Annotated in this window: 189 protein-coding genes, 6 tRNA genes, 2 pseudogenes and 1 other annotated feature; of the genes and pseudogenes, 136 read left to right on the forward strand and 61 right to left on the reverse strand. The window is 49.0% G+C overall.

Annotated features, from left to right (window positions below; translation table 11 throughout):
* Positions 1 to 19 precede the first annotated feature (19 nt).
* The 4 genes from R0134_RS07005 to R0134_RS07020 form a co-directional block, all read right to left on the reverse strand.
* On the reverse strand, positions 20 to 652 hold the full coding sequence (locus tag R0134_RS07005; RefSeq protein ID WP_319784085.1) for an MBL fold metallo-hydrolase: 633 nt from the start codon (positions 650 to 652) through the stop codon (positions 20 to 22).
* A 217-nt stretch (positions 653 to 869) separates the two neighbouring features.
* Positions 870 to 1958 (reverse strand): tRNA 2-selenouridine(34) synthase MnmH, encoded by a 1089-nt coding sequence (mnmH, locus tag R0134_RS07010; protein ID WP_319784320.1) that lies wholly within the window; start codon positions 1956 to 1958, stop codon positions 870 to 872.
* A gap of 13 nt (positions 1959 to 1971) precedes the next feature.
* Positions 1972 to 3009 carry a selenide, water dikinase SelD gene (gene selD / locus R0134_RS07015; protein ID WP_319784086.1) on the reverse strand — a complete coding sequence of 346 codons (1038 nt, stop codon included), beginning with the start codon at positions 3007 to 3009 and terminating at the stop codon, positions 1972 to 1974.
* A gap of 285 nt (positions 3010 to 3294) precedes the next feature.
* Complete coding sequence (locus R0134_RS07020) at positions 3295 to 4503, reverse strand: class I SAM-dependent rRNA methyltransferase (RefSeq protein ID WP_319784087.1); 1209 nt, start codon at positions 4501 to 4503, stop codon at positions 3295 to 3297.
* 202 nt (positions 4504 to 4705) lie between these two features.
* Here R0134_RS07020 and R0134_RS07025 point away from each other — a divergent pair, with 202 nt between their 5' ends.
* The 4 genes from R0134_RS07025 to arsB all read left to right on the forward strand — a co-directional run bounded on the left by R0134_RS07025 (position 4706) and on the right by arsB (position 7431).
* A complete protein-coding gene (locus R0134_RS07025; RefSeq protein ID WP_319784088.1) occupies positions 4706 to 5038 on the forward strand; it encodes a metalloregulator ArsR/SmtB family transcription factor in 333 nt (110 codons plus the stop codon).
* Positions 5039 to 5551 carry an arsenate reductase ArsC gene (locus R0134_RS07030; RefSeq protein WP_319784089.1) on the forward strand — a complete coding sequence of 171 codons (513 nt, stop codon included), beginning with the start codon at positions 5039 to 5041 and terminating at the stop codon, positions 5549 to 5551.
* The gene (gene arsH, locus R0134_RS07035) at positions 5548 to 6276 is read left to right on the forward strand and encodes an arsenical resistance protein ArsH (protein ID WP_319784090.1); all 729 of its coding nucleotides are present in this window, start codon (positions 5548 to 5550) and stop codon (positions 6274 to 6276) included. Before R0134_RS07030 ends, arsH begins: the two co-directional genes overlap by 4 nt.
* 108 nt (positions 6277 to 6384) lie before the next feature.
* A complete protein-coding gene (gene arsB, locus R0134_RS07040) occupies positions 6385 to 7431 on the forward strand; it encodes an ACR3 family arsenite efflux transporter (protein ID WP_319784091.1) in 1047 nt (348 codons plus the stop codon).
* A gap of 573 nt (positions 7432 to 8004) precedes the next feature.
* Here the strand turns inward: arsB and R0134_RS07045 are convergent.
* Complete coding sequence (locus tag R0134_RS07045) at positions 8005 to 9528, reverse strand: fumarate hydratase (protein WP_319784092.1); 1524 nt, start codon at positions 9526 to 9528, stop codon at positions 8005 to 8007.
* Between the two features lie 207 nt (positions 9529 to 9735).
* Between R0134_RS07045 and pabB the strand changes: the two genes are divergently transcribed.
* From pabB to R0134_RS07060, 3 genes and pseudogenes are all read left to right on the forward strand, one after another.
* The gene (gene pabB, locus R0134_RS07050) at positions 9736 to 11139 is read left to right on the forward strand and encodes an aminodeoxychorismate synthase component I (protein WP_319784093.1); all 1404 of its coding nucleotides are present in this window, start codon (positions 9736 to 9738) and stop codon (positions 11137 to 11139) included.
* A 258-nt stretch (positions 11140 to 11397) separates the two neighbouring features.
* A complete protein-coding gene (locus R0134_RS07055) occupies positions 11398 to 11961 on the forward strand; it encodes a CoA pyrophosphatase (protein WP_319784094.1) in 564 nt (187 codons plus the stop codon).
* 203 nt (positions 11962 to 12164) lie between these two features.
* A pseudogene (locus tag R0134_RS07060) lies at positions 12165 to 12503 on the forward strand (L-serine ammonia-lyase, iron-sulfur-dependent, subunit alpha); the annotation flags it as partial.
* 414 nt (positions 12504 to 12917) lie between these two features.
* On the opposite strand, the gene metG reads toward R0134_RS07060, so the two are convergent.
* On the reverse strand, positions 12918 to 14963 hold the full coding sequence (gene metG / locus R0134_RS07065) for a methionine--tRNA ligase (protein ID WP_319784095.1): 2046 nt from the start codon (positions 14961 to 14963) through the stop codon (positions 12918 to 12920).
* Positions 14964 to 15243: 280 nt separating this feature from the next.
* On the opposite strand from metG, the gene apbC reads away from it, so the two are divergent.
* The 4 genes from apbC (at position 15244) to R0134_RS07085 (ending at position 19632) form a co-directional block, all read left to right on the forward strand.
* A complete protein-coding gene (apbC, locus tag R0134_RS07070; RefSeq protein ID WP_319784096.1) occupies positions 15244 to 16317 on the forward strand; it encodes an iron-sulfur cluster carrier protein ApbC in 1074 nt (357 codons plus the stop codon).
* A 153-nt stretch (positions 16318 to 16470) separates the two neighbouring features.
* Entirely contained in the window at positions 16471 to 17052 is a 582-nt protein-coding gene (dcd, locus tag R0134_RS07075) for a dCTP deaminase (protein ID WP_319784097.1), read from the forward strand.
* Positions 17053 to 17076: 24 nt separating this feature from the next.
* Entirely contained in the window at positions 17077 to 19068 is a 1992-nt protein-coding gene (locus tag R0134_RS07080) for an AsmA family protein (protein ID WP_319784098.1), read from the forward strand.
* A gap of 57 nt (positions 19069 to 19125) precedes the next feature.
* Positions 19126 to 19632 carry a low molecular weight protein-tyrosine-phosphatase gene (locus R0134_RS07085; protein ID WP_319784099.1) on the forward strand — a complete coding sequence of 169 codons (507 nt, stop codon included), beginning with the start codon at positions 19126 to 19128 and terminating at the stop codon, positions 19630 to 19632.
* A gap of 618 nt (positions 19633 to 20250) precedes the next feature.
* Here R0134_RS07085 and R0134_RS07090 read toward each other — a convergent pair.
* Entirely contained in the window at positions 20251 to 21120 is an 870-nt protein-coding gene (locus R0134_RS07090) for a LysR substrate-binding domain-containing protein (RefSeq protein ID WP_319784100.1), read from the reverse strand.
* A 381-nt stretch (positions 21121 to 21501) separates the two neighbouring features.
* Between R0134_RS07090 and R0134_RS07095 the strand changes: the two genes are divergently transcribed.
* The 9 genes from R0134_RS07095 to R0134_RS07135 all read left to right on the forward strand — a co-directional run bounded on the left by R0134_RS07095 (position 21502) and on the right by R0134_RS07135 (position 29443).
* The gene (locus tag R0134_RS07095) at positions 21502 to 21750 is read left to right on the forward strand and encodes a hypothetical protein (RefSeq protein ID WP_319784101.1); all 249 of its coding nucleotides are present in this window, start codon (positions 21502 to 21504) and stop codon (positions 21748 to 21750) included.
* A gap of 224 nt (positions 21751 to 21974) precedes the next feature.
* Positions 21975 to 23102 (forward strand): S-(hydroxymethyl)glutathione dehydrogenase/class III alcohol dehydrogenase, encoded by a 1128-nt coding sequence (locus tag R0134_RS07100; protein WP_319784102.1) that lies wholly within the window; start codon positions 21975 to 21977, stop codon positions 23100 to 23102.
* Positions 23103 to 23427: 325 nt separating this feature from the next.
* Positions 23428 to 23844 (forward strand): hypothetical protein, encoded by a 417-nt coding sequence (locus tag R0134_RS07105; protein ID WP_319784103.1) that lies wholly within the window; start codon positions 23428 to 23430, stop codon positions 23842 to 23844.
* A gap of 29 nt (positions 23845 to 23873) precedes the next feature.
* Entirely contained in the window at positions 23874 to 24257 is a 384-nt protein-coding gene (locus R0134_RS07110) for a VOC family protein (protein WP_087038463.1), read from the forward strand.
* 607 nt (positions 24258 to 24864) lie between these two features.
* Positions 24865 to 25704 carry an S-formylglutathione hydrolase gene (fghA, locus tag R0134_RS07115; RefSeq protein ID WP_319784104.1) on the forward strand — a complete coding sequence of 280 codons (840 nt, stop codon included), beginning with the start codon at positions 24865 to 24867 and terminating at the stop codon, positions 25702 to 25704.
* A gap of 152 nt (positions 25705 to 25856) precedes the next feature.
* Positions 25857 to 26783, forward strand: coding sequence for a bestrophin family protein (locus R0134_RS07120; RefSeq protein WP_319784105.1), 927 nt, complete (start codon positions 25857 to 25859; stop codon positions 26781 to 26783).
* A 263-nt stretch (positions 26784 to 27046) separates the two neighbouring features.
* Positions 27047 to 28588, forward strand: a complete 1542-nt coding sequence (gene gshA, locus R0134_RS07125; protein WP_319784106.1) for a glutamate--cysteine ligase — start codon at positions 27047 to 27049, stop codon at positions 28586 to 28588.
* Positions 28589 to 28780: 192 nt separating this feature from the next.
* The gene (locus R0134_RS07130) at positions 28781 to 29023 is read left to right on the forward strand and encodes a DUF6868 family protein (RefSeq protein ID WP_319784107.1); all 243 of its coding nucleotides are present in this window, start codon (positions 28781 to 28783) and stop codon (positions 29021 to 29023) included.
* A gap of 81 nt (positions 29024 to 29104) precedes the next feature.
* Positions 29105 to 29443 carry a zinc ribbon domain-containing protein YjdM gene (locus tag R0134_RS07135; protein WP_319784108.1) on the forward strand — a complete coding sequence of 113 codons (339 nt, stop codon included), beginning with the start codon at positions 29105 to 29107 and terminating at the stop codon, positions 29441 to 29443.
* A gap of 519 nt (positions 29444 to 29962) precedes the next feature.
* On the opposite strand, the gene R0134_RS07140 is transcribed toward R0134_RS07135, so the two are convergent.
* Together R0134_RS07140 and R0134_RS07145 are read right to left on the reverse strand one after the other, a co-directional pair.
* Entirely contained in the window at positions 29963 to 30514 is a 552-nt protein-coding gene (locus tag R0134_RS07140; protein WP_319784109.1) for a DUF2231 domain-containing protein, read from the reverse strand.
* The gene (locus R0134_RS07145) at positions 30511 to 31950 is read right to left on the reverse strand and encodes an ethylbenzene dehydrogenase-related protein (RefSeq protein WP_319784110.1); all 1440 of its coding nucleotides are present in this window, start codon (positions 31948 to 31950) and stop codon (positions 30511 to 30513) included. Before R0134_RS07145 ends, R0134_RS07140 begins: the two co-directional genes overlap by 4 nt.
* Positions 31951 to 32354: 404 nt before the next feature.
* On the opposite strand from R0134_RS07145, the gene R0134_RS07150 reads away from it, so the two are divergent.
* From R0134_RS07150 to merF, 13 genes are all read left to right on the forward strand, one after another.
* The gene (locus tag R0134_RS07150; protein ID WP_319784111.1) at positions 32355 to 33431 is read left to right on the forward strand and encodes a universal stress protein; all 1077 of its coding nucleotides are present in this window, start codon (positions 32355 to 32357) and stop codon (positions 33429 to 33431) included.
* Entirely contained in the window at positions 33428 to 41953 is an 8526-nt protein-coding gene (locus R0134_RS07155) for a GH36-type glycosyl hydrolase domain-containing protein (RefSeq protein WP_319784112.1), read from the forward strand. The genes R0134_RS07150 and R0134_RS07155 overlap by 4 nt, the downstream gene beginning before the upstream one ends.
* Before the next feature lie 1039 nt (positions 41954 to 42992).
* On the forward strand, positions 42993 to 44675 hold the full coding sequence (locus R0134_RS07160) for an ATP-dependent nuclease (protein WP_319784113.1): 1683 nt from the start codon (positions 42993 to 42995) through the stop codon (positions 44673 to 44675).
* A gap of 89 nt (positions 44676 to 44764) precedes the next feature.
* Positions 44765 to 45193, forward strand: coding sequence for a hypothetical protein (locus tag R0134_RS07165; protein WP_319784114.1), 429 nt, complete (start codon positions 44765 to 44767; stop codon positions 45191 to 45193).
* Positions 45194 to 45466: 273 nt separating this feature from the next.
* Entirely contained in the window at positions 45467 to 46600 is a 1134-nt protein-coding gene (locus tag R0134_RS07170) for an ISAs1 family transposase (RefSeq protein ID WP_319781770.1), read from the forward strand.
* A gap of 189 nt (positions 46601 to 46789) precedes the next feature.
* Positions 46790 to 46921 carry a hypothetical protein gene (locus R0134_RS07175; RefSeq protein ID WP_319784115.1) on the forward strand — a complete coding sequence of 44 codons (132 nt, stop codon included), beginning with the start codon at positions 46790 to 46792 and terminating at the stop codon, positions 46919 to 46921.
* 54 nt (positions 46922 to 46975) lie between these two features.
* Positions 46976 to 47605 (forward strand): hypothetical protein, encoded by a 630-nt coding sequence (locus tag R0134_RS07180; protein ID WP_319784116.1) that lies wholly within the window; start codon positions 46976 to 46978, stop codon positions 47603 to 47605.
* A 556-nt stretch (positions 47606 to 48161) separates the two neighbouring features.
* The gene (locus R0134_RS07185) at positions 48162 to 49166 is read left to right on the forward strand and encodes a hypothetical protein (protein WP_319784117.1); all 1005 of its coding nucleotides are present in this window, start codon (positions 48162 to 48164) and stop codon (positions 49164 to 49166) included.
* An 84-nt stretch (positions 49167 to 49250) separates the two neighbouring features.
* On the forward strand, positions 49251 to 49835 hold the full coding sequence (locus R0134_RS07190; protein ID WP_319784118.1) for a hypothetical protein: 585 nt from the start codon (positions 49251 to 49253) through the stop codon (positions 49833 to 49835).
* A 74-nt stretch (positions 49836 to 49909) separates the two neighbouring features.
* Positions 49910 to 51172, forward strand: coding sequence for a hypothetical protein (locus R0134_RS07195; RefSeq protein WP_319784119.1), 1263 nt, complete (start codon positions 49910 to 49912; stop codon positions 51170 to 51172).
* A 222-nt stretch (positions 51173 to 51394) separates the two neighbouring features.
* Positions 51395 to 51748 (forward strand): DOPA 4,5-dioxygenase family protein, encoded by a 354-nt coding sequence (locus R0134_RS07200; RefSeq protein WP_319784120.1) that lies wholly within the window; start codon positions 51395 to 51397, stop codon positions 51746 to 51748.
* Between the two features lie 160 nt (positions 51749 to 51908).
* Positions 51909 to 52115 carry a GDCCVxC domain-containing (seleno)protein gene (locus R0134_RS07205; protein ID WP_319784121.1) on the forward strand — a complete coding sequence of 69 codons (207 nt, stop codon included), beginning with the start codon at positions 51909 to 51911 and terminating at the stop codon, positions 52113 to 52115.
* Between the two features lie 8 nt (positions 52116 to 52123).
* Positions 52124 to 52336 (forward strand): mercury resistance system transport protein MerF, encoded by a 213-nt coding sequence (gene merF, locus R0134_RS07210; protein ID WP_319784321.1) that lies wholly within the window; start codon positions 52124 to 52126, stop codon positions 52334 to 52336.
* 442 nt (positions 52337 to 52778) lie between these two features.
* On the opposite strand, the gene R0134_RS07215 is transcribed toward merF, so the two are convergent.
* Positions 52779 to 54068, reverse strand: coding sequence for a DUF2254 domain-containing protein (locus tag R0134_RS07215; protein ID WP_319784122.1), 1290 nt, complete (start codon positions 54066 to 54068; stop codon positions 52779 to 52781).
* Between the two features lie 195 nt (positions 54069 to 54263).
* On the opposite strand from R0134_RS07215, the gene R0134_RS07220 reads away from it, so the two are divergent.
* Both R0134_RS07220 and R0134_RS07225 read left to right on the forward strand, forming a co-directional pair.
* Positions 54264 to 55733, forward strand: a complete 1470-nt coding sequence (locus tag R0134_RS07220) for a phospholipase D-like domain-containing protein (RefSeq protein WP_319784123.1) — start codon at positions 54264 to 54266, stop codon at positions 55731 to 55733.
* Between the two features lie 1123 nt (positions 55734 to 56856).
* Entirely contained in the window at positions 56857 to 57720 is an 864-nt protein-coding gene (locus R0134_RS07225; RefSeq protein ID WP_319784124.1) for a hypothetical protein, read from the forward strand.
* Positions 57721 to 58089: 369 nt separating this feature from the next.
* Here R0134_RS07225 and R0134_RS07230 read toward each other — a convergent pair whose 3' ends face one another.
* Positions 58090 to 58917 carry a CmcJ/NvfI family oxidoreductase gene (locus tag R0134_RS07230; protein ID WP_319784125.1) on the reverse strand — a complete coding sequence of 276 codons (828 nt, stop codon included), beginning with the start codon at positions 58915 to 58917 and terminating at the stop codon, positions 58090 to 58092.
* A 272-nt stretch (positions 58918 to 59189) separates the two neighbouring features.
* The gene (locus R0134_RS07235) at positions 59190 to 60104 is read right to left on the reverse strand and encodes a LysR substrate-binding domain-containing protein (RefSeq protein ID WP_319784126.1); all 915 of its coding nucleotides are present in this window, start codon (positions 60102 to 60104) and stop codon (positions 59190 to 59192) included.
* 825 nt (positions 60105 to 60929) lie between these two features.
* On the opposite strand from R0134_RS07235, the gene R0134_RS07240 reads away from it, so the two are divergent.
* Positions 60930 to 61451, forward strand: a complete 522-nt coding sequence (locus R0134_RS07240; protein ID WP_319782624.1) for a helix-turn-helix domain-containing protein — start codon at positions 60930 to 60932, stop codon at positions 61449 to 61451.
* Positions 61412 to 61951, forward strand: coding sequence for an IS630 family transposase (locus R0134_RS07245; RefSeq protein WP_319782623.1), 540 nt, complete (start codon positions 61412 to 61414; stop codon positions 61949 to 61951). The genes R0134_RS07240 and R0134_RS07245 overlap by 40 nt, the downstream gene beginning before the upstream one ends.
* A 169-nt stretch (positions 61952 to 62120) precedes the next feature.
* Here R0134_RS07245 and rne read toward each other — a convergent pair whose 3' ends face one another.
* Positions 62121 to 65435 (reverse strand): ribonuclease E, encoded by a 3315-nt coding sequence (gene rne, locus R0134_RS07250; protein ID WP_319784127.1) that lies wholly within the window; start codon positions 65433 to 65435, stop codon positions 62121 to 62123.
* 382 nt (positions 65436 to 65817) lie between these two features.
* Between rne and rluC the strand changes: the two genes are divergently transcribed.
* Both rluC and R0134_RS07260 read left to right on the forward strand, forming a co-directional pair.
* Complete coding sequence (gene rluC, locus R0134_RS07255) at positions 65818 to 66774, forward strand: 23S rRNA pseudouridine(955/2504/2580) synthase RluC (protein WP_319784128.1); 957 nt, start codon at positions 65818 to 65820, stop codon at positions 66772 to 66774.
* 270 nt (positions 66775 to 67044) lie between these two features.
* A complete protein-coding gene (locus R0134_RS07260) occupies positions 67045 to 67686 on the forward strand; it encodes an HAD-IA family hydrolase (protein WP_319784129.1) in 642 nt (213 codons plus the stop codon).
* A gap of 213 nt (positions 67687 to 67899) precedes the next feature.
* Here R0134_RS07260 and R0134_RS07265 read toward each other — a convergent pair whose 3' ends face one another.
* The gene (locus R0134_RS07265) at positions 67900 to 68490 is read right to left on the reverse strand and encodes a nucleoside triphosphate pyrophosphatase (protein WP_319784130.1); all 591 of its coding nucleotides are present in this window, start codon (positions 68488 to 68490) and stop codon (positions 67900 to 67902) included.
* A gap of 254 nt (positions 68491 to 68744) precedes the next feature.
* Between R0134_RS07265 and yceD the strand changes: the two genes are divergently transcribed.
* The 15 genes from yceD to R0134_RS07340 all read left to right on the forward strand — a co-directional run bounded on the left by yceD (position 68745) and on the right by R0134_RS07340 (position 81534).
* Positions 68745 to 69266, forward strand: a complete 522-nt coding sequence (gene yceD / locus R0134_RS07270) for a 23S rRNA accumulation protein YceD (protein ID WP_319784131.1) — start codon at positions 68745 to 68747, stop codon at positions 69264 to 69266.
* Between the two features lie 21 nt (positions 69267 to 69287).
* Entirely contained in the window at positions 69288 to 69458 is a 171-nt protein-coding gene (rpmF, locus tag R0134_RS07275; protein ID WP_319784132.1) for a 50S ribosomal protein L32, read from the forward strand.
* Positions 69459 to 69467: 9 nt separating this feature from the next.
* Positions 69468 to 70478, forward strand: a complete 1011-nt coding sequence (plsX, locus tag R0134_RS07280; RefSeq protein WP_319784133.1) for a phosphate acyltransferase PlsX — start codon at positions 69468 to 69470, stop codon at positions 70476 to 70478.
* 5 nt (positions 70479 to 70483) lie between these two features.
* Positions 70484 to 71443, forward strand: a complete 960-nt coding sequence (locus R0134_RS07285; RefSeq protein WP_319784134.1) for a beta-ketoacyl-ACP synthase III — start codon at positions 70484 to 70486, stop codon at positions 71441 to 71443.
* A gap of 243 nt (positions 71444 to 71686) precedes the next feature.
* Positions 71687 to 72646: an ACP S-malonyltransferase gene (gene fabD / locus R0134_RS07290; RefSeq protein WP_319784135.1), complete on the forward strand. Its 960-nt coding sequence runs from the start codon at positions 71687 to 71689 to the stop codon at positions 72644 to 72646.
* A 130-nt stretch (positions 72647 to 72776) separates the two neighbouring features.
* On the forward strand, positions 72777 to 73511 hold the full coding sequence (fabG, locus tag R0134_RS07295) for a 3-oxoacyl-ACP reductase FabG (RefSeq protein ID WP_319784136.1): 735 nt from the start codon (positions 72777 to 72779) through the stop codon (positions 73509 to 73511).
* Positions 73512 to 73669: 158 nt separating this feature from the next.
* Positions 73670 to 73906, forward strand: a complete 237-nt coding sequence (gene acpP, locus R0134_RS07300; RefSeq protein ID WP_086963052.1) for an acyl carrier protein — start codon at positions 73670 to 73672, stop codon at positions 73904 to 73906.
* A gap of 74 nt (positions 73907 to 73980) precedes the next feature.
* A complete protein-coding gene (gene fabF / locus R0134_RS07305; RefSeq protein WP_319784138.1) occupies positions 73981 to 75222 on the forward strand; it encodes a beta-ketoacyl-ACP synthase II in 1242 nt (413 codons plus the stop codon).
* 304 nt (positions 75223 to 75526) lie between these two features.
* Entirely contained in the window at positions 75527 to 76378 is an 852-nt protein-coding gene (gene pabC / locus R0134_RS07310) for an aminodeoxychorismate lyase (RefSeq protein ID WP_319784139.1), read from the forward strand.
* Positions 76362 to 77369 (forward strand): endolytic transglycosylase MltG, encoded by a 1008-nt coding sequence (gene mltG / locus R0134_RS07315; RefSeq protein ID WP_319784140.1) that lies wholly within the window; start codon positions 76362 to 76364, stop codon positions 77367 to 77369. Before pabC ends, mltG begins: the two co-directional genes overlap by 17 nt.
* A 3-nt stretch (positions 77370 to 77372) precedes the next feature.
* Positions 77373 to 77999, forward strand: coding sequence for a dTMP kinase (gene tmk, locus R0134_RS07320; RefSeq protein WP_319784141.1), 627 nt, complete (start codon positions 77373 to 77375; stop codon positions 77997 to 77999).
* The gene (locus R0134_RS07325) at positions 77962 to 79059 is read left to right on the forward strand and encodes a DNA polymerase III subunit (RefSeq protein ID WP_319784142.1); all 1098 of its coding nucleotides are present in this window, start codon (positions 77962 to 77964) and stop codon (positions 79057 to 79059) included. Before tmk ends, R0134_RS07325 begins: the two co-directional genes overlap by 38 nt.
* A 95-nt stretch (positions 79060 to 79154) precedes the next feature.
* Entirely contained in the window at positions 79155 to 79946 is a 792-nt protein-coding gene (locus R0134_RS07330; protein WP_319784143.1) for a TatD family hydrolase, read from the forward strand.
* A 147-nt stretch (positions 79947 to 80093) separates the two neighbouring features.
* On the forward strand, positions 80094 to 80507 hold the full coding sequence (locus R0134_RS07335) for an NfeD family protein (protein ID WP_319784144.1): 414 nt from the start codon (positions 80094 to 80096) through the stop codon (positions 80505 to 80507).
* A 61-nt stretch (positions 80508 to 80568) separates the two neighbouring features.
* Entirely contained in the window at positions 80569 to 81534 is a 966-nt protein-coding gene (locus R0134_RS07340) for an SPFH domain-containing protein (RefSeq protein ID WP_319784145.1), read from the forward strand.
* A gap of 252 nt (positions 81535 to 81786) precedes the next feature.
* Here R0134_RS07340 and R0134_RS07345 read toward each other — a convergent pair whose 3' ends face one another.
* On the reverse strand, positions 81787 to 82980 hold the full coding sequence (locus tag R0134_RS07345; protein WP_319784146.1) for a Bcr/CflA family multidrug efflux MFS transporter: 1194 nt from the start codon (positions 82978 to 82980) through the stop codon (positions 81787 to 81789).
* A 360-nt stretch (positions 82981 to 83340) separates the two neighbouring features.
* On the opposite strand from R0134_RS07345, the gene R0134_RS07350 reads away from it, so the two are divergent.
* Complete coding sequence (locus tag R0134_RS07350; protein WP_319784147.1) at positions 83341 to 83679, forward strand: YebG family protein; 339 nt, start codon at positions 83341 to 83343, stop codon at positions 83677 to 83679.
* 169 nt (positions 83680 to 83848) lie between these two features.
* Here the strand turns inward: R0134_RS07350 and R0134_RS07355 are convergent, their stop codons facing one another.
* Positions 83849 to 85696, reverse strand: coding sequence for an ABC transporter ATP-binding protein (locus R0134_RS07355; protein WP_319784148.1), 1848 nt, complete (start codon positions 85694 to 85696; stop codon positions 83849 to 83851).
* Between the two features lie 86 nt (positions 85697 to 85782).
* Here R0134_RS07355 and R0134_RS07360 point away from each other — a divergent pair, with 86 nt between their 5' ends.
* From R0134_RS07360 to R0134_RS07395, 8 genes are all read left to right on the forward strand, one after another.
* Positions 85783 to 86241 carry a GAF domain-containing protein gene (locus R0134_RS07360; protein WP_319784149.1) on the forward strand — a complete coding sequence of 153 codons (459 nt, stop codon included), beginning with the start codon at positions 85783 to 85785 and terminating at the stop codon, positions 86239 to 86241.
* 88 nt (positions 86242 to 86329) lie between these two features.
* Complete coding sequence (gene proQ, locus R0134_RS07365; RefSeq protein ID WP_319784150.1) at positions 86330 to 86947, forward strand: RNA chaperone ProQ; 618 nt, start codon at positions 86330 to 86332, stop codon at positions 86945 to 86947.
* Positions 86948 to 86957: 10 nt separating this feature from the next.
* Positions 86958 to 88964, forward strand: coding sequence for a carboxy terminal-processing peptidase (prc, locus tag R0134_RS07370; protein WP_319784151.1), 2007 nt, complete (start codon positions 86958 to 86960; stop codon positions 88962 to 88964).
* Between the two features lie 81 nt (positions 88965 to 89045).
* On the forward strand, positions 89046 to 91652 hold the full coding sequence (gene pepN / locus R0134_RS07375) for an aminopeptidase N (protein ID WP_319784152.1): 2607 nt from the start codon (positions 89046 to 89048) through the stop codon (positions 91650 to 91652).
* Positions 91652 to 91870: a DUF2835 family protein gene (locus tag R0134_RS07380; RefSeq protein ID WP_319784153.1), complete on the forward strand. Its 219-nt coding sequence runs from the start codon at positions 91652 to 91654 to the stop codon at positions 91868 to 91870. The genes pepN and R0134_RS07380 overlap by 1 nt, the downstream gene beginning before the upstream one ends.
* A 541-nt stretch (positions 91871 to 92411) precedes the next feature.
* A complete protein-coding gene (locus tag R0134_RS07385) occupies positions 92412 to 97262 on the forward strand; it encodes an NAD-glutamate dehydrogenase (protein ID WP_319784154.1) in 4851 nt (1616 codons plus the stop codon).
* Between the two features lie 120 nt (positions 97263 to 97382).
* Positions 97383 to 98366 (forward strand): quinone-dependent dihydroorotate dehydrogenase, encoded by a 984-nt coding sequence (pyrD, locus tag R0134_RS07390; RefSeq protein ID WP_319784322.1) that lies wholly within the window; start codon positions 97383 to 97385, stop codon positions 98364 to 98366.
* Between the two features lie 148 nt (positions 98367 to 98514).
* On the forward strand, positions 98515 to 99060 hold the full coding sequence (locus tag R0134_RS07395) for a cell division protein ZapC (protein WP_319784155.1): 546 nt from the start codon (positions 98515 to 98517) through the stop codon (positions 99058 to 99060).
* 341 nt (positions 99061 to 99401) lie between these two features.
* On the opposite strand, the gene R0134_RS07400 is transcribed toward R0134_RS07395, so the two are convergent.
* From R0134_RS07400 to R0134_RS07415, 4 genes are all read right to left on the reverse strand, one after another.
* A tRNA-Met gene (locus R0134_RS07400) sits at positions 99402 to 99478 on the reverse strand.
* A gap of 78 nt (positions 99479 to 99556) precedes the next feature.
* Positions 99557 to 99633, reverse strand: a tRNA-Met gene (locus R0134_RS07405).
* A gap of 78 nt (positions 99634 to 99711) precedes the next feature.
* Positions 99712 to 99788, reverse strand: a tRNA-Met gene (locus tag R0134_RS07410).
* Between the two features lie 73 nt (positions 99789 to 99861).
* A tRNA-Met gene (locus tag R0134_RS07415) sits at positions 99862 to 99938 on the reverse strand.
* Positions 99939 to 100086: 148 nt separating this feature from the next.
* On the opposite strand from R0134_RS07415, the gene rlmKL reads away from it, so the two are divergent.
* The 3 genes from rlmKL to R0134_RS07430 are packed head-to-tail and all read left to right on the forward strand — an operon-like array spanning position 100087 to position 104452.
* Positions 100087 to 102258, forward strand: coding sequence for a bifunctional 23S rRNA (guanine(2069)-N(7))-methyltransferase RlmK/23S rRNA (guanine(2445)-N(2))-methyltransferase RlmL (gene rlmKL, locus R0134_RS07420; RefSeq protein ID WP_319784156.1), 2172 nt, complete (start codon positions 100087 to 100089; stop codon positions 102256 to 102258).
* 26 nt (positions 102259 to 102284) lie between these two features.
* A complete protein-coding gene (locus R0134_RS07425) occupies positions 102285 to 102536 on the forward strand; it encodes a glutaredoxin family protein (RefSeq protein WP_319784157.1) in 252 nt (83 codons plus the stop codon).
* On the forward strand, positions 102536 to 104452 hold the full coding sequence (locus R0134_RS07430) for an ABC transporter ATP-binding protein (protein ID WP_319784158.1): 1917 nt from the start codon (positions 102536 to 102538) through the stop codon (positions 104450 to 104452). The genes R0134_RS07425 and R0134_RS07430 overlap by 1 nt, the downstream gene beginning before the upstream one ends.
* Positions 104453 to 104856: 404 nt before the next feature.
* Here the strand turns inward: R0134_RS07430 and fabA are convergent, their stop codons facing one another.
* The 3 genes from fabA to R0134_RS07445 all read right to left on the reverse strand — a co-directional run bounded on the left by fabA (position 104857) and on the right by R0134_RS07445 (position 108693).
* A complete protein-coding gene (fabA, locus tag R0134_RS07435; RefSeq protein ID WP_319784323.1) occupies positions 104857 to 105411 on the reverse strand; it encodes a 3-hydroxyacyl-[acyl-carrier-protein] dehydratase FabA in 555 nt (184 codons plus the stop codon).
* A gap of 117 nt (positions 105412 to 105528) precedes the next feature.
* Positions 105529 to 107484 carry a Lon protease family protein gene (locus R0134_RS07440; RefSeq protein ID WP_319784159.1) on the reverse strand — a complete coding sequence of 652 codons (1956 nt, stop codon included), beginning with the start codon at positions 107482 to 107484 and terminating at the stop codon, positions 105529 to 105531.
* Between the two features lie 483 nt (positions 107485 to 107967).
* Complete coding sequence (locus tag R0134_RS07445; protein WP_319784160.1) at positions 107968 to 108693, reverse strand: hypothetical protein; 726 nt, start codon at positions 108691 to 108693, stop codon at positions 107968 to 107970.
* Positions 108694 to 109540: 847 nt separating this feature from the next.
* Here R0134_RS07445 and R0134_RS07450 point away from each other — a divergent pair.
* Complete coding sequence (locus R0134_RS07450) at positions 109541 to 111142, forward strand: PAS domain-containing methyl-accepting chemotaxis protein (RefSeq protein ID WP_319784161.1); 1602 nt, start codon at positions 109541 to 109543, stop codon at positions 111140 to 111142.
* Between the two features lie 369 nt (positions 111143 to 111511).
* Here the strand turns inward: R0134_RS07450 and R0134_RS07455 are convergent, their stop codons facing one another.
* Complete coding sequence (locus R0134_RS07455) at positions 111512 to 112462, reverse strand: class I SAM-dependent methyltransferase (protein ID WP_319784162.1); 951 nt, start codon at positions 112460 to 112462, stop codon at positions 111512 to 111514.
* Positions 112463 to 112701: 239 nt separating this feature from the next.
* Positions 112702 to 114003, reverse strand: coding sequence for a DEAD/DEAH box helicase (locus tag R0134_RS07460; RefSeq protein ID WP_413641453.1), 1302 nt, complete (start codon positions 114001 to 114003; stop codon positions 112702 to 112704).
* Between the two features lie 574 nt (positions 114004 to 114577).
* On the opposite strand from R0134_RS07460, the gene R0134_RS07465 reads away from it, so the two are divergent.
* Positions 114578 to 115474, forward strand: a complete 897-nt coding sequence (locus tag R0134_RS07465; protein WP_319784163.1) for an MYG1 family protein — start codon at positions 114578 to 114580, stop codon at positions 115472 to 115474.
* A 239-nt stretch (positions 115475 to 115713) separates the two neighbouring features.
* On the opposite strand, the gene R0134_RS07470 is transcribed toward R0134_RS07465, so the two are convergent.
* Positions 115714 to 115929: a hemolysin III family protein gene (locus R0134_RS07470; RefSeq protein WP_319784164.1), complete on the reverse strand. Its 216-nt coding sequence runs from the start codon at positions 115927 to 115929 to the stop codon at positions 115714 to 115716.
* Positions 115930 to 116058: 129 nt separating this feature from the next.
* Here R0134_RS07470 and R0134_RS07475 point away from each other — a divergent pair, with 129 nt between their 5' ends.
* The 4 genes from R0134_RS07475 to R0134_RS07490 all read left to right on the forward strand — a co-directional run bounded on the left by R0134_RS07475 (position 116059) and on the right by R0134_RS07490 (position 119056).
* Positions 116059 to 116433 (forward strand): transcriptional regulator, encoded by a 375-nt coding sequence (locus R0134_RS07475; RefSeq protein WP_319784165.1) that lies wholly within the window; start codon positions 116059 to 116061, stop codon positions 116431 to 116433.
* Positions 116434 to 116850: 417 nt separating this feature from the next.
* A complete protein-coding gene (locus tag R0134_RS07480; protein WP_319784166.1) occupies positions 116851 to 117114 on the forward strand; it encodes a hypothetical protein in 264 nt (87 codons plus the stop codon).
* 66 nt (positions 117115 to 117180) lie between these two features.
* Positions 117181 to 117363 carry a hypothetical protein gene (locus R0134_RS07485; RefSeq protein WP_319784167.1) on the forward strand — a complete coding sequence of 61 codons (183 nt, stop codon included), beginning with the start codon at positions 117181 to 117183 and terminating at the stop codon, positions 117361 to 117363.
* A gap of 250 nt (positions 117364 to 117613) precedes the next feature.
* Entirely contained in the window at positions 117614 to 119056 is a 1443-nt protein-coding gene (locus tag R0134_RS07490) for an MFS transporter (protein ID WP_319784168.1), read from the forward strand.
* A 52-nt stretch (positions 119057 to 119108) separates the two neighbouring features.
* Here the strand turns inward: R0134_RS07490 and R0134_RS07495 are convergent, their stop codons facing one another.
* From R0134_RS07495 to R0134_RS07505, 3 genes are read right to left on the reverse strand one after another with little or no spacing between them, the layout of a single operon-like run.
* Positions 119109 to 119456 (reverse strand): DUF6488 family protein, encoded by a 348-nt coding sequence (locus R0134_RS07495; protein WP_319784169.1) that lies wholly within the window; start codon positions 119454 to 119456, stop codon positions 119109 to 119111.
* A 47-nt stretch (positions 119457 to 119503) separates the two neighbouring features.
* Positions 119504 to 120100 carry a hypothetical protein gene (locus R0134_RS07500; RefSeq protein ID WP_319784170.1) on the reverse strand — a complete coding sequence of 199 codons (597 nt, stop codon included), beginning with the start codon at positions 120098 to 120100 and terminating at the stop codon, positions 119504 to 119506.
* 11 nt (positions 120101 to 120111) lie between these two features.
* Positions 120112 to 120843, reverse strand: coding sequence for a HupE/UreJ family protein (locus R0134_RS07505; RefSeq protein ID WP_319784171.1), 732 nt, complete (start codon positions 120841 to 120843; stop codon positions 120112 to 120114).
* Between the two features lie 550 nt (positions 120844 to 121393).
* Between R0134_RS07505 and R0134_RS16510 the strand changes: the two are divergent.
* Positions 121394 to 121546, forward strand: a pseudogene (locus R0134_RS16510) (hypothetical protein); the annotation flags it as partial.
* A 9-nt stretch (positions 121547 to 121555) separates the two neighbouring features.
* The gene (locus R0134_RS07510) at positions 121556 to 121924 is read left to right on the forward strand and encodes a tetratricopeptide repeat protein (RefSeq protein ID WP_413641437.1); all 369 of its coding nucleotides are present in this window, start codon (positions 121556 to 121558) and stop codon (positions 121922 to 121924) included.
* Between the two features lie 296 nt (positions 121925 to 122220).
* Here R0134_RS07510 and trhA read toward each other — a convergent pair whose 3' ends face one another.
* On the reverse strand, positions 122221 to 122874 hold the full coding sequence (trhA, locus tag R0134_RS07515) for a PAQR family membrane homeostasis protein TrhA (protein ID WP_319784172.1): 654 nt from the start codon (positions 122872 to 122874) through the stop codon (positions 122221 to 122223).
* Positions 122875 to 123442: 568 nt separating this feature from the next.
* Between trhA and R0134_RS07520 the strand changes: the two genes are divergently transcribed.
* The 5 genes from R0134_RS07520 to R0134_RS07540 all read left to right on the forward strand — a co-directional run bounded on the left by R0134_RS07520 (position 123443) and on the right by R0134_RS07540 (position 127470).
* Positions 123443 to 124237 (forward strand): N-acetylmuramoyl-L-alanine amidase, encoded by a 795-nt coding sequence (locus tag R0134_RS07520; protein ID WP_319784173.1) that lies wholly within the window; start codon positions 123443 to 123445, stop codon positions 124235 to 124237.
* Between the two features lie 63 nt (positions 124238 to 124300).
* Positions 124301 to 125527, forward strand: coding sequence for a nucleoside recognition domain-containing protein (locus tag R0134_RS07525; RefSeq protein ID WP_319784174.1), 1227 nt, complete (start codon positions 124301 to 124303; stop codon positions 125525 to 125527).
* A gap of 367 nt (positions 125528 to 125894) precedes the next feature.
* The gene (locus R0134_RS07530; RefSeq protein ID WP_319784175.1) at positions 125895 to 126176 is read left to right on the forward strand and encodes a hypothetical protein; all 282 of its coding nucleotides are present in this window, start codon (positions 125895 to 125897) and stop codon (positions 126174 to 126176) included.
* 60 nt (positions 126177 to 126236) lie between these two features.
* On the forward strand, positions 126237 to 127160 hold the full coding sequence (locus tag R0134_RS07535) for an ADP-ribosylglycohydrolase family protein (protein WP_319784176.1): 924 nt from the start codon (positions 126237 to 126239) through the stop codon (positions 127158 to 127160).
* Positions 127153 to 127470: a hypothetical protein gene (locus R0134_RS07540; RefSeq protein ID WP_319784177.1), complete on the forward strand. Its 318-nt coding sequence runs from the start codon at positions 127153 to 127155 to the stop codon at positions 127468 to 127470. The genes R0134_RS07535 and R0134_RS07540 overlap by 8 nt, the downstream gene beginning before the upstream one ends.
* A gap of 131 nt (positions 127471 to 127601) precedes the next feature.
* On the opposite strand, the gene R0134_RS07545 is transcribed toward R0134_RS07540, so the two are convergent.
* Positions 127602 to 128747, reverse strand: a complete 1146-nt coding sequence (locus R0134_RS07545; RefSeq protein WP_319784178.1) for a hypothetical protein — start codon at positions 128745 to 128747, stop codon at positions 127602 to 127604.
* Between the two features lie 53 nt (positions 128748 to 128800).
* Positions 128801 to 129187, reverse strand: a complete 387-nt coding sequence (locus R0134_RS07550) for a hypothetical protein (protein WP_319784179.1) — start codon at positions 129185 to 129187, stop codon at positions 128801 to 128803.
* A 161-nt stretch (positions 129188 to 129348) separates the two neighbouring features.
* On the opposite strand from R0134_RS07550, the gene R0134_RS07555 reads away from it, so the two are divergent.
* The 3 genes from R0134_RS07555 to R0134_RS07565 all read left to right on the forward strand — a co-directional run bounded on the left by R0134_RS07555 (position 129349) and on the right by R0134_RS07565 (position 130988).
* Positions 129349 to 129795 carry a DUF4385 domain-containing protein gene (locus R0134_RS07555; protein WP_319784180.1) on the forward strand — a complete coding sequence of 149 codons (447 nt, stop codon included), beginning with the start codon at positions 129349 to 129351 and terminating at the stop codon, positions 129793 to 129795.
* Positions 129796 to 130183: 388 nt separating this feature from the next.
* Positions 130184 to 130387 (forward strand): cold-shock protein, encoded by a 204-nt coding sequence (locus R0134_RS07560; protein WP_087034300.1) that lies wholly within the window; start codon positions 130184 to 130186, stop codon positions 130385 to 130387.
* Positions 130388 to 130769: 382 nt separating this feature from the next.
* Positions 130770 to 130988, forward strand: coding sequence for a hypothetical protein (locus tag R0134_RS07565; RefSeq protein ID WP_319784181.1), 219 nt, complete (start codon positions 130770 to 130772; stop codon positions 130986 to 130988).
* Positions 130989 to 131426: 438 nt separating this feature from the next.
* Here R0134_RS07565 and R0134_RS07570 read toward each other — a convergent pair whose 3' ends face one another.
* Entirely contained in the window at positions 131427 to 131654 is a 228-nt protein-coding gene (locus R0134_RS07570) for a hypothetical protein (RefSeq protein ID WP_319784182.1), read from the reverse strand.
* A gap of 1325 nt (positions 131655 to 132979) precedes the next feature.
* The gene (locus R0134_RS07580) at positions 132980 to 134320 is read right to left on the reverse strand and encodes a hypothetical protein (RefSeq protein ID WP_319784183.1); all 1341 of its coding nucleotides are present in this window, start codon (positions 134318 to 134320) and stop codon (positions 132980 to 132982) included.
* Positions 134321 to 134511: 191 nt separating this feature from the next.
* Between R0134_RS07580 and R0134_RS07585 the strand changes: the two genes are divergently transcribed.
* The 9 genes from R0134_RS07585 (at position 134512) to R0134_RS07625 (ending at position 151551) form a co-directional block, all read left to right on the forward strand.
* Entirely contained in the window at positions 134512 to 134736 is a 225-nt protein-coding gene (locus R0134_RS07585) for a helix-turn-helix transcriptional regulator (protein WP_319784184.1), read from the forward strand.
* A gap of 461 nt (positions 134737 to 135197) precedes the next feature.
* Positions 135198 to 137624, forward strand: a complete 2427-nt coding sequence (gene hsdR, locus R0134_RS07590; protein WP_319784185.1) for an EcoAI/FtnUII family type I restriction enzme subunit R — start codon at positions 135198 to 135200, stop codon at positions 137622 to 137624.
* A gap of 81 nt (positions 137625 to 137705) precedes the next feature.
* A complete protein-coding gene (locus R0134_RS07595) occupies positions 137706 to 139193 on the forward strand; it encodes an N-6 DNA methylase (RefSeq protein ID WP_319784186.1) in 1488 nt (495 codons plus the stop codon).
* Positions 139190 to 140896 carry a restriction endonuclease subunit S gene (locus tag R0134_RS07600; protein ID WP_319784187.1) on the forward strand — a complete coding sequence of 569 codons (1707 nt, stop codon included), beginning with the start codon at positions 139190 to 139192 and terminating at the stop codon, positions 140894 to 140896. The genes R0134_RS07595 and R0134_RS07600 overlap by 4 nt, the downstream gene beginning before the upstream one ends.
* Positions 140897 to 141445: 549 nt before the next feature.
* Positions 141446 to 143428 carry an ABC-three component system protein gene (locus R0134_RS07605; protein WP_319784188.1) on the forward strand — a complete coding sequence of 661 codons (1983 nt, stop codon included), beginning with the start codon at positions 141446 to 141448 and terminating at the stop codon, positions 143426 to 143428.
* A 2-nt stretch (positions 143429 to 143430) separates the two neighbouring features.
* A complete protein-coding gene (locus R0134_RS07610) occupies positions 143431 to 144021 on the forward strand; it encodes an ABC-three component system middle component 1 (RefSeq protein ID WP_319784189.1) in 591 nt (196 codons plus the stop codon).
* Complete coding sequence (locus tag R0134_RS07615) at positions 144021 to 147011, forward strand: AAA family ATPase (protein WP_319784190.1); 2991 nt, start codon at positions 144021 to 144023, stop codon at positions 147009 to 147011. Before R0134_RS07610 ends, R0134_RS07615 begins: the two co-directional genes overlap by 1 nt.
* A gap of 1734 nt (positions 147012 to 148745) precedes the next feature.
* Positions 148746 to 150230: a hypothetical protein gene (locus R0134_RS07620; RefSeq protein ID WP_319784191.1), complete on the forward strand. Its 1485-nt coding sequence runs from the start codon at positions 148746 to 148748 to the stop codon at positions 150228 to 150230.
* On the forward strand, positions 150217 to 151551 hold the full coding sequence (locus R0134_RS07625) for a site-specific integrase (protein ID WP_319784192.1): 1335 nt from the start codon (positions 150217 to 150219) through the stop codon (positions 151549 to 151551). The genes R0134_RS07620 and R0134_RS07625 overlap by 14 nt, the downstream gene beginning before the upstream one ends.
* An 82-nt stretch (positions 151552 to 151633) precedes the next feature.
* Here R0134_RS07625 and R0134_RS07630 read toward each other — a convergent pair whose 3' ends face one another.
* A complete protein-coding gene (locus R0134_RS07630) occupies positions 151634 to 152767 on the reverse strand; it encodes an ISAs1 family transposase (protein WP_319781770.1) in 1134 nt (377 codons plus the stop codon).
* Between the two features lie 397 nt (positions 152768 to 153164).
* Between R0134_RS07630 and R0134_RS07635 the strand changes: the two genes are divergently transcribed.
* Positions 153165 to 155672: a hypothetical protein gene (locus R0134_RS07635; RefSeq protein ID WP_319784193.1), complete on the forward strand. Its 2508-nt coding sequence runs from the start codon at positions 153165 to 153167 to the stop codon at positions 155670 to 155672.
* A gap of 61 nt (positions 155673 to 155733) precedes the next feature.
* On the forward strand, positions 155734 to 156234 hold the full coding sequence (locus tag R0134_RS07640; RefSeq protein ID WP_319784194.1) for a hypothetical protein: 501 nt from the start codon (positions 155734 to 155736) through the stop codon (positions 156232 to 156234).
* A gap of 625 nt (positions 156235 to 156859) precedes the next feature.
* Here R0134_RS07640 and R0134_RS07645 read toward each other — a convergent pair.
* Complete coding sequence (locus R0134_RS07645) at positions 156860 to 158182, reverse strand: site-specific integrase (RefSeq protein WP_319784195.1); 1323 nt, start codon at positions 158180 to 158182, stop codon at positions 156860 to 156862.
* Positions 158183 to 158468: 286 nt separating this feature from the next.
* On the reverse strand, positions 158469 to 158939 hold the full coding sequence (locus tag R0134_RS07650) for a hypothetical protein (RefSeq protein WP_319784196.1): 471 nt from the start codon (positions 158937 to 158939) through the stop codon (positions 158469 to 158471).
* Between the two features lie 324 nt (positions 158940 to 159263).
* Between R0134_RS07650 and ccoN the strand changes: the two genes are divergently transcribed.
* The 11 genes from ccoN to ttcA all read left to right on the forward strand — a co-directional run bounded on the left by ccoN (position 159264) and on the right by ttcA (position 169331).
* Positions 159264 to 160688 carry a cytochrome-c oxidase, cbb3-type subunit I gene (gene ccoN, locus R0134_RS07655; protein WP_319784197.1) on the forward strand — a complete coding sequence of 475 codons (1425 nt, stop codon included), beginning with the start codon at positions 159264 to 159266 and terminating at the stop codon, positions 160686 to 160688.
* Positions 160689 to 160700: 12 nt separating this feature from the next.
* Positions 160701 to 161318, forward strand: coding sequence for a cytochrome-c oxidase, cbb3-type subunit II (ccoO, locus tag R0134_RS07660; RefSeq protein ID WP_087034304.1), 618 nt, complete (start codon positions 160701 to 160703; stop codon positions 161316 to 161318).
* Positions 161319 to 161330: 12 nt separating this feature from the next.
* On the forward strand, positions 161331 to 161549 hold the full coding sequence (locus tag R0134_RS07665) for a cbb3-type cytochrome c oxidase subunit 3 (RefSeq protein ID WP_319784198.1): 219 nt from the start codon (positions 161331 to 161333) through the stop codon (positions 161547 to 161549).
* Positions 161546 to 162598 (forward strand): cytochrome-c oxidase, cbb3-type subunit III, encoded by a 1053-nt coding sequence (gene ccoP / locus R0134_RS07670; RefSeq protein ID WP_319784199.1) that lies wholly within the window; start codon positions 161546 to 161548, stop codon positions 162596 to 162598. Before R0134_RS07665 ends, ccoP begins: the two co-directional genes overlap by 4 nt.
* 82 nt (positions 162599 to 162680) lie before the next feature.
* Positions 162681 to 163166: a FixH family protein gene (locus R0134_RS07675; RefSeq protein WP_319784200.1), complete on the forward strand. Its 486-nt coding sequence runs from the start codon at positions 162681 to 162683 to the stop codon at positions 163164 to 163166.
* 2 nt (positions 163167 to 163168) lie between these two features.
* The gene (locus R0134_RS07680) at positions 163169 to 165541 is read left to right on the forward strand and encodes a heavy metal translocating P-type ATPase (protein ID WP_319784201.1); all 2373 of its coding nucleotides are present in this window, start codon (positions 163169 to 163171) and stop codon (positions 165539 to 165541) included.
* A complete protein-coding gene (ccoS, locus tag R0134_RS07685; protein ID WP_319784202.1) occupies positions 165538 to 165786 on the forward strand; it encodes a cbb3-type cytochrome oxidase assembly protein CcoS in 249 nt (82 codons plus the stop codon). Before R0134_RS07680 ends, ccoS begins: the two co-directional genes overlap by 4 nt.
* Positions 165770 to 166453 (forward strand): sulfite exporter TauE/SafE family protein, encoded by a 684-nt coding sequence (locus R0134_RS07690; protein ID WP_319784203.1) that lies wholly within the window; start codon positions 165770 to 165772, stop codon positions 166451 to 166453. Before ccoS ends, R0134_RS07690 begins: the two co-directional genes overlap by 17 nt.
* 61 nt (positions 166454 to 166514) lie before the next feature.
* Positions 166515 to 167270: an FNR family transcription factor gene (locus tag R0134_RS07695; protein ID WP_319784204.1), complete on the forward strand. Its 756-nt coding sequence runs from the start codon at positions 166515 to 166517 to the stop codon at positions 167268 to 167270.
* Positions 167271 to 167311: 41 nt separating this feature from the next.
* Positions 167312 to 168223 carry a universal stress protein UspE gene (gene uspE, locus R0134_RS07700; protein WP_319784205.1) on the forward strand — a complete coding sequence of 304 codons (912 nt, stop codon included), beginning with the start codon at positions 167312 to 167314 and terminating at the stop codon, positions 168221 to 168223.
* Positions 168224 to 168326: 103 nt separating this feature from the next.
* Complete coding sequence (gene ttcA / locus R0134_RS07705) at positions 168327 to 169331, forward strand: tRNA 2-thiocytidine(32) synthetase TtcA (protein WP_319784206.1); 1005 nt, start codon at positions 168327 to 168329, stop codon at positions 169329 to 169331.
* Positions 169332 to 169506: 175 nt separating this feature from the next.
* Here ttcA and R0134_RS07710 read toward each other — a convergent pair whose 3' ends face one another.
* The 3 genes from R0134_RS07710 to R0134_RS07720 form a co-directional block, all read right to left on the reverse strand.
* A complete protein-coding gene (locus tag R0134_RS07710) occupies positions 169507 to 170256 on the reverse strand; it encodes an IS5 family transposase (protein ID WP_319784207.1) in 750 nt (249 codons plus the stop codon).
* A gap of 99 nt (positions 170257 to 170355) precedes the next feature.
* The gene (locus R0134_RS07715; protein ID WP_319784208.1) at positions 170356 to 170970 is read right to left on the reverse strand and encodes a DUF2987 domain-containing protein; all 615 of its coding nucleotides are present in this window, start codon (positions 170968 to 170970) and stop codon (positions 170356 to 170358) included.
* On the reverse strand, positions 170967 to 171764 hold the full coding sequence (locus R0134_RS07720; protein ID WP_319784209.1) for a hypothetical protein: 798 nt from the start codon (positions 171762 to 171764) through the stop codon (positions 170967 to 170969). The genes R0134_RS07715 and R0134_RS07720 overlap by 4 nt, the downstream gene beginning before the upstream one ends.
* A 230-nt stretch (positions 171765 to 171994) precedes the next feature.
* Here R0134_RS07720 and potA point away from each other — a divergent pair, with 230 nt between their 5' ends.
* The 4 genes from potA to R0134_RS07740 are packed head-to-tail and all read left to right on the forward strand — an operon-like array spanning position 171995 to position 175856.
* On the forward strand, positions 171995 to 173110 hold the full coding sequence (potA, locus tag R0134_RS07725; protein WP_319784210.1) for a spermidine/putrescine ABC transporter ATP-binding protein PotA: 1116 nt from the start codon (positions 171995 to 171997) through the stop codon (positions 173108 to 173110).
* A gap of 7 nt (positions 173111 to 173117) precedes the next feature.
* Positions 173118 to 174020 carry a spermidine/putrescine ABC transporter permease PotB gene (gene potB / locus R0134_RS07730; protein WP_319784211.1) on the forward strand — a complete coding sequence of 301 codons (903 nt, stop codon included), beginning with the start codon at positions 173118 to 173120 and terminating at the stop codon, positions 174018 to 174020.
* Entirely contained in the window at positions 174013 to 174783 is a 771-nt protein-coding gene (gene potC, locus R0134_RS07735) for a spermidine/putrescine ABC transporter permease PotC (RefSeq protein ID WP_319784212.1), read from the forward strand. Before potB ends, potC begins: the two co-directional genes overlap by 8 nt.
* On the forward strand, positions 174780 to 175856 hold the full coding sequence (locus tag R0134_RS07740; protein ID WP_319784213.1) for an extracellular solute-binding protein: 1077 nt from the start codon (positions 174780 to 174782) through the stop codon (positions 175854 to 175856). Before potC ends, R0134_RS07740 begins: the two co-directional genes overlap by 4 nt.
* A 155-nt stretch (positions 175857 to 176011) precedes the next feature.
* On the opposite strand, the gene cobB is transcribed toward R0134_RS07740, so the two are convergent.
* The 9 genes from cobB to R0134_RS07785 form a co-directional block, all read right to left on the reverse strand.
* Positions 176012 to 176725 carry a Sir2 family NAD+-dependent deacetylase gene (gene cobB / locus R0134_RS07745; RefSeq protein WP_319784214.1) on the reverse strand — a complete coding sequence of 238 codons (714 nt, stop codon included), beginning with the start codon at positions 176723 to 176725 and terminating at the stop codon, positions 176012 to 176014.
* A gap of 214 nt (positions 176726 to 176939) precedes the next feature.
* A complete protein-coding gene (gene ihfA / locus R0134_RS07750) occupies positions 176940 to 177257 on the reverse strand; it encodes an integration host factor subunit alpha (protein ID WP_087034318.1) in 318 nt (105 codons plus the stop codon).
* Position 177258: 1 nt separating this feature from the next.
* Positions 177259 to 179646 carry a phenylalanine--tRNA ligase subunit beta gene (pheT, locus tag R0134_RS07755; protein ID WP_319784215.1) on the reverse strand — a complete coding sequence of 796 codons (2388 nt, stop codon included), beginning with the start codon at positions 179644 to 179646 and terminating at the stop codon, positions 177259 to 177261.
* 15 nt (positions 179647 to 179661) lie between these two features.
* Positions 179662 to 180645, reverse strand: a complete 984-nt coding sequence (pheS, locus tag R0134_RS07760; RefSeq protein WP_319784216.1) for a phenylalanine--tRNA ligase subunit alpha — start codon at positions 180643 to 180645, stop codon at positions 179662 to 179664.
* A gap of 155 nt (positions 180646 to 180800) precedes the next feature.
* Complete coding sequence (gene rplT, locus R0134_RS07765) at positions 180801 to 181160, reverse strand: 50S ribosomal protein L20 (protein ID WP_087034321.1); 360 nt, start codon at positions 181158 to 181160, stop codon at positions 180801 to 180803.
* Positions 181161 to 181174: 14 nt separating this feature from the next.
* Positions 181175 to 181369 carry a 50S ribosomal protein L35 gene (gene rpmI / locus R0134_RS07770; RefSeq protein WP_087034322.1) on the reverse strand — a complete coding sequence of 65 codons (195 nt, stop codon included), beginning with the start codon at positions 181367 to 181369 and terminating at the stop codon, positions 181175 to 181177.
* Positions 181370 to 181444: 75 nt separating this feature from the next.
* Entirely contained in the window at positions 181445 to 181978 is a 534-nt protein-coding gene (gene infC, locus R0134_RS07775) for a translation initiation factor IF-3 (RefSeq protein ID WP_319784326.1), read from the reverse strand.
* A gap of 5 nt (positions 181979 to 181983) precedes the next feature.
* Positions 181984 to 183918, reverse strand: a complete 1935-nt coding sequence (thrS, locus tag R0134_RS07780; protein WP_319784217.1) for a threonine--tRNA ligase — start codon at positions 183916 to 183918, stop codon at positions 181984 to 181986.
* Positions 183919 to 184180: 262 nt separating this feature from the next.
* Positions 184181 to 184624, reverse strand: coding sequence for a TerB family tellurite resistance protein (locus R0134_RS07785; RefSeq protein WP_319784218.1), 444 nt, complete (start codon positions 184622 to 184624; stop codon positions 184181 to 184183).
* A 102-nt stretch (positions 184625 to 184726) separates the two neighbouring features.
* On the opposite strand from R0134_RS07785, the gene R0134_RS07790 reads away from it, so the two are divergent.
* Positions 184727 to 185473 (forward strand): pteridine reductase, encoded by a 747-nt coding sequence (locus R0134_RS07790; protein ID WP_319784219.1) that lies wholly within the window; start codon positions 184727 to 184729, stop codon positions 185471 to 185473.
* Positions 185474 to 185676: 203 nt separating this feature from the next.
* Positions 185677 to 185880, forward strand: coding sequence for a CPXCG motif-containing cysteine-rich protein (locus tag R0134_RS07795; RefSeq protein ID WP_319784220.1), 204 nt, complete (start codon positions 185677 to 185679; stop codon positions 185878 to 185880).
* A gap of 147 nt (positions 185881 to 186027) precedes the next feature.
* On the opposite strand, the gene R0134_RS07800 is transcribed toward R0134_RS07795, so the two are convergent.
* The gene (locus tag R0134_RS07800; RefSeq protein WP_319784221.1) at positions 186028 to 186633 is read right to left on the reverse strand and encodes a riboflavin synthase subunit alpha; all 606 of its coding nucleotides are present in this window, start codon (positions 186631 to 186633) and stop codon (positions 186028 to 186030) included.
* Between the two features lie 170 nt (positions 186634 to 186803).
* On the opposite strand from R0134_RS07800, the gene R0134_RS07805 reads away from it, so the two are divergent.
* The 4 genes from R0134_RS07805 to R0134_RS07820 all read left to right on the forward strand — a co-directional run bounded on the left by R0134_RS07805 (position 186804) and on the right by R0134_RS07820 (position 189582).
* On the forward strand, positions 186804 to 188192 hold the full coding sequence (locus R0134_RS07805) for an MATE family efflux transporter (RefSeq protein ID WP_319784222.1): 1389 nt from the start codon (positions 186804 to 186806) through the stop codon (positions 188190 to 188192).
* Positions 188137 to 189249, forward strand: coding sequence for a DUF3080 family protein (locus tag R0134_RS07810; RefSeq protein WP_319784223.1), 1113 nt, complete (start codon positions 188137 to 188139; stop codon positions 189247 to 189249). Before R0134_RS07805 ends, R0134_RS07810 begins: the two co-directional genes overlap by 56 nt.
* A 115-nt stretch (positions 189250 to 189364) precedes the next feature.
* Positions 189365 to 189441: transfer RNA gene (locus R0134_RS07815), tRNA-Val, on the forward strand.
* Positions 189442 to 189505: 64 nt separating this feature from the next.
* A tRNA-Val gene (locus R0134_RS07820) sits at positions 189506 to 189582 on the forward strand.
* A gap of 162 nt (positions 189583 to 189744) precedes the next feature.
* Here R0134_RS07820 and R0134_RS07825 read toward each other — a convergent pair.
* Positions 189745 to 190884, reverse strand: coding sequence for a glycerate kinase (locus R0134_RS07825; protein WP_319784224.1), 1140 nt, complete (start codon positions 190882 to 190884; stop codon positions 189745 to 189747).
* Positions 190885 to 191158: 274 nt separating this feature from the next.
* Complete coding sequence (locus R0134_RS07830; protein ID WP_319784226.1) at positions 191159 to 192283, reverse strand: CdaR family transcriptional regulator; 1125 nt, start codon at positions 192281 to 192283, stop codon at positions 191159 to 191161.
* A 1074-nt stretch (positions 192284 to 193357) separates the two neighbouring features.
* Here R0134_RS07830 and R0134_RS07835 point away from each other — a divergent pair.
* From R0134_RS07835 to R0134_RS07845, 3 genes are read left to right on the forward strand one after another with little or no spacing between them, the layout of a single operon-like run.
* The gene (locus tag R0134_RS07835) at positions 193358 to 195280 is read left to right on the forward strand and encodes a PrkA family serine protein kinase (protein WP_319784227.1); all 1923 of its coding nucleotides are present in this window, start codon (positions 193358 to 193360) and stop codon (positions 195278 to 195280) included.
* A 22-nt stretch (positions 195281 to 195302) separates the two neighbouring features.
* Positions 195303 to 196586, forward strand: coding sequence for a YeaH/YhbH family protein (locus R0134_RS07840; RefSeq protein WP_319784228.1), 1284 nt, complete (start codon positions 195303 to 195305; stop codon positions 196584 to 196586).
* Positions 196579 to 198093 (forward strand): SpoVR family protein, encoded by a 1515-nt coding sequence (locus R0134_RS07845; protein WP_319784229.1) that lies wholly within the window; start codon positions 196579 to 196581, stop codon positions 198091 to 198093. The genes R0134_RS07840 and R0134_RS07845 overlap by 8 nt, the downstream gene beginning before the upstream one ends.
* Before the next feature lie 127 nt (positions 198094 to 198220).
* Here R0134_RS07845 and fadR read toward each other — a convergent pair whose 3' ends face one another.
* Positions 198221 to 199015 (reverse strand): fatty acid metabolism transcriptional regulator FadR, encoded by a 795-nt coding sequence (fadR, locus tag R0134_RS07850; RefSeq protein WP_319784230.1) that lies wholly within the window; start codon positions 199013 to 199015, stop codon positions 198221 to 198223.
* Positions 199016 to 199210: 195 nt separating this feature from the next.
* Between fadR and dsbB the strand changes: the two genes are divergently transcribed.
* Entirely contained in the window at positions 199211 to 199732 is a 522-nt protein-coding gene (dsbB, locus tag R0134_RS07855; protein WP_319784231.1) for a disulfide bond formation protein DsbB, read from the forward strand.
* Between the two features lie 390 nt (positions 199733 to 200122).
* Here dsbB and R0134_RS07860 read toward each other — a convergent pair whose 3' ends face one another.
* The 3 genes from R0134_RS07860 to R0134_RS07870 form a co-directional block, all read right to left on the reverse strand.
* Positions 200123 to 200557 carry a YcgN family cysteine cluster protein gene (locus tag R0134_RS07860; RefSeq protein ID WP_319784232.1) on the reverse strand — a complete coding sequence of 145 codons (435 nt, stop codon included), beginning with the start codon at positions 200555 to 200557 and terminating at the stop codon, positions 200123 to 200125.
* 4 nt (positions 200558 to 200561) lie between these two features.
* On the reverse strand, positions 200562 to 201224 hold the full coding sequence (locus R0134_RS07865) for a fumarylacetoacetate hydrolase family protein (protein WP_319784233.1): 663 nt from the start codon (positions 201222 to 201224) through the stop codon (positions 200562 to 200564).
* A 215-nt stretch (positions 201225 to 201439) separates the two neighbouring features.
* Complete coding sequence (locus R0134_RS07870; RefSeq protein ID WP_319784234.1) at positions 201440 to 201721, reverse strand: YcgL domain-containing protein; 282 nt, start codon at positions 201719 to 201721, stop codon at positions 201440 to 201442.
* Between the two features lie 105 nt (positions 201722 to 201826).
* Between R0134_RS07870 and minC the strand changes: the two genes are divergently transcribed.
* From minC to minE, 3 genes are read left to right on the forward strand one after another with little or no spacing between them, the layout of a single operon-like run.
* Positions 201827 to 202525 (forward strand): septum site-determining protein MinC, encoded by a 699-nt coding sequence (minC, locus tag R0134_RS07875; protein WP_319784235.1) that lies wholly within the window; start codon positions 201827 to 201829, stop codon positions 202523 to 202525.
* Positions 202526 to 202548: 23 nt separating this feature from the next.
* Entirely contained in the window at positions 202549 to 203361 is an 813-nt protein-coding gene (gene minD / locus R0134_RS07880; protein ID WP_319784236.1) for a septum site-determining protein MinD, read from the forward strand.
* A gap of 3 nt (positions 203362 to 203364) precedes the next feature.
* Positions 203365 to 203652, forward strand: coding sequence for a cell division topological specificity factor MinE (minE, locus tag R0134_RS07885; RefSeq protein ID WP_319784237.1), 288 nt, complete (start codon positions 203365 to 203367; stop codon positions 203650 to 203652).
* A gap of 207 nt (positions 203653 to 203859) precedes the next feature.
* On the opposite strand, the gene rnd is transcribed toward minE, so the two are convergent.
* The 4 genes from rnd to R0134_RS07905 form a co-directional block, all read right to left on the reverse strand.
* A complete protein-coding gene (gene rnd, locus R0134_RS07890) occupies positions 203860 to 204954 on the reverse strand; it encodes a ribonuclease D (protein WP_319784238.1) in 1095 nt (364 codons plus the stop codon).
* A gap of 122 nt (positions 204955 to 205076) precedes the next feature.
* Entirely contained in the window at positions 205077 to 206789 is a 1713-nt protein-coding gene (locus tag R0134_RS07895; protein WP_319784239.1) for an AMP-binding protein, read from the reverse strand.
* 448 nt (positions 206790 to 207237) lie between these two features.
* Positions 207238 to 207957, reverse strand: coding sequence for a tRNA (adenosine(37)-N6)-threonylcarbamoyltransferase complex dimerization subunit type 1 TsaB (gene tsaB, locus R0134_RS07900; RefSeq protein WP_319784240.1), 720 nt, complete (start codon positions 207955 to 207957; stop codon positions 207238 to 207240).
* A 1-nt stretch (position 207958) separates the two neighbouring features.
* A complete protein-coding gene (locus tag R0134_RS07905) occupies positions 207959 to 209881 on the reverse strand; it encodes an ATP-dependent DNA helicase (RefSeq protein ID WP_413641455.1) in 1923 nt (640 codons plus the stop codon).
* Positions 209882 to 210597: 716 nt separating this feature from the next.
* Between R0134_RS07905 and R0134_RS07910 the strand changes: the two genes are divergently transcribed.
* Positions 210598 to 212439, forward strand: coding sequence for a monovalent cation:proton antiporter-2 (CPA2) family protein (locus tag R0134_RS07910; protein ID WP_319784241.1), 1842 nt, complete (start codon positions 210598 to 210600; stop codon positions 212437 to 212439).
* A gap of 220 nt (positions 212440 to 212659) precedes the next feature.
* Here the strand turns inward: R0134_RS07910 and R0134_RS07915 are convergent, their stop codons facing one another.
* Positions 212660 to 213376 carry a divalent cation transporter gene (locus R0134_RS07915; RefSeq protein WP_319784242.1) on the reverse strand — a complete coding sequence of 239 codons (717 nt, stop codon included), beginning with the start codon at positions 213374 to 213376 and terminating at the stop codon, positions 212660 to 212662.
* A gap of 723 nt (positions 213377 to 214099) precedes the next feature.
* On the opposite strand from R0134_RS07915, the gene R0134_RS07920 reads away from it, so the two are divergent.
* From R0134_RS07920 to R0134_RS07985, 14 genes are all read left to right on the forward strand, one after another.
* Entirely contained in the window at positions 214100 to 215239 is a 1140-nt protein-coding gene (locus tag R0134_RS07920) for a TAXI family TRAP transporter solute-binding subunit (protein WP_319784243.1), read from the forward strand.
* 340 nt (positions 215240 to 215579) lie between these two features.
* Positions 215580 to 215697 (forward strand) — a sequence feature (His leader region).
* Between the two features lie 97 nt (positions 215698 to 215794).
* Entirely contained in the window at positions 215795 to 216697 is a 903-nt protein-coding gene (gene hisG, locus R0134_RS07925) for an ATP phosphoribosyltransferase (protein WP_319784244.1), read from the forward strand.
* Between the two features lie 2 nt (positions 216698 to 216699).
* Positions 216700 to 218007 (forward strand): histidinol dehydrogenase, encoded by a 1308-nt coding sequence (gene hisD / locus R0134_RS07930; RefSeq protein ID WP_319784245.1) that lies wholly within the window; start codon positions 216700 to 216702, stop codon positions 218005 to 218007.
* Positions 218004 to 219077: a histidinol-phosphate transaminase gene (gene hisC, locus R0134_RS07935; RefSeq protein WP_319784246.1), complete on the forward strand. Its 1074-nt coding sequence runs from the start codon at positions 218004 to 218006 to the stop codon at positions 219075 to 219077. The genes hisD and hisC overlap by 4 nt, the downstream gene beginning before the upstream one ends.
* A 42-nt stretch (positions 219078 to 219119) precedes the next feature.
* Positions 219120 to 220163, forward strand: a complete 1044-nt coding sequence (gene hisB / locus R0134_RS07940) for a bifunctional histidinol-phosphatase/imidazoleglycerol-phosphate dehydratase HisB (protein ID WP_319784329.1) — start codon at positions 219120 to 219122, stop codon at positions 220161 to 220163.
* Between the two features lie 50 nt (positions 220164 to 220213).
* On the forward strand, positions 220214 to 220804 hold the full coding sequence (gene hisH, locus R0134_RS07945) for an imidazole glycerol phosphate synthase subunit HisH (RefSeq protein WP_319784330.1): 591 nt from the start codon (positions 220214 to 220216) through the stop codon (positions 220802 to 220804).
* A 3-nt stretch (positions 220805 to 220807) separates the two neighbouring features.
* Complete coding sequence (gene hisA / locus R0134_RS07950) at positions 220808 to 221545, forward strand: 1-(5-phosphoribosyl)-5-[(5-phosphoribosylamino)methylideneamino]imidazole-4-carboxamide isomerase (RefSeq protein ID WP_319784247.1); 738 nt, start codon at positions 220808 to 220810, stop codon at positions 221543 to 221545.
* Positions 221527 to 222300: an imidazole glycerol phosphate synthase subunit HisF gene (gene hisF / locus R0134_RS07955; protein WP_319784248.1), complete on the forward strand. Its 774-nt coding sequence runs from the start codon at positions 221527 to 221529 to the stop codon at positions 222298 to 222300. The genes hisA and hisF overlap by 19 nt, the downstream gene beginning before the upstream one ends.
* On the forward strand, positions 222293 to 222940 hold the full coding sequence (hisIE, locus tag R0134_RS07960; RefSeq protein ID WP_319784249.1) for a bifunctional phosphoribosyl-AMP cyclohydrolase/phosphoribosyl-ATP diphosphatase HisIE: 648 nt from the start codon (positions 222293 to 222295) through the stop codon (positions 222938 to 222940). Before hisF ends, hisIE begins: the two co-directional genes overlap by 8 nt.
* Before the next feature lie 477 nt (positions 222941 to 223417).
* Positions 223418 to 224431, forward strand: coding sequence for an extracellular solute-binding protein (locus R0134_RS07965; protein ID WP_319784250.1), 1014 nt, complete (start codon positions 223418 to 223420; stop codon positions 224429 to 224431).
* A gap of 302 nt (positions 224432 to 224733) precedes the next feature.
* Complete coding sequence (locus R0134_RS07970; RefSeq protein WP_319784251.1) at positions 224734 to 226290, forward strand: iron ABC transporter permease; 1557 nt, start codon at positions 224734 to 224736, stop codon at positions 226288 to 226290.
* A 308-nt stretch (positions 226291 to 226598) separates the two neighbouring features.
* Positions 226599 to 227657, forward strand: coding sequence for an ABC transporter ATP-binding protein (locus R0134_RS07975; RefSeq protein ID WP_319784252.1), 1059 nt, complete (start codon positions 226599 to 226601; stop codon positions 227655 to 227657).
* 628 nt (positions 227658 to 228285) lie between these two features.
* Entirely contained in the window at positions 228286 to 229206 is a 921-nt protein-coding gene (locus R0134_RS07980) for a DNA replication terminus site-binding protein (protein WP_319784253.1), read from the forward strand.
* Positions 229207 to 229430: 224 nt separating this feature from the next.
* On the forward strand, positions 229431 to 230621 hold the full coding sequence (locus R0134_RS07985) for an amino acid aminotransferase (RefSeq protein WP_319784254.1): 1191 nt from the start codon (positions 229431 to 229433) through the stop codon (positions 230619 to 230621).
* Positions 230622 to 230686: the final 65 nt, after the last annotated feature.

Here is a 230686-nt window from a genome sequence, read left to right on the forward strand (position 1 = left end):
CGGCCTCTACCAGAGCCTGTTATCTTAAATAAGGATTATGCAGGCGCTCGTGGCCAAACGTGCTCTCGGGGCCGTGGCCGGGGACGAAAGTGATGTCATCGCCGAGCGGCAGCAGGGTTTCCTTAATGGAGTTGATTAGGCTGCTATGGCACCCCTGCGGAAAGTCACTGCGACCCACACCGCCATTAAAGATGACATCGCCCGTAAAGGCCAAACGCTGGGTCGGGTGCACAAACACAATATGCCCAGGCGTGTGGCCGGGGCAAAAAAACACGTCCATCACTTCTTCACCGACCTGCACCTTATCACCGGCTTTTAACCACAGCGTTGGGGTAAAGGCGAGAACAGGGCTTAAGCCAAACATCTGGGCTTGTTGGTCGAGCCCATTTATCCAAAACGCATCCTCGTGACTTGGCCCAATCACAGGCACTGATTTAACGGCCAGTAGCTCGCCGGTAGCGCCCACGTGATCTAAGTGACCGTGGGTCAATAAAATCGACTCCAGTGTGAGGCCGCGTTTGTCGATTTCGGCCAATAAGCGTGGTGTTTCACCGCCCGGGTCAATTAAGGCGGCTTTGTTGGTGGCGGAGCACCACACCAGACTGCAGTTTTGGGCAAAGGCCGTGACCGGCAGCGTGATGCGATTAAGCATGATGTTGTTTCCTTAAATTTTTAACCTAAAAGAGAAAGAGCATTTTTGCCACGGAATACACGGAAGAAGACAAATGTACGAAAATATAAAGTTATGAAATATAATAATTTTAATAACGATATTTTTGGCTTTTTCCGTCGGTTCCGTGTACTCCGTGGCTTGAGAGTATTTAGTCTTCACACTCTGTTTAACATAATCAGCAAGCTGGCGCAGTGGTTTAAACTTGCTGCTGCGCCAACCAGTGCGCGAGTTCTTCTTCATTGCCGCGCATGACTATGCGGTGTTCTTTACTGTCTTGATGACGCAGGTAAATAGGGTCGTAATAACGGCCTAAAAGGTCGGTTATCCACTCTTGATGACCGTCGCAACCGTGCCCTAACAATTGCTGATTAATGGCGTCGGTCATTTGTTGGGAGAGCTGTCGCCAATCACGATCCCCTAAGCGTTTGTATAAGCGCTTTAAGCTGTCTTGCAAATATTCACTTAAGCGGGAAACATCCCCGCTAAAGCGCACCAGCATGGTTTCTACATAATCCTGCTGAATTTGGCGCACTCGCTGCTCAAATGGCACTTCTAACAGTAATACGGGGACTTGCTGCATCCGCTCGTACAAACGCTTGGGCAGTGGGCAGCGGCCTATCATGGCACTTTCATCTTCCACCAACCAAGACTCAATGCCAGCACGGCGCTGTTTTAAGCGGGCAATCGCCAAGCGATTTTCAAAGTCTATGGGGGTGGGCTGTGGCTCAGCCCAGTGGCCAAAACTGGAGCCTCTGTGATGGGCATAGCCTTCCAGATCTAATGACAACGGGCTGCGCGCCAGCCAATCGGTTTTGCCGCTGCCGGTAAAGCCCGATAACACATAGCCTGGTTGCTCAAAGCCGGTTTCAATTTCTTTTAACAAGCGTTGGCGCAGTGCTTTATAGCCGCCTTCAACGCGGGTTACCGGCCGGCCAGCCTCTGCCAACCATTGTTGTACGGTTTGACTGCGCAGGCCGCCTCTGAAGCAATAAATAACGCCGTTAGGGTGCAAAGTCAGCCAGTTTAACCAAGCCTGCAAGCGTTGTTCACGCAACTCACCCTTTACTAACGAATGGCCGAGGCTAATGGCCGCTTCTTGGCCTTGCTGTTTGTAACAGGTGCCCACTTGGGCGCGCTCGTCGTCTGTCATTAAAGGCAGATTGGTGGCGAGCGGAAACGCACCTTCACTAAATTCAATGGGTGCGCGCAAGTCCAGCAACGGCACGTCGTCCACTAACAGCTGGTCGTAATCTGCCGTTAATGTAACGGTTTGGTTCAATGCCATGCTGTTTTTCAACTCACTCACCCAGCACCTCGATGCGGTGGGTGTGGGGAGCCGTCAGCTCGCCAATGGCGCTTAAGTGCAAGTCGTGTTGCTCAGCCAACTGTAAAAAGTCGTTGACCGCCGCTGGGCTTACTGCCACCAGTAAGCCGCCACTGGTTTGCGGATCACATAAAATCTGTTGCTGGCGTGGGGTTAAGGGCGCCAACTTATGGCCGTAGGCTTCAAAGTTACGCAAAGTGCCACCCGGTACGGCACCGGCGGCTAAATAATGATCCAGCTCTGGCAGCAGGGGGATCTTATCCATATGCAAAATGGCACTGACATTCGCGCCATCACACACTTCCGCCAAATGCCCCATCAAACCAAAGCCGGTCACGTCTGTCATGGCGTTCACGCCGGCTAAGCGGGCAAAATCTTGGCCGGGTTTATTTAACTGACACATGACTTCAGCAGCCAAGGTGGCGTGCTCGGGCAATAACAGGCCTTTTTTCTGAGCAGTCGATAAAATGCCAATGCCTAAGGGTTTGGTCAGAAATAACAGGTCGCCCGCGCGGGCTGTGTCGTTGCGTTTAACTTGGTCAAGCTGGATTTGACCGGTTACGGCCAAGCCAAAAATAGGCTCAGGCGCATCTATGCTGTGGCCACCGGCCAGTGAAATGCCCGCGTCCATGCAGGCCTGACGGCCGCCATCAATCACTTGTTGGGCAATTTCGGGTGCTAATACATTGACCGGCCAGCCCAAAATGGCAATGGCCACAATAGGCGTGCCGCCCATGGCATACACATCGCTAATGGCGTTGGTGGCAGCAATGCGGCCAAAGGTGAAGGGGTCATCAACAATGGGCATAAAGAAGTCGGTGGTGGAAATAATACCCATGCCATTGCCAATATCGACCACGGCCGCGTCGTCCCGGCTGTCGTTACCCACGATTAAACGAGGGTCATTAAAGCGTGGCAGTTGGCTGTGTAAAATGGTGTCGAGCACGGTGGGCGAGATTTTGCAGCCGCAGCCGGCGCCGTGGCTATATTGAGTGAGGCGTATGGGTTCCACTTGGGCTTCCTTGGGTTCACTGACAGAAAGCGGTCATACTACTCCTAACGGGCAGGGCTGTGAATAAAGAACACGGGGTTTGTGAGGGCAAGCACTGTGGCTGGGCGTAAGAGAAGAGTGGTCAGGGCTTGATTTGGGCTTAAGTTACCCATAAAAAAAGGCGCAAGATGATGACATCTCACGCCTACTTATAGCTAATCGGTTTGGGGTTATATTGTCGCTTCACGCTTCACGCTTCACGCTTCACGCTTCACGCTTCACGGCCCAAACCTCACGGCAAAGCGATTACCAAGCTTGTACCACTAGGCCTTTTAAGTAATGACCTTCTGGGTAAGCGGTGCCAATCGGGTGATCCGCTGCTTGATTTAAGCGCTCTAAAATTTGCGCATCGCGACCTGCGTCCAGTGCCGCATCGGCCACCACTTTTTGGAACAAATCTTGGCTCATCAAACCGGAGCAAGAGAAGGTCAGCAAGATGCCGCCAGCATTAAGCAGCTGAAAGGCCAGCATATTAATGTCTTTATAACCGCGACACGCACCATTGAGCTGGGCTTTGCTCTCGGCAAATTTTGGCGGATCTAGCACGATCACGTCGAAACGTTGGCCTTGTTCCCGATAAGCACGTAGCAACTTAAACACATCGGCTTGTTCAAATTTAACGCGGCTTAAGTCTAGCTTATTGAGGGTCACGTTCTGCTCGGCCAAGGCCAATGCGGACTCAGACATATCAACGTTGATAACTTCTGCAGCACCGCCTTTTAGCGCGTATACGCCAAAGGTACCTGTGTAGCTAAAGCAGTTTAATACGCGCTTATCTTTACAATAACGGGCGGCAATGCGGCGGTTATCGCGCTGATCCAGATAAAAACCGGTCTTATGACCGTTTTCAACGTCGACCAAGATTTTTACGCCTTGGTTTCCTGAAATTGCGTTTTCTTCGATAATAATCGGCTGCTCGGGCAGGGTGCCAGACAAGACGCCTTTGCGCTCGGCAAGACCTTCTTTCTTGCGCACAGCTACATCAGAGCGCTCATAAATACAGGCACCTGGGTACAAGGCATTGAGTGCGGCCACTATGGCTTTACGCCAGCGCTCGGCACCCGTGCTCAATAGCTGACACACCACCACTTGGTCATACACGTCTATGGTGACGCCGGGCAAACCGTCAGATTCAGCGGCGCATAACCGATAACCGGTTAAACCTTGCTCATCAATCAATGGCTGGCGGCTGTCTTTCGCACGCGTTAAGCGACGTAAGAAAAAGGCCTCGTCGATCACTTCGTCTTTATCAAAGCTCCACACTCGGGCGCGAATTTGCGACTGGGGCGAGTAAAAACCTCGGGCGAGCCATTCGCCTTTTTGACTAACAATATCCACCGTATCACCGGCGTTTGGTTGGCCGAGTACCTTATCTACGGCACGAGAAAATACCCAAGGGTGGCGACGTTGTAGGGACTTTTCTCGTCCGGCGATCAGAGTAACTGTGATGGTCATGGGCATGCTATGTAAAGGAAGCGGGCGGTGATTTTAAAGGGTTGCGCGGCCAAGCACAAACCAACGGCGAAAATAAATAGTGGAACGGCAGAATGTGGCTAATGGTTTGCCTCACTCCTCACTCAACTTGACATGCGAATAATCATATATATGATTATTCGCATGTTTGATTATTTGTATGTATGTGTGGGAGTAAGTGGTCATGTCGCCGTTGGTGTTTTTCAAATGCCTTGCCGAAGACACGCGCTTAAAATCTTTGTTGCTGATTTTTCAGCATCAAGAGCTGTGCGTCTGTGATCTGCAACAGGCATTGCAGCTAAGCCAGCCTAAGGTGTCTCGCCATTTGGCTGAGCTGCGAAAATGCGAGTTATTGATGGATGAGCGCCGCGGCAAATGGGTCTATTACCGTTTACACCCAGATTTGCCGAGTTGGGCCCGCCAAATATTGCAGCAAACCGCCGCCCATCATCCGGACTATTTACAACACTGCGAGCAACAACTGGCTCGTGACTCCACATCATGTGAGCGTGAATAAATGAAAATTTTATATATTTGTACCCATAATCGCTGTCGCAGCATCTTGTCTGAAGCCGTGACTCAGCATTACGGTCAAGGGTTACTGGAGGCAAGAAGCGCCGGCAGTCAGCCCGCGGGCGCCGTGCATCCATTATCTTTGGTGTATTTAGCCCAAGCGGGAATCAATACCGCTGAACTGCGCAGTCAGTCCTGGGATGAATTCGAGGATTTTGCACCGGATGTGGTGATCACAGTGTGCGACAGTGCGGCAGCAGAGAGTTGCCCAGTGTGGTTTGGTAACAGCTTAGTCTTACATTGGGGCTTGGCCGATCCGTCTAAATTAACCGGTACCGATGAAGAGCTGGCGGACGCCTTTCGCCACACCATTCGCTTAATCAATGACAGAGTTGAGGCCTTATTAACCGTGGCGCGCCAAGAGCCCTCTCAATGGCCCGCAGCCCTGTCTTTATTAGCCGCACAGCTCGCAAGTAAAGAGTCCTCAGATACACAGCCTTCAGGAATAAAACCATGAGCCTAACCGACATCAGTTTGCCGGATCTTAGTTTACCCAATATAGACGAGCAGCATTTTCAGTTACCGCATTTCTCCCACACAGAGCCCGGTGCTCACAAGCCGCGCATCTTGCTGCTTTATGGCTCTTTGCGTCCGCGCTCGTTTAGCCGCTTAGTGGTGGAAGAGTGCGCCCGTTTACTGCTGTTTATGGGAGCGGACGTGCGCATTTATGATCCCACCGGCTTGCCGTTAGCCGATGGCGATGATGTCGAGCACGCTAAAGTGCAAGAGTTGCGTGAGCTCGTGAATTGGTCTGAGGGCCAAGTGTGGTGCTCGCCGGAGCGCCATGGTGCCATGACAGGCGTGATGAAAACCCAAATTGATTGGATCCCGCTTAGTCTAGGTGCGGTACGACCCAGTCAAGGTAAAACACTGGCGGTAATGCAGGTGTGTGGCGGTTCTCAGTCATTTAATGCGGTGAATCAGCTGCGCATTTTAGGTCGTTGGATGCGCATGGTCACCATTCCCAATCAGTCTTCGGTGGCCAAGGCATTTATGGAGTTTGATGATAATAACCGCATGAAACCCTCGCCTTATTACAACCGCATCGTTGATGTGATGGAAGAATTGATGAAATTCACGCTACTCACCCGCGATAATAGCGCCTATTTAACGGATCGTTATTCAGAGCGCGTAGAAACTGGCGAACAGTTGATAAATAGAGTCAATCAAAGCGCGCTCTAGATCTCACGCGGTAGGCTGTAGGTAATACGCCGTACCTAAAAAAGACGGTCTTTGTCTGTTTCGTAGTGCGTATAGCGTAAGACGTATGGCGTTAAAAAGGAGATTAAGATGGGCATATTTGAACGTTATTTATCGGTGTGGGTGGGCTTAAGCATAGTGGCGGGCGTGCTGCTAGGCCAAGCGGTGCCCGGTGTGTTTGCTAGCTTGGCCCATTTAGAATTTGCGCACGTGAACTTAGTGGTGGCGGTACTGATTTGGGTGATGATTACGCCGATGATGATCCAAATCGACTTTGCCGCCGTGAAAGATGTCGGCAAAAAGCCTAAAGGTTTGCTATTAACGCTGGTGATTAACTGGCTGGTAAAACCTTTTACCATGGCTTTCTTGGGTTGGTTGTTTTTTCGCGTGCTGTTCGCCCCTTGGGTAGATCCGAGCACGGCGGGGGAATACATAGCCGGCATGATCTTACTGGGCGTGGCACCCTGTACGGCCATGGTGTTTGTGTGGAGCCAGCTAACGCGCGGCGACCCTAACTACACCTTGGTGCAAGTGTCGGTCAATAACCTGATCATGGTGTTTGCTTTTGCGCCTTTGGCAGCCTTGTTGCTGGGCATGAACGCCATTGCGGTACCTTGGCAGACCTTATTGTTATCGGTAGGTTTGTATGTAGTGCTGCCACTGGTCGCCGGTATTCTTATCCGTTTGTTGTGGCTTAGTGTGCAAAGTAAAAAGCCGGTACCACAACCGGTATCGGTATTAGTGGCGCGCTGTAAACCTTGGTCGATATTGGGTTTGCTGGCCACGGTAGTACTATTATTTGGCCTACAAGCGCCGACTATAGTGGCTAAGCCGTTAGTGATCGGCTTAATCGCGATTCCTTTAATGCTGCAAACCTACGGTATTTTCGCGCTGGGTTATTGGCTGGCGCTTAAACTCAAGCTCAGCCACAACATAGCCGCTCCTGCTTGTATGATTGGCACCTCTAACTTTTTTGAGTTAGCGGTCGCCGTCGCCATCGGCTTATTTGGCCTACATTCAGGCGCGGCCCTAGCCACAGTAGTGGGTGTATTAGTGGAAGTGCCGGTGATGTTGTCGCTAGTGTGGTTTGCCAACCGCACCAGACCATGGTTTGAGACGAGCGCCAGTGAAGGGTAAAGGTCGCCCGTCAAGGGTAAAAGGTAAGGGGATGAGACAACACTAAACCTATTTTTTGCCACGGAATCCACTGAATCCACGGAAAAATAGAAATCAAATCTGAAGAGATATTTATTGGTACCTGATTACTTATGAACCTCAGCCATTATGCTGCCCAGCTTCGGTTTGTTCTTTATAGCAGTCCGCAAGGCTTCAAGGCCAAATGGTCTGGCTTTGTAGCTGCCCAATTTATTCGGCAGGCCAGCTTTGCTGGCTGTTACTGAGGTTTAGATTTAAACCCAAACACCAAACCGGGCCGAATAAATTGGCCCCTACAAGGTCAAAACCCAAAACCGAGCCTCATACTCTTCGCCGAAGAGACTGGTGCCTCCACGTAATTCATTGAATTAATAGATTATTAGTTCAATGGGTTATGGCTGAACTTTGTGGGTAATCAGGTGTTGGTAAAGATTAAGAGAGCTCAGCATCGTCATTAGTTTTTTAAGTTAAGCGCAAACCAAACAAAAACACCGAGCATCTGCTCGGTGTTTTTGTATTATTACGTTTCACGTTTCACGTTTCACGTTTCACGCTTCACTGGGAACTGAGTCTGGCATCCAGCTCTTCGATTTTGGCGCGCCAAATGGCGGGGCCGGTGACGTGGGCGTTATTGCCCTCGCTATCTACCGCCACCGTCACCGGCATATCTTCCACTTCAAACTCATAGATGGCTTCCATACCTAAGTCTTCAAAGGCCACCACGCGGGCTTTCTTCACCGCCTTGGCGACCAAGTAAGCGGCACCGCCTACGGCCATTAGGTACACGGCTTTATGCTGCTTTATAGACTCAACGGTAGCGGGGCCTCGTTCTGCCTTGCCGACCATGCCGATCAAACCGGCTTGCTCTAGCATCATGTCGGTAAACTTATCCATGCGGGTCGCAGTCGTGGGGCCAGCAGGGCCTACGGCTTCGTTACCAATGGCATCTACTGGGCCGACGTAATAGATAAAGCGGTCTTTAAAATCAACCGGCAGCGTTTCGCCGTTGCTGAGCATTTCTTGAATACGTTTGTGGGCGGCGTCGCGACCGGTCAGTAACTTGCCGGACAGTAAGACAGTTTCACCCATTTTCCAGTCAGCAATATCGGCCCGCGTGACTGTATCTAAGTTTACGCGACGTGCGCTATCGCCCACCTCCCAGGTCACTTCTGGCCAGTCTTCCAGTCTTGGCGGCGTAAGTTCCGCAGGTCCTGAGCCGTTTAGCGTAAAGTGCACGTGACGAGTGGCGGCACAGTTGGGGATCATCACCACCGGCTTTGAAGCCGCGTGAGTAGGAGCTGACATAATTTTGATGTCCACGACCGTGGTGAGTCCGCCTAAGCCTTGGGCGCCGATGCCGAGCTTATTGGCTCGTTCAAAGATGTCTAAGCGCAGCTTTTCTTCGGTAGTAACAGCACCGCGCTCAATCAGCTCATGAATATCCACCGGATCCATTAATGACTCTTTGGCCAGCACTGCGGCTTTTTCGGCGGTGCCACCAATACCAATGCCCAGCATGCCAGGCGGGCACCAACCGGCGCCCATAGTGGGCAGTGTTTTTAGCACCCACTCGGCTACGTCATCGGACGGGTTAAGCATGGCCATCTTGGCTTTGTTCTCAGAGCCACCGCCTTTGGCGGCAATGGCCACTTCTACTTCCGCGCCTGGCACCATGTCGATGTGCACCACAGACGGGGTATTGTCTTTGGTATTGATACGCTTACCGGCCGGATCTGCCACTATCGAGGCACGCAGCGGATTATCGGGATTTAGGTAGGCGCGGCGTACGCCTTCATCCACCATTTCTTGTACCGTTAAATCGCTATCCCACTGCACTTGCATGCCAATTTTGACGAAGCAGGTGACAATGCCCGTGTCTTGGCAGATGGGGCGATGGCCTTCGGCGGCCATGCGCGAGTTAATTAAAATCTGCGCGATGGCGTCTTTGGCGGCGGTGCTTTGTTCTTTTAAGTAGGCTTTTTCTAGCGCTTGTACGAAGTCCAAGGGATGGTAGTAAGAAATGTATTGCAGCGCATCGGCAACTGATTCGATAAAGTCCTGCTTTTTGATAATGCTCATGGCTTCCTCTTGCGGGTCTGCGGTGGCTCAGAGCTGGGGCAATATGGTGGCGTTATATTTCGATGACTGTATTTATGACTCGAAAAATAAGGCAAGGCACCAGACTCGGCTCTGTATTGTTATATTGACGCTATGATACGCTTCACCGCCCTAAGCTGGCCAGCCTGAGTGCAGGGCAGATGTCAAAACTGTCGAGTGGATTACATAATGGGACTGCCTTTACATATTCACAGCCAAGCATTTAATGGCGCTGTGCATGATTTTTTTTCGCCAATTGCTCATCTGCCCTGGGCCATGTTGCTGGAGTCGGGCGCGCCATTAGGCACGGATAGCCGCTTTCATATTATCAGCGCCGAGCCGTTAGCGACCTTGGTCACCCAAGGTGCAGACACTGTTATTGAGCACTTTGAGCACGTTGAGCAAAACCAAAACCACAACCAGCGCTATCGCTCCACTGAGTCGCCGTTTGCTTTATTAAAGCAGTGGCAAGATAAGCTAATAGGTGAAGTAAGTTTGCCTGAATCATACCAACATCTGCCATTTTGTGGCGGGGCGCTGGGGTTGTTTAGCTATGACTTAGGCCGTCGAGTGGAGCGCATTCCCAGCCTCGCCATTAATGAACTCACCACCCCCGACATGGCAGTGGCGTTGGTGGACTGGGCTTGGGTGATTGATACCGAGCTACAGCAGGCGCACTTATTGGTGCTGGGTGATGAAGCCGCTTTAAGCGCGCGCTTGGCGTGGTGGCAGGCTCAGCAAGCGAAGACTACTGATCCGTTTAAGCTGTTAAGCGATTGGCAGGCGAGCAGGACTCAAAGTGAATATGAAACTAGCTTTAATACCGTGCAGGATTATCTGAGCGCTGGCGATTGCTATCAAATTAATCTGACGCTGCGCTTTAATGCTGGCTTTAGCGGTGACACTTGGGCTGCTTATCGCCAGTTAAGTATGCAAAATCAAGCGCCGTTTTCGGCCTTTTTACAATTACCCAGCAGTACTATTTTAAGCTTGTCGCCGGAGCGCTTTATTGCGTTAGACGGTCGGCGCGTTGAAACCAAGCCCATTAAAGGCACCCGTCCCAGAGGCATTAATGCCGCGCAAGATAAACAACTGGCCGATGAGTTGAGTGTGGCGCCTAAAGATCGCGCCGAAAATCTGATGATAGTGGACTTATTGCGCAACGATATCGGTCGTGTCTGTGTGCCGGGCTCGGTGAAGGTGCCCTCATTATTTGCCATCGAATCCTTTCCGGCGGTGCATCATTTAGTGTCGACCATTACCGGTGAGCTTAACCCCGCGCTCACCGGTGCCGATTTATTGGCAGCCACCTTTCCCGGCGGCTCCATTACCGGCGCACCTAAGGTGAGGGCCATGGAAATTATTGAAGAGCTAGAAAAATACCGCCGCCATGCTTATTGCGGCAGCATCGGTTACATCAGTGCTCACGGGCGCATGGACACCAGCATTACCATTCGCACCCTAGTAGCGGAGCTTGACCAGCTGTACTGCTGGGCTGGCGGCGGTATTGTCGCCGACTCACAAGCAGATGACGAATATCAGGAGTTATTTGATAAGCTGGGTAAAATACTGCCGGTGCTGGCGGAGTTGTAACAAAGTAGCGCCCGGCGCTTTAAGTCGATACGCACCATTTAGCTGACTCCGAATATTCACTGGATATTCGATTAATCTGAGATGGTTCGTCACGGCGAGACAGGCTCGCCCCTGCGAAGCAGGAAGGCATTAAATAATCCCGCCGAGACGGGACTGCCAGCTAAAGCGGCAGGCTACAGCAGTCATCACTCTTTGTTGTTTTCATCGCTGTACGAAGGGCCCGAATACCATAGCAAAAATAGGCTTAGGCTTTGAACCATGACGTTAGATGAACTAAAAACACGGATTAATTTACTGACGCCAGGCCTTGATCCGCATTTGCCGAGTCATGCGTTTCCTGCGGCGGTGCTGATGCCCTTGCTACAAACGGGGCAGGGCTTAGAGTTGGTATTAACCCGTCGTAGTCGACATTTGCGCCACCACCCGGGGCAGGTGAGCTTTCCCGGTGGGCGAGCGGATGCCACCGATACCAGCCTTTGGCACACGGCGCTGCGTGAAAGTTGGGAAGAAATTGGCCTCTTGCCCGAATTATGTCAGCCCTTGGCCCAGTTGCAGGCGCAATATACGATTTCGGGTTTCGCACTCACGCCTTTTATTGGCCTAATAGAAGGGAATCCGCAATTTAAGCTTAATCCGGCCGAGGTCGATGAGCTGTTTCAAGTGCCGCTCGATTATCTGCTGGATTTGCGCCATCACCATTTGTATCAGTTGCGCCGTCAAGGCCGCACGCACGAAGTGGTGTTTATTCGTTGGCAAGGATTATGGATTTGGGGCATTACCGCCACTGTTATCCATCAGTTCGCCCAGCAGATAGCTCGATAACTCGCGATCTTAATCACACAATCCGCTGCAAAACCTCACAAAGCTAAAATATCACTGGGGCTAACGTTAAAATATTCTTACAGTTATTAAAATTTAGTTGATAGTGATGGGGCAAGCCTGCCTGCGCCGCACTCTTTTATGCTGGTGTTACTGCTCATCATCAACCTACCTTCTCGATTTATCCGTGTTTTGGAGTCGTCATGATCAGCGTGGCCTGCTCCATGGCCGCAGCAGCGCTCACCGCCATCGTCGGCGGCACTGTGGATCAAGTAGAACACGCCGCCGAAATCGGCATGGAGCATAACTTAGGCTCAACCTGCGATCCGGTGGGAGGCTTGGTACAAGTGCCCTGCATTGAGCGCAACGCCATGGGCTCGGTGAAAGCCATTAATGCCAGCAGACTGGCGCTACGGGGCGACGGCGAGCATAAGGTGTCATTGGATAAGGTAATTAAAACCATGCGCGAAGCCGGCCGTGATATGAAGAGTAAATACAAAGAAACCGCCCGCGGCGGCTTGGCCGTGAATATTACGGAATGCTAGCCCTTCGGGAGCCATAAGCTGTAAGTTAAAGCCAGTACCGAACTTGTAGAGACCCCTTTAGTCGGCCGGTTTTGCGCAGCAAAACGTCATTTCCCAGCAGGGATCGGTGAGCCTTAAACTGTCAGCCGTCAGTTAAAGCCAGATTCCGTTTTAGCCGAGATACTGGTACTGAATCAAGTTCAGCATGACGTAGCCCCAGTATCTCGCACTGCGTTACTTCGGTCTTAAATCCTAAAGGCGAGATCCTGACGTGCGTCAGGATGACGGCATAGAGCCATGCTCAGCTTTCCCGTACGGCGTATAACGTAAAGCGTTTAACGTTTTCAATAGATAAAAAAACACCGAGCTTTTGGCTCGGTGTTTTTGTTTTACTGACAGCTTAAAGCTGACCGCTTCAAGCTCTGCGAAGCAGCGTTACTTAATCCGCATCCCTGGCTGGGCGCCGGCGTGGGGCTCTAAGATCCACAGGTCTTTACCACCTGGGCCGGCAGCCAATACCATGCCTTCGCTTAAGCCAAAGCTCATCTGGCGCGGGGCTAGGTTGGCCACCATCACCGTCAGCTTGCCTTCCAGATCTTCCGGTGCATACGCAGATTTAATGCCAGCAAACACTTGGCGAGTTTCGCCGCCTAAGTCCAGCTCTAAGCGCAGCAGCTTATTGGCCTTGGGTACAGACTCGGCTTTTTTGATTAAAGCTATGCGCAGGTCAATCTTAGCAAAGTCATCGAAGCTGATAGTCGGGCTAATCGGATCATCAGTCAATTGGCTGCTTTCGGCTGCAGCAGGGGCGGCTAAGGATAGCTCCACTTCTAAGTCTTCTTTAGAGTCTTCCACCATGGCGGCAATCTTGGCCGGATCCATTCGATTAAATAACGCGCTAAACGGATTGACCTGATGCGCCACTAAAGGTGAAGCCACCGCGTCCCAGCTTAAGGTGGTGTTCAAGTAAGCTTCTGCGCGCTCGGTTAACTTTGGCATTACCGGCTTTAAGTAGGTCATCAATACACGGAACAAGTTAATGCCCACCGAGCATACCTCTTGCAACTCTTGGTCTTTACCTGCTTGCTTGGCCAGCACCCAAGGTGCTTTGTCGTCCACGTAACGGTTGGCTTTATCGGCCAGCGCCATGATTTCACGAATAGCACGACCAAATTCGCGCTGCTCAAAGCTTTGACCAATACGTTCGGCGGCAGCGGCAAATTCGGCGTATAACTCAGGCTCGCTGCAAGTAGCAGACAGTTGGCCGTCAAAACGCTTGGCAATAAAGCCCGCATTGCGTGAGGCCAAGTTCACCAGTTTATTGACCACATCGCTGTTTACGCGGGCCACAAAGTCAGTCAAATTTAAGTCCAAGTCATCGATGCGGCTCGATAATTTAGCGGCGTAGTAATAACGCAGGCACTCAGGATCTAAGTGCTTAAGGTAGGTGTCGGCCTTAATAAAGGTGCCTTTAGACTTAGACATTTTCGCGCCATCTACCGTCACATAACCATGGACGAAGATATTGGTCGGCTTTCTAAAGCCACTTCCCTCAAGCATGGCAGGCCAAAACAGGCTGTGGAAATAAACAATGTCTTTACCGATAAAGTGATACAGCTCAGTGGTGCTGTCTTTCTGCCAGTATTCATCAAAGCTTAGATCGTCACGCTTGTCGCAGTAGTTCTTAAACGAGCCCATGTAGCCGATAGGCGCATCCAGCCACACGTAAAAGTATTTGCCCGGCGCATCAGGAATTTCAAAGCCAAAGTAGGGCGCATCACGGGTGATGTCCCACTGCTGTAAACCGGTTTCAAACCACTCTTCCAGCTTGTTGGCCATTTCTTCTTGCAGGGCGCCAGAGCGCGTCCAGGCTTTAAGCATGGTGCTAAACTGTGGCAGGTCGAAGAAGAAGTGCTCGCTGTCTTTCATAATGGGCGTGGCACCGGACACCGCCGAGCGCGGATTAATCAGCTCGGTGGGGCTATAGGTGGCCGAACACACATCACAGTTATCGCCGTATTGGTCTTCGGCTTTACAGCTGGGGCAGGTGCCCTTCACGAAGCGGTCTGGCAAAAACATGTTTTGCTCAGGATCATACAGCTGAGAAATAGTGCGGTTCTCAATGTAACCGTTTTCTTTTAAGCGCCCGTAAATCAGCTCGGCAAATTCACGGTTCTCAACGCTGTGAGTAGTGTGATAGTTATCAAAGCCAATATTGAAGCGCGCAAAGTCTGCTTCGTGCTCTTCCTTCACCGCGGCAATCATTGCTTCTGGCTCTATGCCTAATTGCTTGGCCTTAAGCATAATGGGCGTACCATGAGCGTCGTCAGCACAGATAAAATGAACCGTATGGCCTCGCATTCGCTGATAACGAACCCAGATATCGGCCTGAATATGCTCCAACATATGGCCAAGGTGGATAGATCCATTGGCATAGGGTAGGGCACAGGTGACAAGTATCTTACGCGGTTCGGTAGCCATATTTTCCATTCTATTAAGTCAATTCAGGTGGGTCGGTCATGTTACCCGAGTTTTTTTTGCTTATACACACTTTGGCCATTTTTTCCGGCGCAAAGCGTTAAAAGGTGCATTATCTCCGGACTCAGCCGAAGAAAAAGCCCTCTTTTGCTGGTTTGGAGCCCACTTTTGCTTTGTAACCTGTTTAGTTTGGCGTATTTAGTGGTTTGTGCGGGCGCGAGCGTTTCGCCGTTGCCGGCTTTTTGCTAGAGTGCCTAACACTATTATCAAGAGGCAAGAGTCCATGAATAATAACGATATTATGGCCTTACTGGCTAAGTTTATACCGCCACATTGGGGCAAAGACTTGGTCAGCACCGGCGCGGTACGCGATATCAGCCTGCAATCGCCGCGCTTAGTAATAAAGCTGGTGTTGCCGTTTGTAGATTATCAGCTTGAAACCGTGCTCACTCAGCTAGACGAAAATCTGTGCCGCGTAAGTGGCGCCGCACAGGTTGAGTGGCAAATAAGCGTGGATGTGGCCACCTTGGCGCGGGCCAATGACGCTCAAGGGGTGTCTGGGGTACGCAATATTATTGCCATTTCTTCCGGTAAGGGTGGCGTAGGCAAGTCCACCACCGCCGTTAACTTAAGCCTGGCGTTGCAGCGCTTAGGTGCGCGGGTCGGTATATTAGATGCAGACGTTTATGGCCCCTCTATCCCCATGATGTTGGGCGTGGCGGGTGCCAAGCCGAGCATGAGTGACGACAAAATGATGGGCCCGATACAGGCTCATGGAATAGTAGCGAACAGCATTGGCTTTTTGGTGAGCACTAAAGATGCCACAATCTGGCGCGGCCCCATGGCCAGTAAGGCGTTAACGCAAATTCTGCAAGAAACCCGTTGGGGCGAGTTAGACTACTTAATCGTCGACTTGCCGCCCGGCACCGGCGACATTCAAATTACCATGTCGCAAGGTGTGCCCACTACAGCGGCCGTGGTGGTCACCACCCCGCAAAACGTGGCGCTGGCAGATGCAGTTAAAGGCATCAGCATGTTCAACAAAGTGAATGTGCCGGTGTTGGGCGTGATTGAGAACATGAGCTATCACATCTGTGGCCAATGTGGCCATCAAGCCGAGTTATTTGGTGCCGGCGGCGGTTTGCGTGTGTCTCAACAACAGCAGGTTCCCTTATTAGGCCAGCTGCCGTTGGATGCCCGTATTGGGGTGGATATGGATAAAGGCCGGCCGACCATGATAGCTGAGCCAGACGGTGCGTTAGCGCAGGCGTATTTGACCATAGCGGCGCGTGTTGCCAGCGGCTTGTATTTTAGCGGCAAGTCAGTGCCTACCAGCCTGTACACCCGTGTTATTTAATTACATTAACGTTTAATCATTATTACCTTGCCCGCTAACGCCATACATAAAAGGTGTTAGCGGGCGGCTTGCGCCTAGCAAGTAGTCACCGCTGTGGCTGCGGCAAAGCTAGTCGCGGGCAAGGTGCTTTTTACCCTGAGTTGAGGAATTTTCATGCGTCTTTGTGATCGCGATATTAAGCGTTATTTGGCCGACGGCATTATTCACATTACTCCTGAACCGGATCCAGAGCGGATCAGTGGCGTGAGCGTAGATGTGTTGCTAGGCAATGAATTTCGGGTGTTTGAGGCTCACAGCGCGCCTTATATTGATTTAAGTGGCCCTAAAGCCGAAGTGGCCGACGCCATTGATCGGGTGATGAGTGACGAGATTTTTATTGCCGATGGCGATGCCTTCTTTCTGCATCCGGGCGAATTAGCGCTGGCGGTCACCCTTGAATCTATCACCTTGCCCGATAACATAGTGGGTTGGCTAGACGGCCGCTCATCATTAGCGCGCTTAGGGCTAATGGTGCATGCCACTGCTCATCGCATCGATCCGGGTTGGTCGGGGCGCATCGTGCTTGAGTTTTATAACGGCGGTAAACTGCCGCTCGCCTTACGCCCGCACATGGTGATTGGTGCCATTAACTTTGAAACCATGTCTGGGCCTGCAGAGCGTCCTTATATGAGTCGTGCTAGCGCTAAATATAAGGCGCAGCAAGGGGCTGATGCGAGCCGGATTAACCAAGACTAAAAACAACAACACGGGATAATACGCATGAAAAAGCTACTCTATGGACTGGGAGCCTTGCTGCTGCTGATCCTGCTAGCGGGCATTATTTTAATTCAGGTAGTGGATACCGACCGCGTTAAGCGAGTATTGATTGAGCAAACCAAAGAAAAAACCGGCCGTACCTTAGTGATTAATGGTGATTTAAGCTGGCGCTTTTTCCCCTCGATTGGCTTTACCGTGACCGACACCGCCTTATTAGATCCGCCGGGCTTTGAGGGTGGCAACACCTTATCGATTGGTGAGCTCAGCTTAGATGTGGCCTTAAAGCCGCTGTTTAATAATCGTCTCGAAGTGGGTGAAGCTGTGCTCAAGAATGCACGGCTGCATTTAATTACCCGCAAAGATGGCGTGACCAACCTAGATGACTTGCGCCAGCTCGCAGCCAACAAGGCGGCTGATGGCACTGGCACGAACAGCAAAACTGGCACTGACACTGGCAATGAAACCGACACTAGTTCTGACACTACTGCCGGAAATACAGAGAGCGAAAACAGCAAAGAACCCATGAGCTTTAGTTTGGCGGGTGTAAGCGTACAAGATGCGGAAGTGGTCATGCAAAATCAGGCTACCGATAAGTTAACGCGCCTGAGTAAGGTTAACTTTAAGCTGGATGATTTTGCACCGGATCAAACCGTTCCTTTAAGCCTTTCTGGAAATTTATTTAGCGACGATCTGCAGGGCAGCATTAAGGCGAACGGCAAATTTTGGTTAGCGCCTGAGTTTAATCGTTTTCTATTAAGCGACCTTACCCTCGATGTGGGCGCCACTGGCCGTGCTATTCCGGGTAATAAACAGCTGCAGTTACAAGGCCAGTTAGCCTATGACTTAGACCAAAAGCTGGCTGAGTTTACCGAGCTTAACTTGGAACTAGGCGAGCTCAAGGTGTCGGGTGCGTTGGCGGTACGCCACCAAAATATGCCTGAGTTGACCTTTAAGCTGCACACCGACTTGTTAAATGTGGACGCCTTGCAAGAAGAATGGCGCAGCGGTACTAAGCCCACTAAAGTCGAGAACGCAGATAAAGACACCACCAATGCACCAAGCCGTAGCGCCTCAGTGCCGGCGACCTTGTCTAAATCCACGCCTTCTAGCGAAGCCAGCAGCTCTTTCTTACAAGGCATCAATCTTAACGGCGACTTGTCGGCCGATAAGGTGCTGATGCAAGGCATAGAGCTGGAGCAGCTGGATGTTCATATTCAGTCAAAACAGGGCAAGCTTGAGCTTAATCCCATCCAAGCTCAGCTTTATGAAGGACAAATAGAAGCCGAGGCCAAGCTTGATTTTACCGAGCAGCCCACGCGCTTTAGTGTGCATCAAACCCTGACCGACGTGAACGCAGATACCTTGCTGAGCGCCGCGACCAGCATCGATTACATCGAAGGTCGTGCCGATGTAACTGTGGATGCTAAAGGCGCGGGTTTTAGTAGCGAAGAGCTCCGCAAAAATCTCACCGGCACCGCCAACATTAGCGTGGCCGACGGCGCTGTAGAGGGCGTTAATTTCGCGGCCCTTATTCGCCGTGCCCACGCCCAAATAAAAGGCTTACCGTTACCGGCGAAAGAAGACGTTGAAAAAACCGACTTTAGTGCGCTTACTGCCGACTTTGTCATTGGTAAAGGTATGGTCAGCACCGACAACCTGCACTTAGCCTCGCCCTTACTGCGTATCAACGGCGAGGGTAAAACCAACCTTGGCGACGAGTCATTGAACGTACTGTTAAATACCGCGGTCGTGGGCAGTATTAAAGGCCAAGACGGCGAAGAGTTAGATGAGCTTAAAAACATCATTCTGCCTATTCGCATTAGTGGCACCTATAAAGATCCCCAATACCGTTTAGATTTACAGCAAGTGTTTGATGTGTATTTAAGTGACAAGGCTGACAAAGAAGTTGAACGCCTTAAACGTAAACTCGACGAAAAGCTGGGCGACAAGCTCGGTGATAAGTTACCGGGATTATTGGATAAGCTGGGGCTGTGATCCGATCGCCATTAACCACGCTTTCCTCCGTTAAGCTTGATGTATAGGTTTTGCAGAATGAGTAAAGAATTGACTAATAAAGATAACCCAAGGGTGTTGGTGGTGTGTTTAGGCAATATTTGCCGCTCACCTACCGCAGAGGCGGTGTTACGCCAGCGCGCTGCCAGTGCGGGTGTGGCGATAACTGTTGATTCAGCAGGTACTTATGGTGGACATGCGGGAGCTGCACCCGATGCGCGTTCGCGGGCGGCAGGGGAGCGCCGAGGATATGACTTTAGCGGTATTCGTGCTCGCCAAGTTAAAGCCAGTGATTTCGTGGAGTTCGATACCATCTTGGCGGCGGATCGCAGTAATTTAGCGGATCTTAAAGCGCTGTGCCCCGTTGAGCATCAGCATAAAATTAAGCTGCTGCTAAGTTTTAATGGCGATGCCGAACAAGACACTAAGCAAGACGCCCAGCAAGAAGTGCCGGACCCGTATTACGGAGGTGAGCAAGGCTTTGAGCAGGTGCTGGATCTGATTGAGTCAGCCTGTGATGGCTTGTTAGCGCAATATACTAAGTGATCTTAAGGGTAAAGATTTATCTGCAACGGAACCCGCAGAATCCACGGAACAATAGAGATAAAATCTAACCTGATTACTTATGAACCTCAGCCATTATGCCCGATGTTTGGGTTTGTTTTTTCTCACTACTCGGTTGGCTCCAAGGCCAAGGGTCTAGCACTTGTAGCAGCCAATTTATTCGGCTGGCCAGCTCCGCTGGCTGTTTGTGAGGTTTAAGAATAAAACCAAAACCGTGCCGAAGTCCTCTTCGCCGAAGAGACGAGTATCTACAAGAGAGGAGACGGGCATCTCCCTGTAACTTATTGAATTCATTTATGCTGAGCTCACTGAAATATGGCTGAGCTTTGTGGGTAATCAGGAAATCTAAAAGCATTTGATTGGATAGAGCTTAATTAACGGGCTAATTCGCTCTGCACTCGCTCTTCATCCATAAGATATCTTTGCCCTTTCGATCTTATTAAGCTTAATTTTCCGTGGGTTCCGCGTTCTTCCGTTACGAAAAATATCTTAAAGCGCTTTGATATGAAAAATGCGGATGCAGGCAGCGAGAGGTATTTGGTTAACTGGGTTGAAACCGCCACTTGTTAAACCGTACTGCTTAAACAACCAGCGTGAGATTTAACTAAGAGACTCGCTTAAAAAGTCCAGTAGCATCCGCACCTTGGGCGACAGATGGCGGTTATGGGGATATAGCGCCCAAATACCGTCGTCCGGCTCTTGATATAGCTCTAATAAGGGGATTAATTGCCCCGCATCCAGCGCTGGCTGCACATAGTAATCTGGCAGTTGCACTATGCCGATGCCTTTTAGCGCTGCATCCAACAAGGCCCAGCCGCTGTCGCAGCGAATATTGCCTTTTACCCGCACATTGCGCGCCTTACCTTGTTCCTGAAAGCGCCAGTAATCCAAATTACCCTGCAAGCAATTATGTTGCTCCAGCTCCGATAACGAGTGGGGCACACCATAAGTTGACAGATAATTAGGCGAAGCACACACATACTGAGTACGTGAAGACAGCCGCTTGGCCATCATGCTGGAGTCTTCCAGCTTACCTAGGCGCACGGCCAGATCAAAGCCCTCCGCCACCAAATCCAGTTTTTGGTTGGTCAGGTTCATTTGTACTTCTAAATCGGGATAAAGCAGCACAAAATCGTTGACCAATGGCGCTATGGTTTTTTCACCGAAGGTGATGGGTGCCGTTAGCTTTAACTTGCCCTTGGGGGCCAGCTGCAAATTAGTGATAGTGCGTTCTGCTTCCTCCAGCCCGTCGAGTACTTGCCGGCAGTGCTGATAATAGATTTGCCCAGCTTCCGTCACCGACACCTTGCGGGTAGTACGGTAAAATAACTTGGTCGACAATCGGCCTTCCAGCGCGCTTACCTGACGACTCACTTGGGCGGTAGAAATTCCCAACCTTTTGGCTGCCTGAGTAAAGCTTTCTACCTCGGCCACCGCCACAAACTCGCTCACACCTTCCCATATAAACATGTCTACGTCCTTACGTTGGTGGCGAACACATCCACATAGGCACATTGTATTGTTTCTTTGGGGTAAAAGTAATTTAAAATTTAGGCCTATTATTAATTTTAACAGGGTAGTTATAATGGCAGGCTAAGATACATCCGCATGCCATTATGGTGTGATGCATTGCTATCCGACACACCACCATCAAGTGTTGAGCATTCCAGAGAGCAGAGCACGTTTGTCTTTCTGCTCGACAGGGCATCACCATGCACACCGCGCTTATAATTATTACAGCATGGTAACTATATTTTGTAAAATGGTGTAATTATCTTATTCCAGTAACTATATATAATTCACTCATCAACACGGCAGCAGTTTGCGCCGTGTCATCTTTGAGGAATTATCATGACCCACATCACTAACCCGAAACGTCTGTTTGCCACCCTGCTGGTTGCAGCCACCGTGAGCATCTCAGCCTTGCCGGCTCAAGCTCAAGCCCAAACCCAAACCCAAACCCAAACTTTAAGCCAGCAAGTGAGCTCGACTAGCTTAGTTTCTAAAGGCAATGAGGCATCTCATGGTGATGGCGTCGATCATCGTCAATGCAAACAACTGCGTCGCGCTGGTACGCCGCTGCCCGGTTACTGCTTCTAATTGGCGTTGTTTCCTAAATCAGAGCAGGGCTCGGTAGCCCAAATTTTTAACTACACTTAATTATTGTAAGTCTTGTTGGCAAACATGGTGTTGGTAACCACGATTGATAACCCTTGCTGGTCAACGCTCAGCACCTTGCAGTACTCGCAATTAATAAACATCTAGGCTCAGCAAGACTATTGAGTTTGCTGACTTGTGCCCAACCACCGTCTCTGGAGACGTTTATGACTCAGATTATCAAATCTAAAGCCGCCATCGCCTGGGGCCCAAATCAGCCATTGTCTATTGAAGAAGTGGATGTGATGCCACCTCAGGCCGGTGAAGTGCGAGTACGCATTGTCGCCAGCGGCGTGTGCCATACCGATGCTTTTACCTTGTCCGGTGACGATCCGGAAGGCATCTTCCCGGTGATCCTCGGCCACGAAGGTGGCGGCATCGTCGAATCTATCGGCGAAGGCGTAACCAGCGTGCAAGTGGGCGACCATGTGATCCCGCTCTACACCCCTGAGTGTGGCGAGTGTAAATTCTGCAAATCCGGCAAAACCAACCTGTGCCAGAAAATTCGCGAAACTCAGGGCAGGGGCCTGATGCCGGACGGCACCAGCCGCTTCTTTAAAGATGGCCAGCCCATTTTCCACTACATGGGCTGCTCGACCTTCTCCGAATACACGGTATTGCCAGAAATTTCGCTGGCCAAGGTCAATAAAGAAGCGCCACTAGAAGAAGTCTGTTTACTCGGTTGTGGCGTGACCACCGGCATGGGGGCGGTGATGAATACCGCCAAGGTAGAAGAGGGCGCCACCGTGGCCATCTTCGGCATGGGCGGCATTGGTCTGTCGGCCATTATTGGTGCCACCATGGCTAAAGCCAGCCGCATCATTGCCATTGATATCAACGAGAGCAAGTTCGAGCTAGCCCGCAAGTTAGGCGCTACCGACTGCATTAACCCGCAAGATTATGATAAACCAATTCAAGACGTGATCGTCGAGCTGACCGACGGCGGTGTGGATTACTCCTTTGAGTGTATCGGCAACGTCAATGTGATGCGCTCCGCTCTTGAATGCTGTCATAAAGGCTGGGGCGAGTCGGTAATCATCGGCGTAGCCGGTGCCGGTCAGGAAATTTCAACCCGTCCGTTCCAATTGGTCACCGGTCGAGTTTGGAAGGGGTCAGCATTTGGTGGCGTAAAAGGTCGCTCCGAGCTGCCGGGCTATGTTGACCGTTACATGAAGGGTGAGTTTAAGCTCAACCACTTTATTACTCACACCATGGGTCTGGAAAAGATTAACGAAGCCTTCGATCTCATGCATGCAGGCAAAAGTATTCGTACCGTGATCCATTTCGACAAATAACAGCAACAAAAGCGTATTTTAAAACGAGTTTAGAGGCTGTGCTAGATAAATAGTCGGTCTCTGCTCTACGAATAAAGGCAGAACATGAGGACTTTAATACTCATTGTTGCACTGACTTGTTTTCTTAAACTTCATTGTTACTAACTGACAAAAGTAATTTGATGTTTCAGCTCTTATTAATGCTGACAAATAATATAAACTGGCCTCAGTAATAAGGTGGCAATAATAACGGCTATATATAAAAAGTAATAAAAATAATTTTCTATTATTCGGTAATTTTTTAGCAGTATTAACATGTGTAATAAACCACCACAAGGTAATTAACGTGACTCAGTCAGTTAACGAAAACAACATCACCAAACTTGCTCAAAAGCCGGGTATTCAACTGTTTAAGGCTGGCACCTTCAAGCTGAATGAACTGGCCGGCTTACTTGAAGTAAATAATCTTAAAAGTCAGATGGCAGAAGTTACTGTTACTGATAATTCAGATGGCCTGACGGTGGGTTTCTTTGCCATGCAACCTGGCGTTGACTTCGAATTTGTTTATGAATTCGTAGAGTACAAGGTCATTACCAAAGGCAAAATTGTAATGCGCGACTTGCAAGGCAATAAATATGTAGCCGAAGTCGGTGACGTTGTCCTGTTCACCCCTAATGTTACCGTTATTTTTGACGGCGAAAGTGATGGTGAGGCTGTTTATACCGCACACCGCACCGCAGCAGACATGTTTGCACCTAAATAAATCATCCATACATTATAGAGAGTAATACAATGAGTATATTTACCCACGTTACCGTAGGCACCAACGATCTTAATCAGGCTCGCGCCTTCTATGACACCGTATTAGGCACTTTGGGCCTTAAGCGCATCGCCGATCTGGATGAAAACGGTTCAATCTGGGGCGTAGATGCACCTTCTTTCTTTGTGCTGAAGCCTGCCAATGGCCAGCCTGCAACTGTCGGTAACGGCGTAACGGTTAGCTTCGAAGCGCCGGACCGTGCATCAATCGACGCTTTCCATGCGGCGGCTTTAGCGGCCGGTTGCCCTGATGAAGGCGCACCAGCTACTCGCGATTGGGCACCTAATGCCTATGCTGCTTACACCCGCGATTTAGACGGTAACAAACTTGCCGTTTATTGCTTCAAGCCTGCATAACGTCCTGCTTCAAGCCTACTGCTAGGCCTTCGCCTTGCAGTATAATAAATGCGGCCAGAAAGCCTAACAGGCTTTCTGGCCGCTGCGCTATGTACCTCTCGCCGCTCTATACGTTACCTGATTACCCACAAAGCTCAGCCATGTTTCAGAGAACTCGGTACCAATGAATTCAATAGGTTACAGGGAGGTACCGTATCTTCGGCAAAGAACATGAGGCTCAGTTTGGTATTTTGACCTTGTAGGGGCCCGTCTCTTCGGCGAAGAGGACTTCGGCCCGGTTTGGTGTTTTGGTTTAAATCTAAATCTCAGTAACAGCCAGCAGAGCTGGCCTGCCGAATAAATTGGGCAGCTACAAAGAACAAACCGAAACAGGGTGCATTATGGCTGAGGTTCATACGTAATCAGGATACGTTATTACATTCTAGCCAAAGCTTTTCACTACCAGACCTCCACCAAAGCCCCTTGTGACGCTCAGTAAATAGCATCTTCCCCATTATTGTTACTCATTGGTAAAGGTTATTTAATATATCTGGTCATTATCATCAGCACGAAATCGAATATAATATCGCCATTGCCACCACGGCACCCTGTATTTTGGGAGATTCCAATGAGTATTGAAAACCTGAGTTGTAACAAGAGCTTCGATGGCTGGAACAAACAGTATAGCCATTATTCAGAAACGCTGAATTGCACCATGCGTTTTGCCATTTACCTGCCGCCACAGGTATCAATCGGTGACAAGGTGCCGGCCTTATACTGGCTGTCTGGCCTCACCTGCACCGATGAAAATTTCATGCACAAAGCCGGTGCCCAGCGCATTGCCGCCGAGCTGGGCATGGCCATTATTGCACCAGACACCAGTCCCCGCGGCGATGATGTCGCGGATGACGACGGCTACGATTTGGGCAAGGGGGCCGGTTTCTACGTTAACGCCACCGAGGCACCCTGGAACCGGCATTATCGTATGTACGATTATGTGCTGAACGAGTTGCCGTCACTTGTCGAGTCCATGTTTCCGGTCAGTGAACAACGCTCCATTTCCGGTCACTCCATGGGTGGCCACGGTGCCTTGGTATTGGCTATGCAGAACCCTGAACGTTATCGTTCGGTGTCTGCCTTCAGCCCAATCAGCAACCCAGTTAATTGCCCTTGGGGTAAGAAGGCGTTCAATGCTTACTTGGGTAAAGATACCGCAGCTTGGGCCGATTATGACGCCAGCCTGCTAATGCGCGAAGCCCGCCAGTTTGTACCAGCGCTGGTGGATCAGGGCGAGGCCGACGATTTTCTCACCGAGCAGCTCAAGCCGGAGGCACTGGAAGCCGCCGCCAGCCACAGCGGTTACCCGCTGGAGCTAAATCGTCGAGAAGGCTATGATCACAGCTATTACTTTATCGCCAGCTTTATCGAACAGCACCTGCGCTTTCATGCCGAGCACCTCACTCGCTAATGCATATCCGTTAGAGCATAAGCCCCGAAGAGCTCGTCTTCGGGGCCATTAGCCTGCCGGCCCTTGGTAGCGCCAACTACACTTGAAACACATCCTGTATTTACCACGCTAATTAACCCAACACGCACCAATTTCATCATTTGGAGGCTGACATGATCGTTCGGCAAAAACCGCATGCGCTTAAGCTGTTTTTTACCCTGCGTGGCTCTGTCATCCCGCAGATTTATCCCCAAATTTTGCTGATCACTCTACTCAGTGTCTTAATAGCCGGCATTCAGCATTGGTTTCCCGGTTTTTTCTCCTCTTACGACACGGCTCCCTTCACCTTACTGGGCGTTGCCTTGTCTCTGTTTCTCGGTTTTAGAAACAACGCCAGCTACGCACGCTGGTGGGAGGCGCGAGAACAATGGGGGCAGTTGACCATCGATGCCCGTAGTCTGGCCCGCCAAGTGATCTCTTTTATGGATGAGGAAACCGAGACCGGGCGGCACACCCAGCGGCGGATGATCCACCTGACCATCGCCTTTACCCACGCCTTGCGCCATCGGCTGCGTGACACCTCGCCTTGGCAAGACGTCGACCGTTTTGTCGAGCCAGAGCATCACGCCAGCCTGCGTCAGGCGCAAAACCTGCCCGAGTGCCTGCTGCGGCTGATGGGTAAGAAGGTTGGTTACAGTCGGCGCCAGCGATTATTATCGGAATTTTTGGTGCAGAGCATGGACGAACGGCTCACCTCTATGGCGGGAGTATTGGCCGCCTGCGAGCGCATTCAGAATACGCCGCTGCCGTTTGCCTACACGCTATTGGTGCATCGCACTACCTATCTATATTGCTTTATGCTGCCCTTTGGCTTGGTCTCATCACTGGGCTGGGCCACTCCTTTGGTCTGTGCCGTAATCGCCTATACCTTCTTCGGCCTAGATGCCCTCAGTGAAGAGCTGGAACAACCTTTTGGCCTAGCCGCCAACGATCTGCCACTGAGCGCGCTGTCGCGCACCATCGAAATCAACCTGCTGGAAGCATTAGAAGAAACCGAGCTTCCGCCCGCCATTATTCCCAAAGACGACTGTTTGTCATAGGCACACTCCCACCTAACCGCCGATCACGGCCCACATTGTTACTGACAGTCAAAAGTCATTTGCACTATGGGGTCATTATCTCTTGCCGCAGAATAAATATAATGCCGTGTCTGCTATTACTCGTGCGGCAGCACGCGCGCATGGCTGAATTAACCAGGCTGGATTAGCAACACTGGGTTAGCAACACTGGGTTTGCAACACAAGCTTGGCAAAAAAGAGTAAGGCCGATTGGCCTGATTAATTGACTTGATACAGAGGTTTTTATGACGCCATCCCTTACTCCGCGCCTGGCACAACTGGCCGATGCCGACTTGATCCGGCCGCTGGCCCATATTCGTCGCGGCATAGAAAAAGAAGCCTTGCGGGTCACGCCCAAAGGCCGGCTGTCCCAAGAGCCGCACCTGCACACACTGGGCTCGGCGCTCACGCACCCGCACATTACCACCGACTATTCAGAGTCATTGTTGGAGTTTATTACGCCGCCCAGTGAACAGATTGGCGACACCCTTGGTTTTATGGAGCAGTTGCATCGTTATGCCGTCAGCCAGCTGGGGGATGAACATTTGTGGCCCGCCAGCATGCCCTGCGCCTTGCAGGGGAATAACAGCGTGCCCATTGCCGAATACGGTAGCTCTCGTTCGGGACAAATGAAGCACACCTACCGTCGCGGCCTAGATGTACGCTATGGCCGCATCATGCAAAGCATTGCCGGCATTCATTTCAACTTCTCTTTGCCCGACAGTTTCTGGCAAGGCTACCGAGAGTTGCTCGGCAGCCAAGATTCGCTGGCTGATTTTCGCTCGGCTCAGTATTTTGCATTAATCCGCAACTTTCAACGCTACGGCTGGCTGCTGCTTTATCTGTTTGGCGCCTCGCCCGCACTCAGCCATTCTTTTATGAATGGCCGCCCGCACCAGCTGGCAAGCCTTGGCACCGACACACTCTATCTGCCCTTTGCCACCTCTTTACGCATGAGCGGGTTAGGCTACCAAAGCGATGCTCAGGCGGGCTTGAACATCAGCACCAACAGCTTGGCGGAATATGGCCGCGATCTCACTCGCGCCCTGAACACCCCCCATGCGCCCTATACCCGCCTCGGAGTCGAGGTTAACGGCGAAACCCGACAGTTAAACGACAATATTCTGCAGATAGAAAATGAGTATTACAGCGACATTCGCCCCAAGCGGGTAACCCATACCGGCGAAACGCCGCTGCAGGCCATGGCGAGTCGTGGCGTGGAATACATAGAAGTGCGCAACTTAGATATCAACCCTCTGCTGGCGCTGGGCATAGATGACACCCAAATACGTTTTCTAGATACCTTTTTACTGTTCTGCTTATTTCAAGACAGCCCGGAAATTGGCGAGCAGGAGCAACGGCGTCTGGCCCGCAACCACACCCGCGTGACCGAGCAGGGCCGTCGGCCCGATCTGCTGCTCGAAACCGCCAGCGGCGAACTTAGCCGTGCAGCTTGGGGCGAGCAACTGTTTGCCGAGCTGGACGCCATCGCCCAGCTGTTGGACAAGGCCGGTAGTGGCTATAGTGCAGCGCTGCAACACTTCAAGCCGCTGTTGCAACAGCCCGAGCTAACGCCCTCGGCCCGCATTCTGCAGCAACTGACCGCCACCGAGCAAAATTACACGGATTGGGTGCAAAACAGAGCCACCGAGCTGACGCAGCACTGGCAACAGACTCCGCTTGAGCAAGAGCAAAGCCGCTATTTCACACAACTGGCCAGTTCATCACTGGCGGCACAACACGAATTGGAAGAGCAAGAAGCAGGCAGATCGTTAATGGCGATGTGAACTTGGCAGAAGCGGATAAACACTGACGAACACCTGAGCAAAGTGCTATTTCAGAAGACGTATGGCACATCAGTCGTGTGAGTAATGGCTGCCCGACCTATGCTTTAGTCGTAGACGAACCGCCAGATATCCCATGGCGAATGCGAGCTTCATTGGGTAGCGTGTGACTAAAAAGTACAGGTGGCGATTTTGATGACGATAGAGTTATTCACGGCACTCTTGGGTTGGTCGCTGGTTATCAACATTATCGTCCTGTTGTTTTCCACCCTTATGGTAGTGCTAATGCGCGAGACTATCTCTAGCATTCATGCGCGGTTATTTTCGTTGAATACACAGGATCTTGGCCGAGCCTATTTTCAGTATCTTGCCCAATACAAGATAGCGATTCTGGTATTGAATCTTGCCCCTTATATTGCGTTGAAAATCATCACTTAATCGGCAGCACAAACAAGGTTAGCGCCTTACCCATTCACGCGTTACCATATCTGTCACACTACGATAAAGAAGAAAGCGCTTATGCCATTTCCACCCTGCCCAAAATGCCATTCTGAGTACGTTTACCAAGATCAAGACCATTTGCTTTGTCCCGAGTGTGCTCATGAATGGGATCCGTTACTCTCTGCAGCTGAAGAGGGTGCGCTCACCGCAAAAGATGCCAACGGCAGTTTGCTGGAAGAAGGTGACAAGATTACGCTGGCCAAAGATCTTAAGGTCAAAGGCAGTTCTTTGGTGCTAAAGATTGGCACCAAAGCGGTGATCAGACGCATAGTGGAAGGCAAAGATCACGAGCTAGACTGCAAGGTGGACGGCGCCGGTGAAATGATGGTGACTGCCAAATATGTGAAAAAATCTTGAGGCCTTTGCCTTGTTGAGGGAAAGAAGAATGGGGTGATGGCGTTATTTAAAAGTAATGCCAAATAAGTAATGCTGCGGAACTAACGTGGATTTTGTCGTTACAGGCTCTTAAATATTCACCTGATTACCCATAATGACCAGCCATATCTAAATAGTTATTGATGAACAAGTTCAATAACTTACGGAGTGTCTCGCGCCTATTTTCTTGTAGGAGCCCGTCTCTTCGGCGAAGAGGACTTCGCCACGGTTTTCTATGTGCCCTTAAAACATCCTGCTTCGCAGGACCGGCGAATAAATTCCCGGCTACGAAGTGCCTATCTTTTGTAGGTGCAAATTTATTCAGCACGGTTTGTATTATCCCTAAACCTTAAAAATAACCAGCTACGCTGGCCCGGCGAAGTCCTCTTTATCAAAGAGACGGCCGGCTACAAGGTCTGCCGAAACACTTCTATAAGTAATCACGTATAACTTATGTGGAAGTGTTCATCTAAATGCACCAGCAATGTTGGCGGTGTCGGATCAAAGGGCTGCGCGGCGTCTCCTTAGCCCCAGAACGGCACAGAGGATGCCGATTAGCACCATCACCGCGGTCACCCATAATGGGCTGTAGAAAGTGCTGTATACCTCCCAGCCCATCAGCCCGAGTACCTCAGAGAACAAGGTAGAGGCGCCAACTAGGTGACCGCCCAGCGTACCGGCGGCGGCGAAAAATAATCCGCCGATCAGTGCGAGCAGCACCAGTACCCATCGCCTTGCTCCGTCGAAGACCGCTTGCTTAGCACGCCAGACGAGCACAGTTAGCATGCTGTATATACCTAGCGACCAGAACGACATCAGGATGTGATTACGCGTTAGCGGGCTATGCGTGCTGGCCTCCAGTGGCCAAATCATGAAGCCAGTGACAATGGCAGCTAGCGCGGCCAGTAGGCTCAGTACCAGCAGCGGCAGTAGGGCGGCACGACTGAGTTCGGCCAGCCGCCCGGGTAGCAGAGCGCCGATCAAGATCATCAGGGTGGCAAGAGCCCAGAACCCGAGGGGGAAATGGACGAGCATGTGATGCATACCTGTCATGAGCGATCTCCTGGATAAGTCGAACGGAAGCTGGGGAGTAAGGCGAGGGTGACACCCAGCATGGCGATCAATCCCGCGACGAGAGTTATCCACCAGCGAAAGGTAATGGCGTCGTTGAATTCCATTTCTACCCCGTAGAGTGCGAGCTGCTGCTCGCTGTGACGTGCCCGCACGGGTATGCCCTTGGCGATGTCCGGTGCGCCGGCATGGGCGCGGCTGATCAATAGCGGCCAGTCCACCTGTCCGGGGTAGAACAACGTGATGTCGAACCATTCCTCATTCCAGTTTGGGGCGCTGCCGGAGAAGGCAGTAGCCTGGAGATCTGCCTGCCGTCCTAGCCCCAGTGTGTAGGGATGAGAAACATAGTGCCAGCGGCTACCGGTGGCGTTGCGATATACGGCAATGCCGATGTCGTAGACCCCTTGGTCGGCGAGAATTTTATCATCCAGCGGACTGCCCGTGTCGAGATCGCGTACTAGAGTTACATCCCAATAGCCGTTCGCCCAGCGAGCCTGGCCTTGTACGGCAATGCTGCCCCGTGACCCCGAGGGCTGGCTCAGCAGACGACGAGGAATTACGTCGCCTTCCTGCCAGTCGTAGTTAGCATCGAAATCGGTTCGGTAGCCCTCAGATAGGTAGTAGAAACCGTCAAAATCAACCTCGCCGGACACCACATCTTCCCAGTGCAGAGCTCGCTGGCCCGTTTTATCGGGGTCAAGCATCCAGCGTGGGCGGCTGTTGTCGCTATCCCAGTTGGTGATGTAGGGGCCTGAGCCTTCGTCATTATGGCGATACTCGCCGACCCACTGATCGTCTGAGACCCCAATAGGATTAGAGCGGCCCGCTCGCCAGTGCCAGAGGTCGAGAAAGTAACCGGCCTTGCGCTGGGCGGCAAGCACGTCGGCATCCTCCACGCTGCGCCAGTCACTCTGGTCGCGGCGCGTGTTCGGCAGATACTTGCGAACGTCGCTCTTGCCCATTTTCTGGCCGAGGTAGGGATGTTCGCTAACCTCTGCGGGGCTTGCGGAATCACTGAAGAAACGCATCCGATCGCCAACGGTAATGTAACCGCCATAGCGGCCGAAATCGGGTACACCGCCATCATCCACCAGCATGGCGACGCGGTCTTCGTAGGTGCCATCGGGATTGGGGCCTGGCATGGAGCTACCGTGGCGGACCCACTCGCCATTTTCATAGCGCAGCATGTCATGGTAGACATGGGCTTGTTTGGCGGGCCAGCGATAGCGAAAGAATATCTGCTGGTCGTTGTACGCGGCTTGGATCTGCAACGGCATGGTCAGCTCATCGGGAATCGAGATGTTACGTTCCAAGTCGTCCTTGATCACTCCGCTGCCTTGGGTGACCCAAGCAAGACCGAGCGCGACAGGTAGAGCGAGTACTAGCCAGAGGGAACTGCTCTTGTAGTGACGTGCCATATAAACTCCTAAGAGCAAGGTGACGTGACGGAATTTCAGTGTAGACCCAAGCCAATAGATTGACTTAGCGCGGGTTAATTAAGCCATTATCAGGCTACCCTGCTAATTGGTTTTTTTTTAACCAGTACCTACACTTAGCAAGTTTGATTTTGGCTGGATGAGAATACTCGAGTGTTTAGGCTCTGTATTACAGTCTAGGCTCTGTATTACATGGGTGGGCTTGGAATCTGCGTTCTTTTATTCATGTGTATCGCCGAGGGTAGGTCGCGCTGCGATTGTGGCGGCTAGCTCAGGTGACATGCCAATGCGTTACATCGGCTAACGTGCACCACAAAAAGGACAGCGCACTATAAGAATGCGTGCGCTATTAGGATGACAGTGTTCTACAAGGAGGTAGCAATACTATGATCGCAAATAGCATGGGCCCAAATACTCAGGCCGCAAATACCATGGCTGGATCTAAGCCGCCAAGGCCGCAAGCAACAGGGACGGTGCGGAGCCAATCCTGCGAGCGACCGACACTTCGCCATGTGCTTGCTTGTGTCAATGGCGCGCCCTTTGCCGCCGCCGTGTTGAGCCATGCGGCGGCGGTGGCCAAGGCCGTTGGGGCCCGCATGACGGTGATACACGTGATCGAGTCGGCGGCGGATCCCGCCGCTCAGGAACCCATGGATCCCGTAGAGTGGACGCTGCGCCACTATGATACGGTTGAGTATCTGGATGAGTGCATGTTGCACTGTGGCGATCTTCACACGGATGCCGTGATTGTGGCAGGGCGGCCCGCTGAGCGTATTAGCGCCTGGGCCCATGACCACGCGGCGGACCTCATTGTGCTCGGTCGCGGTGGTGCAAGAGACGCACCTTTCGTCGGGTTAGGCGATACGGCGCGCCGGGTGGCCGAGGTTGCTAATGCGTCTGTGCTGTTGGTGCCCACGCTGCAGGCCGATAATACCCAAGCTCGCTATCGCAAGGTGCTGGTGCCGCTAGATGGCTCGTCCCGATCGGAATGTGTGTTACCCCTCGGCTTGGATATTGCGGCTTCTCATGGCGGCGAAGTGGTGCTGGTTCATGTGGCGCCCAAAGTCGAGCTTATCGAGTCAAACTTGCTCAACGCCCAAGTCATCGCCTTGCGCGATCAGCTGCACCGGCATAATGAACAGGCTGCTCGGCAATACCTCGATTGGCTACGAACTCGACTACCTGCTCCGCCGACCATCGGCACCCGTTTATTGCCCAGTGGCGATGCGCGCCGGACGCTTGCCCATATGGCGAGTGAAGAGCAGGCGGATCTGGTGGTACTTTCTGCAGCAGGCAAGAGTGGCCATGCAGACATAGCCGTGGGCAGTGTTGCCGACTACTTGATCAATCGTCTGGATACTCCGGTGTTACTGATGCGACAGCGCAAGCAAAATCTGGTGAAAACCCGCAGCACATCTTGCCATGCCATGGATATGCGACTGCCGGGTCAGGGGATGGTATGACACAAGCCGCTAAACCCCAAGCTGCTAAGCAACAGTCCGCTAGACCATTGGCAGACACCACAGTACCCGCTAGCGTATATGCACGAGACGCGGCGACACTGAGGGCCGATCATGGCATCGTCGCAGGGCGGCCTGAGCCTGTCGCCGCTTGGCAAAATCTCTCTGCGCTCCTTCCTTGGTTGGACCAAGCTCATGAACATTGCATCAAGCCATCGGCCTCTTTGACCAAGGCTGCGGAGTGGATGCTGGACAACGAGTTTCAGTTGCGCCGTGCCGTGCGCCAAGTGCGTGAAGATATGCCTGCTGCGTTTTATCGACGCTTACCGCGACTCGCCGCAACGCATTACCAGGGCATGCCACGGGTGCTGGCACTGGCGCAAGGCATGCTGGATGTGGCACAAGTGCAGGTCGGCTTCGCTGGCGCGGTTGAGTTCGTCAATGCCTATCAACAAGATGATCCGTTGACGATAGCTGAGCTGTGGGCATTCCCGGCAATGCTGCGTCTGGTGTGCTTGGAAGAGATCATTCAGTCCTATTGCGAACTGTTACCCGAACTCGCCCCTCCTTTCGAACTTATGCCGCGCTCAGTACTGCATCAGGCGCTAGACCCCACCGAAAGTCTCTCCCGCGCCATCTCGGGGCTGGTGGCGATTTCAACTATCTCGTGGAAGACGTTTTTTGAGCAAGTGAGCCAAGTCGAGACCCTGTTGCAGAATGATCCAGCCGACGTTTATTCGGCCATGGATTTCGACACGCGCGACCGCTATCGCAACACTATCGAGCAAATTGCCGACCACGCAACCGCCACTGAATGGGAAGTGGCCGCGGCTGCATTGGCGCTGGCGCATGCTCATGCGGGTGCCCGTCGCGCAGGGCATGTGGGTTACTGGCTGGTCGCAGAAGGGCGGGCAGAGCTTGAGCGCAAGGTCGGCTTTCGCGCAAGCTGGCGGATAAGTTGGCGCCGGCGGATGATGGCTCACCCAGGCCGGAGTTATGCGCTCGCACTAGCAGGTTTCACCGTGGCAGCGCTGTTCTTTCCAGCCTTGCTGTTTGCACTGTTGGACGCCAGCGCGGTGGCCTGGGTGGCGGGGCTGGCGCTGTCGCTCGCACCGGCCATGATCATCGGCGTCACCTTCACCCACTGGCTCGTGAGTCGCTGCGTTTCACCGCGCGTGCTGCCAAAACTCGACGTTGAGCAGGGTCTGCAGCCCGGCTGGGAAGCGGCAGTGGTGATGCCGGTGATCTTGCGTCATTCAGCCGAGGTGGAGCCATTGATTGAACGGCTGGAAATGCACTGGTTATCGAATCCGGACCCGCAGGTGCGCATGGCGCTGCTCAGCGACCTTGCCGACGCCGAGATAGAACACCAGCCAGAAGATGCAACGATTGAAGCGGCATTGGTTGTCGGCGTACGTCGCCTCAATGCACGCTACGCCGAGCATGCCCCGTTCGTGCTGCTGCACCGTCGGCGCTGCTGGAATAAGGCCGAAGGCCGCTGGATGGGCTGGGAACGTAAGCGGGGCAAGCTCGAAGAGCTGGTCTGCTTCATGCTTGGCCATCAGCCCGCGGCTTTTGCGCTGCGTGAGGGCGATATTGATACCCTGTGCCAAGCACGCTTTGTGGTTACACTCGATGCAGACACTCGGGTACCGTCCAATAACATTAATCGATTAATCGGTACGCTGGCTCATCCACTGAACCGAGTAGAGTTTGACTCGGACACTTGCCGACCGACCTGTGGTTACACTTTTATTCAGCCCAGAGTCGAGATTTCACCCCATGCGGGTGGTCGGTCGTTGTTTACCCGTCTTTATTCCGGCGATACGGCGATCGATATCTACAGTCGTGCGGTGTCGGATGTCTATCAGGACTTGTTTGGCGAGGGGATATTCACCGGTAAGGGGGCATTTGACGTAGCAGGCTTTCACCAATGCCTTCACGGTCGCGTGCCGGAAAACGCCATCCTCAGTCACGATTTGTTTGAAGGGCTTCACGGGCGGGCTGCGCTCGCCAGCGACATTGTGTTCTACGAGGATTTTCCTACCCACTACCTTTCCTATGCGCGGCGCGCCTTGCGTTGGATCCGTGGAGACTGGCAGCTTACTCCTTGGTTATGTGGCACAGTGCCGAGCCGGGATGGCGAAGGTGTTCCCAATCGATTTTCGGCGCTCGACCGCTGGAAGGTGCTGGATAACCTGCGTCGCAGCCTTATCGCTCCCATGCTGGTGGTGCTCGCCACGGCCGGATGGCTGGTACTGCCGGGGCACGCGCTGATCTGGACGGCGCTGGCCGTAGGCGCGCCAGCGGCTTACCTATTTATCGACTTAGTTACCCGTTTGGCGCGAGTACGCAAGCCGGGCACCACGCGCAGCATATTGCATCCGCTGGCCGACCATGCGGGGCGCTGGTTACTGTCGGTTGTCTTCCTTGCCCACGAAGCGGCGATCGCGACTGAAGCGATTGCGCGCGCCTTGTGGCGCATGCATGTTTCGCACCGATACCTGCTGGAATGGACCTCTGCGGCTCATGCTGCCACAGAGGTTTCACAAACATGGCTGGGCACTTGGCGTGAAATGGCGGTTGCGCCGTTGTTGTCAGGCATTATCGCCGTCACTTTAGGCTGGCTGAACCCCACGGCCTTGGCCGGCGCCGCACCGCTGTTGTTGCTGTGGTTTATCTCTCCGCAGGTGGCATGGCTTATTAGCCGCGAGCGGCAATCGGTAGCAGAAATACTCGGCGAAGAAGACCGAGGTTATCTGCGTTTGATCGCGCGACGCACCTGGTTGTACTTTGAAACCTTTGCCGGCCCCGACGATAATTGGCTGCCCGCCGATAATTATCAGGCCGCCCCTCACGAAGAGATTGCCCACCGTTCCTCGCCGACCAACGTGGGCATGTTATTTTTGGCGTCACTGACCGCGTGGGACTTAGGCCACATTGGGCGGCGCGACTTGGCTGCGCGCGTGACGGGCGCACTGGACGCGCTCGATCGGTTGGAAAGTCATGACGGTCATACGCTCAATTGGTTCGATACGCTCACACTCGAGTCGCTGGAGCCGCGCTATATCTCGACGGTCGACAGCGGTAATTTAGCGGTCAGCTTGCTGACCTTAAGCGCCGGCTGCCGAGAAGCCGCCACCGGTCCGGTGCTGCCTGCAACGCGCTGGGACGGCCTTGAGGATGCGCTGCATCTGCTGCGTGAGGCAGTCTGTGCTTTGCCTAAAGATGAACAGGGCGCGATTTACGAACAGCTTGATGAGATCATCGATCGCCTGCCCAGCATTCGCAGTACCCCACAAGATTGGCGCGCAGCGCTGGAGCAGCTTGTCACGACTGACTGGCTGGCGCTTAAACTGCGCGTCACCCAAGTAGTGGAGGCCGGGATTGAAGCCGAGCCCCATGAAATTCATCTGTGGCTCAACCGTACCGATCACCACTTAATGACCATGCGTCGTGACCTTGATGCGCTGGCACCTTGGCACGCGCTGATCGACGATGCGCCGAGGGAGCTAGAAGGAATGCTGACCTTGCTTAATGCGCTGCCTCAAGCCGATGCTGCTCTGGCGGAGATAACCAGCAGCCTTAATCTGCCACGGGGTGTGCTTTCGCAACTGGCGCCGATTGATGAGAAGAGTCAACACTGGCTCGATGCGATGACAGCGGCGCTCGATCAGGGAGAGATCGCTTGCCGAGAGCTGCACGACAGCTTGCAGCGGTGCGCGACGCGGGCACAAACGCGGGCCTTTGGCATGAACTTTCACCCGCTCTATGACGAGGAAACCAGTACCTTCTTTATTGGCCACAATCTCGACTCCGGCCATCTCGATATACACCATTACGATCTATTGGCCAGTGAGGCACGGCTGGCCAGTTATTTTGCCATCGCTAAGCGCGACGTACCCATTAAGCACTGGTTCCATTTAGGGCGACCGATCAGCCGCACGGCGGGTTCCCTGACCATATTGTCGTGGAACGGGTCTATGTTCGAATATCTGATGCCAGCGCTGCTATTGCCGAGCGAGGCTGGCAGGCTACTTGGTCAGAGTGAGCGCGCCGCGGTTGCCGTGCAGCAGCGCTATGGCGAGAAGCTCGACTTGCCTTGGGGAGTCTCAGAATCGGGTTTTGCCGCGCGCAACGAGTCGAACCACTATCAATATCAGGCGTTTGGCGTGCCAGGGCTTGGTCTAAAGCACGGATTGGCCGAGGACTATGTGGTCGCACCCTATGCCAGTGCACTGGCGCTAGGTATAGCACCCATTGCTGCTACCTCCAATCTGCGCCGTCTGGATAAGCTCGGCTTACGGGATCGCTATGGGTTTTTTGAAGCCGCCGATTTCACGCCACAGCGCTTACCGATAGCCGGTGGCCTCTCCATAGTGCGCTCTTATATGGCCCATCACCAAGGCATGATCAGTGCCGCCATCGGCAACGCGCTACACGACAATATTTTGATCGAGCGTTTAGGACGTGAGCCGCGCATGCGCGCCACCGAGCTGTTATTACAGGAACGTGTGCCGTGGGAGTTTCCACCCGAACAGCCAACCGAGACCGATGACCTAGCCCCGGATTTTAGCCGCATTCCGACACCCGTGTTACAAAGCTGGACGGCATTGGAACAGTCCGGTCCCCAGCTGCAGGTGTTGGGCAACGGCAAGTTGGCCGCTTGGGTAACCGATGCCGGCGACAGTGCGTTGTGGTGGCGCGGTCAAGCTATTACCCGCTGGACAGGCGACCCCGTTCGCCGCGGCGGTGAGGCGCGAGTCTACATTAGCGAGCGCGAGAATGAGGTAGAGAGTGAAATCAAGAATGAGATCAAGAGCGGTGCTGTCTGGTCGCTGGGTAAACACGATGAAAACCGAACCTCAGAGACCCGTTACCACGGCCATAAGATTGAGTTTCACGAACGCCGAGGGGGACTATCGACCAACCTCGAAATCTCAATTGCGGCCAGCGATGATGTGGAATTTCGCCGCGTTACGCTCTTCAACGACAGCGACCGGCTGATGGAATTGGAGGTGACCAGCTACGCAGAGGTGGTGCTGGCACCCATGGCGGCTTATGAGCGGCACCCGGCCTTTAGTAAGCTCTTTATCCACAGTGAGCGTCTGGATGAGAAAAACGCGCTGCTCTTTGAGCGCCGATCTAGGCGGCTCGACGATCAACCGCCGGTACTGCTGCACCGTCTGCTGAGCTGTGATGCCACTGTTACCCCCAATGCTGTGGTTAGCCCCAGCGGCTTTGAGACCGACCGCCGGCGATTTCTCGGCCGCCATGGCAACGTAGCGCGGCCGCAGGGCGCGACTCAGGCCCTAAATGGGACAACGGGCTGGACGCTTGACCCCATTATGGCCTTGCGGGCACGGGTTACCTTGGCACCCGGCGCGCAGGTGCGGCTTGATTTTGTGACTGTAGTGGCCAACTCACGGGAAAAAGTGCTTAACATCGCCGAGCGTTTTGCGACTGGGCCAGCTGTAGACTGGGCCATTGAAGACGCGCGGCGCACGGCGGCACTCGAGGCACAGCGCCTCGGGTTGGATTCGCGCACTTTAGCTGAGGCGCAGGCGTTGTGCCGCTATTTGGTGTTCCCGCGATCCTTGCCGATTCTATTAGTGGCCTCGGACACGGCGCTGCCTGCCCAGCCTCATCTTTGGAGCATGGGGTTGTCTGGCGATCTGCCGATGGTGTTGGTGCGGGTTGCAGATAAGACCCATGTGCCGCTATTACCCATCATTATTCGGGCTTATCGATGGTGGCAACGGTGTGGCCTTAAGGTGGATTTGGTGTTCTTGCAAGAAGGTGCCTCGGGTTATCAGGAGCCAGTTCGCGAGTTATTATTTGCCGCACTTCGCGAAGCCAATGTGCCTGAAGGCTTAGGTGGGCAGGGCGGTGTTCATCTGTTAGCGTCTGAGCGGATGGGTGCTGTTGAACGTCGTACTCTTAAGGCCACGGCTCGGCTGTCGCTTGACGCAAGAGCGGGAACGCTGGCCACGGCGATGGCGGTGCCGTGGCAGAGGCGGGCTCCGCTACCTCGTTTTCAACCGCTTGGCGTGCGACCTCCAGCGCCGCTGCCAGCGACACCCTTGTTGCGGCCCAACGATCTCGTTTTCGACAACTCCTTAGGCGGTTTCAATCCCATAAGCGGTGACTACCTGATCCACCTTGATAGCGGACGCGTAACACCGTCGCCTTGGTGCAACGTACTGGCAAACGAGCGGTTTGGCACCTTGGTTTCGGAAGCGGGGCTGGGTTTTACGTGGGGCATTAACAGCGGTGAGCATCGTCTTACCCCTTGGTCAAACGACCCTGTGCTTGATCCGCAGACCGAGGCGCTTTATCTGCGTGACGAAGAAACGGCGGATATTTGGAGCCCCACGCCATTGCCGGCCGGTGGCGATGAGCCTTGCCAAATTCAGCACCATGCAGGCGCCACTACTTGGCTGCGCAACGGTGAGGGGCTAGAACAGCGACTGACAGTGTTTGTGCCGCCCACAGACCCAGTAAAACTGGCAATACTGACTCTGACCAATCCCGGTGATCGCGGGCGTCGGTTTACGGTTACGTATTATGCCGAATGGCTATTAGGCTCAATGGCCAGCGTGGCCGGAGCCCATTTGGTGTGTGGTTTTGATGCCCAAAGCCAAGCACTGATTGCGCGCAATGACTGGAATCCCGAATTCGCTGGGCGCACGGCGTTTCTCGCCGCCAGCCGACCACCCCATAGCTTAACTTGCGACCGCGAAGCGTTTCTTGGTCGGCACCAAAACTTGGCTCGACCGGCAGGGCTAGTAGAGTGGAGCCTTGATGGTGCGCTCGATAACGTTGCTGATGCGTGCGCTGCATTCCAAGTGCACATTGATTTGGCCGCCGGCGCTACCGAAGAAGTGGTGTTCGTGCTGGGTGAAGGCCGTGATTTGGCGGATGCAGCAGACCTGGCAACCCATTGGGCGAACCTTGAAACGGCCAAACTTGGGCTGGCCGACAACGGCGTAACTTGGCAGCAGCGACTCAATGGGGTTCAGATCAGCACGCCTGATCCGGGGTTAGATCTGATGGTTAATCGCTGGCTCACCCAGCAGAACCTTGCCTCGCGTATTCTGGCGCGGGCGGGATTTCAGCAGGCGGGCGGCGCCTTTGGTTTTCGTGACCAACTGCAAGACATGCTGGCGCTGTTATTCAGCGAACCGCAGCGGGTGCGAGCTCATATTTTAGAATGTGCCTCGCGCCAGTTTGAAGAAGGTGATGTGTTGCACTGGTGGCACCCGCCAGCTGGGCGAGGAGTAAAAACGCGCTTTTCAGATGACTTATTGTGGCTGGTTTACGCCACTGGGCGCTACGTTACCGCGACCGGTGATACATCCATTCTCGCTGAAAAAGTGCCGTTTCTGTCGGCACCACCCTTAGCAGAGGGCGAGGAAGATCGATACGCCCTGTTTGAGTCCGGTGGTGAGGCGGGCACGCTGTTTGAGCATTGCCGTCGCGCACTGAATTATGCTGTTACGTCTGGTATTCATGGGCTACCGCTGATGGGCACCGGCGACTGGAACGATGGCATGGATAGAGTGGGCAACGAGGGGCGGGGCGAAAGTGTCTGGCTGGCTTGGTTCGCTGCGGCCTGTGCCGACGCCTTTGCCGATCTCGCCAGAGAGATGGAGCGTTTTGATCTCGATACATATTGGCGTACGCGCGCCGACGAGCTGCGCCGAGCGGCGGATGCTGCAGGATGGGACGGTGAATGGTACGCCCGTGCCTTCGACGATGACGGTTTACCCTGGGGTTCGAAAGATTCCGATGAATGCCAGATTGACAGTATCTCCCAGTCTTGGGCGGTGCTGGCAGGTGGGCTTTCGCCTGAGCGCGCGACCACCGCCGTTAACTCCGCCACCGAACGCTTGGTTGACCGCGACGCACGATTGGTGCGGCTGTTAACGCCGCCCTTTGATCAAACACCGCGCGATCCTGGCTATATTCGCGCCTATCCGCCGGGTGTTCGAGAAAATGGCGGACAGTACACCCATGCGGCAGCCTGGTTAGGTTTGGCCCATGCACGACTGGGCAATGGAGACTTAGCTTACGAGATTTTTGACCTGATCAATCCCATTCGCCGCAGCGATCACCTTGACGGTGCCGAGCAGTATCGCGGTGAGCCCTATGTACTGGCTGCAGATATACGGGGTGCAGGGCCAAACACCGGGCAGGCAGGTTGGACCTGGTACACGGGCGCGGCGGGTTGGACATGGCAACTGGCCGTCGAAGGTATTCTCGGCCTCACCTTGCAGGGTGGGGCGGTTAAAATAGCACCCAGCTTGCCCACTAACTGGGGTGGCGCTACGGCGCGTATCAAAGGCTCAAATGGTGTATTAGCTATTAGCATCGAGGATCCCGAAAAACTCGGCAGCGGCCAAGTTGAACTTACCGTTGACGGCCAGCGGCTAGCAGGCAACAGCGTGGCCTTTCCCACCGATGGCACAGAGCGTCAGGTGACCGCTCGCTTGCGCAAGTTGCCGGAGGGCAGAACGGGTTAAAGCCGTGAAGGGTGAAGAGTGAAGCGGACGAGCCGAGAATAGACCTGAGCAAAAGTGACAGGCGACACAAGGCGACACAAGGCGACACAATGACTGAATATACGGGTGGGCTTAGGTGTTATCTCTTAAGCCGTCTTCCTGACGCACGTCAGGATCTCGCTTTAGGTTTGGCTCTTACTATTAATAGGCTCTGTCACTCGTCGATCTAATCTCAGCTTAATATTTTCCGCGCTCTTCCCCTGCTGATTTATATTACTCCTGTCCCGTTATGGCGATCCGCACTCTGCACGCATAGCTCCATAGACTCTTAAGTTAAATATGCTTAAATTGGCCTTTTTGTGCATAACTCAGCGGTGCATCACAAGCAATAGCCACTTCCAGGTTTCATTTTGCCACGCATCTTGCTTATAATGCGAAGCTTCAATTGAGCCAAGTACCTGTCGCTGGTGCTGTCTTATAGGAAGATGAGGCAGTAGTCGCCTGTAAGGCTCGGCGGTAGCCTGTTGCCGGCTCGCTAAAAACCATCGTCGACAGGACTTCGCACACCGAATCCTCCCTTGCGTATAAAGAAGCTATCTATTTGAGGTTGGTATAAAGAGGAAACAGAGTCACCTCCCGCGACACGCCATAAACCCATCCATGGGGGCTCGGGAAATGCCATCCCTGGCATTGTCACGGTCATGGGAGGAGACATCTGTTACCTCTCCTTAAGCACCGAGTTACCTGTTAGTTATTAGTTGATCGCTTAAAGCTGATGGCTTACAGCTCCCCGAAGGAGTTAGTATTTGTTCTATAAAGCTTACAAGTCACTGAAAAATATGGAATAGTTGATATGCTTAAAAATGAATAAGCGAACAGCCACTTTGCGTGAAAATCGACATTTGACGCTTATTTCCAAAAGTGACATTTTTGTAATACTTTAAGCTGTTGATAACTAGGGGATATTAAGTGTGATGTTTATGCTTCGTGAAATAAGAGCGTTTTGCATAGATGTCATTTATCGTTGAATTAGCTGTTATGTTTTTCAAGGAAATTTGGGATGTTCGACAGCGTTAAATTAAAATTTGGCAGTGCAGCGACTGAGGAGCTTTTAGATTTATCGGTTACTCCGATCACAGTATTTGTCGGGCCAAATAATTCGGGAAAATCGAAAATCCTCAAGGAGCTTTATCACTTTTGTCGTGAAGGGAACCTTGATTCTCGTGGGGTTATTGTCGAGGAAGCAGTACTAAAAGACATGGATGAAGGCAGGTTTTACGAGAAGCTCAGTCATTTGGAAAAAGAACCTAATGAGAATGAATCTTTGCCAGAAGGCAATATGATTGTTGGTAACTATCAAGAGCGCGTACAGATTAGAAAGGAAAATCTTACTCAAACGATGGGGAAGACGAATGAAGGGCATTTCCGTGAATGGTTTTGTCAGTGGTTTCTCAGGTTTAATACATTGCTACTTGATGGCCAGGGCAGAATGCAACTTGTTAGAGAGCAGAATGGGGGTAACTTGCAAAGTCCTCCCCAGAACAGCTTAAGCGCTTTGTTTAGGGATGATGAAAAAAGGTCTGAGGTTAGGAGAATAGTTAATGATGCTTTTGGCCTTCATTTTGTTATTGATCCAACGGATTTAGGAAAATTAAAGGTAAGATTATCTGAGGAAACTCCTGCTAACGAAATGCAGGAGAGAGGGGTTCATGCAGATGCCGTTGAATTTCATAGTAAAGCAAAAAAAATTGATGATTTAAGTGATGGAGTAAAAGCATTTACTGGTATTATTCTTGAGCTTGTAGCCGGTGATCCAATGGTGCTGATGATAGATGAGCCAGAAGCTTTTTTACATCCATCACTTTCATACAAACTTGGTAAAGAAGTATCTGTTACAGCGTCCGCTCAAAATAAAAATATATTTGTTTCAACGCATAGTTCTAACTTTATTATGGGTTGTGTTCAATCTGGCGTCCCTATAAATATTGTAAGGTTAACCTATTCACAAGGGGTGGCAACGGCGAGACTGCTGCCTGATGAAAAGCTACTACAGTTAATGCGTAATCCTTTGCTACGCTCTACTGGTGTTATAGACGGGCTATTCTATGAGGCCGTAATTGTCACAGAATCAGATGCTGACAGAGCCTTCTACCAAGAGATTAACGACCGGTTGCTAAAATACTCTCCAGAGAAAGGAATCTCTAATTGCTTATTCATTAATGCGCAGAATAAGCAAACAGTTCATCAAATAATACGGCCGCTTCGAGAACTAGGAATACCAGCTATTGCTATTGTTGATATAGATATATTGAAGGAAGGAGGTCAGGTATGGGCTAACTTCTTGGGTAGTGGTTTCGTCCCTCAAATATCTCAAACCCCGCTGGGTACTATCAGGCAGGCAATCAAACAAAAGTTTAATGATTTATCTATAGATATGAAGAAGCAGGGAGGTATATCTGCACTTCCAGACGATGAAAGAGAAGCAGCGGAGAACCTGCTTGGACAGCTCAAAGAATACGGACTCTTTGTAGTGCCCAATGGGGAGCTCGAATGTTGGCTCAAACAGTTAGGTGCGTCAGGACACGGCCCCAAATGGCTAGTCGAGGTTTTTGAAAAAATGGGTGAAAACCCAGACTCTGAGAATTATGTTAAGCCAGAAAATGGAGATGTGTGGAGCTTTATCAGCAGTATTAATGAATGGGCATCTTTGGTTAGTCGAAAAGGTATACCAGCCAAAATATAACAAACGCGTCAATTAGGACGCTCGCAAGCTTGCGCCTATTACGCGGGCGTTAGGTGCTTTTAGGCATCATCATATTTCGGAGTATAATAATGAGTGATTATCAAGACTTTTGTGAGGCGTTCGGTGGCTCTGCAAGTGATCCTGACTTTATGGATAATTGGTTGGCTGAGCATGCTGGTGATGTATCCAAAACATCTTCTGAGTTACAAGCAAAAATAAAAGCATTTGATTACGAAAGTTTACTTGTTGAATACAGACTATCCGAACCTGAAATGGTTCAAATAAAAAATTATATGGCTATTTATAGTGAGCATAATTTCAAAACTCAAAAAGCTGCAAATAATTACATCACAGAAAACAAACGTTGGGATGAGTTTCCTAATATAAGATCTTTAAATGATCACGGTTCATATACAAATATTCCGGGCATATTGCCTAAATTTTATAGAATAACCTGCGAAATATTAAAGATTACTAAAGGTAATGGTGCTCATCTTACAAAAGCTACAAAGTATTAACTCGCACCTAACAAGAACTTCAAACGGAAAAAATACAGTTGGCTGTTTTCACTCCGTTCAACATTTTAGCCAACTATATTTTTCCGCTTTAGTAGGCGTTATGAGTATCTAGTCAGCGAGTTGTGAAGTCAGTTAGCAGAGTCTTTTGCAACCGAAGTCGGGGAGTAAAAGGGTAACACCCAGGGCAAGATCTCGAACGTTTTTTAGCCAACTCAGCTATATTTGACCTGCTCGCCTCAGTGTGATCTTATACTCTCTTTTGGGAGAGCCTAGATGAACACGGATGCTTTTACACAGTATTTTGGTGAGATAGACGACCCTCGCCAACCAGCCAAAATTATCTATCCGCTATTCGATGTATTGTTCCTCACCATTTGTGCTGTCATCGCTGGTGCTGAGGGTTGGGAAGACATCGAAGACTTTGGGAGTGCTCACCTGAATTGGTTTCAAAAAAAGGGCTTATTTCCAGAGGGAGTGCCAGTTCACGATACTATCGCTAGGGTGATTTCCCGCCTCGATCCCGTTCAGTTTCAGCAATGCTTTATTCGCTGGGTTCAGTCGATAACACACCGTACTGATGGTGAGCTTATCGCCATTGATGGCAAGGTACTACGCGGCTCTTACGATAGAGAGAATAGACAATCGACCATCCATATGGTCAGCGCTTTTTCCTCCGCTAATGGCGTGGTCATGGGCCAATTAAAAACCAATGCCAAGTCGAACGAAATTACCGCTATTCCAGCGCTGCTCAAGTTGTTGGATATCAAGGGATGCTTGATTTCTATTGATGCCATGGGCTGTCAGACCAACATTGCCAAGACTATTATCAACCAAGGTGGCGACTATTTACTGGCAGTAAAAGGTAATCAAGAGTTGTTGTTTAAAGCGGTGCGAACAACCCTATCAGCGAGCATAGCTGTCTCCACAAACCCCGATAAGATCAACATTGAGCAGGGGCACGGTCGTACTGAGATCCGAGAATATCATGTATTGCCAGCAGGCGATTTAGCGCACCAGTTTCCTGACTGGAAAGGCCTAAAAACTATCGGGGTGGCTATTGGCTATCGTCGTGAAAAATCAGGTAAATCCTCGCTTGAGTATCGTTACTATATCAGCTCAGCAGAGCTCGATAGTATCCGTTTCGGCAAGGCAGTCCGTGGGCATTGGGGTATCGAAAATAGCCTGCATTGGGTGTTGGATGTGTCAATGAAAGAAGATGCCTGCCCCATTTACCGTGAGAATGGGGCTGAAGTGCTGGCGAGCATCCGTCACTTAGCACTCAACATGATACGCTCTGAGACATCAAGGAAAGCCAGTGTTCGTCGAAAGCAAAAAATGGCGAGTATGAGTTGTGCTTACTTGGATAAAATATTAGTTGCTGGATTTACTGTGTTGGGCAAAAAATAAACAAAGATGACCTCACTATACAAAATTGATTATTTTTTATACACGACTAACTTAGTATGCTAAGAACAATATGTTCACGCTCTCACCCTGGGGTAACACCGACATCGTCTGCGGGAGAGCCAGGCAAAGTACTCGGCCTTGAGTTTCAACCTTTGAAATCTCAGCTTGGCATCTCGTTGAAGATTCAGCATGCATCATTCACTATTGGCCAACGGTAAAGCGCTGCGTTTAACCACAGAGTCCAAAGTGAGTTCTTGGCTGTTACTTAAAACTCATAACAAGGCCAATCACACACGCCAGCAAGCTGGCTGGACTCGCTGACGCTCGCCTGTGTTGGCGGCGTTAGACATCAGCTATTTCTAATTTGGAGGCGTTTTGAAAAAGTCAGATCAGGTTACGCCATACTTTTTATATGATTTAGATAAAATTCGTGTCTTCATCGAGTTATCTGATCGTCACTGGAAAGAAGAGTCTATCAAATATAATGAGTCTGATTTAGAAACTGACGAAGCAACATGTTGGGATAGGTACAAATACCGTAATGATCTTAGTGCCCATTTTGATTCTATATTTCCTCAATACCAGAAACAGTCCTATTTGGTAATGTTAGTATCTCTTTTCGAAGATTATTTGAATCAGTTCTGCCATAGTTTGTACTTGGAAAAAGACCTTTGTTGTAAATTGAAAGATTACAATGGAGCAGGAATTGAACGCGCTAGAAAATATTTAACAAAAGTTGCCCTTGTAAAAGTACCTGCTGGAACGGAGTTCTGGCAACGAATCATTGAAGCTCGAGATCTGAGGAATATAGTTGCGCACAATGCTGGGCATCTAGATGAAGAACTTCACAAAAAACATTTCCAAATTATAGATAATAATGAATATTTAGAATCTGAAAAATTTGCAAGGGTTCACCTTAATATAAAACAGAGTTACTTGTTTGAAATTGTTAATGCCATGGAAAACTTTGCAAAAGAAATCAGTGTAAATTTAAAAAATGCCTAACAAAGCAAATCAATCAGACGCATAAACGGTTATCATCGTTTTTGCTAAAACAAAAAGCCAGTAAAAACAACGCCAACCTATGCGCTGTTGTTTGCGGCGTTAGAGTTCGTTTCATCAAGGAAGTCGGTTATCACTCTTAAACATGTTGCCAAGTATTCGATGGTTAGCACTTTAATTCTTGGTGCCATCTTAATTATCGCAGCTCTGATAGGCCAAGTTGAAATTATAAAGCTTACTGGTTTGCTATACCTGATATTCAGCTTAGTATTTGCCGTTTCTTTTTTTATGCTGATTTTACGGCACTATAAGATTACATCGAATAATGATATTTTAATGCGGATTATTGCTATGGTTGGGGCAGTAGTTTGTAGTGGTATTTGGATCGTCTTAATCTATCCAATTTCGTTCCTATTACCATGAACTCTAACAAGAAAATAAACAAGGACACGTAACAGTTGGCTACGTTTCGCTTCGCTGCACAATTTTAGCCAACCATTACTTAGCCTGTAATTTGGGCGTTAGATGAAAATCAAAATCGGAGAAGGATAACCAATTAATGAAGTTTGAGACGAAAGAGGCTGCAGTATTTTTTATTGATATACTTGGCATGAGTGCGCTTACTGAAGGTGAAATAAATTTAAATGGAATTGATGAAAAAATAGATACTTCTATCTATGAAGTAGAAATAAATGGAAGCAAAGGTCTTTCAAGCTCTAATCAGATTATTGCAGCATGGACTCTTAAACGATTTAGAGAGGTGCTTCGTAACGTTCATTTCAAATACGATGTAAAAATATCGCAGCTATCAGATTGTGCTTTTGTTTGGTCTGAGAGTAGCCGTGAGCTCCTATTGGCTTCGTCTGATCTGATGTGGGAATTAACTCTTTCTGGTGTGTTATGCCGGGGCGGTTTAAGTTACGGTGAGGTCATAATACCAACAAATGACAAGGAATCTTTTGGTTCATTTATTCTTGGTGATGCCGTAACTCGCGCAGCAAAGCATGAAGCTCGAGGTAAAGGATGTAGAGTGTTTAGTGATGCAGATGCTATTCATCATTTTCACAAAGATTTTCCGGGTAAAGTTGATTCTCCTGTAGTTTCAACTCGGATATACAACGATATTTTTTCACCTATAACAAACCCTCTCGATTTCAGCATAGTAGATGAATTTAAGTGGTATCTTTTCCATGACCTTAAAAGCATAACTACAGATAAAACTGAGATCGATCATAATAAGTTGGCGATGTACATGGCTGGTCTTGTTTCAACTATCAGGCACTCTCCTTATTACGCATGGAATTCATTAAATAAACATGGTCTTGTCCAGCTTGCCGGTAGCATAGAGGCAATCTCAACAAGCATTGCAATTCATACTAATCATGATGAAGCAAAACTTTCTGCAGAATATTCAATGGTTGGGCTTGAAAAGGTGAATAGAAGCCATGAAATAGTGAAAAGGCATTTCTATCAATACAATGTAAATGCCCTTACAAAAGGCACCCTTGAAACTCTCAGGGAGCGATTAGAAAGCGAAGTTGTAAAAGTGCTTGAGTTTAACTAATCATCTAACAAGGCGCTGCTACGGAAAATTTACTCGCTGGCGCTCCTAAATTTCCGCAGAGCGCGGCGTTAGGTTGGAGGAACTATGCCAGCAATACCAGAAATCGGTGAAGGGCTCATTAGAAGCCACGATCTTCTTGAAGAGCTAAATAATGATATCCTTGAGGCATATAAATCGCTTGAGAATGATCGTGTATCTCAATACTTGAGGCGTTGTCTAGTACGTTGTGTATTTGCCTATATTGAGGCAGTTATTGAAATTATTAAAGTCGAGCTAAGATCAAATCTTAGGACTGGATTTTGTACAGTAGAGCTCACAGAAAAAGAGAAGAAAGTCATTGGCTCTCTATCTATCAACAGAGAAGGTGAACCTCGTATTGGTCTTGAAGATAATCTTAAAAGAACATTTAAATTGGCGTTAAAGATTTGGAAAATAGATGATTATCGCTTGGAAACAAGCGGTGAGGATTTTCAAGATTTTCTTCGAGCAAAACATGCCAAGGATAAGCTAACACATCCAAAGACTTACTATGATATCCAAGTTACAGATCAAGACATGTCGTACCATTCAATTGCAGCGCAATGGGTACGGAATTCTTTTGAACAATTATTCAAACTCCGAGTCGAGCAATTAAGGTCGGGTATTGGTATAGAATATGACGGGATATAAAAGTAAACCTAACAAGCGCATGTTGGCGGACTGATTTTCCGCTGCGCTCCAAACTAGCCGCAAATGCGAGCGTTATGAAATTTTTAGGTAAGGTGCAATTAGTGAACTTTAATGAAAGATTAAAATGTACAACCTGTGGAGGGTTAGTTGATTGCCGTTTTGGTATGTCTAACCGAGATGTCCAGCCTTTTAGGTTTGCTTGCCCATCTTGTGGATCTGGAATTGAAGTAACTGTTGAACAGGGTAAGCAGCCCAAGATGTACGGCGCAGAAAGTCATCCATTGGATGGGCATTTCACTGGTGAAAACCCATTTATTGACTTGCATATTGATTTCCCAGTGTCGTTTGAGCCCTATGTAATGGGGCAGACTCCTTTTCTTAGGGCTATTGGTCGTATTGGACGTGAAAATTTCCAAATCCACAACTTTAGATTGGACTCATTGAACCAGCTGTACAAGAAACATGAAGTTATTGAACGTCTGGTCAACTTATACAAGAGAAAAAGAAACAAAGTGCTTTCTGATCTTGCAGAGAGAGAGTTTGCTGAACCTGCTAAATCGTTTAAAGACTGTGACACTAATATGATGATGTATTGTGTTATTGCGAAAGTTTTTTATCCGTTTTCAACTCCAACATCTAATGCTGAAGATGTCAGCCTGTACCTTACTAAGTTCAATGATATTGTCTCAAAAGACAAAAGTATCATGGACTTATTCGTTAAAGAAATAGTTGATTCTAAATTTATTTTCAATCTTCAAGAGGATTGCTTTGAGATTTATCCTAGAATATTGGAGCTAGAATTAGCCCTAAGACCAGCACTATTTTTAGACTACGACAAAGATTATGTCGATGGAAGTGAACAAGTTCCTTATCGTGTGTCTTCACGTGAATTTAAGAATTATAAAGATCTTTATAAAGACATTTCAGAGATAATATCTAGACAAGTTGTGCTCGTAGCAGGTGTTAATAATTTATTAAAACGCAGTGACCACAATAAATTCTCAGATGAGAAGATTAAAAATCTAAACGACTTTGCTAATAAGCCATTTGGTAAGAAACTAGAATACATTGATGATACTTGGCTACCTATCTCAAAGAGTGTCGCTGATAATCAGTTGAGAAATGCGGTTGCACACTATAAAGCTGAATATGACGAAGTTTTGCAAAAAGTAACGTACTTCCCTAGGCAGGAGGGGATGAAGCAAGAGAAGCCAAACGAAATTTACTTTTTAGGTTTTACACGCAAAATACTAGATTCGTATCGTTTAATGCATTCTCTAAATCAGTTAATTAAGTGCTTATTAAACTATGAGTATTTCATGAGAAATAAAAATTAATAACAAACAATTTAAGAGTGATTCCCAACGCATAGCATTTTTCATTCCATCGTTGGGCCTTGTGTTTACGGTATCAGCTAACAAGAGCTAAAAAGCTAACAGGCCATCCATGTTAGTTGTTTGCTTGAAACTCATAACAAGGCCAATCACAAACGCCAGCAAGCTGGCTGGACTCGCTGACGCTCGCCTGTGTTGGCGGTGTTATGCAATATAGGAGAGGTAATGAAAGAGATTAAACGGCCTGTTAATTCTCATGGGGCTTATCACGCCCATGTGTATTTTGAGCAAGAAACTTTGGAGTTTGCTTCAAAGTTATGTAAAGAAGCCGGTGATCGATTTAACCTTAGAGTTGGTCGTATCCATGAGGTCTTGGTAGGCCCTCATCCAAAATGGAGCTGCCAAATTACTTTTGGCGCTAAAGATTTTGATGAGTTGGTTCTTTGGCTTGAACAAAACAGAAAAGGTCTTACGGTGTTGATTCATGCTCTGTCCGGTAATGACCTAAAAGATCATACTATCTATGCTTATTGGCTAGGAGATAGCATTGAACTTGATATATCAATGTTTAGTGCCTAACAAAGCTAAGCAACATCAGTCGCTGCGTTCCTTGTACAGTCTTTTCGTCGCGCTTTTTGTGCATGGCTGTGCCATTGCTGCACAAAAATCACAACAAAAAATCTGCTGTTGTTAGCGGCGTTATGTTTTAGCGCAAAGCGGATATCGAGTATGGTGAATTATGAAAGCTAAACTCACGTCAGAGATCACCTGTCCAGATTGCGGGCACAGGGAGATGGAGACTATGCCGGAGGATTCTTGCCAGTATTTTTATGAATGTAAAAACTGCAAAGTCCTGCTTAAACCCAAGCATGGTGATTGCTGTGTATTCTGCTCCTACGGCGACACACAGTGTCCACCCATCCAACTAGATCAGTCGTGTTGTTGAAATTTATGATGAGCGGAAGCAAGTTATTAAAGATTGGTGCAGTTGGCAGCATGATTACGGCACTTTGTTGTTTCACTCCAGTTCTCGTTTGGTTGTTCGCGGTTCTTGGGTTTTCAGCGTTGGTGGGTTACCTGGATTACGTGCTTTGGCCAATGCTCGCCTTGTTTCTGGTGATATTGGTAATCGGGTTTGTTCGACGCCGGCGCGGTAAGTCAACATAACCAGTCGTTCAAGTTCGCTTCGGCCCTTAGGGCCCACGCCGGACGTGCTTACGCACGCCGCTTAACAAAACCTGTCCCCCTTGGCCGGGTTGCAATTCTTTGGCCAAGTGGACATAGACGCCGAAAGCCGAGCCATGACCGTGATCTTGAAGGATCTCAATAATGACACCCTGTTTACCAAGGTGCTGCACCCCGTCTGATCCCCCCAGCAAAAGTATCTGGCCCGCACTGCGGGCCATTTTTTGTACGATCTCATTTGAAATAATCTGCTAGTGAATGTTTTATGGGCCACCCATATCAAAATGGCTTTGAAAGCCACCCGTGGCATGAAAAATAGGCGTTGGTTGTTCTGTTTTCTAATTAAAATTTTGGACCGTGCCCATCCTCATCGTGGTCTTTTAACATGATCACTCTGATCCGCGGCTCTGGGTTTCAACTCCAGTTAGCGTGTTGTTGCTATTCGAGCGGAGCTCAGCTCTACCAGCGCCTCATGTGCATGTCTTACTCGTTCCAGATCATGCTCGAATGTTATTTCCTGTTGTGCGCGTTTGAATGAGAGGTGCGCCCACTTGCAAGCTGCGTTCCTCAGGTCTGGGTCTTCTGTTTGAACGAGCCAGCCGAGTGATTTCTGTATCCATATCCCAACTTCGGCCGAGCCCACTCCATCTCTGCAAATGGCCGCATATGCATCCTCAAGAAGATCGTACACATCGAGTGGTGTCACAAACACTCGTTCGAGTTCCGGCTCTATGCGTTCATCGTCTGGTTGCGAACTATTCCAGTCGCGAATTATTCGCGACATTCTGATGACAATATCGATGGCAGTGCCTGGATCATTGATCCCAGGTGAAAGTGCCCTTGAGCCAATCTCGGACATCGCGATCAGTCCAAAGCGCGGGTCATTGCCAAATGTGCGGCGATCGCCAAGGTCGAAAGCCCCAAGGAGGTCAGACATATCCAGCTCCGTATTGGCAGATGCGGATTGCACTGTCAGCAATTTGCGCTGCGGATGTATGAAGGCACCGGGCAAGCTTTGAAGGTAGATGAAGGCGTCGTTGTCCTTGGCCCATTGACTCAACCGACCCGTGTCAATTTGGCGAATGAAACCAAGCTGTTCCGAGAAGAGGTCTATACCGCCCTCCGGGATTTTATCCGCGGGCTGTCCTCCCAATGGAGCGCTGCGAGGCCAGAGCTGAAAAGCTTCACGCGTTGCCGCATCGACCTTTTCTATGGTGTTACCCATGCGTCCGAGACGAGCGATATTGTCGACCCAGCGAACAAACGTGACGACGACCCAAGCAAAAATAGAAATTGTAAGGAGAAAAATTACAAAGCGTCCGGCGACAGCAAAATAGCCGATCTTGATCGCGATAATCCCAACGATGCTGAAAATGAATGCCCCTATGAAGCTGGACAGGGCCGTCTGTGATAAGCCATCTGAAATAATCAAGGAAAATGCTCTCGGCGTCGCGCTACCTCCTGCTGATGCATAGGCTGATACCATTGAAGCCACCGCGAACGTAGCAACGCCTAACATGCTAGCCGAAATGACGGTCAATAATTTTTCGATGGTTTCGATGCTGATGTCGGGAACCGTGTTCTGGATCGGCAAACCATCCGCAAAATGTGACACAAATACCGCAAGCACAGCCAGGAATGCATAGCCGAGTGGCTTAATCCAAAGCTTTTCCTGCAAATTTTGAATCGTGAACTTGATTTTATTACGGATCATCTTGAGCACTCCAACTGGGCTTTGCTGTGTGGTGGGTCGCCGTCTTTATTCTAAAATTCGTAGGCGATGCCCTACTTGATTGGCTCGAGGACAACAACTCTGGCCTGGTAACTTTTTTGATTTCGCAATCAGCTTCAAATGTAGTTCTTTCGTGGACTATATTGTAGTAGCAAGTCACCAACGGAAGGTCCTTTCATGTCGTCTAACTCAATTGCCCGTCTCTCCATTTTTCAGCCAGGGGTAAACTGCGCAGCGGTAGAACTTGCAGATCATGTATCGGTTATCATAGATGGCGAGGAATATTTCGCTGACCTTCAAGAAGCGTTATTGGCTGCTAAGCACCAAGTTGTATTTATCGGTTGGGATTTCGACACTAGGGTCAGTTTACAAGGTGGAAACGGATCAGAAAGCCTCCGCGCTTTCATTGTTCGTCTGCTCAAAAGGAATAAAGCCCTACGCATTTATATTTTGAAATGGAACTTTGGCGCCTTAAAGATTCTGCTTCGCGGACGAATGATCTTCACCATAGTGCGTTGGATGTTTAGCAATCGTTTAAGAATTAAGTTTGACGGGATGCATCCAATTGGCGCGAGCCATCATCAAAAACTCGTGATAATCGATGGTGGTATGGCTTTTTGCGGAGGCATAGATGTCACCAGCGGAAGATGGGATACACGCGAACACCTGGAGAACGATCCTCGACGGGTCGCGCCGGACGGCAAACCTTCAGAACCTTGGCATGACATTTCGATGGCACTGAGCGGACCCGCCGCGAGCCGATTGCACGATCTGGCCTCAGAGCGGTGGGAGCGGGCCACCGGAAAGCCTTTACCAAAAGTCGAGAATACGCCGCATTGGCCTTTGCGAAAACCGTCCGACTTCGAGTCTGTCAAAGTCGCGATAGCGCGAACTCGCGGAGAGTTTCGTGACCTGCAATCGATTAGAGAAAATGAGGCTCTGTTTCTCGATATGATAGCGACAGCGAAAAATTTCGTTTACGTCGAAAACCAGTACTTCGCATCAAGAACTATCGCGGCCGCCATCGCTCGCCGTCTTCAGGAGGAAGACCCACCAGAGTTTGTTATTATTATGCCGCAGGCCGCGGACGGTTGGCTTGAAAAGGTTGCGATGGATACGGCGCGTAGCCAGTTGGTAGCGATGTTGGCCACGACAGATGCACACCAGCGGTTTCGTATTTATCATCCTTTTACTGAAGGCGGTACCCCTGTTTACGTGCACGCTAAACTCATGATTGTAGACGACCGAATCATTCGCGTCGGATCCTCAAATATGAACAACCGCTCGCTTGGATTTGATAGCGAGTGCGACGTAGCGATTGATGCAAGTGCCAACAGCGGCCAGAGTTTAGAGATGAAGATCAGCGAAATCCGTGCTGGTTTAATTGCCGAACATCTCAACACCCCCATCGAAGAGGTACATCGCCTCCTGCTCGGCAAAGGTAAGATGATCGCCGCTATCGAAACGTTGAGGGGAACAGGGCGTTCGCTTCGACCTTTCGAGCAGGAGGATAATGACGAATTAGCGGCATATGTGGCTTCTCAGAACTTACTTGATCCAGTAGGCGAGGATCAGCAGCAATGCGAGAGCCTTAGCGGAAGCAGACGGTTACATCGACGCATTTGGGATAAAATAAAAAATGAATGAAAGGGTTCAAAGCACTTTTAATAGCCAAAGCCCTGTCGTCCTGGTCCCAAATTAGGGAACCCTTACCCGTCCTAATTAACGAGCCACCCATGTGAATTGGTTTGATTTCCTTGAGGTATCTTAACTTGAAAGATTCGAGTTTGATGTATTGAGGAGGCTACGATGCCGATACCACGTTCAACTCAAGTAAGCTTGGAAGATACGCCTTTTTACCATTGCATCAGTCGTACGGTAAGAAGGGCATTTTTATGTGGTGCAGATCCGTACACTTTCCTCATCAATAGGGGTCAATGTTTCGAACACCGCCGTGACTGGATAGAGAAGCGCTTGCTGCTTTTGGCGTAGGTGTTTGCCATTGATATTGCAGCTTTCGCGGTAATGTCTAATCACCTTCATGTGGTATTGAAAGTAGATGCAGAAAAGGCACAGGCCTGGTCCGACATAGAGGTGGTAAAACAGTGGCACCAAGTGTTTGGCGGTACGTTACTTACTCAACGGTTTGCTAACGGCGAAGACATTGAGCACTATTTTATAGACCTATTGGATGTCACGCACTGCCTAAAGGCTTGGTGTTTGAACTGCAAGATTACCTCCGCCTCGTGGATGATACCGGTCGCATACTGCGTAATGATATGCACGGTGCAATTCAAGCCAGTAGCAGGCAGATATTGGAGCGATTAAATATCTCACAGGAAACGTGGCTCAACATCACCCAAGAGTTTATGAATATGTTTAAAGGCCCCGTTGGCTCGCTTTCTGAGCTTACGCATTACTGTGAAAATTTAGGCATGCAACGTGTTGTCCATGCCAGCAGCTGCCAACATTGGACTATCTGACCTCAAACAGGTCTTATTTTCAAGCTCTCTTTGTTACTCTCCAGCAAGAGTGAGCCAGAGCTGTCCGATGGGAGCTTATTTCTTACCTGTGGCTTTAAAATCAGTCACCGCCCCGCAGTTGTTAAGCTGTTTCCAGACTTTTTCAATACAGAAGAGAGTCACCCGCTTATATTTTTCGTTCAAAAGGTTACTATTGAGGCTCTTTTAATATGGATGTCTTGTTAGTTTTTTCTGCGACGCAAAAGAAATGAGTGATGAAATGAAATTATATATTTACAGGCGAAGTTATGAATATTATTCAAACCGATAGTGGAATGACAGATGAACAAAGATCAAAGATCATCTTTGCAGGCGACTTGATTGTTTTTCAACAACTGCCAGCAATGTTGGAATTATGCCAATACACCGATCAGCTATTATCAGAATCCTTGAGTGGCCTGTATCCAGAGCAAGCTCAGTACCATTTAAGTGAGCAGGATTATCGAAGATTTGTTGCCGATACACAGAAAAGAATTCAAGCTGACGATAAAGCTAAGGCGATATTTTTTCATGCGTTGCAGGAAGCAGGTTTAGCGCTAGATTTGACCTATTATGATTACTTTGCTATGCGAGTAGTATCGGCCGAAAAGGCCTTTACGGAGGGTCTGCGTACCGTAGTTGGGCATCATCGTGATACATGGGGAAGCAATATACAAGCGCAGACCAATTGGTGGGCACCTATTTATAAGATAGAAGATGAACGGAGTATTGCCTTTTACCCTTACCACTGGGATCATCCAACCATTAACGATACCTCGGAGTGGAGCTTTAAAGAATATCTTGCTGCGCGCCGCGAAACGCCTGAAGGTGTCGCGGTAAGCTACTCTCCTACACCTCAGTTATTGCGGCCAGTGGATGAAAGCAAGGCGGTAAAAATAGTGATAGAGCCAGGTGATATTCTATGTTTTTCCAGTGCTCATTTACATGCTAGTGTGCCCAACACGACCAAGTTAGCACGTTTTAGCGTTGAAATGCGCACCCTTAATCTAAAAGATTTGAAAGCTGGCCGTGGCGCACCAAATGTCGATAATGCTGGAGGTAAACCGCGCTACGAGTGGTATCGACACGGAGTTGATCAGTCATCATTGAGTATGGCGATGGAGAGTGTATGAGCCGTTGGCGAGTACTCCAAGAAAATCAGTAAAAATACATAACAAAAACATTAAGTCGTTCGCTGTGCTCACTGGGATTCCTCAGTGTTTAGCCGCAGGTATGAACGACTACATTACCAAACCAATTAAACCGCAAACGTTAAAAGAAAAACTTATTACTTGGTTGAGTTAACACTAAAGCTAAATAGGCGGCTTTTAACAAGCCACCTATTTTTAGCTGAAATGGCTATAATTAAGCTTTATTTCATTCTATGTTTTTACTACATAGTTATTTTAATACAAAAAACACTTATACTAAACAGCTATTAACTCCTTCACAACCTAAGTCAATAGTAATAAGTTAAGTAGGTGTTGCTACTTTTTCTTGTTTTAATAAAAAGCAAATGTACGTACTTCGATACTCGCTCTTGCGCCAACATTTGGATCTTGATCCGGGTATTCAAAAGCCGTGTGCGGTGTGAACCGAGCTACACCCTCTTTCACGGAGTCGAAGCCTTTAATAAGAACAACTTCATCGTGATTCATTTCTGAAAAATAGACCCACTTCTGCTCAGCAGCTTTACGCAATGCATATATTTCACCAACATGATCTGTATCTGGAAAGTGAATTTTGGATAGCAGTAAATCTTTTTGATTAACACTAGCTGCATTACAAAATGCTAAAGGTGAGCGCTTTACAATATCCACCAAGGGACGCCAAACATTAATCTGGATCATTCGACGACCTTTGAGTTTAGCAAACTGCTCCACTCCAATGCGCTCTTGTGCACGAGACTGAGCCGTCTGCTCAGTATAATCATTATGAACATGATGCGCTGGTTTACGGCTGCTATCTGCAGAGCCACGCCTTACAGTATGATCAAAAACAAAAACATCTTTCACACCGGTGGCTTCTTTAATAATCGCAATCACTTCGTCATAATAACTAGCTTCAATAGCTTTTTCGTCTGTAAAGTCTTTATGTTTTGTCGGGGCTGTAACTAATTGAAAGCCTTGTTTGTGAACTGAAAATACCTCTTGTGAACTACGCGCATCATCAATAGTAGCTGGCATAAAAGCATAAGCATCATTGTATTTTTGTGGTGCCGCTCCACCAGAGTAAAAAACTTCAGGAGCGAGAGTACTGTCTGGCTTAATATAATTAAGTTCAGATTCGATTTGGCCAGATGTTTTCATTGTTGAGGATGTTGTCGTCATCTTAAGAGTTGTCCTTTTATGCTGTAACTGGTTTTGTGTCACCTTAATATGTTGATCCTACCTAGTTAAATAAACTTCAGCAAAGCATGATAACTTCTGTGCAACAGAAGAAAATGTTTGTATGAAAACAAAAAACTAACCGGAATAGACTATCTTTGATGGGGCAAGTAGTAAATATACGGGTATAGCTACACGCGTTGCAGGCAGTACGATAGCAGCAATTATTTGTACAATGTAAAATAAAAAATGCTTGCGGTTAATTACACAGCCTTTTACAACAATAACTTTAATTCTTTTTCAAGCCAGTTAGAAAAAATTTGAACTTGGGTTCTAGGATTTAGCGGGGTAATAATGTAATAACCCCAATTTGTTGATAGAAGGTTATTAGGGTAAAGGTTTATTAAATTCCCTGCAGCTATTTCGCTATGCACAAGGTGCTCACGCACAAGTGCAACACCTTGACTAAGTTTTGCCATTTCTATTGCAACTAAGGATGCGTTTACCTCTAAAAAGTTAGTATTATCAAATTCGGTAACCCCCGCTTTATTTAACCATTCTCGCCAGTTAGGATAACTTGAATTTTCCATGGTTATATCGCGAATTAAAGTTTGCTTAAGTAAGCCTGAAATTTTGGCGATTTCTGGGTGTGCTTTTAATAAGCTAGGGCAACAAACAGCTAGAAGCTTTTCGTCCTCAGCTAATGAAATAACATTAAAATTTGACCAATCCTCTGCTTTTTTAGCGTATCGAATGACAATATCAAATTCACCTGTAGTTAAATCGAGCAGGCGGTTTGTTATATCTAATTTAACGTCTATATCAGACTCGTCATTCAAAAACTTAGGTAAAATAGGTACTAACCACTTAGAAGTAATAGATGGGGAAGTGCTAATAGTTAAAGCTCCCGATTTTGACAAATCTTTTAATCTATCAGTAACACTTGATAAACACCTAAATGCTTCACTCAAGCTTGGCAGTACATTGAGTGTTTCTTGGGTTGCTGTAAGCCTTTTCCCACCTTTATTACGTATGAAAAGCTGTATGCAAAAGTAAGATTCTAATGTGCGAACTAATTGCCCAATAGCTTCAGGGGTGACACCTATTTCATCAGCTGCGGCTTTAAAGCTACCTAATCGGGCTGTCGCTTCAAAGGCTCTTAGTGCATTAAGGTGCTTAGGTGTTTTCATACAAATGTTTTCTTTGCTATGGGGGTAAGTTAAGTCATTGTCATTTGCTTGTTGGTGTTTAGCAAGACGTTATTATTGCAACACTACAATTTAACTAGAGGCTTAGGTAAATATGTCAGGACAGTTGCTCAAATTGGTCTAAAACACTCAAAATCAAGGTTGGTGACAAAGTGGCGGTTCGTTGTTATCTCTACTCATTCTACGCCTTGATCAGTTATATTTTTTAATCGTTATGTGTTTGCTATTCAATCAACATATAACAAGGTAAATCAATTAGGAAAAATACAGTTTGTCTCTTTTTTTGCAAAGTAACGCAAAAAAGTAGCCAATCAATATTTTCCTATTATTTAAGCGTTAAGTAATGCTGCGGAACTAACGTGGATTTTGTCGTTACGGGCTCTTAAAGATTCAAGACTCCTTCGCTACTGTCTTAGCGCTTGGTTTTGACCTTGTAGGTGCAAATTTATTCAGCACGGTTTGGAGTTTGGCTTTAGGTTTGGCTCTAAAACTATCCAGCTACGCTGGCCCGCCTAATAAATTGGCGGCTACAGGGGCTGCCGAAATTTTCTATAGAACAAAAATGGTGTTCACAAAGTAAGGTCTTACAAATCAAGAGCCTTTGCTCTTGTCGCTCTTGAGCTAGCTCTTATCCGTACGTTCAGTGCTTCTTGTAGCAATTAATCGTGGCAAAATAGTGCTAAGGGTTAAATTATTTATCACGCCAACAGTAATATCCACCGCAGTTATGGTGAACCACATAAGTAATGCCGCGTAACTCATGTGGATCTACACTGTCATTATAGATGCCATTTTGTGGGCCCAGATATGAAGCGACACTTATTAGGACAACCACTAACAGCCGAAGAAACTATCACTCTGAAAGAGATGTCAAAACACCATCCTTTCCCAGATTTCAGACGAAGGGCTCTCGCACTGCTCGCGCTGAATGATGGCTCTACGGTTGTCCAGATTGCCCAGATGTTTCGGATAAGCGATCAACCGATCTACAACTGGACAAAAGGCTGGAGAACTACGGGATTGGTCGGCATTTTGACTGGGCATAAAGGCGGCCGACCGCCCAAGTTGACAGCTGAAATGTTGGATATGGCTGCAGATATTGCCCGCTCTGAGCCACTGACGCTGGCTAAGATAGCTGTCCGCGTTCGCGACCAATATCCTGATGCCCCTTCATTCAGTTTGGACCGCCTTTCGGTTGGACTAAGAGCCAGAAAGCTATCTTTCAAACGAACCCGGCTCAGCCTCGAAAAAAAAGAGACGAAGCAGCCTTCCAGGAAGCAAAAGGCCGCTTGGCAAGACTCCAAGGAAGGGCCAAAGCAGACAAAATAGAACTTCTTTACTGCGATGAAAGTGGCTTCTCCTGCGTACCGAATGTACAGCGGGCCTGGGCACCACTCGGTGTCACTCATCTCGCTGATGCCAGTGCAAGCCGTAAGCGTGTGAATGTGATTGGCGCACTGAACTATGCTACCGGTAAGCTGCATTTTGAACTTTTTGAACACTCAGTGAAACGGCAACACGTGGTACCCTTTTTAGATAAGTTGGCGCAATCTTCCTGCCAGGATAAATTGACGATTGTGGTCGTGGACAATGCGTCAATCCATCATTTTATCGCCCCCTCGATGCGAGATAAGTGGCTGTATGATCATCAGTTTGTACTGCTTTATCTCCCCCCATACAGCCCGGAATTGAACTTGATCGAGATATTGTGGAAGCAAGCTAAATATCACTGGCGAAGCTTTACCTCTTGGAAGAAAGACAAGTTAGTGAATGAAGTATCAACGCTATTCAAGGGAGTGGGTAATGACTTCCACATAAGTTATGCGTGATTACTTAAGTAATGGCGCATAACTTCTATGGAAGTGTTCATCCTTGTGACCCAGCAGCGTTAGCGCTGAGAATTGTGTTTCCACACCTGTTATGCGGTTTTACTTAGCTAAATCCCACCCAAATAAAAAGGCTCCCGAAGGAGCCTTTTTTAATTGCGGTCATTAATGATTAATGACTTTCTGGCTTCGCCATGGGGGCCGATGCTTTGTTCTGTGCCGCAGTGCTGCCTGCGTGACGTCCGCTAGTAGCGACGTTTTCGCGTGGCAGCTGCTGAGGGTACTCAGGCTTTACGTATGGCACTGGCGCAACCACTTCTGGCTTCACCATGGGCGCAGAGGCTTGGCGTGAGCGACGGTATAAACCGGCGGCCTTTGGCGCTGCTTTTGCTTCTGGCTGCGCAGCTACTGGTTCAGCTTTAGGCTGAGGAGCAGCTTCAGGCTTCGCCGCGGGCTGGCTAGCTACTGCCGGCTCAACTTTTGGCTGAGGAGCGGCTACTGGTTCAGCTTTATGCTGAGGAGCAACAACGGCAGGCTCGCTTGGCGTTGGTGCAACCGGCGCGGCTGCTACTGGCTCGGGCTGAATTGCTACTGGCTGTTGAGTCGGCGCTGGCTCTGCTACTGCAGGTGCTACAGGTTCAGCTTGAACTTGCTCCGCTTTAACTGGTTCAGCTTTAACTACAGGCTGCTCCTCAGCTTTCGGCTCTACAACCTTTGGCTCTGCTGCTTTTTGCTCTTCAACCTTTTGCTCTTCAACCTTTTGCTCTTCAACAGGGCGGGCGGCTGCAACTGGCTCGGCGGCTTTTGGCTCAACCTGAGTTTCCACTTTTGCAGCTACTGGCGCTGCAGCTTCAGGGGCAACTTGAGTTTCTACTTTCGCTGCTTCTGGCTTAGGAGCCTCTTGCTTAGGCGCTTCTTGCTTAGCTACCGGCTGTTCACTTACTGCTGGCGTTGGCTGAGCTTTGGCTTCTTGCGGCACAGGTTGTGCTGCGGCCAGTGCTTCTTCGGTCGCAATCCACTTGTCTTCACCTTGAGAGGCAATTAACGCGGCTATGCTGTCTTCGCGACGACGACGACGGCTGTCTTCGTTGATGCGCTTGCGCTTAGGCATGGCACTGCGTTTGTGGTGATCTTTGCTGCTGTTATCGTCTGCCTTGGCAGTCGCTTGCGGCTGGGCTTCAGTCTCAGCAGGTGTTACTGCTGCTGGCTCTTCACCACCAATACGCACTTGCTTTCTTTGCTGACGGCGCTGACGACGTTCGGCCAAGTTCTGCTCTTGAGACTCAGGAGCGGTTGCAGCGGCGGTGGTCGTTACTGCTGTTGTTGCGGCAGCAGTAGCGGCAGTTGCCGCAGTATCCACTTCATTAAGTTGAGCAGGTGCTGGTTGCTGGTCACGGCGCGGTTTTCTGCGTTCACGGCGTGGGCGATCAGTTTTATTTTCATCCTGTACGGCAACGGTTACCGGTGCTTTAGACTCAGCTTGCACGGCAGTGTTGCGTTCTTCTTCGCGTGGTTTGCGAGTGTTGCTATTACGAGTATTGCGCTGTGAGCGATCATTACGGTCGTTGCCGTTGCGATCGTTACGGTCACGGCTCGACGTGCGATTATTGTTACGGCTCTGATTGCGCTCGCCGTTGCTGTTGCTCGCACTGGTGCTGGTGTTATTACCGGCACTGCTGTTGGCATTCGTAGTGGCGGGGCGGTCAGTGACGGTTGCAGGTGTTGCTTGCGCGTCCGTGTTACCTTTAAACCAGCTGCTAACAACGCTGCAAACACGACTAATCAAGCCAGGTCCGGTTACCACTGCAGCGGCAGGCGCGGCAGTAGGTCTTGGAGCTGGGGCTGCAGCAGGTGCCGGGGCTGCGGCGCTAGGCGTCGGAGCGGGCGCTGGAGCGGGTGCGGTAAAACCTTGCAATGCAGGTTGCTCAATACGCGAGCCAGACTGACTGTCACGGGGCGTATACGTCGGCTTGGGCACATCCGTTTTTAGGTTGTAGCTGCTAACACTTTCTTCTTCGCCGCTGCGCACACGTTCCACACTAAAGTGTGGTGTTTCCAGCTGCTCGTTAGGAATAATATAAATTTCAACGCTATAACGCTGCTCTAGGCTGGCGATAGACTTGCGCTTTTCGTTCAGCAGATAAGCGGCTACGTCTACTGGCACCTGGCCGTGAATTTGACCGGTGTTGTCTTTGAGCGCTTCTTCTTCAATAAGGCGCAAAATGGCCAGCGCCAGTGACTCGGTATCACGAATGGTGCCTTGGCCTAAACAGCGAGGGCAAACATGGGTGCTGGACTCACCGAGAGAAGGGCGCAAACGCTGACGGGACATTTCCAGCAAACCAAAGCGAGAGATACGGCCTAATTGAATGCGGGCACGGTCTTGGCGTACGGCATCGCGCAGGCAGTTTTCTACTTCACGCTGATGGCGCACGGGCGTCATGTCGATAAAGTCGATTACCACTAAGCCACCTAAGTCACGCAGGCGTAACTGGCGGGCAATTTCTTCGGCCGCTTCTAGGTTGGTTTTCAGTGCTGTCTCTTCTATGTCGCTGCCTTTGGTGGCGCGAGAAGAGTTAATATCGATACTGGTTAAGGCTTCGGTAGGGTCAATAACGATGCTGCCGCCTGAGGGCAGGCGCACTTCGCGCTGAAAGGCCGACTCAATTTGGCTTTCAATCTGGTAGTGGCTAAACATCGGCACGTCGCCGTCGTACAGCTTCACGATTTTCAAGGAGTCTGGGCGTACTAGCTCAATGTGCTTTTTAGCGCGCTCGTAGACAACGGGATTGTCGATCACAATCTCGCCAATATCACGGCGTAGGTAGTCGCGAATGGCCCGCACAATCACGTTACTTTCTTGGTGAATTAAGAAAGGAGCGGGGCCGCCTTCAGAGGCTTCTTGAATCGCTTTCCAGTGACCTTGTAGTACGCGCAAGTCCCACTCTAGCTCTTCTGCTGATTTGCCCACACCGGCGGTGCGCACAATCAGGCCCATGCCATCGGGCAGGGCAAGCTGAGACAAGGCTTCTTTAAGCTCGGTGCGCTCATCGCCTTCGATACGACGAGAAATACCGCCGGCACGTGGGTTGTTAGGCATCAATACCAAGTAAGAGCCGGCCAAGCTGATAAAAGTCGTGAGTGCCGCGCCTTTATTGCCGCGCTCTTCTTTATCAATTTGTACGATGACTTCTTGGCCTTCTTTGACCACTTCTTTGATGTTGGGTCGGCCTTGGTAGCTGTATCCGGCAGGGAAATAGTTACGCGCAATTTCTTTTAAGGGTAAAAAACCATGACGCTCAGCACCGTAATCGACAAACGCCGCTTCTAGGCTGGGCTCTACGCGGGTAATTTTACCTTTATAGATGTTGGCTTTTTTTTGTTCATGGCCTGGACTTTCAATATCCAGGTCGTACAGTTTTTGCCCATCTACTAGGGCGACGCGCAACTCTTCTTCTTGGGTTGCGTTGATTAGCATTCTTTTCATTAATGACTCTTTTATAAAGTTTTTACTGTTTATACAGTGTTGGTGTTTTCCCTAGTCTAACCGTGTTATTCCGACGAACACCGGCCTCGAGTCTGTTAGCGCAATAGATACAGCCTCCCGGCTGGGTACGCTTGAGGCGCTTTTTCAGGTGTTTTTCACGGGTAAGGGAGAGCCCAAAGGTCGCGAATAAAACGGAGTGCTAGAGGTATACAGGTTGTGTTACCCACTGTTTGCTAGATAACTCTTCTTAATAGCATTGCTATCGAGCGTTATGGAACAAATGGCTAACACGAAATTCTGAGCCATTATCACACTTTAACTGTAATCTTAGCAAGACGCCTTTTCTGCATCCAATCACACTTCCTAATGATAGAATATTGCCATGAAACCAGAACTACAACACAGCGTGCGACTACTCACTATAGATGCTGAGTACGAAGGGCAACGCATAGACAACTTTTTACGAACCGAGCTTAAGGGTGTACCCAAAAGCATGATTTATCGCATTGTGCGCAAAGGTGAGGTCAGAGTTAATAAAAAGCGCATTAAACCCGAATACAAACTGCTGGCCGGTGACATAGTGCGCATCCCGCCAGTACGGGTTGCGGAGCGTGAAGATCCGGTGCCAAGCAACAAGCTCAGCGAAGTACAGCCCTTAGAAGCGGCCATCGTCTATGAAGATGATGCACTAATAGTTATCAATAAACCTTCTGGTCTTGCTGTGCATGGCGGCAGTGGCCTGAGCTATGGCCTGATTGAAGGCCTGCGCGCGCTGCGCCCTCAAGCGCGGTTTTTAGAGTTGGTGCATCGTTTGGATCGCGATACCTCTGGCTTATTGCTAGTGGCCAAAAAACGCAGCATGTTGCGCAATCTCCATGAGCAGCTGCGTGAAAAAACCGTGGATAAACATTATTTAGCCTTGGTGGGTGGTGAATGGCCTGCGAAGCAAAGATCCGTGAAGGCACCGCTGCGAAAGTTTGAAATGCCCACGGGTGATCGGGTAGTGAAAGTAGATACCAAAGAAGGTAAACCGTCTGAAACGCGCTTTAAGATCCTGCAGCAGTTTACCCAAGCGACCTTGGTAGAATGTAGCCCCATTACTGGGCGCACCCATCAAATTCGCGTGCACACCTTGCATGCGGGGCATCCGATTGCCGGTGATACCAAATACGGTGATCCTGATTTTGATGAGCAAATGCGCCAGTTAGGCTTAAAGCGCTTGTTTTTGCATGCGTGTCGGTTGCGCTTTTTCCATCCGGTATTGGAAGAGCAGATGACCCTAGAAGCACCATTAGAGCCTAGCTTGGAGCGCTTATTAACGCGCCTGACTAAGCGTTAAGTTATAAGCAATCAATTACACAGAACCGGCGAAACGTTTGGTTTTAGTAGAAGCCGCTTTAGCCGGCTGGTGGCGCACCGCGGCACTGGTGCTGTTGATTTGCAGTTTATTCAGTAACGTTTTGCTATGCAAAACCGGCCAGCTAAAGACGGCCTCTACAAAGGGCATGTCTTTTGTAGGTGCCCGTCTCTTCAGCGAAGAGGACTTCGGCTCGGTTTGAATTTTGTTGGTTTAGTGCTCGACGCTGTTAACACTTGAGGTTTGTTAAGTATGAAGTTTCGATTAGTGATTTTTGATTGGGATGGCACGCTCATGGACTCGGTGTCGCGCATTGTGTCTAGCATGCAGGCTGCGGCGCTGGATTGCCTGTTACCGGTGCCCAGTAGCGAAGCGGTGCGCGATATTATCGGCCTAAGCTTATATAAGGCGTTTCCGATTTTGTTTGGCGCCATCAGTGAAGAGCAGTCGGCCCAACTGCTGATCGTCTATCGCCGTCATTATTTGGAGCTGGATCAAACGCCATCGCCCTTGTTTGCTGGGGCGTCGGATACCATCAAAGGCTTGCACGCGAGTGGCTATCAATTAGCGGTGGCTACGGGTAAGCAACGCGTGGGTTTGGACTGCGTATTGGCGGACACCCAGCTGGGCAGTTATTTTCACGCCTTGCGCGGGGCCGATCAGGCGGTGTCTAAGCCGCACCCGTTAATGTTGGAGCAGATTTTAGCTGAGCTTAAAGTCAGCCCCACGGATGCGGTGATGGTGGGGGATTCAAGCTACGACCTAGAAATGGCCCAAGCCATCGGCATGCCGCGTATCGGTGTGACCTACGGCGTGCACGACTCCATTAAATTAAGCGTGCATCAGCCACTGGCCTTAATTGACGATATTCGTCAATTGCGAGATTGGGTTTAAGGGACGTTGTACGTTTCGCGCCGTACGCTGTAAGTAAAGAGCGGTGTTTGTCTTTAGGCCGTCTTCCTGACGAAAGTCAGGATCTCGCTCTAAGTCGTTCTCCTGAACTGGATTCAGGATCTCGCTTTTAGATTTGTCGTTTTGCTGCGTAAAACCGACCTACTACTATTTACCTAAAGTAAGGGCCTCTACAGCGTACAGCTGCCCGCAGGGCTAAGGCACTTGCACCCCACACTCAGCCAATAGATCGACCAGTGCGATTAAGGGCAGGCCGACGAGGGCGTTGGGGTCTCGGCCTTCCATGCGCTCAAATAAGCTGATGCCTAAGCCTTCGCATTTAAAGGCGCCGGCGCAGTCCAATGCGGGCTCTCGCTCCAGGTAGCGATCCACTTGTGCCTCATTCAAGGTACGAAACACCACAGAAAACGGCTCCACCATGGAGCGCATTTGCAGCTTTGCGGCATCATAAACGGCGAGCCCTGTATAAAAGGTAATGCGCTGGCCACTGGCGGCCAATAATTGTGCGCGGGCGTTGGCCAAGGTATGTGGCTTGCCCAAGATTTGGCCTTGGCTCACACACACCTGATCGGATCCAATAATCAGGCTGCGCGGATAAAGATGGCTAAAGGCGCGGGCTTTTTGCTCGGCTAAGCGCAGTACTAACGCCTCGGCACGCTCATCGGGCAGGGCGGTCTCGTCAATGTCGGGGCTGTGGCAGCTAAAAGGCAGTTGTAGCTTAGCTAATAGCTGCTGGCGATAGACGGATGACGAAGCAAGAATAAGTGACGGCAGGGCAAAAGGCATAAGTAGCGGACCAATAGTGGATTAAGGTAAGGCAGTTTAGCATTTTGTGAACCGGGCTAAGGTGTTACGGCCTAAGTTAAAGGCGAACACGGCTTTTTCTCGCGCTGAGTATGGCGCATAATGTGCATCTTTAATTGACTCTCACGGCTGGAAAGTACGGCTGAAAGCTCACCGCTACTTCCTAGCTATTATTTAACCGTTGAAGGGAATTTCTCTTTGACTCCCATGATGAGTATCTATAACATGCGCGCCTTATGGAAAAGGTAAAGTTGCCCAATAAGGTTGATCCCGCTCGCTGCGCGCTTAATCGTCTTCAATATGAAGGTGAGTATGCTGCGTCGCTAATGCCCAGACTGGCGGAGTCAACCCAAGGTATCCATGGTGATATCAACGTATCTCTAAACTTTGGCACCGACGCCCAAGGGCTACGCATTATGCAAGGTAAAACTCGCATGACTGTGTCGCTCCAGTGCCAAAGATGTAATGAGCCGTTTGATACTACTATAGAATCCGAATTTACATACACGCCGCTGCGTGCGAACGCAGATGCGCCAGATGTGCCGGAAGAGTACGAAACGGTCGAAGTGGATGAAGCTGGTGAAATAGACTTGGTTGAATTGGTTGAGGATGAACTTATTCTCAGCTTGCCCCAGATTCCGGTTCATGAAAGTGAGCACTGTTCTGAAGGTCAATTCGATCAAAGCTTTGGTACCATTCCAACTGCTGAAGAACGTCCGAACCCTTTCGCCATTCTGGAAGGCTTAAAACGTAAGTAACTGATTTAGGAGTGAGGTCAAATGGCCGTACAAAAGAATAAAGTATCTCGCGCTGTGCGCGGAAGCCGTCGTTCACACGACTCGTTGACTGCTGCTGCACTGACTGTAGATAAAACTACAGGCGAATTGCATCGTCGTCATCACATCACTGCGGATGGTTTTTACCGCGGTGTAAAGGTTATTAATAAGTAATAATAACCTTTGTCGCAGCTTACCGTTGCGTTAGATATGATGGGGGGAGATTTTGGCCCCTCAATAACAGTGCCTGCCGCCGCGCAGGCACTGTCGCTTCTACCTGATCTGAATCTGTTGATGTTTGGCTTGGAAGCGGAGCTTTCTCCTTGGCTAACACGCCTGCAATTAGACCAACATCCCAGAGTACAGACGTACTTTTGTACGCAACAGGTGGGCAATGACCATAAAGCCGCTTATGCCCTGCGTCATCTAACCGACTCTTCTATGCGCAACGCGCTTGATGCTCTAGCATCAGGGCGCGCTTCTGCTTGCGTGAGTGCCGGTAATACTGGAGCGTTAATGGCCATGGCCATGAAAGTGCTCAATACCGTGCCTGGCGTAGACAGACCGGCGCTGATCACGCGCCTCCCACAGGGTGGTGGCGGCTATGCCTTACTGCTGGATGTGGGGGCGAATATTAGTTGCAGCGCCGAACAATTGGTGCAGTTTGCATTAATGGGAGAGCAGGCCGCCCAGCACATATTAGGCATAGCGTCACCGCGTATTGCCCTACTGAATGTGGGCGCAGAAGCCAACAAAGGTAATGAGGCGGTACGGGTGGCCGGTAGCCGCTTGAGCCAAACCGCAGATCTGAATTACAGCGGTTATATCGAAGGCAATGAGTTGTTTATCGGCCGAGCGGACGTCATAGTGTGTGACGGATTTGTCGGCAATGTGGCTCTTAAAACCAGCGAAGGCGTGGCCCGATTACTATTAGGCCAAAAACTTAAACGCGGTTTCTTAAGCAAAATGCTGACCTTTTGGTTAAAAAAACGACTCTCCCATCTGAACCCCGACCAGTATAATGGTGCAAGTCTGATAGGATTACGCGCCAGTGTGGTGAAAAGCCATGGCAGTGCGGGGTCACCTGCCTTCTTCAATGCGATCTTACAGGCCATATCTGAAATAGAGCATGACCTGCCTGCGAGCATCGCGCATCGTTTCGATACTGCCCCACAGGACAGTCACGCAAGATAAAGCCTATGAACAGTAAAATATTGGGAACCGGCAGCTACCTGCCTGAAGCGGTACGTACTAATACCGACTTAGAGAAAATGGTAGACACCAGCGACACCTGGATAGTGGAGCGAACCGGTATTCGCGAACGCCGCATTGCCGGCATGGACGAAACCATCGCAACTATGTCTCATCAAGCGGCATTGCGCGCCATTGAGGCTGCAGGTATTTCCGCCCTTGATCTCGACATGATCATTCTTGCTACCACCAGTGGCGAAAACGCTTTTCCGGCCGCCGCTTGTGAAGTACAAGCGTTACTGGAAGTGCCGGGTATTCCCGCTTTTGACTTATCTGCGGCCTGTGCAGGTTTTAGCTACGCCTTGAGCGTGGCGGATCAATTTATTAAAAGCGGTGCCGCCCGCCACATCTTAGTGATAGGTGCGGATGCGCTGTCACGGATGTGTGACCCAGTAGACCGCGGTACCGTGATCCTGTTTGGTGATGGTGCCGGCGCGGTAATCATTGGCGCAAGCGAAGAGCCCGGCATCCTGTCGACGCATTTGCACGCCGATGGCCGTTACGCCGAGATGCTGAAATTACCGCATCGTGCTCGTGGTATCAGTGGCGACGAAATGGGCGCCTATATGACCATGAAAGGCAATGACGTATTTAAGGTGGCGGTATCACGATTGAGCGAAATTGTGACCCAGACCTTAGAAGCCAACAATATTGATAAGTCTGAGCTGGACTGGTTGGTGCCGCATCAGGCAAATTACCGTATTATTAACGCCACCGCGCGCAAGTTAGGCATGTCGTTAGACAATGTTATTTTAACGCTCGATCGCCACGGTAATACCTCGGCGGCCAGTGTGCCCATCGCCTTCGATGAAGGGGTGCGTGATGGTCGTATTCAGAGGGGCCATTTGGTGCTGCTGGAAGCCTTTGGCGGTGGTTTTGCTTGGGGCTCTGCCTTGATCAGGTTTTAAGCTGCCCTGATTCAAGTTTTAGCTACACTGGCTTTAAGCTACACAAGTTTTAAGTTAGAACGAGATCTTAATCCCAGCGCTTAAGCGCTGGGACATGCATCATGCCGACTACTTTACATTCTTGAGCGGCGGCATGCTTTGCTCAACCAGTATGTTTTGAACAATGTGTTTTTAATAACGTGTTTAAATAATATACGTTAAAAAATATGTGTTAAACATATGTGCTAAACCAAAGGACAGACAATGACTTTTGCCATTACCTTTCCCGGTCAGGGCTCGCAAACGGTCGGCATGTTAGCCGGCGTCTTGGCCGAACATGACTGCGTTAAACAGACTTTTGCCGAGGCGTCCGACGCCTTAGGCTATGATGTGGCCGAATTAGTGTTAAACGGCCCAGCAGAAGAGCTCAATAAAACGTGGCGCACTCAGCCAGCCTTGTTGACTGCTTCTGTTGCTTTATGGCGCTTATGGCGTGAGCAGGGCGGTGCCATGCCTGATGTCATGGCTGGCCACAGCTTGGGTGAATACTCGGCCTTAGTCTGCGCCGAAGTATTAAGCCTGACAGACGCGGTTAAGCTTGTAGAGCTACGCGGTCAACTGATGCAAGAAGCTGTGCCAGAGGGCACAGGTGCTATGTCTGCGATTATCGGTTTAGATAACGACACTATTATTGCCAACTGTGCCCTTGCCGAACAAGGTGAGGTGGTGTCTGCGGTGAACTTTAATTCACCGGGGCAAGTGGTAATCGCCGGCAATAAAGCCGCCGTGGAGCGCGCCAATATCTTAATGAAAGAAAGCGGTGCTAAGCGTGCCTTGCCATTACCGGTAAGTGTGCCTTCTCATTGTGCACTGATGCGCTCGGCTGCAGAAAATCTTGAGCAAACCTTGGCCGACATGACCTTTAATGAGCCAGTAGTGCCGGTGATTAATAACGTGGATGTGAGCCAAGAAAGCAATGCCGCCGCCATTAAAGATGCCTTGGTACGCCAGCTCTATAGCCCAGTACGCTGGACCGAAACCGTGGAAGTCATGGTGGTGCTGGGTGTGACCTTGGCACTGGAAATGGGCCCGGGCAAGGTATTGTCTGGTCTTACTAAGCGTATTGATAAGCGCGTAGAAGGACTGGCGGTGAACGACCAAGCCGGCCTTGAGCAAGCATTGGCTGCAGTGGCTGCGCAATCAGCAGCGGCTTTCGTCGTTTAAAAAATACAGAAAGGCCGGTGTGGTGTTGAGGTCAAGGAGAAAGCCAAGGACGGTTTTCTACGCGGTTAAGGACAGCTAAGCTGCTTGAGCCTATGTCACATCGGCCTTAGTAATAACTGAAGGAGTCATTATGAGTTTTTCCGGTAAAGTAGTGCTGATCACGGGCGCGAGTCGCGGTATTGGCCGCGCAACGGCTGAGCTGTTTGTTGCCCGCGGTGCCACCGTGATTGGTACTGCCACCAGTGAAAAAGGCGCCGAGGCCATTAGCGCCTATTTGGGCGAGCAGGGCGCGGGTTTAGTATTGAACGTGACCGACTCGGCCTCTTTGGAGCAGTTTTTAGCCACCGTGAAAGAACGTTTCGGCGATATTGACGTATTAGTGAATAATGCTGGCATCACGCGCGATAATTTATTAATGCGCATGAAAGACGACGAGTGGCAGGATATAATAGATACGAACCTGACTTCCGTGTTCCGTCTGTCTAAGGCTGTGTTGCGCGGCATGATGAAAAAGCGCCATGGTCGCATCATCTCCATTGGCTCGGTAGTGGGTACAATGGGCAATGCGGGTCAGGCAAACTACGCGGCGGCCAAAGCCGGCTTAATTGGCTTTAGTAAGTCATTGGGTCGTGAAGTGGCCTCGCGCGGTGTAACCGTGAACGTGGTGTCACCGGGCTTTATTGAAACCGACATGACTCAGGCATTAAACGACGAACAAAAAGCTGGGATCTTGTCACAAGTGCCGGCACAACGTTTGGGTAACCCCAAAGAAATTGCTTCTGCTGTGGCTTTTTTAGCTTCAGAAGACGCTGCTTATATTACGGGTGAAACGCTGCACGTAAATGGCGGCATGTACATGGTGTGATGAAAATGTCCGCAGTTGGCGGCTGTTTGGTGGATAATGCAGCATTTTAGGCATGAATTCTGGTTAGACCAGCCCTAAATAGTCTTGCAAACGACGGCTAATTTAATACACTACCGCAACGACACGCACTTGCGTATTTCTAAAGGATAATACTGGTTATGAGCAACATCGAAGAACGCGTAAAAAAAATCATCATCGAGCAACTGGGCGTTAAAGAAGAAGAAGTTAAATCTGAAGCTTCTTTCGTTGATGACTTGGGTGCCGATTCTCTGGACACCGTTGAGTTAGTAATGGCGTTGGAAGAAGAATTCGATACTGAAATTCCTGATGAAGAAGCTGAGAAAATCACCACCGTTAAAGCGGCTGTTGATTACATCAACGCGAATCAAGAGTAATATCTCTGCGCCGAAGTGGCAGTTTGCCACTTCGGCTCTTTCCCCGTTTTAACCCCCCATTCGGAGACGCTCCTGTGTCCAAACGCAGAGTCGTGGTGACTGGCCTCGGTATGCTATCTCCTGTCGGTAACACGGTTGATGCCAGCTGGCAGGCCTTGTTGGCAGGTCAAAGTGGCATCAGCAATATCGAACACTTTGATACTACCGATTACAGCACCAAATTTGCAGGCCTGGTCAAGGACTTCGATCCCGAAGATCATGGTATCGCGAAGAAAGAAGCCCGCAAGATGGACTTGTTCATCCAATATGGCGTGGCAGCCGGTTTACAGGCAATGGCCGACTCCGGACTCGACATTACAGACGCCAATGCAGATCGCGTTGGTGTATCCGTTGGTTCAGGTATTGGTGGTCTTGGCTTAATAGAGTCTAACCACACCAATTTACTGGCCAGTGGTCCGCGTAAATTAAGCCCGTTTTTTGTGCCTTCCACCATCATCAACATGGTGTCTGGCCACTTATCGATCATGAATGGCTTACGCGGCCCAAATATCGCAGTCACTACCGCCTGTACCACAGGCACGCACAGCATAGGGCTGGCGGCGCGTATGATTGCTTACGGTGACGCCGATGCCATGTTGGCTGGCGGCACCGAAAAAGCCTCTACCACTCTAGGTATGGGCGGCTTTGCGGCGGCGCGTGCGCTTTCTACGCGTAACGACGAGCCACAAAAAGCCAGTCGTCCTTGGGACAAAAACCGTGATGGTTTTGTGCTGGGTGACGGCGCCGGTGTGATGATGCTGGAAGAGTACGAGCACGCGAAAGCGCGCGGTGCCAAAATTTATGCCGAATTAGTCGGTTTTGGTATGAGCGGCGATGCCCATCATATGACGGCTCCTCCTGCTGCTGGTTGCGGCGGAGCGAAAGCCATGGCCAATGCCATTAAAGATGCAGGCATAGCGCCGAGTGCTATCGGTTACGTGAATGCGCACGGTACCTCAACGCCATTAGGCGATGTGGCCGAGTTGCGTGGCATGAAACAGGTGTTTGGTGATCATGCTAATAAATTAATGATCAGCTCCACCAAATCGATGACCGGTCACCTATTAGGTGCCGCCGGTGCCATTGAAGCCATCTTTAGTGTGCTGGCGTTGCGCGACCAAATTGCACCCCCCACCATCAACTTGGATAATCCAGATGATGAGTGCGATTTGGACTTGGTTGCGCACACCGCGAAACAAGGTCAATTTGACTATGCCTTATCCAACTCCTTCGGGTTTGGTGGCACGAATGGCTCATTGATTTTTAAACGCATATAATGGCTCCTTGGCCATCTTTAAGCCCGGCCCAGCGCCGGGCTTTTTTATAGGCGTTAAGTAGAGTGGCATAACGGATAAAGATCTTCTTTGCCACGCTTCCTTGTTGCGAGAGTCACAGAAAAATAGGGTCCTTTGGGCGCAGTAAGCTTGAAGCTTGAAGCTGTAAGCTGTCAGATAAACACCAAACTCGTAGAGGCCGCTTCAGCTGGCCGGTTTTGCACAGCAAAACTTGTCGCCTGTGAACTCTTCCGTGAGTTCCGTGCTTCTCGTAATAAAGAGTCGTGGCAAAGAGGTCTTGTAGTATATGAAAAAATTAGAGGGCGGCATGGATTCCATTATCACAGACACCACTCTCTTTTCGGCAGTGAGCCGCGGTTGGCAATTGGGTGATGGGCATTTTACCACTGTGTATGCTAAGCACGGGCAGTTGCACCATTGGGCATATCATGAAGCCCGACTAACAGCAGCTTGTGCTCGATTACAGATGCCTGTGCCGAATTGGGCGGACGTAAAAGCGCGCGCGCAGGCTTGCCTAGACGAGCATAGCGACCAAGTATTGCGCATTACCTTAGTGCGCGGCGCGGGCGGGCGTGGTTATAGCATGCAAGGCTGCACAGACACTCAAGTGTTGCTCAACACCGCACCTTTTCCGGCTCAATATTATCAATGGCGTGAACAGGGTATCACTATAGGTGTCTGCCAAGGTCGCTTGGGTAATAGTCCGTTACTGGCGGGCTTAAAAACCGTTAACCGCTTAGAGCAGGTACTGTTGAAAGCGGAATTAGACGCCCAACACTGGCCCGAGGCCTTGGTGTTGAACAGCCAACACCAAGTGGTAGAAGCGGTCACGGCCAATGTGTTTTGGCGTGAAGGCGAGGTTATCTATACGCCAGACTTAACCGAGCTTGGGGTGTGGGGCATAATGCGCGCTTGGTGTGCGGATTATTTGGGCGCACGCCTAATGCACACTCAAGCCTTATTACCGCGCTTATTGGCCGCAGATGAAGTGTGGCTGACCAATGCGCTAATGGGAATAGTGCCGGTGACGGGTATCATTGAGCCCCATGGGGCCACGAAATTTAAGACCACGCATTTAAACGTCGCTGAGTTAAAAATAACTAGGGAATTACAACAAGCTTATGAAAAAATTAATTAAGTGGCTGGGACGCATCTTTTTATTAGCGGTGCTGGTGATCGGCGGTGTATCCATTTATGGCTATCAGCAATGGCAGCAGTTAGAAAAAGCGCCGATTGCGACTACAGAATCACCCTTGTTTGTGGTGGCGCGCGGTGAAACCAGTGGTAGTTTGATCACTCGGTTAAGTCAGCATGAAGTACCGTCTTATGTTAGAAAGCTGTGGCTGCGTTTTCATCCAGAATTAGCCGCGGTGCGCCAGGGTACTTATAAGTTTGCCCCCGACGCCTCGGTGCGCGAAGCGCTGCAAGCCATCGTTGACGGCGATACTTATCGTTTGCAAGTGACCTTGGTAGAAGGGCTGCGCTTAAGCGATTGGTTGCAACGCTTGGCCAATGCGGAATATTTAGACGTCACCTTGGAAGGCCAAAGTGAAGCTGAGATTGCTAAGCAGTTAGGCTTGGATAATAAAAAGCTCGAAGGTTGGTTGCTGCCAGAAACCTACAGCTACACCCCAGGTGATACGGATCTCTCCATTTTGCAGCGCGCCTATGATGAAATGGGGGAGTTTATTGATAAAGTCTGGCCTGAGCGTCAGTCAGACTTACCCATTACCACGCCCTATGAAGCCTTGATTTTAGCGTCCATCATCGAAAAAGAAACCGGCATTGCCGAAGAGCGCCCACTTATCGCCTCGGTATTTGTAAACCGGATGCGGGTCGGCATGCGCCTACAAACTGATCCCACGGTGATTTATGGCATGGGTGAAGACTATGATGGCAATATTCGCAAGAAAGATCTGCAAACTCATACTCCTTATAATACTTATATGATTGATGGCTTACCGCCAAGCCCCATCGCCATGGCCAGTAAAGAAGCCATTATGGCCACCTTGCATCCACTGGACAGTTCTTATTATTATTTTGTGGCCATGGGTGAAGGGCGGCACTATTTTTCTAAATCTTTGCGCGAGCATAATAACGCCGTGCGTCGCTACATTTTAAAAAGGTAAGTTATGAGCCAGTTTATTGTGATTGAAGGGCTCGAAGGAGCCGGCAAAAGCACGGTGCACGCGCATGTAGTGGCATGGTTACAAGCGCGTGGCCTCAGTGTGGTGAATACCCGAGAGCCCGGTGGTACGCCCTTGGCCGAAAGAATGCGCGACTTAGTAAAAGAAGTGCATGACGAGCCCATGACCATGGAAGCCGAGCTGCTATTAATGTACGCGGCGCGCGTACAATTAGTGATAAACCGCATTCAACCTGCCTTGGCTGCCGATTGCTGGGTAGTAGGGGATCGCCACGATTGGTCATCACTGGCTTATCAAGGCGGCGGGCGCGGCATAGATCTGCAGCTTATTCGCCAAATTAAGCAGGCGGTATTGGGTGATTTTGGGCCCGACTTTATCTTGTATCTGGATATAGACCCCGCCATTGGTTTAGCGCGCGCCCAAGAGCGTGGCAAGTTAGACCGTATCGAACAAGAGCAGTTAAGCTTTTTTCAACGCACTCGTGCCACTTACTTGGCGTTGGCCGCCGCTGAGCCTAATTGCCGATTAATTGATGCCAGCCTTGATGAAGATGGCGTGAAAGAAGCCGTATTGAATGCTTTGGAGCAATGGTTTGTATCCTTGGCTAAGTGATACTCAGCAGCAATTGTTGCTGTTGATTGCGCGGCAACAATTGGGCCATGCGCTGTTAATAAAAGGCACGGTGGGTTTGGGCAAACTGAGCCTAGCGCAACATTTGGCGCAAGCACTGCTCTGCCAACGAGAGCCTGTTGAACGAAAGCTATCGCAAACAGATTCTTCTCAACTGGATTATTCTCAACAACAGCTATGCCAACATACAAGTGTTGAGCTTAGATCAAATGTTCAGCCAGATGTCAGCACCGAGCTGCCCTGTGGGCAGTGTCATGCTTGTCGGCTAGTGCAGGTCGGCACCCACAGCGATTTACATGTGATTAATAGTGACACCCGCAGCATAGGGGTCGACAGTATTCGCCAGCTTTCTCAGGTGTTGAGTGAAAGCCCGCGCTTGGGGCGCGCGAAAGTCGCCATTATTAATGACGCAGAAAAAATGACCGAAGCGGCGGCCAATGCGCTGCTAAAAACGCTAGAAGAACCCGCCGGCCAAGCGACGCTAATGCTGGTGAGTGCGTATCCGGAGCGCTTACTGCCGACCATTCGCAGCCGCTGCCAGCAGTGGCTAGTGCCATTGCCTAAACCGGAGTTGGTGTTAGCGTGGCTGGCAGAGCAAGGGCTGGCCGCCAATAGCCAGCAAAGCTGGTTGGGTGCCTTAAACGTCAATCAAGGCTCGCCGCTGGCCACCTTAGCTTATTTGCAGGCGGGACTGGATCAAGGTCGGCATACCTTACTAAGTCAATTTAGTCAGCTAGCTGAGCAACCCCAAACCTTAACTGCGGTGCACAGCGCCTTGCTAGCCGAAAAGGTGCATGTGATTTGGCTGCAATTATTATTACAAGATGCCTTGCAGCTGGCATTAGGCTTAACGCCGGCGGCCCTGCGCTTAGTTGATAATCTGGATCTATCATGCCGCGTTAGCCAAGTGGGTGCCGTGCGCTTAGAGCGCGCCTTAACCAGCTTGCTACAGCTGCAACAAGGTGGGCAGTCCAGTTTAGGGCGACCGGTCAATGCCGGCTTGCAATTAAGCCTATGGCTGAATGATTGGCTGGCTGCTTAGAACGTGAGGATGAGGCCAATTCTTCTGCGCTTTCGTTTACGCCTCACACCTCACACCTCACGATTCACTCTTCACAAAAAACAAAGGAGACGGTTTTGCTGGTTGACTCACATTGCCACTTAGACAGACTCGAGTACGGAAAAAAACATGCAGATATGGCCGAGGTGATTGCCAAGGCCGCACGGCGCGGCGTGGATCATATGTTGTGTATCGGGGTAAGCTTGAGCAGCTTTCCCGATATGCTCGCGGCCATTAAACCCTTCCCCCAGGTGTTTGCTTCCTGCGGCGTGCACCCGCTGCATCAAGACGACGAAGCCAACGATCCTGAATTACTGCTGAAGCTGGCTTCTGATCCGGCGGTAGTGGCGATAGGCGAAACGGGCTTAGATTATTTTTATGCGCCTGAATCCGCCGAGCTGCAGCGCCGTTCCTTTGAACAGCACGTGGCCGTGGCGGTGGCGGTTAATAAGCCCTTGATCATTCATACGCGTAGCGCACAAGAAGACACGCTGCAAATATTACGTGATGGCGGCGCCGAAAAAGTAGGTGGCGTGCTGCATTGCTTTACCGAATCACTGGAGATGGCAGAAGCGGCCATTGAGCTGGGCTTTTATATCTCAATATCCGGCATCGTCACTTTTAACAGTGCCGCTGCTTTGCGCGAGGTGGTGAAAGCCTTGCCATTAAATCGACTGTTAGTTGAAACTGACTCACCTTGGCTGGCACCGGTACCATTTCGCGGCGAAGAAAATGAGCCAGCTTACACCCGCACCGTAGCGGAATTTATTGCCAAGCTTAAAAATATTTCACCGGAAGAAGTGGCGGCACAAACCACGGCTAACTTTTTTGAACTCTTTAAATTAGCGAAACCTATGAATGTAAAGTGAGGCGTAAATCGTGAGGGGTGAGGTGTTAAACACAAGAGTTAAACACAGGCGCTGAACAAGAATACTTATCCCCATTTACCGCGCCTTTGTTGTAAGTAGGCTTTATAAATAAGCTGTTTCATTTGTGTCTTTATCAGGAGGTGCGCCTTGCTTGCATGGCATGCGTGGCTAATTGCCGCCTTATTACTGTTATTATTGGAATTGCTGAGCTTAGGCTTCTTTGCATTGGCGCTGGGGTTAGCGGCATTGGTGGCCATGAGTGCCGCGCTGTTAGGGCAGGGAGTCACAGTGCAATTGTTTGTGTTTGCCTTAGCAGCGGGCCTGTTGGCACCGGGCTTAAAGTGGCTGTTTCGCCGGTATGCGCCTTCACGGCGTACCAGCTTCTTAGCAGGCGAAGGTCAACGGCAAGAAGGTGAGATTACCCAGCTTGAGACGGGAGAGTATCGGCTGCGGTTTGAAGGTGACTTATTTATGGTACGCAGTGCCTCAAACGCACCGTTAATAGTGGGTGCACGAGTAAAAATTTGTCGCTTTGATGGCATTACTGCCATTATCGATTAGTAAAAAGCTGATTAACAAAAAGCCGATTAATAAAAAGTTGATTAAAAAATAAGGGAATAGCATGGGGTTTGAACCAACATTTATCGTGGCACTGGTGTTTGCGGTGCTTATTTTAGTATTTGTGATCAAGGGATTGATGATAATACAGCAGTCAGAAGCGGTGGTGATTGAACGCTTAGGCAGTTACAACAAAACCTTAGGCCCAGGTGTGAACTGGGTGATCCCCTTTATTGACCAACCGCGCTCCATAAAAGTGCGCCGTTATCGTGCGATTGGCGGCGAAAATGTAGCCATGGTGACCGAAGAAGTCCGTATCGATCGCCGCGAAACTGTGCTCGATTTTCCCGGGCAGTCGGTGGTGACCGCAGATAACGTTAGTGTGAACGTCAATGGAGCCTTATATTTTCAGGTGATTGACCCGGAGCGCGCCGTTTATCAAACCGAGAACTTGATCCAAGCCATCGAGATTTTAGCAAAAACATCCTTGCGTTCAGAAATGGGCAAGATGGAGCTGGATAAATTATTTGAATCCCGCCAAGAAATTAACGACAAACTGCAATTAGTCATGGACGAAGCGGGCAACAAGTGGGGCGTTAAAGTCACCCGTGTTGAAATTCAAGATATCATCATCCCCGCAGAAGTCGAAGATGCCATGCGTAAACAAATGGCGGCCGAACGTGAGCGTCGTGCGCTGGTATTGCGCGCCAGTGGCGAGCGCGAAGCCGCCATTGCGAAAGCGGAAGGCGAAAAACGCTCCAGTATCTTGGTCGCAGAAGGCAGTAAAGAAGCGGCCATTCTAATGGCAGAAGGTCAGCGTAAGGCCATCGATGAAGTATTGTCAGCCGGCGATTCAAGGCTAGATCCGCAACTGATGGTTGGTTATTTACTCGGCCTTGAGTATTTGAAAACCTTGCCGGAAATTGGCAAGAAAGGCGATCGCATCTTCTTACCATTTGAAGCCAGCAGTGTACTGGGCGCGGTAGGCAGCATAGAAGCGCTGCTTAATCCCCGTAAAGTAAACGGCTAACGTGTAGCGCAAACAGCGATCATTCGCTTATATAAAAGCCCAGTGCTGCTGACAGCACTGGGCTTTTTGCGTTGGAGGAGACAGTCTCTCACTCTTAGCTTTCATACCTTAACCAAGATCCTGATGTTCATCAGGAAGACGGCCAAACCATAAACCACACACTGTCATACCGGGCTTGCCCCGGTATCTTGCCCTTAGGTTATAAAGTCACAACCGAGATCCTGATGTTCATCAGGATGACAGCGCTAAGAATCACGCCTCAGCCTGCGCCCTGCGCTCACACAAGACGAAATACGCGAGGGCGGCCAATAAGGTGCAGACACTCATGGTGATTAACATATATAAAGGCGAGGTGTCGGGCAGTAGCGCCACAAAACCGGCCACCAAGGCCGCTGAGCCAAAGCGTAAGGTGCCGGCCATGGACGAGGCGGTGCCTGCCAAGTTGGGTAAGCTGCTGAGCAAGCTGGCCATGCTGTTACTGCCGATGGTAGAGATCACTCCCACGTACAACATAATGGGTGCCACTACCGACCATAAGCCCCAGCCCATTAACGGGCCTATGGGCAAGAGTAGGCCCGCCAATAACTGTAAGCCTAAGGCCAAGCGCAACATATTGCGTGAGCCTAAGCGGTGCACCCAACGGCCGTTAAAAATGGTAAACAGCATTAGGCTAATGACGTTTAAGCCAAATAAGTAGCCCACATGCTGCGGGGGTATGCCATAAATCTCGATATAAATAAACGAAGCACCGGTTAAGAAGGCAAACATACCGGCAAAGGAAAAGGCGCCGCACAACATAAAGCCTAACGCCACTGGGGTAGTGAGCAGGCGCAGATAACTGCGTAATATCGAGCCTAAATGCAGCGGTTGGCGTCGTGCTTGGGGCAAGGTTTCGGGTAGGCGAAAACTGCACAATAGGGCAATAATGGCGGTAAAGCCCGCTAACACCCAAAAAATAGAGCGCCAACCAAACCAGTGGGCCAAATGTCCACCCAGCATGGGGGCGATTAAAGGGGCGAGCGTCATCACTAGCGTGATATAGGACATGGTGCGGGCAAAGTCTTCACGATTAAATAAGTCGCGCACTAAGGCTTGCACTACCACTGCTGAAGCCGCGCCGGCAAAGCCTTGAGCGGCGCGCAGCCAAGTCAGGCTTTCTACGCTGGTGGCCATGGCACAGAGCATGGCGGCGATGGCGAACACGACCATGCCACCTAATAGCACGGGGCGGCGGCCTTTGGCATCGGACCAGGGGCCAAACAACAATTGACCCAAGGCAAAGCCACCGGTGTAGGCGGCGAGGGTGGCTTGCACGCGATGGGAGTTAGTGCCCAACGTTTCTGCGATAGCCGGCATGGCCGGCAGATACATGTCGATGGCGAGCGGGGTAAGGGCGGAAACGGCGCCGAGCAAGATAATTAACGGTAACGATGCATTAGCAGACATACGTCGCGCAGTCCTCCAAGCAAACAAGCGCTCCCTGCGGTTGTCGACAAAAATAAAGCAAAAAAAGCCAGGTACGAAATCCATGTACCTGGCCTAGGGGAATGGCTCATCTATTGAGCCGTGCGCTAGTGCGACGCCACAATTGCGGCGTCACCCTTCAAACTATCGACCACAATAGCGAAGCTTGCCAGTCCCGAATGTAAAAACAGCCCAGTATAAGCTTAAGCGGGCCGCAAAGTCATAACCCGGTGCCAATATAAACATAAAAATGGACTCAATCATTTACCTTGGTTAATACGCGAGGCTTGCAACTGAGAGTACATAATATTACTGTATGCCCATACAGATAAGGAGTCAGTTATGGCAGTGACAATACAGTATCTCGTGGTTAGAAACGGAATCGAAAAAATGACGTTTACCAATAAAAAAGAAGCCGATGCCTACGATCGTCTACTCGACTTGGCAGAACACTTAGATGAAGTGCTTGAGCGCGCACCGATCTCATTAAATGAAACCGATCGCGAAGCCCTGGCGTTATTCTTGGCCGAAAACCAAGACCTGCTCAGTGGCCCGAAAAAGCAGCCCGCCAAAAAGGGCGCTAAGCCCGTCAGTAAAACCGCAGACGATACAGATCTTAACATTGACGACGAACAGGACGTTAACGCTAGCTCAGACGACCAAATTCACGCAGTAGCGTAGCAACAGCGCCTTACGCTGTACGCCGTCCGTTAAAAACAGACCGCCGGACAATGTGAGTAGGAATGAGGGGGGTGAGTAAAGCTAAGCTCCCTTTCTCCTTCCCACCTCTCATTCTTAAATGTCTTTGGCGGATAGCGTAAAGCGGTCGACGTAAAGCGCTATCCTCGAATCAATTATACAAAGTCCGATACAAGCCTTCTTGCGCCAGTAATTCATGGTGGGTGCCAGACTGGCTGATTTTCCCGTCTTCAAATACTAATACTCGATCCGCTTGGCGTACCGAGCTTAAACGGTGGGCGACAATCAAGGTAGTGCGTCCGCGCAAGAAGTCTTCCAGTGCCGCATGCAGCTTGTTTTCGGTGTCCGTATCCAGTGCTGAAGTGGCTTCATCTAAGATAACGATGGCAGGATTTTTCAACACCATGCGTGCTATGGCTAAGCGCTGCTGCTGACCACCAGAGAGTTTCATACCGCGCCGGCCCACTTGGGTGTCGAGCCCCTCGGTCATCTCGGACACCACCTCAAATAATTGCGCCACTTTTAGTGCCTGCCACAAGGCCGCATCCTTATGTTCATCGCCTAAGCACAAGTTGGCGCGTACAGTATCGTTAAACAGCACCGGTTGTTGTAGCACGGTGGCAATGTGCTCGCGAATAGTGGGAAAGCCAATTTGCTGGCTGCTTACGCCACCAAAGCGGATCTCTCCCGTATCTGCCGGATACAAGCCTAATAACAATTGAATAAAAGTCGACTTACCGCCGCCACTGGCCCCCACTAATGCCACTTTTTCGCCGGCGTTAATGTGCAGATTCACTTCATCCAGTACCTTACGCTCACCGTTATAAGAAAAGCTTAAGTCCTGCACGCTAATGGGCAGGGTAGTGACGCCCAGAAATGGATTCGCAGGTGATTGCCCCTGTTCTGATGCATTGGGTTGTGCACAAGCTGCAGCAAGGGGGGCCAGTTCGCTGTCAGTGTCGGTATCTGTGCCTAAGGCCAGCATATTATTGATGCGCTTGAGGGCGGCACTGGCGGCATAAAACGAATACTGCATATTCAGTAAGTCTTGTACTGGGCCCATCATAAACCACAGGTAACTGAACACGGCAAAAATCTGGCCCACGGTAAGGTCGGTATATAACACCATGATCATACCCGCGGCGCGAAACAGCTCTACCCCAGATAAAAATAACAAAAAGCTGGCGCGACTGGCGGCTTCGCTTTTCCAAGCGTAATCGATGGCGGTATCGCGCACGCCGCGGGCGCGGTCAATCACCCGTAATAAGTAATGACGCTCACGGTTGGCGGCACGAATTTCATGAATGCCGTCTAGGGTTTCGACCAAGGCTTGCTGAAACAGCTCGAAAGCGGTGTTTTCATTACGCTTTAAATGTTTAACCTTGGCGCCAAGGCGGCTAGAAAAATACACCACTATGGGGTTAAGCAATAAAATAAATATCGCCAACTGCCAGCTCAGTAACAGCAATACCACGGCAGTACCAATCACGCTGAGCAAGCTGATCAGCAAACGACTTAAGGTTTCACCTAAGAATTTATCGAGGGTTTCTACGTCCGTCACAAAGTGAGAGCTAATACTGCCAGCACCTACCGACTCAAACGCGCGCAAGGGTGTGCGCATTAACTGCTTGGCTAATAGAGAACGAATTTGAAAGGTGAGGTGCTTGGCAACCCGCGCAAATTGCCGACCCTGAATAATATTAAACACCAAAGAAAAACTACGCAGCAATAAGGTGATGACTAAGATGGCTAAAATAAAGCCCACCCCGGTTTGCCAATCGCTGGGGAGTATAAAGCTTAAGCCTTCGAGTAAACGACCGGGTTGGTCGAGCAAGACTTCATCAACCAATAACGGCATTAGCAACGGCACGGGCACGGCTAATAGGGTGCCGCATAAGGCAAAAATATGCGCATAAACCAGCGCAGACTTGCGTTTTCGCATCATGTTGACAATATCTGACCACTGTAAAAACGGCGTCAGGAATTTTTTTTTATCCATCAATCACCATCACTGGGTTTTCATTTGGAGAAAGGGCAGGTAAGTTAAGCAAAATTTAACGGCTTTCACGTATACAAAACATGGCTATGTCTACAAAATCTGATTTTTATAAAAGTCTGACCGCGCAAGCCGTCGCCTTGTGCGAGGGCGAACCCAATCGACTGGCGAAACTTGCCAACTTATCTGCCTTGCTGAATTTAGCACTCGATGACATTAATTGGGTGGGCTTTTATCTACGTGAGCAAGACAGCCTAGTACTTGGGCCGTTTCAAGGCAAGCCAGCCTGCATGCGTCTGCCCTTGGGCAAAGGCGTGTGCTCGGCGGCGGTGACCACAGGTGACATTCAGCGCGTGGCTAATGTACATGAATTTTCTGGTCATATCGCCTGCGACGGGGCCAGCAATTCGGAAATTGTGCTGCCATTAAGTGACGGCGAGCAAATTTGGGGGGTATTGGACATTGACAGCCCCTCGTTTGATCGCTTTGATGAGCAAGATGAGGCCGGATTACGGCTTTGGCTAGCGGCAGTGATTCCCTTACTGTAACGTCGGGGTCGCTTTTGTCTGCGCGCTCTTTATAATATGCACAGTTTCAGTGGGCGGTGCGCCCTTAGGTCTTAAACCAAGGTATTTCATGGAAAACTCGGAAAAATTGAAAAACAGTAAAGAAGTCATTGCTTACTTAGCAGAACGCTTCCCTCAGTGCTTTATCGCCGACGGCGAAGCCAAGCCTTTAAAAATAGGTATCTTTCAGGATTTAGCCGCTCAGTTAGGCGAAGATCCTAAGGTGTCCAAGACGTTATTGCGTACGGCGTTACGCCAGTACACGTCTAGCTGGCGCTATCTGCATGGCTTAAAAGCGGGTCAAACCCGTGTTGGTTTAGATGGCGAGGCGTGCGGTGAGTTGACCGAAGAGCACGTTGAGCATGCCAAAGGCGCACTCAAAGAGAGCAAAGAAAAAGTTTTTGGTGCTCGTAAAGACAAGCCTGCCGCTAAAAAAGCCAAGCCAAAGGCCAAAGCGCAACCTAAGTCAGAATCTAAGGCTAAGCTTGAGTCTCAGCCTGCCGCACAGCCTCAGGCTAAGCAGCAGCCGGTTGATCCTGCGACCTTAAAAGTCGCACAAGATGTCAGAGTCTTACTGGGCTCGTCGCCAGTGGCCGCTACCGTTAAAGAGATTACGCGCGATGACGTGCAGGTTGAATTGAAAACTGGCTTGTCGTTACGCGTTAAATTTGAGCATCTTATTCTTTAAGGAGTAGGGTTTGATCAGTCACGGAATTCGTTTGTCCTTGGTAGCCGCCGGCATCATGGCGGCGAGTATTGCTTGGGCGGTACCGCCGACCACGGATGCTTCCGCCATTCCTGTATTGGCGCCAGAAAGTCAGCATGCGGCTGCCAGCAAGCGGGTTGCCGCGCTGTTCACCCGTTCTCATTATCGCCAGTTTCAGCTCGATAACGCTTTTTCTGAGCTGATATTTGAGCGTTATGTTGAGAGTCTTGATTTCAGCAAGAATATTTTTACTCAAGCTGATATTAAGCGCTTTGCGCGTTATCAAGATGGCTTTGATGACGCCCTCAGAACGGGGCAGTTAGATGTGGCCTATCAGATGTATAACGAAAGCTTGAAAAAGCGTTATGAGCGGTTTGTGTACGCTCTGTCGTTACTTGATACGCCCATCACCTTTGATAACGATGATCAATATCAGTTTGACCGGCGTGAGGCCGACTGGCCGACCAGCCAGGCAGAGCTCGATACCCTTTGGCAACAAAGAGTAAAATACGATGCACTCAGCTTGGCCTTGACGGATAAAGACTGGGAAGAAATCAAAGAAACGCTCGCCAAGCGCTATAACAATGCCATTAAGCGGTTAGCGCAAAGTGAAAGCGAAGATGCCTTTCAAAGCTTTACCAACGCCTTTGCTCGCGTCATTGAACCCCACACCAGTTATTTAAGCCCGCGTAACGCTGAGCGTTTTGAGACTGAAATGAACCTTTCGCTCGAAGGCATAGGTGCCGTGTTACAGGGTGAAGATGACTATACGGTGATCCGCTCACTGGTACCGGGCGGGCCTGCGGCTAAGTCCGGTGAGTTACAGCCAGACGACCGTATTATTGGCGTGGGCCAAACGGCCAATAAAATCACCGATGTGATTGGCTGGCGCCTAGATGAAGTCGTGGACTTAATCAAAGGCAAAAAAGGCACGCAAGTGTGGCTGCAAATTCAGCGTGGCAAAGCGGTAAGCGGCACGCCAAAGTTAGTGGAGATCACCCGTGATACGGTGCGCCTTGAAGACAGAGCCGCCAGCGGCAAAGTTATCGAGGTAAACGGTGAAAACATCGGTGTGATTGAAATACCGAGTTTTTACGTCAACTTAAGCGAAGATGTTGCCAAAGAAATTACTAAGCTGAAAAAAGAGCAGATTAAAGGCTTGGTGATTGACTTGCGCGGTAACGGCGGCGGTGCGTTAACCGAAGCTTCTACCTTAACTGGGCTGTTTATTAAGAGTGGCCCTGTCGTGCAAATTCGTGATGGCTTGGGCCGAATCTCGGTGAATGGCGATGACGATGATTTGTTGGCCTACGCAGGTCCGATGACGGTGCTGGTTGACCGTTATTCTGCCTCTGCCTCCGAGATTTTTGCAGCGGCTCTAAAAGACTACGGTCGTGCAGTCATCTTGGGCGAAAATACCTTTGGTAAAGGCACGGTACAGCAGCATCGCAGCTTGTCGCGCATGTATGACTTGTATGAACACCCCATGGGTTTTGTGCAGTTCACCATTGCTAAGTTTTATCGCATTAACGGCGGCAGTACCCAAAATAAAGGCGTGAAGCCAGATATTCCTTTCCCAACGCCGATTGTGGCCGAAGAAACTGGGGAAAGTCTGGAGAAAAACGCCTTGCCGTGGGATCAAGTGGACAGCTTAGATTATGAGCAAGTACAAGATCTTACGCCGCTGTTTGGCCCCTTGCGCCAGCGCCATCAGGCCCGTATTGAGCAAGACCCTGAATTTGTGTATGTGTTTGAAGATATTAAAGAATACAAAAAATTCAAAGACAAACACTCAATGTCACTCAATCTTGCCGAGCGCAAGGCCGAGATGGAAGAGCAAGATGCCAAAGCCTTGGCACGCTTAAACGACCGCTTAAAGCGGGCGGGTTTAGACACCGTCTCTGACTTAGATGACACGCCCACCGACTTTGAGCCGCAAGACAGCTATTTGGAAGAAGCGGCACGCATTACCGCCGATCTGGTCCGCGCTCAGGGCTAAACCTCACAAAGCCCGGCCTGTATTCACAGTGCCGGGCTTTTTTTATTCTGCTTTTTTCCCCTAATTAACGAGGCCTTCGCTATGACCCAAATAAATCCTAAAGTGCAATATCGTGACGATTATCAAGCACCTCATTACTGGATTGATACTCTAGACCTAGACATTCAGCTGCACGACAGCGCCACCCAAGTGGTGGCCATCAGTCGTGTGCGCCGCAATGGAGAGCACGATGAGCCTTTGGTGCTGGATGGTGAGCAGTTAACCTTGTTACAAGTGGCGGTAAATGGCATCGACATTAGCCAGTATCAGCAAACGGACAGCAGCTTAATTTTGTCGCAATTGCCGCAAGAATTTGTGCTGACCATTAAAACTGAGCTGGATCCGGCGGCCAATACGGCGCTAGAAGGACTTTATAAATCCGGCTCCGCCTTTTGCACTCAGTGTGAAGCACAAGGCTTTCGTCGTATTACCTATTATTTGGATCGCCCAGATGTATTAGCGCGTTTCAGCACCCGTATTACCGCCGACCTCGCCACTTGCCCTTACTTATTATCGAACGGCAATAAGGTAGATGAAGGCACACTTGATGACGGTCGTCATTGGGTACAATGGCAAGACCCGTTTCCTAAGCCCGCTTACCTGTTTGCGGTGGTGGCCGGTGATTTTGATGTACTGCGCGACAGTTTTACCACTCTCAGTGGTCGCGAGGTCGCGCTGGAAATCTTCGTCGATAAGGGCAACTTGCACAGAGCTGATCATGCCATGGACAGCCTAAAAGCGTCCATGACCTGGGATGAGCAGCGCTGTCATTTGGAGTACGACCTCGATATCTACATGATAGTGGCGGTGGACTTCTTCAATATGGGCGCCATGGAGAACAAAGGCTTAAACGTCTTTAACTCCAAGTTCGTATTGGCCGATGCCAATACCGCCACCGATGCGGATTATCTGGATATAGAACGGGTGATTGGCCATGAATACTTTCATAACTGGACCGGTAATCGCGTGACCTGTCGTGACTGGTTTCAGTTGTCGTTAAAAGAAGGCTTAACGGTATTTCGTGACCAAGAGTTCTCTTCGGATTTAGGCTCGCGTACCGTTAATCGCATCCAAAATGTACGTACCTTACGTGGCCCACAATTTGCCGAAGACGCCGGCCCCATGGCGCATCCCATTCGCCCCGATGCGGTGATTGAGATGAACAACTTCTACACCCTTACCGTGTATGAGAAGGGCGCAGAAGTGATCCGCATGTTGCACACCTTAGTGGGTGAAGTGGCGTTTCAACGTGGCATGGCGCTGTATTTGCAACGCTTTGATGGTCAAGCGGCCACCTGTGAAGACTTTCTTAGCACCATGAGTGAGGCCAGCGGGCGCGATTTAACGCGTTTTGCCCGCTGGTACAGCCAGTCGGGGACGCCTGTGTTACAGGTGAGCGATAATTATGATGTCAGCATCCAGCGCTATACCTTAACCGTGCGCCAACATACGCCGCCCACCTTGGATCAACCGCAAAAGCTGCCGTTGCATATTCCATTAAGCGTGGCCTTGTATACAGAGCAGGGCGAGCCATTAATGCTTACCTTGCACGGTGAGAGTGTCAGCCCGGTATTGGATGTAATGGAGGCCGAGCACGAGTTTGTGTTTGAAAATATCCCCTCGCGCCCAGTGCCGGCCTTGCTGCAGTCGTTTTCAGCACCGGTAAAACTCGAATATGACTATACCGATGCCCAGCTTACTTTATTGGCCAAGCACAGCATCGATGAGTTTGTGCGTTGGGACGCAGTACAAATGCTGATTAACAATGCGGTGCGTGACAATGTGTCAAGATTGCAGCATCAAGAGGCGGTACAGCTACCTCAAGCCTTGTTAGAGGTATTTAGCGCCACGCTCGACGATCAAAGCTTGGATGCCGCCTTGCAAGCCGAGATGCTGGCCTTGCCAGATATCGGCAGCTTGCTGGAGTTATTTGAGCAAGTCGATATCAGTGTCTTAGGCCAAGTACACGCCGAGCTGCAGTTAGCCTTAGCGCAAGCACTGACTCCCTTGTGGCGCCGCGCCTACCAACAACATGTGACGCCACAATATCGCATTGATCATCAAGATATCGGCAAACGTGCGCTGAAGAATGTGGCGCTCAGTTATTTGGCGTTAGCCGGCGATAGTGGCTTGGCACAAACGCAATATCAGCAAGCCGATAATATGACAGATACGCTGGGTGCCATGAAGGCGGCGGTGCGAGCGGAGTTGGGTGAAGCGAGCGCTATGCTGGCGGACTTTGAGCAAAAATGGCAGCACGATGGCTTAGTGCTCGATAATTGGTTTCGCTTGCAAGCCACGGCACCGGGGGATGACGTATTAGCGCGCATTGCGCAATTAATGGCACACCCCACCTTTAGTTTGAATAACCCTAATCGGGTACGCGCTGTGATTGGGGCCTTTATTAACGGTAATCCGCTGGCCTTTCATCGCTTAGATGGCGGCGGTTATGACGTATTAGTGTCGGTGCTGATTGCGCTTAATAAGAGTAACCCACAAATAGCGTCACGCTTAATTACGCCTCTGATCCAGTTTGCGCGTTTGGATGATGCCCGCCAGGGATTAATTAAGGCTCGGTTAAATCAACTGATGGCATTGCCTGAGTTGTCCGGTGATTTGTACGAGAAAATCGCCAAGGCGCTGGCCTAATGCGTCGGCTGCGGTTTCGCTTGGCTATTTCGCGGCCGCAGCTATTACAATATTATCAAGGCCGCACCGCGGCCTTGTCGGTACAAACCGAACAAGGGCTGCGGCTGCAAATTGCGCTACACCACTTTCGTAGCTTCGTCAGTCATGATGGCCTACAGGGTTATTTTGAAATCATCATCAACAGCGACAATCAATTCCAACAGCTAATGCGCTTGTAGCTCCGTTGGCTAGCTTTACACCTTGTGACCAAAATAAACACTTCATACGAGCTTGTCTCGGTATTTTTTTGTTCTTAAACCCTACCAGTTACGCTGAATAATTTTAGCTCAAAAGCTAAGCCAAAATTCTGTGCTTTTTGTAGCTGCCAATTTATTCGGCAGGCCAGCGTAGCTGGATAGTTTTAGAGGTTTGGGATAAAACAAACCATAACTCATGCTATTTACCGAAAACAAAGCCACCGACAAGGTCAAAACCAACCGCAAAGGTGTTTATAGCGTATAGCATTCAACGCAGCGCTTTCTTTTTCTCCTTAATAACTATTCAATATTTTTACTAACTTATTCATTAACTTGCAAACTCGTATCGGGTTTGAGAGAGTATCAAACTGCACAGTATTCTATGAAGCAGTGATCGAGTCGATGCTTTAGCGTCTTTTCCCCGCGTGCTACTCGCATTCAATATAAGGCGGGCATACACTGTTTTATTACCTGAGGGCGTTATGCTCTTTTGGCTCTTGCTTGTATTCGAGGAAGATAAAATATGGCATTTAAATCCGCAGCAAGATCCGTTTTGCTCGACAATGTAGCCCAACACATCACCGATAAATTCCCAGAACAGCTCGCTCCCTTAGTAAACAATTTCGTCACTCAGTTATACAGCGGTATTACTGATTATGACTTGTATCATCGTAACGCCAGCGATGTGTATGGCGCGGCCATTAACCTGTGGCAAGCCTTTGCTACGCGCCCAGACGCTGCCTTATATGTGCGTGTTTATAACCCAGAGCTCGGCCGTCACGGCTGGCAGTCACCGCATACATTGGTAGAAGTGATCTGCACAGATGCGCCATTTTTAGTGGACTCCATTCGCATGGTGCTCACCCGCATGGGCATCACCTCGCATCTTATGCTGCATCAACCCATGCAAGTGGTACGCGATGCTGATGGCGAGCTCACCGACATCAGAGAACGAGAGCAGGTACAAAGTCAAGAGCAAGCCAGCGCCAGTCAAGCACTTGAAACCGCTTTTTTAATTGAAATAGACCGCTTAGCCGCCCCAGAAACCCGCGACGCCTTAACCGCTGAATTAGTGTCTGTGGTAACAGAAGTGCTGCAAGTGGTGTCTGACTGGCAGCCCCTGGTGCAACGCTTGGAGCAAGTGATAACTGAGCTGCCTACAGCCTGTGGCGCGCATCCGGATGAAATGGCGGAGACGTTAGCGTTTTTAAACTGGGTGGTGGATCATAAATTCACCCTTATGGGCTATCGTCGCTATCAATTAACCGGTGAAGGCGATTCCCAAGTGCTATTGCCTGAGCTAGACAGCAGCTTAGGCTTATTACGTAACATCAGCCACGCCCAGCCGTTAGCGCTCAGTGATTTGAGCCCAGCTGCGCGGGAGGCGGCGCTAAATAACAACATTTTAATTCTTACCAAAACCAATCACCAATCTCGGGTCCACAGACCCTCTTATATTGATTACATTGGCATTAAACGCTTCGATGCTCAGGGTAAGGTGATAGGTGAAGATCGTTTTATCGGTCTTTATGCCTCAAATGTATATAACTTAAGTGCCCTCGATATCCCGCTGATTGGCGCTAAGTTACGCCGTATTCTGGCTCATTCTGGTTTAGTGGCGGGCAGCCACGCCTATAAATCTTTAGTTAATATTCTAGAAAGCTACCCGCGCGATGAGCTTATTCAAGCCACCGAACAAGAGCTAACTACCATCGGCATGGGTGTGTTGGGCATGCAAGAGCGGGACATGACGCGGCTGTTTGTGCGCCGTGACTTATTTGAACGCTTTTTCTCTTGCATGGTGTATGTCAGCAAAGAGCGGTTTAACACTACGTTGCGCCAAAAAACCCAAGCAATTTTACAAGATTACTTTGGTTCAGAAGAGGAAGTGGAATTTAGCACTTATTTTTCTGAGGGCGTATTTGCACGCACCCATTATTTAATTCGGGTGCAAGATAACGCAATGGACATTGATGTGAATAAAATTGAAGCAAACTTAATCGAAGCCGCCCGCAGTTGGGAAGATCAATTGAGCCAAGCGTTATCCGTAAGCTTGGGCGAAGCCGAAGGTAAGCGCCTGTTCGATAAATACGGTGCCGCTTTTGGTCATTCATACACCGAAAGAGTGATGCCCGGCTCTGCCGTGGCCGATATTGAAAAACTGGAGGCGCTCAGTGATGAGCAGCCACTGGGCATGTTGTTTTATCGCGCCCAAGAAGAAAAACCCGACTCTAACCGGGTGCGCCTTAAGCTCTATCACCGCAATGAGCCCATCCATTTATCTGATGTGATGCCAATGCTGGAAAACTTAGGCCTGCGCATCATAGGTGAAACGCCGCATCAGGTAAGCTGTGGCGACGACACTTACTGGGTCTTGGACTTTTCCATGTCCTACATAGGCGCGCCGCTCGATCTTGACCATTGCCAAGCCCGTTTTCAGCAGGCATTTGCCCAAGTGTGGAATAAAGAGCTGGAAAACGACGGCTTTAACCGCTTGTTGCTGGCCAGTGAACTTACCGGTCGCGATATCAGCGTGTTACGCGGGTATGCTAAATATATGCGCCAAACTGGCGTTAGCTTTAGCCAGCAATACATTGAAGAAACCTTGGCCCGTTATCCGCAATTAGCTCAGCTGTTGTTCACGCTGTTTGAACAGCGCTTTTCTTTGGTACAAACCCAAGACGCCACGCAAGAAGCTGAGTTGCATCAGCAATTAGTGGCAGAGCTCGATAACGTCGCCAACCTCGATGACGATCGCATTATTCGCCGCTTTATGGAAATGATTGAAGCCACGGTACGTACCAACTTCTATCAGCCTGCGGCCAATGGTGAGCCCAAGCCTTATATCTCCTTTAAGCTGGCGCCCGCCACTATTAGCGACATGCCGCAACCGCTGCCGATGTTTGAAATATTTGTCTACTCGCCGCGGGTTGAAGGCGTGCATCTGCGCTGGGGTAAAGTGGCGCGCGGTGGTTTGCGTTGGTCGGATCGTCGTGAAGACTTCCGTACCGAAGTATTAGGTCTGGTAAAAGCACAGCAAGTGAAGAATACCGTGATTGTGCCCGTGGGTGCCAAGGGCGGTTTCGTGTGTAAGCAACTGCCAGAGGGCGATCGCGCTGCTTTCTTAGCCGAAGGTAAGGCGTGTTACCGCCTCTTTATTCGCGCGTTGTTAGACGTGACCGACAACATTATCGAAGGCGTGGTTATACCGGCTAAAGACGTGGTTCGCCACGACGAAGATGACTACTACTTGGTGGTGGCCGCCGATAAAGGTACTGCCTCTTTCTCTGATATTGCCAATGAAATCAGTGCTGAATACAAACATTGGTTAGGCGATGCCTTTGCCTCTGGCGGCTCTGTAGGCTACGACCATAAGAAGATGGCCATTACCGCTCGCGGTGGTTGGGAGTCGGTGAAGCGCCACTTCCGAGAGCTGAATATTGACTGCCAAACCACAGACTTTACCGTGGTCGGCATTGGCGATATGGCCGGCGACGTGTTTGGTAATGGCATGTTGCGCTCAGAACACACCTGCCTGGTGGGTGCCTTTAACCACTTACACATCTTTATTGACCCCACCCCCAATGCGGCGGCCACCTATGTGGAGCGAGAGCGATTATTTAACACTCCGGGTTCAAGCTGGAGCGATTTTGATGCAAGTTTGATTTCAAAAGGCGGCGGTGTGTTTGAGCGCTCGGCTAAGTCCATTAGCTTAAGCCCTGAAATGCAGCAGCTGCTGGATACGGATAAGACGAGCTTGGCACCGACGGAAGTCATTCATCATTTGTTGATGGCCAAAGTGGATTTGATTTGGAATGGCGGCATTGGCACCTATGTGAAATCTGCACGGGAAAGTCATTTTGATGTGGGTGACCGTGCCAACGATGCAGTACGTGTTAATGGCGCACAGCTTCGTACTCGCATCGTCGGCGAGGGCGGTAACTTAGGTTGTACTCAGCTAGGGCGCATTGAATACGCAAGCCAAGGCGGGCGCATTAATGCCGACTTTATCGATAACGTAGGCGGTGTGGATTGCTCCGATAACGAAGTAAACATTAAGATTTTATTGACCACTTTGGTCGATAAAGGCGAGCTGAGCATGGAGCACCGCAACCAGTTATTGTTCGACATGACGGAAGATGTGGCCAACAAAGTGCTGACCAACGCCTATCGCCAGTCGCAAACAATTTCGATTACCGAGCACAGTGGGGCGGCGGCAATCAAAGAGCAGCAGCACTTTATTCATTGGCTAGAGCGTAAAGGCAAGTTGGATCGTCAATTAGAGTATTTACCGAGCGACGATGAGCTGACCGAGCGCATGGCGGTAGGCAGCGGTTTAACTCGCCCTGAGTTGGCGATTTTAGTGGCTTACGCCAAGATGACCTTGAAAGAGACGCTCAATATTAGCGAGATCACCGACAATGACTTTATCGCCCAGTTATTGCCGCTGAGCATGCCTCAACCGTTAGTGGCGCAGTTTGGTGAAGCGCTGATGGCTCACCCGTTACGGGGTGAGATCATTGCGACCCGTTTGGCCAACATCATGGTTAACGACATGGGCTTTAACTTTGCCATGCGTTTGCAAGACGAAACCGGCGCCAGCATCTGCGATATTGCGCACAGCTTTATGATAGCGCGCGAGGTGTTTGGCATGGACGCTCTGCTGCGTGATATTGAGGCGTTGGATAATCAAGCGCCGGCAGCCGTGCAGTTAGCACTCTTTACACAAGTGAGACGTACGGTTCGTCGTGCGACTCGCTGGTTGTTGCGCAATCGGGATCGTAAGTTGTCTATCGAGCGGGCCATCATCCTCTTTAAACCGGCTTATGCCAGCTTGGCAGAAGACTTGTACTCGGTGATGGTTGAGTCAGAAGTGGCAGAGATTAAACAGGAAGTGAGCGAGCTCACGGCCCAAGGCGTGTCGCAATCTGTCGCCGAGCGAGTGGCGCAGTTAAGCAGCGCGTTTTCAAGCCTAGACTTAGCACAAGTGGCCAAAGAAAAAGGCAAAGACATAAAAGTGGTGGCTAAGCTGTACTTCCACTTGGGCGTGGAGCTTGAGCTGCATTGGTTCTTAGACCAAATAAACGAACAAGAAGTCAGTAACCACTGGCAAGCACAGGCACGTTCTGCATTTAGAGAAGACTTGGATTATCAGCAGCGTAGCCTCACGGCTGTGGTATTGAAACACTGTAATGCGAGCGATGAATGCGCTAATATGCTGGCCCAATGGCTTGATGAGCACGAGCAAGCATTGAACCGCTGGCGCCATTTATTAGCTGACTTTAAGGCCTCTTCTAGCCATGAGTTTGCTCAGTTTTCAGTGGCCTTGCGCGAGCTGAATTTGCTGCATCTGCATTGTGTGAACGCCGTTTAATGGCGGGCTTAGTTTAAACGCCGTTTCATAAATAGCATTGCATAATCATACTCAAGCCCTGGTCAATACCGGGGCTTTTTTACAAGGATAAGAACTGTGTATTCACTGGCTAAACCCCTAATGTTTCAATGTGACCCAGAGCATGTGCACGAGCTCACCATCAAGGGATTGGCAAAAACGCAACATAACGCCTTGGCGGCTTTATATCGTCGGCCGCAAATTATTAATCCCGTAGAGGTAATGGGCTTAACCTTCGACAACCCGGTGGGATTGGCGGCAGGTTTAGATAAAAACGGTGATTGCATCGATGCCTTTGCTGCCATGGGTTTTGGCTTTATTGAAATTGGTACCGTGACGCCCAAGGCACAAGAGGGCAATGAGAAGCCGCGCCTGTTTCGTATTAAACAAGCAGATGCCATCATCAACCGCATGGGTTTTAATAACCACGGCATCGATTACTTAATTGAAAACGTTAAACGCGCCCGCTATAGCGGCGTGCTCGGCATCAATATCGGTAAAAATAAAGATACCCCGATTGAGCATGGCAAAGACGATTATATTATTTGCATGGAAAAAGCCTACGCTCACGCAGGCTACATTACGGTGAATATTTCCTCGCCCAATACACCAGGCCTCCGTAGCTTACAATACGGTGAAGCGCTAGATGATTTATTAGGGTCACTCAAAGAAAAGCAGGCCGAATTGGCGCTGATTCATAATAAGCAGGTGCCCTTACTGGTGAAGATTGCCCCAGATTTGTCGATGGCTGAAATTGAGCAAGTGGCAGACAGCTTAGTGCGCTTTAATATTGACGGCGTGATCGCCACCAATACCACGCTGGATCGCGAGTTAGTGTTTGATTTGCCCCATGCCCATGAAGCGGGTGGCTTAAGCGGCCGACCGGTGCAAAGCAAAAGTACTTGGGTTATCCAAGAGCTGTCGCGTCGCTTAAATGGTCACTTACCTATTATTGGTGTGGGCGGGATTGACTCACTGACCGCAGGTCGTGAGAAGATGGCTGCCGGCGCCAGCTTAGTGCAGATTTATTCTGGATTTATTTATCAAGGTCCTAAGCTTATTCAGCAATTGGCACGCCATTTATAAAGGCGGCATGGCGCACAATAATTTACCTTTAGCTCCAAATGGGTTATAAATTAGCGTATTAATGAATAATTAAACATTTGGTTTGATAAATGACGTCTATTATCAAGTATCAAACCATAATGTTGTATAACTAAAAGGTGTGACTTGGATGTTACTTCAACCAAATGATCAGTGGCGCTGGTTTATGGGCGAAGACAAACACCTAATGCTGGATCTGGGGGCGGAGATGCTATTTAGCAGCCCCTATCTGGAGAAGCATTTAGTGTATTCGGCCTCATTAGAACAGTGCTTTTCGGTCGAGGATACCGGCCTATATTATCGATTTATCGATCAGCTCAACACTATGGGTTCATCGGCACAACGGGTGCAAGCGGCGTTAAATGGTGTGGCCGTGGCTCGATTTTATAAACCCTTGATGCCCCAGAGTTGGTTTTTTGAACCGCAAGCAGATTATCATCAACCTGAGCTTGGTGAGCTAATTGGTTTAGACGTAGAAAATGAACAGCTCACCATGATGGTGGTGGATACCTCACCGTCTGCGTCTGTGTGTATTTCATTGTCGGCACCTCGCTTATTGTCGGACAGCAAGCAACTCAACACCTTTAGTGCCATCAAGGTGATGAATGATCGACTGGTCAGTTTAGATACCATCAGCAATATCAACGATATCAACGATATCAGACAAGTAGGTTAACGGACTGCAGCCCGCGTTTTGCTGTTTGGGCTTGAAAGAGTCTGTGAAAGAGTCTGTGATCACAAGAAATTGAAAGCATCAGAAAAATTAAAGCACAAAGCCAACAGTAGCATTTCTATTGTTGGCTTTGTGCTGCTTGTTTTACAGCGATATGACAACAGATAGCAATCTGCTGGGGTATGTTGTGTGTACGCATGATGAAAATCAGGATCGAAAAAATCGAACATAGGTTCGCATGGGTATATTTAATGAAGTTTAGAGTGTAATAACAGGGTAGGGGAGTACTGAGGTAACTTTAGGAGGATTGCTATTTGCCTGAACAGGCTAATTGTAAACTTAAGTGGTTGCGGGAGCTGGATTCGAACCAACGACCTTCGGGTTATGAGCCCGACGAGCTACCAAACTGCTCCATCCCGCGTCCGATACTTAAACGCTAACTCTTTATTCATACTAACTGTACATTTTCTATTTCTTTACGTATTACTTCACACTTAAGTGGTTGCGGGAGCTGGATTCGAACCAACGACCTTCGGGTTATGAGCCCGACGAGCTACCAAACTGCTCCATCCCGCGTCCGATACTTAAACGCTTACTCTTTATTCATACTAACTTTATATTTTCTATTTCTTTACGTATTGCTTCACACTTAAGTGGTTGCGGGAGCTGGATTCGAACCAACGACCTTCGGGTTATGAGCCCGACGAGCTACCAAACTGCTCCATCCCGCGTCCGATTACTTAAACGCTAATGCCGTACTACTTTACTACATAATGCTTACTTAAGATATTGCTATCACTGAGTTGGTTGCGGGAGCTGGATTCGAACCAACGACCTTCGGGTTATGAGCCCGACGAGCTACCAAACTGCTCCATCCCGCGTCCTCAGGTTGTGCATATTAGTGATCTGTCTCACTGAATGCAAGCGTGGATGCAGAACTTTATTCTAGTTGCCTAATATAACGCCAAGCCGCTTCAAATACGTACAATACGCGGCAAATTCTACAGAATCTCCCAGCTTTGAGGTATAATGCGCGCCTCTTTTGTTTGGATAAGCCTGACTATGCTACTGCCGTTTTTTGCTACCTGCCCTAAAGGCTTGGAATCTTTGCTCCTTGATGAACTTACTCAGTTAGGCGCCACTCATCTACAGGAAACTGTGGCCGGTATCGGCTTTCAGGGTGATTTGGCCACCGCGTACCGCGCCTGTATGTGGTCGCGTTTAGCGTCGCGCATTATGTTGCAGCTGACCGAGTTTACCATGCGCACCGATATGGACTTATATCTGGGTGCGGCAAATGTGGCGTGGGAGGATCATATTCAACCAGGGCAGACCTTTGCGGTAGACTTTTCGGGCACCAACGAAGCCATCACCAATACCCAATATGGTGGCCTAAAAATTAAAGACGCCATCGTGGATCGTTTAACTAAGCGCCACGGTGAGCGGCCCAACGTTGATAAGCGCACGCCTGACATTCGGATCTTGGCGCATTTGAAGCGTAATAATGAGCTGAGCATTACCCTCGACTTGTCTGGTCCGGCACTGCATCAGCGCGGTTATCGCCAGCAGGCGGGCGATGCACCGCTTAAAGAAAACTTAGCGGTGGCGATTTTATTGCGCAGCGGTTGGGATAAGACCTCACCGTTAGTCGACCCTATGTGTGGCTCTGGCACCTTACTAATAGAAGCGGCATTGATGGCCGCCGATCATGCGCCGGGTTTATTGCGGGTACGCTTTGGCTTTATGGCCTGGAGCGGTCACGACAGAAATGCCTGGCAAGAGATCAGCGCCGAGGCCACGGTGCGTGCGACTCGCGGTTTAAAGCAAACTCAAGTACAGCTCATTGGTTTTGACCAAGACAAGCGCGTACTGGGCTTTGCCCAAGACAACGCTATGGCGGCGGGAGTGGGCAACCTTATCGATTTACGCCAAGGCACGGTCGAGAATTTAGTCAATCCCTTAGCCGATCCGCAAAACCCTGATGAACAAACTGGCTGGGTTATTTCTAACCCGCCGTACGGCGAGCGCTTAAGCGAATTTCCGTCCTTATTAGGCTTGCATCAGTTACTGGGTGATAGATTGCGTGAGCAATTTAAAGGCTGGAATGTCAGCTTGATCTCCAGCTCACCGGAGTTACTGAGCTGCTTGCGCCTGCGTCATGATAAAATTTATAAGCTCTTTAACGGCGCGCTTGCCTGTGAGCTGCGTAATTATCAGATTGCTGCAGACGCTAAAACCGCGCGACCTTTAGCCGTCGACTTTGCAAATCGTTTGACCAAAAACATCAAGCAACTCGAAAAGTGGGCCAAGACCGAAAACATCGATTGCTACCGTCTTTATGATGCAGATTTACCTGAATACAATGCCGCCATCGACCGTTATCAAGATTACATTGTTATTCAAGAATACGCCGCCCCTAAGACCATTCCTGAATACAAGGCGCGCGGTCGTTTCTACGATTTAGTACAAGCTACCATGGCGGTCACTGGCGTGACGGCTAATAAGTTGATCATGAAGGTACGCGCCCGCCAAGTCGGCCGTGAGCAATATGAAAAACTGGATCGCCGCGATCAGTGGTTGGAAGTACAAGAGCATAACGCCAGCTTACTGGTGAACTTATACGATTATCTGGATACGGGCTTGTTCTTGGATCACAGACCGACCCGCAAGCGCATCGGTGAGTTGGCCAAGGGCAAAGATTTCTTAAATCTGTTTGCTTATACGGGCAGCGCTACGGTACATGCCGGTTTGGGGGGCGCTAAGTCCACCACCACGGTGGATATGTCTAACACCTATCTAGGTTGGGCCGAGCGCAATATGGCGCTGAATGGCTTAAATGGTCGTGAGCATCAGTTTATTCAGGCTGATTGTTTAAGCTGGTTACGCGAGCCAGGTGAGAGCTACGACTTGATCTTCGTCGATCCGCCGACATTTTCTAACTCCAAGCGCATGGAAGATAACTTCGATATTCAGCGCGATCATCTGGAGTTGTTGGGCTTGTTGAGTAAGCATTTACGCCCGAATGGCTTGGTGATTTTCTCCAACAATAAGCGCCAATTTAAAATGGATTTAGAAGGCTTAGCCCAGTTAGGCTTGAAAGCCAAAGACGTAAGCAAAAACAGCTTACCCAAAGACTTCGCCCGTAACCCACATATTCATAATTGTTGGGAAATCACCTGGGCCGAAACGCCACAGTCGTGAAGAATTAGGGTAGTGAAGAATTAGCTATGAGTAGCGAGGAATTAACCATGCGCTTAACGCTATTTTCAACGGATGGTTGCCATCTGTGTGAACAAGCCTGGACGTTACTTGAACAAACTGAGTTAAGTAACGCCACTGTGCTGGAAGATATTATCAACGACGAACGGTGGCTAGCAGCCTATGCTGTGCGCATTCCGGTGTTGCGCCATATGGATGGCCGCGAGCTGGATTGGCCTTTTACGGCCGCCGACATTATTGCCTTTAATCGAGAGATTTAATGAGTTTATTGACCCTACAAAACGCGCAATTAGCGTTTGGTGATGCGCCGTTATTAGACGGAATAGAATTTAATATTTTAGCCGGCGAGCGCGTGTGTATCGTTGGCCGTAACGGTGCCGGTAAGTCGACGCTGATGAAAGTGATCGCCGGTGAGCTGCAGTTAGATGATGGCCGCCGTCAGTTATTGCAAGGCATTAACATTGCCCGCCTTGAGCAAGATCCTCCGCAAGTGGATGACGATCAAACTGTATTTGACTATGTGGCCGGCGGTTTGGCTGAAATGGGCACTTTGCTGAAAAAGTACCATCACCAGTTAGAAGTAGTGGGCCACGACTTTTCAGATAAAGCCATGAATGATCTGATGCGTCTGCAAGAGCAAATTGATGCCTCTGACGGCTGGGGATTTGAGACTAAAATTAATCAAAGCCTGACGTTATTAGAGCTCAATGGTGATACCCGTTTAAACGATTTATCCGGTGGTTGGTTACGTAAAGTAGCACTGGCACGCGCCTTGACGAACGATCCAGAAATTTTATTGCTCGATGAGCCGACCAACCACTTAGATATCGAGGCCATTGCTTGGCTCGAAACCTTCTTGCTGGACTTTAAAGGCGCCATCGTGTTCGTCAGTCACGACCGTGCCTTTATCCGTAAGATGGCCACGCGCATCGTGGACTTGGATCGCGGCAAGCTGTCTAGCTGGCCGGGCAATTACGACGACTACTTAGTCAGTAAAGAAGAAGCGCTGCGCGTAGAAGCAGATCAAAATGCCTTGTTCGATAAGCGCTTAGCCCAAGAAGAAGCCTGGATCCGCCAAGGTGTAAAAGCCCGTCGTACCCGTAACGAAGGCCGAGTGCGCGCCTTAAAAGAGCTTCGCGTTGAGCGCGGCGAACGTCGTGAAAGTATTGGTAAGGTCAGCGTCACGCTGGATGATGTACGTCGCTCAGGCAAGATAGTGTTTGAGGCTGAGAATTTAACCTTCGCCTACGAGGACAACCTGTTGCTCGACAATTTCTCCACGCTTATTCAGCGCGGTGACAAAATTGCCTTGGTTGGCCCGAACGGTTGTGGCAAGAGTACCATGATAAAATTGTTACTCGGCAAACTGGAAGCGGACTCAGGTACCTTAAAGTGCGGCACCAAGTTAGAAGTGGCCTACTTTGACCAGTATCGCGAGCAGCTTGATCCTGAGCGCACCGTGATGGATAACTTGGCCGAAGGTAAGCAAGAAGTTGAAGTGAATGGTCGCAGCCGCCACGTATTGGGCTACTTGCAAGACTTCTTGTTTGAGCCTAAGCGCGCGCGTACCCCGGTTAAAGCCTTGTCTGGCGGTGAGAAAAACCGTTTATTACTGGCGCGTTTATTCTTAAAGCCCAGCAATCTTTTGGTGCTCGATGAGCCGACCAACGACTTGGACGTAGAAACCCTCGAGTTGCTGGAAGAATTACTGGCAGATTACAAAGGCACCTTATTGCTGGTGAGCCACGACCGTGACTTTATCGATAACACGGCGACCCATTGCTGGTTATTTGAAGGGCAGGGCAAGGTCAGCGAGTTTGTGGGCGGTTATCAAGATATGCAGCATCAGCTGTCTTATCGAAAGCCTGTGGCAGAAAAAGCCAAAGACAAACCAGAGACTAAAGTTGAAGCTAAAGCTGTTCCAAAAATAGAGAGCAAGCCTAAGGCAAAAAAATTGCCGTATAAAATTCAGCAAGAGCTGGAAGGTTTGCCGGCTAAGCTTGAACAACTCGAGCAAAAAATAGAAAAGCTGCAAAGCACCGTTAACGCCCCTGACTTTTTCAGTAAGAGCGAAGACGTAACCCAAAAAGCGCTGCAACAATTGGCCGACGCTGAAAGCGAATTCGAAACCGCCTTCAGCCGTTGGGAAGAGCTAGAAGCCCAAGCCAACGCTTAATATGGTAAAGCAGATTGCTGCACGTTAAGTGCAGCACTCAGTAAAATAAAAATACCCTCATGAACAACATGAGGGTATTTTTTTGGCTGCGACGGACAGACGATAAACACAGTGCTGCTTCGCACCACCAGCCGGCTAAAGCGGCTTCTACAAAATCACCGAGCTTGTAGAGGCCCTTATTTTAGGCAAAGAGTAGCGGGCCGGTTTTGTGTAACAAAACTTCAAATAACCGAGCTAGATCCTGATGGTCATCAGGAAGACGGCAATAAAAAAGCCCCACATATCAGTGGGGCCTTTTGGCTAGTTACTCATACCTTGTTAAGAGGGAAGGGGTAAGCGTAAAGAGGAACACCAAACCTATGTTCTGTCCCTTCACAATTTACTCTTCACTCTTCACTCAAAGATTAGAACTTAGAAGTATCAGTAAACAAACCTACTTTCAAATCTTTGGCTTCGTAGATTACGCGGCCATCAACTTCAACGGTACCATCGGCGATGCCCATGATCAGTTTGCGCCAAATGACGCGCTTCAAGGTGATCTTGTAAGTCACTTTTTTCGCGGTTGGCAAAATTTGACCAGTAAATTTCACTTCACCTACACCCAGTGCACGACCTTTACCTGGGCCACCTTTCCAGCCTAAGAAGAAGCCGACCAGCTGCCACATGGCATCTAAGCCTAAGCAACCTGGCATTACTGGGTCACCGGGGAAGTGGCAATCAAAAAACCATAAGTCAGGATTAATATCTAATTCGGCAATGATTTCGCCCTTACCGTGCTCGCCGCCGTCATCAGAGATCTGCATGATGCGGTCCATCATCAGCATGTTAGGGGCGGGCAACTGGCTGTTACCTGGGCCAAATAATTCACCCTGGCTACAGGCCAGTAATTCTTCACGGGTAAAGCTATGCTTGCCCAGTTCTTTTTGCGAAGGCAAGGCTTGAGGCTGTTCTTGAGACATAGTCACAGTATTCCATTATGTTCAGGCAAAGGCCTAGATGGTAAATTGGCGTCACTTTAGCGAACACTTGTTCGCCAGACAAGTCCGATCACTCTAAAGTCGGAACTAAATCCGAAATTAAATTCGAAACAAGCGCCGTAAAAATCCACGTTCTAAAGTATGACCATTCAGCTCATCGAGCCGATCACGAATGCGCCCAAAGAGCGTATCTGGTTGTTCCACATCACCGGCTACGCTGCCGGTAAGCAGCTCAATCGCTTGTTCCACGCGGGCCACGGGGAAAATATGAAACTGGCCGGCGCTGACGGCGGCGGTCACTTCATCGGATAAATTCAATTGTAAACGATTACTGTCCGGCAAAATAATGCCTTGCTGACCGGTAAGGCCTTGAATTTTACACAGGCGGTAAAAACCTTCAATTTTTTCGTTCACGCCGCCCACCGGCTGCACATTACCAAACTGATCCAAGGCACCCGTTACAGCAAAGTGTTGATAAATCGGCTCTTTAGCCATGGCAGAGAGTAAAGCACACAAACCGGTTAAGGAGGCACTGTCACCGTCTATCTCATGATAAGACTGCTCAAATACCAAGTTAGCCGATAAGGGCGAAGGGTGCTCGGCCCCAAATAAGTTCGACAAATAGCCGTGAATAATCATCATGGCCTTGGCATGAATATGGCCGGCTAATTCAGCTTTGCGCTCAATGTCCACCACATCGCCATCGCCCAAGTGCACGGTGGCGGTTAAACGCACCGGCTCACCAAAGTCATAAGGGTGGCCGATAATTTGGATCACCGACAAACCGTTAATTTGACCGACGGCTTTGCCTTGCGTTTGCATCAGATATTGACCATCGCGTACGCCGATATCTGACTGCTCAATTAAGAAACTTAAGCGATGATCTTGCTCTTGCTGAGCCAATATCAAATGAGCGGCGCTGATAATCTCACTTTGCTCACGGCGCGCGATCACATCACTCAGCTGCATCATGGCCACTAACTGCGCTTCAACTAAGGATACTTTATGTTGATGGTCAGTTAAGCGACTGCTGTAGCGACACAAACGCAGCACCGCACTCGCATCTAAATCCAGCAATTGATATTTTTGACGCAAGTGAGCCAAATACCCTAAATAAGTCGGTAAATCTTCACGCGCATCCCATTCTGGCAAGATGTCGGCCCGTAAGAAGGCCAGCGTATCTAAGTCACGATCCATTAAATACAGTTCGGCGACCGCTGAGCGATCTCCTACCAAAATCAGATGAAAATCCAGCGGCGGCGCTTCTGGCTGAAAGTAAAAGGCGGCCATTTCAGCGGGTCGGCTCCACTCAATTTGACGAGTAACCAGCGCATTTTTCAAACGGAACCACAAATTAGGCTGCTCAAGCAGCTCTTCGATGGCCACGATTAAATAGCCGCCATTGGCCTGATGGATAAGACCGGGCTCAAGTAAATGATGATGACTAAATATGGAGCCTTGTTCGGTTTGAAAGTGCACGGCACCAAACAACTGCTCAGGCGTAAACTGGCGCGCATGTACGATGGGCATGCTGTCGTCATGGCGATGTACCATGAGATTAATCAATACCGGATGGCTAAAGCCTTCACCGGCGGCCACGTGCTGAGCCAATAAAGAGAGATAGTTGGCAACCTTGGGGTCGTTATCTTGTTTCTTTAAGATACGCTCCACAATATGCTCCGCATCCAGATGGCGCGACGACAATTCCAATAGTTGGCCAACTAACTCACAAAACACTAAACCGCTGCCGGCTTTCAATCGCAGCCAGATGGGTTTTTGTGGATGCGTTAAGTTTTCCGCATAACAAAGGTCGAATAAATTAGCATGATCAGAATGCTTAGCGACCAAGTCGTGTACCAGCTCTTCGTAGTCCACACCGGCAAAACCATTCAATAATAAAATGGGATTCACGGCTTTGAGGGCCGAGAGGGTGGCAAAGGCGGAGTCTGCTCTGTCTTGTAGTGCACTGAACGCTTTAGGGGGCAGCTCGCTCAGCGTACTGATCTCAGGCAGGGTAAAAATCGGATTTAGTTCGACGGGACTCAGTGGGTGCACTCAAAAAACTCATCACTATTGGTAAATTACCGCCAGTATACTGCAGCCAGCCGAGGGGTCGACAGCTGGATGGCGAATATGCGTGAAAAATCGAACTTAATCAGCCTAGCTGGCTTTGGTTGCGCGTAATTTAAGCATTATTTCGCGATGCATTGTGCCAAATCAACAACAGTGCCTACATGGAGAGGTAACGGTTGAGGAATGAGTGGCAGCCCCTTCCTTTCTTCAATTGCTTATAAAACACCAGACCGTGGCGAAGTCCTCTTTGCCGAAGAAACGGTCACCTACAAAAACAAAGAGTCTCGGCGGTACTTGTAGCCGCCAATTTATTCGGCGGGCCAGCGTAGCTGGCAGTGACGAACAGCATCAAGCCCAACAACAAACCGTGCCGAAGTCCTCTTCACAGAAGAGATGGGCACCTACAAAACACGTCTCACTGTCGTCATACCCCGATATCTGTTTTTTTGTACTTTTAGCTTTCCACTATTTCCTCGCAAATTTCCGGTAATCCGCCAGTTGTATTACGTTATCTGCCTTAGGCGGCGCTGGGTAGGGACAAGGAAAGCTCCCTACTTTGGTGCCTGGAAAGGCATTCTCAGACAAGCCGTCGCCAAAGCGATACAGGCTGTCGTCCAGCAATCGAGTCATGGGCAGAAAACTCTTTTTATTACCGCCCACCTTCTTGCGTAAGCGATTAAGGTGCGTGGCTAAGCCATAGCAGTGGTTGGCGTCTAAAAAGTCGGTACCTTCGTCGTCTAAGGTGTCCATTAGCCAAGTGCCCGCATCCGAAATATGGCTTTGGATACTGAGATCCGTGTTGTTCACCCACTGAGACTGGCAAGGATGATGGGTAAAGGCCTCGACCATAATGGGCAGCTCATCGTCGGTCACGGCGCCGCTATCTAGGGCCAAGAACAATGCCTCGTTGCCCCAGCGCTCCAGTAACGTCTGCTCAAACTCCGCTTGGGTAGGGGGTGCTGCAAAGGGGATCATAATCAGGTAGCGACTGTATGCTTCCATGGCCAACACTGTGAAATAAGGATTGCCTTTCGGGCCATGGCTCAGCACATGGCATTGCCAAGACACCTGTGTGGTGTCGGTGTGCAGCGGTTGGGTGCCAATGCGTTTACCATCAAAGCTCGGCAGGCGAGGCAGTGACACTTTAAGCCAGCGCGTCATGGCGTTGCTGACGGAAATAATGAGGTTCATGGTGATCCTTTATTGCTATCAACAGTGCGATGAATCGCGCTATCAATAATGCTATCAATTTGGGTGCTAATAATAATTTGTGCTACTGGTTTGTAACATTGGTTTGTAACCACAGTACTTTTAACGCTATAAAGTTGACCTTTATCAAGGCGATAGCGCTTAAAAAACAGTGTTGAGACGTTTTTCTGTTTATAATCATGCCAGCTCAGCGGTCATGAAGCGATAAGCTGACCGTAATAAAGACAGGGAAGGTAAGGGCTCATAGCCTGTCTCTTCATCACATCTTTTTCTTGCCTTATAAGCAAACATGAATTAGGCAGATGTACTGCTGTAGCCACGTATTTTTACCTTGTAGCTGGCCTTTATCCCGCTTAGCAGGACTGCCGAAGCCCTCTTCGCTGAAGAGACGGACGGCTTCAGCATGGTTTTATGTTTTGCTCTTGTAGGAGCCAATTTATTCGGCTCGGTTTTGTGTTTAGGCCTTAAAAAGCCAGCAAAGCTGGCCTGCCGAACAAGTTGGCAGCTACAAATGACAAACATGGCAACTACAAATTTCTGTTTCGGCGTATCCGACAGCGTGCTGGTCGAGCAATCCGTTTATTCAGAGTACATCATTAAAATCAACAGAAACTTGTGACTAAGTGACAGGCTCATAGCTATGTTCTGAACAATGTTTAGAACAACAATCAGAACAATGTTTAGCCCCAAGATCAGATCTATGAGCAGACTCAAGCGAAAGCATGCGTCTGCTCGCAAGAACCGTTGAAAGTTCCCCACGAACCAGGTGCGTTTTAGGTTTATATAATAAGATTCGCATCACTCCCTGCTTTAAGTAAGGCCACAATAAATGAAAAAAAACCTTCCCGTTACTGACAGAGAAAAATCCTTTGTTGGCCAAGATAAGTTGATCACCGTTACCGACAAGCAGGGCAACATCACCGAATGTAATGATGCTTTTGTTGCCATGAGCGGTTTCACCCGCGAGGAGCTGCTGGGCCAACCCCATAATATTGTGCGCCATCCCGATATGCCGGCTGCTGCCTTTGGCGTGATGTGGGAGCATCTTAAAAGCGGTAAGCCTTGGATGGGCGTTATTAAGAATCGCTGTAAAAATGGTGATTTTTATTGGGTAGATGCCTACGTAACGCCCATGACCCGTAACGGTGAAATTACCGGATATGAGTCGGTGCGCTCCGCGCCGAAGCGCCCAGATGTACTGCGCACCCAACGCTTGTATACCAAGTTACAAAACCAAACCTCTAATCAAGCTTCCAACCAAACCGCTAGTCAATCCTCAAATAAGGCTCGCGGCTTTTTGCCATATTTTGCTCCTTATCAGCTGTTTTTAGTGCTGGCGCTACTGGCATGGCTCGGCTTATGGCAATCTGGGCACAATATTCTCGCTCAAATAGGCTTGGCGCTGAGCGTACTTATTTATGCAGTGTGGGTAAGTCGGGTTCGTCACTCGGCCATCAATTCGTTGAATGGCTTATTACGTAATTCATTTTCTCATGAGCTGGCGGTACAAAGTTATACCGATGACAGAGGCGGCGTGGGCAAGCTAAAGGTGGCCATTTTAAGCGAGCTCTCGCATCTGGGCACCGTTATTTCCCGTATTGAGAACGCGGCCAGTAATGTGGCCCAAGAAACCGACACTGGCTTGAGCCTCACCCAAAACACCCGCTCCGAAATTGAATGCCAGCAATCAGAAACCGCACAAGTAGCCACCGCTATGAATCAAATGAGCACCACTATTCATGAAGTGTCGCGCCATGTGAGTGACACGGCGGTAGCGGCAGATACCGCGAATACATTGGTCAATCAAGGTTCGGCTATTGCTGAGGTCACCAAGCAGTCCATTGAAACCTTGCGCAATACGGTCACCGATATTGGGGTGTCTGTGTCGGCGGTATCTGAGCAAACCGGGTGCATAGCTAAAGCCGCGCAAATGATTGAGCAAATTGCCGATCAAACCAACTTGCTGGCGCTCAACGCCGCCATAGAAGCGGCCCGTGCCGGCGAGCAAGGTCGGGGCTTTGCGGTGGTGGCCGATGAGGTGCGTAATTTAGCCAAGCGCACCCAAGCGTCGACCCAAGAGATTTATAGCATTATTAAGGAGCTGACCCAGCGCGCCGACGATGCGGTGAGTGTTGCTTATCAAGGCGCGGCCAATGCCGATGCGGGTGTGGCGCGGGTGGTAGAAAGCTCCGCCATGCTAGATGGCATTGCGGATTCCGTTAGTCAGATTGCTAATATGTCCACCCAAATGGCCGCCGCCGTTGAACAACAAGCGAGTGTGGCCGAAGAGATTAATCGCCAAGTGGTGAACATTTCCGGTTTGGCAGACTCCAGCGCCGACAGCGCCACCCAAGCCTCATCATCTTTGCTGCACTTAAAAACTATCTCGGTTGATTTGCATGAGCTAGTGGTGCGCTTTAAGCATTCCTAGGCAATAAAGGTAAAACCGACCGTTAAAACATCATCAATCGGCCCGTGACTAATCCTCACGGGCCTTTTTGCTTTCGAGTTTTCGAGTTAGCTTTACGCCGCTCTGTGCTCTGTTGTTATGCGCCCTTATTCCGTCTTTGCGAGCGTAGCGCGGCAATCCATTCTGCACGCTTGCACAGGGTCCCAAGCATGGATTGCCGCGTCGTTGCACTCCTCGCAATGACAGGAATGTGATCTTTGCGAGCGCAGCGAAGCAATCCAGTGGCCAAGCATAGATTGCCGCGTCGCTCCTCGCAATGACGAAGGTTCGCTCTGGCCTTTTGTAGGGTCGAATTTATTCGATCTTGCTTAGCTCTTTATTTTTAAACAATTAATTGTTCCTAAACACCAAGGCTTTAAGGCCAGCTTCGGGGGCTATGTCTGCAAACTCGGGCGGGTTAGCGAGTCGCTCCACAAATTGCAGAGTTGGCGCATGCTCCGCCATGCTGTCGATTAAAAACTGGCTGGGGATGGCTGGCGCATTCACACAGGCCAGCACTTTGCCATTGGGCGTTAATAGGTCCGGCAGACGGCGTAATATCTTGTGATAATCGGTGGTTAAGGCAAAGCTGCCTTTTTGGAACGAGGGTGGGTCGATAATGATCAACTCATAAGGGCCGAGCTTGCGCAATCTACCCAAAGACTTAAACACATCGTGACCGAGAAAGGTCACTTGGCTTAAATCTTGCTGATTCAACTTATGATTTTCGCGACCACGATTGAGCATGCCCCTGGCCATGTCGAGATTCACCACATGATTGGCGCCGCCTTTTAAGGCCGCCACCGAAAAGCCGCAAGTATAAGCAAACAGATTTAATACCCGTTTATCTTCTGCCTGCTGGCGCACCCACTCTCGGCCTAAGCGCATATCAAGAAACAAACCGTGATTTTGATTGCGGCCTAAATCCAACTGAAATTGTAAGCCGTGCTCGTATACCACGGGCCTTGGCTCAAGCTCACCCCATAACACTTCAATCGGTGAGCTGGCGCGTTTACGATGCTGCACTAATATCGCGCGGCCAGCACATTTGTGCCACAAGTCTTGCTCGCTAAAGGTCTGCAAGCCGCGAGTAAGTTCAGCTAAAAATTCCGCGTCAGGCTCTATAAATAGGGTTACCAATAATTGATCACCCAGCCAATCGGCAGTGAGCTGTTCAAGGCCGACAAAGCTGCGACCCCGACCATGAAACAAGCGGCGGATCTCAGACGGTTCAGCCCCAAGGTGTTCATTAAGGCGGGTTTCAAGTTCGTTAAAAAAAACGGGCAGGGCACGGGCGTCCATTAGGGCTCTCACTAGCAAAATAGACTCGCATTTTAACAGCCTGATCCCAGAAGGCCAAACCTTGCGGTGCGGGTCTTTTTTCGCCATACGCGGTCAGCTACAAAAGACACCATACGTCCAGCACCATGGGTTTGTAGGAGCCCGTCTCTTCGGCGAAGAGGACTTCGGCTCGGTTATGGTCTTAAACCGCCAGCTACGCAGGCCCGCCGAATAAATTGGCGGCTACAACGCTCGCGCTATTACTTCGTTCTTTTATTCATATTGCGACGATTGGCTTTCTTATCTCGTGGCGCCCGCTTGCTACGCGCTTCACTGGCGGGTTGATCCGTCACAGGAAAGCCTTCCAAGGCCAGTAGCGGTAAGGCTTCACCAGTTAGCTCACGGATGGCGTTAAGCGCATTCGCTTCCCCGTGACTGACCAACGAAATGGCCACGCCACTTAACCCCGCACGCGCGGTACGGCCCACTCTGTGCACATACACAGGTGCACTCTCCGGTAAATCCAAATTCACCACTACCGGCAGCGCCGTCACATCGATACCGCGCGCCAGCAAGTCCGTGGCCACTAACACTTTAATGTCGCCATTTCTAAAGGCCAGTAACGCATTATCGCGCTCGGTCTGGTCTTTCTCACCGTGTAAGGCTAACGCCTGAATACCGGCTTTATTTAAGCGCTTACTTAAGCTATCCGCATTGTCGCGGGCATTAATAAACACCAACACCTGCTGCGCGCTTAACTGCGCTTTAAGCAAGGCAATCAACGCCTGAGCCTTGCTGCCCTTATTGACCAAGTAACACGTTTGCGCAACCCCCTCGACCACGCTGTTTTGGCTGCCTACCTCAAAGCGATGCGCATGGGGGGCTAACTCTTGAATTTGTGCTTCTAACTCATTAGGCAAGGTGGCAGAAAACAGCAACTGTTGTTGCAGAGCGGGCATGGCGCTCATCAATTTTTGTACATCTGGCCAAAAGCCCATTTCCAACAAGCGATCCGCTTCATCTAATACTAAATGCTGCACGCCTTTCAAAGAGATCAGCTTTTGTCTGAGCAAGTCTAATAAACGCCCTGGCGTGGCTATTACAATTTGTGCCGGCTGCTGATCAAAGGCCGCCGCTTGTTGCGCCACATCCACGCCGCCACACAAGGTTGCCATGTTAAGGGATATGCTTTTAGCCAAGGGCGTGAGCACCTCGCTGATTTGTGCTGCTAGCTCACGAGTAGGCACTATCACCACGGCGCGCATATGGGCGCGGCTAGAAGAAGGGCGAAAAGCCGGCAGCTCTTCAGCATCATCATACTCATTGGCAAAGCTTGGCGGCGCTGTCATGGCTGGCTGGGCTTTAGGTTGCTGGCTAAGTTGCTGCAACAGGCCCAAACCAAAGGCCAAGGTCTTACCACTGCCAGTGGGCGCAAACGCCAATACATCTTGGCCCAGCATGATTGAGGGCAACGTTTGTTGCTGCACGGCGGTCGGCGTTTGGCAATACGCGGGCAGGGCGGCGAGCAAGCGGGAGTCAAGATTAAGATCTGAAAAAGACACAGGGTTAGACATGGCAATACACTCATCAAAAATACGTGTATTAACCACACGCATGAATAAAGTCCACCAACGGCAGGCCGTCAATAGACACAAAAAGCAAGAAGCGCAGTGTACCAGTGCCACTCTTCAAGTAAACCCTATCGTTAAAGTGAGCTTTCGCAGAGTTAAACACTGTTTTTATTTATACGGACTCGGGAAAGTTTGATACCTTGCAGCATAAAGCTCTGTCGGCGTGCGTTTTTGTGTGATTATTAGGCGTTATTGTACTCTTGATGCGCCAGTGCACGGGAAAGTGTACTTAGACCATTTACTACAATTATACTTTTATTGGCTGCAGATCATGGCTGAGCAGGGCGGGATGGAGCAGGTAAACGTTGAGCCCTGCGCAAAGCCTTAAAGAACTAGCCAAGCAATGACGGCTTTGAGCGGTGCAATATTCTGTAATAGCTCTTAATATGGGTGTCTGGTTTAGATTTCTTAACGACTATACGACTATCTCTGCGTTTGCTTTGGGCAAGGCTCAAGATAGCCCTCATTTTTAGCACGGCTAAGTGCAGGTAATAGAGTGACGTTAATGCAAAAAACAATGATGAAAAAAACAATCGTGACCCATGGCGGTAAGTTTCATGCCGATGATGTGTTTAGTGTGGCAGCGCTGACCTATTTGTTTCCGGATGCCAACGTAATTCGCACTCGCGATGGCCAGCTTATCGCCGATGCCGATATTGTGGTGGATGTAGGGCAAGAATATGACTCTGAAACCGGGCGCTTTGATCATCATCAACGTAATGGTGCTGGCGCGCGCGACAATGGTATTCCTTATTCTTCTTTTGGCTTGGTGTGGTGTCACTATGGCCTGGAAATTTGCCAAGGCAACCAACAGCTTGTGGATATGCTAGACACGGATTTAGTGTCCGTGATTGATGCCATTGATTGTGGCTATGTAACTAGTGATGACGAGCACGCGGTGAGCTTAAGTCAGACCATCGGCTTATTTAATCCCACTTGGCAAGAATCCGATGATTTTGATGCCTGCTTTAAACAAGCCGTGGAGTTTGCCACTCATATTTTAACGCGTTTTATGGCCACCGCGCAGGCGCAACTTAATGCCTACCAACAAGTGGTACACGCCATTCATCATGCCGCCGATCCTCGGGTGATTGTGCTTGATCAATACCTGCCTTGGAAACAAGCAGTGCATGACCATGGCGAGCAAGCGCTGTATGTGGTTTACCCGTCACCGGCTCAACCATCACTTACTCAACAATGGATGATACAAGCGGTGTCCGTTACCCCTGATTCGTTTGCTAACAAGCAATCGTTACCTGCCACTTGGGCAGGATTATCCGATGGCGAACTGCAACAGGTAACGGGAGTCAGCGATGCGCGTTTTTGCCATAACGGGCGATTTATTGCCGGTGCTGCTTCGCTTGCTGGCGCTATGAGTCTGGCCGGCTTGGCTACACAATAAATGGCCACAAAATAAATGGCGCTTATCAATGACCTGAGCCTGTAATGCTGCAGGCATAAGCCCATTAGGACTGTGCTCAAGCAGCGTTATGGGCGTTAAGGCTAAATCGCGATAGGTAATGTTATTACCCGATAACTAGTTAGTGTTAATAGCTGCGACTAGGTTTGCATGTTGTCAACTTTATCAGAAAGCGTCATTTCGTCAGGCCAGAGCATTACCATCTGGTCTGGTGAGTAAAATCAAGCCCCATACCAATACACAGTAAAGTAATGGCAAGTGGTGCCCGCTAACACCCATAAATGCCAAATAAAATGGCCGAAGGGCAGGCGGCCGTCTAAGACGAAGAACAATACGCCCAGCGAATAGCACACGCCACCGGCCACCAGCCAATAAATGCCTTGGATTGGCATTACCGTCAGTAAGGGCACGATGGCCACAATAATTATCCAGCCCAAGTCATCCACAGGGCTATAGTTTTATTACTACCGAGGAAGGGCTGATTTGGCCCTATTATGCGCCGTACCAATATTTAAGAACATGGTTAAGAACAGAGCTGAAGACAATTTGTTAAGCCGGAGGTCGCAATGATAATTACACCGATACGCACAGAGCAAGACTACAATGCTGCCATGGATCGCATTGATGAGCTGTGGTGCTCCCCAGCTGAGACGCCTGAAAGCGACGAGTTAAAGGTGTTAGCAACGCTGGTCGAGGCTTATGAAGCAAAGCACCACTCAATTTCCCCACCTGATCCAATAGAGGCCATTAAATTTCGCATGGAGCAGCAGGGATTAACTAAAGAAGATATGGTGCCGTTTTTTGGCCATCGTAGCCGAGTCTCTGATGTTTTGAACAGAAGGCGTAAGTTAAAATTGGGAATGATAAGAAGTTTGTCTGATGGGTTAAAGATCCCTTTGGAAAGCCTTATTTCTGATTACAGCCTAGTGGCTAGGCATTAAACACCTTTAAAGATGAAAATATGGCCACAAAAGCGGCCATATTTACAGGAGAAGAGCGTTAATTATTTCCCGAAATTTGAGAGCCTCGATCGTAATCGTCAGTGCGGATTAGTTCTGACACTAGACGTTGCTTAACGAGCCGTTGAGTCAGGCTACCACAATCTTTTTCTGTTTTAATACTTTTGGCGAGCTCAGCCGCCGAACAATAAAAAAGTAGCAAAAACCCACCTAGCGAAGCAGGCCTGCGCACGGCAAGACTTATTTATTCCCTTAAAGAAGTAGCCCTTGAAGGTAATAATACCGTTGAGTTTAACTTGGGCTGGTTTTATTCTTTTATTTAGCACGATCCTCAGATTATGTGCAGGCACATTATTGGTTTCTGATGGCTGCTGAAAGCGGCGGAAAAAGGATGTCCCAATGCTCAGTTGCGTGTTGGCGTTATATATCACCCAAGGTGAAGTCGTAGCACAGGACTATGGTCAAGCTCATCGTTGGTTTCTCAAATCCGCTGAGCAAGGCTTTGCCAAAGGCCAGTATAAATTAGCTGTGATGTATTATCATGGGCAGGGAGTTGAGCTAGATTATAAATATTTTCATACATGGACAGCTGTGGCTGCGGCAAACGGTTTAGCACAAGCTGAATTGCTCGAAGCACAAGTACTAGCAACAGAATATATATAAAAAATATAAACGCTAATCCTTCTAAAAAGTGTATGCGATACGAATATTAACAAGGAATAAAGGAATATGATGCGTTTACGATTAGGTGTAATGTTAGTGGGAGCCACACTAACATTAGGTGTTAGCTCTGTGAGTTTTGCACAAAAAGCAATCCCAGATGATATACAAGAAACACTTGTTGATGCGAACAAAGGCAGTGCGGTAGACCAATACAACCTAGGGGCTTTTTATGTGGAAGGCTCAGTGTAACAATAATTATGGACGCCTCAATTAGTATTGAGTAGTAAATACCTTATTGTAAATAGATGGAGTTTCCCAAAGATTACGCCCAGAATAATTTAGCCACTGTCATCCTTACATCAGGGTGAGATCTCACACATTTTGCAAGGTTTAATTGTATGGTTTTCATACGAATATAGAAGCTAATGATCCTTCTTTAATCATGGGTTAGTATGCTGGTCGGGTGAATATCACCCAAAATATTATATTTGGTTGAAATATGAACAAAGTTAAATCCCGCCCTGATCCTTACATCACGCTGCTAGTCACTTGGGAGTCATATCAATTGAGCATCTTCTCACCACTACGCAATGATACTTATCAACGCCTTTTCGGTGCGCAGGTCATCTCTTTAGCGGGGACCGGTTTAACGACGATTGCGCTGGCGTTGCTGGCCCATGACTTGGCTGGCGGTAGTGCTGGCCAGGTGCACGGTATTGCGTTGGGGCTAAAGATGATTGCTTATGTCTTCATTGCTCCTTTGTTTGGCGCTATTTCCCAAAAAATTCCTCGCCGTGGTTTGCTCGTGACACTGGATATTCTACGGGCCTGTGTGGTGGTTGTTCTGCCCTTTATCACTGAAATTTGGCAGATTTATGTGTTGGTTTTTGTCCTCAACGTGTTTTCAGCAGGTTTCACTCCGGTGTTTCAGGCGACCATTCCCGATATCGTGACCGATCAAGATGAGTATACAAAGGTGTTGTCACTGTCCCGCTTGGCTTATGATCTGGAAAACCTGTTGAGCCCGATGATGGCTGCCGCACTGATTACCCTCATGACATTTGATGTGTTGTTTCTGATGAATGGGGTCGCGTTTATCCTTTCCGCCTCTCTTGTGCTGTCCGTTACCTTTCCTCGACGCAAAGACACATTTCACGGTGAGTCCTTCTGGACCAGAGTCACCAAAGGCATGCGCATCTATTTGAAAACACCTAGGCTTAAAGGGTTGCTCGCCCTCAGTCTGGTGGTGTCTTCGGCAGGTGCTATGCAAATCGTCAACACGGTTGTCTATGTGCGCAGTCATCTAGGGCTTACCGATGAATGGGTTGCTATCGTCCTTGCCGCAGCAGGCGCGGGCTCTATGGTAGTGGCGCTTACTCTGCCAAGCATTTTGAAGAGCGTACAGCCAAGGCCATGTATGTTGGCCGGAGGATTTATTCTATCCTTGAGCGTGCTGGCCGGAGCCATAATGCCGGGGATTGGTTTGCTGCTCTTGTTGTGGTTCCTGATGGGTGCTGGTATGTCGATGATTTTAACGCCAGTAGGTCGGTTGTTAACGATATCTTGCCGTGAGAACGATCGTCCGGCGCTATTTGCGGCACAGTTTTCATTGTCCCATGTGTGCTGGCTGCTTACCTATCCCCTTGCTGGTTGGCTCGGCGTGCAGATTGGTTTGATGGGGGCTTTTATTGTGCTTGGTTTGGTCGCGATCTTATCCGCCGTTGCTGCCATGTTAGTTTGGCCTCGACAAGACTTCGATCACTTGGAGCACACTCACAGTGAGACAAATCATGGTCATTATCACTACCACGATAAACACCACCAACACCAGCACGAGGGCTGGGAGGGGCCGGAACCTCACAATCACGAGCACCCGCATCCGCATCTGATTCATAGCCACGACTTTGTGGTTGATGACCATCACACCTATTGGCCCAAGTAAAAAAGGGCGCGCTACCCATTGAGTAGCGCGCCCTCATTATGCCTTCTGAATTTTACAGCTCGCCAGTGTGGTTCGCTCCTATGGCGTTACCTAACTCATCCACAAATACGAACAGTTTGCTTTTGCTCTTATCAGTGGCCTTTGGATTGACATATTCAACAACCCAAAAGGTACCGGTAGCGGTTGAACGCTGCTGGGGGTTACTACCCTCAACACCGTTCCACTCGGCAGATACCTTTTTTAAGCTAACGAGTTGTTGCTTTGCAGCTTCAGCTTTCTGTGTGGCTTGTGCTGCGGAAATGGGCTCTGAAACACCGTGGCTATGCCCTGCACCAGCAATAGCTGGACCCGCGAATGAAAAAACGAGAGCAGTGGTGAGCGAAAGAATAAATTTTTTCATGGAATAATTCCTTAATGGTATTTGATTAGTGATTGATGTTTAGTGAGTTATTTTTCGGCGATATTGTCATAAAAACCGCTGGTCTCAAGGACGATGGTGACCGTCTCGTCGCCGCGATTACGCCAATACCAGCCATGAGTGCCATCAAATGGGGCTTCAAATGCACCGTTTGCAGCAGGCTCATTTCTTCCCTGCCAATAACTGGTGAAATTGTCGCCGTCATTAACGCGCTCGCCGTGCATGTCAAAATTCACGGGGCCGCCTTCAGAAGCCCAGTTAAAGACCATGCGGTCGCCCGCGTTCATGGTGGCTTTTACCTCAAGGCCCTCATCTGGCTTTAAAGTAATGGTGGTCGTGTCGGAACGCAGCGTGCTCTGAGTCTTCCATACTGGGCCCGTTGGCAGTTCGAGCAAGTTGCCAGAGGACGATGCCGCATCACTAGGTGTCACTTCAGTTACATTCGCTTGGCTAAGCACAGTCAACCCCATCTTCTGACCCAGACCGGTCGGATCTATACCGTATTCCGCAGGTAGAATGGCGACCATCAGAGCCAGCAGGCCGATGAGCGCTGCAACGCCGGTTGCCTTGATCAAACTCTTTGTCGAAGGCAGTCCTTCGCGACTCATATTTGAAATATCTTGCATGATTTATCTCCTCAGGAAGCGGTATATAGACCAGTCAGCTGATAGCCCATCAGCATGAAACCGGCACTCATTAACATGACGTTGGCGGCTAACGCCTGACGAGGAAAGGCATCAGTTCTACGCCAGAAGTTCATAGCAATGAGAATGACGCTCAACGCCATCAGCTGGCCAATCTCTACGCCAACATTAAACGCGAGGATATTGGCGACTAGGCCATCGTCAGACAACGTGAAGTCCTGAAGCTTTGTGGCCAGACCAAATCCGTGAAAGAACCCGAAGATAAGTACAGCTGCCTTAGTATTGGGCTGAACCCCAAACCAGCGCCGAAAAGCCCCTAGATTATCCAGCGCCTTATAGACAACGGAAAATCCGATAATGGCATCGACCATGTAGGCATTAACGTTCGTCTCGCTGAGCACGCCATACAGGAGGGTAACGCTGTGACCAACAGCAAACAGGGTCACATAGATGCCCACATCCTTCATGCGATACAGAAAGAAAATGACGCCAGCCAAGAACAGCAGATGGTCATAACCGGTCACCATGTGCTTGGCGCCCAAGTAAATAAAGGGTAATAGCTGTACCCCAGTGCTTTGCTCAATGAACATGGCATCACCTTCTTCAACACCATGAGCAAAGAGCAAAGAGGAAAAGAGCAGGCTGGCGAAGGCAGTAGCAAAAAGCAGGAGCCCAAGCACAGGCCTTCCTACGCTTGAAAAGCGCAGTAACGGCAAAAATGTCATTCGGTTATCTCCGAATTATGAAAACAAAACGTGTGAACGGCGATATAACGCCAAAATCAGGTGTGAGTTTAAGCTTTGGGAGGGCGGTATAGCGGAGACATTTGCATAGGAAGTGTTGATGACAGCCGTTGCAGTATGAGCATATCCTGCCCAATAAAAAGTGGCACGACTGCAATATCTAAGGGTACGTGGTTTTCAAATGCACCCAATGCATGAAGCAGTAGGTGGTCTGCGTCAGACATCTCGGTAGCAGAGTCATGGAGATGATCGAGGGAGGAAGGGTGAGCATGCCCATGTACTTCGGTAAACGCGCTCAGAGAAAGACTTTGTGATGCTTGATGAACATTCTGATCTGAAGCCCACGCGCAACGAAAAAGCATCAGTAATGATAGCGCTATCACTATCAAGATCGCTTTGTCGGCTGTGGGTTTGCTGCGGCTCAGAAGCACAGGGTCTTTTATCAGTTATTTAAATTAGATTCGCAGATTATCCAACTATTGAATTCATTGCAAAGGAATGTTTTTGCTGTAGCAGTACCTTCGACCGGCTAATCCGTACCCCGTTAGAATACTTTGAAGGTGTTGTTCAGGATTATGTAAAAGCGGCGGCTCAAGACTTTAACAGCGCTCTACTTCGTTTAGGTGAATTGTACATAAAAGGTCTGGGTGCGGAACAAGACTACGCTAAAGCGCGTAAGCTATTTGAGAAGGCGGTGGCGGAAGAACCTGGGCCAGCCTTTGTCGCATTAGGTCTTTTGCATGCCCGAGGTCAAGGCGTACCTCAAGATTATGTCAAAGCGCGGGAGTTTTTTGAAAAATCCGCCACAATGACAGACTCCCAAAAGAACTTAGCGCTTATGTATGCCCAAGGGCTGGGCGTACCACAGGATTATGTTATTGCACACCAGTGGTTTGAGAAAGCGGCTGCCCTAGGCGAGCACAGTGCTTTTACTAATTTAGGAGCACTCTATGAGCATGGGTATGGCATTGCTCCGGATAAGAATAAGGCTAAAGAGTTGTATAAGAAGGGGTGCGCCGAGGATAACCAGCAAGGATGTTATAATTATCAAGCCCTGAATTAACAGACGGCTTAAATCTGTTCAGCGTAAACACATATGTTTGACTACAATGCAGAGGCTAATCACTAGCCGCTTTTAATTAAGTATTTTTTACGCTTTGGTCCTCACGTATCACTCAGGGCGGGATTTAACTTTGTTCATATTTCAACCAAATATAATATTTTGGGTGATATTCACCCGACCAGCATACTAACCCATGATTAAAGAAGGATCATTAGCTTCTATATTCGTATGAAAACCATACAATTAAACCTTGCAAAATGTGTGAGATCTCACCCTGACGTATCACTGAGTAAAGCTTAAGCTCCGTACCAATACACCGTAAAGTAATGGCAGGTGGTGCCCGCTAGCACCCATAAATGCCAAATAAAATGGCCGAAGGGTAGGCGGCCGTCCAATACAAAGAACAAAACGCCCAGCGAATAGCACACGCCACCGGCCACCAGCCAATAAATACCTTCTATGGGCATTACCGTCAGCAAGGGCACGATGGCCACAATAATTATCCAGCCCATCAATAAGTAAAGGCTGGTAGAGAGCGCCAAGGGCAGATGCTGGGCAAACATTTTCAGGAATACGCCCACTAGCGCAATGCCCCACACTACCGCCAGCAAGGTCCAGCCCCAGACGCCATACAACACGCCGAGCAGAATAGGAGTGTAGGTACCGGCAATTAGCAAAAAAATCGCGCAGTGCTCAATCACCCTAAAAGCATGTTTGGCTTTGCCTTGCGGTAAAAAATGATAGATAGAAGAGCTGAGGTACATAAAGATAATAGTGAGCGCAAATAAGCTGGCGCCCACTACAAAGAAGGTGTCGCCAATGCGTGCAGCCTGCATTATCAACAAGGGTGTGCCCACTAAGGCTGCTACTAAGCCTAAGCCGTGACTAATGGTATTGGCCGTTTCTTCAGCCTTGGTTTGCTCTCGAAAGTAACCCTTTTGATGAAACATAATTAGGCTCCAATAAGATAGTTAGCCCCCCTGGAACGTGAGGCTTCACGACTAGGGTCCGCTTTAAAAGCTGAAATAGCACGGCTAAAGCAGTACTACTTATATATACGACATAGATAAAGCATGGGATCAAGAGAGTGCACGCAAGCATTAGCACACTACTAGTAAATTATGCCAACATGCATTATTTGTTATAAAATAAGATTAATCCTGCAGAATCAATCGCCTGTGTTGTCATCTAAGCAAGTTAAGAAAACGAGAGCGTTGCTGGCAAGTTAGAAAATAGAAAAGGGCGCGCGCAAGCTTACGACAAGATTTGTACAGCTTAAGCTAACTGCACGCCGCAGCCGAGTAAGCAAGCCGTGTGAATTATCGTCATTTTCTCCGTGCTAGAACCAAAGTTCATCATCCACTTATTAAAAATTGCTGAATAGCCACAGCCGGCTGAAACACGCTCGCTAACCCTGTATCCTGCAAAGTCATCCACGATAGATGAGGGAAAGCTTAAACGGATTTAGTTTTTATTAATCCAGAGCCTTCAGATTAGAAAGTTAACAAGGGATTAAAGATGAAGTTTCGCGGCTATATTTGGATATTTCTATTACTGTTAACCGGTTGTTCGAGCTTAAAAATTGATGATAGCTATCAATCCGTGAGCCAAGACAGCCGAGTGCAGTTTATTGTACTGCATTACACCGCAAGCCAATTGCCGCGCTCGTTAGAAGTATTAACCCAAGGCAAAGTGAGCAGCCATTATTTGATTACAGAACACACTATAGCCAACCAAGCGGCGACCATCTATAGATTAGTGGATGAAAACCAACGGGCTTGGCACGCCGGAGACAGCCAGTGGCAGGGCCGAACTTGGCTAAACGCCAGCTCAATTGGCATTGAAATGGTGCACCGAGGCTTTACGGTTAACCCGCAAGGCCATAAAGAATGGCTGCCTTGGAGCGAACCACAAATTGATGCCTTAATACTGTTATTAACAGATATTATGCAACGCCACGGGTTATCCGCCGACAGCGTAGTCGGGCACAGTGATATAGCACCGCAGCGTAAACTGGATCCTGGCCCGCTGTTTCCATGGCATCGTTTAGCCAAAGCTGGCCTAATTCACTGGCCAGAGCCACAATTGGTCGCCAAATATCAAACTACCTTTAGTGAGCAATTGCCGAGCATTACTTGGTTTCAAACACAACTAGCCAAAGTGGGTTACGCCGTCCCTCAGCATGGTAAGTTAGATAAAGCGACCCGCAATGTGGTGGCGGCGTTTCAGATGAAATACCGACCCGTGCGCTTTGATGGCGAGCCCGATGCCCACACCGCCGCGCTATTATTGGCACTAAACAATAGGCATTAAATGATTTGCATTAACCGAACAGCACTAACCATAAACTAACCGTTCACTCTAGGAGCACGCTAAATGTTAAATGGCTTATGGCTGAGTTTTTTCCTGGTGTCCTGTGTGGCAGGCATAGTGCGTTGGTGGGGCGGGGACCCTGATGTGTGGGCCGCCATGGTAGAAAGCCTGTTTACCATGGCCAAGCTGTCCGTAGACATTATGCTTTTGCTGTTTGGCACGCTCACGCTTTGGCTGGGCTTTTTAAAAATTGCCGAACAGGCTGGCTTAGTCGATACCTTAGCCAGGTTACTGGGTCCTTTGTTTGCCAAGTTAATGCCAGAGGTGCCCCGTGGCCACCCAGCTTTGGGCTTGATTACCCTCAACTTTGCCGCCAACGGCTTGGGGCTAGATAATGCGGCCACGCCCATTGGTCTAAAAGCCATGCGCTCGCTACAAGAGCTTAACCCGTCCGACAGCAGTGCCAGTAACGCGCAGATCTTGTTTTTGGTGCTTAACGCCTCTTCACTCACCTTATTGCCAGTCAGCATCTTTATGTATCGCGCCCAACAGGGCGCAGCCGATCCCACCTTAGTCTTTTTGCCCATTCTATTGGCCACCAGCGCTTCCAGTTTAGTGGGGTTATTAACTGTGGCCTTTATGCAGCGTCTGCGCATTTGGCACCCGGTGGTGCTGGCCTATTTAGTGCCCTGTGCCTTATTACTCGGGCTGTTTATGGCCTTTCTCGCCACCTTAAGCGCCACCGCCTTGGCGGGCTTTTCGTCATTACTGGGTAACCTCACGCTGTTTGGCATCATTATTAGCTTTATGCTGCTCGGCATGGCGCGCAAAGTGCCGGTTTATGAAACCTTTGTCGAAGGGGCGAAAGAGGGTTTTCAGGTCGCCAAAGATTTGCTGCCGTATTTAATTGCCATGCTGTGTGCGGTGGGGGTATTGCGCGCCTCGGGCGCGTTGGAGTTTGGCTTAACGGGCATTCGCTGGCTGGTGGAATGGCTGCAATGGGACACCCGTTTTGTGGATGCGCTGCCCACGGCACTCGTAAAACCCTTTTCGGGCAGTGCGGCCCGGGCCATGTTAATTGAAACCATGCAAAGCCAAGGGGTAGACAGCTTTGCTGCCTTGGTAGCTGCCACCATTCAAGGCAGTACCGAAACCACCTTTTATGTATTGGCGGTGTATTTTGGTGCGGTAGGGATTAAACGCGCCCGCCACGCCGTGGGCTGTGCCTTGCTCGCAGAATTAGCAGGGGTGCTAGCCGCCATCGCCGTTTGCTACTGGTTTTTTGGCTAGGGCAATACGCAGCATTTGTGTTAGGCAGAGCATTTAACTAAGTGTTCTGCCTAACCACACTAAGTTATGCCAACATACTTGTTTTTGACATTAAACAGGTTAACGTCTGTAAACATGTCGCTATATTCAGCTTTAGCATAAATAAGATGAATTTAGCGTTTCTGGTAAGTTCAAAACTAAGCGATGGGAGGGTGGAGGTTAAGTTGGACCTATCATGCAACCGGAATCTGATGAATGCATATGCCATGTTAGCTTCGATATCCCGTTCTTGTTTGGCAACAGAAGAAACGAGAGCTTAACAGTCATGGTACAGAGTTAGGTGATCAAAGAACCGGCACACTAAAAAACATTATGGCAAGGAGCATACATGATGGATAAAAAACAAGAGTACTTAGAGTATCTACAGGCCTCGTTTAGGGATTACTTTGCCGACTTTGAGCAGTCAGCGATAGAGCGGGCGAAGGCGAAAAGCTTTATCAATGGCTTAATGGTGGCGGGCAAGATTTTTGGCGTGACCTCTGAAGAATTACAGCAAGCGTTATCGCGCGAGCAAAGCCATCGAGTAAGTGATTCCACCAAAAAGGCCCTTGAAGGACAAGACTTGATAGAAATACCCGCCTACATTCGGTTTCCTAAACAGCCCAGCTAAACGTCAGCTAGCGCAGAGCGCGGTTGGCGTTTGTTTACTTGAACCTTCAAGGGATGTGAGATGGACACGCAAGACAGATTTTTGGGATGCTTATTAGGGTTGGCTTGTGGTGATGCGGTGGGCACCACAGTGGAATTTAAACCGCGTGGCACCTTTATGCCATTAACCGATATGGTCGGTGGCGGGCCTTTTAATCTTGAAGCTGGCCAATGGACCGACGACACTTCTATGGCGCTGTGTTTGGCCAGCAGTCTGCTTGAAAATGGCGGTTTTGATGCCCGAGATCAAATGGCGCGTTATTGTCGGTGGCGCAGTCAAGGTTATTGGAGCAGTAATGGCCGCTGTTTTGATATTGGCAATACCGTTAGCCAGGCATTGCGCCGCTTTGAGCTCACTGATGAGCCCATATCCGGCTCAACCGCCGCCAACAGCGCAGGCAATGGCAGCATAATGCGCTTGGCACCTATTCCCATGTTTTATTTCGCAGACGATTTGGCCACCGTTGAGCAAAAAGCTGCGGCGAGTTCGGTAACCACGCACGGTGCGGTTGAGTGTGTGGATGCTTGTCGTTTATTGGTCCGCATTCTGGTGCGCGCGTTGTCCGGACAATCAAAAGAGGCGGTCTTATTTGGCGACAGCGACTCTTTTGCAGGTTCAGAAAAAATAGTGGCGATTGCCAGAGGCAAGTACCAACATAAACTGGAATCAGATATCAGAGGTATCGGCTATGTGGTGGTGAGTCTGGAAGCTGCCTTGTGGTGTTTTTATCAAACAGATACCTTTGAACACGCCATTTTACTGGCCGCCAATCTGGGGGATGACGCCGATACCACTGCGGCCATTTGTGGCCAGGTGGCCGGCGCCTTCTATGGCGAGTCCGGCATTCCTGCGACTTGGCTAGCGCGCCTGACCCTGCGTAAAGAGATTAGCCAGTTGGCTGAACGCCTTTATCAACGTGCCATGCAAACGGGTGAACATGAATAAAATAGCAGGCTGGCTTATCCAATACTGTTTTAGTCAAGATAAAAGTGGGGATTATTTGGACTTCTATTGTGCTCATCGCATGACAGATGACGATCATATTCGCCTGTATGCCGATGGCACCAAGGTCGAGTTACCGGCATTGGCAAAGTTGAGGTTTTCAGCCACCGATCCAGACGAAGATATACGCCTAGAAGAAGCGTTCTTTGAAGTGAACCGAAAAGTATCCGAAGAGCTTATGGCGAAAGGCTTCAACCTATTTACGATTAATATGGCACTAAGTACCGGGATTGATAAGCCAGAGCAGCAATAAAAGTAGGGGTACTTTGCTGGCAGTTTGGTACCACATTCTGACGTTTTCTTGCAGCGAGCTACGTGGAGTAAGAGTTAGCCTCAGCGGAAAAATCCAATAAAAAGGCCCCCGAAGGGACCTTAGATAAGGAGTTATTTACAACCGCATTGCCTGATGGCCTCTTTGAGATTCTCAATGATCTCTGAGAGCGGGGTACGGATACTGATGGTTTCTCCGGGGATCTTCATCGTCGCCTGATTACCATCGTAATGAGCGACGGTGGCGATCAGATTATCGTTATAGGTTACCAAACAGGATGTTTTACTGACGTCATCCTCCTCGACCTTAACGCCGTCCATTGCATAGAAGGCCATAATCAACCTTTCTTCCAAAGAGGAGAAATCAGAGGGCGGGGTAGAAGATTCGACTCCCTTGATTTTTTCCTTCAGCAGCGCGACTGCGGCTTCAATGGTATCGGTACGCTCGTCTCCCTCGGCCAGCTGCACCGGCACCATGCCGTTGGCTGCGCGCTCACCCACGACACCCAACTGGAGGCCTTTGTAAAGCACGGTGCAGGACTTGCGCACCGAATCACTGTCGTAGACTACAACCCCATCGATACCTGCTAGCGAACGGTCTAGAATTTTGGCCACCTCAGTCCTGTCGGTATCCGGCATCTCTTCCGGCAGCACCGAATCTATTTTGGCGACGGCATAGCCCAGCACCGCCTCAATGGTGACCTGCTCCATTTCATCTTCGTACTCCAACTCTCGCTTACCGAAAAGCGCCAACTCCTTCAGGTGGCGCAAGGCTTCTTCCGAGAGAAGATGTAGCGAGTCAACCACGTAAGCGAACAAGGGACGGCGTACCCCCATGCTCTGCTTACCCAATTCGTAGTAGACCATGGTGGCAGCGGGTTCGGTGTGCAGTGATTCCAGCATACCCAGCACGGTCATCTTGATGATGGCCCTAGGGGGCGGAGGAGTCCGGTTAGCCGCACCGCTCGTGCTCAGGAACACAGCGTAGAGTGCCGCTTCGGTATAACGGATGTCGGTAGGGGGTGTGGCTAGAGAATCTTCCACCGATTTGCTGATTTTGGGGGTATCGTTAGACATTTTCACTCCGTCCTTTTCAAGCTGCTGGTTAATTTCAAACGCGGTATTGTCGATCGGCTCACCGTCGACAGTGGGCGTGGTGAGAATATCTATCTCATCCAGACCTTCGACGTTAAGATTGGAAGTATAATCGAAGTCTTCTACTAGGATTACTTTACACCGCACACCACGCTTGGCAAGCAAACCGACCGATAAGTCGCGCGATTGCTTAAGTTTCAGTCGTAAAGAGCAGGGCGCTATACACCACCTTCAGCTTCTTCCTCATCGGGCGCTTCAACGATTGAGGTGTCCCAGTTATTGGTATTTTTAAACAGCACAAAGGTCTGTTCATATTTGGTGAGTCGTTTTAACTCTTGGGTATCCTCTTCGGCTTTAGCCATTTCTTTGGCGCCATTTAAGGCTACGGTTAACATCTCCACTACCAACGGCTTTTCTTGCTTGTTGGTACCTTCTAGACCCAGCTGCAAGGTGCCATCTTCTAAGCTGAGGTTGCGCTTGATGTCTGCCACCACATCTTGGCGGCTCTGAGGCATTTCTTCTAACAGCAGCTCTATGTCTTCAAACACTTGATTGAAGGCCTCTCTAAAGAAACCTTTCAGCTCTATAATCGTCCGATAATGCATGATTAACACCTTGTTTAAAAATAAGTTTTCTAAAAAACTTGAGACATATTTTATGCCCATAAGTGTGAGCCTGCCACTGCATTATCACAAGTGTATTTGTAGTGAGTTTAAGCTTTATGCCGTTAGAAGAGTGAAAGTTTGATCAGGAGGAGGTAATCCCTATGGCATTCAATTATGACTTGGATTATGTACACCTAGATTTGCGTAAACATCCTGAATTGTACCGAGTTGGCCGCGGTGAGCAGGGCGTATTGCTGGTGGAGCCTTATAAGAGCGAAATTCTGCCGCACTGGCGGTTTAAGACACCGTTAATTGCCAAAGAGTCTGCTGAAAAAATCTACGCCTTGTTTGAAGAATATCGTCGCCAAGATGACTTTGTGGGCATGGACATGGCCCGCAAGTATATTCAGATGGGCTACACGCGAGCACGCCGCTACGCAAATTACCCAGGTGGGCGTAAATACAATGAGGATGGCAGCATAAAGGATCGGCAGATAGATGCTGAAAAAGCCGAGTCTGCGCGTGTTTTCAAGGATTATTGGGACAAGATCCGCGAAGATAAAGACTATCTACAACGTAAAAAAGCTCATCAAAAGCAGTTTGGATAAGCCTCTAAAGCTTGATTGTCAGCGCGCGGCAAGCACAAAAGAGCAGGGGGTTTGGCTGTTTGTTTTGTGATCAACGTAGTTCAGGCCAGTCTGTCTAGGCGATAGCGTCAGTCTCGGTGTTATGGTAAATACAAGCGAAAAACCGGAAGCCGTGCTAACGCAGAAGTCCTCATTACCAAAGATACGGGCGGCTACAAAAATATTGACGATTTATTTTGACACCATTCATTTTCTTCCGTACTGTGCACCACACAAGCAAGATGTTTCAAGTCAGCGCGGCCTTTGTATATTGTTAGTTCCTCACGGTTCCACAGTCACCAAACTTCCCTTATTTGATATTTATTGCACTTCCGAGCGCATGCTCACCCCTGAATAAAGGTAAGAAAAAATGGCTAACGGCACAGTAAAATGGTTCAACGAAGCGAAAGGTTTTGGTTTTATTACTCCTGAAGATGGCGGCAAAGATCTGTTCGCTCATTTCTCAGAAATAGTAAGCAGCGGCTTTAAAACACTGGCAGAAGGCCAGGCAGTATCCTACACCGCCACTGAAGGCGCGAAGGGTCCTCAAGCTTCACAGATTCAGGCTATCTAATTACCATCAGGTAATTAACAGTCTAAAAAACCCGCTTCGGCGGGTTTTTTTATGCCTGAATTTCACTGTAGGTCGAATATTCTTACCTAAAATAAGCAGACTCTGCAGAAGATGCGATGCCATCAGTAAATAGTACAAAGCGAGATCCTGTCTTCATCGTATTGCCTGTCTGATCAAACCAATGGGGATGGAAGAGCGCATGGGCATGATGGAGCAGCGCATGAACATGATGCAAATGATGATGGAGCATAATGTTGAGGAGCAGAAATAACTGTCCTCCCTTTGATCGTCTATCATCAGGCTGTACCTGCCTGTGTACAGGGATCACAGCTAGATACCGAGCTGTATCTAGCTCGACCATTTACAGAAATGGAGAAATGTTATGTCTGAAACCATGCATGGTATGGAAATGTGGTCCATGGGACCATTAATGATGTTGGTGATGGCAGTCGTGGTGGTTGTGCCTTTTTGGTTTATCTTTTCTAAAGCAGGCCATTCGAAGTGGCTAAGCCTACTTATGGTGGTTCCACTCGTAAACTTAATTCTTTTGTATTTCCTTGCGTTTAGTAAGTGGCCGAACCTTGGGAATAGGAATATGTAAGAACACCTTCCTTATTACATCGCTATGTTTTTCCGCCATAAAATTGATCATACACCGAGCCTGATAAGTCCAAGGGCAGGGGGGTTATAAACATTCGAGACATGGCCTTAGAATGGCGCTACAGGTCTTTCTCCAATAACAATAACTGCGCCCAGTGTCACATTTATGGTAAATAAGTTTAGTGAGATTTTCGTATTTTTAAAATCAAGAAGTTAGCTGAAATCCTCAGTAACAGCCAGCAAAGCTGGCCAGCCGAATAAATTGGCTGCTACAAAGAACAAACCAAAACAACGCGCATCATGGCTGAAGTTCATACGTAATCAGGTGATAAGTAATGTATAGCTGAAATACCGGCTGTTCGGGCCGGATGATATTGTCAGCCGAAACAGACCGACCAGAGCAACAACCATGAACGACTAGGTTGGCAGCTAACGTCGGCTAAATCAGAGAATCGGTGTTGGAGCTAGGCACCTGAACCAGATCAAACCAGCCAAGTTCATCTGCACTTAATATCGGAGATAGGTTGTCAGTAACGTGGTGACCGCGTGTTTGCCGGGATAACGCCATTGGCAACAACAGTGCAGCGCGTATTTCGGGACGATTCAGAAAACCGAAATGTTTGGAGGAAATTGTTAAAAACCGCTGTAAAGTTATTAGTTTTTTCATATAAGCACCTGAAAAGTAAGAGTTTCACCATGGTGGAAAAATCCCATTTGAAACTGGAACTCACAAGAGGTTAAAAGCCCCTTTTCCTTCTTATACGCCACTTCGCATAATGTATATTATGTTAAATAGTCAGTATGTCACACTAGCTTCATGAGATACCAACTATCAGTAACTTAGGAATATCTCTTACCCACTTTCAGTTTGCAGTTTTGATAGTTAGATAACTTCATGAGATTTAGATACGGAGTCTAAAAAGGTCTATGCATAAACTGATGCTGCTTACTTAGTAAACTCGTACTGCTGGTAATGTGGTGACGGAGGCTTTGAATAATATTGTCAGTGACTTTAATTGGCCTGTTGCTGTGAAAGGATAAACTTAGACCGTGTTGGCCAAGTACCGTATCTGTTCCCAGTCACCGAGCCGCTCACGACTATCAACTACGGGTGGTCGCTCATCAATTGAACATGCTTTAAGAATGGGAGACAGCTTACTGTGAACGCCTTTACGATAGCGTCGACGATCTTTATGTAAATAGCGGTACAGCTGACCTCTCAATGCTTTATCTCTGGCTACATAGCTATAATCCATTCATGCCTGACAGCGTGGCCGATGCGTGTAGTAACTCCATTCCCAGGACAGTAATTTATCAACCTGCACCATAATCCCTAGTGCAATTTTGAACTTGGCCGCACTGGCTTGTAGCCGTATCTTTTTCGAGTTCACAGCCAATGGTTGAGCGATGCACCCCTATCTTTTGGGCAATCTGAGAAAATGAAAAACCTTCTTCAATGAAAACTGATGTTTGATATCGTTTCCCTTCGTCAACTGTTGATAACTCATGCTAATTAATAAGATCCGCTTCCATAAAGCCCAGCTGATGAGCTTAACGCTTGGATTTGATAACTCGTTATTATTTTCGGTGTTCCACCATGTATCTGAGTAAACTTTAACTTAGCTAAGTTCTGGTATATGAAAAATTTATGAGCCGTTAGTTTTGTGCAGCGCTGTCATTAACTTCGCTGGCCCAGTATAAACTCTCTGCTTGCGCACATATGCGCCGATTACAAAAAATGTCTTTCTGATGCTTTTCAGTGTCTTGCTTTACCTTTTAACTATCTAGCCTCCCTAATTTATATACTGAGCAATCTATCTGACTTAGATCATTCTGAAATAGCTAAAGCCACAGATGATAAATTAAAAATTAACCCCACTGATAGAAGATTATTAAGTTAATGCCGATAAATACAGTTATCGGCATTAACCATTTTTCTTAATGTCTTGAAGGTATAAATCCCTCTATGTTTTCGCATACGTTACAAGTTACTTATAAGGTATCTAAAACCATTTTAATCACTACAGATGTAGTTCCACATCGACTACAACATAGGCTGCTAGCTTGGGGGCTAGCACCAGAAAAAAACATAGGATAAAGCTCCTCTTCCCAGTATTTACCTGGAGCTTTGCTAAACCCTGCATTTTCATCTTTAAGCAAAAAATCATACAAAATTTTGCTGATATGCGAGCGCGGCGCCCTACTGTCTCTACTAAATTCATTCTTAACCCATCTTTCACTGACAGCTCTTTCCGCTAGCGACAGCATTTTGTTGGGGATCGTATTTGCAGCGTGCTTCTTACTCTTGGCAAAGCCTTTATGATAAAATAAATGAGCACTTTCAACCGCTTTGTGCGCAAAGTAGTAAACTTCAGCAACAGAAAAAATGTTTAGCAGTTGATTAACTATCTCTCTAGTTTTTAATTCTGCTGAAAATTCTACATTGAGCTCATCTGCTTTAACGTATATATATTGTAGGACTTCTTCTCGTGCTATTGTGAATAACAAGCTATGCACTTCACTTTCCCAGTAAGATTGGACACCATCTTTTAATTCATCATATAATTTATTGTAAATTTCACTAAGTTCTAAACGTTCTTCCCTGCCTAAGAACACGTTAGGGATCCATTGAATTTTACTTATATAAAAGGAATCTAAACCACCCTCTTCACTTTCAATAAATGCATCAACTTTAGAGTTGGGATCAATGATTATTATTTTAAGACTGTATAGCTCCATTATTAAATCTATATCCATCTTTTTAGTCGGAGTAAAAAGCCCTGACTTTGAAATGTCGTCAAGTGAAACTATAAAATCAAAGCTTTCATTTGTTTTTATTAAAAATAAAGTTAATAGTGTTAGCTTGTGGTTGAACTTTAAATCACAGTAACTTACTGGCTGATGGTTATTAGTAGAGTGTTGGATAACTATTTTATTGCGTGTTTCTACCTCTTTTGCAGAAGCTTGATCTCTTTCGATTTTTAAACATGACTCACAATCACAGGTCTGAGTACGATAGCCTTTATTTTTTAAGTATTCTTTATGATTGCATTCGTAGCACTGAGCGGGTGGTAAATTAAAGTTTGTAGCGCTTTTACTCTGTCGTTTTTTAAACATTGTAATGTCACAGTAGGGACAGTTTTTATCGAATTTTACTCTAGGCGGGAGTACATAAAGGAGTTTATTGGGATTAATATCTATTTTATAGTCATGTGTTAATAGTGAGTTTTTCTCACCATTAAGGTATCTTATATAAAGTTCTTCTATCTCATCAAGTGATAGATGCTTTATCTCTTCAGCTATTTTAATGTCATGCTTGGTATTTGTGCTCATAATCTAATCTCGATGTGATGTTTTGTGTCTTCTCGCTACTAAAAGATACAGCCGTCTCTACTGCAGAAAGTAGATATGTCCAGACTTAGTACTGAAAATGGCAATATGCTGAGTACTGAGTGAAATGAGAGTTATATCCCGTGGAATTATAGGCGTCATGACGTGATAGTTCTACCTTTTAGGTAGAGCTTATGCGAGATCAGAGGTTGGTGGAGTTTGGTAACAGAGTGCGGAAGATAAGAAAAGATCGGGGGCTCTCCCAAGAAGCATTTGCTGCTTTAGCTGATATTGATAGAAGTTATATGGGGCACATAGAACGCGGAGAAAAAAATATTACGCTAACCAAAATATATCAGATATCAGGTGCGCTCAGTGTTGATGTTACGGAGTTATTCCAAAAAAACGACCCTTCGTAACTAGTGTAACCACTTGATTTAAATATCTTCTGCCCTATCGGTCTATAAGTAAGAGCCTATAAGTTATTCAGAGTTGCTGCCAGTATCTTCAGCGAAGAGGACTTCAGTGTGCCGGTTTGCCGCTGCCATAAAACACAAAAACCATATCGAACAAGTTCGTCCACGACGAGAACAAGAGCAAAACCGTTCCTAAAAGTCCCTTTTACAAAAACGGCCTGACTTCTAGTCTTAAGCTTTTTCTGGGCAATGTTTATCTCTTGTAACGTTTTGGCCTGGTAGCTGAGCACTCCCCTTCTGCGTTTGCCGCAAATCTATAACACGTAGGCCTGGCTCGACCGCCTAGCCGACGCACTTCATTCTGCACAAATAGGCTATATCTCTCACATTTCTTACATAAAATTCATTTGAGCCTTCCCATGTGACACAATGCTTTAAAGACTGTGCACGGAGATAACGCAGCCATGACAAAAATAAATAAGTCAGCTCTTACTGAAGCGGACATAATTACTAAGTTTATTCTGCCTGCTGTTAAGCAAGCTGGCTGGAATAACATGACGCAAATTCGTCAAGAGGTGAAACTGCGGGATGGTAAGGTAATTGTGCGTGGGCAGATGGCTGCACGAAAGCGGGTTAAATCAGCAGATATCGTTCTCTATCATAAACCTAATATTCCTCTTGCTGTGATTGAAGCGAAAGCTAACAAGCATGAGATAGGCAAAGGTATGCAGCAAGCGCTGGACTATGCAGGCTTGCTACAAGTGCCCTTCGTGTTTGCTTCTAATGGTGACGGCTTCATCTTTCACGATAAAACCAACTCCGTGCAGCTTGAAACTGAAATTAGCCTTGAAGACTTCCCTACCCCTGGTCAGTTGTGGGACAAATACTGCACTTGGAAAGGCTACACCTCTGCCCAGCTCCCCATTATCACGCAGGACTACCATGATGATGGTAGCGGTAAGACCCCCCGTTACTACCAGCTTCAAGCAATCAACAAATCCATAGAAGCTATCGCTCGTGGTCAAGAGCGCATTTTGTTGGTGATGGCGACCGGCACCGGTAAAACCTACACCGCCTTTCAGATTATTTGGCGACTGTGGAAGGCACGCAAGAAGAAACGCATTCTGTTCTTAGCCGACCGCAATATCTTGGTTGACCAAACTAAAGACAATGACTTCCAGCCGTTCGGCACCGCTATGACCAAGATATCAGGCCGTAAGGTAGACCCTGCTTTTGAGATTCAGCTTGGTTTATATCAAGCACTCACTGGACCCGAAGAGCATCAAAAAGCTTTTAAACAGGTCGCTCCAGACTTCTTTGACCTGATTATCATAGATGAGTGTCACCGTGGCAGTGCATCAGAAGAAAGTGCGTGGCGTGAAATACTCGAATACTTTAGTAGTGCCACACAGATAGGTTTAACTGCTACCCCAAAGGAAACTGACGAAGTTTCTAACGCTGAATATTTTGGTGAGCCTCTTTACACCTACTCATTGAAAGAAGGCATAGAAGACGGTTTTCTTGCTCCTTACAAAGTGGTGCGTGTAGATTTAGATATCGACCTACAAGGCTGGCGTCCAACTAAAGGGCAAGTCGATAAGTATGGCGAGCTAATAGAAGACCGTATTTATAACCAAAAAGATTTTGACCGAACTATGGTCATCGACGAACGCACCCAAGTCGTAGCTCAAACTATCACTAAATATCTTGAAAGCACCGATCCTATGGCCAAGACCATAGTGTTCTGCAATGACATTGACCATGCAGACAGAATGCGCCGTGCTTTGATTAACTGTAATCCTGAACAGTATAAAAAGAATGATAAGTATGTGATGAAAATTACTGGGGATGATGAAGAAGGCAAAGGCCAGCTTGATAACTTCATCAACCCCAAACGTGCTTATCCGGTGATAGCGACTACATCTGAATTGATGAGCACAGGCGTTGATGCACAGACCTGTAAGCTCATTGTGCTCGACCAAAACATTAAGTCGATGACCAAGTTTAAGCAGATTATTGGCCGTGGCACTCGTATTAACGATAAGTATGGAAAGCTGTGGTTTACCATTCTCGACTTCAAAAAAGCCACAGAGCTGTTTGCTGATGAGCGCTTTGACGGCATACCAGAACGAGTCATGGTTGTAGACCCAGAAGACATTGATGCCGAAGAAGTGATAAACGGTGAGTCCACTGATGACTTGGACACTACCGGTAAAGACGGTGAAGACCTGTCAGGCAACAGTGATGAAGACCCTATCTTCCCACCTAATGATGATAGTGGAGCACTGCCAACAGACGATGGTGATGGCGTGCGGAAATACTATGTAAAAGGCGTGCCCGTAAAAGCCATTGCCCAGCGTGTGCAGTATTACGATGCTGACGGTAAGTTGGTCACGGAATCTTTCCAAGACTACACCCGCAAGACCTTTGCCAAGCAGTTCGCCAGTATGGATGACTTCACTAAACGCTGGAATGAGTCAGACCGTAAGCAAGCCATCATTGATGAGCTGGCAAACGAAGGGATTATCTGGGAAGTGCTGCAAGAAGAGATAGGCAAGGATTTAGATCCTTTCGACCTTATCTGTCATGTAGTTTATGATCAGCCGCCACTCACACGCAAAGAGCGTGCTAATCAGGTTAAGAAACGTAACTACTTCACCAAGTATTCTGAGACAGCACAGACAGTGCTAAACACGCTGCTAGACAAGTATGCGGACGAAGGCCTACAAGAACTGGAAGGTATGGACGTGCTTAAGGTGCAGCCGTTTAATCAAATTGGCAACCTCATGGAAATCGTAAATGGCGGCTTTGGTGGCAAAGAGCAATATCAGCAGGCCATTAGTGAGCTAGAAGCAGAGATTTACAAGCTGCCAGAGCAAAAACAGGCTTAATCAACTCAATCACTCTCGTCTTTATACAAGCTCCTGTAGGGGCTTGTTTTATCTGTATAGCAAGTTACAAAGAGAAACTTTATGTCTATTAGTTCCGTTATCAAGTCAATCCAAGACATTATGCGCCAAGATGCCGGTGTAGATGGTGATGCACAGCGCTTAGGCCAATTATCTTGGCTGCTATTCCTTAAGGTGTTTGATGCACAGGAAGAGGCGTTAGAGTTTGAACAGGATAACTATCAGACTCCCATTCCAGAACGCTACTTGTGGCGTAATTGGGCTGCTAACCCAGAAGGGATGACGGGTGACGAGCTATTAGACTTTGTGAACAACGAAATTTTTGAGGTGCTGAAAAACTTAACTGCACCCGTCGATACAAACCCCCGTGGCTTTGTGGTGCGCCAAGCGTTAAGTGATGCCTTCAACTACATGAAAAACGGCACCCTGTTGCGTCAGGTTATTAACAAGCTTAATGATATCGACTTCTCTAGCTCAAGCGAACGCCATATGTTTGGTGATATCTATGAGCAGCTGCTGCGTGATTTACAGAGCGCCGGTAATGCCGGTGAGTTCTATACGCCTCGTGCAGTTACACGATTCATCGTTGACCGTGTAGACCCTAAATTGGGCGACCGCATTATGGACCCAGCATGTGGCACGGGTGGCTTTTTAACCTGCTCATTTGAGCATGTGAAGAACAATTATGTAAAAAGCAGTGAAGATCACCAGATATTACAGAAGCAGATTTTTGGTTTTGAGAAGAAACAGCTACCACACTTGCTGTGCACCACTAATATGCTGTTACATGGCATAGAAGTGCCTGTGCAAATCCGCCACGACAACACCTTAAGTAAGCCGTTATCGAGCTGGGATAGTGACATTGATGTCATTGTTACCAACCCTCCTTTTGGTGGCACGGAAGAAGCAGGTATTGAGACAAACTTCCCTACTGACTTACGAACTCGTGAGACTGCTGACCTGTTCCTACAGCTGATAGTGGAAGTGCTCGCAGATAAGGGACGTGCAGCCGTAGTGCTACCTGACGGAACGCTGTTTGGCGAGGGTGTGAAAACCAAGCTCAAGAAGATGCTGACCGAAGAATGTAACTTACACACCATAGTCCGCTTACCTAACGGCGTGTTTAATCCCTATACCGGCATTAAAACTAACTTGCTGTTCTTCACCAAGGGCAAGCCCACTAAAGACGTTTGGTTCTACGAGCACCCCTACCCTGCTGGCGTGAAAAACTATAGCAAGACCAAGCCCATGAAATTTGAAGAGTTTCAGGCTGAGATTGACTGGTGGGGAACGGAAGAAGACGACTTTGCTGCACGAGTTGAAAACGAGCAGGCTTGGAAAGTCAGCATTGAGGATGTGATAGCTCGCAACTTCAACCTCGATATCAAGAACCCGCATGTAGGCGAAGTGATCAGCCACGATCCCGACGAGCTACTGGTCGACTATAGCCAACAGCAGCAAAGCATTACCGAGCTGCGTAATCAGCTTAAAGGCGTGCTAGGCAAAGCCTTGGCTGGCGAGGAAGTTAGTCAGGAGGAAATGTCAGCATGAGCCAAGCACAGCAACTGATTACTGAGCATATTGATATTTGGACAAGCGCTATTGTAGCCAAGTCTGGCGTAGGCCGTGGTAGTAGCAAAAAGCGTGAGCTGTATGGCATCAAGAAACTGCGCGATCTGATTCTTGAGTTAGCAGTGCGTGGCAAGCTAGTGCCGCAAGACCCTACAGATGAACCTGCTTCTGTGCTGCTGGAGCGCATTAGTGATGAGGCAACTGAGTTAGTTAAAGCAAAAAAAATTAAAAAGCCCAAGATTCTGCCCCAAATTACTGATGACGAAAAACCATTCGTTTTACCAGCTGGATGGGAGTGGGAGAGACTGCCTAGTTGTTACTACATAGTCGGAAGTAAAATTAATCAAATACAGACAAAAGAATATTTAGAATTAGGTTCTTATCTGGTCGTAGATCAAGGACAAAAATTTATTGCTGGATACTGTGACGACAAATCTAAAGTTCTAGAAATAGAACGGCCAGTTATTGTCTTTGGCGATCATACCAAAAACATAAAATTTATTGACTTCAATTTCGTTATCGGTGCAGATGGTGTCAAGGTTCTTTGTCCATACTCGGAGCTATCCACAAGGTTTCTTTATCAAGTTATCAAATCATATGATTTAGCCGATAGAGGATACGCTCGTCATTTCAAAGTTCTGAACGAAAAATTAGCTCCCTTACCTCCTTTAGCAGAACAACACCGCATCGTTGCCAAAGTAGACGAGCTAATGCTGCTGTGTGACCAACTGGAGCAACAGACCGAAGCCAGTATTGATGCTCATGCAACCTTGGTAGAAGTGCTGCTATCGACTCTGACCGACAGCGCTGATGCCGATGAACTAGCGCAGAATTGGGCTAGAATCGCCGAGCACTTCGATACCCTGTTCACCACAGAGCAGAGCATAGATGCGCTCAAACAGACCATACTGCAACTAGCCGTCATGGGTAAGCTGGTGCCACAGAACCCGGATGATGAACCGGCCTCCGTGCTGCTGGACAAGATCGCCGCCGAGAAGGCGAAACTGGTCGAAGAGAAGAAGATCAAGAAACAAAAGCCACTTTCGATGATAGAAGACAACGAGAAACCATATGATGTGCCAGGTAATTGGGCTTGGTGCAGAATAGGCAATGCATCTATCTCTACTGATTATGGTTTATCGTCAAAAACTAGTAATGACGATAATGGGGTTCCCGTATTAAAGATGGGTGACATCCAAGCAAGTAAAGTTATCACTGGCGGTCAGGGGACTGTATCTAAAGAAACAGAAGGTCTTCCGTATCTGTATCTGGAGTCACGTGACCTTTTGTATAATCGAACAAATAGCGTTGAACTCGTAGGGAAAACTGGAATATTTACAGGTAATAATGATGATTACTCATTTGCATCATACTTAATTAGAATTAGGACCTTAAAGAATAGTGTATTGCCTGAATTTATCAATATTAACATGGCATCGCCCGACTTTAGAAAAAATCAAATAATGCCACATATAAAGCAACAGTGTGGGCAAGCCAATGTGAATGGCACCATCATGAAAAACATGTTGATTGCACTAGCCCCAGAAAGCGAGCAGCATCGCATCGTAGCTAAAGTAGATGAGCTATTCGAAATCTGCGACAAACTCAAGGACAAGTTACAACAGTCCCAGCAGACACAGGTTCATCTTACTGACGCACTTGTTGACAGCGCACTAGCGTAAACAAACAAGCCCCGCTATTTAGACGGGGCTTTTTCAGCTCTATAGGACCTATTGTAATGAACCGCCCCGCCTCGATGTGGCTTAGACCTCTAGTCTCTGATAAGCAGAGTTAAGACTTCAACTTGCTTAAAAACTGTGCTCCAGATTGCAAAGGCTCGTCCTCTTTAAACTGTTTTAATAACATATAGTATGTCTTCAAAGCAGTTACGCACTCTCAGAACAGAATCAAGCAACCTCTGGGTCCACTGAATGCCACATTATCTCAAGAGTGCCAGCTGTTTTTTGAGTCTACGCTTTCAAACCTAGGCGTGGCGCGTTTTATATGAGGAAGTCACTAAGGTCTCATCAGTAACTAATTTGCTAGTTGCACCCTATACTGGGCTGCAGTTTATCCGCTTGGATATTAGCGCTCGGTGCCCAACATCATAGGCTATGGTACCATATGGCTATGAATTAGTATTCAGCCTGCTAGCCGTATTTCCGCCTGTGGAGCATGCCTGTTATTACTGCCAGTGATATTGCTACGATTTTAGATCGAAGGGATTAAAGATGATTAGAAGATTCCGGCTTGAGCAGAAATCTTATTATGAGAAGCTGGTGATAGCTCAACTTTTGTCAGATATGCTGGACAGGTTTCTAAGTGGGCGCTCTGTCCCTTTATTGATTGGTGCCGAGCAAGGCGGCATTGCTGAATGGGATGACGTTGTAATTCAGCATGATGCTGACCATTGGGAACATTTACAGATCAAGCGGCAATCAACTCCATTTTGCGAAAAGCACGTAGATAAAGCCGACTATCTCAGATCATATAAACCCCGTAAAAAAGGAAAAAATCCTGCGTCTTCATCTGAAGTTGAGAGTACTACGCTAGAGTCCGGCGCTCTGCCGGCCGACAATCATTTTGATTCAGAGCTTGATAAGGCGATAAAGAGTCTTGCGGCTTGGTATCATTCAAATGACGCAAAAAACTCTCCAAAGCGAGCCTTCTCTCTAACTCTGGTTGGACTTGACGTTGCTATTAAGGGCAAAGGCAAAGAAGTTATTAGGATTAATCATCTGCATGAGTTCTGTGACCTCTGTCGGCAGGATGGTATTAACCTCGCCGCCTTTGAAGAGCGTGACGACAAGCCGACTCAGCTGGTCTACAAATGGCTCACCACTTGGTGTGGCTTTAGCGATTGGAAGCATGTTCAGGAAACTATGCGGCTGCTTACGGTAAAGGCTATCGGAGATGAGTCAACGTTGAAAGCGCGAGCCCACGAGTCGCTTGGACGGCATTTCATCGAACCGCAGCGAACTTTGGATCTGCTACTTGTTTACATCTCTGAGAACACTACTGACGTTTCCGCGATAGGCTGTCATGCCGCTGCGAGTCATCTCCAAGCAATGCTTCGGCCGGATGCCGAGACTTGGACGCAGTATTTGACTAATCCTGCCCCTGAACAAGGGTGGACTGTAGCAGGCACACACAATCTGAGCGCTAAGCCTACCTTTCAACCTGCCCATGCAGCCTCGGAGGTGGTGAGTCATCACTGGGGCGCATCCACTCAAAACAGAAAGCTCCGCCTCTACGCCAAGTACTCTCCTCCTGTCCCGAACACAGTTGCGCTCCCCTCCGCCATCCTTCGCCTGGCTTTACACCTGAAGAGCGGCAGCCACTGTTTACTCCTTGGCGAGCAGGTCTGGCGTCTGGGTGCCGAGAATGAGCTCGGTAGAACGCTCGGTGTTGGAGAGCTGGATCTTGATGACCTACCATGGATTGAGAACCCAGAGGGGCTTTCCTGTTCGCTCGGGAGACCGCTCACCACGCTCCTCTGTGCTAGAAAAGAATCGGCTGCTCTCCACTCTGCCATGAATGATCTCGTGTGGGAGCAATTACAGCGTTGCGTCGCAGCCAAACTGAACACGATCGCCGATAGCGATCTGATGGCCGCAATGGATTCAAAATGGCAAGGCTGGGTTACTGAGTTGACAGCAGATCAGACAGCACGACAGCTGCTGTTAGAACAAATGATGTACCCGCAAGCGGAAGGTATTGATGCTAAACAAGCCTTACGTATTGGACCTCGTACTGTGGAACTGTTGGAAACCGCAATTATCATGCAATTGTTAGTGTGCGTCGGTATAGGCGTAGACGATGCAAACTGGCGTTCGATTCCTGAATTTGGTGGCGTGCTTACTATCGCCTTGCACAGTTGGTCTGGTGTCCCTGGTGATAACTACGGTGTTCGCCCGCTCAGTGATGACAACCTAATGTCTGTGCTTGGCCCTTCCCCTGCGCCGCTTGTCATTCTGTCAGGCGTCGAGGCCTCTCCTACCTCTCTGCTTGATTCAGGAATGGCTGATGACTCAGAAGCAGGCAACAGCATGGCAGCACAGCGTCAACCACGTCTGCTGGTCACGCGTTTCAGACTTTTGAAGCAGTTGAGAACGGGAACATTGGCCGACTTGAAAAGCAAATATCAACATCATTTGAATGACTGGCGTATGACACGCACAGCGGCAATGAAAGATAACGGGAAAGGATACTGAAAATGCTGACACTCCACCAAGTTGCTAACGGAATAATCCGCCGTGCTGAAGGTAGATACGACGTACTATCTGCAGAGACCGTAGGGCTCTTATTACCAGAGGCTGAGCATGCATCTTGCTTCTTCAGGCTAAAGCGTTCCGGTATCAAGGAAGCCGGTTGGCGAACTATTTTGCTGATTGAGCTTCCAATATCATCTGTTCAAGCGGCTTTTCACTGGGCTGCGGACGTCCGAGACGTTTTACCCGAACCAGAGACGGCAGACCTCTACATGTTTTTGATGATCAGTAATATCACCGATAATCAGGCCACTCGAATAGAGACGGACGACCGTTTTTGCCGAAAAATGGTGGTTCGCGAGTCCGAAGAAGTTATGGATTTCCTAGACCGCACGTTCTTGGCTGCGCTTGACCCACCTGGAGATATAGAAACGTTCAACGACCCCCTCTTATCAGCTTTGGCCGAGCTTTCAGCTGCGCATCCATGGGTGTCTCCGCACATAATCGACTGGAAAAATCAGCTTCTGTCCACTAATACCGGCGCAGACGTGGTGCAAACCTTAAAAGCTTCGTTAAGCTATAGCGAGGAGCAATAATGAGCAAGCTGGAGTCCATCACCCTTTCGAACCTTCGCAAGTTCGGGCCTGAAGTAACTATCGAGTTGAGCCCTGGGGCTACTATCCTTCTTGCACCGAATGGTACTGGAAAAACTACCGTGTTCGAGGCCATCGAATTTGGCCTTACTGGAAAAATCGCTCGCCTCCGTGGCGACATTTCCCATGTCATTCGTGATAATGAAGCTGCCGCCAAAGTCAGTCTGGATTTTGCCAATCTTACCGCGACATCTCAGGTCACCTCAACAGGTAAGGTGACTCAGGAAGGAGACCTGAGCGCCGTTTTCCCCGGCATCTCTGCAACTGACATTCCTTTCTTGCTACGCCTCACGCATCTTCTGGATCAAAGGGAGAATGGATGGTTAGTCAAGGCTGAAGAGAAGGATGCGGGCTCTCAACTAGCGCGATTACCTATAGGTCGGGATGGATCTCGAGCTCGAGCGACGCTGTCTACTGTTCGACGTTCGCTAACTGAACAAAAAGCCCGTGAAGTGGAGTCGTTGAACGTTTATGAGGGTGATCTTAACGAATGGGATGGCCTAATTCAGGAGCGTGACATTGCCGCCGCCGGCTCAATCGACGCCTTACGTCCGCGGGATCACATTGCCAAATTAATTTCCGATGCAGCAGCCCAAACTCAAAGCTTAGATAAGATTCCTCCTGGCTTACTCACTGAACCTGTGGGTCAAGAAGCGTTATCTATTGCACATTCAGCTCTGTCCGAGATATTACAAACCAAGGCCGAACATATTCGGAAGCAGATATCAGGCCTGACCGAGGTGGACAATTTAGTTGAAGCCTTCGGTACCGCACAGACTCAGTTAGAAAAACTTAATAGCGAACTGGTATCTGCAAGCGAGATTTTTAATGCACATGAAAAAAAGAAAGCCGAAAGCGCAGCCTCTATTCAGCAACACCAGGCCAGCGTTCTTCTTGCCCAAAACCAACTTATCTATGTTGTACAAGAACTTGAGCGCCTGGTAAGTAAAGCCACGGCTAGAAAGCAGATAGATCACCGCAACGAAGCGTTGACTGATGCTGCGACCGCAGTCCGACAGGCAGAAGAAAAATTCAAGGCGCTGCGAGAGCAGCATGAACGCAATCAGCAGGTTCGAAATAAACACGCGCAAATCAACGATTCGCTTCTACTCCTCGCTCAATCTGAGCAGCACCTGCACGAAGGTCAGCACTCTGTTATCGAGTGGGATGCTACTGAAGAACGGTTCAGGAAAAACACTCAAGAGATAAACATTCGTCAAAAGGTGCTAGAACATTTGAACATTGAGCTGAAAGAGAAGCTCTCTGCGCATGAAACTTTTAAAATCGCCGAGGCTACTGCTCGAGCTAATTACCAAGTACTGAGTTCTTCAGCCGATGCGATTCGCCAGGCCGTGGCTTCCATTGCAGAACATCTATCCTCGGACCAAGATAACTGCCCGCTCTGCTTGGAATCTCATGGCGCAGTCGCGCTACAGGCACGTGTAGCTAAAGCTCTGCAGGCCATCGATCCGAATCTCACATCAGCTGAGCAGCAATTAAGAACTGCTGCGGAAGCGCTGGCTGTCAGTGAGGCCGCAGTTTCATCCGCTCGGGAGGCTATACAAGCTTGCCAGACGGAGCTGACGTCTTTAAACACGCATAGCCAGATGTTGGATCAGAAAATTTTAGTGTTCCGCACCGACCCGATCTTGGCGAGTGACTCCGTGTCAATGGCGAAGGAGTCGCTCAAACTTCTGTTGGACGGGATCGCAGTAGATAAACAGAGCCTGGTTGACCAACAGTCGGTCCTTGAGCTGGTTGTCCCAGAGGCGTTTGAGCAGGCTAAGCAGGCCTACGATAATGCTGTACGAGCCCTCGACGAGGCTCGTTTGCATGAGAGCGAAGCCGCAATTCGGCTTGATCATGCAGTCACCACGTTAACCACCCTTACCACCGGTGCGCCGCTGCTCCAAACGCTCGAGCAATTAACCACGGAAAAAGCCCAACTCGATCAGCGGGTCAGCGACCTTAACGGCAACGTTGAGTCTCTACAGTCAGTGTTGGACACCCAACAGCACCAACAACTGGAGTTCACAAGCGCTATCCAACGCATTGAAGAAGAGATAGATAGGACTCAATCTAAACTCTCCCTGCTTCGTTCAAGGTGGCAAGAACTTGCGCTGCCAGGCGTGCCCCTCGCCGAGGTAGCTCAGGCCCGATTCACGGAATTACATATCGCTATGGCCAACCTGGAGAGTTACGCTCTGAAACTAGAAGGTGTTGGGGTGGAGATTTCCGCATGGGCTAAGCTAAATGAGTCGCACCTAGCTCAACGGCTTATTGATGCGCAGCGCCTTGAACGTTCTGAAGGAGCCTTCTCGACGCTGCTCAATGACCGTGTCATCAATGCTCGAACCAATCTGTCACGATTGTCAAAGCTTTCGGAAGCAATGGATACACTAGATAGCTCCCTGAAGCGAGAAATTGACAATGTTCAAAAACATGTGGGTAGTGTCGTTCCGCGCTGGCAGACACTGCTGAAGCGAGTTGTGCGAGATCCTAGGTTTCACCAGACTAGTTTGAAACTTTTCAGTGCGTACAACAAGGAACGGGCCGGTGTTTCTGTGCCTCTCGCTGGCAAATCAGTAGCGGTACCAGATGTTGCTAGTGAAGCGCAACTGACTGATTTGCAGCTGACCTTCTTGCTTTCAATGGCCATGAGTCATCAATGGTCGCCGTGGAAAGCTCTGCTACTGGATGATCCGACACAACATCACGATTTGGTGCACGCGTCCGCTGTTTTCGATGTACTGCGCGACTATATCGTCGATCACGGTTTCCAAGTCGTCATCGCCACCCACGACGCTCTGCAAGCTCGTTATTTCTTGCGGAAGCTGCAAAATGACGGGATAGACGCGAAGATATGGACTCTTGTTCCGACTGAGCATGGAGTTTCGGCTGAGGAAGACTACGGGAAGCAACGCGTCAGGTGAACCATTTTTCAGGTTGTTATCGCCTACTTGTTACAAGCAATGCAACTAAAGCGGTGTGGAGCTATAGAAAAAATGACGCTAGTCTTAAATACATTGTTTACTAAGTCAGACCAGAGGTAACAATTTCTATTACACTGAGCGTCCTTAACTCTGAGGCAGACGAACAGACATACCGAGTCAGCAGCTGCAGACTCCTGCCTTAGTGATATACGGCCATTATATTTAATGACCGTATATCACTATCGGTAACTAGCGTTATGGTAAAAAGCGCCCCTCCTACAGCTAGGGGAGAAGTATCAGTCGCTATATTTTTCAAAGTACTATACTGCCAAAGCTTGTCCATCGTTTTAGGGCAGGAGAATACTTTGCTTAATATTTATCTTTTGGCGGTCTTACGTAAACTTTCGAGTTTTTCCCAGAATTAAGCGATGATAATTTTACGTAGACATGCAAGATTTGGCTATAAAGCGACCGATTTTAAAGTGTGCTCCCGCCCTGCTCATAGTTCAGATCACTTAGAGAAAGTTCCATCGCTAATAGATCGCGAGCTTTTTAGTACCATCACCACCATTTGCAGTAGCAACAGATAACCAAGCATAAGCCTGCTTATAATCTAATGTTCCCCCCTAAATACATCATCTTAGGTTGAACTGTGCCGCGACCGTTCCTTGCTCAGCAGCCTCGGCATACCAAGTAAAGGTCTTCTCATGACCCTGCGCTCTGCCCTATGTGGGATCACTCCCCGAACAGTAACTAATCAATCAGCACATCAACTTTTAGCCCAATGTTGAACTTGGCGGCGTTAACTTTACATCTCTGCGCGTTCTGCGAGGCTTACTCTGTAAGGTCATTATCCATTTATTTCGAGCAGTAAATCATGCCATGTTAATCATGATTATATTTTAGTTAAGATAAGTATATTACTAAAAAGAGCTTCCCCTTCCAGAATTAAGATGGCTGTTACAGCTACCAAATTAATTATCATGAATTTCTAACATAAATTTACAGCTAAAATACACAATGTAAATGTAAGGAAAACGCATGCGGATAATTATTTAAATAACATGCACACCACGACCAAGTTAACATTAATTAAATTAATGAATGCATACTCTTATAAGCAAACAAAAGTTTAATAAAAAGCTTTAAAAAATCAAATGGTGAGTAAGGTTCGTCACCAATTAAATTTAACCAACAAAGTGAAACTATCATTTGTCTATTAACCCCCCTCCTCTACTTTCATGATAAATATGTCGAAAACACACCTTAAAAAAATAAAAAAGCATGTAAAATAGTTCGTAGTCGCCTATGATACTGGCCTTCAAGGGTGCCTGGTTACGGTTGGCATCTATATGTCAGTTACACTTAACAGTACCTGATTACCCACAAAGCTCAGCCATGTTTCAGAGAATTAAGAACCAATGAATTCAATAGATTACAGGTAGACGCCGCCTCTTCGGTAAAGAATATGAGGCCCAGTTTGGTATTTTGACCTTGTAGGGGCCTGTCTCTTCGGCGAAGAGGACTTCGGCCCGGTTTGGTGTTTTGGTTTAAATCTAAACCTCAGTAACAACCAGCAGAGCTGGCCTGCCGAAGTCCTCTTTATTAAAGAGACGGGACAGCTACAAAGGACAAACCGAAACAGGGTGCATTATGGCTGAGGTTCATACGTAATCAGGTAACAGTATAACTATAAAACAAGACATACCATTTACACACTAGGCCTTTACTCTTATGAGTTACACTAATTATCATATTAAAAGAAATAGACAGCATGCCATTATTCTTGTGGATGATAAAACTACGCTCCCTGCGTTATTTACAGCAATTTATACCGTCAACTCCTTATCAGGAAAAAAATTTTCAACGCAGAGAAATTCACTAATATCTATCAGGTTTTTCTATAAATACTGGCTAGCAAAGCACAGCGAGACACTAGACCGCTTTTTTTATAGAAACAACTATAACATTAACTTTATTACTTCTGAGATAGATGGCTTCTTCGATTACCTACTTAGCCAACAACACCGAACAGATAACGATAAAGTTTTTCCAGTTAGCTTTATGGACGCTGCTATTAGCCATGTCAATAAAGGCACCTACTCTCAGCATTTTCGAGCAGTTGCAAGGTTTTTACATTACCTGAACGAAAGATATATGTGCTTAGACTACCAAAATCTATCACCTGCAGAGGCTGATACTATTTATGAAAGCAATAAGACAAGGCTTCAGAACAAGGTTAGGGACTTCAGTAGACTTGAAATAGCAAAAAATGAACCAGGCGCGAGATACAAAAGCATTAACTTACAGCAACTGGAAAAATTAAATAAAATGCTACTACCTTCGGTGCCTACGTTTGTAGACGAGGAAACAGGTGAAGGTTTTAAAGCTCAAGATAATCCTGTAAATCCTTTTAAAAGTATATTTCTTCAATACCGGAACTATCTAATTCATAAGTTGATTTATAATTATAGTTTACGTGCTGGCGAGATTCAGCTATTAACGTTAAATTCATTTGGCGAGAGCCAGCCTGACAGCCAAGGAAATACTAGTTACCTTATGTCAATATGCAACCTGCCGGATTATATAAATGACCCTAGAAATAAGCCTATAACACTAAAAACAAGCAGTTCGACTCGTGTAATTACACTGGACTCAGAAGACTACAACTACATGGCTATTTTTGTTGAGAGTTACCGAAACCCACTATTTGAAAAAAAAGAGGTTGAAGATCACGGCTTTCTATTCACTACCGCACGAGGAAAGTTTAAACCTATCAGCTACGATACAATTCGGTTAGTTTATAAAACCATAGATTCTAAATTTATTAGATTACATCCCTATTATAGGGTTAACAATCCGTTACTTAACATGGTTAAACTTACTCCTCACGTTGGCCGTCATACATGGGCATATTCTGCATTAGAATTTATATACAATGATCTACTCAATGAAGAGCTGAGGCTTTCAAAAAATTACGGAATCAACGGTAGAATGAAAGGTTTACTGGATGCTGCAGCTGAGCAGCTGCGAGCCTTGGGCGGATGGTCGATTGGCAGCAGAATGCCTTACAAGTATGCACAGCGTTTTTTAGAGAAAGTTGCCAATGATAGCAATTTAAAAAGAATACGAGTGCCCGAACTAAGTTGTGAGTCGCAATCGGGAACTGTACAGAGTAATCACTTTGTAGATAATGGAGACTTTGATGAATTCATCTAACAAACCCGAGCTGAATACAGCCACTCATGAGCTATTAAATCCATCCCAGATTAGTTGGTTAGAGAAACAGAAATTACCTAAGCGATTATACTTAGTCTCTGCAACTGAATTTGATGACAAATGGATTAACATCGACAGTGACAGATGGGAATTTAGATTTTCAGGGAGAAATGTAGTCATAGATTTTGAAAAAGGTAGTAACTTTAAAAAGCTACCTAAGATAACCTTAAAGCTAACAAAACTACTTGTAATAAAATATTTATCAATTAACTCTGGGTACAACTCAAGCTATTTCGCAGGTGACCTAGGTAGAATATTTAAGAGTATAACCTCGCTGACTCACGAAAGCTTGATTGAAAAACTGTATGAGCTAAACATAAATGAATCCACCGCTAAAGAATTTTTCTCGGTGCTTTTTATTTTACGCAGGCTCGACATTGAATATTTTTTTAATAGCACAAATCACAATGAGAGTCTTGAGGATAAATTATTATTAGTTCCTAGGCCAGCCTTTAGTAGTTGGGGAATATATTCTGACATAGATAATACCCTACCGGAGTCCGTGGTTTTAATGATTCAGAATGGTCTACAACGCTGGTCATCAAAACTAACGCCTAGTTTGATAACAGAAGAAGAAAAACGGCAGCACCTATTCAAAATTAAAAAAGTTATCAGCATTGAAAAACTTCGAGACTGTGTGATTACCGGACTTATCTTCACCACGGGATTACGCCCCGTCCAGCTATCTAAAACGGCAGTTGGTGACATAATTATAGATACCGAAATAAGCAATTTAACGCGATTTTCTTATGCAGTTCCCTACGCAAAAAAATCCAAAGTTCATACTCATAGAGTGAGGGTGGCAATACCAGAAGAACTAGGAAAGCTTGTTCTTCTATACCAAAGACTTGCTGACCTGAAACTAGGAGAGCCACTCTTTCCTCAAATACAAGATTCGGTAACAATGGTGAATCAAGCAATAAACCGGCAGTTACTCCGCTTCTCCCCTAAGGATATGCAGGAAGCTGTCAGGCAAGGTCAGGCTGAAGCTCCTGAGTATACTTCATCTCTATTTCGCCACCATGTGGGCCACTCTATGGCTATGTCTGGGGCTAGTGCAGAGGAAATTGCCTACATCTTGGGCCACACTAGCACTGTAGTCGCAAACCGATATATCTCAGCAACACCTGATCTTTCAACTATCCGAGAGCAAGCACTGGGAAGAAACCCTGTGTTTAGCAATATGATTACTCTGATGCTAACTGGAAACCTTGTATACAGCGAAAGCTGGACAGGACGAAAGGTCGCTGGTGCAGGGTGAGAGCGTGAACATATTGTTCTTAGCATACTAAGTTAGTCGTGTATAAAAAATAATCAATTTTGTATAGTGAGGTCATCTTTGTTTATTTTTTGCCCAACACAGTAAATCCAGCAACTAATATTTTATCCAAGTAAGCACAACTCATACTCGCCATTTTTTGCTTTCGACGAACACTGGCTTTCCTTGATGTCTCAGAGCGTATCATGTTGAGTGCTAAGTGACGGATGCTCGCCAGCACTTCAGCCCCATTCTCACGGTAAATGGGGCAGGCATCTTCTTTCATTGACACATCCAACACCCAATGCAGGCTATTTTCGATACCCCAATGCCCACGGACTGCCTTGCCGAAACGGATACTATCGAGCTCTGCTGAGCTGATATAGTAACGATACTCAAGCGAGGATTTACCTGATTTTTCACGACGATAGCCAATAGCCACCCCGATAGTTTTTAGGCCTTTCCAGTCAGGAAACTGGTGCGCTAAATCGCCTGCTGGCAATACATGATATTCTCGGATCTCAGTACGACCGTGCCCCTGCTCAATGTTGATCTTATCGGGGTTTGTGGAGACAGCTATGCTCGCTGATAGGGTTGTTCGCACCGCTTTAAACAACAACTCTTGATTACCTTTTACTGCCAGTAAATAGTCGCCACCTTGGTTGATAATAGTCTTGGCAATGTTGGTCTGACAGCCCATGGCATCAATAGAAATCAAGCATCCCTTGATATCCAACAACTTGAGCAGCGCTGGAATAGCGGTAATTTCGTTCGACTTGGCATTGGTTTTTAATTGGCCCATGACCACGCCATTAGCGGAGGAAAAAGCGCTGACCATATGGATGGTCGATTGTCTATTCTCTCTATCGTAAGAGCCGCGTAGTACCTTGCCATCAATGGCGATAAGCTCACCATCAGTACGGTGTGTTATCGACTGAACCCAGCGAATAAAGCATTGCTGAAACTGAACGGGATCGAGGCGGGAAATCACCCTAGCGATAGTATCGTGAACTGGCACTCCCTCTGGAAATAAGCCCTTTTTTTGAAACCAATTCAGGTGAGCACTCCCAAAGTCTTCGATGTCTTCCCAACCCTCAGCACCAGCGATGACAGCACAAATGGTGAGGAACAATACATCGAATAGCGGATAGATAATTTTGGCTGGTTGGCGAGGGTCGTCTATCTCACCAAAATACTGTGTAAAAGCATCCGTGTTCATCTAGGCTCTCCCAAAAGAGAGTATAAGATCACACTGAGGCGAGCAGGTCAAATATAGCTGAGTTGGCTAAAAAACGTTCGAGATCTTGCCCTGGTCGCTGGTGTTGTTGGAGAGAAGCTCCATTACCATATTGGAGGCTGTAGTTATGATGAGCCGATGTGTCCGTTTTCACAGGTTAGGAGTTGCTATGGCTGTCTGTATTTTAAACCATTTATTGATGGCCAACATCAAGTAGTTTTTGATGAGTTTAATAGTGAGATTATTGATTTAATTAAATTATCTAATGATTCTGGTGAACTAAATAACCCTCTTATTCCAGAGCTATCTCGTCGAAAGCGGCATGTACAAGCAGTAATAACTCGTATCGTAATGTTCAATACCGCGATGGGGAGTCACTATGCGTAAACAAGTGGATAACCTACAGGAATTTGTAACAAAATATCGTACAGAATTTGATCTCAAGTTAGATCTATATGACTCGACAGGATTAATGAATTGGGAAGATAGCTCTTGGCGGACTGGTGACAAAGGCGTTGCTTGGCTACGACAAGCAAAAGCTGCAACGATTGTCTTTGGAAGAACTAAAATAAAAGGCGTCGAAAATATTGATATTGAAGACAATTATGGCCAGTTCATGCGAGCAGTTATTTTTATGGATACTTTCCGTAGAAGTAAAATCCCAAGTGCTTCTACAAGCGAAAAAATTTCAAATGTGATGCGTCGTTGGTACTACGAAATGGTGAAGACTACTGGTCAGACTCACCCGATGTACTTAAGCTCAGACATAATTCATGCAGCTATGAAGCGTCACTTTGAAAACTCAAGTAGTCCCAATAATGTCAGTGATTACTGTGACATTGCGGTTTCTATTTCAAAGTTAATTAAGCCCCTAAACCTCACCCTTTCAAACATAGAAAGCATGAACCAATTCCCAATGAGAGGCTCAACCTCTAATACTAAAGCACGTAACATTGCTGAAATGATTCCTGATAGAACTGATGACGAGAAGCTCATCACGATCAGTACTTTTATGTCCATTATTGAATTAATGTATCTTGCCAAAGCTGATGGTGAAAAAATAATTTTGAATGCTTTGTTTTTATTGATAATTACAGGATTGCGATTTCAAGAGTTACAGTCTATTAAGATTGACGCATTAATAAAGCGCCATCTTACGGATGATAAACTACAGCATGCCCGAGAAAACGGCTTATCTGAATACTACTTAGGAATAAAATATCTAGGCGCAAAAAAATCTGGGTGGCGTACGTTCTGGGCAGCCCCGAGCACTAACATTTTAATTGAGTCTATTTTTAGTGCTGTTGAAAAACTAACCGCTAATAGTCGTGAGAGAGTCAAGCAGTATAGAAAATCAGATTTTACAGACTTTCTTCCTTCTTCAATAAGAGAGCTACCCTACGAACTAATAGAAGTTTCAGAGCTCTATGATCATGTTTTTACTGGTACTGGTGGAACGAGAGGAAATGCAGGATTGAGAAGAAGTATCGTTACTGCTTTTTCTCAAAAAGGAGTTGGTATATTACCAAAAGTAGAAGAAATAAATCCAACGTTGAAACGTTTTATGTATACAAAGCAACAAATAAATGACTTTGTAGAGCTAAAGTATATTCAATCAAAAGGTTTCCATGATGGTTACAAGTGTACCCTTGTTAATAAAGATGATGGTATTGAACAAAAATTTAATTATGAAGATTTATTATTTATTCTTCCTACAGGGTCATTAAATACTACGAAAACACTTATAACCCTAACCAATCCTGAACCATTAGTACATAGTGCATTTCAAGCTTGGCTAGGCGGAAATTCCAAAAGGCTATCTATCTTCGATAAGCTGGGCTTGACGGAGGAAGATGGGGGCCGGATTGAAATAAACCCACATGTTCCTCGTCATAATATCAATACGTTTCTAGCCATGGCTGGTGTAACAGACCATCTTCAGGCGATGTTAATGGGTAGAATTGATATTACACAAAATCAGTTCTATCAGCATCAAGCAGAGTCTCATAGTTATCAAGCGACATCCCTAGCGGCGATGGTCATGAAAAAATATGAAGAGCCTGAAGAACCAGCTGCTTTTGAACAGAAACAGTTTGGATTACTTGAAGATAATTCTTACAGCCATGCTTCAAAAGCAGTTCAGACTATAAACTGCTCAATGAGTCGTCATATCAATGCGTTAGCCAAAAGCTCCAAGTATAAGCCAGCTCATTCCGGTGTTGACGCGGTTAAGAGGTCTGGTTCTATTATAGTGACTCCTGGATTGAGTATGGAGGACAATCTCAAGATTAATATGCATACGGTTGGTGAGTCGAACGCCGAGGTTACAAAGCACATAGAAAATACAATGTCAGAATCATTCTTACCGGATCTTAAGCTTGCACATGACCGGCTACTGAGAACAAAGAGCAGTGAGATGGCAAAAGATCTTATTAAACGTCATGCACACTTACATTCAATGAAGATTGGTTCATGTATACGCGACGTAGCACGCTGGGGGTGCCCATTTGCCATGAAGTGCCAATCAGGCGAGCCATGTGGATATTTCACCCTAACTGGACGGTTAGATGAACTAGAAGCAGTGACAAATAAATTACTAGCCAAAAAATCACAAGTAAAGAAACTAAAAGCGCTATATGAAAAAGATAAAGCTTATAAGTTATCTTATAAAGAGCAACTTGAAGCTTTGATTATGTTAGAAGCATTTCAATCGAAAGTGATAGTGTCGATGAAGGACAAGAAGCTTGTGTCACTGTTATCTACGGACAAAGAAAATCCTCTAGGTAAAATTATATCAAGAATTACAGAGCAATCTTTAATTGGAAAGTCACCAAGAACGCTTGCAGATTTATTTTATATAGAGCAGAAACGTCTGGAGCGAGACTAAATTAAATTTTACATTAAAAACTTGGGTGTTAGCTATAAATTATATTTCTTGAGGCAGCAGTATGACTAATAAAAAAAGAATCTCAGGTAGAGAGCTAGATGTGCTCATTGAGTCAGAGTTATTAGCGATGGAAAGAGAGGGGCTCGAGAAGGCACCGATCACTCCCACCACACTTCACAGCCGGCTTAAGTCCAAGGGGATTGTTTCTGGTGGAGTGAGTACTTTATCAGTACCTCACCGTAAGCACATGATTGATAAGTACAGACTACGCCAACATCACCTTAGTAATTTGACTAATGATGAAATTGAGTTGGTTTCTAATAGGCGGACTAGCACCGCTTATATTAACAGAGCAAATCGTATTGAAAAAGAAAGGGATGATTGGAAAGATAAGTATCAAGAAAACTTATTTGCAGTACTAGATATCATTAAAACGGTTCAAGCTGCTACTCCCATTAAAGTCGAAGACCTACTGAGCCCCTGTTTGCTTCGTGAATTACATAGTGCACCTAAAGGTAAGAGGGAGTCAAAACCTAAAGTTACCGAAAGTAACAATAAGTAAGCTAGAAACATATCAGCTTCTGATAGCGATGAATACGAGAAAGAATCGTTATAGTTCTCGCCTTTTGAGTAGTAATTTCGACATTCAATAGTGGGATGAGCGTACTTCTCTTTGCTTGGCAATAGTGAGACTCCACAACACTATTTGTCGAGAACCAATTCACTCACCCTCTAGGTGAGTGAATCACAATAGTTGCCACCCTATCCACCCTGACTTAAGCGTCTTCACTAACTGGACTTGGCATGCGCTACAAGAACACAACGTCATAACTCGTGAAGTTTTACCGCTACTTACCTGTGTTATTGTCTAATTTTAGCGGTTTCGTGAACCTAGTTTAGGTTCATGAGTTTAAAAAACATTAAAATTTATAAAAAAACATGCTAATACAACAAGATAGCGCCTGTCCCCCTCGCTCATTTACTCATGAACCTCCCTGACATACAGACTAGGTAAATAGATTGTCTTCCTATTATAGATAACGGCCTCTTACAGCGTGTTTATACAGAACCTTGCCTTAAAGCCGTGTCGAATACTCTTTATCTAAGACACGGCATCTACATACACAGCGCTACCTTTATTACCTATAAAACATCGGCTATAAAAAAGCAGCGTTATGTTTGTCTGCTTATGGTTTGCTGTTGCTCTGCGTGACGCTGTGCAAACGGTCGAGTCGTTTGCTGGCAGCGCTTTCGTGACGTTCAATTTTGCTGGTGTGCAAATATTGGGATGTGGTGTCTATGCTGTCGTGGCCGGCATCGGCTTGTACGTGGGATAACGGTCGGCCGTTTAAGTTAATGTCGTGGGTAATGCCGGTATGGCGAATGCTGTGCACGGTTAAGGTGCGCATCTCTTCGGCGTCGTGCTCAAAGCCATCCGCGGCGGCTTGTTCGGCGGCTTGAGTGATCAAGTCATTGAGCAAGTCGCGCAGTTGGCGCACGCCGAGATTGGCATTGAGTAGGCCTTGGTCGCGCCCTCGTCCGGCGGCTTTATGGCGAATAAACAAGGGGGTGGCGTCATTGGGCGTAGGCAGTGGCGATAAATTTAAGCTTTCTCTATAAGCTTTTAGTGCGTCGAGTAACTCAGTAGACACGGCCACGGTGCGCTTTTTGCCGCCTTTGCTGATCGGAATATGAAAACTCCAAATACCAGTATGGCTATCACGACGAAACTGGCTCATCACAGGTGAAAAGCCCGGTCTGGCGGCCACTTCAGAAATCCGCAAATAGCAGCCATACATCAATGACACTAAAAATAAGCTGCGCGCTTGGCGTTCAGGATCCGTTTCAGCCAATAAACGTGCCGTGCTCATCACGTAAGACCATTGTAAGTCACTAAATACTCGTACTTCTTCAGATTCATCAAGGCCTGCAACCACGGCGGGTTGGGAGCCAAAACGACTGTGGCGCATCCACATAACTGCCGGATTGCGCTCGGTGATTTCTTCATTAATAAGGTAGCTATAAAAGGAAGACAAAATCGCAATTTTGGTTTTCAGGGTGGCGTCCGTCATGCGATATGGCAGCTCTGCGCCGTCTTGTTTCTTACCTAAGAATGGCCGCCATAATGGATTTGGTTGGCGTTCGCCCCAGTCTTTGTTTAAGACAAATTGCGCCACATTCCGATAGGCAATCAAGGCCTTGGGTGGTGCCAAACAGTACTGTACGTATTGATTAATACCGCGCCGACTCAGCGAAATCGGTGATGCTTGCTCTACATCGAAGCACCAATGCAAAAAGGTGGTCAGTTCGCTGCGATACGTTTTGTAGTTGTTGTCGTTAAAGCGACTTTCTAATAACCAATCCATGGCGTGTTCATAGATAAAGGCCGCATCAGGCACGGCATTTAAGGTTAATTCGGCAATATGCTGGTTAACGACGCTGTTTCCCTCTTCTAAATGCTGAGGGGCATCAAATAACGGTATGGCGGTGGGAATATGGGTGAGTGTCATGATTGCACTGTCTTTCACTGGGTAGCTATTACTGGGTATTTATACAGTTTACCTGTTGTGAACGACACTGCCTAGAATGTGCGATTAAGTTAATGCCGATAAATACAGTTATCGGCATTAAACACCTTACGTTTAACGTTATGCGCTTTACGCTATCCGTTTAAAGCAAAATCGAGATCCTGACGTGCGTCAGGATGACGTATGAAAAGCAAAAAACGGCGTTTCAAACCAAAGAACTGTGTCTGTATATACGTATGGCGTAAAGCGCATCGCGTACGGCGTTAACTTAGCGCTTCACTTCAAAAAAGAACTTAAATTGTTGTGTCTGCCCTTCGTGCTCTACCTCTAAAACCCAGGCCCAGATCATTTGGCGCTCGGTACAGGCGCCCACCATGGCCTGCCCTTGCCATTCGCCGGGTGCGGTCTGTTTAAGCAAAGCCGGTAAGGTGCCCATGTACATGCTGTGCCCTTCTAACCGACTTTTTAACACCTTAACGTCTGGGTCTGAGAATGAAACCGACAACATAAAAGATGACTCGGGTTGCAGTTTATCGGCGGTCAATTGGCCCACTGCTGATAAGTCCCCCTGTTCTAAGGTGCATTTTTCGTGACCTATGTCACACAATTCAACATTAGCACTCACTGAAGTAGTGCTGCTTTGACCATCTTTATAGGTTTTATAGACAAATGCACTAGTCAAGATCACCAGTACCACTAAAATTTGCCCCAGTTTAGGGCCGGTAAGACGCTCTCTCATGACTGTTTTGTTCCTGTATTGCACACAATCCATTGCCCTCTTTGATCTTGATCAAGGTAGTTTGTTATGCCTTATGAGGCGGGTTAAGGGGTAATCATATTACTGTTTATACTGTTATTTTTCAGCCCAGTCCTTTATCATCCTCCCCGTGCAACCAGCGGGTCTCAAATACTCGATTATCATTGTTAACAACACGTTAATGGAGTAACTGAGAATGCGGCTGCCGTAAATAAACAAAGCAGTTGTCTTCAACAATTCTTCCGACGTGATCATTTTAAAACGATCACAGACCTGAATAACAGCAGTGGAAGCGGAACTATAACGATGAGTCAAACTAATAATCAACCAAACTACAATTACACTGTAGTTCGCCAGTTTACGGTGATGACCGTGATCTGGGGCATTATGGGCATGTCTGTAGGGGTGCTCATTGCAGCACAACTTATTTGGCCTGCTCTTAACTTCGAAACGCCTTGGCTGACTTACAGCCGCTTGCGTCCTCTGCATACAAACCTGGTGATTTTTGCGTTTGGTGTGAGTGCGCTAATGGGTACTTCTCTCTATGTCGTGCAGCGCACGTGTCAGGTTCGCCTCTATGGTGGCAAGCTGGCGTCGTTCGTGTTCTGGGGCTGGCTGGCGATTATCATAGCGGCAATTATTTCTTTGCCACTTGGATACACCTCTAGTAAAGAATATGCCGAGCTAGAATGGCCAATTGATATCGCAATTACTGTGGTATGGGTGGCGTACGCTATCGTGTTCTTCGGAACCCTGTATAAGCGTGCAACCTCGCATATCTACGTAGCGAACTGGTTCTATGGTGGTTTTATTCTGACCATAGCCGTATTGCACATTGTAAACAGCATGGCCGTTCCTGTGAGCGCCATGAAGTCTTACTCTATGTATGCGGGTGCAGCCGATGCGATGATCCAGTGGTGGTACGGCCATAACGCCGTAGGCTTCCTACTGACCGCAGGCTTCTTAGGCATGATGTACTACTTCGTACCTAAGCAAGCAGGACGTCCGGTTTACTCTTACCGTTTGTCTATCGTGCACTTCTGGGCACTGATCACCCTGTACATCTGGGCCGGTTCTCACCACTTGCACTACACAGCCCTCCCCGACTGGGCTCAGTCTTTGGGTATGGTTATGTCGCTGATCCTGTTCGTTCCTTCTTGGGGCGGTATGATCAACGGTATTATGACGCTGTCTGGTGCTTGGCATAAACTGCGTTATGACCCTATCTTGCGCTTCTTGATCGTGTCTTTGTCGTTCTACGGCATGTCCACCTTCGAAGGCCCAATGATGGCAATCAAAACCGTAAACGCCCTTTCTCACTACACCGACTGGACCGTAGGTCACGTGCACTCTGGTGCTTTGGGTTGGGTAGCGATGATCTCTATCGGTGCCGTGTATCACTTGATCCCTAACTTGTTTGGCCAAGAGCGCATGTACAGCCTTAAGCTGATTAACACGCATTTCTGGTTAGCGACCATTGGTACTGTGCTTTACATCGTATCCATGTGGATCAGTGGCGTGATGCAGGGTCTGATGTGGCGCGCGGTGAACGACGATGGCACCCTGACTTACAGCTTTGTTGAAAGTCTGCAAGCCTCGTACCCGTTCTACTTCGTACGCTTCTTGGGCGGCTGCTTCTTCTTAACCGGTATGTTACTGATGGCCTACAACGCCTACCGTACCATCAATGCGCCTAAGGGCTCATTGCAAGCCATTCCCCAACCGGCATAAGGAGACGAGTTAATGAGAAACCCTAAGAATCGTCACGAGTTGGTCGAAACCAAAACCACGTGGCTGATCGTACTTACCGTCATCGCGATTAGTTTCGGTGGTATGGTTGAGATTATTCCGCTGTTCTTTCAGCAGCAAACTAATGAACCGGTTGAGGGCCTGCGCCCTTATACGGCTCTGGAAATGGAAGGTCGTGACCTGTACATCCGTGATGGATGTCATGTGTGCCACAGCCAAATGATCCGTCCTTTCCGTGCTGAAACTGAGCGTTATGGTCAGTATTCATTGGCGGGCGAGCAAGTTTGGGAACACCCTTTCCTGTGGGGCTCCAAGCGTACTGGTCCTGATTTAGCCCGTGTGGGTGGTCGTTACTCGGATGACTGGCATCGTGTGCACTTGATCAATCCACGTAACGTGGTCCCTGAGTCAAACATGCCTAGTTTCCCTTGGTTAGAAACCAATATCCTAGACGGCAAAAACACCGAAGCTAAGTTGAGATTGTTCCGTGACCGCTTTGGCGTGCCATACACCGATGCCGATATTGAAGGCGCCGAAAAGGCCGTTAAGGGTAAGTCTGAGTTAGACGCCATGGTCGCTTATCTGCAATCGTTGGGCCACGCCCTTAAATAACCGGAGTCGATTATGGATTTCAGTACCCTAGAAGCACTAAAACCTACTCTTATTGCTTATCAGACCTTGTTGTTATTTGTGATGTTTATTGGCCTAGTTTGGTGGGCATATGGCAAGCAGCGTAAGACTAAGTTTGATGCGATTGGCTCCTCTATACTTGATGATGAAGATGTGCAGAGTAGCGCCTCTCTAGGGACTGAGCAGGATCGCGCAGGAGCTAATAAACAATGAATACTTTTTTAAGTGTATTTGTCACCGTCATCAGCTTGGGCACCATTTTTGGTTGTTTGGGACTGCTGATTTGGTGTACTCGCGACAAAATGGGCATGGAAGATGGCGCCCCCACGGGCCATACCTATGACGGCATTACCGAACTGAACAATCCGCTGCCGAAATGGTGGAGCTACTTGTTCGTGTTCATGGTGGTGTTCTCCCTGGTATACCTCGCGTTATACCCAGGCTTAGGCAACTACAAAGGCCTGTTAGGCTGGACAAGTTCTAACCAAAATGTTCGCTCATTGGCGGAATATAACGAAGCAGCAGACAAGGCTCGTACTGATAAGCTGTTCGTACAATATGACCGTGAAATGATCAAAGCCGACGAAGTGTTTGGTGCTAAGTTCCGTAGCCTGATTTTTGCTGACAGCTATGTTCCTTTAGATGCGGATACGTTAGACGCCAACTTAGACACTAAAGCTAAGCAAGCCGCAATCTTGAAAGATAAGCGGGATAACTACCTGCCTATCGAACAGATTGCCAAGAACGAAGAGGTGGTGAAAGTAGGCCAGCGCTTGTTCTTGCAAAGCTGTGCTCAGTGCCACGGCTCGGGTGCTCATGGGGGCAAAGGCTTCCCTAACCTGACCGACAATGACTGGTTGTACGGTGGTAAGCCGGAAAACATCCATAAAACCATCATGGATGGCCGTCAAGGTCTGATGACCCCTTGGGGTGATATGTTAGGTGAAGACGGTGTGCGTGAAGTGGCCTCTTATGTGTTGAGCTTATCTGGCCGTAAGGTTGATGCGCTTGAAGCACAAAAAGGTCAACCGCGCTTCGCCGTGTGTGCCGCCTGTCATGGTGCAGATGGTAAAGGTAACCAAGTGATTGGTGCCCCCAACTTAACCGACGAAATTTGGTTATATGGTGGTTCACGAGCGGCAGTGGAAGATACTATTCGCCACGGTCGTCACGGTGTGATGCCTGCTTGGAAAGACATTTTAGGCGAAGACAAGATTCAATTGCTCTCCGCTTATGTGTATAGCCTAAGCCAAGATAAATAAGCCTTCTGGCTTGATGAAAAAGCCCCGCTCGTCGGGGCTTTTTGTTATATTAGACCTTCCTTTTTTGCAGTAGGAATTCATTATGCAACGCCCTTGGTACCGACAGTTTTGGCCCTGGTTTTTAATCGTGCTGCCCATGTGTGCAGTGGCCGCTAGCTTGTATACGTTTTACCTTGCCAGTTCCGGTGCAGACAGCATGGTGGTGGATGACTACTACAAAAAAGGACGCGCTTACAATAAAGATCTCACCGAATTAAAACGGGCCGCAGAGTTAAAAATATTGGTCACCCTCAGCTATGAAGATAGCATGGTCACCATCAAATTAGACGGTGCCCAAAACCCACGCGAAGGCATTCGGGTTAACTTCACCCACCCTACCCTTGAAAAACAAGATCATAACTTTGTGATGACCACAGATGCCGCCGGTGTGTATCGTGAGCGTTTAGACTCCCCTTTAATTGACGGCGCTTGGCACCTACAAATTGAAGCGATTGATGGCAACTGGCGCATCCAAAAGCGCATTACTTTGCCGATTGCGGACTCACTGTTAATCAACGCTGGGAGCTAATCATGGACGGCTGTTTTCACTGTGGTGAAGCGGTTCCTGGTGGCAAGCGTTTTCTGTTAGACATAGACGGCATCAGTCAGCCGTTTTGCTGCCCGGGTTGCTTGGCGGTGGCCGACACCATTATCGACTGTGGTCTTGCCAGTTATTATCAGCACAGGTCCGCGCCGGCTCCCAAAGCCGATGCGGTGCCGGATGAGCTTAAGCTACTGCAACACTATGACTTGGCAGAAATTCAGCAAGACTTTGTGATTGATAAAGACAACCTTAAAGAAGTGCAGCTGTCGATTGCCGGTATTAGCTGTGCCGCCTGTGCGTGGCTGATTGAGCGCCATTTATCGCGTACCCCTGGCGTGGCACTGATCCAAGTTAACACCACCACAGAACGGGCACGACTGCGGTGGGATGAGCAAACCACCACCTTAAGTCAATTACTGAGTGCCTTTGCTAGCATTGGTTATCAAGCTCGTCCCTTTCAGCCTCATCAGCAAGAGCAAGAGTACAATAAAGAGGTTAAAGCCTACTTGCTGCGCATGGGGGTGGCCGGTATTGCCAGTATGCAGGTGATGATGGTGGCCATCGCACTCTATGATGATTTATTTCCCAATACCGATGCAGGGCTGGTGAGTTATTTTCGCTGGATAAGCCTGTGGCTGTGTGTACCGGTAATGGGCTATTCGGCTCTGCCCTTTTATCGCAATGCCTGGCGCGGCTTAAAAAATCGCACCTTGAATATGGACTTGCCGGTATCAATGGCGATGATTTTTGCTTTTTTCGCCTCTGTGTATGCCACCGTCACTGGCACTGGTGATGTGTATTACGAATGTGTCTCTATGTTTGCGTTTTTGCTGCTGACCGGGCGATTTTTGGAGATGCGTGCCAAACGCCGTGCCTCTGAAACCACGGCCAACTTAACGCTGTTAGTGCCTATGCTGGCCCGCGTGGAGAATGAACTCGGCGAGCAAGAGGTGGCGGCTAAAACCCTGCAGCCGGAGCAAATTGTGTTAGTGGCACCGGGCAGTCAAATACCCGCGGATGCTCAAATTCTGGAAGGCAGCACCAGTATCGATGAGTCTATGCTCACCGGTGAGCACTTACCGGTGTTGCGTAATATCGGCGATACGGTGTTTGCCGGCACCACCAATATAGAATCACCGCTGCGCCTTAAGGTATTGCGTAATTTGGCCGATGCGCGGGTTTCAGAAATTTTGCGTGCCCAAGATGATGCCTTAGTCGAAAAGCCCAAGGTGGCGATATTAGCGGATCAGCTGTCGCGCTATTTTGTGGCGGCGCTGTTAGTTGTCACGCTGGCTACTTATTTGGTATGGCTGCAACTGGACTCTGCCAAGGCGTTTTGGGTGATGCTCTCCGTATTGGTCGCTACCTGCCCCTGCGCGCTTTCGTTAGCAACCCCTACCGCGTTAACGGTCGCTACCTCGCGTTTAAGCCGCTCTGGGGTATTGGTACGCCGCGCCCATGTGTTGGACACATTGCCTAAAGTCACGCGCATGGTGTTTGATAAAACCGGCACCTTAACCCGCGGTGAAATAGCGCTGAGCAAAACCCTCGTTTACCACAGCACCTTAAGCGAAGCTGAAGTGTTAGCCATTGCCGCTGCGCTGGAAGCCCAGTCTGAACACCCTATCGCGCGCGCCTTTAGCAAACATCGCAATATGGACTTGGTGGTGAGCAGCCGAGAAAATCAAGTGGGTCGTGGTGTCACGGGCGAAATTGCCGGCACCTTTTGGCGTTTAGGCAGTGGCGCTTGGTTGGCGCCCAATCAAGAAACAGTCGACTTAAGTGTGTATCTGGCCAACGACGATGGTTTAGTGGCCCGTTTTAGCTTGTCGGATCCGCTGCGCGATGAAGCGCACGCCTTGATTCAAGCCTGTCACGAGCGGGGCATTAAAACCACGATTCTCACCGGCGACAGCTCAGGCCAAGCGGAAGTGGTAGCACAGACGTTAGGTGTCGATAAACTGGTCAAGCACGCCAGCCCAGATGATAAATTGGCCTATTTGCGAGAATGCGATGCCGCTGGCGAAGTCTGTTTAATGGTCGGTGATGGTATTAATGATGCCCCAGTATTAGCCGGCGCCCATGTGTCATTCGCCATGGCGGGCGGCACCGATATCGCGAAAAGCAGTGCCGATGCCATTATGCTGGCGGACGATTTGCGCCATATTTTAACGGCGCGCCACGTGTCAGCCCGCTGCAGAGCCGTGATTAAACAAAACTTTAGTTGGGCGCTCGGTTATAACGTCATCATATTGCCGTTAGCCGCCACCGGTCATGTGTCCCCGTGGTTTGCCATGGTGGGTATGTCGGTCAGCTCGTTAATTGTGATGACCAACTCTTTGAGGCTTTCCCGCTTATGACAGATGACATAGATGTATGGTATTTCATGATACCGGTGGCCATGGTGTTCGTAGGGATTGCGATCGCCCTGTTCTTTTGGTCGGTTAAAAACGACCAGTTTGAAGATCTCGACCGCCACGGCAGTAATATCTTATTTGATGATGACGAAACTGCCCACCAACAAGCGCAAACCAAGCAAGCTGAAACTAAGAAAGCGGTGTCCACTCTAGAAAAAACAAAGGAGCAAGATGAGCACTCAGCTTGATGCCTGGGCGGCGCTGTTAATCGGCTTTTTGGGCGCCGGTCATTGTATTGCTATGTGTGGCGGCGTGGCAGCAGCCTTTTCGATGGCCATTCCCAAAGCGCACCGCCGCTGGCAGTGGGCCTACTTACTCAGCTATAATGCTGGCCGCATTTTAAGCTACAGCTTAGCGGGTGCGCTGGTGGGCGGCGTGTTTGCCAGCATTGCCGATGTGAGCATGGGAAAACAAGCGCTAACCGTATTGCGCCTGTTGACCGGTGTGATGATGATTCTGTTAGGCCTGTACTTGGCCCGCTGGTGGTTTTTCTTACTGCATCTGGAAAAACTAGGCAACGGCCTATGGCGGCACCTTAAACCGTTAGCAGCGCGTTTTATTCCCTTTAAAAGCCCGCTGGCCGCCTTTCCTTTTGGCATGATTTGGGGTTGGTTGCCTTGCGGTTTGGTGTATTCGGCGCTCACTTGGAGTGCGGTGTCGGGTGGCGCGTTAGAAGGCGCACGGGTGATGGCCTTATTTGGTTTGGGCACCCTGCCCACGCTATTGGCATTAGGGGGCCTTGCTGGTCAATTACGCCATTGGCTTAATCACCCGCGCTTTCGCCAATTTTCTGGCATGTTATTGATTCTTTATGGTTTGTTTACGCTTTACCAAGCACTGAACTTAATGTACTAATCTATTAAGCCCCCTTTTTTGGTGCTATGATTATGCATTGATACCACAAAAGTATTGGGCTATGGCAAATCAAATCAAAACCACGAAAACGACCACTAGCTGTGCGATTCACTGCCAAGACTGCAGTATTAGCCCTTTGTGTATCCCGCTTGGCCTGAATTCAGATGAACTTGATGAGCTCGATAATATTATCGAGCGCAAAAAGCCTATTCAAAAAGGCCAACAACTATTTAAAGCCGGTGAAGAGCTTAAATCTCTTTATGCGATTCGTGCCGGTACCGTAAAGTCTTATACCATTACCGAACAAGGCGATGAGCAAATTACCGCTTTTCATTTGGCCGGTGACTTGATTGGCTTTGATGCTATTAATACCGGTAGTCACCCCTCTTTTGCTCAAGCATTAGAAACCGCCATGGTCTGTGAAATTCCATTTGAAGTGCTTGATGACTTATCCGGCAAAATGCCGCGTTTACGTCAGCAAATTATGCGGTTAATGAGTAATGAAATTAATGGCGATCAGCAAATGATTTTATTGCTGTCGAAAAAGACCGCCGAAGAACGATTGGCCTCTTTCCTACATGGGCTGTCGACGCGTTTTTCTGAGCGCGGCTTTTCAGCAAAAGAATTTCGTCTCACCATGACCCGCGGCGATATTGGCAATTATTTGGGATTAACGGTAGAAACCGTGAGCCGCTTATTAGGCCGTTTCCAAAAAAACAGTTTAATTGAAGTCGACGGGAAATATATTCGTATCTTGGACTTGGTTGAGTTAGCTACCTTGGCGGGGGCGCCCTCTTCTAAACCTGCTTTGGCTTAAGCTCAGCACGCAAATTCCGCATTCATAAAAAGGGGCACTGTATGATTAAATATCAACATATTTTAGTGGTGATGGATCCAGCAGCAGATACCCATCCGGCGCTACACCGCGCCGTGTCGGTGGCGGCCTTGCAAGAGCAAGCGGCCATTACCCTGTTTATGCCCATTTATGATTTTTCTTATGAAATGACCTCCATGCTGTCGAGCTCCGAGCGAGACGAGATGCGTGCCGGTGTGCTGCAAGGCCGAGAACAATGGCTAAAAGAGATACTGTTGCCTTATCAAAATAGCAGCATTAATTTTACCATCAAAGTGGTCTGGCACAGTCGCCCGTTTGAAGCCATTATTCTGCAAGTGCAAGAGGGCCAGCATGATTTAGTCATCAAAAGCAGCCATAAGCACAACGTTATCCAAACCTTTATCTTTACTCCGACCGACTGGCATCTGTTACGCAAGTGCCCTTGCCCGGTGCTGTTAGTGAAAGAGCGAGATTGGCCGATGGGCGGCAACGTGCTGGCGGCGGTAAACTGCGCGGCGGATGACCATGACCAAGTGGCGCTCAATAACAAAGTCATCGCCGAAAGTAAGGAAGTGGCCCGCTTGTTAACGGCCGAGTTACACCTGATCAATGCCTACCCGATTACACCGGTGAACATGGCGCTCGAGTTACCCGACTTCGACCCGAATGCGTATAATGCTGCGGTAAAACGCCATCATGAAAAAGCCATGCTGGTTTATGCCGAGCGTTTTAATTTAGACCACAGCGTACTGCACCTTGAAGAAGGCTTGGCCGAAGAGGTGATACCGCATTGTGCCACCCTTATCGATGCCAGCTTGGTTATCTTAGGCACGGTCGGTCGTACCGGCTTATCTGCCGCCCTACTCGGCAACACGGCCGAGCAAGTTATTGATAAGCTCAGCTGTGATATTTTGGTATTGCGCCCAGACGCCTAGCTTTTATCAGCAAATCGCTAAATGTTGTTGATTGGCGGCTTGCTTGTCTTGCCCTCAAGCTGCCAGTCACTATAATAACCTCAGTTTTTTTGTTGGGGTTATTATGTCTACGTCTGCCTTCACTGGTTCTGCTTTTGCTGAGTCTGCTGTTATTACACCAGTCTCCAGTACGCCTGCTTCTACTGCCCCCGAATCAAGCTCGGACGCCAGTCAGTCAGCCGCCTTCTCTAAGTTACAAAAACGACTGCGCCGAAACTTAGGCCAAGCCATCAGTGATTTCAATATGATAGAAGATGGCGATCGCATTATGGTGTGCCTATCCGGCGGAAAAGACAGCTACGCCATGCTGGATATGCTGTTAAATCTTAAAGTTCATGCGCCTATCCATTTCGACATTATTGCCGTTAACTTGGATCAAAAGCAGCCCGGTTTCCCAGAGCATGTGTTACCCGCCTACTTAACCGAGCTTGGCGTTGAATATAAGATTGTTGAAGAAGACACTTATTCAATCGTGATGGATAAAGTCCAACCGGGCAAAACCACTTGTTCCTTATGCTCACGCCTGCGCCGCGGTATTTTATATCGCACCGCCACTGAGCTGGGTGCCACTAAAATTGCGCTCGGTCATCACAGAGATGACATTCTTGAAACCCTAATGCTGAACATGTTTTACGCGGGCTCCATGAAGTCGATGCCGCCAAAGTTAGTCAGCGACAACGGTCAGCACGTGGTGATCCGCCCCTTGGCCTACTGCAAAGAGCAAGACATTATCGCCTTTGCCAAGGCCAAAGAGTTTCCGATTATCCCCTGCAACTTATGTGGTTCCCAAGAAAACCTACAGCGCCAAAATATTAAAGCCATGTTGGAAGATTGGGATCAGCGTTTCCCGGGGCGCATCGCCAGCATGTTTCGTTCGTTACAAAATGTGGTGCCCTCGCACCTGCTCGATCATCAGCAGTTTGATTTTAAAAATATCAACAGCGAATCAGGCGTGATCGACGGCGGCGACATCGGCTTTGATAAACCAGAAGTGCCAAATAGCTTTATTGATGACGAGCAAACAGCACCTGAACTAGGTGAACGTTTGAGTATTCTAGAAGTGAAGTGATAGCGCCAAGCTTAAAGAATATTGTTTTACCGGGCTTGCCCCGGTATCTCGAACTAAGCACTCAAAGCTAAAGCGAGATCCTGACTTTTGTCAGGATGACGGCCAACAAAAATCCCAAGCCCTCACAGGCATGGGATTTTTTATATTCAGCTTGGTGCTAGGGTCTGTTGACGTTTCACATGGGCAGCCATAGAAACCCGCAGGCCATGGCCACCGTGCTTGCGTAATTCCGCTTCAACTTGTCGAAGCGCGACGCCACGGCCCGATATTGCTTTAACCGAGCAAAGGCGTTTTCCACCAAATGTCGATAACGATACAAACCTCTATCCAAGTCAGCGTTACCTTTGGTGGAATTGCGCTTTCTGGGGATGACGGGTTGAGCGCCTTGTGATGCGATCTGCTCCCGGAGCGGTTCGCTGTCATAGCCTTTGTCCGCGATAATGGCTTGTGTGGCCGGCAGCTTGGCAATCAGTTCCGGCGCGGCCTTACAATCGTGAACCTCACCGCCGGTGATATCGAATTCGATGGGCAGGCCATAGGCATCCACGGCCAGATGAATCTTGGTGGTATTACCTGCCCGGCTTTTCCCTATGGCTTGGTTATCAGAACGGGCTGCCCCTGAACTATGTTGATGCGCCTTGACGTAGGTGCCATCAATGAAGGTCCACTCCAGGTCTGGCTGCACCACCAGCGCCTTGAAGATCCTGAGCCACTTGCCTGCGGCTGACCAGGCATTAAAGCGCTTGTAAACTTTGTTCCACCCTCCGAAAGCGGTGGGCAGATCCCGCCAAGGGCAACCAGTGCGCATACGATAAAGCATACCTTCTACCGTCATACGTAAATCACGTTTATCATAGATGGATTCTTGCAGCAAAATTTTCCGTAGCTTCGACCAGAACTCATCAGTGAGCAGTGATCGGGGCATCGCAAACTCGTACCATTAGAATGTGATAACTTGAACAATACGATCTTTCTATTTTATATCAATATCTTATAGTCAAACGTCAACAGACCCTAGTTTAGTTTAAAACCACGGCGTAATCCGTACTGCGGGCAAGCTCAGACTGCCCGTTTCCGTCAACTGTGCTTGGCTGAGTTTAAGCTGCACTTTACCTGCTACATGACCACCTGGCACAGCAGGGTTCAGTGTTAGCCCTTGTAACTCGGGGACAAAATACTTACCTGGCCAGCCAGCCATTTTTTGTAGCAAGCGATACATATCATCCTCGATGGCGCGCAGTTCGCTCAAGTCTCTGTTACCGGCAGTCAGATTAGACTGGATCTGAATCGAGATATTACACTGTGTCTCTTCAACAACTTCTAACACCACTTTGGCTTTATCTAAATCCAGCTCTTTATCTTCCGTTAAGGTAAATTGACCGTGAGGGAGCACAGTGACCTGCCCGCGGACCTCATCATCCACACGAATAACACCGGATTCTATGGTGCACAGGCCTTGGCCGTCGGCGCGGCTTAAATAAAAGCCCAGCTCTGCCTGCTCAACCTTGGCTTTTTTCACCTTGGCGAGGTACTTATAAAATCCGCTGTAATCAAGCTCTAAGGTTTGGGCTTGTAGCATGGGCGAACCAAAAGTGAGGGTCAGTACCGCACACCAGGCTAAAAGACGGGAAGTTTTCATGCTTCAAATTTATCCTTGCTGCTATTTAATGACGGTGGCTGTGCTGAGAGAACATCGCTATTAAGCCCTGCATCTTTATTGTCCGTCTCACCTTCTACACCGCACACCTCACGATAGATGATGCCCTTCACCACCATAAACAGCGGCGCCACCCAAATCAGGGCTATGCCTAAGCTCAAAATCGCGACGATAAACATCAAGATAAAGAACACTTGAATCGCCAGCAGCTGCAGCCACTGACGACTAAACAGTTTAAGCGAGGTCATAATGGCTTGCAGTGGCGTAAAGCCTTTTTCCAGTATTAATGGAAAGGTAAACATTAAGGCCACGCTTAGCAGCAACATTGGCAGCATAGTTAATACCGCCGGCAAGCCCAGCATCTGGATCACGGCCATTAGCGCAGCGCTTAATATTCCCATCAGTAGGCTGGCGGCGGCCAGCGGTACCAAGGAGCCAAAATAATTAAAAATCTGATTGGGTCGGATGGGTTTATCGACACTGCGAGCAATGCCCATCATATCCAGCGCCGCCGTCATGGGAGCCAGCCCCATGGAAACCAGCAAGCCTAACAAACTGAGTTGCCAAGAGGCCTCTTCTGGATTGGGGACCAAACGGGTCGACACTTGGCTGAGTACCAGCCAAAAGCCAGCCACGCCTAAGGCCGCCAAAATCAGGGGCATCTTGGCACCATTAATGCGCGCCCAACCTTCTTTAAAAATAGCTTTGGGCTCCAACGTAAAGCCTTGTTGTAACGACTGCTGCAGTCGAGCAAAACGGGGTTCGTTCATCATCATATCTCTTACTTAAGATAGCGCCATTATACCCAAGGAAGCAGCGGATGGCTGCACACTCAAGTCATTATTAACACAAGGAAATTAAAAGCGGCGCTATACTGGCCATAAACAATAAATGTGCGCATCGCGGTTACAAAGATTCGCTTGGCTTTAGGCTGGGTACTGACTAGAATGCGCGCTCTTTTTTCTCCTAAAACGCAGTGCGTTTTCATCGAGGTGGTTAAGGGTACATGGTGGAACAATCTCTTCCTCTAGTCTCGTTGACGAGCATCAGTAAAACATTCGACGGTAAAGCCATCATAGATAATTTGGACTTGTCCATTTATGACGGTGAATTCCTCACTATTTTAGGCCCCTCTGGCTGCGGAAAAACCACCGTATTACGCCTGATTGCCGGCTTAGAGCAAGCGGACATTGGCCGCATTAGCTTGGCCGGTCACGATATTACGGACGTGCCCGCCGAACACCGCAACGTCAATACGGTGTTTCAAAGCTATGCCCTGTTCCCGCATATGACGCTGTTTGAGAACGTGGCCTTTGGTCTGCGTATGCAAAAACTGCCTAACGCCGAGATCAAGCCGCGCGTCATAGAAGCCTTAACAATGGTGCAACTGGAGGCCATGAGCGATCGCTTTCCCCATCAGTTATCCGGAGGTCAGCAGCAACGTGTGGCCATCGCGCGGGCCGTGGTTAATCGGCCCAAAGTGTTATTGCTCGATGAATCATTAAGTGCGCTGGATTATAAGTTACGCAAACAAATGCAAAGTGAGCTGAAGCAATTGCAGCGCCGCTTAGGCATTACCTTTGTGTTTGTGACTCATGATCAAGAAGAAGCCTTGTCGATGTCGGACCGCATCTTGGTGATGCAAGCCGGAAAAATAGTACAAGATGGCACCCCTCGGGAAATTTATGAGTCTCCGGCTAACCTGTTTGTGGCGCGCTTTATTGGTGAGATTAACGTGTTAGACGGTGTGTTGCTCACCCAAGCTCAAACTGCGGGCGCTTGGCATGCCAAGGTAGAAGGCCGTGATTGTATCGTACACAGCCCACTGGCTTTTAACGCCGGCGATAAAGTGTGCGTTTTGCTGCGCCCAGAAGATCTACGGATGAGCGTATGCAAAGCCGACGCTACAGATATTGCAACTGGCGTGGCCGGTCGCATCGTGGAGCGCTTATATAAAGGTGCCACGCTGGAGTCTCGCGTTGAGCTGAGCTCAGGCCAGCATATTTTAGTGTCGGAGTTTTTTGATGAAGACGACCCAGACTTTGATTATCGTCTTGGCGAGCAAGTAAACATTACTTGGGTAGACAGCTGGGAGGTGGTATTGCCTTATGAACAACACTGAGGCAAGCATGTCAAAATCACCCCTCATCCACCGTCATTCCGCTCTCGCCCGTTTCAAAGCCAACGGCTTTCGGAATATGGCGGTGACTGTGATTGTGGGTTGGTTGCTGGTATTTGTGTTTTTACCCAACCTGATGATTATCGCCACCAGCTTTATGACCCGCGATCACGCCAGTCTGGTGAGCTTGGTATTCAGCACAGACAGCTACCGGCGTTTGTTTGATCCCTTATACGCCCAAGTATTGGGTCATTCATTATTGATGGCAGGCATCGCCACCTGTTTGTGTTTAGTGATTGGCTACCCGTTTGCCTTTATTATCGCCAAGCTTCCCGCACGCTGGCGGCCGATACTGCTGTTTTTAGTGATAGTGCCCTTTTGGACGAACTCTTTGATCCGCACTTATGCACTCAAAATAGTACTGGGCACCAAAGGCCTATTAAATACCGCCTTGTTGAGCATGGGGTTAATTGAGCAGCCGCTGCGCATTATGTTTACCGAGATAGCCGTGATTATTGGTTTGGTTTATATCTTGTTGCCCTTTATGGTACTGCCTTTGTATTCGGCCATTGAAAAGCTCGATGGTCGTTTATTGGAAGCAGCTCGGGATTTAGGCGCTGGCGCCATGGCGCGGTTTTTTCGCATCATACTGCCGCTCACCTTACCCGGCATAGTGGCGGGTTGCTTGCTGGTATTTTTACCGGCGCTGGGGATGTTTTATATTTCTGATTTATTGGGCGGCGCAAAAAACTTGCTGATTGGTAACATCATTAAAACCCAGTTCCTTAATATTCGGGACTGGCCGTTTGGTGCGGCCACCAGCGTGACATTAACGCTACTGATGGCGGGGTTGATGTATCTGTATTATCGCGCCACTAAATTGCTGCATAAGAAGGTAACGCTTGATGATTAATTGGCTGAAAGGCAGCTTTTTATTATTGGTGTTTGCTTATCTGTATATTCCGATTGGAGTTTTGATTGCTAACGCCTTTAACCGCTCTAAGTTTGGCATTCGCTGGGAAGGCTTTACCCTAGAATGGTTTAGTCGCTTGGCCAATAACGCCAGTTTAATGGAAGCGGCGCGCCACTCGCTCACTATCGCCCTGCTCTCTGCATCGGCGGCTGCCTTAATTGGAACCTTGGCGGCGGTGGCGTTATATCGCTATCGTTTTCGCGGTAAAAAGTTTGTGGGCGGCATGTTGTTTGTGGTGTTGATGTCGCCAGACATAGTAATGGCCATTTCCTTGCTGGCATTGTTTGTTACCTTAGGAATAGCACTGGGCTTCTGGTCGTTATTATTTGCGCACATTACCTTTTGCTTGCCGTTTGTGGTGATCACAGTGTACTCACGCCTTAAAGGCTTTGATGTGCGTATGCTAGAAGCGGCCAAAGACTTAGGTGCCAGTGAAGCGGTGATTTTTCGACGCATCATTTTGCCTTTGGCCGCGCCTGCTATTGCTGCGGGCTGGTTATTAAGCTTTACTCTGTCGTTGGATGACGTAATAGTGAGCTCGTTTGTCACGGGCCCCAGTTATGAAGTGTTACCGTTAAAAATATATTCCATGGTCAAGGTCGGCGTGTCGCCAGAGGTTAACGCCTTAGCTACGCTTATGCTCGGCCTGTCGTTAGTGCTGGTAGTCGCTGCACAACTGCTATTAAGGAAAAAACATCAATGAAATTAACTTTAGCTCCTCGGTCCTTAACTACATTAGTCCTACCGTTGACCATCGCCATGGCCGCCAGTTTTCCGTTGATGGCCCAGGCTCAAGAGCGCTTATCTGTGTATGCTTGGGCGGAATATTTACCCGATGAAGTCTTGCAGGCGTTTACCAAAGAAACCGGTATTAAGGTAGATTACGGCACCTTTGATTCTAACGAAGCCTTATATGCCAAATTAAAATTACTGCAAACCAGCAAAGCCAAAGAAAGTTACGATGTGATTTTTCCTTCTAGCTACATGGTGAGCAAGATGGCGCGCGAGGGCATGTTACAGCCGCTCGATAAAGCTCAGCTGCCAAATTTTGAGCAGTTAGATAACAGCATGCTGAACAAGGATTTTGATGCTAATAATAAGTACAGCATGCCCTATGCGTTTGGCAGCACGGCCATTGCCATCAACCGCGATGATTTGCCCGATACCAAAATGACGTCTTGGCAAGACTTGTGGGATAAAAGCTGGAAAAATCAGTTGATGCTCACGGATGATATTCGTGAAAGCTTTCAAATGGCATTGTTAACGCTTGGGTTTTCCGCTAATAGTAAAGATCCCGCCGAGATCAAAGCGGCATACGAAAAACTTCAACCTCTGCAAGCCAACGTGCTGCTTTATAACTCGGATAATCCACGCCTGCCCTACGTGACTGGCGAAACGTCATTGGGTTTATTATGGAGTGATCAGGCGTATAAGACGCAGCAAGACGGCATAGCACTGGAATACGTGTATCCTACTGAAGGCGCAATTTTTTGGGTCGACAGTGCTGTGATCCCGGCTAACGCAAAATCCGTGAGTGCTGCGCACCAGTTCTTAAACTTCTTGATGCGCCCAGAAGTGGCGGCTCAAGTGATCCAAGAGTTGGGTATTGCCGTGCCAAATCAAGGCGCTAAGCCGTTATTGCCAAAAGAGGTCGCCGAGAATCAAGTTTTGTTCCCGAGCGCTGAGCTCATTGAGCAAGGTCATTTTCAAGATGACTTAGGTGATGAGGTGCTGGCCATCTATGAAGATTACTGGGTAAAGCTGCGCTCTCAGTAAGCGCCAAGCATAGCTGCTAAATCAAAAAGCCCGCGATTGCGGGCTTTTTGTTAATCGAAAACCAAACCGGGCCGAAGTCCTCTTCGCCGAAGAGACGGGCCCCTACCAAGACAGAGTAGACTCTTCTCCTCACGCCTCAGCCTTCTCTTCTCTTCTCACCTATTGTTAAGCAATTCTTCCACGTACTGCACCACCTCAATCGTGGCCGGTCCGTATCTGTGTTCGGCAAAGTGTGTTTTGCCTTGGCTGGGCTCTAAATTAATTTCTATGGTGTGGGCATTATGCATACTGGCTTCGTGAACTAAGCCGGCCGCCGGATAGACATTGCCCGAGGTACCAATGGAGACAAATAAGCTGGCTTCGCTTATGGCGTGATAAATCCTATCCAACAATAAGGGCATCTCACCAAACCACACGATATGCGGCCGTAAAGGCTCGGGAAACTGGCAACATTGACAGAGGTCGCTGTCATGTAACGCACCGGGCCAGTCCACAGTTTGATTACTATGAGGACAGCGCGCTTTTAACAATTCGCCGTGCATATGCAGCACATTTTTACTGCCAGCCCGCTCATGCAAGTCATCAATATTTTGCGTGACCAGCGTGACGGTACCGGGCCACTCGGCTTCGAGTTTCGCCAATGCAAGATGCGCCGCGTTTGGGCTCACGGTATGCAACAGCTCACGGCGTTCATTATAAAATTTATGCACTAATTTAGGATCGCGCGCGTACCCTTCTGGGGTCGCCACATCTTCAATGCGATGCTCTTCCCATAAGCCATCACTGGCTCTAAATGTTTTAATTCCTGACTCGGCCGAGATACCTGCACCGGTGAGGATCACTATATTACCTTTGCGCACAGGCCGCATACCTCTTGTTTTATAAGCGTATATTTAACTAACAGGCTAACAGTAAGCCACAGTACAAGCCAATACGCCCTTAGTCTTACCTAGGCAAAGTCGTACGTTATTCGTCGTACGCTGTACGTAAAAGATAAGCGGTGTTTCTCGTAAAGCGTACCGCGTTTAACGTATAGCATTTTGTTTGGCCAATAAAAAGCCAGGCACTGGGCCTGGCTTGGGGTTATTTATCGGCTGACTCGGATGCGTTCGGCGGCTCGATATTTTCTACTCTCGCTTTTAGCTTTTGCCCTGGTCTGAAGGTCACCACTCGGCGTGCCGAGATGGGGATATCTTCACCGGTCTTTGGATTACGCCCCGGCCGTTCGCCTTTATTGCGTAATTCAAAGTTACCGAAACCAGAAATTTTAACCTGTTCACCTTGCTCAAGAGCGAGACGTATTTCTTCAAAGAAGGCTTCCACCATCTCTTTGGCATCTCGCTTAGATAAACCTAAATCGGTAAACAGGTGCTCAGCTAAGTCGGCTTTTGTTAAGGCCATATTAATCCCTCAAGGATGCACTAAACTCATCCGAAAGTGCCGTTACAATACGTGCCACCGTATCGGCAATTTCTTTTTCTTCCAAGGTGCGATGGGTATCTTGCAACACCAAGCTCAGCGCTAAGCTTTTCTTGCCATCACTGATGCCAGCACCTTGGTATACATCAAACAAGTTTAATCCAACCAATTGATTTCCGCCAACTTTCCTAACTAAATCAAGGATGTCGCCCGCTGCTACTTGATTATCTACCACCAAAGCAAGGTCGCGACGGTTAGCAGGAAAGCGCGAAATATCGGCGGCTAAAGGTACATGGCGTTGAGTAATAGCGCTGAGCTCTACTTCAAACACATAAGCCTGAGACTTAAGGCCTAACTTTTTCAGTAAGCTCGGGTGCACGGCGCCAATCAAGCCCACTTGCTGACCTTGATAAAGCACGGCGGCCGACTGACCTGGGTGCAGGGCAGTAATGTCGGTACGCGCAAAACTAAAGTCCAGCTCATGGCCGCTTAACGCCAATAGCGTCTCAAGATCGCCCTTCATATCAAAGAAATCGCTGCCCTTCTCTACCATGTCCCAATGCTCTGCAGACACTGTGCCCAGCAGTAAACCGGCAAGTTTTGGCGTTTGCTGCACGCCATTTTCGGCGTTTGCGTCAGGCACAAAGGTTAAGCCCTGTTCAAATAAGCGCAGGCGTGGCTGCTGACGGTTTTGGTTGTACACCGCCGCTTGAATCAGACCTGGCCATAACGACACACGCATTTCTGACATGTCGGCGGAAATCGGGTTCGGCAATACCATGGTCTTAGCATCGGGGAACAGCAATTGCTGTTGGGTCGGATCCACGAAGCTATAAGTAATGGCTTCTTGGTAACCTAAATCCACTAGTGCATCTTTTAAACGATTCAGCGGAAGCTTAGCTTCGCGATGCGAAGACATGGTTAGGCCAGCAATCGGGGCTTGATTGGGAATATTGTTGTAGCCATAAACTCGGGCCACTTCTTCCACTAAGTCTTCTTCGATACTGATATCAAAGCGATAGCTCGGCACTACGGCCAGCCAACCCTCGGCTGTTTTAGTGACGGTTAACCCTAAGCGGGTCAGCATATCAGTCACTTGATCCGCATCTATATCGATGCCAATAGTGCGATTAAGCTTGGTATGGCGCAAAGTTACTGTATTGGCAGTCGGCAAGTCTTGCTCGGACAAAGCTTCAACGATGGGGCCCGCTTCGCCGCCACAAATCTCCAGCAATAAGGCAGTGGCGCGCTGCATGACTTTATGTTGCAGCTGATAATCCACGCCACGTTCAAAACGATGAGACGAATCCGTGTGCAAGCCATAACTGCGCGCACGGCCGGTAATGGCCAGCGGACTAAAGAAGGCACACTCTAACAATACGTCTTTGGTGGTGTCCGTCACGCCTGTGACTTTGCCACCAAAAATACCCGCCATGGCAATGGCTCGCTCTTGGTCGGCAATCACTAAAGTGTCGCTGTTTAAGCTCACTTCATTACCATCTAGGAGTGTGAGCTTTTCGTCTTGCTCGGCTAAGCGCACATTAATGGCGCCATTGAGCGTGGCAAGGTCGAAGGCATGCATGGGTTGGCCCCATTCGATCAGCACGAAGTTGGTTACATCAACCACGGGATCAATAGAGCGTATACCACTGCGGCGCAGCTTTTCTTGCATCCATAACGGCGTAGCTGCCTTTACATCAATATTCTTAACCACGCGCGCCAAATAACGCGGGCACGCATCAGGAGCATTTAAGCTCACTGCCACTTGGTCGTCGATACTGGCGGGCACGTCAGCAATCTCAGGCCAATTAACGGTGGCTTGCTTGAGTACGCCCACTTCACGCGCCACACCGGCCATGCTTAAGCAGTCGGCGCGGTTTGGCGTGAGGTCAATTTCTACAATACTGTCGTCGAGCTTTAAATACTCACGCACGCAGTCGCCAATCGGCGCATCGGCAGGCAGTTCAATAATGCCGCTCGAGTCTAAATCTATGCCAATTTCGCTGTAGGAGCAGAGCATGCCGTGGGATGCCTGGCCGCGTAGTTTGGCTTTTTTAATCTTAAAATCACCGGGCAACACGGCGCCGACTACGGCCACCGCAACTTTTAAACCGGTGCGACAATTTGGCGCGCCGCAGACGATATCGAGTAGCTCATCCCCACCCACGTTAACCTTGGTGACTTGCAGTTTGTCTGCATCGGGATGTGGGCCGCACTCCACCACTTCACCCACGACCACTTGATTAAAGTCACCGGCTACCGGTTCAATGCCGTCTACCTCTAGGCCTGCCATGGTAATAAGCTCGGCAAGCGCTGCTGTGCTAAGACCAGTGTTTACCCACTCGTCCAGCCATGATGTTGAAAATTTCATTTTTGCTCCAGCTGCTTAACCAAATTGCTTAAGAAAACGCAGATCATTTTCGAAGAAGGCGCGTAAGTCATTCACGCCGTAGCGCAACATAGTGAGACGCTCCACGCCCATGCCAAAGGCAAAGCCGCTGTAGCGTTCAGGATCGATACCGACCGAGCGCAATACATTGGGGTGCACCATGCCGCAACCCAGCACTTCTAACCATTTACCGTTTTTGCCCATCACGTCCACTTCGGCGCTGGGTTCGGTAAAAGGAAAGTGCGAAGGTCGAAAGCGTATTTCTAAGTCTTCTTCGAAAAAGTTATGCAAAAATTCGTGCAGCACACCTTTTAACTGGGCAAAGCTGACATTCTCATCCACTAACAGCCCTTCCACCTGATGAAACATAGGAGTATGGGTTTGATCGTAATCGTTACGATACACGCGGCCCGGCGAAATAATGCGGATCGGCGGCTGTTGCTGTTGCATGGTGCGAATTTGTACGCCAGAAGTTTGGGTACGCAGCATCAGCTTGGGATTGAAATAAAAGGTGTCGTGATCGGCGCGCGCCGGATGATGGGCGGGAATATTCAGCGCATCGAAGTTATGAAAATCATCTTCGATTTCTGGGCCTTCGGCCACCTGAAAACCCAACTCGCCAAAAAACGACTCTATGCGTTTAATGGTGCGCGTTACGGGGTGTAAACCACCGACTGATTGGCGACGACCCGGCAAACTGATGTCCAGCGTTTCTGATGCCAATTTTAGATTCAGTTCTGCCAACTGCAACGCTTCGCGTTTGCTGTTGAGGGCGTCGTTTACCGCTTGTTTGGCTTGGTTTATCACCTGACCGGCGGCAGGACGCTCTTCGGCGGATAACTTGCCGAGTGTCTTGGATTGTTCGGTAAAAATGCCTTTTTTACCCATGTAATGCACCCGGATGTCATCCAGTTCAGCTATGGTTGCGGCGGCCGAAATCTGTGCCTGTGCTTTGACGATTACGTCTTGCAGCTGATCCATGTATTCCTCGTCACTTGCCCGCCTAAAGCAGACACTAAATAATTTGAAGGGCTTGATAATAAAGGATTTATGCTTTTTTCGCTACCGTATAACTTAAATCCACGCAACAAAAAAGGAGGCCGAGGCCTCCTTTTTTAATTTATCGACTTAACGACTTATGCTGCCAACGCTTCTTTTGCTTTGCTAACCAAAGCGGTGAAGGTGGTTTTGTCGTGTACGGCGATATCAGCCAAGATCTTACGGTCGATTTCAACAGAGGCTTTTTTCAAACCATTGATGAAGCGGCTGTATGAAAGACCGTTCTGACGGCTTGCAGCGTTAATACGCGCAATCCACAGCTGACGGAACTGACGTTTTTTCTGACGACGGTCACGATATGCATATTGACCGGCTTTAGTTACTGCTTGAACCGCTACGCGATATACGCGTGAACGAGCGCCGTAATAACCTTTAGCTTGCTTTAGTACTTTTTTATGACGCGCGCGAGCGGTCACACCACGTTTAACTCTTGCCATTTTTTATAATCCTCTTAAGCGTAGGGCAACATTGATTGAACTTGTGCAACGTCAGACGCAGCAACTAAGTTAGTACCGCGCAAATGACGCTTACGCTTGGTGCTCTTCTTCGTGAGGATATGGCTGGTGTGTGATTGTTTACACTTAAAACCATTCGCGGTTTTCTTAAAGCGCTTTGCAGCACCTTTGTTGGACTTCATTTTCGGCATTGTAACTCCGCATTGTTAATAACAACAAACAGTCAAGGTGAGCTGGATAACAATTACCCAGCTACTTGTAAAACCTTACTGTTTTTTCTTTGGGGCTAGCACCATGACTGCTTGGCGACCTTCCATTTTCGGGAATGCCTCCACTACGGCTAATTCTTCTAAGTCCGCTTTAATGCGGTTTAGCAAATCAAACCCTAGGTCTTGGTGCGCCATCTCACGACCGCGGAACCGCAGTGTGATCTTGGCTTTGTTGCCCTCTTCTAAAAAGCGAACCAGGTTGCGTAGCTTTACCTGGTAATCGCCATCATCAGTGCCAGGACGGAACTTCATTTCCTTAACCTGAACCTGCTTCTGTTTCTTCTTCTGTTCTTTAGTCGCCTTGCTCTTCTCGTAGAGGAACTTCCCGTAGTCCATTAAGCGACACACGGGTGGCTCGGCATTGGGACTGATCTCAACTAGATCAACACCTGCAGTGGTAGAAATTTCTAATGCCTCTGCAATGGTGACCACGCCCATAGGCTCGCCTTCCAGGCCGACTAAGCGAACTTCTGGTAGTCGGATCTCTTCATTCAGTCGATTGCGAGGAGCTGGTTTGCTCCCTCTTTTAATGCCTTTTATAACCTATCCTCCACTGTTTTCTTTCCGCGAGTTTGGATTTCTTGCTTAATTAGCAAACTCAGCTCTTCTATATCGAAGACGCCTAAATCCAATCCTTTCCGGGTACGAACCGCTACTTTGCCGGCTTCGACTTCTTTGTCGCCACAAACCAGCATGAAAGGTACCCGCTTCAGAGTATGTTCGCGGATTTTAAAGCCTATTTTCTCATTTCTCAAGTCTGCTTTAGCTCTAATGCCAATATTATTCAAACTTTTGCTGAGATTGAGTGCGTAATCTGCCTGATTATCGGTAATATTGAGAACCACCACCTGAGTGGGGGCTAACCAAGTCGGGAACAGACCTGCGTATTCTTCAATGAGAATACCGATAAAACGCTCGATCGAACCTAGGATAGCACGGTGAATCATTACCGGCACATGGCGTTCGTTATCTTCGCCTATATAACTGGCGCCTAAACGACCAGGCAGAGCAAAATCGAGTTGTATTGTACCACACTGCCACGCGCGATTCAGACAATCGTGCAGGGTAAATTCAATTTTAGGGCCATAAAACGCCCCTTCGCCCGGCTGCAACACATATTCGATGTTGGCGGCGGTTAGCGCTTCTTGTAATGCCAGCTCTGCCATGTCCCAGGCTTCATCGCTGCCAATGCGCTCTTCTGGGCGGGTAGACAGCTTGACCGCGATATCGGTAAAACCGAAGGTCTTATAAGTGTCAAACACCAACTGAATACAATCTGATACTTCAGACTGAATTTGCGCTTCGGTACAAAAAATATGGGCATCGTCTTGGGTAAAGCCGCGCACCCGCATTAAACCGTGCAGCGCGCCGCTGGGTTCATTACGGTGACAGCTACCAAATTCGCCCATACGCAGCGGCAAATCACGGTAGGACTTCAAACCTTGGTTGAAGATCTGCACGTGGCCTGGGCAGTTCATCGGCTTAATGGCGTAGTCACGGTTCTCGGAGTGGGTGGTGAACATATACTCAGAATACTTATCCCAGTGACCTGAGCGCTCCCAGAGCACACGATCCATCATTAGCGGACCTTTTACTTCTTGGTAGTCATATTCACGTAGCTTGTCACGAACGAATTGCTCAAGCTCACGGAAAATAGTCCAGCCATCATGATGCCAAAACACCATGCCCGGCGCTTCTTCTTGCATATGATACAAGTCGAGTTGCTTACCGATGCGTCTGTGATCGCGCTTGGCCGCTTCTTCTAACTGCAACAAGTAGCCGTTCAGGGCTTTTTTATCGGCCCAAGCGGTGCCGTAAATGCGTTGTAGCATCTTGTTCTTGGAATCGCCACGCCAGTAGGCACCAGAGGTCTTTTGCAGCTTAAAGTGCTGACAAAACTTCATGCTTGGTACGTGCGGGCCGCGACACATGTCGACGTATTCTTCGTGATGATACAAACCAGGGCGGTCATCTTGGCTGACGTTTTGATCCAGAATTTCAATCTTGTACGGTTCATTACGCGCAGCAAAGGTGTCTTTCGCCTCTTGCCAGCTGACCTTCTTCTTGATCACCTGATAGTCGCTTTTCACCAGCTCTTTCATGCGAGCTTCTAACTTCACCAAGTCGTCTTCGGTCAAGGTGTGGTCAAGATCCACGTCATAATAGAAACCGTTGTCGATAACCGGGCCGATGGCCATCTTGGTCTGGGGCCATAATTGCTTAATGGCATGACCCAACAGATGTGCACAAGAGTGGCGCAAGATGACTAGGCCATCTTCATCTTTCGCGGTAATGATGGCCAGCTTAGCGTCGTTTTCTATCAACTCACAGGCATCAACCAATTGGCCATCAATGCGACCAGCGATACAGGCTTTGGCAAGACCAGGGCCGATATCGAGGGCGACGTCCATCACGGAAACCGCATGATCAAAATGGCGTTGGCTACCATCGGGAAGGGTAATTGTCGGCATGAAAAATCCTTAACAGTGGTGCACCCTACCAAAGCGCACGTGTAATATATAAAAATGAACCTGTAGCTGATGGGTCTTTAGCTAAGAGCAAGCTTCATTACGGCTCAACCGTCTGACGTACTCTGTCAGCGTCGCACATATTAGACCTAGGCTATGCACTTAAAACCATGAACTGCGGCTTAAGCCAGCCTAGCCTTGATGGCATAAGTTGAGGGCGGGTATTTTAGCAGAACTGGCTACTATCGACCATGCTAGAACAGCCTTAAATCGTGGCTTTTTGCGACGCTTGTTCTTTAAGCCAAATAAAACGGCTGTGCGGGACATACAGTAAGTCTGCCACTTGGCGAATCACCCCCTCTTCTTCCGGATCCAGATACGCATCAATAAAGGCTAACTGCCAAAGCGAATACAACAGCTGTTCGCGCTCATTAATCGGTAAGTTTTTTAGCTCAGTGGTAAATTCATACAAAGACACCACATCCTGTTGCTTAGCTAAGCACTCGGCTAACAACTGTTGTATTTCTTGGGGTGTTTGCTGGGTTAAGCGCTGCAGTAATTGGCTCATGCGCGCCTGTTCTTCGGGGCTGGCCTCGCCATCCGCTAACATCACCTCCGCTAATAACGCGGCCATGGCCATGTCTTTACTGGGGCCCGTTGAGGGCTTTTGTGCTTCTAAGGTAAGTAACTGTTTAAGTTTGTTGAGCATCAGCATTCCTTATTAATGGGTTAGCCTTTTGATGGTTGCTCATGTATATCAGGATGTAAACCCTGAGCCAAAAACTATTATTAGCAAATTTAAGGAGCCCAAATGTCGTCTGAAGTGGTGTTAATTACCGGTGCAGCCAAACGGATTGGTGCTGAAATCAGCCGGCACTTACACAGCCTTGGCTATCGATTAGTGCTGCATTATCACCACAGTGAAACGGCCGCTCTTTCCTTGCAGCAGCAACTCAATGATCGGCGTGCTAACAGCGTGCAGCTAGTCTGCCAAGACTTGACTCAACTGCATGATATTGAGGCCATGGCTGGGCGAGTAATCGAGTGTTTCGGTCGCCTCGATGGCTTAGTGAATAATGCCTCTAGCTTTTATGCCACGCCCTTTGGTGACAGCACACCTGCCCAATGGCAGGATTTATTGGCGACGAATGCGGCGGCGCCCTACTTCTTATGCCAAGCTTTGGCGAAAAATTTACAGCTAAACCAAGGCGCGATTGTGAATATGGTCGATATTCATGCAGACAAAGGCTTAAGCCAGCACTTGATGTACAGCATGGCGAAAAATGCGCTCGCCACCTTGACCCGTGGGCTGGCCGCTGAGTTAGCCCCCCAAGTGCGCGTCAATGGTATAGCTCCGGGTGCCATCTTGTGGCCAGAGCAATCGTTAACTGCCGCGCAAAAACAGCAAGTATTAAGCAGCATTCCGATGCAGCGTTTAGGGGAAGCCCAAGAGATTGCCGAAACCGTGGCCTTTTTATTGTTCGGCCCGCGTTATATAACGGGCCAAATTATTGCGCTAGACGGCGGGCGTTCCAGCCAAGGCTTAAGCGAGGCGTGATCTAACAGCGTGAGGTGCAAGCCAACCTCACATTTTTTCTTTACAGCACAGCCATCACGGCTAGGTTTCAGCGCTCATTCAGCGTTGTTATTTGCCGGTGTGGCAAGGTGAAGTGCTGGCATTCGCGGTTTAGCACTATATTTAGCAGGAGTCGTTACCTTTACCTACGACCCCTACTCCCAATCGTCGTTAAGGAGCACGCTATGCGAGACTTTTTTCAACGCAATGTGAGCTGTCCGCATTGCGGTCATCATACCGAGCTGGCAATAGACGGTTCACAAGGCGACCAAGATTATTATGAAGATTGCACCGCCTGCTGTAACTCAATGCACATTAAGGTGGTACGTAATGAGCTAAAAGACAAAATTGAGGTTAGCGTGGATGCGGATGATGAGCAGATATTTTAAGTGAGGTTGAGACAATCGTCAGGTTAGTATGTTGGCATAATTAAGCTTATACGCGGACACAGACCTGAGGCTATTGAGTTTAGGCATAATGCCGCGCCCAATAGCCCTGAACAGGTAAACAAAAAAGCTGCCTGCGGCTCGCTCGTCTTAACGATTAGCCAGTACCCGCTCTACCGTATCGACGATGGCTTGGGTTTGGGGATCTATCTCTAAGTTCACCTGATAACCGGGCTGTACTGCGCCTAAGTTAGTTCGGCTTAAGGTTTCAGGAATTAAATGCACCGCAAAGCGGTCTTCGTTTACCTGCCCCACGGTTAAGCTAATACCATCGATGCCAATATAGCCTTTATTGAACACATATTTAGCAAGCTCGCTCGGTAAGCCAAACCATAAGGTAGTATTAGTCTCGGTTTCGATACGCTCTAGTAGCGCAGACATGGCCATAATATGGCCGGACATCGCATGGCCGCCTATATCATCGCCAAAGCGTGCTGCTCGCTCTAAATTGACCAGATGGCCTACTTTAAGCTGACCAAGATTGGTTACGCGCAAGGTTTCTTGCATTAAATCAAAGTGCACCGCTTGGCCGTGAATGGCGGTCACCGTTAAGCAGCAACCATTGTGTGCCACAGACGCACCGAGCGCTAAGCCTGGCAACATCTCGGGCGGAAGAGAGACCACATGAGTACGAAAGTCGGCTTTTTCTATGACCTCTAATACCTGCCCTTGACCTTGAACGATTCCAGTGAACATGGTTTTTCCTTTACTAATTTCAGTTTAAGATATTTCAGTTTAACGTCAGTCGATTCAGTAATAACGGCTTAATATAGTGGGATAAAGCACAAAACAAGGCTATATTGCCGACCGTTGTTGATAAATAGCTATTTTCTACCACCCCACCCCAGAAAAACGAGATATAACGCATGGCAGTTACGCCCTACCTCAGAGAAGTTCCTCGCTTATTACGCCTGTGCGGCCCCATCTTAGTGGCACAAATGGCCCAGACCATGATCAGCTTCGTTGATACCCTAATGGCGGGGCAAGTCAGCGCCACTGATCTTGCGGCGGTGGCGGTGGCAACCAGCTTTTGGTTGCCACTGATCTTATTAGTACAAGGCGTTATTATGGCGTTAACGCCCATCATATCGCAATTAAATGGTGCTCGCCGCCAAAGCGAGGTAGCAGCGGCCGTGCATCAAGGATTTTGGCTGACGATATTAGTCACCCTGCCCGCCATGTTGGCCTTGTATTATTCACCCATGGCTTTGCATTGGATGAACGTAGAGCCAGAGCTGGCTCATAAAACCGCCGGCTACTTGCATGCCATTTTGTGGGGCATGCCAGCGTACGCGTTATATCAGGTGTTGCGTAACTTCAGTGAGGGGTTATCTCATACCCTGCCAACTATGGTGCTCGGTTTTATTGGCTTGGCGGTCAACGTGCCCGCCAACTATATATTAATTCACGGACACTTTGGCTTTCCAGCTTTAGGCGGTGTGGGCTGTGGTTATGCCTCGGCACTGGTATTTTGGGTAATGCTAGTTGGCATGATTTTTTATACCCACCGCTCAAGCGTGTTGAGTAAATTTAATATTTTTAGCACCATATCGCCGCCGGATTGGCCGCAAATTCGTCGCTTATTTAAGTTAGGCTTTCCCATTGCCATGGCTATTTTTTGTGAGGTGACGCTGTTTACCGTGGTGGCGCTATTATTAGCACCGTTTGGCGCCGAAATTGTCGCCGGTCATCAAATTGCCATCAACTTTTCTAGTCTGATCTTTATGATACCGCTCAGCCTTGGTATGGCCATGACCATACGCGTGGGCCATACCTTAGGCGAAAATCAGCCCGAGCGGGCCAAACGCATTAGTATTGTGGGTATCGTTTTTGGTTGTGGGGTGGCACTGATCTGCGCTTTGGCTACGGTGACAGGCCGTTATTGGATTGGCGGTTTGTACACGGATAATGCGCAAGTATTAGAGCTGGCGGCCAGTTTGTTATTGTTGGCCTCTTTGTATCAAATTTCTGACTCGGCCCAAGTGATTGCCGCCGCAGCACTGCGCGGCTATAAAGACACACAAACCATTTTTTACATTACCTTTGTATCTTTCTGGCTGTTTGGTTTGCCGATTGGCATGATATTAAGCCTCACAGATTGGCTGGTACCCGCCATGGGACCCCACGGCTTTTGGGTCGGGTTCTTGGTCGGCTTAAGCCTGGCGGCAACCGCACTCATATGGCGATTAAGAGTAATTTATGCGCGCGTGGAATCTAATCGTCGGGCTAACTTGCCTTTGGTTGACGGCATGTAGTCCGCAAGATGAGCTCACTGATCATTTTCAAACCTATCTTACTCGGGTCGCCTACGTGCTCGAGGTACCGGCGCCGCCATTAAGCCCTCCACCAGCGTTAGCACCTTTGCCTGCCCAGCGTGAGCTTACATTAATGCCGGCGCGCATTAGCTCAGGCTTGCTGGATGCGCTTAAGCTCAGCCAATGTGACCTGTTGGGGTTGGTGGCCGAACACAATGGCCCTGCAGGTAAAAGTCTATCTGCCGCGGGCCAATTTGCCTATCATCTGCAATTTCAACGGGGCTTAGCGCTGTGTGTAACGCACATCGATGATGCGCAGCTACACGTTTGGCTCACCGAGCTTGCCCAGCTGAAAGCACCGTTATTGCCGATTTACTTTTGGAATATGATGGTCGCGGAGCCGGAAGTGCGAACGGCTCTAAGCCCCGTCCAACACAGCTTAGCCTTTAACTCTCAGGGCGGTTATCAAGCCACATTACAGGCTTTTAGCCTGTTTACTCACTTACAAACACAAGCAAACCAATACGCAATCAGGCCCCTTGCTCTGTCGAACATTAGGTCAGAAAATAGGTCGAAATACAGGCCTGTGGATATAAATGAGGAGGTAAGTGAAGAGTTAAGTGAAGAGCTAAATCAGGCCTTGCGTGGTTTATATAAGAACCCCTACTTTGGCCAGCTAGTTTACTCCTTGCACGCCAGTGCCGAGCACCTTGAGCAAAGCATCGACTTTTTAGGACAGTTATCGCATTTTAACTGCCAAGGGGCCAATGCCATTAAAGCCGAACGGCTGCGCAATGCCCTGCAACACTATTATATTAAAGATATTCAGCCCTACTTTACTGAGTTGGATCGCCAATTTGTACAGCTGGCACCGCTGTTACAAGCGAGCTTAACGCCACCTGCCGAAAAGGCAGACGTTATGGCCGACTATCAAAAGCAGCTCGCCTTAGGGCTAGAGAGTCAGCTCTATGTGCGCTATCGCACATTAACATTACAACATGCCAAGGTTTGGCAAGATTTTCTAAAACGGTGCGAACTTTCACCAAAGCGCGGATAAGTTAACCAGCACTGATCATAAATAGGCCATAAGTTGGGCAACCGCTTGAGCATAAACAGAAAAGGCTTGCCAGCCTCGCCGAGCAAGGCTAATATTGCGCTCGCTTAGCAGTAGCGCGTCCTTAGCTCAGTTGGTTAGAGCACTACCTTGACATGGTAGGGGTCGGTGGTTCGAATCCACTAGGACGCACCATTCTATCTCCGTAGATATTACGATATAGATATCGCCGTATAGATTACATAAATTGCTAGCATCTGCGTCCTTAGCTCAGTTGGTTAGAGCACTACCTTGACATGGTAGGGGTCGGTGGTTCGAATCCACTAGGACGCACCAAACATTAAAAAGCCCGCTCATTGAGCGGGCTTTTTGCTTTGCGGTCTACGATCGGTGAGGAGTGAGGGTAAAGCGTGAGGAGCAATCTCGCATCCGAAGATTCGGTATCTTGCTCATCACGCCTCCCGTTTAACGCCTCGCATCTCAACTCCTTACAAGAACTTACTTCGCCTGCATCGCCATCACGGTGGCGATGTTCTGCGCGGTGAAGGTCACGTTTACTTCGGCGTCGGCAAAGGCTTCTTTCAGCGTCATCACGCGCGGCATAATGGAGAATACCGCATCAATACCGTGCTCACAGACCACGGCGACATCCGCACTCAGGCTACCGGCGATGCCGATCACGGGAATGTCATACAGCTTGGCGGTCTTGGCCACGCCAATCGGCGTTTTGCCAAAGATAGTTTGACTGTCGAGGCGGCCTTCACCGGTGATCACTAAATCGGCACCTTTCACCAGCTCTTTTAAGTTAGTGGCTTCTACCACAATCTCGATACCCGGCTTAAAGGTGGCCTTCATAAAGGTCATCATGCCAAAGCCCATACCACCGGCAGCACCCGCACCACTGGTGTTACGCTGATCGCTAAAGCCACTGGCCACAATCACATCCGCCAGATGAGTCAGGGCTTTTTCAAGCTCCGCTCTTTTCTCTTCAGTGGCACCTTTTTGCGGACCAAAGATGGCGGTAGCCCCGCGCTCACCTAATAACGGGTTATCTACGTCACAGGCCACTTCAAAAGTACACTCAGCCATGGCAGGGTGCAGCTCGCTTAAATCAATGCTGTGCACATCGATTAAAGCCGCGCCCCCATCTTTAATAGAGTTGCCCTGCGCATCGTTAAACTTAGCGCCCAATGACATCAGCATGCCGATGCCGGCGTCGTTAGTGGCACTGCCGCCTAGACCAACGATAATGTGGCGCACACCTGCATCCAGTGCATGACGCACCAACTCACCAGTGCCGCGCGAGGTGGCCACGCAAGGGTCGCGCTCTTCTAACAGTACATGGTGTAAACCCGATGCAGACGCCATTTCAATCACGGCGGTGTGGCCATCACCCAACAAACCATAGTGGGCGTCAACTTGATTACCCAATGGGCCCGTCACTTGAGTGCGCACTATATTACCGTCAGTCACGGCTACCAGTGCTTCTACTGTGCCCTCACCACCGTCGGCCATGGGTACTAACACGTACTCCGCATCCGGAAATACGGTTTGAAAACCATTTTTAATCGCTTCGGCCACTTCGAGCGCGGACAGACTTTCTTTAAAAGAATCAGGAGCAATAACAATCTTTTTCATGTCAGTACCTTAAATGATGAGGTGCAAAGAGAGCTTAGTATCTGTGTTCTGGTCGTAAAAGGCCATGTGCAAATGCACAGTCATATACAGAGAATTATGTGCATCTAGCGCCCTGCTTACGACTGTATGGCACGATAAATGTTCATTGATGCTTAGCTTGATACATTGAAGACCCTCTCTTCGGTAAAGAGGACTTCAGCAGGCCAGCGCAGCTGGAGGGTATTAAAAAAACCACAACACCGCGGCGAATAAATTGCCGCCTACGGTTACTCCCTTAATCGAGGATAATTTTACCCAAATACAAACGGAAGAGCTGATCCAACTTTTTATAATCGACACCGGTAATGTCTTGAATTTTTTCGAGGCGGTTACGCAGCGTATTACGGTGAATATTCAGCTGTTGGGCGCACGAGCTCATGTCGATAGAGGAAGACATTAAGGTTTGCAGCGTTAAGCGCAGCGCGCCATTGGCATCTTGTGCACACAGAGCACGGTATTCTTTGGTGAGCTCCGACAGATGCCAGCCTTTGGCGATGGAGCTAATGATGATTTTCTCTTTATGACTGTCGTAGTAGTAGCTGTTGCTATCTAAAGTAGCACTGGCGTCACCGCTCACACTATCTAACTCGACTAGCCCAAACTGCAGTGCCGCACTGGCGGTGGCTTGCGATAAGGCCAGCGTCGAATAAGCAGTGACAGTTGCACCAATACCGGTCTTAAACGGTTGGCCTAACAATCGACCAGTCTCTGCTATTTTAGCCGTGACATTCGCGTTAGCATCGAGGATAAAGCTCAAACTTGCGTCTGAGTTAAAACAAAATAGACCATTTAAGGCCAGCTCTAAGGCGGGAGTAAGGTCTAGTTTTTGTTGCATCATGCGCGGCGGATACGCAGGCTTCATGGTTACGCACAGTGCCGGCAACCGTAAGCTGAGTTGTAATTTCTTTAACTGGGCGCAGGCCTCTGTCTCATCCAGCTGGCCTTGCAGCAATTGCTTAATGCAGTTCTCTTTTTCAATGCGCAGTTGCAGGGCTGCATCTTTTTCGCGGCTTTGCTCCACTAACAGCTCTGCCGTCATTTTCAATAAGGCACCCAGTTCGCATACTCGGTCAGGATCGCCGGTAATCCCCACCACGCCGATGCAGTTACCTTGATACTCGATGGGCAAATTGACGCCTGGCTTAGCGCCGGCTAAAAAGCGGGTATCGGCAAGATCCACCGTCACCGACTCTTGATGCTCAATCACCCAGCGCGCACCTTGATGCTCGCGCCCTACTCGGCTGGCATCGGTGGACGCCACCACTATGCCCTGCTTGTTCATCACGTTGATGTCGTAGGGGATTAGCCCCTTAGTACGGGCGATGATCTTTTCAGCAATAATATCTTCAATTTCCATCATTATTGCCTTTGAGATTGATGATGAGAGTGAAAGTTGAGATTTAAACGTTAAGAGCCAGATTAAGTGTAAATGTCATCATTTAGGCTCGTATCAATAGCAGTGCTAGAGCTATGTTATCATTTTAGACATGCAAAACATGTGTGGGGGGCACTTTGTCGATTGAGCGCATTAAGTTCAATGTTTGCCATCATTCAGTTATCCCACTCAACCTGCCATTCCCAATTTGTAGCACACCTAACTTGCCTCCCCCCCTAATGCGTGAGTCCTAGCCGCAGATTATAAAGATGAACGAGCTTTGGTAACTGCGTTTTTTGCAAGCTAAGGGTTAACAGCACGCTGGATAGTTGGCAGAGTTAGACATTCATTAAGCCTTTGTATGTTGGCATAATAAATATTAGCGTAATGATGACCGATTAATTCACTTATCGATTGGTTTGTTAGCGCCAGCTTTTGGCTTTGATTTTCATAAGTGCGAACATAAATGGGCTTTTGCGCCAGCAGCACCAGTATAAAGAGAAGAATACTGCCTCTTTGGCTGCCACAAAACATGCATAGTTACGTTAACGGAAATAAGAGTAAGATAAAAAACAAAAAAACCCTCGTAAGCGAGGGCAAAATAAACGGAAACGTGCTTAAACAGAGCTACACATTAGAGCTGCGTGACTGCCCACTCAAGCTGGGCAATTGACTAAGCTGTAATGTTTATCCAATCTAACTGCTGAGAAATATGAAGTCAACGGATAAAAGAACAATCCCCACCCTCCCATTTCTTACGACACAAGCAGCCAACATTGACGTCAACGTTAGCCACTAATGCCCCTCGCAAGCATTTGCTTATGTTTTGAGGATGATTTTTGCGACAGTCTCATTCCAGTCTTACAAATAATGGCCTTATGCAGCAGCCAAAAATGTGGTTAGTTTCGCAAATTCATCGATATTTCTGAGCGTTACACAAGCGCAAAGCCCAAATCGTGTCTAACCTTTCAACAAGGGAATGAAGATGCGCGTAAGGCTCAAGTAAAGCCAGTTAAAGAGCTTATTCAGCTTGAGTTCGGTTTTTAGGGGGATGACATCATGGGTATTTTCGAGCATTACCAATCACGCTATGAAAAAGCCAAGGAAGAAGAGTATAGCCTGCAAGAGTTTCTCGATATGTGTCGAGAAGACAAAGCCTGTTATGCCTCCGCTTCCGAGCGGCTATTAATGGCAATCGGTGAACCTGAAATGGTCGACACGGCACATGAGCCAAGATTAAGTCGATTGTTCTCAAATAGGGTGGTTGCACGCTACCCAGCCTTTGCTGAGTTTTATGGCATGGAGGAAAGTGTTGAACAAATTGTGTCCTATTTAAAACACGCGGCACAAGGGTTAGAAGAAAAGAAACAAATCTTATATTTGTTGGGCCCAGTGGGCGGCGGTAAATCCTCATTGGCGGAATGCATTAAAGCCTTAATGCAAAAAATGCCGGTGTATCGTATTAAAGGCTCACCGGTTAACGATCACCCTTTCTGTTTATTTGATGCGACAGAAGACGGCGCCGTGTTAGAGCAAGAGTACGGTATTCCTAAGCGCTATCTACGAGCCATTATGTCGCCGTGGGCGGTGAAGCGCTTGCATGAGTACGGAGGCGACATTACTCGCTTTCGAGTAGAGAAAGTCTATCCGTCGGTATTGGATCAAATCGCCATCGCGAAAACCGAACCCGGTGATGACAACAACCAAGACATTTCCTCCTTAGTGGGCAAGGTCGACATCCGTCAATTGGAGCACTTCTCCCAAGATGACGCGGATGCTTACTCCTATTCCGGCGCCTTGTGCAAAGCTAACCAAGGCTTGATGGAATTTGTGGAAATGTTTAAAGCGCCGATTAAGGTGCTCCACCCCTTACTGACCGCTACTCAAGAGGGTAACTATAACGGTACTGAGGGTTTGTCTGCCCTGCCCTTCGAAGGCATTATTTTAGCGCACTCGAACGAGTCAGAATGGCAACACTTTAAGCACAACCGTAACAATGAGGCTTTCTTAGACCGGGTTTATATCGTGAAAGTACCCTATTGCTTACGGGTCACGGAAGAAATTGATATCTACCAAAAGCTGCTGACTAACAGTGAGTTGGCCCATGCTAAGTGCGCGCCAGGTACCTTAGAGGCGTTGGCCCAATTTACCGTCTTGTCTCGCTTAAAAGATCCTGAAAACTCTAACCTTTACTCCAAAATGCGGGTCTATAACGGGGAGAGTTTGAAAGACACGGATCCTAAGGCTAAGTCCTACCAGGAGTATCGAGACTACGCGGGCGTGGATGAGGGTATGAGCGGCTTATCGACCCGTTTTGCCTTTAAAATCTTATCGCGGGTGTTTAACTTCGACCACACGGAGATAGCCGCCAACCCAGTGCACTTGTTCTATGTACTGGAGCAACAAATTGAGCGTGAACAATTTGCTCAAGAGACGCACGACCGCTACTTAGAGTTTATTAAGGGCCACCTTATTCCTAAGTATGTGGAGTTTATTGGTAAAGAAATTCAAACCGCTTATTTAGAGTCCTACTCCGAGTACGGGCAAAATATCTTTGACCGCTACGTGGTGTATGCAGACTTTTGGATCCAAGATCAGGAATATCGGGATCCGGATACAGGCCAGCTGTTTGACCGTTCAGCCCTCAACGCCGAACTGGAGAAAATAGAAAAGCCAGCGGGCATTAGTAACCCCAAAGACTTCCGTAACGAGATAGTGAACTTTGTGTTGCGGGCACGCGCCAATAACGCCGGTAAGAATCCGAACTGGACCAGTTACGAGAAGCTCAGAACCGTAATCGAGAAGAAAATGTTTTCGAATACAGAAGAGCTATTACCGGTCATCTCCTTTAATGCCAAGACCAGTGCTGATGAACAGAAAAAACACGATGATTTTGTCGCCCGCATGATGGAGAAAGGTTATACCCGTAAACAGGTTCGATTATTATCTGAGTGGTATCTGCGCGTGCGCAAGTCCACTTAATAAGTGAGCGTTGGGGGAAATTATGGCGCATTTTATCGACAGACGACTAAATGGCCGCAACAAAAGCGCTGTCAACCGGCAGCGCTTTATCCGCCGCTACCAACAACAACTAAAAAAAGCGGTGTCAGATGCGGTGCTTAAACGCAGTATTCAGGACATAGATAACGGGGAGAGTGTCTCTATCCCGACCCGTGATATTTCTGAGCCTATCTTTCATCAAGGCAAGGGAGGCCTGAGGGAGCAGGTACACCCGGGCAACGACCAATTTATTGCTGGTGATAAGATCGACCGTCCCTTAGGCGGAGGATCTGGCGGCAGTGGTAGCGGCGACGCCAGCAATCAAGGCGAAGGCCAAGACGACTTTCACTTTGATATCTCTAAAGACGAATACTTAGACTTATTGTTCGATGGCCTTGAGCTGCCCAATTTGGAGAAGAACAAGCTCAATAAGATCAATGAAATGAAAACCTTTAGGGCCGGCTACTCCGCGGCAGGCGTGCCGGCTAACATCAATATTGTACGCTCACTGCGCCAATCGTTAGCGCGGCGCATGGCGCTGCAAGTGGGTAAACGCAAAACCGTGGCCGAGTTGGAGCGAGAATTACTGGAGTTGGGTCGCCACCCCTCGCGCAATTTCGCACGCATTCAAGAACTAGAGCTAGAAATTATCGAGCTCAAACGGCGCATTGCCGCCGTCCCTTTTATTGATACCTTTGATTTGCGCTTTAATAACTTTGTACAGCGCCCGGTGCCCTCCACCCAAGCGGTGATGTTTTGCTTGATGGACGTCTCCGGCTCCATGGATCAAGCCACCAAAGACATGGCCAAGCGTTTCTACCTGCTGCTGTATATGTTTTTAACCCGTACTTATAAAAACGTGGAGGTGGTGTTTATTCGCCATCACACTCAAGCCAAAGAAGTGGACGAGCAGGAGTTCTTTTACTCGCAAGAAACCGGCGGCACTATTGTGTCCAGCGCCTTGCGTTTAATGAAAGAAGTCATAGACGACCGCTACCCCCCGCAGCAATGGAATATTTATGCGGCCCAAGCTTCAGATGGCGATAACTGGGCCGACGATTCTCCCTTGTGTAAGAAACTGCTCGGTGACGATTTACTGTCGATGCTGCGCTATTACGCTTATATCGAAATTACTAATCGGGCTCATCAAAGTTTATGGCAAGAATATGAAGTGCTGGCTCAGGACTTCCCTAACTTTGCCATGGAGCATATACGCACGGTCGATGACATCTATCCGGTATTTCGTGAACTCTTTAAAAAACAAGCGGTGAGAGGCGCCCATGACTGAAACCCTACGCCAAGTCCGTCCGCTCAGTGACGGCCCTGAATGGAGTTTTGAGCTACTCGAAGCCTATCATCAGGAAATTGCCCGCATCGCCAAAGGCTATCGCCTAAGCACTTATCCTAACCAAATTGAGATCATTACCGGTGAGCAAATGCTCGATGCTTACTCCAGTATCGGTATGCCGATCGGCTATCACCATTGGTCTTACGGTAAGAAATTCATTCAAAGCGAACAAAACTACAAGCGGGGTCAGATGGGATTGGCCTATGAAATCGTGATCAACTCCAGTCCCTGCATTGCTTACTTAATGGAAGAAAACACACTGCCGATGCAAGCATTGGTGATTGCCCATGCCTGTTACGGCCATAACTCATTTTTTAAGAACAATTATCTGTTTAAAGCGTGGACCGATGCCGAGTCCATTATCGACTACCTTTTGTTTGCTAAACACTACATCAGTGAATGCGAAGACAAACACGGTATCGCCCAAGTAGAGGCCATTCTCGACAGTTGCCATGCGTTAATGAGCTATGGGGTAGACCGCTACAAGCGCCCACAGCAGCTGTCATTAGCCGAAGAGCGACGTCGTCAAAAATCCCGTGAAAGTTATTTGCAAACTCAGGTCAATGAACTGTGGAAAACGCTACCCCGCTCTGACGACACTAAAGCCGAGCAAGAGCGCCGTTATCCCGCTGAGCCGGAAGAAAACTTGCTGTATTTCATTGAAAAACATGCGCCGCTGCTCGAACCTTGGCAACGGGAGCTGGTGCGTATCGTGCGCAAGATCAGCCAGTATTTTTATCCGCAAAAGCAAACCCAAGTCATGAACGAAGGCTGGGCTACCTTCTGGCACTACACCATTACTCAGCACATGTATGACGAGGGCTTAGTTACCGACAGCTTTATGATGGAAGTGTTACACAACCACACCAATGTGGTGTATCAACCGCCCTATACCAGTCAGCACTACTCAGGCATTAACCCTTATGCACTGGGCTTTGCCATGTTTATGGACTTACGGCGTATTTGTGAGCAGCCCACGGCAGAAGATAAAGCTTGGTTTCCGGATATCGCCGGCTCAGATTGGGTAACCACCCTGCACTTTGCCATGGAGAACTTTAAGGACGAAAGCTTTATCAGTCAGTTTCTCTCGCCCAAGGTCATGCGCGACTTGCGTCTGTTTGCGGTTAGTGATGATGACACACGAAACTTTTTACAAATTTCTGCCATACACGATGAGCAAGGCTACCAACAGCTCCGGCAAAAACTGTCTAACCAATATAACTTGGCCAATTTAGAGCCCAACATTCAGGTCTATAACGTGGCACTTAAAGGAGACCGCTCTTTAACCTTGCGCTATGTCGCGCACAACCGCATTCCGCTGTCTGACTCCAGCCACCAAGTGCTGAAGCATGTGCATCGCTTGTGGGGGTTTGATGTGGTGTTAGAACAAGAAGTGGCTGACGGTAGCGCCTCTATTATCGGCCGCTGCCCTAAGCGCGAGCTATAAGCCCGCGCTTATGTTCAATACCTAATGCATCAGGTATATCTGAATAACCATTAAAAAAGGTCGACCTAGTTACTAGGCCGACCTTTTTGTGTCGCTACTGACATTAAGCGCCATCGCTCTAATTAAATTAGGTTGGAGACACAAAGCCTACTGGCAATTGCTCACGCATCTCTCCCCATAATAGGCCTGATGCTTTACCGTATTCTCGGACCAAGTCGACGATTTCGCTGCCATTACCCTCAGCGGCCAAGGTCGATAATGTCTGATAATAGTCAATCGCCAATTGGCGCGCCGCCGGCGAGGCAAAGTAATAACGCCCCACCCGACAATATAACCCCTTAAAGCCATTCAAAATCAGACCGTAAATGGGATTGCCAGAGGCATAGGCAAGCTTATGGTGCAGCTCATAATCAAAGGCGGCAAAGGCATCTGCATCATCGTTTAGCAAGCTTAAATCCGCAGTGGCGTGGGCCACCTGCTCGGGATTGTTTTTAACGGCGGCGCGAATAAAGATGCAACTAATGTGGGTGCGCGCCGACAACAGATGCTCAATGAGCTCCGGCATTTTATCTTCATCAAGGCGGGCCAAGGTTTCGAGAATATTAAGGCTAGAGGTTTCCCAAAAATTATTTACCTTAGTCGGCTTACCGTGTTGTATGGTCAACCAGCCATCGCGCGCCAGGCGTTGTAACACCTCACGCAAGGTGGTGCGCGTCACACCAATCAGCTCAGACAACTCACGCTCTGCAGGCAAAATAGAACCGGGCGCAAAATGGCTGTTCCAAATGGATTCTATGATATATTGCTCCGCAAAATTAGCGGGGCTGTGCGCCTTAATAACACTGGTCTTACTCGCCGGTGTTTTAAGCGCATTGGTCTTAGTCGCTCGGGTGTTAATGATATTGGCCGCCTTCATTACCATGGGATCACTCAGCTTGCCTGAGTTGCATGAATTTTTTTGGCTTACGGCCGTCACTAACCGCAAGTAAATGAATGGCGTGATAATAACAGAGCTGACCAGTGCGCGACAAGCGTTCAACGGCCCCCTTCACAGTAAGCCTATTGCATGGCTAACATATGGGCCGCCCCGTTTTCTCCGATAGAGGTAATATTTTCGATGCAAAGATTATTCAGGTTTTCTCGCGTCCGTCAGGCGTGGGCATTACTCACCTTAGGCTCGGCCTTGTTATTAGCCATAGCGCTGTTTTTTCAATACGGCTTAAAGATGGCGCCCTGTGTGATGTGCGTTTATCAAAGGGCGGCCTTGGTCGGTGTTATGTTAGCCGGCGCCTTAGGTTGGCTAGCACCCCGCCAGCCTCTACTCAGTACCATTGCCATGCTGGGATGGCTAGCGGCGGCCAGCAAAGGCTTGTTGCTCGCTAAGGAGCACATTCACTATCAATTTAATCCCTCGCCCTTCGCTAAGTGCACCACAGTGGCCGAGTTTCCAAGCTGGCTGCCACTGGAACGTTTACTGCCCAGTGTGTTCTTCCCCACTGGTGATTGTGCAGATGTAAGCTGGAGCTGGTTGGCTTTAAGCATGCCTCAATGGCTATTAGGAATATTTGCAGTGCTCGCCGCCTTGGCGCTGTTGTTTATTGTGGTGAGGTTGGTGGGGACGATGAAGCGTGAGGTGTGAGGTGTGAGGTGTGAGGTGTGAGGTGTGAGGTGTGAGGCAAGAATATAGCGCCGAGCTAAACAAAAACCAGCGCTAGCGATATCAGCAAGCTGCGCCCATGTAGTAGCGTGCTTTAGCCGCTAAAACCTGCATAGCAGGTTCTGATACAACATCAACCTAAGTTCAGACTTCGCGCAGAATCCCATCTTTTGTAGAGGCCATCTTTAGTCGGCCGGTGGCGCGTAGCGCCACCAAAATCTTCAAACCGCACGGCGTTGACAAAGGCCACCTACAAAACACACCTCGTTTAACATTGATGTGGTTTGTAGGCTCTTGTTTTACTGCGTAACTCTTTACCTAAGATAAGGGCCAGCTAAAGCGGCCTCTACACGCTTTACCCCTCACAACCAGTTAACTGGCCCAAGTAATAATATGCTCTTCCCAGGCGCCGGCTTTAGACTCAGGCACGACCTTACCCCGCACCGATTGTCCAGCTTGGTGCATGGCGCTTTTAGAGCCGGTGCGCAGCGGATGCCAAGCAGGCAAAGACTGGCCTTCGGCTAATAAGCGATAGGCGCAGGTAGAGGGCAGCCAAAAATAATCATCCAGCTTATCCCGCGTGATCTTTAAACAGTCCGGCACTATGTCAAACCGGTTTTCGTAGTTACTGCACGCGCAGCTGTGGGTATTCAGTAATTCACAGGACACATTGGTGTGGATCAGCTCATCCGTATCTTCGTCAATCAGTTTATTGAGACAGCATTTACCACAGCCGTCACACAAGGCTTCCCATTCCTGATCCGACATTTCATCTAGGCTCTTGGTATGCCAAAAATTGCTTTGCATTATTTTATCCTGCTACGACCGCATTAAAACGGTATTGACCGTCAAGTTGCAGCTCAAGTGAATCTTTTGCCAGTAGCTCGCCAACGCCCTTAGGGGTGCCGGTGAGCACGATATCGCCGGGGTTAAGGGTGAAACACCGGCTCATTTCGGTCAGTAATAACCCTACTGGCCACATTAAATCTCGGGTATTACCCACTTGGCGAAGTTGACCATTCACCGCTAACGAAAACTCAAGCTCACTGAGGCGATTGACGCAATCCGGTACGACAAAAGGGCTAATCGGACAACTACCATCAAACGCTTTCGCTCGCTCCCAAGGGTGACCTTGAGCTTTCAATTTATCTTGTACATCACGCAGCGTTAAATCCAGCGCCACGCCCACTCCCACAATGCCCGCCAGCGCTTCGGCCTCATCTGCATGACACAAACGCCGTCCAATCAAGAGTGCCACTTCCACTTCATGGTGAATCGCGCCCAAGCCCTTAGGCAACACTAAGGGTGCCGATAGGTTGACTAAGCTGCTGGCCGGCTTGATAAACAGCAGCGGCTCGCTCGGAATGGGATTATTGAGCTCAGTGGCATGATCTCGATAGCTGCGTCCCACACACACCACTTTACCTACGCCGTAAGGCAGCGGTTGCCCTTGTATGTCCAGATGTTGATACATGAGACGCTCCTCTTGGCGTGAAATAGTCTGCTATATTGAAGAGCCGAATATCAGGCTTCACTTAAATTCTGAGATTTAAGGCTACCTCATATTTTATGGCGAACAGATATTTTAAGACTAATTAGTTGTTTGTTAAGTTTAGTAGCTTACTAAGTGAGTGGCTTGCTGAGCGTTCGAATAAAACACAGCAGCCGAAGCTGCCGTATCATTATATGCTACTCTCGGCTTTGAGCCTGTTGCTCTTTAAATTGCTTAAGCAAATCCTCAGGCGGCGGTGGCAATTGCAGATAATACCCTTGCGAAATGAGCGCGGCGCGCACTTTGCTTAAGTCTGCTTGCCCCAAATGAGTTTTAGTGGCCAAGTTAATGATCATGGTCAATTTAGGAGTGCCGAACGTCTGCAACAAAGGGGCAGGTACGCGAGCGAAGTCGTCGCGTCGTTCAACAAAAAGATAGGTTTCTGCCTTGATTAGGCTTTTATATACTACAGATAACATGGAAATTGCTATAATCCGTCGGCTTTATTGCCAGTAAGGTCGCCAAACTATAACATCAGCGCGACCAATAACAAAAAGGATTAGATCCTTGGGGGACAGCCGCTTATGGCGGAGCATGGTATTGAATTAAAAGGCAGCAGCTTTACTCTTTCTGTGGTGCACATAGCGGAACAGGATATCAATGAAGTAAGGCGGCTGTTGGCAGAAAAAATAGCCGTGGCGCCGGCTTTTTTTCGCGCTGCACCTTTAGTAATTAATATTGAAAAGCTACTGCAGGCTCCTGACTTTACTGCATTGGCCAACACACTTAGAGAACTCGACTTAGTGCCGGTGGGTATCACGGGCGCTAAAGATGACGCGACTCGAGCGGCGGCGCGGGCCGCCGGTTTGGCGGTGATCAGCAGTGGTAAAGCCACCACAGCCGTCACCCCTACCTATATCGAGCCAAAAGAGCCTCCGGCCGAACTGCTCAATTTGCCCAATACTAAGGTGCATCGGGGGCCGGTGCGTTCCGGTCAACAACTTTATGCACCTAATGGCTCGCTGGTAGTACTGGGCTCAGTCAGTAATGGTGCTGAAGTTATCGCCGATGACAGTGTTCATATATACGGCCAGCTGCGCGGTCGCGCCGTCGCAGGCGCGAAAGGCAATGAGTCGGCACGTATTTATTGCCAACAACTCATGGCTGAGCTGGTGTCAGTCGCAGGCCATTACCAAATAAGTGCAGGATTACAAGGTGAACACTGGGAACAGGCGGTCACTATATCTTTGGTCGACGAGCAATTAACGTTCGATCTACTCTAATTTTACGATTTTAGGAAGCAAATATGGCTCGAATTATCGTTGTCACCTCAGGTAAAGGGGGGGTGGGTAAAACAACCTCCAGTGCGGCCATTGGTACCGGTTTAGCCGTGCTAGGTCACAAAACAGCCGTTATCGACTTCGATATCGGCCTGCGTAACCTAGATTTGATCATGGGTTGTGAGCGTCGTGTGGTGTATGACTTTGTTAACGTCATCAACGGCGATGCCAACTTAAATCAGGCGTTGATCCGCGATAAACGCGTAGAAAATCTCTATATTTTGCCCGCCTCGCAAACGCGAGACAAAGACGCACTGACCCGTGAAGGGGTAGAGAAAGTCTTGAAAGATTTAGCGGCCATGGACTTTAAATACATTATTTGTGACTCGCCAGCCGGCATAGAAACCGGTGCGCTGATCGCCTTGTATTTCGCCGACGAAGCTATTATTACCACTAACCCAGAAGTGTCCTCGGTACGAGACTCTGATCGGGTGCTGGGCATTTTGTCGTCTAAATCTTGGCGTGCAGAGCAAAATATGGAGCCCATTAAAGAGCACCTGTTGCTGACCCGTTACTCGCCTGAGCGCGTTGCTCGCGGTGATATGTTGGCGGTACAAGACGTACAGGAAATTCTGGCCATTCCGCTGTTGGGTGTGATCCCAGAGTCACAAGCGGTATTAAAAGCTTCCAACGCCGGTGAGCCCGTGATCTTAGACGGAGAGTCGGATGCAGGTCTTGCTTATGCCGATGCCGTCGCTCGCCTGTTAGGCGAAGAGCGCCCTTTCCGCTTCCTCGATGAAGAGAAAAAGGGATTTTTCAGCCGAATTTTTGGGAGTTAACGCATGTCTCTACTGAACTATTTCCGTTCGCGAAAGAATCAAAATAGCGCCCAGCTTGCCAAAGAGCGCTTACAGATCATAGTTGCGCACGAACGTAGCCAGCGGGATACCCCAGATTATCTACCACAGATGCAACAAGATATTTTGGCGGTGATCCGTAAGTACGTGAATATAGAGATCGATCAGATCTCGGTACAACTGGATCAAAAAGGCGATAACTTGTCGGTGTTAGAGCTCAATATCATGTTCCCCGAGCCTGATGAAAAAGTTGTCCCCAAAACAGACTCCTAATCCCGCAGTGAGATAATCGAGCTTTGATAGTCGGTTATAAAAAAGCGCCAATCCTAACAGTTATCTCTTGGGCTTGGCGCTTTTTGCGTTGTGGCGTAGTAAGTGCTCTTGAGGCACGGTTTTGGGTGGGTTTTAAAAACAGCCAGCTACGCTGGCCCGCCGAAGTCCTCTTTACCAAAGAGACGGGCGGCTACAAATACAGTAAACTCACAACTGCCCTGCTAATAGCTCACCGCGCCAGCCTTGCAATAAAGTAGGTGTTAACGCTTGGCTTTCCCCTAGGCGCCATTTCCAACTTAAATACTGATGAATTAAGCGCTTTGAAGCGATCACATCGCTCGGGACCTCAGCCTGTTCGCCGGCCACGTCAATCAAGCTCTTAATACGCTTTAACTCGGCTTTATAATCAGGAAAATCAATTAAACGCTGTACCGGCTCTGGCCACAGTGCGGGGCTGTCTAATGCCACTTGCACAAACTTGAGCAGCGTTTCACCGTGGCGACGGATCTCCATGGGATCTAAATCCAGTCTACTTAAATCTGCCAGCGTTAACGGCGCACGCTCTGCCACTCTAAACAGGTGTGCTTCTTTCACCACGAAGTTCACGGCCAAGTCACGACTGCGCGCCTCAGTCAGGCGCCATTGGCAAAGCTGCTGCAAAATAGCCAAGGCTTGGCGGTCTAGTGTCCACGCATTTTTTATATCGAGATAGGCAAAATGTGGGTCGACGCTTTCACTGCGTCGTTTTACGCCCCGCTCACATTCTTGCTCAAACCACGCCATTAGGCCTTTATTACTTAAGCGATCCATTAACTGCTCATACACGGGAAGCAGGTAGATCACATCATCCGCTGCATAATTCAGTTGTGCGCTTGATAACGGGCGCGCCAGCCAATCAGTGCGCGAATGTGCTTTATCCAAATGCACACCGAGCAAGTTTTCTACCAAGGGCGCAAAACCAATTTGCGCACCTATTCCTAAGAACGCGGCGGCCAATTGCGTGTCATGAATATGCGCCGGCAAGCCGCCACTTTGATGCTGTAATAGCTCCAGGTCTTCGCCACCTGCGTGCAACACACAAATGCGCGCGGGATCTTGTAATAACTGCCATAACGGCGATAAGTCAGGCACGATGACCGGATCAATCAATACGGTTTGCTGGCCATCAAATAATTGGTATAAACCAGGCTTAGCGAAAAAAGTACGAGTGCGAATAAATTCCGTATCCAGCGCCAGCACACGGGCATCGGTGTTACAGAAGTCAGCGAGCGCTGGGGTGTCGGTGATCAATGTATAAGTCATGAGTACTCGGTATAGGCGGTAATAAAAAACCCCGGTGGCCCGGGGTTTAAGCTCAAACCAAATGTAAGCTTAAGAGGTTTAGGGTCTGTTAACCTTTCGCGGTTTCGAAAGGTCAACAGGCCCTAGTCTCTGAGCTCGCGGCGCAGTATTTTACCGACGTTTGTTTTGGGCAATTCGTCCCGAAATTCTATCACTTTCGGCACCTTATAGGCAGTAAGATATTTCCGACAATGGGCGATTAAGGCCTTTTCATCCAGCTGAGTGCCGGGTTTAAGCACCACTACTAACTTCACTATCTCACCATGATCGGCTTGAGGCACGCCCACGGCCGCGGCTTCTAATACACTCGGATGCTGCATGGCCACTTGTTCAATCTCGTTAGGAAACACATTAAATCCCGAGACCAAAATCATGTCTTTTTTGCGATCCACGATAGTAAAAAAGCCTTGCTCATCCATGGTGGCAATGTCGCCGGTGCGCACCCAGCCCTCATGAAACGGACTGTCTGGATTATTGGCGTCTAGAGCTTCTGCCAACCAATAGCCGCTCATCACCTGCGGGCCTTTTACTTCCATTTCGCCTGGGGTGTGCGTCAATGTAATTACTTGATCATTATCATCCACCAAACGCACATCGGTCGAACATACGGGCAGGCCAATAGAGCCGTTATACCCTTCCATGTCGTAGGGACACACCGTCACCAAGGGCGAGCATTCGGTCAAACCGTAACCTTCCAACAAGCGACTACCGGTAATACTTTGCCAACGCTCAGCTACCACCCGTTGCACGGCCATGCCCCCGCCTATAGTCAGCTTCAAACTACCAAAGTCGAGTTTTTGAAACTCATCATTGTTGATCAATACATTAAACAGCGTATTTACCCCCGTAATACAGCTAAAATCAAAGCCCTTTAGCTCGCGCACAAAACTGGGAATATCACGCGGGTTGGTGATCAATAAGTTATGAGCACCGATACGAAAGAACAACAGACCGTTTACCGTTAGCGCAAACACATGGTAGAGGGGCAAAGCGGTGACCACTTTTTCTTGGCCAATACTCAACACAGGTTTATATACACCGAGCGCCTGCTCCACGTTGGCCAACATATTACGATGGCTCAACATGGCGCCTTTCGATCGCCCCGTGGTGCCTCCGGTATATTGCAAGAAAGCCAAGCTATCACCCTTAAGCTCGGGCCGAGTGTAGGATAAGTTTTTGCCCTCGCGCATCAGCGTCTGATAATGAATGGCATTGGGCAGCGCATAGGCGGGAATCAGCTTCTTGATGTATTTCACCACCAAATTCAGCACAGTCCCCTTCACTAAACCTAAATGATCGCCCATGCGGGTTAAAATCACATTTTTTATCGGCGTATCTTGCAGCACTTCGGTCAAGGTATGGGCGAAGTTATCCACTATGACGATGGTGTCGGTTTGCGCATCCGCCAACTGATGTCTGAGCTCGCGTGCCGTATACAAGGGGTTGACGTTTACTATCACTAACCCCGCCCGCAAGGCACCAAACAAGCACACCGGATATTGCAGCAAATTAGGCATCATTAATGCGATGCGATCGCCTACTTTAAGCTGCAAGCTGTTTTGCAAATAAGCAGCAAAGTCGCGCGATAAAACATCTAACTGTTGATAACTGATGGTCTTACCAAAGTTGGTATAGGCAGGGGCATTGGCAAAATCCTTTATGCCTTGCTCAAACATATGCATTAACGAGCTAAATTTATCGGCGTCTATTTCTGCCGGCACATCTGCCGGATAACGATTCAACCAAGGTTTACCCGTGAACGGCATCGGCTGCGGGTCGGTTTGCATATGTTCCATATCATTCTCCCGGGACAGGACATAATGGTGATAGCAAAGATGAGCAGTAACGCATGCTGTCCTCATCTTAAAGTTAGTTAACAGGTCAATTTAAAAACAAGTCGCTTCAAAATAAGGACCCATATAGAAAAGAGCTCATTTAAAATGCCTACTTAAAGCTTTTACTCTAAAACAACTCATCTGACCACGACCAATTAACTAAAATGTAACACAAGTCTACTACTATCACGTAATTACCGAGCACGTTATTATCTGCTACATGGCAAGCCTCACCTAAAGTGCGACACACTATCGCCGCCTAAAATGCCACAATCGAGTCCGACGTAAATTACTGCGCCGCCGCTGCTTGCGATACTGCAAGCTGCGATGGTACGGCCGCTGTGCGTAAAATAAGAAGCAGGGGTTCTCTAAACGCTGCCTGATGTGAAATATGACCACTTGTGCTCCCTTAGCGGCCCGGCAGTTTTTGCCAGGTAACCTTGTCTCTCAAATATACCGGTAATGCGTCTGCTGCCGCCACGCCCTGCCCTTGCTGCCAGAGCTGTAGCGCCTGAGGCAACAGATCCTGCGCTTCTGGATACGGCAGTGCTGTGCACAGCTCACCCACCCGCGACAAGAGTTCTGGGTAAGTGACTAAGCCTGAGCCCACACCTGTCGCCCAGTGCTTATCTGAATTGGCGGCCAGCCAATCGCTGGGCACCACTACCTGCTCGGTGTCGGTGCTGGTCATTACGCCATCACGCAGCGCAAAGCCGCCGATGTAAATCTCGCCCATGCGCGCATCTATAGCGGCTAATGCAGTTTTTGCCCCGCTCTCTGCAGCAATCTCGCCGCCACACTCTCTACCACAAGCCCGATACGCGCCTTGAGCCAGTGCTTGTAGATTAGACACGCCCAGTAATGGTAAGTCAGCACCAAAGGCCAAGCCTTGAGCCACACCTAAAGTAATGCGCACCCCAGTAAACGAGCCAGGTCCTCGACCGAAGGCTAAGGCGTCCAGCTGATTAAGGCTAAGCTCAGCTTCGGCCAATAACTCGGCCACCATGGGTAAAATTAAGTCCGTATGACCACGAGGCGCCACTTCATAACGGCTAAGTAACTGGCCGTCTTGCCACAGGGCGGCGGAACAGGCTTCAGTAGCCGTGTCGATCGCTAAAATACGGGTCATGCTATTGCTCCAGCGTTAATAAAAAGGTGTTGAGCTCGGCCAAGCTGCGGGTGCGCGGCATAGCCGGTAAACTATTGAGGAAATCGCCGCCGTAGGCGCGGTTCACTAAGCGGTCGTCGGTAATGATCAGCACGCCTTTATCGCTGATATCGCGGATCAAGCGACCCACGCCCTGCTTTAAGGTAATAATGGCCTTGGGTAATTGCACCTTGGCAAAGCCGTCTTCACCGCGGCGTTTACAATCTTCAAGGCGCGCGCTCAGCTGCGGATCGTCTGGCGCACTAAAAGGCAGTTTGTCGATCACCACGCACTGCAAGGCTTGCCCGCGTACGTCTATGCCTTCCCAAAAGCTACTGGTGGCCACCAATACCGCCCGCCCGTCTTGGCTAAATTGCTCCAACAAGCGCACTTTATTATCTTCCCCTTGTACCAGTACCGTGCGATCCAGCTGCTCACGCAACACCAGCGCCACTTCGTTCATGACTTTATAACTGGTACAGAGAAAAAAACTGCCACCTGGCACTAAAGATAAGGTCTCCAGCAGGCTTTCGGCCAGTTGTCGGCCACGATTAGGCGCATTCGTCGCCGGCAAATAGCGTGGCACACAAAGCCGCGACTGCTGCTGGTAGTCAAAGGGACTGTCTAATTGCAGGGTCCGACAATCATCCAGCCCCATATCGGCACAAAAGTGCGCAAAGCTGTCGCCGACCGCCAAGGTGGCCGAGGTGAAAATCCAGCTCACCGACTCTTTGGCCAGCTCTGCGGAAAAGCGCTTGGCCACCGACAAGGGCGTTTTATGAAAACTAATGTGTAAGCGGGTGCACTCATACCAGTAGGAATAACCGTCTTCTTGCACCCGCGTGACCGCCTCAAGCTGGGCACGCAAACTCACCAGCCGCTCAAAACCTTGATCGAGCTGCTCGCCGCGGCCCAGCGCCAGCTTCAAGACTTCATAGGCGAAGGTCAGGCTGTCGTTCAGGCGTAGCAAAGCCTGATTCACCTCATGCTTGGCCAACATAGGTCGAAGCTGGCCGCGGGAGCTGTCATAACCAAAGGTTAAGCGTAAGTCTTGAGCATGGCGCTCAATTTGATCCGCCGCCTTACTGATTTGCGCCATGTCTTTGGCTTCAATTTTTTGCGCCAAACGCAAGTCGCGCGCCAGCTCCAACCATTGGCGGCTAGACTGACTCTGACCAAAATACTGGCCTGCAATCTCCGGCAACTGATGGGCTTCATCCAAGATGTACGCATCGGCATCGGGAATCAGCTGGCCAAAGCCCGTATCACGCACCGCCATATCGGCAAAAAACAAATGATGGTTTACCACCACCACCTGCGCGTCCATGGCCTTGGCGCGCGCTTTGACCAAGAAACAATCTTGATAATGGCCACATTCACGGCCTAGGCAGTTATCGTTATTACTGGTCACCAACGGCAACACATCACTGCGCTCAGCCAAGCCTGGAATATCACCGATATCACCGCTGTGGGTCATGGGCATAAAACGGCGTACCCGCTGTAAGTCAGCCAAGCCCTCCGGCGACAAGTGCGGCACGCTGTCGTTGAGTAAATTAAGGCGTTCGATGCAAATATAGTTAGCGCGCCCTTTAAGCAAAGCCACCGGATGATGATAATCCATGGCCTTCATTAAGGTCGGCAAGTCTCGATGAAACAGCTGCTCTTGCAGATTACGGGAGCCGGTACTGAGGATAACTTTCTTGCCCGAGGCCAGCACAGGAGCCAAATACGCAAAGGTTTTTCCGGTACCGGTGCCCGCTTCCACTACCAGTGGTTGCTGGGTGTGCAGCGCTTGGGTGACAGCCTCGGCCATGGCAATTTGCGCGGCGCGCGGCTGAAAACCGTCAATCGCCTGCACCAAAGGCCCCTCTTGGGTAAACAAGTCGGTAACAGGGTCCGCTGACAGTTCCGTAGCAGGATCCGTCAAATTAGTGCCGATAAGTGTGCTGTCATCATCCAAAACCGGTGAGTCTCATTAAGCAAAAAGTCATGATAACAAAAGCCGTCACAAAAGCGTTAGCAAGACACCGCCTAAGTATTCCGTTTTTACCCCACCCGTGCGACACTCCTGCGGCTTTTTTGCGCCCTGCAAGGATAAAAACATATCTGCAACGGAACCCTCGGAAGACGCGGAAAAATTGAGCAGGGATAAGTTCGAAAAGTGACTCATACCTATTCCTGATTACGTATGAACCTCAGCCATAATGCATCCTGTTTCGGTTTGTTCTTTGTAGCTGCCCAATTTATTCGGCAGGCCAGCTCTGCTGGCTGTTACTGAGGTTTAGATGTAAACCAAAAACCAAACCGGGCCGAATAAATTGGCCCCTACAAGGTCAAAATACCAAACTGAGCCTCATATTCTTTACCGAAGAGGCGGTACCTCCCTGTAACCTATTGAATTCAATGGTGCTTATATCTCTGAAACATGGCTGAGCTTTGTGGGTAATCAGGTACCTATTTATTGTCAGGTCTTAGTCGCAGATCTCCCTTTTAGCTTTGATCTCTATTGTTCCGTGAATTCATGTGCGCCTTGTGCGTTCCGTTGTAAAATTAGGGCTAAAATCTTATCGGTTATGCCGTTCTGCTTAGCTTACCCAACCTAAATACATTCGAGGAATCATGATGTCCGAAACCAGTGGACTGCTTCATGCCAGCGTTATTTTCCTGTTAACCGCGGTGTTAATGGTGCCGCTGGCCAAGCGACTAAAACTGGGCGCCGTGCTCGGCTATCTGTTGGGCGGCGTATTAATTGGGCCCTCGGTATTGGGTTTGATCAGCCAGCCGGACAGCATTTCCCAGCTCTCTGAGCTCGGCGTGGTGATGTTGATGTTTATTATCGGCCTTGAGTTATCGCCTCGACGCTTATGGGTGATGCGCCGCGCCGTGTTTGGTGCCGGATTAGCGCAAGTATTAATCACAGGCCTGATTTTAGGCGCCGTCGCTTGGCAAGGGTTTGGCCAAGGTTGGAAAACCGCACTCATCTTAGGATTTGGTTTAGCGCTGTCGTCTACCGCCATGGGCTTGCAGCTATTAGCTGAGCGCAAAGAAATGAGCAGCCCTCATGGACGACAAGCGTTCGCCATTTTATTGTTTCAAGACATAGCCGCCATCCCGCTCATTGCCATAGTGCCCGCCCTTGGCGCCGCGCAAGCCACCAGCTCTGGCGGCGGTATCATGCATTTGCTGCAAGTCGCCGCCAGCATAGGATTAGTGGTGATCGGTGGCCGCTATTTATTACGTCCAGTATTTCGCATCGTCGCCAAAACCGGCTTACAAGAAGTGTCGACCGCCACCGCCTTATTAGTGGTGATGGGTACCGCCTACTTAATGGAATGGGCCCATGTTTCTATGGCGCTGGGCGCGTTTTTGGCCGGCATGCTGTTGGCTGACTCGGAATATCGCCATGAATTAGAATCACAGATTGAACCCTTTAAAGGCTTATTACTGGGTTTATTCTTTATCGGCGTAGGCATGAGCGCCGACTTAAGCCTGCTCTTAGATTATCCACTGCTGATCATAGGCTTAGCGCTGTTATTGCTGGCGCTCAAATTGCCTTTGCTAGCCTTGGTCGGTCGTCAAATCGGCAAGCTCGATGGCATGAGTGCTATTAAGTTAGGCCTGTTACTGGCCGCCGGCGGTGAATTTGCCTTCGTGTTATTTGGCCTCGCCGAGGATAACGGCCTGTTCGATAGCCAACTGCACAGCATCTTGGTGTTAACCATCACGCTGTCCATGGCGCTCACACCGCTGATCTTATTGGCGCTGGCCAAGGTGTTAACTCAAGCCACGCCTCCACGCCCAGTGCCGCCGGAATATAGCGAGGTGAGTGATAATAAGCCCCGTGCTGTGATCGTGGGTATGGGCCGCATGGGCCAAATTGTGGCGCGGGTATTACGCGCCCAGCGTATTCCATTTGTAGCCTTTGAAACCGAGGTCGATACCATTAGCATTACTCGAAAAATTGATGATATTGCTATTTTTTACGGCGACCCCCTGCGCCCAGGCGTACTGCGCAGCGCCGGTGCCGAGCAGGCGGAATTTTTTATTGTCGCCACTGATAATCCTGAGATTAACCTCAGCACCACCCAAGCCATTCGCGAGCGTTATCCACACATGAAAGTGATAGCGCGAGCGCGTAACCGCCAACACGTACATAAACTATGGGACTTAGGCGCTATGCCGGTGCGGGAGACCTTTCATTCCAGCGTTGAAATGTGCCGGCGGGTGATGCAAGGCTTAGGTTTAAAAGAAGAGCAAATTGAAGCGCGCTTACATCGCTTTCGCGAGCATGATGAACAGCTACTAATAGAGCAGCATAAGGTGTATGACGATGAAGCGGCGTTATTTCAAAGCGCGCGCCAAGCCCGCGCCGAATTAGAAACCTTATTTGAAGCTGACCATCTTGAAAAAGCGCCGAAAGTGCTGCAGCAAGAAGCCAGTGGCGACGGCGATAATAAACACTAGCGGCTTTCTTGTAATTTCGGTGAAGAGGACCTCATCACCGTTTTTGTTTTTACCTTGTAGCCGTCAACTTGTTCGACGGGCCAGCTTCGCTGGCTGTTTTAAAACATAAAACCGTGGCGAATAAATTGCCACACTACAAAAGACAGATACTGATCATTTAGATTTACAGAATGATATTACGCACCCCTGACTCCTTTCCTTCATCCTCACTCCCGTTAGTTTATTGGGTAAGCATGTGCCCTGCTACGCCCAATACAAAACCTAGCACGGCACCCATAGGGGGTGCCCAGTGTTTGTCGAGTACCGCTTGCGGGGCGATATCTTGAAACACCGAATATAAAATTCCCCCCGCGGCAAACAGCATAATCCCCGCCACTAACAGCGGCGAGTCGGCCAGCCACACATAGCCCGACAAGCCCGCCACCGGCCCTAACATGGCCATAACGGCAAAGGTAATGATGATGCGCTTGCCACTGTAACGCCCTGCAGCCTTAAGCTCACGATAGGCATTAAAACCCTCGGGCATATTTTGCAGCGCCATCAGTACCGCCAATAACAACGCACTACCGATGCCGCCCAACGCCAAAGCCGCACCCAGCGCCAGCGACTCCGGAATAAAGTCCGACAACATGGCCGCTAATTGGCTAGCCGGGGTATTGAGCTTATACAGCAGCATATCCAGCGCCATAAAGGTCAGGCCGCCAGCACAAAAGCACAGTACCGCGCTCCACAAGGATAAGTGTGCTGTGCCCTCTGGCACTAATACTAAGGCCACCGCCGACAGTAAAGCGCCACCGCCAAAGGCCGCCACCCCGTGGCGTAATTCATTTTCTAGCCAGTGTGGCCGCAGATGCTGATAGCTCCCAATAAAGGCCCCTAACGGCATGGCAAGGCCAGCCAACAAGGTTAACCCGATAATAATCCCTATCTCTAGCATGCCCATCTCCTTATGACTGTATAAATAGCTCTTTTAAGTAATCCGGCATAACGGATGTGGTTAGCCAAGCTCCAAACTGCGGCGAAGAGACGGCCACCTACGAAAGATACCATACCCCGTAGCTGGTTAATTTTAGAGCCACCTGATTACTCACAAAGCTCAGCCATATTTCAGTGAATTCAGCATCAATGAATTCAATAAGTTACAGGGAGATGCCCGTCTCCTCTCTTGTAGGTGCCAATTTATTCGGCACGGTTTGATGTTTTGCTTTAAATTTAAACCTCAGTAACAGCCAGCAAAGCTGGCCAGCCGAATGAATTGGCTGCTACAAAACCCAGACCATTTGACCTTGGAGCAAGACCGGCAGCTACAAAAGAACAAACCGAAACAGGGCGCATAATGGCTGAGGTTCATAAGTAATCAGGTCTCCTTATGACTGTATAATTACTCATTTGACACTGATTATGCCGGCTTGTGCGCTATGTTGCCTGCCGTTAGCTCACACATCAAGCCACTAAAAAACAAGATAGCCGCCGCCCGCGTTGTCTTCTGGTGTCGGATAAACTAGGTCTAATAAGAGTGCCTAATAAACAAATCAGTAATAAAAGGATCAGATATCTACGCTTGCTGCAGTTATGTGCTTTTAGCCGGATACGTACAGTGCCATTGTTGCCAGTTCGCGGTAATATAACGGCTCTCTTGGCAATGAGGATGGACAGACGAATGAAAATTAGGGAACAGCTTGGGGCGCACTTTGCCAAGCCGGTAAAAAAGCGACTCGCTATGTTGGTCGCGCCACTGCTGTTGGTCGCGCTGGTAGGTTGTGATGCCGTCGAGCCCAAGGCCAATATCGCGCTGGGCCCAGAAAACAGCGCCAGCAATCACGCCTCCCATCGTCTGTTAGCAGCGTACAACCTCACAGAAAACGACTTTAGTGCTCAAGAAGGCCGGTTTGAAGAGGCGCTCAATGGCGTAGAAACGGGCAGCACGGATATTGCCATGGGCTTTTTTGGTTTACCGAGCCGCAATATTGACAGTTTGCAGGCCGCTACCGGCGATCTCAAATTATTGAGTGTCTCCGACGCCGTGCTCGACGACTTTGAACAGCACACCGGCTATCGCCGTTTTAGTATTCCTAAAGACAGCTACCTCTTTTTAGATAAAGACGTGCAAACGCTGGCCGCCTCCGCGGTATTAATGGCCAATACCAACACCATCAGTGACGAATTAGCTTATCAGCTGGCCAAAGTGATGTATGAGCAAGGTAAGGCTATTCCTCATTCTCAAGCGCAATTCTTAACACTCACCCATGCGCTCGATGGCGCCGAGCAGCTGCGTATTCATCCGGGCGCTAAGCGCTTTTATGAAGAGCAAGGCTTAATCGTCAGCCAGCCCGTGGCTGAGCTAAACCTGTCGCGCAATAAACGAGAGTTTATTTTAGGCTCCGGCAGTCAAGGCGGCACCTACTATCCACTGGGCGGCGAGCTGGCGAACCTCTGGAATAAAGATATTCCAAGCATTAATATCACCAGTGTGGCCACGGATGCGTCGTTGGAAAATTTAAACAGCTTGGCTGAGAACAAATTAGACTTGGCCATGACCGTCAATACCAGCGCCTTGGCCGCCCAAATTGGCAATGAGCAATTTACCAAGACCAGCGTGAGCAATGCAGCCTTTATTGGCCAACTCTACCCCGAGGTGTTTCATATTATTACTCGCGCCAGCAATCCGGTGTCGTCTTTTGCCGCCATTCACGCTAACCCGCTTAACGCGCGAGGGTTGTTAGCCACGGAAAGCAAAGTGCAGAACGAGGTACAGAACGAGGAATTGAAAAATAGTACCGAGCGCCAAGTGATCAAATAAGCGTTTCCGCTTTTTAGGGCATATACATAAAAGCCATGCTGAGAAAAAGCGCTAAGCGGGTAATGATATCGTTCATAGCGAACCTAGCAAACAAAGCAGTGTTTCATGCTGGTTGGCTCTCGTTATGGCAAGTAACAAACCAATAAGTGCGAACACAGCAAAAGCACCGACTTTTGCTGTGTTAAATGTCACGATTCGCTACTTGCGAGCAAAGCAGCAGCGCCCCAACTTTATTGCCTTCTGGGGTTGGCAAAGCTAGCGCGGCTTGCTAATGTGAGCGCAGACCAATTAGCGAGACATAGGCCACACTCATTATGAACTTCCTGCACAATGCCAAGCATCATCACCATCATATTCCCGACTAGGCTTTCAGAATATTATTCTGGAAGGCCACACGCTTGGCGGCTTCCAGCAGGATCAATATATTAACCCTCGGAAGCTTTGCTCCGGGGGTTTTTTTCGTTTTTTGATTGGCACTATCTACACAACCTAATACGACTTTATTCTATAACATTATTTTTGATACTTAACGTGACCCACAAGGAAACCCGCATCATGACTTCGGATAACACTCGACTACGCATCGCGATTCAAAAATCAGGCCGTTTAAGCAAAGAATGTCAGCAGCTGCTTAAAGGCTGTGGCGTTAAACTCAACTTACGTGAGCAGCGCCTGATCGCCCACGCAGAGAACATGCCCATCGACTTGTTATTAGTGCGCGATGACGATATCCCAGGCTTGGTGATGGACGGCGTAGTGGATTTGGGCGTGGTTGGCGAGAACGTGTTAGAAGAAACCGTAATGGAGCGTCAAGCCCAAGGCGAAGCCGCTGATTACAGCGTGCTTAAGCGTTTAGACTTTGGCGGTTGCCGCTTGTCATTGGCCGTGGCGCAAGATGCCAATTACCCCGGCGTGCAAAGCTTAGAAGGTAAGCGTATTGCTACCTCTTACCCTTGGTTATTAAAGCGTTTTATGGACAGCCACGGCGTGAAGTTTAAAAGCGTGATGCTAAACGGCTCGGTAGAAGTAGCACCGCGCGCCGGTGTGGCCGACGCCATCTGTGACTTAGTGTCTACCGGTGCCACGTTAGAAGCCAATGGCTTGGTAGAAGCAGATGTGATTTTTCGCTCCAAAGCCGTGCTGATCCAAAGCGCCGTTGAATTATCTGTCGCCAAGCAAGCGGTGATCGACAAATTGCTGCCCCGTATTCAAGGTTTACAGCAAGCTCGCGAAAGCAAATACATCATGCTGCACGCGCCAAAAGACCGACTAGAACAAGTGATCGACCTGCTGCCCGGTGCCGAGCGCCCGACTATCATGAACTTGGCTGGTGAAAGCAACCAAGTGGCTATACACGTGGTGAGCAGCGAAGACATGTTCTGGGAAACCATGGAAGGCCTCAAAGCGCTGGGCGCCTCGTCCATTTTGGTATTGCCCATCGAGAAGATGATGGAGTAAACATGAAAATTCTGGATTGGAATACCTTAACTGACCTTGAGCAAGCCCAGGCGCTGCGCCGCCCCGCGCTCGCCCAAGGCGGCCGTGAAGCCCAAGTGGCGGACATTATTGAAAAGGTGCGCCAAGGTGGTGACGCAGCACTCATTGAGCTGACGCGCACCCTTGATAAGGCCGAGCGCGAGACGCTGCAATTAACACAAGCCGAGATAGATGCGGCCTCATTACGCGTTAGTGATGAGCTAAAAGCCGCGTTAGAGCTGGCCATGACCAACATTGAGACCTTTCACCGGGCTCAATTGCCGACGCCTATCGTGCAAGAAACCAGCCCAGGTGTGCACTGTGAGCTGCATTTTCAGCCGATAGAAAAAGTGGGTTTATATGTGCCAGGTGGCACAGCACCCTTGGTGTCCACGGTCATGATGCTTGCCATTCCGGCGCGTTTGGCCGGTTGTGGGCGCGTAGTCTTGTGCTCACCGCCCCCCATTAATGACGCCATTATTTACACTGCGGGCCGTTGTGGCGTAGACGCCATCTATACATTGGGCGGGGCGCAGGCGGTGGCGGCCATGGCCTACGGCAGTGAAACCATCACTAAAGTGGATAAGATTTTTGGCCCCGGCAATACCTGGGTCACCGAAGCCAAGCGCCAAGTATCCGGTGATGTAGCAGGTGCGGCCATCGATATGCCTGCTGGCCCATCAGAAGTATTGGTGATTGCCGATGCAGACGCAGATGCAGACTTTGTGGCTTCAGATTTATTGTCACAGGCTGAACACGGCACCGACTCTCAGGTAATCTTAGTCACGCCCTGCCGCGCCTTGGCAGACAAAGTCAATCTGGCACTAGAAGTTCAATTGGCACAATTGTCGCGCGCCGAGATTGCCCGCCAAGCGCTGCTTGAAAGCCGTACTTTTATTTGTGCTGATTTGGCGCAAGCGGTGCAGATTTCTAACGCCTATGCACCTGAGCACTTGATTGTACAAACCGTCGATCCGCGTGCGCTGTTACCGCGCTTAAAAAATGCTGGCTCTATATTTTTAGGCGCCTGGACGCCAGAGTCGGTGGGCGACTACGCCAGTGGTACTAACCACACCTTGCCTACCTACGGTTATTCGCGCACCTATTCGAGTTTAGGTCTGGCAGATTATCAGCGTCGCTTTACCGTACAAGAATTGACCCCTGCTGGCCTGCAAGCCATAGGTCCGGCGGTGGAATTACTGGCGGCCACAGAAACCTTGGATGCCCATAAAAATGCGGTAAGCCTGCGGCTTGCCAAGCTAGAGAAACAAACGGTGGAGAAGCAAGCATGAGTCAATCTGCATTAGGCCTTACCCAGTTAGCCCGCCGCCAAGTGCAGGCGCTAACGCCTTATCAATCAGCGCGCCGCATTGGTGGTCAAGGCCACATTTGGCTCAATGCCAACGAAGCAGCAGACAGCGGCGAGTATGCCCTTGATTGCTCACGCCTTAATCGTTATCCCGAGTGCCAGCCACCGCAAGTAGTGAATGCTTATGCGGCCTATGCCGGTGTGGCTCCAGAGCAGTTACTGGTGACTCGTGGCGGCGATGAAGGCATCGAATTATTAATTCGTACCTTTTGTGAGCCGGGCCAAGACAGCATCTTATTGTGTTCGCCCACTTACGGCATGTACGCCATCAGTGCCCAGACCAATGACGTGGCCATTATTGACGTGCCTTTGAGCGCCGAGCGCCAGCCCGACTTTGACGCCATTATTGCTAAGCTTGATCAGGTCAAAATCGTGTTCTTGTGCTCGCCCAATAATCCCACTGGGGATTTGGTCGACCAAGCGGGTTTGTGTCGCTTGCTGACCGCCGCCAAAGATCGCGCGTTAGTAGTGGTGGATGAAGCCTATATCGAGTTTTGCCCCGAGTTTAGCCAAGCCAGTTTACTGGCCGACTATCCCGAGTTGGTGATCATCCGCACGCTGTCTAAGGCTTTTGGTCTGGCAGGCCTGCGTTGTGGCTTTACCTTGGCACACCCGCACGTGATTGAGCTGCTATTAAAAGTGATCCCGCCCTACCCCATTCCAGAGCCAGTGGCGCAAATTGCCGCTCAGGCACTAACGGAGTCAGGCTTGGCTACCATGCGCAATCGCGTGGCAGAAGTGAACAGCTTAAAGCTTGAGCTGGCTGAACAACTCAGCAAACACTCAGACGTAAAAGAAGTGTTTGCCCCTAACGGTAACTATTTATTAGTGCGTTTTAGCAATGGCGCGGCGTTATTTTCACGCATGGCCAAGGCCGGTATTATATTACGCGACTTCGCCAGCAGACCCGGACTTGCGGACTGCATTCGGATCACCATCGGTACACAAACCGAGATGGACGCGGTACTCAACGTACTGCAACAGGAGCAATAAGTGACTAAGGAACGTATTTTATTCATCGACCGCGATGGCACCATGGTAGAAGAGCCCAAAGTCGACAAACAATTAGACCGTCTCGATAAGCTGGCGTTTTTACCCGGCGTGATCCCAGCCTTGCTCAAACTGCAAGACGCAGGCTACAAGCTGGTGATGGTTACTAACCAAGATGGCTTAGGCACCGACAGCTTCCCACAAGCGGACTTTGATGCACCTCATAACTTGATGATGCAAATCTTGAATTCCCAAGGCGTGCAGTTTCAAGACACCTTAGTCTGCCCGCATTTTCAAGAAGACGATTGCGCATGCCGCAAGCCGCGCTTAGGTCTTGTAAAAGATTACCTGCAAGCGGGTCGCATCGACTTTACCGACTCTTGGGTGATTGGCGATCGCCACACCGACATTCAGCTGGCCGAAAACATGGGCTTGCCGAGCTTTCATTACGGTCATGCAGACGCCAATGGCGTGATCATCGGCTGGAATGAAATCGTGAGCAGCCTGTTAAGCCGTGGCCGCAAAGCCGCCGTGACTCGTACTACCAAAGAAACCGATATTCGCTTGTCACTGGACTTAGACACCCAAGGCGGCAGCCAAATCAACACCGGCTTGAACTTCTTCGACCATATGCTGGATCAAATTGCCACTCACGGCGGTTTTCAGCTCAACGTACAAGTTGAGGGTGACTTGCACATCGACGATCACCACACGGTAGAAGACACCGCACTGGCCATGGGCGAAGCCCTGCGTAAAGCGCTCGGCAACAAACGCGGCATCGGTCGCTTTGGTTTTGTGCTGCCGATGGACGAGTGCGAAGCGGCAGTAACACTGGATTTATCCGGCCGCCCTTATATGTCGTTTGACGGTAAGTTCAACCAAGACCGCGTCGGCGATATGTCCGTGGAAATGGTGCCGCACTTCTTCCGCTCACTGAGCGACAGTCTCGCCTGCAATATCCACCTTAAAGTGACCGGTGAAAACACCCATCACATGGTGGAAAGCACCTTTAAGAGCTTTGGCCGCGCATTGCGCCAAGCACTCAAGGTGGAGGGTAATGAATTACCTTCCAGCAAGGGGGTGCTGTGAGCGAAGCCATCACTGAAACTAAAAACGGCCAAACCAACAAGAGCCAAAACATTAAAATCGCCATTATTGATACCGGCTGTGCCAATTTATCATCGGTGCGCTACGCCATCGAGCGCTTAGGTTATAGCGTAACCGTGAGTCGTGACCACGACGTATTATTGGCAGCCGACAAGCTGCTGCTGCCCGGCGTGGGCACCGCAAGTGAGGCCATGAAAAACCTAAAAGAGCGCAATTTGGTGGCGTTGATCAGCCAGCTGCAGCAGCCCGTCTTGGGTATTTGTCTGGGCATGCAAATGCTGGTTAATCATTCCAGTGAGGGTGACGTGGGCTGTTTAGGCCTGGTGGATGCCGAGTGTCAGCACATGGAAGCCTCAGACGGCGTGCGCTTGCCGCACATGGGTTGGAATCAAATTACGCCCATGGCGGATCATCCGCTGTTTAAAGACATTCCCGATGGCAGCTATTTTTATTTTGTGCACTCGTATGCGGTGCCAGTGGGCGAGTACACCCTCGCCACCAGCCAGCATGGCGTGAACTTTAGCGCCGCCATTAGCAATGCTAATTTCTTTGGCGTGCAATTTCACCCAGAACGCTCGGGTGCGGCCGGTGCACAATTACTGAAAAATTTCTTGGAGCTGTAAAATATGATTATTCCGGCCATTGATCTAATTGGCGGTAAGGTAGTACGTCTGTATCAGGGCGACTATGAGCAAAAAACGCAATACACAGCTTCCGCTCAAGAGCGCTTTGACCTCTACGTGGCCGAGGGCGCGACCCAGCTGCACTTAGTGGATCTGGACGGCGCCAAAGACAGCAGCCAGCGCCAGCTCGATATCATTAAGCAATTAGTGATGAATACCCCAGTACCGGTGCAAATAGGTGGCGGCATTCGCACTGAGCAAGACGTCAAAGACTTGCTCGACATTGGCGTACAAAGAGTGGTGATTGGCTCCACTGCCGTTAAAAACCCAGAAATGGTGGTGGGTTGGATCAAGCAATACGGACCCGAGCGCATCGTATTGGCGCTGGACATTAACATTACGCCGGAAGGCGAAAAGAAAGTGGCCATCGCCGGTTGGCAAGAAGACAGCGGCATCACCATAGAAGCGCTGCTTGAGCATTATCTGCCGGCGGGCCTGTGCCATGTATTGTGTACCGATATCTCGAAAGACGGCACGCTCACTGGCTCAAACGTGGCGTTATACCGTGAATTAGCGGCGCGCTATCCCACCATTTTATGGCAGGCCTCCGGTGGCATTGGCAATATCGATGACATTAAGGCGCTGACTAACACTGGTGTGGCAGGCGTGATCTTGGGTCGCTCTTTGCTAGAAGGTAAGTTTAACGTGGCGGAGGCAATCGCATGCTGGCAAGACGCATAATCCCCTGTTTAGACGTAAAAGATGGCTTAGTGGTGAAAGGCGTTAAGTTTCGTAACCATGAAATTATCGGTGACATAGTGCCCCTGGCCCAGCGTTATGCGGCCGAGGGTGCCGATGAGTTGGTGTTTTATGACATTACCGCCAGCAGCCAAGACCGCGTGGTCGATAAAAGCTGGGTCAGCCGCGTGGCCGAAGTGATCGATATTCCGTTTTGTGTGGCCGGTGGCATTAAGTCGGTGGCGGATGCAGCACAAATTTTAGAATTTGGCGCCGATAAAATTTCCATCAACTCCCCGGCGTTAAGTAATCCAGCGCTAATCACCGAGCTTGCCGACACCTTTGGCGTGCAATGCATCGTCGTGGGTATCGACTCCTACTATGACGAAGCAACCGGTGAGTATCAGGTGCATCAGTTTACCGGTGACGAAAGCCGCACTCAGGTCACCAAGTGGAGCACGCTCGACTGGGTGGAAGAAGTGCAGCGCCGCGGTGCCGGTGAAATTGTGCTGAACGTGATGAACCAAGATGGCGTACGCCAAGGTTACGATCTTGAGCAACTGCAAAAAGTGCGCGCCATTTGTAAGGTGCCACTGATTGCCTCCGGTGGCGCCGGTGAAATGCTGCACTTTAAAGACGCCTTCTTACAGGCAGACGTAGACGGCGCGCTGGCCGCGTCCGTGTTTCACAAAGGCATCATCAACATCGCTGAGCTGAAGCTGTATTTAAGACAACAAGGAATTCAAACTCGTGACTGATGCTTCAAACACCGCTAACACCACAGACGCCCTCACCTTCAACGACAGCCAGCTAGATTGGGCCAAAGTTGACGGCTTAATGCCGGTGATAGTACAAGACCGCCACAGCGCACGCGTGCTGATGTTGGGCTACATGAACACCGAGGCGCTGGCGCTGACGCTGGCCAGCAAGCAAGTGACCTTTTTTAGTCGCACTAAAAACCGTTTGTGGACCAAAGGCGAAAGCTCCGGCCATTATTTGCAGTTAGTCGACATCAGCACCGACTGCGATAACGATACCTTGCTGGCAATAGTGGAGCCGATTGGTCCTACTTGTCATTTAGGTCATGTATCCTGCTTTAACGAGCAAGTCACCCCTAACCTCACCTTCTTGGCCGAGTTAGAGCAAGTGATTGCCAGCCGTAAAGGCGCGGATCCTAAGTCCAGCTACACCGCCAGCCTCTATGCCAGCGGCACCAAGCGTATCGCGCAAAAAGTGGGTGAAGAAGGCGTAGAAACCGCGCTGGCCGCCACCGTGCACGACAAAGAAGAGTTAGTAAGCGAGTCTGCAGATCTTATCTACCACCTTACCGTTCTGCTGCAACAAGAAGAGCTGCAACTGGCGGATGTAATAGCCAAGCTGCAAGAGCGCCACCGCTAAGCGCTGACGTTAAAATAGTAGTTCATGATTTTTAAAGCCGACCGCGCCCTGCAGTCGGCTTTTTTGTTAACGGCAAGTATGTTTTAAGGTATTTGTAGCCGGCCGTCTCTTTGGTAAAGAGGACTTCGGCGGTCCTGCTTTATTAAATCATCCTGCTTCGCAGGACCGGCGAATAAATTGCCGGCTACAAGATCGTAAATTTCCTCCCTAAACCACATATTTCACTAGAACACAAAACTACGTATCACTTAACATTATGTTTAATAGAAATAGATTACCTTTGATATTGCTGACTATTACGCTGCCCGTTACGCATTAAACTAAAAAAATTCAGATGACTAGCCACTCTGTATCTCAGGATATCTACAGAGCTAACTGCTTGACATGACTCAGTCATATGATACATTTTCTCGGTATTGACAAGCATTATCATTATCAACTGTATTGCAGACCTCTCATTACCTTAAGGATCTTACTATGTCGAATGCTCGCCGTCGCTCCCTTAAACTCAGCACCTTGGCGCTCTCGACTATGCTGCTTTTTAGCCCACTGAGCGCCAATGCGGCGTTAACTATTTATAATGGCCAGCATAAAACCGCCACCCTCGCCTTGATTGACGCCTTCACCGAACACACTCACATTAAGGTGGAAACCCGCCAAGGTTCGAGCAATGAGTTGGCGCACCAAATCGTGGAAGAAGGCAAACGCTCACCCGCAGATATTATTTACACCGAAGAATCGACGCCTTTGATCATGCTGGCCAACCAAGGCTTGCTGGCAACACTCGATGACAAAGCATTAAACAATATCCCAGCCGAATACCGTGACCAAAATGGCCAATGGGTGGGCTTATTGGCGCGCTCACGCGTGATTGCCTACAACAAAGACCGCACTTCAACCGATAAACTGCCCACTTCGGTGTACGACCTCACGGATGCGAAATGGAAAGACCAGTTTGCCTTCGTTAAGACCAGTGGCGCCTTTCAAAAGCAGCTGTCGGCCATGATCAAACTGGACGGTCGTGAACAAGCCAAGGCTTGGTTAGAAGGCTTACAGAAAAACGGCAAAGAATATCGTAACAATAAGGCGGCGTTAGATGCCGTTGAACGCGGTGATATTCCGTTTGCACTAATTAACAATTACTACTGGGACAGCATGGCCCGCGAGCAAGGTGCAGCTCAGCTCAAGTCTGGACTCTACTTCATGGGTACCCATGACTTAGGCGACTTAATTACCGTCTCTGGCGCGGCTATTTTAAAATCAAGCAACAACCAAGACGAAGCACAGCAGTTTATGGCCTTTGCCACCAGTGAAGCCGGCCAGCAGATCCTGACCGACAACAGCGCTCAATATCCGCTTAACTCTAAAGTAGATACCCATGGCTTAAAGCCGTTTTCTGAGCTGACTCCGCCGAACGACACGCTAGATCTAGGCGAATACAGCGACGGTAAAGCCGCCATTGAACTGCTGCAAGAAGTGGGTTTACTGTAACGCTTCTATAAATACTCAGTTCCACGGAAGGAATAACGCACATCAAATGACCAAAGCCGGAGGCGTTAGGATGCCTCCGGCTTTTTTGTAACTTTGGTTTAAAAATTATTTTATTGCTCAGGACCGGCGAAGTCCTCTTTATCAAAGAGACGAGCAGCTACAGAACATCGATTCTTTTGTAGTGTGGCAACTTGTTCGCCACGGTTTTGTGTTGATTGTTAAACCCGCCAGCTACGCTGGCCTGCCGAAGTCCTCTTTACCAAAGAGACGGGCAGCTACAAGACCCGTAATAGAGAACTTTAATGTCTAGTCAAATCATGGTTAAAAATCGCACCAAAGCTGTCCCTCTTGGCCTAATGGTGCCGGTTATCTTGTTGGTACTGCTCACCAGCTTGCCGCTGTTGTACATTATCATACGGGCTCAAGAAGCGGGCTGGAATCACGCCATGAGCCTGATTTTTCGGGCGCGGGTTTATCAGCTGTTACTCAATACGCTACAGCTACTGGCCGTGGTCACCGTACTCAGCACCTTGATAGGTGTGACTACCGCTTGGCTACTTGAGCGCACCGATGTACCCAAACGCAAGATCTGGAATGCCTTGGTCACCCTGCCCTTTGCAGTGCCGGCCTTTATTAGCAGCTACAGCTGGATTTCGCTCTTGCCCCAACTGGAAGGTTTTGGCGGTGCTGTGTTAGTACTGACCTTGTGTAATTACCCCTTAGTGCACTTGCCGGTAGCTGCGGCGCTGCGTGGCATGGATCCCGCATTAGAAGAAACCTCGCGATCCTTAGGCTTTAACCGCACCCAAACTTTTTTTAAGGTGATCTTACCGCAGCTGCGCCCAGCGTTGTACGGTGGCGCCATCTTGATTGCCTTGCACATGCTGGCGGAATTTGGTGCCTTGGCGTTTTTAAATTATGAAACCTTTACCACCGCTATTTTCGACCAATATTATGTGGCCTTCGACGGTGCCTCGGCGGCCATGTTAACGCTGGTTTTATTGCTATTGTGCTTAATGGTGATCGGGCTGGAATTATTACTCAGAGGCAAAGCCAATTACGCCATTGAGCGCAAAGGTTCGCCCGGCATGCAGCAATTGATCAAGCTTGGCTGGTGTAAGCCGTTGGCGGTATTAGGTTTAATGGCATTAGTGGCGCTTGCCGCCGGTGTGCCGCTGGGCATTATTAGCTTTTGGCTGCTGAATGGCACCTCAAGTGCTTTTCATGGCCAAGCAGTGTGGAGCGCCTTAACGACCACCTTAAGCTTTGGTTTTGGCGGCGCACTGTTAGCGATTGTGTTCGCCCTGCCGTTGGTATTTTTGGCGGTGCGCTATCAGGGCCGCTTGTCGATGATGGCCGAGCGCCTGCCTTATTTGATTCATAGCTTACCGGGCTTGGTGATCGGCTTAACCTTGGTATTTTTCGCCATTCGTTATGCTTTTCCTTTTTATCAAACCTCGCCTTTGCTACTGATTGGCTACGCCATGCTGTATTTACCCTTGGCCCAGTCGTCAATTCGCGCCGCCTTAATACAAGTATCTACACAAATAGAAGAGATGGCCCGCTCTTTAGGCAAAAGCGCCTTGAGTGTGTTTATGCGCATCACCTTGCCGTTGATCGCCCCCGGCGTAGGCGCGGGTTTAGCCTTAGTATTTTTACAAATAATGAAAGAGCTGACCGCCACCTTATTGCTGCGCCCCACCGGCGTGGACACCTTAGCCACAAAGGTGTGGGAGCACACGGCCAATGCGGAATACGGCGCTTCAGCGCCCTATGCGGCGCTACTGATTGTGGTCTCGGGCCTACCCGTTTACCTATTAACCATGCGCTCTTTTACCCGCAATACGGCTCACGCTTAAGTGTTTGGTTTAAGTTTTAGCTGAAGTTATCAGCTGGATTATCAGCTTACATGGTAGTACCTGCCTATTCTCTTGTAGGAGCCCGTCTCTTCGGCGAAGAGGACTTCGGCTCGGTTTTATGTTTTGGTTTAAATCTAAACCTCAGTAACAGCCAGCAAAGCTGGCCAGCCGAAGTCCTCTTTATTAAAGAGACGGGCTGCTACAAAACCCAGACCATTTGACCTTGGAGCCAGACCGGCAGCTACAAAAGAACAAACTGAAACAGGGCGCATAATAGCTGAGGTTCATAAGTAATCAGGAGGAATTATATGAAAAAATTGATCATCGACCGGGTCTCAAAACAGTTTTCTGAGGTGCAAGCACTCAGTAATGTTCATTTAGAGCTTGAAGAAGGCAAGATGCTGGCGGTATTAGGCCCTTCAGGTTGTGGTAAAACCACGCTGCTGCGCGCCATTGCCGGATTTGAAACCCCAGATGCAGGGCGCATTATCATTAATGGCCACACAGTCTTTGATGGCCAAACTAATACCAAACCTGAATATAGAAAAATTGGCTACGTGCCGCAACATGGGGTGTTATTCCCTCATCTAACCGTAGAGAAAAACATTGCCTTTGGTTTAAGTAGCGCCGATTCGAAACGGCAAACCAAGCAGCTAAAAGCTCTGCGCGTCAACGAGATGCTCGAGCTGGTGGGCATGGCCGGGCTTGGCCAACGTATGCCCCATGAACTTTCTGGCGGCCAACAGCAACGCATTGCACTGGCGCGCGCGCTAGCACCCTCACCGTCTTTAGTACTGCTAGATGAACCTTTCTCGGCGTTGGATGCGGGCCTGCGTATTGCACTGCGTGAAGAAGTGAAAGCCACGCTTAATGCCATCGGCGCCACTGCCATTATCGTCACCCACGACCAAGAAGAAGCCCTGTCGATGGCAGATTTAGTGGCTGTTATGCGCCGAGGAAAGTGCGTACAAGTCAGTGATCCGGTGTCGTTATACCAATACCCCACTGATATTAATGTCGCCAAATTTGTCGGTGACGCCATAGTGCTGCCAGCGGTCGTGGCCAACGGCAGTGTTCACAGTCGTTTTGGTACCTTAGCCCTAGCCGGCGGCTGTGCCACGGATTCTAAGTCCGCCACTATTATGATCCGCCCCGAGCAGTTTGTGGTTAGCCCTCCTAATGAACAGCAATTTGGCGGCCATGTGCTAAAAACCATTTATTATGGCCATAACGTCTTAGTACATTTAAAAACCGAAGAGCAATGGGGCGCCCAAGAAATTCAAATGCGCGTCAGCGGCACCCGCACCTTTAGCCCAGGTGAATACGTTGGCTTAAAAATAGAAGGTGCCGTGATGGCGTATGAATAAATCAGCGCCGAGCAAAAACATAAAACGGGGCCTTTGTAGCCGAACATGTATTCACTTGTAGCCCGCCGTCTCTTTGGTAAAGAGGACTTCGCGGGGCCAGCGTTGCTGGCGGGTTTAAAGATTTACGCCTGGGGCGTAATGCGCGAATAAATTTACGCCTACAAAAGAACTCTCTCTTGTAGCCGGCAACTTGCTCGCCGATCCAGCGTAACTGGCGGGTTTAAAGATTTACGCCCGGGGCGTAATGCGAGAGCAAGTGTTCGCCTACAAAAACCAAAATGTCCATTGTAGCCGCCCGTCTCTTTGATAAGAGGACTTCGCTGAAGAGACGGGCACCCTACAAAATAAAATGTTACTTGTAGCCGGCAACTTGTTCGCCGGGCCAGCGTTGCTGGCGGGTTTAAAGATTTACGCCCGGGGCGTAATGCGAGAGCAAGTGTTCGCCTACAAAAACCAAAATAAAACCGTGGCGAATAAATTGCCACACTACAAAAGAATCGATGTTCTGTAGCTGCCAGTTTATGCCCTTGTAGCCGCAAACACCTCCGCCCTTTGCTGTGCTGGGTACTTGCGCCGCTCTTGGCAGGCTGCTAGATTAATCACACCACTTAGTATGTTGGCATAATCAATGTCTACTCCAACCATGTTTACTCCAGCAGCACAGCTCAGGCACATCTTTACCGAGCTTGAACAAGTCCTCAATCACCTCACTCATTGGCTGGGTCAGCAAGCAGAGAGCGGCCTTGTTCAGGCTTGTTGTTTTACCCTGCCAGCCGTGGCCATGGGTGATGAACATGAGCCTGTTACACAAATTCCAGTGAGCCGGATTACGGGTGATGAAGCTCTCACGGCAGCGCTAAGCAGCTATCAGCAATGGTTTATTCAGCCTCACCATTCGGCCAAAGCCAGCTTTCGCCTGCCCGGCTATTTGCTGTTACCCACTGCGCTTAAACCGCAGCTGCAACAATATATTTCTCATATCAATGATTTAAAAAGCCAGTTTAAGGCCCAAGTGCAAGCCGCCGGTAGCCGCGACCAAAAATTTACTTTGGTGCACAATACGCTGCCGGGTTTGATCACCCTGCAAGTTTATCGCCATCTAGTATTACTGCCCCATGAGGCATCGCGCTTGGGGTTTACGTGGGCGAATAAACAAATCATTCAAAAGATCGATAAAGACGTACTGCTAGCCCAACTGATAACGGCCCGCATCACACCGCCGCCCCTCACGGACGCCCTCACCTGGCAACAATGTGTGGATCGTGAAATTTATGATGTGAAACGCCTCCCCAATAGCACAGAGCTAAGGTTGCGCCGCCCGGTGAAGACGCACCCTATGGTCAATGTGCGCTGGCAAGAAGAAATCAGCCCGCGCCAACAACAAGTGAAAGCCCATTTGCCACTATTATTATGCCAAGATGAAGTACCCGCCATCACTGAACTGGCTGATTATCCGCCCACCCAACAACGGGCGCGGCGCGCCGCGAGCATTACCGATGAGCCCTTGATCCCACGGCTGCATATTTATCCGTATCAGCCGAAGAAATAGCGTCCCCAAAACTTGTTCTTTCATGACCTAAGTTCGCCAATAAATGTGTATAGAAGCACTTTTTGCTAACTTTTTTAGTGATTTTTTTGCTGACAAGGCCGCAAAGCCATTTTGTAATGAGCGCGCAAATGTTATAACTAATGAGTTCCCGTTCGGGTTTATCACTTACGGATGTTATTACTAAGTTGGTAATAGCCTCTTTATCACAAGGATTGAATAACGCTATGTTTGAGAAGGTCACTGCTGCACCGGCCGACCCTATTTTGGGCCTCACCGACACTTTCCGTAACGATCCTCGAGCCCATAAAATTAACTTGGGCGTGGGCATTTATAAAGACGAAGCGGGTCAAACGCCGGTATTGCGTTGCGTCAAAAAAGCCGAAGCCCGTTTAGTTGCCGAAGAAACCACTAAAAACTACCTCAGCATTGAAGGTGTACACGCCTACGCCGACGTAGTACAAAAGCTGTTATTTGGTGCCAATGCCGCCATTATTAACGAGCAGCGCGCGCGTACCGCACAATCACCCGGTGGCACAGGCGCGTTGCGCATTGCCGGTGAGTTTATCGCCCGCCAGCTCGACACCAATACTATCTGGATTTCTAACCCTACTTGGGCCAACCACAGAGCCGTATTTACGGCTTCAGGTCTTGAGGTAAAAGAGTACGGTTACTACGATGCCGACGCCAAAGATCTCGACTTTGATGCCATGCTGGCAGATTTGGCCCAGGCCAAAGCCGGTGATGTGGTGTTGCTGCACGGCTGCTGCCATAACCCCACCGGCATCGACCCGACTCCGGCGCAGTGGGATCAATTAGCAAAATTGTCCGCCGAAAAAGGCTGGTTGCCGCTGTTTGATTTCGCCTACCAAGGTTTTGGTAAAGGCATAGACGAAGATGCCTACGGTTTGCGGGTATTTGCCGAGCTCAATAAAGAATTACTGATTGCCAGCTCGTTTTCCAAAAACTTTGGCATGTACAACGAGCGCGTGGGTGCGTTCACCTTAGTCGCTAAAGACGCAGACACAGCTAACACCTCATTTAGCCAAGTGAAAAGCATTATTCGCGCTATCTACTCTAATCCACCGGCCCACGGCGCCAACGTGATTGCGATGATCGCCGAAGACAAAGAATTGTATGCCGACTGGTTAGTAGAGCTGGCCGAGATGCGCGAGCGCATCCAAGAAATGCGTACTTTGTTCGTCGAGAAATTGGCCAGCCGCGGCGTAAATAAAGACTTTAGCTTTATTGCTCGCCAAAACGGCATGTTCTCTTTCTCTGGCTTAACCAAAGAGCAAGTAGCCCGCCTTAACGACGAATTCGCCATTTATATCGTAGGCTCAGGCCGCATCAGTGTGGCCGGCATTACCAAAAACAACATAGACGCCCTGTGCGACGGTATTGCCGCCGTTATCTAATGGCTTAATCGCATCAGCGCATAAAAAAACCCCGCAGTGCGGGGTTTTTTATTGGTTTTGTTTTG

It is taken from the genome of Oceanisphaera sp. IT1-181, from assembly GCF_033807535.1.
GTDB lineage: Bacteria > Pseudomonadota > Gammaproteobacteria > Enterobacterales > Aeromonadaceae > Oceanimonas.

Coding starts and splice junctions, on each gene's coding strand:
- dsbB (WP_319784231.1), top strand. CDS start 199,211: ATGCAAAGATTATTCAGGTTTTCTCGCGTCCGTCAGGCGTGGGCATTA.
- R0134_RS07055 (WP_319784094.1), top strand. CDS start 11,398: ATGACGTTAGATGAACTAAAAACACGGATTAATTTACTGACGCCAGGC.
- R0134_RS07635 (WP_319784193.1), top strand. CDS start 153,165: ATGCGTAAACAAGTGGATAACCTACAGGAATTTGTAACAAAATATCGT.
- R0134_RS07835 (WP_319784227.1), top strand. CDS start 193,358: ATGGGTATTTTCGAGCATTACCAATCACGCTATGAAAAAGCCAAGGAA.
- R0134_RS07550 (WP_319784179.1), bottom strand. CDS start 129,187: ATGCATTATCGGACGATTATAGAGCTGAAAGGTTTCTTTAGAGAGGCC.
- R0134_RS07495 (WP_319784169.1), bottom strand. CDS start 119,456: ATGAAAAAATTTATTCTTTCGCTCACCACTGCTCTCGTTTTTTCATTC.
- R0134_RS07985 (WP_319784254.1), top strand. CDS start 229,431: ATGTTTGAGAAGGTCACTGCTGCACCGGCCGACCCTATTTTGGGCCTC.
- R0134_RS07810 (WP_319784223.1), top strand. CDS start 188,137: ATGCGCGCGTGGAATCTAATCGTCGGGCTAACTTGCCTTTGGTTGACG.
- pheS (WP_319784216.1), bottom strand. CDS start 180,645: ATGGATCAGCTGCAAGACGTAATCGTCAAAGCACAGGCACAGATTTCG.
- R0134_RS07080 (WP_319784098.1), top strand. CDS start 17,077: ATGAAAAAGCTACTCTATGGACTGGGAGCCTTGCTGCTGCTGATCCTG.
- R0134_RS07715 (WP_319784208.1), bottom strand. CDS start 170,970: ATGAAAACTTCCCGTCTTTTAGCCTGGTGTGCGGTACTGACCCTCACT.
- R0134_RS07865 (WP_319784233.1), bottom strand. CDS start 201,224: ATGTATCAACATCTGGACATACAAGGGCAACCGCTGCCTTACGGCGTA.
- R0134_RS07740 (WP_319784213.1), top strand. CDS start 174,780: ATGAAATTAACTTTAGCTCCTCGGTCCTTAACTACATTAGTCCTACCG.
- R0134_RS07805 (WP_319784222.1), top strand. CDS start 186,804: ATGGCAGTTACGCCCTACCTCAGAGAAGTTCCTCGCTTATTACGCCTG.
- rluC (WP_319784128.1), top strand. CDS start 65,818: ATGAAACCAGAACTACAACACAGCGTGCGACTACTCACTATAGATGCT.
- pheT (WP_319784215.1), bottom strand. CDS start 179,646: ATGAAATTTTCAACATCATGGCTGGACGAGTGGGTAAACACTGGTCTT.
- R0134_RS07710 (WP_319784207.1), bottom strand. CDS start 170,256: ATGCCCCGATCACTGCTCACTGATGAGTTCTGGTCGAAGCTACGGAAA.
- R0134_RS07690 (WP_319784203.1), top strand. CDS start 165,770: ATGAGCACTCAGCTTGATGCCTGGGCGGCGCTGTTAATCGGCTTTTTG.
- hisF (WP_319784248.1), top strand. CDS start 221,527: ATGCTGGCAAGACGCATAATCCCCTGTTTAGACGTAAAAGATGGCTTA.
- uspE (WP_319784205.1), top strand. CDS start 167,312: ATGATTAAATATCAACATATTTTAGTGGTGATGGATCCAGCAGCAGAT.
- R0134_RS07870 (WP_319784234.1), bottom strand. CDS start 201,721: ATGTTATCTGTAGTATATAAAAGCCTAATCAAGGCAGAAACCTATCTT.
- R0134_RS07205 (WP_319784121.1), top strand. CDS start 51,909: ATGAAAGCTAAACTCACGTCAGAGATCACCTGTCCAGATTGCGGGCAC.
- R0134_RS07620 (WP_319784191.1), top strand. CDS start 148,746: ATGAGTTACACTAATTATCATATTAAAAGAAATAGACAGCATGCCATT.
- R0134_RS07980 (WP_319784253.1), top strand. CDS start 228,286: ATGTCTACTCCAACCATGTTTACTCCAGCAGCACAGCTCAGGCACATC.
- R0134_RS07860 (WP_319784232.1), bottom strand. CDS start 200,557: ATGCAAAGCAATTTTTGGCATACCAAGAGCCTAGATGAAATGTCGGAT.
- R0134_RS07525 (WP_319784174.1), top strand. CDS start 124,301: ATGTTAAATGGCTTATGGCTGAGTTTTTTCCTGGTGTCCTGTGTGGCA.
- R0134_RS07190 (WP_319784118.1), top strand. CDS start 49,251: ATGCCAGCAATACCAGAAATCGGTGAAGGGCTCATTAGAAGCCACGAT.
- fadR (WP_319784230.1), bottom strand. CDS start 199,015: ATGGTAATGAAGGCGGCCAATATCATTAACACCCGAGCGACTAAGACC.
- ttcA (WP_319784206.1), top strand. CDS start 168,327: ATGTCTACGTCTGCCTTCACTGGTTCTGCTTTTGCTGAGTCTGCTGTT.
- R0134_RS07615 (WP_319784190.1), top strand. CDS start 144,021: ATGAGCAAGCTGGAGTCCATCACCCTTTCGAACCTTCGCAAGTTCGGG.
- ihfA (WP_087034318.1), bottom strand. CDS start 177,257: ATGGCCTTAACAAAAGCCGACTTAGCTGAGCACCTGTTTACCGATTTA.
- rplT (WP_087034321.1), bottom strand. CDS start 181,160: ATGGCAAGAGTTAAACGTGGTGTGACCGCTCGCGCGCGTCATAAAAAA.
- R0134_RS07230 (WP_319784125.1), bottom strand. CDS start 58,917: ATGACGACAACATCCTCAACAATGAAAACATCTGGCCAAATCGAATCT.
- ccoO (WP_087034304.1), top strand. CDS start 160,701: ATGAGAAACCCTAAGAATCGTCACGAGTTGGTCGAAACCAAAACCACG.
- fabA (WP_319784323.1), bottom strand. CDS start 105,411: ATGTCTCAAGAACAGCCTCAAGCCTTGCCTTCGCAAAAAGAACTGGGC.
- minC (WP_319784235.1), top strand. CDS start 201,827: ATGGCGGAGCATGGTATTGAATTAAAAGGCAGCAGCTTTACTCTTTCT.
- R0134_RS07260 (WP_319784129.1), top strand. CDS start 67,045: ATGAAGTTTCGATTAGTGATTTTTGATTGGGATGGCACGCTCATGGAC.
- yceD (WP_319784131.1), top strand. CDS start 68,745: ATGGAAAAGGTAAAGTTGCCCAATAAGGTTGATCCCGCTCGCTGCGCG.
- R0134_RS07475 (WP_319784165.1), top strand. CDS start 116,059: ATGATAATTACACCGATACGCACAGAGCAAGACTACAATGCTGCCATG.
- R0134_RS07565 (WP_319784181.1), top strand. CDS start 130,770: ATGTCTGAAACCATGCATGGTATGGAAATGTGGTCCATGGGACCATTA.
- R0134_RS07045 (WP_319784092.1), bottom strand. CDS start 9,528: ATGAGCATTATCAAAAAGCAGGACTTTATCGAATCAGTTGCCGATGCG.
- R0134_RS07095 (WP_319784101.1), top strand. CDS start 21,502: ATGACCCACATCACTAACCCGAAACGTCTGTTTGCCACCCTGCTGGTT.
- hisA (WP_319784247.1), top strand. CDS start 220,808: ATGATTATTCCGGCCATTGATCTAATTGGCGGTAAGGTAGTACGTCTG.
- R0134_RS07625 (WP_319784192.1), top strand. CDS start 150,217: ATGAATTCATCTAACAAACCCGAGCTGAATACAGCCACTCATGAGCTA.
- minE (WP_319784237.1), top strand. CDS start 203,365: ATGTCTCTACTGAACTATTTCCGTTCGCGAAAGAATCAAAATAGCGCC.
- R0134_RS07340 (WP_319784145.1), top strand. CDS start 80,569: ATGGGGTTTGAACCAACATTTATCGTGGCACTGGTGTTTGCGGTGCTT.
- R0134_RS07185 (WP_319784117.1), top strand. CDS start 48,162: ATGAAGTTTGAGACGAAAGAGGCTGCAGTATTTTTTATTGATATACTT.
- R0134_RS07200 (WP_319784120.1), top strand. CDS start 51,395: ATGAAAGAGATTAAACGGCCTGTTAATTCTCATGGGGCTTATCACGCC.
- R0134_RS07220 (WP_319784123.1), top strand. CDS start 54,264: ATGTCGTCTAACTCAATTGCCCGTCTCTCCATTTTTCAGCCAGGGGTA.
- R0134_RS07120 (WP_319784105.1), top strand. CDS start 25,857: ATGATCGTTCGGCAAAAACCGCATGCGCTTAAGCTGTTTTTTACCCTG.
- pepN (WP_319784152.1), top strand. CDS start 89,046: ATGACCCAAATAAATCCTAAAGTGCAATATCGTGACGATTATCAAGCA.
- R0134_RS07150 (WP_319784111.1), top strand. CDS start 32,355: ATGATCGCAAATAGCATGGGCCCAAATACTCAGGCCGCAAATACCATG.
- trhA (WP_319784172.1), bottom strand. CDS start 122,874: ATGTTTCATCAAAAGGGTTACTTTCGAGAGCAAACCAAGGCTGAAGAA.
- R0134_RS07500 (WP_319784170.1), bottom strand. CDS start 120,100: ATGCAAGATATTTCAAATATGAGTCGCGAAGGACTGCCTTCGACAAAG.
- R0134_RS07485 (WP_319784167.1), top strand. CDS start 117,181: ATGATGCGTTTACGATTAGGTGTAATGTTAGTGGGAGCCACACTAACA.
- hisG (WP_319784244.1), top strand. CDS start 215,795: ATGACTTCGGATAACACTCGACTACGCATCGCGATTCAAAAATCAGGC.
- R0134_RS07580 (WP_319784183.1), bottom strand. CDS start 134,320: ATGAGCACAAATACCAAGCATGACATTAAAATAGCTGAAGAGATAAAG.
- rne (WP_319784127.1), bottom strand. CDS start 65,435: ATGAAAAGAATGCTAATCAACGCAACCCAAGAAGAAGAGTTGCGCGTC.
- R0134_RS07235 (WP_319784126.1), bottom strand. CDS start 60,104: ATGAAAACACCTAAGCACCTTAATGCACTAAGAGCCTTTGAAGCGACA.
- potC (WP_319784212.1), top strand. CDS start 174,013: ATGATTAATTGGCTGAAAGGCAGCTTTTTATTATTGGTGTTTGCTTAT.
- R0134_RS07020 (WP_319784087.1), bottom strand. CDS start 4,503: ATGACCATCACAGTTACTCTGATCGCCGGACGAGAAAAGTCCCTACAA.
- cobB (WP_319784214.1), bottom strand. CDS start 176,725: ATGCGGCCTGTGCGCAAAGGTAATATAGTGATCCTCACCGGTGCAGGT.
- hisD (WP_319784245.1), top strand. CDS start 216,700: ATGAAAATTCTGGATTGGAATACCTTAACTGACCTTGAGCAAGCCCAG.
- R0134_RS07825 (WP_319784224.1), bottom strand. CDS start 190,884: ATGAAAAAGATTGTTATTGCTCCTGATTCTTTTAAAGAAAGTCTGTCC.
- R0134_RS07155 (WP_319784112.1), top strand. CDS start 33,428: ATGACACAAGCCGCTAAACCCCAAGCTGCTAAGCAACAGTCCGCTAGA.
- apbC (WP_319784096.1), top strand. CDS start 15,244: ATGAATAATAACGATATTATGGCCTTACTGGCTAAGTTTATACCGCCA.
- R0134_RS07585 (WP_319784184.1), top strand. CDS start 134,512: ATGCGAGATCAGAGGTTGGTGGAGTTTGGTAACAGAGTGCGGAAGATA.
- hsdR (WP_319784185.1), top strand. CDS start 135,198: ATGACAAAAATAAATAAGTCAGCTCTTACTGAAGCGGACATAATTACT.
- R0134_RS07450 (WP_319784161.1), top strand. CDS start 109,541: ATGAAAAAAAACCTTCCCGTTACTGACAGAGAAAAATCCTTTGTTGGC.
- pyrD (WP_319784322.1), top strand. CDS start 97,383: ATGTTTCAATGTGACCCAGAGCATGTGCACGAGCTCACCATCAAGGGA.
- R0134_RS07540 (WP_319784177.1), top strand. CDS start 127,153: ATGAATAAAATAGCAGGCTGGCTTATCCAATACTGTTTTAGTCAAGAT.
- R0134_RS07675 (WP_319784200.1), top strand. CDS start 162,681: ATGCAACGCCCTTGGTACCGACAGTTTTGGCCCTGGTTTTTAATCGTG.
- R0134_RS07680 (WP_319784201.1), top strand. CDS start 163,169: ATGGACGGCTGTTTTCACTGTGGTGAAGCGGTTCCTGGTGGCAAGCGT.
- minD (WP_319784236.1), top strand. CDS start 202,549: ATGGCTCGAATTATCGTTGTCACCTCAGGTAAAGGGGGGGTGGGTAAA.
- proQ (WP_319784150.1), top strand. CDS start 86,330: ATGGAAAACTCGGAAAAATTGAAAAACAGTAAAGAAGTCATTGCTTAC.
- R0134_RS07110 (WP_087038463.1), top strand. CDS start 23,874: ATGAGTATATTTACCCACGTTACCGTAGGCACCAACGATCTTAATCAG.
- R0134_RS07430 (WP_319784158.1), top strand. CDS start 102,536: ATGAGTTTATTGACCCTACAAAACGCGCAATTAGCGTTTGGTGATGCG.
- R0134_RS07160 (WP_319784113.1), top strand. CDS start 42,993: ATGTTCGACAGCGTTAAATTAAAATTTGGCAGTGCAGCGACTGAGGAG.
- R0134_RS07265 (WP_319784130.1), bottom strand. CDS start 68,490: ATGCCTTTTGCCCTGCCGTCACTTATTCTTGCTTCGTCATCCGTCTAT.
- R0134_RS07965 (WP_319784250.1), top strand. CDS start 223,418: ATGTCGAATGCTCGCCGTCGCTCCCTTAAACTCAGCACCTTGGCGCTC.
- R0134_RS07480 (WP_319784166.1), top strand. CDS start 116,851: ATGCTCAGTTGCGTGTTGGCGTTATATATCACCCAAGGTGAAGTCGTA.
- metG (WP_319784095.1), bottom strand. CDS start 14,963: ATGGCTACCGAACCGCGTAAGATACTTGTCACCTGTGCCCTACCCTAT.
- rnd (WP_319784238.1), bottom strand. CDS start 204,954: ATGACTTATACATTGATCACCGACACCCCAGCGCTCGCTGACTTCTGT.
- R0134_RS07720 (WP_319784209.1), bottom strand. CDS start 171,764: ATGATGATGAACGAACCCCGTTTTGCTCGACTGCAGCAGTCGTTACAA.
- tsaB (WP_319784240.1), bottom strand. CDS start 207,957: ATGACCCGTATTTTAGCGATCGACACGGCTACTGAAGCCTGTTCCGCC.
- R0134_RS07695 (WP_319784204.1), top strand. CDS start 166,515: ATGGCAAATCAAATCAAAACCACGAAAACGACCACTAGCTGTGCGATT.
- thrS (WP_319784217.1), bottom strand. CDS start 183,918: ATGCCGACAATTACCCTTCCCGATGGTAGCCAACGCCATTTTGATCAT.
- R0134_RS07455 (WP_319784162.1), bottom strand. CDS start 112,462: ATGGACGCCCGTGCCCTGCCCGTTTTTTTTAACGAACTTGAAACCCGC.
- R0134_RS07225 (WP_319784124.1), top strand. CDS start 56,857: ATGAATATTATTCAAACCGATAGTGGAATGACAGATGAACAAAGATCA.
- potB (WP_319784211.1), top strand. CDS start 173,118: ATGTCAAAATCACCCCTCATCCACCGTCATTCCGCTCTCGCCCGTTTC.
- R0134_RS07785 (WP_319784218.1), bottom strand. CDS start 184,624: ATGCTCAACAAACTTAAACAGTTACTTACCTTAGAAGCACAAAAGCCC.
- R0134_RS07100 (WP_319784102.1), top strand. CDS start 21,975: ATGACTCAGATTATCAAATCTAAAGCCGCCATCGCCTGGGGCCCAAAT.
- R0134_RS07425 (WP_319784157.1), top strand. CDS start 102,285: ATGAGTAGCGAGGAATTAACCATGCGCTTAACGCTATTTTCAACGGAT.
- R0134_RS07085 (WP_319784099.1), top strand. CDS start 19,126: ATGAGTAAAGAATTGACTAATAAAGATAACCCAAGGGTGTTGGTGGTG.
- R0134_RS07380 (WP_319784153.1), top strand. CDS start 91,652: ATGCGTCGGCTGCGGTTTCGCTTGGCTATTTCGCGGCCGCAGCTATTA.
- R0134_RS07285 (WP_319784134.1), top strand. CDS start 70,484: ATGAACAGTAAAATATTGGGAACCGGCAGCTACCTGCCTGAAGCGGTA.
- R0134_RS07895 (WP_319784239.1), bottom strand. CDS start 206,789: ATGGAACATATGCAAACCGACCCGCAGCCGATGCCGTTCACGGGTAAA.
- acpP (WP_086963052.1), top strand. CDS start 73,670: ATGAGCAACATCGAAGAACGCGTAAAAAAAATCATCATCGAGCAACTG.
- R0134_RS07570 (WP_319784182.1), bottom strand. CDS start 131,654: ATGAAAAAACTAATAACTTTACAGCGGTTTTTAACAATTTCCTCCAAA.
- R0134_RS07505 (WP_319784171.1), bottom strand. CDS start 120,843: ATGACATTTTTGCCGTTACTGCGCTTTTCAAGCGTAGGAAGGCCTGTG.
- R0134_RS07605 (WP_319784188.1), top strand. CDS start 141,446: ATGATTAGAAGATTCCGGCTTGAGCAGAAATCTTATTATGAGAAGCTG.
- R0134_RS07600 (WP_319784187.1), top strand. CDS start 139,190: ATGAGCCAAGCACAGCAACTGATTACTGAGCATATTGATATTTGGACA.
- arsB (WP_319784091.1), top strand. CDS start 6,385: ATGGGCATATTTGAACGTTATTTATCGGTGTGGGTGGGCTTAAGCATA.
- R0134_RS07090 (WP_319784100.1), bottom strand. CDS start 21,120: ATGTTTATATGGGAAGGTGTGAGCGAGTTTGTGGCGGTGGCCGAGGTA.
- R0134_RS07630 (WP_319781770.1), bottom strand. CDS start 152,767: ATGAACACGGATGCTTTTACACAGTATTTTGGTGAGATAGACGACCCT.
- R0134_RS07530 (WP_319784175.1), top strand. CDS start 125,895: ATGATGGATAAAAAACAAGAGTACTTAGAGTATCTACAGGCCTCGTTT.
- R0134_RS07645 (WP_319784195.1), bottom strand. CDS start 158,182: ATGACACTCACCCATATTCCCACCGCCATACCGTTATTTGATGCCCCT.
- merF (WP_319784321.1), top strand. CDS start 52,124: ATGAGCGGAAGCAAGTTATTAAAGATTGGTGCAGTTGGCAGCATGATT.
- R0134_RS07325 (WP_319784142.1), top strand. CDS start 77,962: ATGCTTTGGAGCAATGGTTTGTATCCTTGGCTAAGTGATACTCAGCAG.
- R0134_RS07840 (WP_319784228.1), top strand. CDS start 195,303: ATGGCGCATTTTATCGACAGACGACTAAATGGCCGCAACAAAAGCGCT.
- gshA (WP_319784106.1), top strand. CDS start 27,047: ATGACGCCATCCCTTACTCCGCGCCTGGCACAACTGGCCGATGCCGAC.
- R0134_RS07915 (WP_319784242.1), bottom strand. CDS start 213,376: ATGCTAGAGATAGGGATTATTATCGGGTTAACCTTGTTGGCTGGCCTT.
- ccoN (WP_319784197.1), top strand. CDS start 159,264: ATGAGTCAAACTAATAATCAACCAAACTACAATTACACTGTAGTTCGC.
- mltG (WP_319784140.1), top strand. CDS start 76,362: ATGAAAAAATTAATTAAGTGGCTGGGACGCATCTTTTTATTAGCGGTG.
- R0134_RS07165 (WP_319784114.1), top strand. CDS start 44,765: ATGAGTGATTATCAAGACTTTTGTGAGGCGTTCGGTGGCTCTGCAAGT.
- R0134_RS07910 (WP_319784241.1), top strand. CDS start 210,598: ATGTCCGAAACCAGTGGACTGCTTCATGCCAGCGTTATTTTCCTGTTA.
- ccoP (WP_319784199.1), top strand. CDS start 161,546: ATGAATACTTTTTTAAGTGTATTTGTCACCGTCATCAGCTTGGGCACC.
- rpmI (WP_087034322.1), bottom strand. CDS start 181,369: ATGCCGAAAATGAAGTCCAACAAAGGTGCTGCAAAGCGCTTTAAGAAA.
- R0134_RS07790 (WP_319784219.1), top strand. CDS start 184,727: ATGTCGTCTGAAGTGGTGTTAATTACCGGTGCAGCCAAACGGATTGGT.
- R0134_RS07650 (WP_319784196.1), bottom strand. CDS start 158,939: ATGAGAGAGCGTCTTACCGGCCCTAAACTGGGGCAAATTTTAGTGGTA.
- R0134_RS07830 (WP_319784226.1), bottom strand. CDS start 192,283: ATGATGGAAATTGAAGATATTATTGCTGAAAAGATCATCGCCCGTACT.
- R0134_RS07170 (WP_319781770.1), top strand. CDS start 45,467: ATGAACACGGATGCTTTTACACAGTATTTTGGTGAGATAGACGACCCT.
- R0134_RS07560 (WP_087034300.1), top strand. CDS start 130,184: ATGGCTAACGGCACAGTAAAATGGTTCAACGAAGCGAAAGGTTTTGGT.
- pabC (WP_319784139.1), top strand. CDS start 75,527: ATGAAAAAATTAGAGGGCGGCATGGATTCCATTATCACAGACACCACT.
- R0134_RS07845 (WP_319784229.1), top strand. CDS start 196,579: ATGACTGAAACCCTACGCCAAGTCCGTCCGCTCAGTGACGGCCCTGAA.
- R0134_RS07215 (WP_319784122.1), bottom strand. CDS start 54,068: ATGATCCGTAATAAAATCAAGTTCACGATTCAAAATTTGCAGGAAAAG.
- R0134_RS07595 (WP_319784186.1), top strand. CDS start 137,706: ATGTCTATTAGTTCCGTTATCAAGTCAATCCAAGACATTATGCGCCAA.
- potA (WP_319784210.1), top strand. CDS start 171,995: ATGGTGGAACAATCTCTTCCTCTAGTCTCGTTGACGAGCATCAGTAAA.
- R0134_RS07490 (WP_319784168.1), top strand. CDS start 117,614: ATGAACAAAGTTAAATCCCGCCCTGATCCTTACATCACGCTGCTAGTC.
- R0134_RS07665 (WP_319784198.1), top strand. CDS start 161,331: ATGGATTTCAGTACCCTAGAAGCACTAAAACCTACTCTTATTGCTTAT.
- R0134_RS07140 (WP_319784109.1), bottom strand. CDS start 30,514: ATGACAGGTATGCATCACATGCTCGTCCATTTCCCCCTCGGGTTCTGG.
- dcd (WP_319784097.1), top strand. CDS start 16,471: ATGCGTCTTTGTGATCGCGATATTAAGCGTTATTTGGCCGACGGCATT.
- hisB (WP_319784329.1), top strand. CDS start 219,120: ATGGTAGAAGAGCCCAAAGTCGACAAACAATTAGACCGTCTCGATAAG.
- R0134_RS07345 (WP_319784146.1), bottom strand. CDS start 82,980: ATGTCTGCTAATGCATCGTTACCGTTAATTATCTTGCTCGGCGCCGTT.
- R0134_RS07445 (WP_319784160.1), bottom strand. CDS start 108,693: ATGAACCTCATTATTTCCGTCAGCAACGCCATGACGCGCTGGCTTAAA.
- fabD (WP_319784135.1), top strand. CDS start 71,687: ATGACTTTTGCCATTACCTTTCCCGGTCAGGGCTCGCAAACGGTCGGC.
- mnmH (WP_319784320.1), bottom strand. CDS start 1,958: ATGGCATTGAACCAAACCGTTACATTAACGGCAGATTACGACCAGCTG.
- pabB (WP_319784093.1), top strand. CDS start 9,736: ATGGGACTGCCTTTACATATTCACAGCCAAGCATTTAATGGCGCTGTG.
- rpmF (WP_319784132.1), top strand. CDS start 69,288: ATGGCCGTACAAAAGAATAAAGTATCTCGCGCTGTGCGCGGAAGCCGT.
- R0134_RS07195 (WP_319784119.1), top strand. CDS start 49,910: ATGAAATTTTTAGGTAAGGTGCAATTAGTGAACTTTAATGAAAGATTA.
- R0134_RS07145 (WP_319784110.1), bottom strand. CDS start 31,950: ATGGCACGTCACTACAAGAGCAGTTCCCTCTGGCTAGTACTCGCTCTA.
- R0134_RS07350 (WP_319784147.1), top strand. CDS start 83,341: ATGGCAGTGACAATACAGTATCTCGTGGTTAGAAACGGAATCGAAAAA.
- hisC (WP_319784246.1), top strand. CDS start 218,004: ATGAGTCAATCTGCATTAGGCCTTACCCAGTTAGCCCGCCGCCAAGTG.
- tmk (WP_319784141.1), top strand. CDS start 77,373: ATGAGCCAGTTTATTGTGATTGAAGGGCTCGAAGGAGCCGGCAAAAGC.
- R0134_RS07385 (WP_319784154.1), top strand. CDS start 92,412: ATGGCATTTAAATCCGCAGCAAGATCCGTTTTGCTCGACAATGTAGCC.
- R0134_RS07800 (WP_319784221.1), bottom strand. CDS start 186,633: ATGTTCACTGGAATCGTTCAAGGTCAAGGGCAGGTATTAGAGGTCATA.
- rlmKL (WP_319784156.1), top strand. CDS start 100,087: ATGCGCGCCTCTTTTGTTTGGATAAGCCTGACTATGCTACTGCCGTTT.
- R0134_RS07240 (WP_319782624.1), top strand. CDS start 60,930: ATGAAGCGACACTTATTAGGACAACCACTAACAGCCGAAGAAACTATC.
- R0134_RS07135 (WP_319784108.1), top strand. CDS start 29,105: ATGCCATTTCCACCCTGCCCAAAATGCCATTCTGAGTACGTTTACCAA.
- R0134_RS07005 (WP_319784085.1), bottom strand. CDS start 652: ATGCTTAATCGCATCACGCTGCCGGTCACGGCCTTTGCCCAAAACTGC.
- R0134_RS07520 (WP_319784173.1), top strand. CDS start 123,443: ATGAAGTTTCGCGGCTATATTTGGATATTTCTATTACTGTTAACCGGT.
- R0134_RS07610 (WP_319784189.1), top strand. CDS start 143,431: ATGCTGACACTCCACCAAGTTGCTAACGGAATAATCCGCCGTGCTGAA.
- R0134_RS07355 (WP_319784148.1), bottom strand. CDS start 85,696: ATGGATAAAAAAAAATTCCTGACGCCGTTTTTACAGTGGTCAGATATT.
- R0134_RS07025 (WP_319784088.1), top strand. CDS start 4,706: ATGTCGCCGTTGGTGTTTTTCAAATGCCTTGCCGAAGACACGCGCTTA.
- R0134_RS07175 (WP_319784115.1), top strand. CDS start 46,790: ATGCATCATTCACTATTGGCCAACGGTAAAGCGCTGCGTTTAACCACA.
- R0134_RS07030 (WP_319784089.1), top strand. CDS start 5,039: ATGAAAATTTTATATATTTGTACCCATAATCGCTGTCGCAGCATCTTG.
- fghA (WP_319784104.1), top strand. CDS start 24,865: ATGAGTATTGAAAACCTGAGTTGTAACAAGAGCTTCGATGGCTGGAAC.
- R0134_RS07130 (WP_319784107.1), top strand. CDS start 28,781: ATGACGATAGAGTTATTCACGGCACTCTTGGGTTGGTCGCTGGTTATC.
- arsH (WP_319784090.1), top strand. CDS start 5,548: ATGAGCCTAACCGACATCAGTTTGCCGGATCTTAGTTTACCCAATATA.
- fabG (WP_319784136.1), top strand. CDS start 72,777: ATGAGTTTTTCCGGTAAAGTAGTGCTGATCACGGGCGCGAGTCGCGGT.
- R0134_RS07555 (WP_319784180.1), top strand. CDS start 129,349: ATGGCATTCAATTATGACTTGGATTATGTACACCTAGATTTGCGTAAA.
- R0134_RS07360 (WP_319784149.1), top strand. CDS start 85,783: ATGTCTACAAAATCTGATTTTTATAAAAGTCTGACCGCGCAAGCCGTC.
- R0134_RS07975 (WP_319784252.1), top strand. CDS start 226,599: ATGAAAAAATTGATCATCGACCGGGTCTCAAAACAGTTTTCTGAGGTG.
- R0134_RS07970 (WP_319784251.1), top strand. CDS start 224,734: ATGTCTAGTCAAATCATGGTTAAAAATCGCACCAAAGCTGTCCCTCTT.
- R0134_RS07395 (WP_319784155.1), top strand. CDS start 98,515: ATGTTACTTCAACCAAATGATCAGTGGCGCTGGTTTATGGGCGAAGAC.
- R0134_RS07795 (WP_319784220.1), top strand. CDS start 185,677: ATGCGAGACTTTTTTCAACGCAATGTGAGCTGTCCGCATTGCGGTCAT.
- R0134_RS07640 (WP_319784194.1), top strand. CDS start 155,734: ATGACTAATAAAAAAAGAATCTCAGGTAGAGAGCTAGATGTGCTCATT.
- R0134_RS07920 (WP_319784243.1), top strand. CDS start 214,100: ATGAAAATTAGGGAACAGCTTGGGGCGCACTTTGCCAAGCCGGTAAAA.
- R0134_RS07465 (WP_319784163.1), top strand. CDS start 114,578: ATGCAAAAAACAATGATGAAAAAAACAATCGTGACCCATGGCGGTAAG.
- ccoS (WP_319784202.1), top strand. CDS start 165,538: ATGACAGATGACATAGATGTATGGTATTTCATGATACCGGTGGCCATG.
- R0134_RS07535 (WP_319784176.1), top strand. CDS start 126,237: ATGGACACGCAAGACAGATTTTTGGGATGCTTATTAGGGTTGGCTTGT.